Below are 230686 nucleotides of genomic sequence, written 5' to 3'. Positions count from 1 at the left end.
CCGCAGAAAAACCCGTGCGTAAAGTGACAGGTTTAGACAGCCTGATCCCGCTTTGCTGGCTGATTTGGTTTTTCCTGTGTACCAGGCCAAATAAGGGGAACGGACTTCGCGGGTGTGCCAGACACCGCATCTGCAATGGCAGAGACAGCATCTGCAGATAACAGGGGTGCAGTCTGTCCCCGTGCTGCCAGTGGGTAATATCGCAGTACCGGTGATAATGTGAGGGGTTAATCAGTTGTGTTTTACCCCCATGAACACCCGGCACCGCAGGAGGTTTAAATTGCTTCAGCAATTGTTTGTCAGGCCGGTGCGTCAGCGCCCGGTACAATAAACTCATCATAGTTACTCAATCCCCTTGTGACTGATGCTGAACCAGTCTCACCAGACGACGATAATAAAGCTTCTTACATTCCCCCGGTAACACCCAGCGATTGCAAGCTCTGCCATCATAATCTGTACCGGCAAGGTAAATACCGAAAATCGTCACTTTGCTGCCGGATGATATTGTCTGCGGCCTCACTGTACCGCTGCGGGCCGGCTCATACCACCGGTTTCCGTCAACCGTTATGCTTTCATAACCTTGTCGCATTTTGTGATGCCCGGCAAGCAGGATTAGCAGAGAGAGCGGCACAACAGAGCACAGGAATACGGAAACAGTGTAATCAGGAAACCACGAAGTGGCGCTGGCAGGCAATGACCATATCGCGATGCCTGCAGCCGCAAGAGGGATAGCTACCGCAGCCATCCGGATGGCACGGTAGCGGATAACGAAGCTATACTTTGACACGATCCAGAATGATTTTGACCATTCTTGCCAGCTCAGGGTCTTCACATTTCTGATGGCCCATGAACCAGGCAAACAAATCGGGGTCGTCACAGGTAAGTAAACGTTCAAATAAAACCTGATCGTCGTCGTTTAAGTCGTCGAATGCTTCTTCTACGAATGGCAGAAATAATACATCCAGTTCCAGCATGCCCCGGCGGCATGCCCACTTTAGCCGGTTACGTCTTTTCTCAGTGAACATCAATTAGGACCTCTTCATTGAACGGCAGCACTATACCAGAAGAGTTACGCCGGCTCACCGTACTTTTTGTCAGATTACAAACTTGTGAATTCTAATTCGCCCCCCATAGTTAGAGTTCACGTTTAAAAGTTACGGATGGTTTATGTCAACGCCAGATTCACTTAATGAGTTAGTTTCAGACTTTGTTATTCCTCTGACGGGTTCCACAGTCATTACTGTTGAAGGTGAACAGCAAAATGATTACCTGCACGGGCAACTGACCATCAATGTAAAAAATCTTGCTGACAATACAGCCCGCCATGCTGCGCATTGTGACTTTAAAGGTAAGACATGGTCGCTCAGCACTGTTTGCCGCTGGCAGAACAGCATTCTGATGCTGATGCCATCAGGTTGTGCAGAAGCCTCTCTGGAACAGTTAAAAAAATACGGCGTATTTTCAAAAGTTACCATTGAGAAAAAAGACAGCCAGCTGAAGCAATATGCAGTGAAAGGCAAACAGGCAGAGCAATGGATAAGCGAGTTTTTCGGCTCACTGCCAGAGCAGACACTGGCCACAGTTCAGCACTCTGACGGTGTAGCGATCCGCGCAGATTATCCGCAGGATGTGTTTATTTTGCTTCTCAGTGAAACCGCTGCCGGCACGCTGGAACAATGGCAGGCAGAACAGAACATCCAAACTTACAATTATTGCGTTTATGACGCCTTAATGGTGTCTCAGGGTATTCCTGAAGTCAGCGGTGAAGTGGTTAATGAGTTCGTTCCCCAGATGATGAACGTACAGGCGCTGGACGGCATCGATTTTAATAAAGGCTGCTATATGGGTCAGGAAGTCGTAGCCCGCACACGTTACCTGGGAAAAAATAAGCGCGCGGGATACGTCTTTTGTTTACCCGCGGCAATTGATGTTAAAGTAGGTGATACCGTTGAGAAGGCACTGGATACAGGATGGCGCAGAGGCGGCACTGTTATCCGCTGTGCTACATTGGGCAAAGAGACCTGGTTCATGGCCGTGCTGCCCAACGACACAGAAGCAGACACGCCACACAGACTGGCGGACTCGCCTGACGTTCAGGCATGTTTTTACGCATTGCCATATACTGTATAGCAGGCAATGCAAATTCACGTGTTGAGAAAACACACCCCAAAACAGGAAATATTATGACAATCACGTCAGACAGTGTGGTAACACTACACTATACCGTTTCAACAGAAGACGGCACTACACTGGACTCTTCAGAAGGCAAAAACCCGTTGGTTGTGCTGCTCGGCAGACGCTTCCTGATTGAAGGTCTGGAAGATGCTCTGATGGGCAAAAATAAGGGTGATAAATTCGACGTCGCTGTAGCGCCTGAAAAAGCTTACGGTGAGCGTGCAGATGAACTTGTACAAAGCGTACCTAAGTCAATGTTTGACGGTATGGATGTGCAACCCGGCATGTCTTTCCGTGCTACTTCTGAGGGCGGCGAACAATCTGTGATCGTAATTGAAGTCAGTGAAGAAGAAGTGATTGTGGATGGCAACCACCCGCTGGCAGGCGTACCTTTGAAATTTGATGTGGAAGTAGTAGATATCCGTGAACCGACTCAGGAAGAGCTGGAACATGGTCATGTGCATGGTGAAGGTGGCTGTGGTCATAACCACTAAGCCCTGAACGGAATAAAAGAAGCCGGTGCAGCGTCAGCTCACCGGCTTCTTTGTATCAGATCGCTTCTTCGTTCTGTTCACCGGTACGAATACGGATAGCCGTTTCAACCGTGGTAACAAAGATCTTCCCGTCACCAATCTTGCCAGTTTTTGCTGATGACTCAATGGCTTCAATGGCCTGCTGAACCTGATCGTCTGCAAGTACCAGTTCCACTTTAATCTTTGGCAGAAAATCTACCTGATATTCAGCACCACGATACAGCTCAGTGTGCCCTTTCTGACGTCCAAAGCCTTTTACTTCGGTGACGGTCATGCCGGCAATTCCTACTTCGGCCAGTGCCTCACGAACATCATCCATCTTGAACGGCTTGATAATCGCTTCAATTTTTTTCATAACTTGCTACTCGTTGTTTAGTGAACTGATACGACTAAGTCTATGTCGTTACTGCAATAGTTTACACAAAGATTGCCTGACGTACATAGACAAAGCATCTCTTTGACCTGCAAATTACCACACCGGAACTGCATTTTACTTTGCACGGTAAAGTATAGACATCCAGCCGTTTGCTGTCTTTTATATACGCATTTTCTGTGCATTTCGGTTAATCTGACCTTCGGGTAACTGAATAATTGCAACAGGTATGAACGCGCAAAAAGGACTGTCTCTGATAGAACTGATGATCACTGTAGCCATCATGGCTCTGCTGATCACTGTCGGCGCACCTGCCATGCAGTCCGTTCTCCAGCAAAACAGGGTGATAGCGGCAGTAAATGATATCAGCGGCGCTGTGCGGATGGCCCGTTTCACCGCCATTGATCAGGAGCAGACTACCCTGCTTTGCCCCACATCTGACTACAAAAATTGTTCAAATGACTGGACTCAGGCAAAAATCGTTTTTATGGATGCCAATCTGAATGGTGCCAGAGACAACGATGAACCGCTTATACTCTCTACTGATCCTCTGGGTACCGGCCTTGGACTGGACGGAGTATCAGGCACCCTGACGTTTGCCGCTGATGGCAGTGTCAGCAATGCTGTCACCATCAAAATTTGCCCGTCGTCAAAGGATGCCAAAGCCGCATCGGCCGTGCTGATTACCTTATACGGCCGCGTATCTGTTGCCACAGATGCCAGTGGTAACGGCATTAAAGAAGATCTCAACGGCAGCGATTTGTCCTGCTAATGCCAGCATTTTACAGGCGCATATGTGCCTGCAGCATCCAGCGTCAAGGTATCGCAGCCGTCGTTTAACCCTTTAATCCGGTCAGCACGAAGTACATACCCGCCTGCAGAAACATTAATGACCGTGAACGTATACTTCTTAATGACCGGGGCCGATAACGCCACCTGACCGGCATAACCCGCATTCGCCAGACGAAACCGTATTTGCTCGGCCTGCCACCGCAGCAGCTGACTTCTTGCCTGTTGCCGTTCGTGCCGGTTTAGCAAATCAACGAAGCCGGGAACTGACAATGCACTGAGAATACCGGTGACAGCCAGTGCCATCATCAGTGACATCAGCGTCACACCCCGTTGAGATAAAAAATCTTTCCTTTGGTACAGCATACAATTCCCTGCTCACAAAATAGACTGACATCACTTTATCAAACCGGCAGACCAGTTCGCTGCCGCCTAAAAGGACAGTTGTCATGCGTCAGGGATTTTCGCTTACAGAACTGCTGGCCGGACTTGCCATAACAGCGATAGTCGCGAGTCTTTCTTTGCCTGCTATTCAACATCAATATCGTCTTGGACAACTGACCAGGTTGCTGGATGCAGTACAACTGCAATTTAGACGGGCGCAGTCTGTGGCACTTGCCGGCGGCCAGCACGGTTACATTGCCATCCATGCCGGCACATCCTGGTGTACGGTGGTTACGTCAACGGTGTGTCATTGCAATATTCCTGCGTCCTGCTCAGCCTCAGCACTTTTTAAGCCGGTGAACAGTGGCGGCTACCCGGCCACATCACTGGTTAATAATACTTTTAACCCGGCTCATTTTGCCCGGTTCAGCAAGGGTAGCGGCAAAGCTTCCGGTAATGCAGGCTCCCTGACATTCGATGTGTCAGGACTTCGGGGCAAGATGATTGTAAGCAGCCAGGGCCGCATCCGCGTTTGTCTTGAAAATATGGACTACGGAGGATACCGGGCATGTTAAAAATTCAGGCGGGCTTCAGTCTGTCCGGCATGCTTATTTCCATGGCGACCGGCCTGACGCTCATTGCCACCTCAGCATCACTGATTGCTTCAGTGAAAAACAGTCAGCAACGCCAGACAAGTGCTCTGTTGCTGGAAGATGAAATGGTTCGTGTCACATCGTTACTGCGGCAACAGTTAAGGGAAAGCGGCAAAACGGGAAATTACCTGCAAACGCTCATTCAGTCAGGGAATCCGGATAAAGCGTTCACCTCAAAGCTGGCAAGCGGCGCTTACGGAAATGAACCCGCCGGCAGTTGTATTATTTATGCATCAGATCTCAATCTGAACGGCGTCATTGACAGTCAGCCTGTGAATGAGAGAAGAGGTTTCAGACTCAGAGGCAAGGCGCTGGAAACGCGGATTAACGGCCGCACATGTACTCAATCCGGATGGCAGGATATTACCGATCCAAATTTTGTGACTGTCAGTCAGTTTACTGTGAGTCTGGACAGGAAACAGCAAACCACCGATATCACCGTTTCTCTTGCCATGGGTCTCAAAACAGCCAGTGACATTTCCAGACAAAATACATTTATTGTCACGGTATATCATGATTAGACTGGCCCGAAAACACAAGCAGCAATGCTCCGGCAACAAATTAGCGCCACGCGGAGCAATATGGACAGGTACAGTGCTGCTGCTATTGCTGATTGTTGTACCGGCAGGTGCCACACTGACTGTTATGCTGTCCGGATCTGCTACGCAGTTTCTGTTACGTAAAAATGCAGTAGTTACCCGTGCAGATCTTGCTGGTGATGTGATTCAGGCTCAGGCCGAAATTAATTATGCCGCCAGCTGGCCACCTGCCCCGCTTTCCGGCGCGAATATGGTGTTAAGCCAGCCGGGTGTTCAGACTGTCCGCCATGCAACAGTTCACAACATCACTCTGGATGTCAGCCGCGCAGTGGACAATGGTATGCTCAGCTCCCGTGTGGAACTGACAAAGTTTCCTTTTTTGCTCTCCATTCCGGCCGCACCTGTGGTGTACAACGGTTCAACGCCGTTACTGGGCACATTTGCGCTGTATCTCCCGCCGGCAGGGTCTCATCCGGATTTTGTTTATTCATTGTGGTCCGCAGCTTCTGTTGATATGTCAGTCAATGGCAGGATGACCTGTGCAGATTCATTTACCGGTCAGGACTTATGTCCGGTATCACCGCTGAGTAATACGCCGTTTAAAAGTGCTGATATCAAAGATGCAGATAATAAAATCGCTATACCACCGGGAGATTATCTCTTCGGGCTGGATTTGGATAACGCTGACTTAACCATCATTGCTCTTCTGAGCCGCAATATCTACACGGACTGTCAGGCTCTGCCCGCCACAGATGTCATCGTATATGTAAAAGGTGACTGTACGCTTTCAGGTAACAAAACCCTGGGCAACAATGCGTCGCCTGTGTTGCTCATTATAGAAAATGGTCATATCAAAATGGAAGATAATGCGGTGGTGAACGGCGTTGTTGTCAGTTACAGAAACAACAGCGGTTTTAGCCGTAAAATACAGATTTCAGACAGTGCCATTATTAACGGCAGTTTGCTACTTAATCATCCCGCCACGGCAGACAGTCACCTCCGTGTGGCCTATCACTACACTATTCTGCAAAACCTGCAACACCACCCTTTATTACAACAAACCGGCATAGTACCCGGGACAGCACATCCATGACGGGACAGTTAACGATGAAAGGATTTATACAGACGGAATTGCTGGTGGCATTTATTCTTTTAACCGGCTCTCTCACTGCCAGCCTGATGACCATGCAATCAAGCATTTCTGCAGCGCTGGCACTTCATGACGCAAGTCAGGGATTACTGCTCGCGCAGACACTGGGCAAACAATTGTCAGATACCGGAAGAAACGGTACCGGTGAAATGGCTGACTTTTTTAATCAGGGAAATAACCTGTCAGCCAACGTGGTCAGTGGTACGCATACAGTGAACAGCGGACCGGTTGCGCCGGCAATGCAGTTCACAGTCAGTTGGCAAATCCAGCCCCGCTATATCCATTCAGGAAATGTAACCGGCACTGCGGCAACAGCAGATGTTCCCTGGCCGGTACTGAAATCCGGTACCCTGTCGGTGAAATGGAAAAGTCATGACGGCATTCAAGCCAGTAGTCCGGTCACGGTGAGCAGCCCTCACCCACTCATTTCTGCAGATGTGCGTAAAATCAGCCGGCTGAATGCTTTAACACCATGAGAGGGATCAGCAGGACCAGCAATACTCTGAGCTGTCGATACTGCCGCTGTTATTTTCGTCCCAGGCTTTACGCCCGTCGCTGTAATACAAAATGATACCATCCGATGCCTGACTGGTACCGGACACCGGCGTAGCTTTTATCTCGTAGTCAGTTGCAGAGGCAGCCTGGATGGTCAGGGTATAGCGCTTATCTGAGGCACTTTCAGAGGCCGGTGACCAGTTATTAAAAATAGTTGGTGTACCGGTATCACTACCACCCGATGCAGCGCCCTCATAAGTAAAACCACCGGTATGATGACGTTCCATTGCTGCTGCGAACGCCATCAAATCAGACTGTGCCGTCTTACGGTAGCTTTCCTGAATAACACCCTGATAAGCGGGATATCCTACCGCCACCAGGATGCCCGCAATAGCCACCGCAATCATCAGTTCAATCAGAGTAAAACCACGCATTTCTTTCATTTTATCCTTTTTCATTATTGGCGCTCTTTCTCTGTGGTCCAGCTGTTTTGCTGTACCCGTTCGAAGCGGCCGAAGATATTTTGTGCCAGACAGGCAAAGGCCGATGTGCACTGCTCTTCGTTACCATCCTGGTCGACGCTGATCACTGCAGACACACACTCTGTGCCCAGACAAACTACCGGTTCCACGATTTCCTCAATGAGAATTTTCGTTTCAGGCGCAATACCGGTCTGTTTCAGCTCAGCGTAGCGATCCTTTTCATCAATATCACCGTCATTATTCAGATCATCCACTGCATTACCCGTCAACATATCTACCAGATACGCACGGCTGTTACCGGTAGGTGGCGCACAGTCACTTTCTGAGCTCGCAGCCGGTACATACGTGGTAAAGAAAATTTTGTAATCAATGATCAGAGGTGAAGACAACACTTTTTCCCCTCCGGTAGTCAGCTTTATAAACCAGCCATCTTTCCCTGCAAGCTGGGATGCCGCCACACTTTGTGTGTTGGCGTCTGAACTGCTCAGTAGCGAATTAGTGGCATCGTACAGAGTGGATTCAGTTACGCCTGTGTTAAACACATATTCGCCGTTGCTGTCGTGTTCAAAAACACCTTTGTCTTTAATGAAATAGAAACGGTCATCCACATCTACATCCAGCGGCGAGGCGCGCCAGCCAGAGCCGATAGCGACGCCGTAGAATAACTCATCGCCCAGCGCGATTTCAGAGACATCTGCACCGTAATAGAAACGGCGGTTATCTGTATTGGTTGCCCCGCCTAAATCAGCGATACGGGCACCTTTAACAAAGTCGCTGCCAGTTTTGCCGTTGTAGATATCCATACGGAACAACTGCCCGCCCATGTCTGACACATACATATGGTCTGCATATCCATCGTTATCACGGTCAATCACTGAAATCCGGCTTGGAATGCTGTACTGCATCTCAGCAATATTGAGGTTTGCATCACTGTTACTGGCGTGCCAGAGCAACGCACCGGTATCGGCATCAAACATGTACACAGCATTACCAATACCGTCAGGATCCCTTGTCAGCTTTGTATCGTGACCGTCTGCGTAACCACCACCCACAATCATGACATTCTTTTCGGTACTGCCCATTTTCACTTTGGTAATGGTAGGACGGGACCAGGTTTGTCCCATTTTCTCAAGTCCGGTTGTGCCGCCACGGATTGCAAATACCAGTTTGGGAGATGTTTTGCTGGTTACATCGAATACATAATAATTACTGCCACCACGACGCATGCCAAGATACAGGTAGGTTTTACTGCCGACTGTGCGCAGAACCATATCACCGTCAAGGCCATAGATGTGTGTATACGAAGAGGCATTCTGGTAAAAGTCGTGCAGATTGGCCATCAGCTCTTTCGGAATAATCGCGAAGTTTTCTTTACCGGTGGCGGCATCAAAGGAATGCAGGAACCCCTGATTGGTTGCAACAAAAATGGCTGAATCATTGGTACCGTAGTTAACAATGACCGGCTGAGAGTGAATTGGGTCGCCCATTTGCAGGCGCACATCAGAGGAGTCGCCGTCACCGTCAGAATCTTTAACGTCGACCCCCCGTGACCATTTCAGCAACTCACTTCTCAAGGTTACCGGATTAGATGACGTGGTAATTGCCAGATCTGCGGTGGTAATGAGCGCATTGTTCTCATGCACGGCATTCAGACTGGATGCAATAGAACCCGGTGAGTCAAAGAAATACACATTACGGTTGATATTCATCTGGCTGGCCGTTCCGCCTTCCCTCACATCGTTGCCATCGGCCAGCGTGGACCAGTAGCTGTGAGATGAATCTGAGAAGAATCCTGTTACAGAGTCCACTGCTCCTGCGCCATTTTTATCCAGAATCGTGTCACCGCTAATTTTGTATTTTTTCACGTTACCGGGCCAGATAGTGCCCTCTGATGGCTTAAATAAAGCAAAATACAGCTCGTCTTTGTGGGTCAGACGGTTCATCTGGTTAACGGCCACACCCGGTGACACAAAGGTAGCATTTACATCTTTTACTGAACGCAGGATAGTCTGGAAAGCCGTAAGCAAATCATCACTGTTATCCACCTGATAGAAACCACCGCCGCTTTGCAGCGCGATCTGGTTAAGGAAATTGTTCGCATTGCTGTTGGCAGCAAAACCGATAGTGTGGGTGATAACACGACGGTCTATCACAGACGTTTCGGTTTTACTGATGTTCTTCACCAGGTCCAGACCGCACTTTTCACCACCGGAACCGGTACAGGACTTACCCAGCATAGACTGAATTTTACTGACACTGTGGTTACTGTTTGCTTCACCGTCAGACAGTAACACGATGTGGTTATTGGTCTGACACTGCAAATCTGTGACCGGAGAAATATAGGTTGCACCGGATGGAATGTATTCGTTAATACAATCCGCATCACTCAGGTTGTCATCACTGCATCCGTAAGGACGGACCGGATCTGAGCCGCTGTAAGAATTACGGTGGCTGACACGGGTACTCTTACGCACATCACCTGACACATTGTTGTTACCGCGGGTCAGGCCATAGTCCACAGACAAGCCGCCATAATAGCGGGTTGCCTCGTACAGGGTATCCACAATGGGGGTGTAACCACTGGCTTTAAGTTCGTCCACTTTGCCGATAAGGTGTTCACGTACGGTGGAAGAAACCCCCGGCGTTGCATTGCCGTTAAATTGAATGTAAAGCTGTGGTGCACGTGACGCACTGCCATTCACCGAATAAGCTCCACGGTCACCGTAGAAATCACTTAATATCAGCATTAAATCATTCCCGGCGCTCCAGCCACCACGATTAACCACTTCCTGAACCACGCTGGAAATATCCGGAGTGACATGCTGCCATTTACGATAAAAGGTGGGCATGTTCCAGGTAATGCCACTGGTCTTAGACTTATTTCTGAGCAGATAGCGGCTATAGTTCTTAAAATTCTCAGCATCATTTTCTGCTGATGCTGAAATTTTCATGGACGCACTGCCGCCGTGATAGTCATAACCGGTAAAGACGAGATAAGCTTTATTGATGGTAGCGTCCTTTGGCACATTAATATTGGTAAAACGCATGCCGATGTACGCGTTGTAGTTTGAATTCATGGTCAGCTCAGTACCGGTGGACTGATAGCCATTGTTCTTTTCCTCAGCGTTGTCCCTGGTGGAAGACACCTGAAACAGGCTTTCACCTGAAATACAGCCTGTGGCGGTAGATTCATCATAGGTGACCACCAGCTGCGGTGAGCCTGTGGTGCCGTAATCTGCCGATCTGGCTTTGCGCTCACTGCTGCTGTCAGTACTGCTACCTTCAAGAATAAGACTCAGGTTCTGACCGCCACACCAGCCCGCCTGATCAACGATTTCCTGTATGACTGGTGAAAAATCCGGTGTTGAAATCACATCATCAGTGACGGGAAACTCATTATCAGTGGTCCAGTCAACCTGACTTGCGGTTGTGGCTCTTGATGAGATATCAGATGATGCTGTGGAAAACGGCTGACTGTCGGCCGCAAGTTCACCGCGAATAGTGATCACAGAAGCCGCTGAGTTTAACTGTGAGGACGTCAGACGCATATAAGCGCCGGTAATCGTGGCGCCCTGAGGAATATTTAAACCGGTAAAACGCAAACCGCTTGTTACCGTCGCCGTACCGTAGGTGAAATAAACCGCATTGTTGTTCACATACACCGAACCATTTATCTCGGAAGCATCGTCAGTACTGCCGCCGGTTGACGTGATCAGCTCAGGATTAATGGCTTCGTCAATTCCCTGTAACGGAAAGAGTACTGGGCCGCCATAATCAGAGAAACGCATCAGGCCGGCATTAATATTGGTTGCCTGGTCCAGCGCCGCTTTCAGCGCATTTTGTACTCTGAGCATCCTTGTCTGACTGGTGTTGTCATAAGCCGCCATACTGCCCGATGTATCCATAATGAACAGTACATTCGGCAAATAGGTTTTCGATGAGTCTGCTGTCCCGAGATAAATATCCAGATCGTCACCCCATGCCGCGAAGCCGATGCACGACCACATAAGAAATGAAATAAACCAGCGTGATACTTTTTTCATTTTCATAATTCCTACTGCGAAGCGGGCGCGATAACAGCGGCAGTCACGGTATTTGCCACCACCGTTGAACGCTCGGCTACCTTGCCACACCCTCTGACAACAAACACGTGACAGTTAACGTTACTACCACCAATCACATTACTTGAGCCTCTGCAGGCCTGCTCACGTACGAAAGCGGTTTTCGACCAGCTTTCAGTACGCATATCATTCTGATAATTACCGCTTCCGTTGTGTTCTGAGCCGGTATTCAGTACTGAGGTAGTTACCCGACGGTCAGTCCAGTTCTGATCAGAACAACTCAATGTATCGGAATCCGGATCAAACTGAGTTCCCTGACGGGCTTCTGACAAGGGATCGGTTTTACTGGAATCGGTCAGTAAAATTTCGTCTTCAGCTTCAAAAAACACCCCGGCCAGTGCCGCTTCCGCAGCATCGAAAGCCTGCCCGGAACGCTGCATCGACACAGCCATTTTACTCTGCCCAAGACTTGACGACACAGCACTGACACCCAGGATAGTCAGTGATAATAAAATAAGCAGCGCCAGAATAAGTACCATGCCTTGCTGAGGCTTTAATCCTTGCATCACAGGCTCCTCACAAAATTCTTCATATTGCGTAACGCCAGTGTTTGCGTGAACACCTGAAAATAGTGCCCGCTGTCAGTAGTTACCGCGCTCTCATTCAGTACGGCTATATTGCGGCTGGCGATATTTGAGACCTGAGAGGCATCACTTTTTAACAACACCCCGATGCGTACCGATACAACCTGACGGTTAACCGCCCGCAATGCTGACAACTGGCTGGCGGTGACGTACTGAACAGCTTGTCCCTGAGAACCGGTGGCGGTGGCCGTAACCCCGTACTGCACCTGAAAACTCACGACATTGTCCATCAGAACCACTGACTTGCTGGTACCTGTTGCCGTTTTTACACCACGCAATGCCCTGCCATCGTATCCTGAACAATAGAGTTTTTCTCCGGACACGTAGTAACGGTTAACCACGTGAAATTCGTCATTGCCTGTGTAGCCATAACGGTTTCCGGTGCAATCCTCCCGCCCCAGAAAATTCACTACCAGTTCATCATCAGCGCCGCTTCCGCCCTGGCTTGAGCCAAGGGATGCGCTGGACAGGTAATCCCCCGGCAGGCCGACAGGACGGTTCTGAATAAATGCCGCTTCAACAAGGGGGTCTACCGTGGTATCCACTCTGGCTACTACCTGGTCGTAGCGCCCGGCCTCAATAACTTCGCGGTTCAGCCTTGCCATAACAAAACGTCCTGACTCCTGCACCTGGCTGACCGCCTGATTCAGGGAATTTGTCACTCTGGAACTGACCATTGTCTGGATCACTGCACCGCTGATCACCAGACCCAGCACCAGCGCGATCATCATTTCGATTAAGGTAAAGCCCCGCTGATTCATAGTGTGATGTCCTTAACCACGCAGGCATTACTGTCGCCGGAGTCAGGGTTACACCGGGTATTTAACGTGTACTGTTGCCTGGAGGAAGACGAAACCGGCCAGGTCAGCATAATATGAATGCGGGAGCCTGCTGAGCAGGTGTCAGCATCTCCGCTGTTACTGTCAGTGCAGGACACATCCAGTGTAATGGCTTTATTAGTTTGTACTGCTGCACAGGACAATGACCACGCATCGTACTGCGCTATCTGTGCTTCGCTGCATGTGCCGCTTTCACAGTCGGGAATGGAAGAAGGCAGGCTCAGACAGTGACACGCATACGTATCACCGGAACCACAGGACAGCGTGGCAAAATTATAATTGTTACTGGTGAAATAAGCGTTATTCACTACCATTCCGTCGCCTGCCGTGGCCGGCCGCGTGGCAGCCCGTAACCGCTCTGCTACCTGTTCGGCAACCAGTTCAGACTGTGTGCGGCTTATCGCATCCCTGTTCGCAAAAGAACCCACAAATTGCAGAGATGCAACGCCAAGCAGACCGATAGCAAGCACGAACAACGTTATGAGGACTTCAATGAAGCCCACACCGGTTTGCCGTTTTTGCAACGTATGCTGACGCATAACTAGTCTACCTGTTCAAAAATTAAACTTACCCCGCATTTATCCTACATCAGAGGGGCATTTTAATAAGTATCGGCAGAAATCGTTGGGTATTGAAAAGTATAATTCGCGGAGCAGCAACACTCCGCGATGAAGAAAGGCGTAACGGGGAAGGAGTTAACTGACTTGTTTAATACGTAACTCTTTAGGCACGGCAAATTCTACGTTTTCTTCACGTCCGGGACGTTCAGAAGCACTTTGCGCTCCCCATGCCTTAAGCTGATTGACTACCCGCTGCACCAGCACTTCCGGCGCAGAGGCACCGGCGGTAACACCGATGTGTTCAACACCTTCAAGCCACGCTTTCTGAATACAATTTTCATCGGCAATAAGATGCGCCTGCGCCCCCATTTTCTCCGCGAGTTCACGCAGACGGTTGGAGTTGGAGCTATTAGTAGCACCGACAACCAGCAACACTTCGCAATCTGTCGCCAATTCACGCACGGCATCCTGACGGTTTTGCGTAGCGTAACAAATGTCGTCTTTGCGTGGACCGCTGATTGCCGGGAATTTGTCTCTGAGTGCATCGATAACATCCGCAGTATCATCTACCGATAACGTAGTCTGACTGCAGAAATACAAATGCTGCGGATCCTTCACTTCCAGCTTTGCAACATCTTCGCTGGATTCCACCAGATAAATGCCACCTTCCGGATTATTGTACTGCCCCATTGTACCTTCTACTTCAGGGTGTCCGGCGTGACCGATGAGGATACATTCCGTGCCGGTTTTACTGGCGCGTGTCACTTCCATATGCACTTTCGTTACCAGCGGACAGGTTGCATCAAACACTTTCAGTCCGCGGGCTTCTGCTTCTTTTCGTACTGCCTGAGAAACGCCGTGAGCTGAAAAAATAACGATGCTGTCATCCGGCACTTCATCAAGCTCATCAACAAACAGTGCGCCACGCTCTTTTAGTCCGTCCACAACAAATTTATTGTGGACCACTTCATGACGTACATAGATAGGCGGGCTGAACATTTCCAGTGCACGTTCAACAATTGTGATGGCACGGTCTACACCCGCACAGAAGCCACGGGGGTTGGCAAGATGTATTTGCATAAAAGCTCCGCTAAACCTTACGCTGCAGAATTAATAACGTCGATTATCTCGACATCGAAAATCACCGTCTGACCTGCCAGCGGATGATTGAAATCTACGGTAACAGAATCTCCGGCAAGACTTCTGACAATGCCCGGTACTTCGCTGCCGTCAGGCTGTGAAAACGCCACGATCATACCTTCCTCAAGGTTTAGATCATGGCTGAAACGGGTGCGTTCCATATGATGGATATTATCCGGATTAGGCTGACCGAAAGCGTCTTCAGGGGCCAGCGTAAAGGCCTTTTTATCGCCCTTACTCAAACCCAGCAGGCACGCTTCAAAGTTAGGTGTCAGGCTGCCATCGCCCATCACCAGCTTGGCCGGCTTATTCAGGCGGGTACTGTCAGCGGCAGAACCGTCTTCCAGCTTTAAATCGAAGTGCATGATCACTTCAGATTGGGCATTAATCACAAAATCACTCATACTGCGTGCTCCTGTTACGAATTTGAACCGGCGCTGTCAGACGCATTGCTTTCATCTTTACTGGTAAGCATGTCCCACACCAGTAAGGCAGCACCAATAAAAATGGCGCTGTCTGCAAGGTTAAAAGCCGGCCAGTGTGACTGACCAACATAAAAGTCTAAAAAGTCGATAACGAAACCGTGAACCAGCCGGTCGTAAACGTTACCTATGGCACCACCCAAAATAAAACAAAACGCCACCGGTAACAGCTTATGTCCTTTTCCGGCCTGTTTCAGCCACCATAGAATAACGGCACTCACCCCTACTGCAATAGCGGTAAAAAACCACCGTTGCCAGCCTGAGGCATCATGCAAAAAGCTGAACGCGGCACCGTAGTTACGTACATAAGTTAAGTTGAAAAACGGCAATATCTGAATGGACTCAGACAATGCCATTTCGCCGATAACTTCGTACTTGCTCCATAAGTCCAGTACCACCACGACAGCACTTATCCATAAAAAGCGCAGGCCGGTATCAGTCAACAGTTTAGGCATATTGACGATTTTCCCCTTCACCGTCGACGTTAGTTACGCAACGTCCGCATAATTCAGGGTGTGCTTCGTAACTGCCCACGTCATCACGGTGATGCCAGCAGCGAACACATTTTTCACCGCTGCTCTTCGTCACTTCAATGAACAGGCCATCCAGCTCTGTGGCTTTCGCGCTGTCTGTTTTTTCGCTTAACGGCAACAGCTCAACACCGGAAGTAATCAGGACGAAACGCAGTTCATCTTCCAGCTTGTCCAGTACAGATTTCAGTGCGTCATCTGCGAACAGTTTAATATTCGCTTCCAGTGAACCACCTAACTGACCGTCCTTACGCGCCTGCTCCATCGCCTGGTTGGCCGCGTCTTTCACTGTCATCACTTTATGCCAGTAAGCATCGTCGAAGCCGCCTTCTGTCGCAAAGCCAGCGAGGCCTTCGTACCAGGCTTCAGTGAATACAAATTCACTGCGCTCACCGGGTAACGCATCCCAGATTTCCTGGGCGGTGAAACTGGTGACCGGAGCCATCCAGCGAACCAGTGCTTCGATGATGTGGTACAACGCAGTCTGGCACGAACGACGGGCATTGCTATCCCCTTTCGCCGTGTATTGACGATCTTTAATGATATCCAGATAAAAACTGCCCAGTTCAATTGAACAGAAGTGAGTCAGTTTTTGTGATACCACCAGCATGTCGTAATTGTTGTACGCTTCAATGATTTCATTTTGCAGCTTTTCAGTGCGGGCAACGATCCAGCGATCCAGAGCAACCATATTGTCCGGTGCAACCGCATCTTTAACCGGGTCGAAACCATTCAGGTTAGCCAGCAGGAAACGGGCGGTGTTACGGATCCGGCGGTACGCATCAGCAGCACGTTTTAAAATCTCATCGCTCACCGCGATTTCGCCGCGATAGTCAGTCGACGCTACCCACAAGCGCAGTATGTCTGCGCCCAGCTTGTTTGTGACCTGCTGCGGCGCGACCACGTTACCGATGGACTTGGACATCTTACGGCCCTGCGCGTCCACAGTGAAACCGTGCGTCAGCACTTCTTTATAAGGAGCGTGACCATACATAGCTGTGGAGGTCATTAAAGACGACATGAACCAGCCTCGGTGCTGGTCAGAACCTTCAAGGTACAAGTCTGCGCTGGCAGGAATATCGTCACGACGTTCAACAACAAAATAATGCGTTACACCAGAGTCAAACCATACGTCCAGCGTATCAGTCACCTTTTCATACTGCTCAGCATCAGCACCTAACAGTGCAGCATCGTCCAGATCCCACCAGGCCTGTATTCCTTTTTGCTCAACAGCTTGCGCCACCGTTTCGATGATAGCAGCAGTCTCCGGGTGTAATTCACCGGAAATACTGTGTACATAAAGTGGGATAGGCACACCCCAGGTACGCTGACGTGAAATACACCAGTCAGGACGACCCTCTACCATTTTCTCAATGCGGTTCTGGCCCCACTCAGGGATCCACTCTGTCTTCTCAATTTGTTCCAGAGACGCTTTTCTCAGGCCTTTTTTATCCATGCTGATAAACCACTGAGGCGTAGCACGGAAAATGATTGGCGTTTTATGGCGCCAGCAATGGGGATAGCTGTGCTCATAATTGATATTCAGCAGCAGGTTGCCGTTCTCTTCGAGCTTTTCGATGATCGGTTTGTTTGCTTTGAACACGAACTGACCGGCAAACAGCGGCGTTTCGTCATTATAGACACCGTTGTTTGCAACAGGGTTGTAAACTTCGATGTCGTATTGCTTACCAACATTAAAGTCGTCTACACCGTGAGCCGGTGCTGTGTGTACAAGGCCGGTACCGGAGTCCGTAGTAACGTGGTCACCTAAAATGAACGGTACAGTGATATCCAGGAACGGGTGATTAACGGTCAGCTTTTCAAGTGACTGGCCCGTGCAGGTTGCCACTGTTTTAAAGTTTTCCACGCTGTAACGTGTCATACAGCTTTCAACCAGATCTTCCGCCAGAATTATCCAGTCGCCGCCGTCCAGTTCAACCAGTGAATACGTCAATTCAGAATGCAAACTAATCGCGCGGTTGGCAGGCAATGTCCATGGCGTGGTGGTCCAGATAACCGCTGACGCATTATGCGCTTTTAAGTCACCGGCAGACACACCAAATGCAGCAGCAATTGCGTCTGCATCCGCTACCGGGAATTTCACATCGATAGCTGGCGAAACCTTATCTTTATATTCAACTTCTGCTTCTGCCAGTGCTGAACCACAGTCTGTACACCAGTGAACCGGTTTGAAACCTTTTTCCAGATGTCCGGAGTCCGCAATTTTGCCCAGCGCGCGGATGATGTCGGCTTCAGACTTAAAATCCATGGTTTTATAGGGATTATCCCACTCACCAAACACACCGAGGCGTTTAAAATCTGCCATCTGGCCATCGATTTGCTTTTGCGCGTAGTCGCGGCACTTCTGACGAAACTCAGCCGCAGAGACTTTTACGCCCGGCTTACCGACTTTCTTTTCAACCATTAATTCGATGGGCAGACCGTGACAATCCCAACCGGGAACATAAGGCGCATCGAAATCAGATAAGGTTTTAGCCTTAACGATAATGTCTTTCAGAATTTTGTTTACAGCGTGACCAATGTGAATATCACCGTTCGCATAAGGAGGGCCATCGTGCAAAATAAATGGCTTCTTACCTGCTTTTGCTGCGCGAATTTGTTTGTACAGGTCTTTTTCCTGCCAATCGTTAAGCATCGCCGGTTCTCTTTGCGCTAAGTTGCCACGCATAGGAAAAGGCGTTTCCGGTAAATTCAATGTCGGTTTGTAATCGCTCATAAACTCGTTATTTCCGTCCACCTGCCGTTGCGAAAGGTCGCAACAATTTGATAATTAAATGCCGGCAATGCCAAACAGCGCTCTTGCTGCCTGCGCATCGCGCTGAATCTGTTGTTTCAATGCGTCAAATGACGCGAATTTTTCTTCATCCCGTAATTTCTTTACCGGATAGACTTTTATCTGCCCGCCGTACAGCGAACCGCTATAGCCAAATATATGCACTTCCAGTTGCGTGCGTTTGCCCGCCACAGTCGGACGGGAACCCACATTGGCCACGCCATAATAGCGGGTGTCATTGACATCCACGGTTACGGCAAATACGCCGTTAATGGCCGGGCGTGAACGTTTCAGTAATACATTGGCTGTCGGGAACCCGATTGTGCGCCCTTTTTTCTCACCGTGTACCACTCGACCGTCTATCACGAATGGCCGCCCCAGCATGTTACCGGCTTTTTCAAATTCACCGGCAGCCAGTACTTCACGCACTGCTGTGGAACTGATGCGGCAATCATCGACCATAAAGCTCTGGGTACTTGCGACTTCAAACCCCATGCTCTGCCCTGCCCGCTGCAACATGGAAAAGTCACCTCGGCGACCACGGCCAAAACGGAAGTCATCGCCTACCACCAGGAATTTCACGCCGAGACGCTCAACCAGCAACTCTTCGATAAAGGTGTCTGCAGACTGACTGGCAAAATACTCATCAAAGCGGACACACAATAAACGGTCAACATCCTGTGCTTTCAGTAACTGATATTTTTCCCGTAAGGTACTCAGGCGCGCAGGAGCTGTATCGGGACTGAACAGCTCTTCGGGCTGAGGCTCAAAAACCATAACGGTAGAGGGCAAGCCGAGTTCACGGGTTTTTTCATGTACATTTGCCAGTACTGCCTGATGGCCCCGGTGAACACCGTCAAACTTGCCAATAGTCAGCACGCACCCGCTATGATCGGGGCGCAAATTATGAAGACCGCGAATTAATTCCACTTGCTGCCGGGTTCCTGTAAGCCTGAGACTGAATGACAAAGCTCGCGATTATAAACGACCCGCACCGTAATACCAATCGTTGCGCATAGATTATCCGCCAAATGCCCGAAAGTGTCGTTTGCGGACACCTGAAACAAGCAAAACGAAGAGGAAAACAGCTACAGCGGAGCCAATAGTGAGAGTCACATGGTAAATTTGTGCAGTTAAATCCAGCGCATAAAATGCGTCACCCTGGTCTAAATACACAATGACACCCGCCATCAGAGTGCTGGCAATCACCACCTTAATAAGGAAAAACAGCGTTTCTCTGCTGGCCCTGTACACACCGTTTTTATGCAGTGTTGTGTAAAGCAGACCGGCATTCAGTGTGGCTGACAAAGAGGTCGCGATAGCGAGGCCAATGTAGCCGTAAGGAATAGCGAAAATCAGGTTAAACACCATATTGGCAATCATGCACCAGATCCCGAATTTTACTGGTGTTTTGGTATCCTGGCGTGAAAAGAACCCGGGCGCGAGCACCTTTACCCACATAAAACTCACCAGTCCGAAGGCATAGGCCACCAGCGAATAGGATGCCATACGGGCCGTTTCAGCAGTGAAAGCACCACGCTGGAAAATAACTGTCATAATCGGCTCAGCCATAAATGCCAGACCCACAGCAGCAGGAATACCCAGTAACGACACCATACGTACGCCCCAGTCCATGTTGCCACTGAATGCTTTGGGGTCGTTCGCCACATGATTGCGCGACAAAGTCGGCAGAATGACCGTTGCGATGGCAATACCGAACAAACCGAGTGGAAACTCCAGCAACCGGTCTGAATAATAAAGCCAGCTGATTGAGCCGGTAACAAGAAAACTGGCAATGAGAGTGTCGAACAGCAGATTGATCTGCCCTACCGACACACCAAACAGTGCGGGGATCATTAATGTGCGTACTTTCACCACGCCGGGATCATGCCAGCCCCATTTTGGCTTTACCAGTAATCCGGCCCGGTACAGAAACGGCAGTTGGAATAGAAGCTGAACGATACCGCCAATAAAGACGCCCCATGCCAGCGCAAAAGCCGGCTGGGATAAAGCCGGTGCCACGAACCAGGCGCATAATATGATACAAATATTCAGTAATACCGGTGTAAAAGCGGCCACGGCAAAGCGGTTTAACGTATTTAAAATCGCCCCTGCCAATCCGGTTAATGTGATAAAGGCTAGATAAGGAAAGGTGATTTTAAGCATGACAGAAGCGAGCTCAAATTTTTCACCGGCTTCTTCTCCCTGCCACCAGGCGATGAACCAGCCTGTACCAAAAATGGCTGTGAGTACCGGGGAAGCAAGAACACCCAATATGGCTACCACAAAAACAATCGCACCCAGCGTACCGGAGACCCTCGCAATAAAAGCCCGCAGTTCTGCCTTGTCGTCTTGATGGTGCACTTCAGTGAGCACAGGAATAAATGCCTGGGCAAACGCACCTTCAGCAAACAGGCGTCGCAGGAAGTTGGGAATTTTGTTTGCGAAGAAGAATACGTCAGCTGCCGCGCCATCTCCCATGAGTTTCGCTACAACGACATCCCTGACCAACCCGAGTATGCGGGAGATAAATGTCATCACACTGACAATGATCCCCGACTTCAATAACTTTCCTGACACGCGCGCCCTGCTAACTGAAAAATTCAGACCGCCACTATAGCGGAAGCGGGGGTTTGACGAAATCTCCGCAGAGAAAAATTCTGTACCGTAACAGTGTGTTGAATTAAAGATGAAAAAAACATGACAGACAGATGAATTCCCCATTTTGCCCTGCTATAATCCGCGCATCTCACGGGGGATGCCTTTATTGCGCAATCTCAAAACTATTTTTCCTGAGGTGTCGGGCAAAATAGTTTGACATTTGGTCGCCGGATGAGCATAATCCGCACCCTATTTTTTAGACATGTATTTATTTTGGGAGTTACACCTTGGCTAACATTAAGTCTGCTAAGAAACGTGCAATTCAAGCCGAAAAGCGTCGTCAGCATAATGCCAGCCGTCGCTCCATGACTCGTACAAGCATCAAGAAAGTAGTTGCCGCTATCGCTGCAGGTGATAAAGAAGGTGCACAAGCTGCACTGGCCGCTGCTACTCCGGTACTTGACAGAATGGCAACCAAAGGTTTGATTCACAAGAACAAAGCTGCTCGTCATAAGAGCCGTCTGTCTGCGCAGATTAAAGCGCTGTAAGACAAGCTGACGAGAAGTAAAAAGCGCCTTAAGGCGCTTTTTTTATGTCGGCAATTTTACCCAGCTTTGAATTATCACTGACTATCAGTCTCCCCGCCCCTCATCAATTTCAACAGGTTTGCTTTGCGGGTTTTATACGCACCTGCCTCCACATTTTCAGATATACTTTTTTCCACAGCCAGCGTACGCATCTTTAATGCTTTGTCGAGTTCACCATTTGCCTGGTAGCCATCAGCTAAACTGTCATAAGCATCAGCCATTTCGGGAAAAGTCCTGACGTTCTTCTGAAATAGTGTAATCGCGTTCTTAAAATCCTTTTCACCCAACGCTTTATAACCCAAATAATTAATTGCTTTATAAACTGGCTTTGCGTTGAAGCTATACCGCTCTGACTGGTCTGCGTAGAATTGCAAAACCGCCTTCTCTCCCTTTTCCAGTACGTCAGGAGCCGGCAAAAGTAGATTATTAAAGTGCTTCAGTGCGAGAGCATGTCCGGCAAGCGCGATGGTGTTGTGTGTTTCAGAAGTATCTAAGTCCATGTTATAGAAAAAACCATCCGGCACACGCTCACCCAGTAAAGACGTAAAGCGTTCAAAAGCACTTTGCATTTGTCCGTCTTCACTTCCCAGATTTACGTAAAGGTATTTGTTCAATTCAGGAGTGTTCTGATAAAAGTCCCGTGCTTGCTTGAAAATCACCTCATCATGCCACCATAAACTGGGACTGAATGCAAAGTATGCCTGAAAAAGTGCAGGCCTCGTCTGAAGAGCATAAACGGTCAGTAGCCCGCCTAACGAATGCCCGGACAAAATCCGTAATCCATTTGTGCGGAAATTTTCATCTACATGAGGAATAAGCTCCTGACCAATAAATGAAAGGAAATCATCCGCTCCCCCGGAAATTCCCCACTCGTCATAATCAGGATTTCTTGTAGGTGTAAAATCCCTTGTTCTGTGGGTATTCATAATGGCTATGATTATCATCTCTTGCGCCATATTTGACTGGTTCAGTAAATCCAGTGTGCCGGCTACATGATTTAAATTTCTCTGTCCGTCCAGAAGAAACAGCACAGGATATTGCTTATTTTCATAAAGCCTGTAATTGTTAGGGAGATGGACAAGAAGCTCTCTCGTTTCACCGAGAATTTTGGAATCAATCAACACCGTTTCATTACTGCCACGAACAGCTGCGCAGGAGAATTGCGAATAGCCCGTAATGAGCAATGCCAATAAAATAAAAAACAAGTTCTGCATTAATAATCCTTTATCCGGTAAATCCTGTTTCTGCAAAGTCCCGCTGTGCAGCATTTTCCTGTTTTAAATAGCTTTACTTAATTGGAGCGGGACACCGTGGTACTGTAACTGAGGTACAGGTAATAATGCAAAATTGACGAGAGGCAATTCCCGCCGCTGCGAAAAAACTACACAAAAGTGTGTTGCCGGGTAGCAACGTTAACGTCATTTTCATTTGTTAGTGTCAGGTACTGTGCTGAACCTGACCGCACGATTACGTGCATTTCGGCGACTTTTGGCGAACTTTCGCTGGTGATAACAGTAGTAAGCTGAGCTGGTAGAAATTTTGCTAAGGTTGTTAGTGTTAAGAGCTTAATGCTGAGTGTCACTGGCGGGAGTTCCTGCTAAGAACCCGGTGCAGTTAACGAATTTGTACAATCAAAAGTGAGATTACAATGATGAAAATCCAGGTACACGATAACAAAGGAATTGAAACCCACGAATTGTCTGCAGACGAGCTCACACCGCAGGTAGAGCGCAAGCTGAAAGCGCTTTATGCATTCGGCGGATACTGCAAAATAGGAAACACACGATATCAGAGTGCAGAAGTGCTGCTGGCAGATATTGCCCCCCGTATGGCCGGATAAATCGCAAAACTGGCTGCGTCAGCGAATGCGGCCAGTTCTTTCTCCTCGCATAAGGCCGTTGTCACGATACTGTCAGACAACCTTCACTAACCTGTAAACCTGCGGTCACCTGACTGTCAATTAACCATCCTAAGATGTCCTTCCAAAGTTACTGCTTTGGGAACGGCTATGAAACGCACTCACTACCGCACACTGTGGTTATCTGACATTCACCTTGGCAATAAAGATTGCAAAGCTGAATACCTTCTCGACTTTCTTAACAATGTCACCGTCGACACCCTCTATCTGGTTGGCGATATCGTCGATATGTGGGAGATGTCGCGGCAATTTCGCTGGCCTGAGGCGCACAATCAGGTGCTTCATACATTTATGAAAATGAGCCGTGAAGGGACCAAAGTGGTGTATCTGCCCGGCAATCATGACGAGCCGTTGCAGTCTTACTCCGGAATGGATTTTGGCGAAATAGAGATCCGCAGAGAATATGTTCATACCACCCTGCAGGGCAAAAAGTACCTTATCCTTCATGGCGATCAGTTCGATGCTGATGTGACCCTGGGAAAATTCCACGCCTGGATTGGTGATAAAGGCTACGACCTGCTTCTGTTCCTCAACCGCTGGTTTAACCGCTTCCGTCAGTGGCGCAACAACCACTACTGGTCTCTGGCAGGCTACATCAAAAAGCATATCAAAGGGGCTAACGAAGCCATCAGCCGTTATCGTGAAGCCTGCTGCGGCAGGGCGAAAAAAATGGGGCTTGATGGTGTGATTTGCGGCCACATCCACCACCCGGAAAGCACCATGGAGAATGGAATCCACTATATCAATGATGGCGACTGGATAGAAAACTGCTCTGCCCTTGGTGAAGATTTGCAGGGAAATCTGGCGCTTATCAGCTGGATTGATCATATGCAGGCACAAGCTTCTGTTACCGAGTTCAAGCCACGCTCAAAAGCAACGAAAGCGGCTTAATTAACAAATAATAACTGACCGGCAACGCTGCCTGCAGGTGAAGCACTCTGTCACGGAAATGCCATGAAACTGTGTAAAAAGCGTCACACTCAGTTGATATCGTTCGCTCAAAACAATGGGATAAAATATGTTTACTGTTGATGATGTACTGACCCGGCATTATCCGCAGGTTGCGGATAAACCCTGGCTATTTAAATCGCTGTCTTTTGTACTTCGCCACCTGCTGCATGAGCGGGAAATGACCGAGTTCAGTGAAACCTATCCTCACTACGTGGATATAGACTTTGTTGAACAGGTGCTTGAGTACTTTAATATCAGCTACTCTACCCGTGATGTGGAAAAAGAGCGTATCCCCACCGAAGGCAAAGTTGTCATTATTGCCAACCACCCGATTGGTACCCTCGACGGTCTTGCATTAATTAAACTGGTCAGTGAAGTACGCCACGACTTAAAAGTAGTCGCCAATCAGATGCTGATGGCCGTTGAACCTTTGCACAACATGCTGCTGCCGGTTAATAACATGCAGGGCGGCACACCTAAACAGCACCTTGAAGCCATACATAAGCATTTACACGGTGACGGGGCTGTACTGATTTTTCCGGCCGGAGAGGTTTCCAGGCTTCGTCCGCAAGGGGTACGTGATACCCGCTGGCATACAGGTTTCCTTCGTATCGCCAGACAAACCAAATCACCAGTGCTGCCGGTTTACATTGACGCTAAAAACTCGCCGTTGTTTTACGGCGTGTCTATGATTTACAAACCTCTGGCAACTGTGCTGCTGGTCAAAGAGATGTTTAAGCAGCGCAAAAAGCACTTACCCATGCGCATTGGCGAGGTAGTTCCTTACGAAGCATACAGCCAGCTCACCCTGCCTCTGAAAGAGCAGGTTAAGCTGTTTAAACGTCATTTATACCGCATCGGTGGTAACCGCAAGGGCGTACTGCCCACTCAGGCTCCCATCGCCACGCCGGAAGACCGCAAAGAACTGACCCGTGCCATTAAACAATGTGAGCACCTGGGTCATACTGCTGACGGCAAACATATTTACCTGTATCAGCATCAGGGCTATTCGCCCATTATGCGGGAAATTGGCCGGCTGAGAGAAATCGCTTTTCGCGCGGTGGGCGAAGGTACTAACCGCCGCCGTGATATTGACCAGTATGACTCCCACTACTACCACCTTGTCCTGTGGGATGAAAACGATCTTGAGATTGCCGGCGCCTACCGCTTCGGCGACGCATCCGTGTTGACGGAAGAAGGCCATCCCACAGGCCTGTATTCAGCTACCCTGTTCAATTATGGCAATGACAACGACGCTCTGTTCAAAGAAGGTCTGGAGCTGGGCCGGAGTTTTGTGCAGCCTCAGTACTGGGGTAAACGTAGTCTGGATTATTTATGGATTGGTATCGGTGCATTTCTGAGCCGTTACCCGAAATACCGGTATCTGTTCGGAGCAGTATCAATAAGCAACGCTTATCCGCAACCTGCCAAGGACTTGCTAGTGCAGTTTTACCGTACCCACTTTCCGGCAAAATTCGGCAGTGCTTCATCACGGCTACCCTATCAGGTATCACCGGAAGTGCAGGACATCTTCCCGGGTGAAGACTACAAAGCCGAATTTACCCAACTGAAACACTTGCTGGCGAATATGGGTGTGAATGTACCGACGCTGTATAAGCAATATTCTGAGATCACTAAAGCCGGCGGCGTTGCGTTTCTTGATTTCAACGTGGACCCGGACTTTAATGACTGTATAGACGGGCTTGTCGTCGTCGATACTGACAGCCTCACTGACAAAAAGCGTAAGCGCTATCTTGAGGATGCTTCACTGGCGAAATCAGCCTGACAAGTTACTACAATAAAACCATGCCCTGACTGTAAAAGCCCTGTTCATCAGGGCTTTTCATTATCCACTCCCTTTCTGCATTGATGCATGTCACTGGTGTTTTTCCGTTTAATTAAGCGCTGATTGAAAAATAAACTTGCACACATTGATTACATGTGTAATCTTAAATTAAGACTACAAGCGTAATCCATAAGAGACATAACAATGTCAGAAGATAAAAACCAGAAGCCCGATATTTCAAACGCTGAATTTGACGTGCTGGATGCATTATGGGATGGCTACCCGGCGACATCAGCAGACATTATTGCGCGTTTAAATTCCCGCAAAGCGTGGCATGAGAAAACCATCAAAACCTTGCTTAGCCGGCTGGTGAAAAAGCAGGTTATCAGCTTTGAGAAATTGCAGCGGCAATATTTGTACACACCGCTCATCGCCCGTGAAGATTACACCAAAAAAGAAACGGCCAATTTTGTCAGCCGGATGTTCAAAGGCAAGATTGCGCCTATGGTTGCCGGCTTTGCCAACCAGAACAGTCTTTCCAAACAGGATGTGGATGAACTGAAAGCATTGATTGAAAAGTGGGAGAAGAACAATGACTGACTGGTTGCTGCAACAGCAGGTTGTACTGTCTGTTGCGCTTATTTTTCTGATGTTAACCGTGCGCTTTCTTATTCCTGCTTTAGGCGCCGGCCGGGCGTATCAGCTCTGGCTGCTAATACCCGTGGTGCTCATTGCCCATAACCTGCCTGCTTCAGCAGTGAGCTTACCGGCTGGTCCGGTAAGCCGCTATGTCACCGGAACCGGCTCTTTAATCGCCAGCCCTGCTGGCAACACCTTTCTGTTCATATGGGCTGCCGGCGCATTCCTGATTGCTGCCAGTGTTGTTTTTCGCTACGTGGCTCTGGCCAGGCACATCGCAAACAAACACCGAACAGCAAGTCTGCATTCAAGACACTACCTGGTCAGTCCCGCCGTTTCAACGCCACTGCTGTTCGGGATACTCCGTCCGCAGATGATCATGCCTGCGTTTTTCCACAGCGCGTTCACGGAAAGACAGCAATCAATGATCATCGAGCACGAACAAACCCATCTGCGCCGGGGCGACCACCTGTGGAATGCTTTAGCGCTGATATTACTGAGCCTGTTCTGGTTCAACCCTCTGGTCTGGGCAGCGCTGTCAGCTTTCCGCACCTGCCAGGAAGTTTCATGCGACGCAGCAGTGCTGAGACACAAATCTCAGGCAGACAAAATTCATTATGCAAAAGCCCTTGTGCAGTGTGCTGAGCATACTACCGGCAATAACACCTTGTACCCCGCTTACGGAGAAAAGAAAACCATGCTTACACGCCTTACACAGATGCAAAAAACCACCACGGGCAATAAAACAATTACTCTGGCCACCTGCCTTGCTATCAGTATTTTTACAGCAAACACTGCGCTGGCAAAGCTCGCCGGTACGCCGGTGAAAGCAGAACAGGTTAATCTTGCGCAGCCCGTTATGCGAATTGACCCTGTCTACCCGGCTGAAGCCGCCGCAAACAATCAGGAAGGCTCGGTAATATTGAAATTTGATATTTCTGCCGCCGGCACTACAGAGAATATTGAAATTGTGGATGCCTTTCCTCATGGCGTTTTTGACGAGAGTGCCAGAGCTGCCCTGTCTCAGTGGGAATATAAGCCACGGGTTCAGGGCGGTAAAGCCATGCGCCAGACAGGTATACTGGTTCAACTGGATTTCCGTCTTGATAACACCCGTGAATCAAACGCAGATGAAATGGAGAAAATCAGCGTAACGCGGTAACGTTTTATGAATGGAATGCTCAAAGCCGGGGCAAACCGTTGCCCCGGCTTTGTTGTATTAACTGGTTATGCTGCTTTGGCCGGCGCAGTTGCAGGACGCAAAAGCAACAAAAGCGGAACCGATGCCAGAGTGATCCACATCATCAGGCGAAAATCCTGCAGATATGCCAGCGTGGTTGCCTGAGTAGTGACCAGTGTATTGAGGCTGCTCAACCCTGTACCCGACGTCGCATAAATTCCGTGAGCCACACTTTCCTTAAAGCCGGCATTATCCAGCGACATAAATTCTGCAAATACTGCATGATTCCGCTGTGCAGACTGAGCCAGATAGGTCATCACCACAGAGATGCCGATGCTGCTGCCAATGTTGCGTAACAAACTGAACAATGCTGTACCTTCATTACGGTACGAGGCCGCCAGTGTGGCGAAACTGGCGGTTGAGAGGGGCACAAAAACAAATCCCAGGCCCAGCCCCTGAATAACACCGGTACGGATAATTTCATGGGCACTGACATCCGCAGTAAACAGGGTCATGGCCCACAATGAGTAACTCATCAGCATGAGTCCGGTAAATATCATCAGCCGCACATCGACTTTACCTGAAAGGCGCCCCACCAGAATCATTGAAATCATGGTACCTATTCCTCTCGGAGCAAGCAGGTAGCCTACGTCCACCACCGGATAGCCCATGAGGTTTTGCATAAACGGTGGCAACAGCGCCATGGTGGCCAGCAAAATAATACCGACGATAAAGATAAACAGCAGCCCCACCGAGAAATTTCTGTCGCGGAACATGGCCGGTTCTATAAAAGGTTTACGGTGAGTGAATATATGCACAATAAAGAGATACATACCCAGCGCTGCCAGTGCCGCTTCGATAACGATTTCTCTGCTGGCAAACCAGTCCTGAGACTCTCCTCTGTCCAGCATCATTTGTAACGCGCCAATGGCCAGCGCCAGCATGGCAAAACCTGTGAGATCAAAACGTCTGTCAGGATCCAGCTCAGTTTCCGGGACAAATCGCATAAGGCCAAACCAGGCAAGGATACCGAATGGCAGGTTAATGTAAAACACCCAGCGCCAGTCATAATATTCTGTCAGTAGTCCGCCAAGGGTAGGCCCGAGAATAGGACCGAGCATAACGCCCACGCCCCACATGGCCATCGCCTGTCCATGTTTTTCTTTCGGCCAGGTATCCAGCAGTACAGACTGGGATAACGGCACCAGGCTGGCGCCGAATATCCCCTGCAGCAACCGGAAGATCACTATCTGATTTAAGTTCTGCGCTGCGCCGCAAAGCATGGATGCCACAGTGAATCCGACTACTGACCACATGAACAAGCGGCGGCGGCCAAATCTGGCACTGAGCAATCCGGTAAGCGGCATGAAAATCGCTGCGGCAACAATGTAGCTGGTCAGCACCCAGCTTATCTGATCCTGCGTGGCACTCATACTTCCCTGCATATGGGGCAAGGCCACATTAGCGATAGTTGTATCCAGCGCCTGCATGATAGTCGCCAGCATCACCGATAAGGTGATCATGACGCGGTTAGCAGATGATGATGACGTATCCGGCTGTGCAGACATCTACAGTGTCAGCCCTAATACTGAACGCTGATGCTGCGTGTCAATTTCCGTAATCACACTGAGCCCTGCTCTTAATAACGGCAAATCAGGCTCATCATCAAGCCGGATGCGCACAGGCAAACGCTGGGCGATCTTCACCCAGTTCCCAGTCCCGTTTTGTGCGGGCAGCACTGAAAATTCCGCGCTGGTTGCCGGACTCAAACTCTCTACCACTCCGTGCCACTGATGATCCGGATAAGTATCGACGTTGATGGTCACTTGCTGACCGGGCTTGACCCAGGTCAGATCGGTTTCAGTATAATTTGCCTCAATCCACATTTGCCGGTTCATGACCATCGACAAAGCCTGACTGCCGGCAGCAAAATACTGTCCGGTTTTAGGCGGTATACGCACTACCCCGTCCTGCGGTGCCAGTATCTGTGTATGTTTGTAATCAAGCAGTGCTTCCGCCAGCGTCGCTTTTGCCGCCAGATAATCAGGGTGTTGCTCAGCCGGCAGTGTATCGCTGCCTCCGAGAGACTCTGCGATTTGTTTAAGATCATCTTTTACCGCCAGTACGTTAAGTCTGGCAATGGCCACATTTTGATGGGCTGCGTCAAAATCTGCATCCGACACATAGCGCTTTTTCAACAGGTTATCCTGACGAACTTCCTCTTTTTGCGCATAGGCCAGCTTACTTTCTGCCAGTTTCAGTTCCGTTTGCTTCTCAACGTAAGAGGCTTTCAGGGCAGACAGTTCTGTTCTGACTTGTGCCATATTCGCAGCAGCCTTCTCCATGGCTACCTGATAGGGTTCAGCGTCAATTTCAAAAAGAATATCGCCTTTTTTGACTTGCTGATTTTCACGCACATTGACGTGAATAATATTACCGCTGACCTGAGGACTGATTTGGATCAGATCGGCTTTAACATAAGCATTATCCGTTTCAACCAGTCGCCCGCCGTGTAACCAAGCCGCACCGCCGGCAAGACATGCCAGTACCGGGACAACGACCATAAATAAAAATCTTTTGCTGCGTGAAGACGGCGCAGCTTTTGTGGATTCTTCTGACATTTAATTCTCCGTATCAGAAAGACATTGACATAAGACGTTCACGAATGAGCGTCAGCACATCGACAAACTGTGCCCGTTGTTGCTCACTGAGGTCCTGCAGCATTTCCTCGCGCAATGCTTCAATTGTCACTTTGATGGTTTTTAACACGGGTTCTGCATCTGCGGTCAGGTTAATCAGGTGAGCACGGCGGTCTGCCGGGTCCTTATCCCGACGGACCAGCCCCCGTAACTCGAGATTGTCCAGCAGCTTTGCAATAGTCATTGGCTGGATTTCAAGCATCTGCGCAAGCGCTTTTTGCTGTACACCGGGATTCATGGCTATCAGTTTCAGTGCTCTCGCCTGTGAAAGGGTGAGATCACTGCCATCTAACCTGTCCTGAAAAGCGCCACGCATGCGCCTTGTGATATCAGCCAGTAAAAAACCTTCTACCGGGCCATGCCGGGTATCGTAGTAACAGGGGGTTTCACGGGATGTGGAATTTTCCATATCAACCTCAATTAGTAAGCAATGCTTATTATATGCTTCAATTACTAATCATCAACAGCCGGACACGGAGTTACGGACGAGTAACAGGAAAAGCAGGATGGATATCAGGGGAAGGTAGAATTAACCGGCTATATCAACAATTTCTCTGGTATCCGGGCGAATACGAACGGTTTGACCGGCAATGGCGATTGATACGGTACCGGTCAGCGGATCTCTGCCGACAACTTTACCTGTCCGGTATACGTCATAACCGAGGATCATGCCGGGTTGCAAAATCTCATCAGCAGCCGGTTCAGCCGGTGTCAGCGCTGACACTTCAGTTACGGGAAAACTGTAATCATCCAGTGTGATATTTTGTGCTCTGTCAGCGGCCAGTACAGGACCTGCAATCAAGGTAACGACGATTCCCGCACACAACGCTTTAAAACTGAACATTAACTGCCTCCATTGCAACTTATTTTCTGTCTGATTACCGGGTCAGACGTTAAGCCGGTTACTGAACTTGTACTTCTGATTAGAAGAGATGTAAGCAATTAGCACGCCATTACACATTTGTTAATAAAATCAGTAGTTAATGTAGATATAAGAGTAATGACTGGAAAATAGTGACGTTTTTCCGCATCATAATTGCAACACACAAGGAAAAGATTACCCGTGATAAAGATAATTGTACTGATCCCTCTTCTACTCAGCCTGTTCTGGTTTGCCTATCTGAAAGCTAATAAATGGACACTCGCTCAGGGTAAACAGGGATTTATTTATATTCTGGTGTTGTCTGCGGTCATTGCGGCGTTTTATACCCTGATGATGTTTTTGACACACAGGATCTGATAAGGATGTAGCTGTCCGGAAAAAGGGAATAAGCGGAACATTAAAATTCTGTTCCGCAGGCTGGCAGAGGAGGTTAATCCGTCATCGGGAGAATTTCTGATACATTCCCCGTGGCGTGAGGTTGTGCATCATTCAGCACGTGACCGTTAATCACCTCTTCGTAAAGCTTGTAATAACGCTGTTCCATCACTTCAGCATTAAACACATCACGGGCATATTCGTGGCAGGCCTGCCGGGAAAAACTGTCTGCCTGAGCAACAGCCTGCTCAAGCTCTTTGTAACTTGACGACAAAAAACCTACATCAGCATTGTTGATAAGTTCAGGCAATGAGCCGTAGGGTGTAGAAAATACCGGTGTTCCCAGGAACAAACTTTCTGTGATCGCCAGCCCGAAAGGCTCATGCCAGCGTACGGGAAAAATAAGTCCTTTTGAGCGCCGGATTAACCTGTGCTTTTCCTCTCCGCCCACCATACCCTTGAAACGGGTGTGAAGGTGAAAATCGAAATACGGATTTCTGCCAAAGTTAAACCGGTTTCCCCCCAGCACAGCCAGCTTCTCATTGACGTTGCCGGCAATGCGGACAGCACCGTCCAGGTTTTTCAGTGCAGAGCGGGCCTTGCCGAGAAAATGAAAATAATTATCCGGCTTACCGGTATGAGGCTCACCATAATCCCGCCAGTCCAGTCCGTTATAAACGTAACAGCTGGCATGGTGATTAGACGCATGTTTCTCCGAAAGGAAAACCGTATTCTGCGGATAAGTTCTGGCTTCCCCTGCATTACCATGCTCGGTGCACAGGAACGGTTTATCCAGCTCACCTTCGTAAGGCCAGTGAAAATGCACCACATCAGGCCAGTCTGTGATTTGCTCACTGACCGGCTTATCACGGTCATATTTCAATGTCTGAGAGGCCAGTTCACCGGCATTGCGGGCCAGGAATTTGACTTCAAGACCTTGCCTCATCTGAGCCTGAGCCAGTGACCAGATAACCCTTTCCGTGCCACCGTACTTTTTAGCCGGTAACGGAAGTCGCGTTGCATAGGCGTGAAGAATACGCATTAAAAGTCCTTATATACCGGTTCTGCCGGTGGCAAAAAAAAGGTGCGCAAAGCGCACCTTCTGTGATTCAGCAATGTCGTTTAACGGGCCGTACCAAGGGTAACATCAGCCTCATCACGAAGCGCTTTAACAAAAGCTGCATAGGTAGACTGGCTGTTCGCCTGCGCCAGACGCTGACGGATGGCAGAAACTGTTGCATCATCCGCCGCTTCAGGCGCATGTACTGCAGTCAGTTCAATCAGTGCTACGTCGCCACTGCCTAACAGGGCCACACGGCGGGATTTGCCTTCAGCCGGCGCCAGAGTGAACAGGGTATCAAGCAGATTACGTGGTAATTGCTGATCACCACGATTCACGTTTTCAACGGTTTCCCAGTCCAGTGAACGGGCTGACAGAGAGTCTGCAATTTCATTACCACTTTCAAGCTGAGCCAGCTGAGCTTCCGCCCAGTCCTGCGCAGCCTGCTGCGCCTTTTCGCTGCGCAGAGACGCAGTGATAGACTCTTTTACTTCATCCAGTGACTTGGTGCGTTGGGCCTCATGTTCGTTAACACGTACCACCATTACGGTGCTGGCATCAAGTTCGATGAGATCGCTGTTCACCTGCTCTTCGATCAGTTCCGGCGAAAATACATCGCTGACAACCTGCGGGTTATCAATTTCGGCTGGTACGTCGTTACGGGTAAACAGCGGGGTAGTCTCAATCGATGTATTGGCAATGGCTGCCACTTCATCCAGAGTATCCGGTACTTCGAAGGCTACTTCTGCCATACGGGACTGAAGTTCATAGAAACGATCAGTGGCTTTTTCAGTGATGAGGTTTTCACGGATTTCACCGGCAACATCACTGAAAGGCTTAATGGTTTCAGGCTTCAGATCGGTCAGTTTGATGATATGGAAGCCAAACTCTGTTTTCACGACATCTGTCACATCACCCACATTCTTAAGTGAGAATACTGCTGAGTCGAAAGCGTCGTCCATCATGCCGGGCGTGATGTAATCAAGATCACCACCATTTTCAGCAGAGAAACTGTCTTCAGAACTTTCTTCTGCCACGGTTGCGAAGTCTGCACCGCCTTTAATTTCTGCCAGCAATGCTTCTGCTTTCGCTTTTGCAGCCTCTTCATCATCGCCGGTTTCAATCAAAATATGCGAGACGCGACGCTGTTCTTCATCACGGTACTGGTCTTTATTTTCTTCGTACCACGCAGACACTTCATCGTCAGACACCGTTACGTCGTCTTTTAAATCATCGACTGACAATTTGACATAGGCTACGCTGACTTTTTCTTCAGTATCAAACGAAGTGATGTTGGCATCGTAATAACCCTGAATGTCAGCATCAGAAATTTCAACTTCGTCAGCAAAAGGCGCTGCGTCCACTACGACATAGCGGGCATCGCGGGTCTGAGCCTGTAAGTCAAATACACGGCGGGCTTCACCGGGCAGGGCGAAGTCAGACACGCCAAGAGCGCGTGTCAACTGTTCACGGGTTAACTGTGTACGCAGGAAATCGCGGAAATCTGACGGCTGGTAACCGTTCTGACGTAAAAGGGCCAGGTAACGGTCGTTGTTAAACTGTCCGCCAAGCTGGAATTCAGGCATGCTGCGAATGGTGTCACGGATTTGATCATCACCCACACGTAAACCTAATTCGCGGGCTTTCTGCTCAACCAGCTTTTCGTCAATCAGGCTGTCCAGTACACCGCGGCGGAATTGCTGCATGTAACCTTCATCAGCAAACAGCGCTGATACGCTCTCACCGTATTGTGATTCCATACGGCTGCGCTGTGACTGATAAGCACGCTCCAGCTCATTCAGACCAATTTCTTCGCCATTTACAGTGGCGGCGACAGTTTCACCGGAACTGTTCAGGTAACTCCCTACACCGGCAAAAACAAAGCTCAGCACGACCAGACCAATGATAATCATTGCCCACGGGCCTTGCGAACCTTCTCGGATTCTCTCTAACATGACTTACTTTCAACTCCGTTGCTTACTGCTTCGCTCCGGCTTTGTTCAACACTCACCGGAAAAATATGGCAGATTATATCGATTCCCCGTGCCAAAGGCGATAATCCCGTCAGTCAATTTGAAGGAAATCCGTTGAATTCCAATAGATAGAGTTGGGTGACAGCGGAAAATGCGGGCAGGAGAAATAAAAAAGGCGATGGTACTGACCATCGCCTTTTATCGAATCTTTTTCTGCTTAGTTACAAGCGTCTTTCAGAGCTTTACCAGCTTTGAAAGAAGGAACTTTAGCAGCTGCGATTTGAATAGTCTCACCAGTTTGTGGGTTACGGCCACTACGCGCTGAGCGTTCGCGAACCGCAAACGTACCGAAACCTACCAGTGCAACCTGATCACCTTCTTTAAGCGCTGCGGTAACTGCATCAGTGAATGCATCTAATGCACGGCCTGCAGCAGCTTTAGAGATATCTGCACCAGCAGCGATTTGGTCGATGAGTTGAGACTTGTTCACAATTATGATCCCCTTCGATTGTTATTATACTCTTGTCCGAAAACAGTGATTGTCTTCAGAACGTTATAACAAGCTTGATTTCGACAATCAAGCTAAGTGTTACAATAAATTAACGTTTAATGAATCGCTGCAATCCCTTTAGAGACAAGGCTTCAAGCGAGTACGTAGTAAAGGTAACACAACTTCTGACAGTTGAAAGCCCTAAATTTAAAAAAAAAGGTTAATTTGGGGCTGTAATGGGTGTTTTTTGAGCAAACAGTTCAAAAAAAGGCTACATCCCGCGAATTTACTGGTATGCAGCCAATTTCTACCGTTACTTATTAGCGACAACTTTAAAAGACTCAACAGGCTCCTGCAGAGCAATATCGAGTACTTCATCAATCCATTTAACCGGATGGATAGACAAGTCCGCTTTCACGTTTTCAGGAATTTCCTCCAAATCACGTTCATTCTCATGTGGAATGACGACAGTTTTAATACCGCCACGGTGTGCAGCCAGCAGCTTCTCTTTTAATCCGCCGATTGCCAGCACTTCTCCGCGAAGGGTAATTTCACCGGTCATGGCAACATCACATTTCACCGGATTACCTGTGAGCGTGGATACCAGTGCGGTGCACATTGCAATACCGGCGCTCGGACCATCTTTTGGCGTGGCACCTTCGGGCACGTGTACGTGGATATCACGCTTTTCATAGAAGTCTTCGTTGATGCGCAGTTTTTCGGCACGGCTTCTTACTACAGTCATCGCCGCCTGAATGGACTCCTGCATCACGTCACCCAGAGAACCGGTGGTGGTCATCTTGCCTTTACCGGGTACCGCAGTGGTTTCGATAGTCAGCAAGTCTCCGCCTACCTGTGTCCATGCAAGGCCGGTCACCTGCCCTATTTGGTTTTCTTTATCCGCTTTACCATAATCAAAACGCTGCACGCCCAGATAGTCTTTCAGGTTATCCTGCGTCACAACGACTTTGTCTTTGCTCTTACTTAGCAGAATATCTTTTACTGCTTTACGGCAAACTTTAGAAATTTCTCTTTCCAGGCTTCGTACACCCGCTTCGCGGGTATAGTAGCGAATCATGCCGATGATGGCGGATTCTGTGATATCCAGCTCTTTGGCTTTAAGGCCGTTACGTTCCATCTGTTTGGAAATAAGATGACGTGTCGCAATGTTCAGCTTCTCATCTTCGGTGTAACCCGACAGACGAATCACTTCCATCCGATCGAGCAGTGGCCCGGGAATATTCATGCTGTTTGAGGTCGCCACAAACATAACATCAGACAGGTCGTAGTCGACTTCAAGATAGTGGTCGCTGAAGCTGCTGTTTTGTTCAGGATCTAATACCTCGAGCAGCGCCGATGACGGGTCACCACGCATGTCAGAAGACATTTTGTCGATTTCATCAAGCAGGAAAAGCGGGTTTTTCACCCCTACTTTGGCCATTTTCTGAATCAGTTTGCCCGGTAATGAACCGATGTAAGTACGACGGTGACCACGAATTTCTGCTTCATCCCGCACCCCGCCTAATGCCATACGCACGTACTTACGTCCGGTAGCTTTGGCAATAGACTGACCCAACGAGGTTTTACCCACACCCGGAGGACCGACTAAGCAAAGGATTGGACCTTTCAGCTTTTTAACCCGTTTCTGTACCGCCAGATATTCAACAATGCGCTCTTTTACTTTCTCCAGACCATAGTGATCTGCATCCAGTACTTTCTCGGCCAGTGACAAATCTTTCTTCACTGCACTGCGCTTATGCCAGGGAACATTGGTCAGCCATTCAATATAACTGCGTACCACGGTGGCTTCTGCCGACATGGGAGACATCATTTTCAGTTTCTGCAACTCAGCCCGTGCCTTATCTTCGGCATCTTTAGGCATCTTCGCTTCTTCAATCTTTTTGCTCAGCGCCTCAAACTCGTCCGGTGCATCATCCAGTTCACCCAGTTCTTTCTGAATGGCTTTCATCTGTTCATTCAGATAATACTCGCGCTGGCTTTTTTCCATCTGCTTTTTCACGCGGGTACGAATTTTCTTTTCGACCTGCAGCAAATCAATTTCGCCTTCCATCAGCGCCATCAGGTACTCAAGACGCTCGTTCACGCCTTTCATTTCCAATACCTTCTGCTTCTCAGCCAGTTTAAGCGGCATATGAGCAGCCATGGTATCGGCGAGACGGGCAGCGTCATCAATGCCGTTAAGCGAGGTTAACACTTCCGGCGGGATCTTCTTATTCAGTTTTACGTATCCCTCGAACTGGGATACCGCAGAGCGGATAAGTACTTCCTGCTCATTGTCAGACAGTAACTCATCTTCAACACGACTTACTTGCGCCACGAAGAATGGCTCAGCCTGCTCGTACTGATGAATTTCACCACGAACATTACCTTCGACCAGCACTTTCACTGTGCCGTCAGGCAGTTTTAATAACTGTAAAATAGTGGCTAATGTGCCCACCTGAAAAATGTCATCAGATTCAGGCTCATCAACACTGGCGTCCTTCTGTGCAACTAAAAAGATTTGTTTATCATTTTCCATCGCTGCTTCAAGACAACGGATGGACTTTTCCCTGCCAACAAATAGCGGTATGACCATATGGGGATAAACGACTACGTCCCGTAAGGCAAGTACGGGGATCTCAATGCGATCTTCACGCTCAACTGTCATACGTGTTCTCTGTATTGTTCATAATGTGAATTGATATGGGGATGCACAGGCAAAGTTCAATCAATCCTGTGTTAAACCTTGTTACTTTTACCATTATCGATTTTTAATGATGGTGCAACCTTTTTGTGCCGGAGAGCAGAGCAAAGTCAAACGACTGTACAAATATACGACGAAGGCAGGTTATTGCTTATTACAAATGATAACTATTCCCAATAAAATAAACCTGTTATGCTCAAGAAATTGGAAAAAATACAGTTAAAATCTTATTCTTCAAAGATATCAAGATTGCAGTGAAACTTGTTATGACATCATCTCCATCAAATTCCGGATTCACGCTCATTGAGCTGGTTATTGTTATTGTTATTCTCGGCGTACTGGCAGTCACCGCAGCGCCCCGTTTCATCGATCTTCAGGATGACGCTCAGGCGGCCAGTGTTCAGGGTGTGGGAACGGCCTTTGCTTCTGCTATTAATCTGGCCCGTTTAAAGTGGCGTGCCGGTGGTCACACGGGGCCGGTGGATAATCTGGATGTGTTCGGCAACGGACAAAACGTCATTGATTTTAATCAGTATGGCTGGCCTGCACAGAGCTATACGCCGTATGAAGCCAGCCCGGTAACGGACAACGCCTGGGATTGCACATCGTTATGGAATGCCTTGCTTGCCAGCGGCAGCCCCACGGTTGCAGAAGATACCTCGGCGGACTACCAGGCCACCTATGCAGACGGTACCTGCACCTTTATTTTGCAGGCACAACCGGCGTTTTCCGTCTATTACAGTTCACTGACCGGTGAAGTCACCATCGATGACACCTTGTAACAGCCCTGCCTTTTCACCGTAATTACGGCTAACCGGATGCCGGATGACCCGGTGACAGATAACAAAAAAGGTCCCGAAGGACCTTTTCTTTATCTTACATGACAATCACTCAGAGACCGCTTTCTTCTCTTCGTTCTTGTACATCAGAATAGGTTTAGATTCGCCTTTAATCACAGACTCGTCGATAACCACTTTGCATACGTTTTCCATTGAAGGTAAATCGTACATGGTATCGAGCAACACTGCTTCAACGATAGAACGCAGGCCACGGGCACCGGTTTTACGTTGCATCGCCTTTCTTGCGATGGCATGCAATGCATCGTCACGGAATTCCAGTTCAGTTTCTTCCATGGCAAAGAGCGCACCGTACTGTTTGGTAATGGCGTTCTTCGGCTCACGAAGGATCTGGATCAGCGCTTCTTCGTTCAATTCTTCCAGGCTGGTCACTACCGGCAGACGACCAATGAACTCCGGAATTAACCCGTACTTCACTAAATCTTCCGGCTCTACCCGTTTGAACAGATCGCTGAGTTCCTGCTTGCTTTCTTTAGACTTCACCGACGCACCGAAACCAATTCCGGTATCTTTATTTGCACGCTGCTCAATCACTTTATCCAGACCGGCAAACGCACCACCACAGATAAACAGGATTTTAGACGTGTCGACCTGCAGGAATTCCTGCTGAGGATGCTTACGTCCACCTTGAGGCGGAACGGATGCAACCGTGCCTTCAATCAGTTTCAGCAGCGCCTGCTGAACACCTTCACCTGACACATCACGTGTAATAGAAGGGTTATCAGACTTACGGGAAATCTTGTCGATTTCATCAATGTAGACAATACCGCGCTGGGCTTTCTCTACATCATAATCGCACTTCTGCAACAGCTTCTGAATGATGTTTTCAACGTCCTCACCCACGTAACCGGCTTCGGTCAGGGTGGTGGCATCGGCCATGGTAAACGGCACATCCAGTAAACGGGCCAGGGTTTCCGCCAGTAACGTTTTACCGCTACCAGTAGGGCCAATTAGCAGGATATTACTCTTACCCAGCTCAACACCCTCGTGCACATCACCATTGCGCAGGCGCTTGTAGTGGTTATACACCGCTACCGACAGCACTTTCTTTGCGTGTTCCTGACCAATGACATAATCATCAAGGTGTGTATGAATTTCTTGTGGTTTAGGAAGTGCATCCTGCTTTTGCTTTGGTGCAATTTCCTTAATCTCTTCACGAATAATGTCGTTGCATAATTCAACACACTCATCGCAAATAAAAACGGACGGTCCCGCAATCAGCTTTCTGACTTCATGTTGGCTTTTGCCACAAAAGGAACAGTACAAAAGCTTATTATCACCGTCACCGTTCTGCTTGTCACTCATTACTCTTTGCCTCTGCCTTTCCTGAACAAACGAAAATCGTGCGGGTACACGAGTTCAGGATTACTATAACTATACTACTTAGTGGCGGCTGCGTCAGATCGATTTGTTAAAATCTGATCGATTAGGCCATAATCCCTGGCTTCTGCTGCACTCAGGAAGTTATCCCGGTCTGTATCCCTTGCAACTTTTTCGTAATCCTGGCCAGTATGTTCGGCCATCAGACGATTCATTTTCTCTTTAATAGAAAGAATTTCTTTCGCGTGAATTTCAAAATCCGACGCCTGTCCCTGGAATCCGCCCAGCGGCTGGTGAATCATTACCCGTGAGTTAGGTAAGCAGAAACGCTTCCCTTTGGTACCGCCTGATAACAGGAAAGCGCCCATGCTGGCCGCCTGACCAATACAAACCGTGCTTACGTCAGGCTTAATGAAATTCATGGTGTCGTAAATCGCCATGCCTGCCGTCACAGAACCACCCGGAGAGTTGATATAAAGATAAATATCTTTTTCCGGATTCTCAGCTTCAAGGAAAAGCATTTGCGCGACGATGAGGTTCGCCATGTGGTCTTCAACCTGACCCACTAAGAAAATCACATTTTCTTTTAGCAGACGGGAATAAATGTCGTAGGAACGTTCACCTTTAGACGTCTGCTCGACGACCATAGGCACCAATGCATCTTGTGGTTCAAATGGGTTTATCATATCTACCTTGATTTCTTAGCGTTAAAAACAAAAATGCCCGGAAGGTTCCGAGCATTTAAGCAGTTGCTGACAGGTTAAGTCAATCAGAGGGTAATAAATTACGCCTGTTTGTTCATAACCTCGTCAAAAGCTTTGGTCACTTCCTGAGTTTTAGCATTTTCTAATACCCAGTCGATGGCCTGCTCTTCCAGTGCAACATTGCGCATCTGGTTCATCAGTTCTTCGTTAGCTTTATAATAGTCCACAACTTCCTGAGGATCTTCATAAGCTGACGCTGATGTTTCAATTAATTGCATTACTTTTTCGTCGTCTGCTTTCAGTTCGTTCTGCTTGATGATTTCACCCAGCAGTAAACCGATGCGTACGCGACGGATTGCATTGTCAGTGAACAGTTCTGCAGGCAGTTCTGGCATGTTCTGGCCACCAGCTTGCTGACTGAAACGTTGTTTTGCCTGTTCACGCAGTGCATTTACTTCCTGATCGATCAGTGCTTTTGGCACGTCGAATTCATTCTTTTCGATCAGCTTAGAAATAACATCTTCTTTTACGGTTGTTTTCAGCGTTTGAGTCAGTTCGCGTTCCATGTTTTTACGCACTTCCGCTTTCAGCGCGTCAACGCCGCCTTCTTCAACACCGAACAGCTTAGCAAATTCGTCGTCAACGTCCGGCAATTGCTTACCTTCTACTTTCTTAACGGTAACGTCAAATACTGCAGCTTTACCTTTCAGGTTCTCTGCATGGTAGTCTTCAGGGAAAGTCACTTCTACAGTCACTTCCTCGTCTTTCTTAGCACCTACCAGCGGCTCTTCGAAGCCCGGGATCATGCGACCCTGGCCAAGCTCAAGGGTAAAGTCTTCTGCTTTACCGCCTTCAAATTCTTCACCGTCAATTTTACCAACAAAATCGATAACAACACGGTCATCTTTCTTCGCTTTACGCTTAACTTCTTTCCACGTAGCGTGTTGCTTTTGCAGCGTCTCCATCATGTTATCGAGGTCAGCGTCGGAAATTTCAACCACTGGCTTCTCAATTTCGATGTCTGCAACGCCCTGAACTTCAACTTCAGGATACACTTCAAATGCCGCAACGAACTCTAAATCCTGGCCATTTTCATCTTTAACCAGTTCAAAAGAAGGCATGCCGGCAGGGTTAATTTTTTCCTGAACGATTGCCTGATAGAAGTTCTGTTGCATAACGTCACCAGCAACTTCCTGACGCACAGCAGCGCCAAAACGTTTCTGGATTACGCTTACTGGTACTTTACCAGGACGGAAACCGTTGATGCGTTGCGTTTTTGATAATTGTTGAAGACGCGCTTTAACCGCAGAATCAACAGAATCTGCTGGAACGGTAATAGTAAGACGGCGTTCTAAACCCTGGGTCGTCTCGACTGAAACTTGCATTATGTTACCTCAACTGTGCGTCTTAAAGTGACGCTTTGTTTGAATCCCCTTCCCGTCCTTGCCATATATCGGCGCGTTACACCGGGTTTAGAGGGAGTGTTATTCAACAGTGTTAAACCATTGTTTAAACACATTGGTTAAAAAAAGACGCGGTAGTATACAAGCAGGTTTTTACAGAGTCGAGAGGGATTAGCAACAAATAACAGGAAAAACCGGAGATAACGGGACATTTATCATCAGGTGATGACAATTCAGGAAATTATTGGGAATAAATAATGGTCGGTGAGACAGGATTTGAACCTGCGACCCCTTGGACCCAAACCAAGTGCGCTACCAAACTGCGCCACTCACCGAACTGAGTATTTCGAAGACGTGAGAAATGCTTCAAAAGACACCGGCATAACCGGCTAAAGATATGTTGCACTCACATTCCCTGAGGGAAAAGTGGGGTGGACGATGGGACTTGAACCCACGACAACCGGAATCACAATCCGGGGCTCTACCAACTGAGCTACGCCCACCACAGAGAGTGCAATTACAAACTTCTTAAGTCTACCCGAATACTGACATCTTGTCAGTATTTCCTGCGAACTCACCGATGGCGCGTCCGGCAGGATTCGAACCTGCGACCCACGGCTTAGAAGGCCGTTGCTCTATCCAGCTGAGCTACGGACGCCCGACGAATCGAAGCTTGCAATAGTGGTCGGTGAGACAGGATTTGAACCTGCGACCCCTTGGACCCAAACCAAGTGCGCTACCAAACTGCGCCACTCACCGACTGTGTAAGGCAGTTAATGTTCCCTGCCGTTACGGGGTGCGAATACTATAGCCAACATCCCATCCCGTCAAACACTTTTTTCAATAAAAATTCTGACCGCTCAGATTACGCGCAATCGTCTGTTTTTTTGACCAATCCGCTGATCTTTTAAGCGCATTTTCACTTTGGCAAGGTGTTGTAAGTTGTGAAACAATATAAGGGTTAACGTAATGAAATGAGAAGAACACATTCATGAGTGCCCACCTGATTGATGGCAAAGTCATTGCCAAACAAGTTCGCCAGGACGTAGCAAGCTACGTTGAATCTTTAAAAGAAGCCGGAAAGCGTTGTCCCGGCCTGGCCGTTGTACTGGTAGGCAGTGATGCTGCCTCACAAGTATATGTGTCTAATAAACGTAAAGCCTGTGAAGAAGTCGGGTTTGTTTCCCGTTCTTTTGATTTACCGGCGAGCACCAGTGAAGAAGAATTACTGGCTGTGGTAGATCAACTCAATCAGGATCCTGAAATCGACGGTATTCTTGTGCAATTGCCGCTGCCTGCCGGTCTCAATGCTGAGCGTGTACTGGAACGTATTGAGCCGCACAAAGATGTTGACGGCTTCCACCCTTACAATATTGGTCGCCTGGCGCAACGTATCCCTGCTCTGCGTCCTTGTACGCCTAAAGGTATCATGACCATGATTGCTGCCACAAAACGTCCTGTAAAAGGCCTGGACGCGGTTATTGTGGGTGCCAGTAATATCGTTGGTCGTCCTATGAGTCTGGAATTACTGCTTGCCGGCTGCACTGTGACAACTTGCCACAAGTTTACACAGGATTTAAAAGCCCACGTCAGCCGTGCAGACTTGCTGGTTGTGGCTGTGGGTAAACCCAACTTCATTCCCGGTGACTGGATTAAACCCGGTGCGATTGTGATTGATGTGGGTATCAACCGGGTGAATGACGGTTCTCTGGTTGGCGATGTTGATTTCGAAAACGCGAAGACCCGCGCGGGTTGGATCACGCCGGTACCGGGCGGCGTAGGCCCTATGACTGTTGCCAGCCTGATTGAAAACACGCTGGAAGCGTACGTTAAGTACCATTCATGACAGACAATCAGAGGGTGGCTGCCTCCACCCGCGACTGGGTAGAAAAAGTAGTGATAGGCTACAACTTCTGCCCTTTCGCCAAACCCGTTTTCACACCGGACCTGATCCGCTACGAAGTGGATGATTCCGGTAATCCTGCAGACATCCTTGAAACCGTTTATCAGGCTTGCCAGACGTTGCGTGAGTCACCGGAAATAGCTACGACACTGGTTATTTTCTATCGCTGTGGCAATGATTTCGGCGATTATCTCGACATTCTCGGTATGGCGGAGCGCCTGCTGGACGCATCCAGTTTCAGCGGCGAGTTTCAGCTGGCCAGCTTTCATCCTGATTATCTTTTCGAAGGAGAAGACCCGGATGATGCCAGCCATTACACGAACCGGAGTCCCTGGCCGGTGCTGCACATTATCCGTGAAAAGGATATTGAAGAGGCCATGAAGAACAAGGACGAATCATCCGCAATTTACGAGCGTAATATGCGTAAAGCGGCAAGCCTTGGCAGCCAGCATCTTGCACAGTTGCTGGCATCACTGCGTAAAGGTCAGGGCTGAAGCGTCCGGAATTTCAGATAGCGGATGTCAAATTTTCCAGCCCGGGCAGAAAAGCACGGGCCTGATATTCGGAAAGCTCAAATACCCATTCGGATATCCAGCGTGGTGAGTCCGGGGTATCAATCCACAATTGAAAACGTCCGCGCGGGTCCGGTGCTGAAAGATAAGCCATGACTTCACTGCCATCTTCCAGAGAAAAGATAACCTGACTGATCAGTGATACCTCACTCCACTTATGCTGCAGGAAGGGTTTGACACCATCAAAGTCGAAGCGCAGCATCTTATCAACTGTCTGACCTACTATGGTTGGATATCTCAGTGCGGGAGTAGCCTCATCATTGCCTGCAATCTGCCAGCCATCAGCGGTCTCTCCTTCACGGTTTAACGTCAGCAGGGGCTGCCCTTCAATTTCAACATCCACAGCATTGATATCTGAACTGTTAAAAGCGAAAATCTCACGGCTTAACCAGTCGCTGCGCTTTTCCGGTAACGGCAAAGTTTTGTTTACCAGCAGGCTGGTAGATGCTTCAGGCTGCCGCACATATGTGCCACGGTTACCACTGGCCGCCCTTCCCACGAGCAACGAAAAGGCTTCCTTTTCGCCGCCAATCTCAATCAGCAAAGAGCGGGCATCACTATCTCTGACACTTTCAACGCCCAGACGGTGATAAAATTCCGGCTGTGATGTTTTAGGCTCCAGCACTTCCAGACTGTTCAGGGCATTAGCAAATTTCGCCAGCTTTTTCATGTCCACCGGAAAGGTCATAATGGTGTCGAGGTGAGTTGCAATCCACCTGTCAGTATCTTTCACGGCAGCAAATACCACCCCTTCGTGGGTTTCAATTTTGATCCGCTGAATATCTTTTGCCGCTGTCGCCAGCTCGCTTTGCAATTCATGTTCTGCGGATGCTTCCCGGGTAGTGCGGTCAGAATGACTTTGTAACCAGCCGGCAACACCGGCACTGGCAGCAACTAACCCCGATAATATAAGAATGCGTAAATTCATGACTGAGTTTCTGTCCGGTATGCTTTTCCTGCTCTGCGTTTGAAGATAAACGCCAGTAACCATAACAAGCCCGTCAGCACAGCAGGTGCCAGGGCTATATTCACTATTTTCAGTTTATCGCCAAGACGGTCTATCTCGCGGTCAAGCTGATAGCGCACTTCGCGAAGTTCACGGCGAATTTGAACTCTGCGGGCAATATACTTATCTATTGCCTCCTGCTGCTGACCGGTAAAGACAATGGTACCGCCCTGCCCCTGTTGTCCCTGAAGCTCACGTAGTTTTTGCTCCGTCTGGATCAGCTCTTCCTGCAACTGTTCTTCCTGCTCGCGGTATTTACCTTCCGCCGCTGTCTCCAGGGCCTTTACCCTTTCAAAGGGGCGCACATAGGTGCCACGGGAGCGGATACTGATAAGCGCATCGCTGCCGGTGAGGTTTTCAATTGCATTGACAATAAAGTCACCGTTATTCGCAAACGGCGTAAATACCGTATCTCCGAAGAACGCCGTTTGTTGCACCCAGTAACGGTCTGAAAGCATATCTGCGTCTGCCACCAGCACCAGATTCAGATTATCAGTCTGCCCTTCATAGGTCGCCGCTTTCGCCGGATCTTTCGGTGCACTGAAATATGAGCGGGCTTTACCACGGTAACGGGCGGCAACGGTGTAGGTTTCTGTGTTTCCGCCGAATCCACGGTGCAACGCTACCGGGTTAAGGGTCTGGGCATAGTTATCTGCATTGGTCAGCCCTGAGTTAACGGAAGAACGTATTAGCGTATGCATAGACAAGCCGGCTTTTTTCACCGTTTCCAGGGCACCGAAGGATGCGCCGTTTACTGAGTCCAGATTGGCAGTGATCACATCATTACCATCGAGCTGAGCTGCGGTGAGCCCGAGAATGCCAAAATGCTTCACTATCGCACCGTTTTCATTTCGCAAATCAAAAGCCAGTTGAGCATCAAGGACGATATTGGTTAAATCCGCCTTAATTCCCCAGGCCTTCAGCAACGGAAACGAAGACGCGTTGGCACCCACTTGTCGCAACGAAGAAAGCGCATTTCCTTCATAATGAGGGTCAATAAAGGCCAGGATCCGGCCATTGTGCATGGCAAACTGATCAATGGCATACAGCAGGCCGTCTGACAGCGCTTGCGGATGCGCCAGCAATACCACATCGGTATCTTCCGGTAATCCATCAGCAGTACTGTTCACAATACGAATGTTATACAGCTGCGCCAGTTGCTGATAAAACACCATGGGACCGGTGTATCGCCCGGTCAGAGGATCTTGTCCGCCGGCAACAGGTAAATCAGTGACCAGCGCCAGCGTCAGCGTATCCGGATTACTCAGGCGATAAATCAGTTTACTGATTTCATATTCTAGAAACTGCTCGTTCTTAGGATCAAAGAACGGGATGGTGAACTGATCATCCAGTAAATTCGTGCCGGCAAGACCAAAGTAAATCTGTTCTCCCACATTACCCAGTGCCGCTCCTGTGAGACCGAACTGATTGGCTTTATCTTCGTTTTCCGAAAAAGGTACAGGGTCAACGATTTGCAGTTGAACTTTACCGCCGGACGCCTGTGCATATTCACGCAACAAACTTTCTACTCTGGCGGCATAGTTACGCATTTTTGTCATACCCGTCGTCGCCGAATCGGAGTAGAAGAAGTACAACGTGACCGGTTCATCCAGACTGGTGAGCACATTACGGGTTCCCTCTGACAACGAGAACACCTTGTCTTCTGTCAAATCAATGCGATATTTGCTTAACAATTGATTGTTAATGAAAACCAGCAATACAAACAGCACTGCCAGCAGGCCAAGACTTAACACAGACAACCATTTTTTCTTCATCATGATCACCCTGCCTTGTTCTGTTCAGTAATCACGGCGTTTGCGGTCAGCCACACAAAGATGACCAGCAGAAAATACACCACATCATTCGCAGCCAGCACACCTTTTGACATAGCTTCAAAATGGGTGAGGAAACTGAAAGAAGCAACGGTATCCACCACGAAATTAGGTGCCCAGTTTTTAAACACATCGACCACGATTTCCGAACCGCTGACCAGAAAGAGAAAACACACCAGCACAGACATAACAAAGGCAATAACCTGATTATGTGTTAACGCAGACATACACTGACTGATGGCAAGAAAAGCGCCGGCCATCAACCAGCTGCCGGTATAAGCGGCAACGATGATTCCGTTATCCGGTGAGCCGAGATAATTAACGGTTAACCACAAGGGCGTGGTCATCAACAGAGCCAGTCCGAGAATTCCCCAGCAGGCCAGAAACTTGCCGGCTACAGCCTGCGTTTCTGACACCGGCAATGTCATTAGTAATTCAATGGTGCCGGATTTTCTTTCTTCAGCCCAGCTACGCATGGCAATGGCTGGTACCAGAAACAAATAGAGCCAGGGATGAAAATTAAAAAATGGCAGTAAATCAGCCTGTCCTCTGGCGTAAAAATCTCCCATAAAGAAGGTAAACACGCTGCTCAGCACCAGGAACATTACCAGATAAACATACGCCACAGGTGTAGCAAAAAAGCTGCCGAACTCCCGTCGTGCAATGGTTAAACTTCTCATTACTGCACACGCTCCCCGGTAGTAATTTCACGGAATACATCATCCAGGCGACCGGTTTCAATGGTAAATTTGTCCACCGGCAGCCGGTAATGACTGACATGTTCGGTGACCGGCGTCATCAGCAACTTGCCATCTTCAGGGAACAGCGTGACATCGCCGGTTTCGCGGTTAACCACCATTTCATCGACACCATCAATTTCCGCCAGCCCGGAAATATCGGCGGCATAACTGAAATGCAGTGTGATGGCCTGGTGATAGCGGGAACGGTATTGCAATTCCTGGGGTGTTCCGTCAAACAACAATTTGCCCTGAGAAATGATCATGGCGCGGTTACACACAGCGCTGACTTCTTCCAGGATGTGGGTGGAAATGATAACGATTTTGTCTTTCGACAACGCCTTGATAAGTTCCCTTACCTGATATTTCTGATTCGGATCCAGTCCGTCTGTGGGTTCATCCAGAATAAGAATATCCGGATCATGCATGATAGCCTGAGCCAGACCAATGCGATGGCGGAACCCTTTTGACAATTTATCTATCTGCCTGTTCAGCACGTCTCCCAGCTCCACCTGCTCTATAACATGTTTGAGACGCTTCTGACGATGCTTACCTTTCAGTCCCCGTACACCGGCCACGAAATGTAAAAACTGAAACACTGTCATCTCACCATAAAGCGGCGCGCCTTCAGGCAGATAGCCAATACGCTCCTGCAATGCTTTCGCTTTGCCGGGCATATCCGCGCCGTCTATTTTGATTTTACCTGATGAAGGGTCCAGAAAACCGGTAAGCATTTTCATGGTAGTGGACTTACCGGCGCCATTTGGCCCCAGAAATCCCACAATCTCTCCGGCTTTTATGGTGAAGGACAGGTTATCGACAGCGACAAGCTGATTGAACCGTCGGGTCAGATTTTCTACAACTATCATAGCGTTCCGTCTGCTACTGCTGGTAATAAAGGAAAAAGCGGTGGTAAATCGTATCCGGCACCCGCGAAGGGAAACACTTTGCTGTGTCTTCATCTCAGGTCACCGTTCCGGTGCCGTAGTTTGACATATTCAGCAAGACCATTCACTGCCTGATTGCTAAACCCGGGAAAAAAGAAACCCCGTTGCACGCAACGGGGTTAAAGGAACTGGGATCCAGGGAGACCGCAAGCTGCCCAGTCAGGCTTGTGGTGGTAAACAACGGAGCATACCTTAGCGGTATTTTATGAGATAATTATGACAATCAACCATTTATTTCAGGTAACCAGGTCGTGAGCTTTCCTGAATCTGCCACTATTGAACCTGTTGGCATTATTCACACACCGTTCAGGCAAAAATTTGCTATTCCCCGCCAGCCGAACCTTGCCGGAGCTAAAGGTCAGATTGTCATGCAGACTGACTATGCCAACCCGCAGGCCTTTAAAGGTATAGAGGCGTTCAGTCATGTCTGGTTATTGTTCTATTTCCATGAAACCGCTGCCAGAGGCTGGAAACCCGCCGTCAAAGCACCACGCCTGGGCGGTAATGCCACACTGGGCGTATTTGCCAGTCGCAGTACGCACCGGCCAAACAGCATTGGTATGTCAGTGGTTAAAAATGAAGGTCTGTCAGAGGATGGCGACCGTGTTGTGCTGAATGTGTCCGGCGTTGATTTACTTGATGGCACACCGGTCATTGATATTAAGCCGTATATTCCATACGCCGACGCCGTGAACGAGGCTGACGATACGCTCACCTCAAGCTCCCCCATTCCCCGCCGCAATGTCATTTTTACTGCAGAAGCAGACAGACAATGCCACGCGCTTTCTGCCAGATGGCCGGATATCATCCCGCTGACGCAGGATATACTCAGCCAGGATCCCCGCCCCGCTTACCGGCATAAACTGGATGATGATGACAAAGTCTATAAAGTGAGTCTGTACGACGTGGATGTCAGCTGGCAAATTATCAATGGTGACGTGGTGGTTTTATCACTCACGCCACTACCTGCCGGATAACAGAAAACTTAACCGGAAAAACGACTTTTGCGGCCTTTTCTATACTGCTAGAATGGCGCCGTTTTTATTTTTCTCTATAGGATGAACCACCGTAATGCGCACGAGCCAATATTTGTTGTCCACGCAAAAAGAAACACCTGCCGATGCTGAAGTTATCAGTCATCAGCTCATGCTGCGGGCAGGCATGATCCGCAAACTGGCTGCCGGTTTGTATACCTGGTTGCCGAGTGGTCTGCGTGTGCTGAACAAAATCGCAGATGTGGTGCGTGATGAAATGAATAAGGCCGGTGCAGTGGAAGTGTTGATGCCGGTGGTTCAGCCTGCTGACTTGTGGGAAGAATCCGGTCGCTGGGAAGAATATGGTCCTGAGCTGTTGCGCATCAAAGATCGCCATCAGCGCGACTTTGTTTTAGGCCCGACTCACGAAGAAGTGATTACCGCACTGGTGCGTAACGAAATCAGCAGTTACAAACAATTACCGCTGAACCTGTATCAAATCCAGACAAAATTCCGGGACGAAGTTCGTCCCCGTTTCGGCATTATGCGCGGCCGTGAATTCACCATGAAGGATGCATACAGCTTCCATATGGATGAAGCGTCGCTGCAGGAAACTTACGATAAAATGTATCAGGCTTACAGCAATATCTTTACCCGCCTGGGTCTGGATTTCCGTGCTGTTATTGCCGACTCAGGTTCAATTGGTGGCGCGGTCTCTCACGAGTTCCACGTGCTGGCAGAGTCCGGTGAAGATGATATCGCGTTTTCGACAGAATCTGACTATGCAGCCAATGTGGAAATGGCTCAGGCTGTTGCACCCGCAACGAAAGCCGTGCCGTCAGGTGCTGAGGCAGAAGTTATCGACAAGCCAAAAGGGATCAGTGCAGAAAACTTCCTGAAGGAGCAAAATACCGCATTAAAAGTCGTGCTGGTTAAAGGGCAGACTGAAGAAGATGCTCCGGAAAAGTGGGTGGCGCTGGTCTTACGTGACGAACACACTTTAAACGATATCAAAGCAGAGAAACTGCCACAAATTGCATCACCGCTGGTCATTGCCACTGAAGAACAGGCTAAAGACATTTTTGGTTGCTTCCCGTTGTACGCGAATCCGCTGGCATCAGGTTTAGACGTTATTGTTGACCACAGCGCAGCGGCAGCAGCAGACTTTGTTTGCGGCGCAGGTGAAAATGGTAAATTCATCATTAATGGAAACTGGACCGGTGATATTGAAAGCGCTGATATCCGTGATGTGGTTGCCGGCGATCCTTCACCCTGCGGAAGAGGCACAATCGAAATCAAACGTGGTATCGAAGTAGGTCACATTTTCCAGTTAGGCGATAAATATTCTAAAGCCATGAACTGTGGTGTACTGGGTGAAACCGGTAAGCATCAAATTCTGACTATGGGTTGCTATGGCATTGGTGTGTCACGCATTGTGGCAGCAGCCATTGAGCAGAACCATGACGAAAACGGTATCATCTGGCCTGACCCGGTTGCACCGTTTAAAGTGGCGCTTATCCCGATGAATATGCATAAGTCTCAGCGCATCAAAGACGTTGCAGAGTCGTTGTACGAAACATTGACTGCTGCCGGCATTGAAGTGTTATTTGACGACCGCAAAGAACGCCCGGGCGTCATGTTTAACGATATGGAACTGGTAGGTATTCCCCACAGCATCGTTGTGGGCGAGCGCAATCTGGATAACCGGCAGGTAGAATATAAAAATCGCCGCACCGGCGAAAAAACCTTACTCTCTATAGATAACGCCGGTGAATTTATTGCCGGTCTGTAAAACAGACAGAGATTAACACGGAAATTGCCGGGCTGCTGACGGCCCGGCGGCAATGCTGCAGGAGAAGGCATGCGAGTTACCTTTTATGGTGTCAGAGGGTCTATTCCCACGCCGGGCGCTGATTTCGTGCGTTATGGTGGTAATACGGCCTGTGTTCATGTTCAGTTGTCAGACGGTACAGATATCATTCTGGATGCCGGCACAGGGATCAGGGCGCTGGGCAACGAGCTTATAAAGAAAACAACGCCTGTTCATATCCTGCTTACTCATAATCACTGGGACCACATTCAGGGCTTCCCCTTCTTCGCCCCGATTTACCAGAAAGATCGCGAAATTAAAATCATTCCCGGCATGACCACCCTGCCCGAGCACGACCGGATCCTTACCCAGATGCAAGGTTCCGTCTTTCCCGTACCGGCCAGTGCGCTGGCTTCTGATGTGACGGTAACCCCCATTCCGGAAGAGATTGACAGCTGGCGTTTAGGCAATGCGACAATTTCCAGGCTGCCTATGAACCACCCGGGAAAAGGCAGTGCTTATACGATTACTGAAAACGGTAAAAAGTTAACCTATCTCACTGATAACGAGCTCTACCCTCCCTATAAAAAAGAAACGGATTTTCTCAGTTTCGTGGACTTTGCCCGCGATGCTGACCTGGTTATCCACGACGCGCAGTATATGCTGTCAGATATGCCGGCTAAATCTGGCTGGGGACACTCTGTGGCTGAGGAAGCGGTGAAACTGGCGATGGCATCTAATGTTAAACAACTGGCATTGTACAGCCACGACCCGGACCGTACTGACGATGACATTGACAAGGTGGTTGCTCACTGTCAGGAATACATTGAAATAGCGGAGTCGCCATTAGGTTTATTTGCGGCGGCTGAAGGCCAGACTCTCGATCTGTAAAGGATTATACGATGAAAATTTGCCGTTACTCAGCTCTGCCCGCTCTGTTACTGACAGCAGTATTATGCAAAGGTGCGTATGCGCAGGAGGAAGCGGATAAATCATCCACCGATGCGCAGAAAGATGCTCCGGGTATGCTCAGTTCACGTTTTGAGGCCGATCACCGGGCACTGGATAATTACTTTGCCATCACACAGTACCAGACCAACTACCTTTTACCTGTTACCTATGTGACCAATCCGAACTCCGCCGGTAATCAGGATCTCACTCCTGAAAATGTTGATAACAGCGAAGCCAAGTTTCAGTTAAGTGTAAAACTGCCCCTGTATCTGCGGGGCGACACGGCCGATGGTATGTATTTCGGTTTCACCCTGACCTCCTTCTGGCAACTGTATAACAGCGAAGTATCGAAACCCTTTCGGGAAACCAATTATCAGCCTGAAGTGTTTTATCAGCAGGAAGCCGACATTACCCTGCTGGGATACGACTTTAACGCCTTCCAGGTAGGTTTTAATCATATGTCGAACGGACAGAGTGGCGAGCGCTCCCGCAGCTGGAACAGAATTTTTGCCTCGGTATTGTTCAGTGATTTTGATGACGTGTATTACCTGAAAACCTGGTATCGCATCCCCGAAGACACCAAAGTGGACGAAAACGATCCTGCCGGCGACGATAATCCGGATATCAATGATTATTACGGCCGCATGGAATTGGGTTACGGCACCCGTCTTGGCAACTTCAAGGTGCTGGCCCTGTTACGCAATAATCTGAATTTCGGACACAACAGAGGCAGTATTCAGCTGAACCTGACCTATCCCCTTTCAAACCGGTACGAATTGCTGCTGCAATACTTTAACGGTTACGGCGACTCCCTGATTGACTACAACCGCAGCCAGGAACGCGTAGGTCTGGGCTTCCAGCTAACCTTCCTGTAGGTGATTTTACCGGATGACGCCTGCCGCTCTGAACAGTTGCAGGTGTACATCTACCAGCGCAGCGATATCCCGCTGGTAACCACCACCGATCACACAAGCTACCGGCAGCCCTTTTTGCTTACACATATCCAGCACCATTTTATCTCTGGCCAGAACACCCGGTGTGGTGATGTGCAGGTGCCCTAAATCATCATTGATGTGCACGTCGACGCCGGCATCGTAAATAATGAAGTCAGGAGAACACTGTCGAAACGCTAAGTGCAGCGTTTCATCAAGCGTCGTCAGGTACTCATCGTCCCCGGTGCCTTTCGCCAGCCCGATATCAATGTCTGAAGTTTGTTTGCGGTGGGGAAAGTTCTTCTCACCGTGCACTGATACGGTAAAAACCGAGTCGTCATGCTCAGCCAGTTTAGCTGTACCGTCCCCCTGATGCACATCAAGATCGATGATCATCACCGTATCGCAATCATCGCGGGCTTGCGCCCTTTTCGCTGCCAGATACAAATCGTTAAATAAGCAAAATCCCGAACCGGAATCAGCAAAAGCGTGGTGGTAACCACCGGTAAGATTAAGTGCCAGTCCGTGTTCCTGTGCCAGTGCGGCTGTCAGACAGGTCCCGCTGACAGCGGTGAGGGAACGGCGGATTAATTGCTCTGACCAGGGGAAACCTATTCTGCGCATGGCCTGGTGATCAAGGGTGCCGCCGCAAAGTGCGCTGACATAGTCTTGCTGGTAAATTGCCGTCAGATCAGCGGCTGTCAGCGCTTCAGGGGTTGTGAAATGGCCGGGCGGCACGCCGCAGGCTACCAGCGCATCATGGATCCCCTGATATTTTTCGATGGGAAAGCGGTGTCTGACCGGCAGATCAAGCTGACTGTAAACAGGATGAAAAACTAATGGAGGATAGGACAAATTCATAAGCGGCTGACTGCGTTTTCTTATACGTTAACATGAGCCGGCCGCTTTGTTGTAGTCCGGTTAATGCGTCAGTGACATCACCACCTGCTTCACATTTCCTTCCATTTCTCTCACGGCATCGGAAATATCGTTTCGGCGTGACAAGGCATGATACTTTTCTGACGATGTCACAGAGTTATTGATAACCTGTTCAACCTGTTTAAGCACCGCTTCCTGTTCATCGGCGGCTTCGTTCAGTACAACGACAACGCTGGCGGTTTCCTGTATATCTTTCACCACCAGATTCAGTGTTTCCAGCGCCGCGGCCGCTTCTCTGGCATTCACATCTGCCAGCGATTTACCGGATTGCATGGCCACTACCGCACCCTGCGCGTCAGACTCAAAGCTTGAAAGGATGCCGTTGATTTCCCGCGTTGACTGCTGGGTTTTGGCTGCCAGTGCCCGCACTTCGTCGGCAACCACGGCAAACCCCCTGCCATGCTCCCCTGCTCTGGCTGCTTCAATAGCCGCATTCAGAGCCAGCAAGTTGGTCTGGTCGGCAATTTCATTGATGACATTAACGACTTTGAGGATGTCATTACTGCGGGATTGCAGGGCATCAACAATGTCACTGGACTGATTTACTGTCTCTGCAAGTTGCCTGAAGCCGTCATTAGCTTTTGAAAAGGTAGCGTAACAGGCAGCAACATTGGTTTCAGAGCTGTTAGTGGCGACGGCCACCTGGTTGGTGATGGCAACCAGACTCTGTACAATTTCTTTCAGTTTATCGGTACTGCTGTCCAGCGACTGACTGGTCTGGTGCTGTTCTTCTGCGCCGGCCAGAATAGCCTGACTCACATCACTCAACGTAATAACAGCGTGAGCGACCTGAGACTCTGCCTGTTTGAGTTGTTCAACTGAGCCCCGCAACTTGTCCTGTAACAAGCGTGCAGAATCCGCCAGCGAGCCCAGTTCGTGCCCGCTGCGGTAATCAAGCTTGTAGTCATACCGGCTTTTTGCCAGAGCCGCAATGCAGGCTGCGATTTGCTTAACCGGTTTAATGACCTGTTTACGTAAACGTTGTACCACATACCAGGTAGTCAGTGCTGATAACACAAGTGCAGCGATCAGGATCATCCATAATGTGCGGCGGGTATCCGTTCTCAGGTTTTCAAAAGCATTGAAAGACTGCTCAGCGATGTTTGCTGCCACCGCTTCAAGTAATTCAGCAGGTTTGCGGTCAATGCCTTTCACGTAGGCGTCTGCCACTTTAGCATCGTAACCCGCTGCCACGAACGCGTCGAAGCCTTCACGGTACTTTTCTGCCATATGATTATGGGCATCCAGAAATTCACGGATAGTGCTTCTGGCTTCCGCGTTTATCGCCTGATTCGTTAATAACTTGCGGAACCCCTCCTGCACGTCAGTTTCCCGTTGTTGAAACCGCTGCCAGTACTTCTCCCTGTTGTCATCGTCATAACCACGTAGCAACGTATTTTTCCATTCCTGTACCTGCGTTTTAAAGGTATTCAGGATAGCTGTTACATCACGCTCTGACTGAACCAGACTGTTTTCCAGTTCATCAAAATGGTTGAGTAAGGCAAAAGATTTATACAGTGATGCAGAGTTAAGCATCACTAAGATAATAAGAGCTGCCATCACGGGTGTCATGACAAGCCGGCTGATACTGGAATATTTCAACATGGGAACCTGGTAAAACGCTTTTCGGGTAAATGTAATACTGAATCATTTAGACGAAAGTATTAGATGATGTTTTTATGACAGCAACATGACAGCAGGTTGCGAATGTCAGTTGAGGGAGTATGAAAAAGGGAAAGTCAGTATGTGCATTTATACGGAAGGTAGCGGCGAACCGGAACAATTCGCCGCCAGAAGTGACTGAATCTCAGGGTTATTCGGTTTCGAACGGTGCCAGTACCAGTTTGCCGATGGCTGAACCACTTTCAAGGATTTGATGGGCTCTGAACAGATTAGCGGCATTGACCGGGCCCAAATGCTGGCCGAGTGTGGTTTGAAGCTCCCCCGCAGTAAGCATTTTGCTCACATCGCTGAGGATTTCATGTTGTTTAAGCATGTCACTGGTATTGAACAGAGAGCGGGTGTACATGAACTCCCAGTGAAGCGAAATACTCTTGCGCTTTAACAGACCGATATCCAGCGGGCCCGGATCGTCAATCAGACCGAACTTGCTTTGCGGCTTCATTAAATCGGCCAGCGCGGCAATATGTGACTGCGTATGCGTGAGGCTGGCGACATAGTCAACACCCTCTAATGACAATGCTTCATACTGCGGAGCCAGAGGTTGTGAATGGTCGAGTACATGATGTGCGCCCATTTTACTCACCCATCCCTTCGTTTCCGGTCTGGATGCCGTTGCCACAACAGTCAGCCCCGTAATTTTACGGGCAAGCTGAATCAGAATGGAACCCACACCACCGGCAGCACCGGTGACAAGCAGCACTTTATCTTTACTTTCTTCGCCCGGGGCAACTTCAAGACGATCGAATAACAGCTCCCACGCCGTCAGGGAAGTCAGTGGCATGGCCGCAGATTCAACATCCGACAGCCCTTCGGGTGCCAGCGCAACAATACGCTCATCCACCAGCTGATATTCCGCATTGGTACCGCTACGGGAAATATCACCGGCATAAAATACCTTATCGCCTTTTTTGAACAACGACGCATCGCTGCCTGTGGATTCAACGATACCCACCGCGTCCCATCCGAGGATTTTTACCTCATCAGCCGGAGGAGACACACTACGACGAATTTTGGTATCTACCGGATTCACTGAAACGGCAAGCACTCTCACCAGCAGATCTCTTCCTGCCGGCACAGGAGTTGCCATATTGATTGCCTGAATTGCGTTTTCAGTCAGCGTTTCAGACGCCTGCTTATAACCATATGCGCGCATGTTCTATCCCTTTGTTCAGCAAACTGCTCTACATGAATGTGCTACACGATAACGCTTCCTGACACGCAGACGCCAGAGGAAAATCGTCGCAGTTGCTCAATAACGGGATAACATGACTCTTAATTAAAGTTAATAAATTGTTAATTCACAAATGATAAAAACAGATTGAAGTAATCGGTTTATCCAATTTTCTCTTATCACAAATCTGAATCATATTCTTATGGCCTGAAGTGTGACCAGAAACTATTCAATAAGGATAAACACATGAAAATGAAACTCTTACCCGTTGTTGCAGCTATCGCCATGGCATTATCGCCAAATGCGTACTCTGCCACTATGGATCAAAATGCGAAAGTAGTGGGCGAAGCCCCGAAAGGCAACAAATTTTGGTGGCCGGAACAACTGGACCTGTCCCAGTTACGTGCCCACGGTGTTGCATCGAACCCTTACGGCGAAAACTTTAATTACGCAAAAGCGTTTGAATCACTGGATTTAAATGCCGTTAAAGCCGATATCCGCGAAGTGCTTACATCTTCACAACCCTGGTGGCCTGCAGACTATGGTCATTACGGTCCGTTCTTTATCCGTATGGCGTGGCACGCAGCCGGTACTTACCGGACTGTTGACGGACGCGGCGGTGCCGGTGGTGGTCAGCAACGTTTCGACCCGCTGAACAGCTGGCCTGATAACGCTAACCTGGATAAAGCACGTCGTTTACTGTGGCCAATCAAACAGAAATATGGCCGTAATATTTCCTGGGGTGATTTAATGGCCCTCACCGGTAACGTGGCACTGGAAGACATGGGCTTTAAAACCTATGGTTTCGCCGGCGGCCGTGTGGACGACTGGGAACCGGATCATGTTTACTGGGGCCCGGAAGAAGAAATGCTTACCGACCAGCGCCGCGACGAGAAAGGTAACCTGAAAGGTCCTCTGGCTGCGGTAGAAATGGGTCTGATTTACGTCAATCCGGTTGGACCTCACGGCAAGCCTGATCCGATTGCAGCTGCTCACGACATCCGGATGTCTTTCGGCCGCATGGCGATGAATGATGAAGAAATCGTAGCGCTTATCGCGGGTGGTCACACTTTTGGTAAAGCTCACGGGGCCAAAAAAGCAGACTGTCTGGGTAAAGAACCTGCTGCCGGTGATCTGGAAGATCAGGGCTTTGGCTGGAAAAACAGCTGTGGCAAAGGTAATGCAGAAGACACGATGACCAGCGGACTGGAAGGTGCCTGGACGGTGACACCGACACAGTGGACAACAAATTATCTGGATAACCTGTTTGGTTTCGAATGGAAACAAACGAAGAGCCCTGCCGGCGCTATTCAGTGGATCCCTACTGCAGAATCCGCGGCGAACATGGTTCCTGACGCCCACGTTCAGGGTAAGCGCCACGCTCCTATCATGTTTACCACTGACCTCGCGCTGAAAGAAGATCCTGAATTCCGTAAGATTGCCAAACGCTTCCAGCAGAATCCGGAAGACTTTGAACTGGCCTTCGGTAAAGCCTGGTTCAAACTGAACCACCGTGATCTGGGACCGAAAGCCCGTTATCTGGGTGCTGAAATCCCGGCTGACGACCTTATCTGGCAGGATCCAATTCCTGAAGTTGACCACAAGCTTGTTTCAGACAAACAAGCTAAACAATTGAAGAAGGACATTCTGAAGTCAGGTCTGTCTGTACAGGAATTAGTGCGTGTCGCCTGGTCCGCTGCAGCCAGCTACCGTGATACGGATATGCGCGGTGGTGTAAACGGTGCCCGTATTGCTCTTGCTCCGCAAAAGGACTGGGCAATTAATAATCCGGCAGAAGTACAAAAAGTGCTGGGCAAGCTGAAAGAGATTCAGGCCGGTTTCAATAAGAAATCGAAAAAGGTCAAAATATCTCTGGCCGACATGATTGTACTGGCAGGTGCTGCAGGTGTTGAACAGGCAGCGAAAGACGCCGGTGTTGACGTGACCGTTCCGTTCATTCCGGGTCGTATGGATGCCACACAGGAAATGACAGATGTTGAGTCGTTCGCGGTACTGGAACCGACTGCTGATGCTTTCCGTAACTACTGGGCTGAAAGTAACTACCGCTCACCGGCTGTGATGATGGTCGACAAGGCAGACATGCTGTCACTGAGTGTGCCTGAGATGACAGTCCTGCTGGGCGGAATGCGTGCCATGAACGCAAACGCTGATGGTTCAGCCCATGGTGTACTGACAGGCAACCCTGGTCAGCTGACAAACGATTTCTTCGTTAATCTGCTGGATATGTCTACAGAATGGAAAAAGTCAGAAGATGATGCAGCCATTTATGTAGGTACAGACCGTACTTCAGGCGAACAGAAGTGGACTGCCACACCGGTTGATCTGATTTTCGGTTCTAACACAGAGTTACGGGCCATTGCCGAAGTGTACGGCTCTGAAGATGCGAAAGAGAAGTTTGTTACCGACTTCGTAGATGCCTGGGTAAAAGTAATGCGCAACGATCGCTTTGATCTGAAAGGTAGTTAATCCCTGCCCTCTTTATACCTCTTTAAACCATGCCCCCGCTAAGGGGGCATTTTTATTTCCCCGCTTATGAATGAACCTGTCAGCAGGTCTTCCCGTAAAACCTCCGGCAATCTGCACAATCAGGCAATCATTAGAGAGCATCAGGCATGCACAGCCCGGGTGTTTTTATTTAAAATTTCCGTTATCAGGATATGCCTGAGCATGTAACGACAAATGAGGCTATAGTTATGAAAACAATTGGATATGCGGCTCACTCGTCAGACGCCCACATGGTTCCTTATCATTTCGAAAGACGGAATCTGCGCGACAATGACGTGGCCATCGAAATTCTTTATAGCGGCGTTTGCCACTCTGATCTTCACACCGTAAACGGCGACTGGGGCGACCAGCCTTATCCGTTAGTACCGGGACACGAAATCGTCGGTAAAGTCATAGAAGTTGGCGCAGACGTTAAAAACTACAAAGTGGGCCAGCACGTAGCTGTAGGCTGTATGGTCGACAGCTGTCAGTCCTGCGACCAGTGTGACCACGGTGAAGAGCAATTTTGTCGCAATGGTATGACGCCCACTTACGGTGCACCGGACCGCATCAGCGGTGAAATTACTCAGGGCGGTTACTCAAAGCACATTGTCGTGCGCCAAGAATTCGTTCTGAATGTACCGGAATCATTAGATCTGGCCCGTACTGCACCTATTCTCTGTGCTGGTATCACCACTTTTTCTCCTCTGCGTACCTGGGGCGTTAAAGAAGGCAGCCGCGTAGGCGTAATTGGCCTGGGTGGTCTGGGTCATATGGCGGTTAAACTGGCCGTCGCCATGGGCGCAGAAGTGACCGTTCTCAGCCGTTCAAATTCTAAGGAAGAGCAGGCAAAAGCGCTGGGCGCGAGTGGAATTCTGGCTTCTACTGACAAGAGCGCAATGCAGGAAGCTGGTTCATCATTTGATTTAATCATCGACACGGTGCCGGTTAAACATGATGTAGATGTTTACATGCCACTTCTCGACATTGACGGTACGCTGGCTATTGTTGGTCAGGTTGGCCCCATGGAAGATTTTATGACCATGCCGTTAGTAATGGGCCGCCGCCGCGTAGCAGGCTCTCTGATTGGCGGTATCAGGGAAACTCAGGAAGTACTGGATTTCTGTGCTGAGCACAACATTCACCCTGAATGTGTGATGATTAAAGCTGATGAAGTGAATGATGCATTCGCAAGCCTGGCAAAAGGTGACGTAGCCCACCGTTACGTGATTGATATGGCGAGTTTGGAAGTGTAGATTCCCGGACAGCCGAAAATAAGAAAGCCCGCAAATGCGGGCTTTTCTATGCTTATCATGCAGGAAGGAATTATTCCCACTCAATCGTAGCAGGCGGCTTACCTGAGATATCGTAAACCACGCGGGAAATGCCGTCGATTTCGTTGATGATACGGTTAGACACCTTACCTAAGAAATCGTATGGCAGGTGCGCCCAGTGTGCGGTCATGAAATCAATAGTTTCAACGGCACGCAGGGAAACTACCCAGTCGTATTTGCGGGCATCACCCATTACGCCGACAGAACGCACCGGCAGGAACACGGTGAATGCCTGGCTGACTTTGTGGTAAAGGTCGGCGTTGTGCAGTTCTTCGATGAAAATCGCATCGGCACGACGCAGCAGGTCACAGTATTCTTTCTTGATTTCACCCAATACACGCACGCCCAGACCAGGGCCAGGAAACGGGTGGCGATAAAGCATGTCGTAAGGCAGACCCAGTTCAAGACCAATCTTGCGCACTTCGTCTTTAAACAGCTCGCGTAATGGCTCGACCAGCCCCATCTTCATGTCTTCAGGCAGGCCGCCCACGTTGTGGTGAGATTTGATAACGTGTGCTTTACCGGTAGCAGAACCGGCAGACTCAATAACGTCAGGGTAAATGGTGCCCTGCGCCAGCCATTTCGCGTTAGTCAGCTTAGAGGCTTCCTCGTCAAATACCGCAACGAACTCGTTACCGATAATCTTACGTTTTTTCTCTGGATCCGCTTCGCCTTCGAGTCGGGCCAGGAAGCGATCTTCAGCATCCACTTTAATGATATTAAGACCGAAGTGGTCGCCGAACATATCCATTACTTGCTGGCCTTCGTTAAGGCGCAGCAGACCATTGTCAACGAATACACAGGTCAGTTTGTCACCGATTGCGCGGTGGATAAGCATGGCAACAACCGAAGAATCCACACCGCCTGACAGGCCGAGGATCACTTCGTCATCGCCCACTTTTTCTTTAATACGGGCAATGGCGTCTTCGATAATCGCGCCTGGTGTCCAAAGCTTCTCACAGCCACAGATGTCCATGACAAAGTGCGTCAGTAAGCGTTGGCCCTGACGGGTATGGGTCACTTCCGGGTGGAATTGTACGCCGTAGAAACGTTTTTCTTCGTTGTACATAGCAGCATGCGGACACGATGGTGTTTGTGCTATGGTTTCGAAACCTTCCGGAATCGTCGCCACTTTATCGCCATGACTCATCCATACGTCCAGCAGTGCGTTGCCGTTTTCGCCGATGTGGTCTTCAATCTGCGCCAGCAGATCGGTGGCTTTTAATACTTCAACCTGCGCATAACCGAATTCACGTTTATTAGAACCCTGTACGCTACCGCCCAGCTGTTCTGCCATGGTCTGCATGCCGTAACAGACACCCAGCACCGGCACGCCAGCTTCAAATACGTACTCAGGGGCACGGGGGGAATTCAGTTCAGTGACAGACTCGGGGCCGCCCGACAGGATAATACCGTCAGGGTTGAATCCGCGGATCTGCTCTTCGGTCACGTCCCAGGCCCACAGCTCACAGTAAACACCGATTTCACGTACGCGACGTGCAATCAGTTGCGTGTACTGGGAACCGAAGTCCAGAATAAGTATGCGCTGGCTATGAATATTGGTGGTCATGTTTTTACCCGTTAAATAAAACAGAAAGGCTGGTAGAAATACCAGCCTGACAAAATACTAGTTTAGCGGCGATTAGCCCAAACGGTAGTTTGGCGCTTCTTTGGTGATGCTCACATCGTGTACGTGAGACTCGCCCATGCCCGCTGACGTTACGCGCACAAACTGTGCTTTGGTGTTCAGCGTAGGAATATCTTCACAGCCGGTTAAACCCATGGCTGAGCGCAGGCCGCCCATTTGCTGATGGATGATGGTCGCAATTGGGCCTTTATAGGCTACGCGGCCTTCGATACCTTCCGGTACCAGCTTCTCAGCATTATCTGATGCCTGGAAGTAACGGTCAGAGGAGCCGTGACGCTGATTCATCGCACCCAGCGAGCCCATTCCACGGTAAGACTTGTAGTAACGGCCCTGATACAGTTCGACTTCACCCGGCGCTTCTTCAGTACCGGCCAGCATGCTACCCACCATTACGCAGCTTGCACCTGCTGCCAGTGCTTTAGCGATGTCACCGGAGAAACGGATACCGCCATCAGCGATTACCGGAATGCCGGTATCTTTCAGCGCTTCAACAGCATCAGAAATGGCAGTAATTTGTGGTACACCACAACCGGTTACGATCCGCGTAGTACAGATAGAACCCGGGCCAATGCCCACTTTCACGCCATCAACACCCGCATCTGCCAGTGCTTTGGCACCTGCCGCTGTTGCCACGTTACCGGCAATGATTTGCAAGTCAGGATACGCACCACGAATACGGGCAACCTGATCGATTACGCCCTGTGAGTGACCGTGTGAGGTATCGATAAGCAGTACGTCAACGCCTGCCTCAACCAATCCGGCAATACGCTCGTCAGTACCGGCACCTACGCCAACAGCCGCTCCAACGCGCAGACGACCCAGTGAGTCTTTACAGGCGTTTGGCTTGCTTTCCGCTTTCTGGAAATCTTTAACAGTAATAAGACCGGTCAGTTTGAAGGCATCGTCAACGACCAGAATTTTTTCGATACGGTTCGCGTGCATCAGATCCAGTACTTCTTTAGAGTCTGCACCTTCTTTTACTGTTACCAGCTTGTCTTTCGGCGTCATCACCTGGCTAACCGGTAAATCAAGACGGTTCTGGAAGCGCATGTCACGGCCAGTCACGATACCGATGAGGTTGTTATCTTTATCAGTCACAGGGAAACCGGAATAACCCAGTTTCTTGCTCATCGCGAGTACTTCGCCGATAGCCGTGGTCTGTTCTACGGTTACAGGGTCTGAAACCACACCGCTTTCGTATTTTTTCACTTCACGTACGTGATTTGCCTGCTCTGCCGGCTCCATGTTTTTGTGAATAAAGCCGATGCCGCCTTCCTGGGCAAGGGCAATCGCAAGACGCGCTTCCGTAACAGTATCCATAGATGCAGATACCATAGGGATATTCAGCGACACGCCGCGAGTCAGTTTAGTATGGAGGTTTGCTGTATGAGGAAGGACAGTAGAGTGCCCCGGTACCAGCAGTACATCATCAAAAGTAAGAGCTTCTTGAATGATTCTGAGCATGCAATAACACCTGAATAAGTGGAGAGTTAATTGCGGCGCAATTGTAGTGTTTTTTCTAAATCAGGTAAACTCTAATTGTCCTAAACCTGATGATTTTTTATTTATGCTGTTTAATTCCCCTTCTACATCCCGTCAAATTCTCACTGTGACCAAGCTGAACAGGCTGGCAAGGACCGTACTGGAAGGCGAAATCGGCCTTGTCTGGTTGTCTGCAGAAATCTCTAATTTCGTCGCGGCCTCCTCGGGACACTGGTATTTCACCCTGAAAGACAACAAAGCCCAGGTACGGGCGGCCATGTTCAAGGGGTCGAACCGCTATGTAAAACAGCGCCCGAAGGAAGGGGACAAAGTGTTAGTGCGCGCTTCTGTGGGCTTGTATGAGCCACGGGGCGACTATCAACTGGTTATTGAACATCTTGAAGCTGACGGTGACGGCGCGCTGAAACAAGCCTTTGAGGCCCTGAAGCTGAAATTACAGCGCGACGGCCTGTTCGATGCCGATGCCAAGCGCCCTGTCCCTCAGGTAATTAATAAAATCGGTGTGGTCACCTCCTCCGCCGGTGCTGCTTTGCACGATGTACTTACGGTATTGAAACGACGAAGCCCGGAAACAGAAGTCATCGTATATCCAACGCTGGTGCAGGGCGAACAGGCCCCTGCGCAAATTATCCGTGCGCTGGAAACCGCGTACCATCGCGATGAGGTCGATGTCATACTGCTCACCCGTGGTGGCGGCTCGCTGGAAGACTTATGGTGCTTTAATGATGAGGCGCTTGCCCATTGTATTTCTGCATCGCCGGTGCCGCTGGTGAGTGCGGTGGGTCATGAAGTCGATGTGACCATTGCCGACTTTGTGGCAGACGTGCGTGCCCCTACCCCGTCTGCGGGTGCCGAACTGTTAAGCCGCGATCAAAGCGAACGCCTGGCGTTTGTTCAGCAAAAAGCGACAGCGCTTAACCGTGTATGGCAGCAACAGTTCAGACAACAGCAACACCAGCTCGCCGTATTACAGCAGCGCCTGAAAGCGGTGCATCCGGAGCGACGCTTGCAAAGTCAGTCACAGTCTCTGGATCGCGCAGCACTGGCCCTGAGCCATGCTATGGAGTCACGGATCGCAGGTAATTCCACCAGGCTGAATAACTTACTGCGCAGGCTAGACAGACAAAACCCCGCAAACCGGGTGGTCCGCCTGCAAGACCGTTGCAGTCAGCTCGACAGCGCGCTGAAAAAATCGGTGCAGCGCCTGCTTGAAAGTAAAAACAGGCAATTGCAGGGTCAGGGACAATTACTGAATTCAGTGAGCCCGCTGCAAACACTCACACGTGGCTACAGCATCACTTTTGCTGACGATAAGCCAGTACTGTCATCAACGGAAGTCAGTGAGGGGGATGAAATCACCACCCGCCTTGCCAGTGGCGAAATTATCAGTAAGGTGACCACTGTGAAGAAAAGTCTGTGAAAAGACACTTGAGCACGGGCCGGGGTTAGGTCACACTAGCCCTCCCCTAATCCTTCCCGATATCAGGAATCTTTGTGAATAAGGTTTGCAGTCTGTTGCCACTGGTTTTGATAACCGGTTGTCAGCAAGTGCCAGAAAAACCCGCGCCCGCGCCTTCGTTTTTACCCAAATATCATGTTGCGGCTCCTGTAGCACTGTTTTCCACCTGGCCGGGCGATACCATGAGTGCACGCTGTCAACAGGTCAATGCCACTGACCGTTGTATGGAAGATGCTATTGCAGGGAATGAATTTGCCGCTATTCTCAAAGAAAAGAACTGGTTTGATGATGTACTGACAGAGTCAGATGCCGCTGACTATGAGATCCTGATAGCATCGTTGTCAGCACAGGTTGCTGATAACGATAATGACGGCGTCTCACTTCACTCTGCTACAGCAGGCTTGTGGCCGGCAAACACCATGCCGCATTATTTTACAGAATTCACCGTACAATGGCGTGGCGTGGAAATAGACTCTCAACGATTTGAGACTTACTCGAAAACAGAAAAGCCTGTTACTGAACTTGCATCAGAAATACTGGATACCTGGTGGCTGGCGTCGTTACGAAAATCTGTTTTCTCTGCTGAATACCTTTTCACCGCGCTGGGTGCCAGCGACTACAATGCAGAGCTGGTCCTGCCTCAATCCATCGGCGAATTTACCCTTCAGGATACCCAGTATTATCCCGATCCTTTTAAAGGCATTATCAGCCGTTACAGCCACCCTGAATTTGATGACGCACTGATAGATATTACTGTCGGACCGGTGCTGATGGACTTATCCATGCCTGAATCCCAAAGGCTGCAGGCAGCACTGGAAGAAAATCTGAAAGAAGCGACAGAGATGTCGGCCGCACAGGGACTTACGCTGATCACTGACAGCCCGGTATCAGCTTTCACGGTAAATTCGGATTCACAACGCCTTAATGGTTACCGTATGGCCGTGCACGCAGAAAATGAACTCGGTGAGCCATTATTCGCGACGACTTATGTTTTTGAAATGAAAGACAAGCTGGTGACATTATCCACCACATTTCCACCCAGAATAGCTGATAACCTAGTGTCAGCGGCGCTGCCGGTAATTGAAGTACCGGGTGAATCCGCGCTGATGAAAACCATCAGAGGTATGTCATCAGCGCAATAAGAACGGGGCTTACTTTTTGCTTTTGTGGAATGCCATCATACGCTTACGTTTGCGTTGCTGCGCCAGCGTAAGCTGATTCTTCTTACCTTCGAACGGGTTCGCCCCTTCACGGAACTCTATTTTAATAGGCGTTCCCATCACTTTCAGTGACTTACGGTAATAGTTCATCAGATAACGTTTATAAGACCCCGGCAGATCGTCGACCTGGTTGCCATGGATCACGATAACCGGCGGGTTATAACCACCGGCGTGGGCGTATTTCATTTTCACACGACGACCACGAACCATTGGAGGCTGGTGCTCTGCCTGAGCCATTTCCATGATTTGGGTAAGCATAGCCGTCCCCACACGCTGAGTAGCACTGTCATAAGCCTCAATCACTGACTCAAACAAATTACCCACACCGGAGCCGTGCAGAGCCGAAATAAAATGCAAACGGGCAAAGTCAATGAACCCGAGACGACGGTCAAGCTCCCGCTTGATATCATCTTTAATGTCTGTGCTCAGACCGTCCCATTTGTTCACTGCGACCACCAGAGAACGGCCGGAATTCAGAATGTAACCCAATAAGCTGAGATCCTGATCCGCAATCCCTTCACGGGCATCAATCACCATTAATACAACGTTGGCTTCTTCTATAGCCTGCAGTGTTTTAACAATAGAGAATTTTTCTACTGCATCAGCAACGCGCTTGCGACGGCGTACACCGGCTGTATCAATAAGGATATACTCCCGCCCGTCACGCTCAAGAGGAATGTAAACACTGTCACGGGTAGTACCCGGCATATCGAACACAACCACTCGATCTTCACCCAGAATACGGTTAGTCAGCGTGGACTTACCCACATTGGGTTTGCCTACAATAGCCAGTTTAATCGGGAGGTTCTTCAGCCTTTCTAACTGCTGCTCAGCGTCCAGTTCTTCATGAACCTCTTTTGGCTGCACCTGCATGTCCGGAAATTCTTCAGCCAGAGGTGTCAGAGCCTGCTCCAGTAACAGAGAAACGCCACGGCCGTGAGCGGCAGCAATCTGGTGGATGGTGCCAAGACCCAGAGTATAGAAGTCAGCACTTTCACTGTCGCCGTCGATGCCGTCGACCTTGTTGGCAACGACAAACAGCTTCTTGTTCACTTTACGTAAGTGTTCTGCAATGCCGATATCCGCAGGTAACAAGCCAGCACGGGCATCAACGAGGAACAGAACCACGTCAGCTTCATCAATAGCACGCAGCGACTGATGCGCCATTTCTGCATCAATCCCTTCTTCATCGCCGGTGATACCGCCGGTATCTACAACAATGAATTGCTTTTGCTCCCAGGTCGCCTGCCCGTACTTCCGATCCCGGGTCAAACCGGGAAAGTCTGCAACCAGTGCATCACGGGTGTTGGTTAATCGGTTAAACAATGTAGATTTACCCACATTCGGGCGACCCACGAGGGCAACAACAGGCAACATGCTTGAAGTCCTAAAATAAACTGGTTTAAAAATGCAGTAGCCGCGGAAATCGCGGCTACTGAATGAATCGGGCGATTATACCCTATATTAGCAGGCGCCGTCAGCTAAACCGGAACGGCGCGAAAAAGAGATTGGATAGCGTAATACTTAAGGGACTGAAAACGAAGCAACATCACCTTCACGGGTAACGGCAATGACCGCGTTACCGGTATAAACAGGGGCTGCGAATACTGATTCATCTTCATCGTCACCGCCCAGGTCGTACCGGGCGACAATTTTTCCATCTTCTTTGTTGATCCAGTGCAGCAGGCCCCACTTGTCACCCACAACCAGATAGTCACCGGCTGGCTCAGCGGCCGTCAGTACGCGCTTTTTCAAGCCGCTCTGCGACCACAGTTCAACACCGTTACGGCGGTCCAGTGCATACACGTGAGAGTTGTTATCAACTACGTACAAGGTATTACCGTCCATCGTCACATTACGGTAGGAGGCATATTCACGCTTCCAGATAACCCGCCCTGAACGTAACTCAACCGCTGCCAGTGTACCGTTGTAAGAAATAGCGTAAATAGTGCCGCCATACATTAAGGGCGCAGAATCCACATCAACGATACGTTCAAGTTCAGTCGCACCGCTCGGCGCTGTAATCGGTGTTTCCCAGGCAATCAGTCCGGAATCCAGAATATTCACCTGAATCTTACCTGTAGGCGTACCCAGAATCACACCACCATTACTGACAGCAGGGGTAGAAATGCCGCGAAGGGTCAATGGCGGTACATCGCCAACCTGTTCCCAGACCTGCTCACCGGTTTCAACGTCCAGTGCATAAAGAATACCTGAGCCCGTGTTAACGATAACCAGATTGTCGCCGGTAACCGGTGAAGCAAGAATTTCACCATTAACGGTTTGCGTCCAGTTTACCTCACCGGTTTCCGCATTCAGTGACATCAGTACGCCATCTTCAGTACCAACAAAAACACGGCTTCCGTCAACAGACAACCCGCCGATTTTGGCAGATGCACCGCTTTTCCAAAGATTGCTTACAGACGAGAACATGCCCTCATCTTTGAAGATAGCAAAGTTCTGTTCCCATAGTGTTTCACCACTTTCAGGATCCAGTGCCGCTACCGTGCCATGACGGTCGGCAACATATAATTTCTCATTGGCATACACAGGGCGCAGGTGTGAGAAGTAGCTGTCGATTCCCTCACCCACTTCTGCTTCCCAGTTCACAGTGGGTATAAACTGCGCGTCCAGTGGCGCGAGTCTGCGGATTTCTAACTCTTCGTCATCGACAAACCAGTCTGAAATAGTTGTACATCCTGACAGCGATACTGACAGCGCCAGCGCCAGTCCCGCAGCCCGTGTAATCCGGCCTGTACGGCCACACGTTTTCGTTAACAAATCCGATACCTCTGTTATAGTTATTCGCTTGCCAGAACTGGCAGATTGTCCAGCTTCATTTCCAGCAGAACATTACCGCTGGCGGCTTCTAACGCTTCAGTGTAAGCCATGCGTGCCGCGTCATATTTTTCCTGCGCCACATAGACATCGCCTTCGATTTCTTTCACGTTGCCATCAAACGCACTGTCATTAACCGTTTTAAGCGTAGACAGCGCGGCATCGCCATTACCCTGTTCCAGTTGAATACGGGCAAGACGCAGTGAAGCAATGGTTGCCAGGTGCGCATCTGCTGCCTGGTCTTTTACTGCTGTGAGTGCTTTCACAGCCGCATCATAATCGTTGTTGCTTACGGCTTGTTGCGCAGCAACCAGACCACCGATAGTGGCATAACCACTACTTTCTGTTTTGCCCAGAAAACTGTCCAGTTTGCCGGCGTTGCCATCAGCTTCAATAGATTCAACTGCCACCTGATAGTCCGCAGAGGCCTGTTCTTTTGCTGTGCGCTGGGCATCAGAATAATAACGCCAGCCCCACAGGCCACCCAGACCTAGTACAGCACCAATCACAATGGCCGCGCCATTGTCTTTCCAAAACTTTTTAATCGCTTCGACTTGTTGTTCTTCTGTGGCGAAATGTTCCATGTACTTAACCTCTAAATCGACTTCTTTCTGCCGGCTGCCCGCCGGCAGCACTTAATCCACTAACTCTGACAACATACCGGCAAGTTCAGCCAGTGCTACCGTCTTTTGTTCACCGTCAGAACGCAGCGGTTTCACTGTCGCTACTCTATTCTCAGCTTCTTCGCTGCCAAGTAACACAGCATAACCTGCGCCGGTCTTATCAGCACGCTTCAACTGCTTCTTAAAGTTGCCGCCACCGCAATGCATCATTACCCGCATGGAAGGACAACTGTCCCGCAGCAGCTCAGCCACTTCAAGGGCATAGGCGTCAGCCCCCATTGAGGTAACATATACATCGGCAGCAATATTATCCTGTTCAGTAGCCTGCAGGGTAGTTAACAGCAATACCAGCCGCTCCATACCCATAGCAAAACCCACTGCAGGCGTGGCTTTGCCACCCAACTGCTCAACCAGACCGTCATAACGGCCACCGGCACACACTGTGCCCTGAGCGCCCAGACTATCTGTTACCCATTCAAAAACAGTGCGGTTGTAGTAGTCGAGCCCGCGTACCAGTCGTGGATTAACCTCGTATTGGATGCCCGCCTGCGATAATCGTTCACATAAATTTGAAAAATGTGTTTTGGATTCTTCGTCCAGGTGATCAAGCAGTGATGGTGCATCCTGAATCGCCGCCTCCACATCGGGATTTTTACTGTCCAGCACACGCAGAGGGTTGGTTTCAAGACGGCGGAGAGAGTCTTCATCGAGCTGGTCAGCTCGTGCCCGCAGATATTCAGTCAACGCTTCACGGTACAGACGACGGGCCTCATTAGAGCCCAGCGAGTTAATTTGCAGGGTCACCTGATCACTGATGCCAAATGCTTTCCAGATGCGGGCACTCAGCAAGATCACTTCAACATCGATATCCGGTCCGTCGAGACCATAAGTCTCTATACCAAACTGGTGAAACTGACGGTAACGGCCCTTTTGCGGACGCTCGTGACGGAACATGGGTCCCATGTACCACAGACGTTGCTGCTGGTTATATAGCAAACCATGTTCATTACCGGCGCGAACTGTGCTCGCCGTGCCTTCGGGACGCAGTGTCAGGCTGTCGCCGTTTCTGTCTTCGAAGGTATACATTTCTTTTTCAACGATATCAGTCACTTCACCGATAGAGCGTTTAAATAAATCGGTACTCTCTACAATAGGAGTACGGATTTCCTGATAACCGTAACTGGCTACCACCTGACGCAGGGTGGACTCCACTCGCTGCCACGTACCGGACACTTCCGGCAGGCAGTCGTTCATTCCACGGATTGCCTGAATTGTCTTAGCCACCTGAAATTCTCATTTACCTGAAACTTAAAAGCCCCGCATTATAGGGGCTTTAGTATTAAACAACAATGTTACTTCCCTGACGGCGGAGCGGCGCATTTGTTATCTCATTGTGCCGCACTTCGCCCTACAGGTTTTACGATTCTTTTACCGAGACCGGAATCTTGTTTGCTTCATCCAGACGGGACGCTTTTGCACGGATACGACGCTCGAGCTGATCCACCAGGTCATCGTTAGCCAGACGCTCACGCTGACGTTTACCGTCTTCATAGAAACCGCTCATATTGCGCGCGCCGGTCAGACCTAAATCAGACACCTCAGCCTCGCCGGGTCCGTTAACAACACAACCGATAATGGACACATCCATGGGCGTTAAAATATCTTCTACACGCTGTTCCAGTGCGTTCACCGTACCGATGACATCAAATTCCTGACGGGAGCAACTCGGACAGGCAATAAAATTGATACCTCTTGAGCGTATGCGCAGCGACTTAAGGATATCAAAACCGACTTTGATTTCTTCAACCGGGTCAGCGGCCAGAGAAACACGCAGGGTATCTCCGATACCTTCAGCAAGTAACATACCCAGACCTACTGCACTTTTTACGGCACCGGCACGTTGTCCGCCGGCTTCTGTAATACCCAGATGCAGCGGCTGATCAATTTGCTGAGCCAGCAAGCGGTATGCACCGACTGCCAGGAATACATCGGAGGCTTTCACACTGACCTTAAACTGGTCGAAGTTAAGCTTGTCCAGAATATCAACGTGGCGCATGGCAGACTCAACCAGCGCTTCGGGAGTAGGCTCGCCATACTTTTCCTGCAGGTCACGCTCCAGTGAACCACCATTCACACCAATACGGATAGGAATATTTTTGTCTCTGGCGCAGTCCACCACAGATTTAACCCGTTCCATGTTGCCGATGTTGCCGGGATTAATACGCAGGCAATCTACACCGTATTCCGCCACTTTCAGGGCAATGCGGTAATCAAAATGGATATCTGCCACCAAAGGCACTGAGACTTGTGCACGGATAGCTTTAAATGCTTCTGCCGCTTCCATCGTAGGTACAGAGACCCGCACGATTTCACCGCCCACCGCGACGATACGTTTGATTTGAGCCACAGTAGCATCGACATCCGTTGTCGGCGTATTTGTCATAGACTGTACAGCAATGGGTGCGCCATCACCGACGGGTACGCTTCCCACATTAATGCGCGTAGATTTACGACGTTTGACGGGGCTTTCAGTAAACATGATTAGTCCTGCATTGGTAACGTGAAGCGGGCGATTCTGCCAACCTGAAACGCGGAAATATCAACGGCTTCATCGTCATAGGTAATACTCACACCATCAGGTGCACCTAAAGTTACTTTAAACGGCGGCTGGCCACTCACAGGCATCACCCGTCCGGAGGCTTTCACACCATAAGCGATAGCTTCGCCAGTGGCATCTTCGATATTAATCCAGCAATCTTCGGCGAAGGTAAGTACCAGCTCCACAGTGGCCGCGCCGGTAATATCAGTTGTTTCTGCATTGTCACCGGATGCGGAGGCATCATCAACGCCGGTCATGTCGCCGCTGCTTTGCTCCGGTGCGCTTTCTGTGACATCTGATACGTCAGCTTCAGGTTGGTCGCCTTCAGGCTGAATGTCAGGCTGCAAAGGCGCTGTATCCTCAGGGTTCGTGTCCGCAGCAGCAGATTCAATTGCGGAGTCTGAAGCTTCCTCAGCGGCTGAAAGTGACGGCTGTGCAGATTCGCTCACAGCAGGGTCTGCTGCTTGCTGGGATTCTGAGAGGGTTGTTGCAGCTTCTTTTTCAGCGGAGGGTTCAGAGAACGTCAAACCGTCAGACTGCTGATACCACCAGGCAACCAACGCCACCACCAGTAACAGCAACATGATCCAGGTGACCATCATCCAGCGATCGTCATGGGCCTGCTTTGCTACGCGCTTTGAAAAACTCTGTAAACGCGCCGGCGGTCTGGTGACAGTATGCAGCCGGTTAAAACTATCGATGACAGGCGCTTCCTGAATGCCCAGTTGTCTGGCATACATGCGGACATAGCCTTTCTGGAACGTTGCCGACATTGCCTCGTCCAGATGATCATTTTCGATATCCACGACATTTTTCAGTTTCAGAAACAGTTTATCAGCCATTTGTTGCTGACTTAATCCGGCTTTCTCCCGCGCATCCCGCAACATTTCGCCGGGAGTGGGAGCCGTGTTCTGTTCATCAACCGGGTTTTCGTTTGTGCTCATTGAATACCTTGTGAGTGTTATTTTTCGGGCGAAAGACGTAAACGCATACCTACCTCGATATCACCGGGATCAGCGAGTTTGTTCCAGGCCTGTAAGCGCGACATTTTAATGTTGTATTTCAGCGAAATGCGATACAAATTTTCGCCCGGTTTCACTTCATGATAGCGGGTTTGAGGATCTTCCAGTACCGGTAAGTCAGATTGTGGTTCATTCTGTCCAGAAGCAGCTGTATTTTGTACCGGAGCAGGCTCTTTGCTGACCGGAGCGCTTTCAGGGCTGACCACCTTTTGCGCTTTAGCCTGAACCTCTGCCTTCGGTTTGACCCTGCGCACTATTTGCGCAGAGGCATTGGCTTTGCGGATAATACTTTCCCGGTAGGCTTTTGCTTCCTCACTCTGAGGATACATAGTGACCAGCATTTCGCCGTATCCCTGCGCGGTCTCAGCATCGCCTTTCCCTTCAGCAATAGCGATAGCCAGCGTCACAGATTCGGGGCTGACACGGGAAACACGCTCGTAACGACGCATAACAGATTCAGCCTCGTCCCATTGTCCGGTTTCAACGTAAAGCTGAGTCAGCATGAAGAGGCTTTTGGAACGGCCGGGCTGATGGTTCAGCGCATTTGTAAGATAGCCGATGGCTTCTTCACGCTTGCCCTGGTCAGCGGCACAGATAGCCATATTTTCGTAGGTTTGCGCTGAATTTGCGTATTGCAGGTTATTCAGTGCTTTGCTGTAAAAGTCATTAGCTTTGTCATATTTTTTCTGCTGACAAAGAAAAGCACCGTAGCTATTGGCAATTTCGGCATTGCGGGGCGCCAGATCCAGAGCATTCTCGTAAGACTGTTCAGCTCTGCCCCACTCTTCCACGGTTTGGTAATAGTATGCCAGCGAATAATGCGCGTCAGCATACCTGGGAGCGAATTCCAGCGCTTTGTCCAGATTCACTTTGGCTTGCTGGTAATTGCCGTTTTTAAGGTAAGTCAGGCCCAGAGAAATTCGGCTCTTTGCGGCCTGTTCCATATCAAAATCATCGCCAGAATACCCGTTTTGCTGGTTCTGGCTTACACATCCTGTCAGTGCAATAACGAGAGCAAGTACGCCTAATCGCATGAAGCTCCTACCTCTTAATTAATTCCTTACTGCGCCATTTTTACTGAAATCGCTTCACCTTTCATCTGTTTCTTTAACATTCGTTTCGTACGGTCGACCACATCGCCTACTAACTGACCACATGCAGCATCAATATCGTCGCCACGGGTTTTCCGCACAACCACTGTCAGGCCATAGCTCATCAGTACTTTGGCAAAACGGTCAATACGGGAATTGCTTGAGCACAGGTAAGGTGAACCCGGATACGGATTAAACGGGATAAGGTTAATTTTGCACGGTGTTTCTTTCAGCACTTTTGCCAGCTGGTGTGCCTGGTCGGTACTGTCATTTATGTTCGACAACATAACGTATTCTACGGTTACCTTGCCCTGATTCGCGCGGGACTTACTGAGATAACGGCGTACACCGGCAAGAAACGTCTCAATATTGTATTTCTTATTGATAGGAACGATTTCATTGCGAAGTTCATCTGTCGGAGCGTGCAGAGAAATAGCCAGCGCTACGTCAATCTGATCGCCCAGCATATCCAGCGCAGGAACAACGCCTGATGTACTCAGCGTGACACGGCGCTTTGACAGACCAAAACCAAAGTCATCCAGCATTAAATCCATAGCGGGTACGACATTCTTAAGATTGAGCAATGGCTCACCCATGCCCATCATTACCACATTGGTAATGGGTCGCTTAGATGTATCTTTCGACAGGCCCAGGAAGGTTGCCACACGCCATACCTGACCGATAATTTCGCTGACAGACAGATTACGGTTGAAGCCTTGCTGCGCCGTGGAACAGAAAGTACATTCCAGCGCACAGCCAACCTGCGAAGAAACGCAAAGGGTGGCCCGTTCTGCTTCAGGGATCCACACTGACTCGACTTCCTGTCCGCCTTCCAGCGCCAGAGCAAACTTAATTGTGCCGTCGCTGGCTTCCTGGTAGTAAGCAATTTCAGGCGCAACAACTTCTGCATTTTCCAGCAATTTAGCCCGCAGGTTTTTATTAAGATTACTCATCTCATTAAAATCGCTGACACCTTGGTGATAAATCCATTTCATCACCTGGTCAGCACGGAAAGGCTTCTCGCCAATGTCAGCGAAAAATTCCCGCAAAGCTGCTCGGTTCAGATTTAAAAGGTTTGTCTTTGCCATAAGTCGTCGATGACCCCGAATTCTGTCTTAATCATATTCATAACGTGCAGCAGTCCGGCCCCGTAAAATGCAAAGATACATGCCGTGCGGGGTGCGAATAAATGTCTTCCGTGAGAGCTTGCCGGTGACGGCGGAAGAAACCGCCTGAAAGGGCCCGCAGGAACGGGCGGTAACAGTGAAAATTCGCTTTACCGGCACTGCATTGACTGCACAAATTTTAGCCGCGCATTCTATCATAGGGAAACCGGCTTAGAAAGCGGTGAAATCTGAGTTTTCACGATAAACATGCAGTTCAGCGGGACTGCTAATATTGTCCGCTCACGCCGGTGTTGCTAGAGTAGGAATGAAGCCGGTTTTCAAAGGAACCTGTGTTCCTCAATGAAGCCTCTCACCGGTTACAACAATAACCCGGAAAACAAACCGGGACATCAATGGAGAACCTAATGCGAAAGTCACTAATGGCAACAGCGATAGCTGCCGCACTGGCACTGACCGCCTGCAGCCCTGCCAAAGAAGAATCCCACTCTGCCACAGCATCGGCTGAGGAGAAAACTGTGCAAGCTGAAAACGTGCTGTTAAAGCCCAGTACGCTGGACTATCAGGCGCCGGATTTCGATAAAATCGAGACTGCGAATTATGAACCCGCTTTTGAACTTGGCATGGAAGAGCATACTGCTGAGATAGATGCCATTGCAGGTAATGAAGCTCCGGCCACGTTTGAAAATACCATTCTGGCAATGGAAAAAAGCGGTGAGTTGCTTACCCGCGTTGCTACCATTTTCTTTAACTTATCCAGTATCATTTCTGATAAAGAAATTCAGCGTATTGAAGCTGAAATGTCTCCGCGCCTCACTGCGCACAGTGACAGCATTCATCTGAACAGCAAGCTGTTTGAACGGGTAAAAACCGTTTATGAGAATAAAGACAGCCTGAACAAAGAAGATAAGCGTCTGACGGAAAAAACCTACGAGCAGTTTGTCCGCGCCGGAGCCAACCTGACTGAAGAACTAAAAGCGAAGGTACGTGGCATTAATGAGCAGATCACAAAGCTGCAAACTCAGTTCTCGCAGAATATTCTGGCATCTTTTAAAAACGACACCATTATCGTTACTGATGAATCTGAACTGGCCGGTCTTTCTGACAGCGACAAAGCGAGCCTGAAGTCAGCGGCAGAAGGGGCGGATAAAGAAGGCTATATGATCAGCCTGGTTAACACCACCCGCCAACCCATTCTGACCAGCCTGGAAAACCGTGAGCTGCGTAAGAAAATCTGGGAAAAATCAGCGACCCGTGCGATGGATGTCAATGGCCCGATTATTCTGGAACTGACACACCTGCGTGCTGAGAAAGCAGCCTTACTTGGTTACCCTAACTGGGCCTCCTATGCCATTGAAAACCAGATGGCGAAGAAACCTGAAAATGTCTTTAAAATCCTGGACGACCTGGCACCGCAGGCAGTGGAAAAAGCCAAAGAAGAAGCGGCTGCCATTGAAGAAGTCATGCATGCTGATGGCGTAACAGGTGATGTACAGCCGTGGGACTGGGCGTATTATGCTGAGAAAGTCCGTAAGGCAAAATACGATCTGGACGACAGTGAAGTTAAACCTTACTTCGAACTGAACTCCGTGCTGGAAAACGGCCTGTTCTTTGCGATGGAAAAGCTGTACGGCATTACCTTTAAAGAGCGTACTGATTTACCTGTGTATGTCGATGATGCCCGTCTTTTTGAAGTCTTCAATGAAGATGGTTCTAACATCGGTTTATTCTATTTCGACCCTTACGCCCGTGAAGGCAAGAGCGGTGGTGCATGGATGAGTGAATTCGTTACTCAGTCGTTCATGAATGGTACTAAGCCTGTTGTCTACAACGAGCTTAATATTGTTAAGCCGGCGCCGGGTGAACCCACTTTACTGTCATTCGACGAAACCACTACCCTGTTCCATGAATTCGGTCACGCAGATCACGGTCTGTTCTCGCTGGTAAAATATCCCAGCCTGGCCGGCACGAACACGGCCCGCGACTTCGTTGAATTCCCGTCTCAGTTTAATGAAGACTGGGCTATCGATCCTGCAGTACTGGCAAACTACGCCAAACATTACAAAACCGGGGAACCCATTCCTCAGGCTCTGCTGGATAAAGTAATGAAAGCTGTCAGCTTCAACCAGGGCTTCAACACAGTGGAATATCTGGCTGCCGCTTTGCTGGATATGGAATGGCACATGATTGGCGCGGATGAGGAAGTCAAAGATGTGGCTGCTTTTGAAAAAGCAGCTCTGGAGAAGCACGGCATTGATTATGCGCCGGTGCCTCCCCGCTACAAATCCGCCTATTTCAGTCACACCTTCGCCGGTGGTTATTCAGCCGGTTATTATGCTTACCTGTGGACAGAAGTGCTTGCAGCAGATGCCTTTGCCCATATGGCAGAAAATGGTGGCCTGACCCGTGAAAACGGCGATCTGTTCCGCAAAGAAATTCTGTCTAAAGGGAACAGTGAAGATTTGATGGAGAACTACGTTGAGTTCCGTGGTCAGGAACCTACAGTAGATGCGCTGATGAAACGCCGCGGTTTAACCGACTAAGCAACGGCATGAAACAGGCACAGCGATAACTTTGTTGTGTCTGTTTTTCAGACACTGCTAAGTAAGTATCACATCAAAGCCCGATAACAGCCACTGCAACTGCTGCTCACTCAGGTGCATGTGCTGTAATTCAGTGTCTGATGGCCATTTGAAGCGATGCTTCTCCAGGCGCTTATACCACAGGGCAAAGCCAGTTTTATCCCAGTACAACACCTTCAGTTTATCCCGCTTTTTATTGCAGAATACAAACAACACATCTCGGAACGGATCCAATTCCATCTGCTGTTCCACCACGACAATAAGGCCGTTGATGGATTTACGGAAGTCGACATTCCCCAGGTAAAGATAAATGTCAGAAGGCTCGACGAACATCCTCATTAGTTCAGCGCCTTCATCAGGTCGGCCAACCAGTGCGGGCTGACATTGGCGGGTATGCGCAATGTCGAAGCAGCGCATTCAAACGAAAGGGTCTGCGCGTCATCTTCAATACGGGATTCGAACGTGGTGACTGCGCGCTTAACGTGAACAAACTTATTGCTGGTTCGCTGAAGCCGAATGTCACTGCGTCTGGCATAAAACGTCTGAATATTTATCTGATGCTGACGGCAAAACGCAACCGCCGATAATCCACTTTGTTCCTGACGTTCGAAAAGTGCCAGCCAGGTATTTACGTCTCGTCGTTGATATCGCATGCATGTTCTCCTTTGTAAAAGAACACGATGCAGTAGCAATGTTAGTTTTTAAATATGGGGATTACCGGACGGTTACACATAAACTAACTAATTGCATTTGAATATTCCGTATGACTGAATATTTCATCAAGCTGAGTAAAGATGTAAAAAATCCGATATCAAAAAATTGATATCGGATTTTGAAGCCATAAAAATCAGGCAACCGATCATGAAACTCCCCATACCTGACCGGTTTAGGCTACTAAGCCACTTTGAAATATCTAGTATTAAGCGATAACTAACTTTAACTATTGCTCCATACTTTTAGAAGTGGTCTGGGCCAAACTATCTAGAACTTTTCTTCTTACGCCGCGTCATGAGGCAAATAACTCCAACGCCGCTGAACAGCATTGCAACAGTTGATGCCTCAGGTACTGGGGATACAGTATAAACAGAAAAATTATAAGACAATGTTTCCTCAGGATTTACTAAAGCTTCGACATCAATGTAATAGGATGCCCACCTGAATGATGTATCTACTGGCACTTCAAACAAAGCAATAGGATCTGACGAAAGCACGTCACTATGATACGTAAAATCATAGTAATAAAAGTCAGAGTGCGTGTTATGAGATTCAATTGCTCTTATTGAAACAGTAAATACATCGTAGATAGAAAAATCCGTTTCAGAAAAATCTATAGCAACACTTGTGCCCGCATCGTAGGTATTATTACCGCTGAAATATGTGCGAAACGTTTCAATACTCTCTATATCAGGCGTGGTCGCATAAGTTATTGGGTTGTCTGGCGCCAGATATCTCAGGTCAACAAATGCAAAAGATGGTGTAGAAATTGCTAAAATTAAAAAAGAAAATAATATTTTCACAATAATCCCTTATTAGAAGTCTCAAAGCCCTAACCTGTTCAATTATTAACCACTACATCTATTGAAAGCAAGTTCGTTCAAACAGTCGTTTATCAAGAAGTATTCACACTCCGCCCAACTTCGTGATGTATGAATATAACTATAGTCGTTCCGCGCGATATGCAGTTCTCCTTCCCGATGACTATCACGGTTATCTATAAATGGATTGCATTTCAGCGGTCAGATTCGAAACTATAAGCCTTTACTAAAATTTGGTCGCTATATCTCAATATAATTAGTGACGAGCCTTTTGAAATAGCAAAAGACTCGACACTCTATATTGATACTATTTAACTTAATGACTTTATTAGACAAACCTTCTTTTTACGGCGTGCTACAAAACCCATCATGCCTATGCCGCTAAACAACATTGCAACTGTCGACGTTTCAGGAACAGGAGAAACGTAGGCTGTATAGTCAGGATTTACATCGTAGTAAAAGTAGTAACCAACACTTTCAATTTCAACACTTCCGATAACATCGTCAAAGCTTAGTTTATAGACACCATTTTCTGAAGCTACACCATAGAGATCGCTCACTCCCACTTCTGTTTCCGAAAGATAGCTTGTAGAAGTTGTCGCGACTTCTGAATATTCGAAAAACGTAACGTCAGTAGTTCTCACCGCGACACCTTCCAGATCAGGAAGAGTTGAGTATGTTGGGTCACTGATCTCGGTCAGTGAATAGTTGATATCGCTGGCAAAACCTAGATCTACTGTATTGACTTCGGAATCCGAACTTACGGTAACCGACATCCCTGCACTCTCGACACCGTAACTGTAGGTCGCTGTATTTTCCAAATCAACGATTAGGTTATAAGTTTCTCCATCTACCGTAATTCCATTGGGATCATAGTAAACATCGTGTCTTCCAGTTAACGTATCTGTATAAGTACTATCGAGAACGTAATTATCAGTATTGTTTATAGTTGCACTATATTCTGGCCCCAAATAGTCTTCTTGGTTGTAGTAAATATAGAAACTCGCAGAGATATTATTAAACTGATACTCCCCCGTTTCGGGATTATATGGGTTCAAGAAAATATCATTTAGATCCACTAGAACTGATGTATTCTGCCCCGACGAAATTGTTTCGTTAACGGATATATTTCCAGATGTATAGTTTGTAGCATTGGCAGTCGTGCTTATAGCTAATGCAGCCGTTGCTGCAAGCAGCCCTTTTGCAAATTTTTCTCTATTTTTATCATCAACTTTATAAAGCATTAGTCGTTCATCCTCTGATCAATTAATTAACATATAAGCTTTAAACAACAATTTAAACTTATAGAAAAACTGTGCAAAAAATAAACCATTACATATAAAAAGGTTAAAAATCAATACCTTGCGCATCAACAAAATATTGGATTTTTTCCTGTTGTAAGTAATTCTGACAAAGAAAACATGATAAGAAATTACAAATAAATAACAAAATCGAAATTAATTTTGGTCTCTGCTCGTTCTTTGCCTAAATCAGTATTAATAAAATTTGCAAATGGTTATACATTATTCAGCAAACATCCTTATAGGATTTGTTATTGAATATCTGTTTACTCAAGGTTGAAAGGGGCGATCGATCAACGAAATGTTATTTCGAGGCTTTAGGTATAGAATTATCCAAATTGCATCGTCAGTTTTATTTACAGATCATTTTAAGCAAATTAACTCAAACTCGTTAAAATCACCGTAAGACCATGATAAAAAACAACAAAAAATACATGGCACACTCTATGCTTTACTGCAGTGAGAAATCGCCAATTTTTAAGTAAGCGTTTCATTTACAACTTTAATATTCCGTCAAAGAAAGGATGTAGTATGCAAAAACTTAAACAAACACTAGTGGGTTTAAGCTTGTTGGTATTCTCTTCAATGAATGTAGCACAAGCAGAAGCCTTTGACCTTGGCACAATTAGTTCTGACCAGGTTTACACTATCACGAACACTGTAGGTTTTGAGCCTGGCCGCTGGTCAGATACAATTACCTTCAGTTTAGATAATGATACTTATCTAGAAACTGCTTTCTATAGCCTTTCTTTTCAGACTATGGGTGCCGTCGACAATTTCCTGGTAGGACTTTTCAACACCGATACTGGAGTATCTGTGTTTAATAGCAGCCCACTCTCACAAGTTGAAAATTTCACATTTGGCCTCGATGCTGGTAACTATCAATTCAACCTGACTGGTAGCGGCAATGATGGTGCATTACCTGGCGTTTACACTATGGCTGTGTCGCCTGTTCCTGAAGCGTCTGTGTATTCATTGATGCTTACCGGTTTGGCTTTCTTAGGCCTCACTTTGCGCAGAAGAAAAAGCAAATAGCTCAAATAACCAGGTGGGGCTTGAAAGCCTCACCCGGTTTTACGCTTTGATTTGACACTTAGTTTTCAAGTCCAATCCATATAGAATCAATCTACAGACATCCGCTACGCTCACGCTTTCGCATCTTCTCACGAGCAACTAGCTCTCATTGCGTAACACGCTGCTAATTGGTGTTATCTTGCTCTTAAACCCCATACCAAACTTCTACCACTCTTTACAAAATCGCGAAATAAAGTGCCTTTTGTAACAACGGTACAGTTTCCTGCTTATACATTATGTATATAACGAGGAAATTCAGAATGAAAACAAAAACACATAGCTTTCAGAACCTTAATAACATGCAATTCAGAAAATGAAAGTGACACCCTCCCGAAAACATCCATTTTAAGTATGACCTGCAATAATTAGTAATGATTCCACAAATTGTGGCCTCAACAAAGTATTTCTAAGCTAATCGCAGATTCAAATGTGCAATTTAAATCTCAATCTGGTGTCACTGATTCGTTTCAGCACCACTTTGCGTTGATTAGATATACCTCTTGTTAAAGGCATCGTTATGAAAAATGTAATTCAACCGTTATTAATATCAACAATATTAGGACTTGTTGGTTGTTCGGGAAAGGAAGCCTTAGTAGAGAACCAAACTACTGAATTGACAAATCAGTTAGAGAATGAAGATTCAGAAAAATCAGTATCCGATAACATCTCAACCGAAGTCGAAAGCGAAACTATCATGGAAGACCCGAATTCTGACGATGAAAGTTCTCTCGTAGTTTCACAATATGATGTATCAATTAACGAACAGACATTGGTGGTATTAAGTTATGAGAACAACACTGCTAGCGGTGGAAAACAGCCGATTGATGTAATTTCTCATGATGAAAGTATAGTTTCCGCAAGTATCGAGAACGATAAAATCATTATCGAGGCAGATACCGTTGAGTTTGAAACTCAGACGAATGTTGATATTGTATCTACTGATGGATCAAATAGTGTTTTAGCGACAATTGCTGTGGAGATAATTCCTCAAGTAACATTCGAATTAAAGCTTGATGAAACCGAAGTACAAATTGAATTTTTGGACACTTATTACCTGCCATTCACTATCGATTATGATGGCGATGAAGACGTGAAAGTGGCCATTGAAGATGTACAAGGCAATACGTTTGCGACGGTAGACTTAGAGTCAACCTATTCACTAAGTAACACATTAATTATTCGAGGCAACGGTGTTTATGAAACTGGTACCTTGTCTTTTAATGTAGTAGCAAGCACCGACAGTGGCGTAATCTCAACACCGGTTACCGTCAATGTGTTTCCTGAAGTGAATATCAATATGGATTTGTCCAACGAAACTCCTACGTTCACCAAAGGCGATTCATCCTTCACCATTGTCAGAGTGTGTACTGATGTATCCGACGATTATGAACTGGAAATCACTGAAGTGTCCGGGAGTGGCGCAATAACCGCAACACTTGAAGGCTCTGTCATCAGCATTACTTCAGCGGATGTTGAATACGATACCACAGCGACTTTCATGGTAACGGCAAGCATTCTCGGTGTGTCTGAAGTTGCCTACTTTGATGTTATGGTTGAAGCGGAATAAGCTACCAACCCACTCTCCTTGCATATTCTGCCGAACGTGAACACGGATTCTGGTGCATCGTGAACACCTGAGATCTCCCGCATTGGCGAAGCCCATTTTTACGCTAAGTGTTCACCATCAGTCAACTCAGAGCGTGTTTTTCGCATTGATTCTCCCTTTAGTTTTATCCGGTGCGCGTTGTGCATCAGTCGGTCGAGAATGGCATCAGCCAGCGTGTTATCACCGATAGATTGATACCATTGGTCGGTAGGTAGCTGGCTGATGATGATGGTTGAGCTGTGGTTATTTCTGTCGTCCATGATTTCCATCAGGTCGTTGCGCTGAGCCGCTTTAAGAGGCTCCAGGCCCCAGTCATCCAGGATGAGGATGTCTATCTTTGCCAGCTGTTGCAGCATTTTGCTGTAAGTACCATCGGCTTTCGCCTGGCTCAGTTCGAGCATGAGTCTGGATAACCGGTAGTACCTGACGCTGTAGCCTTTCATGCAGGCGGTGTGAGCCGTGGCGCAGGCCAGGTAGGTTTTGCCGCATCCGCAAGGGCCAGTGATTAACAGGTTCTGGTGTTTATGCACCCACTCACATTGCAGCAGGCTGGCCATTTGCGCCTGCTTTAAACCGCGTGGATGGGTGTAATCAATGTCCCTGGCGGTAGCATGTAATTTGAGTTTAGCGGCCTTTAGCAGCCGCTGTTGTTTTCGCTGGCCGCGTTCGAGATGTTCGGCATCGACCAGTAATTGCAATCGCTCTTCGAAGCTTAAGTTATCGTAGTTATTCGGCTGTGACTGTTGCATGGTGAGCGCATCGGCCATGCCGGTAAGGTTTAACTGTCTGAGCAGCATTAAGGTTGCGTTAGTCATTGTCTTTTCCTGCGTTAGTGGAAGCTTTGCGGGCCACGGATATTTTCATGGGTCTGAGGCAGATGGTTTTGCGATTCGTCCTGATTGTGCTGACACAGCTTGTCCTGATTCGAGTTCAGGATGGCTTTCACCTGTTTTAGCCGGTACAGATGCTGTTGATTGGCGATAGCGCAGGCTTTATTGAGTCGTTGTGGCGGATATTGTCGTGAGAGATTGAGCAGGCCCAGACACACGCGGTAGGCCTGTTCCTGATGTGATTTGCTGACCAGTTGGTGTTTTACCCAGACAAGTACCTCATCCCCGATATCCTTTGCCCAGTTCATGAGTCTGCCTGGCGTCCAGCTCTGATGTTTCTGATGGCGGGTTGGCATATGCGCCGCAACGGTACTCATGCCATGGCGATATTGCCTGGCATGGCTGGCGACGACTTTATTGTGGAAGTACAGCGTGATTAAGGCACTACTGGCATGCACATCTATTCGCTCGCCAACCAGATGATGCGGCACGGAGTACAGGTGCGCATCATACTGGATATGGTAGTCGATATTAACCTTGACTGTTTTGATGTCGGTAAACTGATAAGCCTGCTTGGGTAAAGGCGCGAGTGCCGGCTTATCAATGCTGTCGAACCATGACTGCCGGCTGCCATAAAGTTGCTTGAAGGGACGGTTATTTACGTCTTTGAGAAGCGCTGCAATACATGTATTCAACTCTGCCAGTGAGAAGAAGGTGTAATGGCGTAACCGGGCTAATATCCAGCGTTCAATCACTTGCACACCGACTTCAGCTTTGGCTTTATCTTTCGGTTTATAGGGCCGGGCGGGAACAATCGCGCAGCCATAGTGAGCCGCTAACTGCTGATAGGCTGGTGTCACGTCCGGGTCGTACCGGCAGGCTTTGCTCACGCCGCTCTTTAAGTTGTCCGGTATGATTAGTTGCGGGACACCGCCGAAGAAGTTAAACGCCCTTGCGTGACTGCCCAGCCAGTCCGGCAGACTCTGTGTCCAGGTGCCTTCCGCAAAGGTGTGATTGGATGCACCCATCACCGCAACAAAGACCTGGGCATGGCGAACTTCACCGGTGCTTGCACTGACTACCGGTACTGTTTGCCCGGCATAATCCACAAACAGTTTTTCTCCGGCCTTGTGAGTCTGCCGCATTGAGCGGCGCTGTAACTTCTGCCAGACCTGATAATGGTGGCAATACTGCGGATAACTGTAACAGCGATTGGGATATTGTTCTGTGTACTCTTCCCACAACAGGTGCTTAGTCACCCCTTTATGAGTAAGCTCCTGATGCACATTCCGCCAGTCAGGCATTTCAAATTGAGTAGACTGACGCGTATCTGCTTGCGGATAAAACCGGTTCGCCAGTTGCACATCATCCAGCGCATCAACATCAGCCCAGCTGAGCTTCATTTCACTGGCATTACTTAGGACTTTGGAAACGGCACCGACGCTCACTCGTAAACTATGGTGGATTTGCCGGACACTGAGGTCTGCCTGTAATTTCAGGCGAAGAATTTCTCGAAGTTGTCGCATTGATAATCTCTTGGTTGGCATCCCTGTTTCCTAAAGCAAAAGGCAACAGGTTAGCAGTCAAAAATATCAATGCGGGAAATCAATTCTGGTTCGTGAACAGTGATTCTGGCGACAAGGTAAAACTGTTCACCATCAGACCAGAAAGGTGTTCACGATGCGCCAGAATCAGTGTTCACCATCGACCAGAATGGGTGTTCATGATCAGCCAGAATATGCACTCCTCAAAATAGCAACTCACGGAATGCTAATCTGTGGGTTGCTCGTCATACTTTTTGGTACAGTAAAACGACAATCAATAACAAGGTCATTTAAAAGTACTACTCCGACCCGCGAGTAAAAATCTGTGTTGAGAAATTGGCGAAATTAAGCTACTTTAGCCAAAAAAATAGAAATGATAAGTAGTAAATAAAAGCTCTCCAAAAATATATTCAAAAAGGATTTAACTTGACTGACACGAAAAGGACTTCTAAACCAGCCAAATACTCAGTAATTCATATAGTTGAAATGCTACAGCCATGAGTTCTTCATCAAGAGACATTTTTTTCGATCAACTAAAAGGGATCTCAATATTCGGGGTAGTTTACATACACTCCCTTTGGTTGTTGGATGGTTCTCATAAAGCTGTTTCATTCGTTTCCGATTTTTTTAGACTTGCAGTTCCTATTTTTATAGTTATATTTTCGTTTTTCTTAGAAAAGGCCATACAAAAAAGAAACTACAAAGAATTTTTTTCTAGAAGATTGTTATCTTTGCTTTATCCTTTTTTGTTCTGGTCCTTGTTGTATTTTTTCATGTCAGCTAACTTCTCCGAATTACTAGTATCTCCTGAAAAATTATTAACAACGTATTTCTCTGGCTATGGCTGGGCTGGTCAGTATTTTTTTATATTGTGCTTCCAGGTTTTACTAATTTTCCCAATTATTAGAACGATGACTTACAAGTCTAGGCTCTTCCCAATAGCTGTTTTTCTTCTAACTCTTACGGCCTTTCTCTACCTGACTTACCGTGGCTCTCAGCTTCCGTCTTACTTTTACAAAGTATCAGACCGCGCGGTGTTCTATTGGCTACCTTATATTTGCTTAGGTATTATATTAGCCAGTCATCCAATCAGAAAACATAGCAAATGGTGTCTTTTTTTCATTTCCCTCACATTATCAGTCCCACTTGAGTATCTGTTTCTCGGCAACAACGCTGCGATATTTTCACCTTATACTTTAGTTTCAGTTCTAATTTCGACCTGTCTCGCTAGCACTATCTTATTCACGGTAAAGCCTACGATTTCAGGCTTCGCTGGAAGCGTTTTATCTCTAATGGGGAGAAATAGCATGGCAATTTTTGTCATGAACCCACTACTTATTAATACCTTGGGGTTTGTTGTACCAAGAAATTATGAGCAAAATGAAGCGACAAATTTCATCATAGCATTTTGTTTAGTTGTTATTGTTTGCTTTGCTTCCCTTTCGCTTGCACAACTGCTCAAAAACACCCGACTAGGAAAAGTGATAGGTTAGGTTATTACTTCAACCTCCGTCCACTTGCACCATACAGCATGTGAAGTTGAAAAATTCTGTATGTAGATCTAGACACCAGAATCATATCCGGCCGGTTTTAGGACTGAACTTTAGTTATAATACAAGATACCAAAAGCTAATATGCCAAATCAATTCGAACGACAACAAGAAAATTTAACAAAAAAACAACATGCGCATTTAATAAAAAGTCTTTTAATATTAGAAGAAATTGAATAAAATTTAATAGAAATTATATATTTACCGCCAACCAAAACAGAACATTAATTGCACGCTTTTCAACCAAACTAAAGCATGTATAATTATTTGTGAGTAAAAAAGCCAACCTCAGTGTGAACGATGGACGGAAAGTTACAGGCCTTTAGTATTCGATTTGAGTAGTTAAAGGTGGCTGTGCTGCATTGCTTAAATAAACTAGTTTATGTAAAACATTGCAAAAGGAATTATATTTATGACGTTATTAAAAAAGCTGATGCTTGCAGCATCTCTAGTATGGCTCTCGTCTGCCTCGAATGCCGCTGACTTGGGTGACTTTGGTGATGTGTCCGGTCTGTCTGTTTTTGGTGTAAATAATTTTGTTGTAGGAGGCTTTGAAGATACAGCATCTTTCGAACTGTCCTCTGCTGCTACTTTTGACTCAGTAGTGTACAACTTCTCGTTTGCTACATCAGCTGCGATTGAAGATTTCACGATCTCGTTAACATCAGGTTTAGGTGAACTTTTCACCTACACTTTCACTGACGTAGTAACTGAAATACCGTTCACTCTTGGTGCAGGCACATACGACGTTGGAATTACAGGTAATGCTATTACTGCCGGTACTTATTCACTGAGTATTTCGCCAGTACCTGAAGCTTCAACATATGCATTGCTGTTGAGCGGATTAGGTTTTGTATCACTGGTAGCTAGACGCCGTCTTAAGAAGTAATATTTAATAAAGTTTAGTTTAAAACGCAACTCAGTTGATGTGTTGCGTTTTTTTTTGCATAACTTTATATAAAGTAAATTATTGATCCGAATGGTCATTAAAGATTAAAGTAAGCAGAATAAGAAGTAATGGATTTATTCGTAGATCTTTATCTTCGAAAAAATAGAAATTTCACACTTTATTTACAGTAATGAACATCGCTACAACCTGAAGTAAAAGAGTAAAATTAATATGAAAAACCTCAAAATTGCAGTTTTAGTCTCCACGATACTTTTACACTCTTGCACAAGAGAATCAAATTTTGAGGAAATAAAAGACCCAAGTCAGGTTGCGGCCAGGGTCGGCGACCAAGAAATCACAGTTCATCAGGTTCAACAATTAGTAAACGCACAATTAAAACAAACCACTTCGCGCGAAAACCTTCCAAATATTGCTCTTGACCAACTTATTAAACAGGAACTGTTGCTACAACAAGCGCAGAAGATGAAGTTAGACCGCGATCCGGATGCACTTTTGGCAATTGAAGCGGCAAAGAAGAAAATAATTGTAGATACCTATTTGAAAAAGGTATTCGAATCATCTTCGACAGAGACTGTCACACAAAACGATATTAGAGCCTATTTTGATGACAATCCGCAGTACTTTCGCGACCGGAAAAAGTTTATCTATACGCAACTGGCCATTGAAGTACCAGAAGAAAACAGAAAAAAAGTAATACAGTTAATTGAATCTTCACAAACAATTGACTCACTAAAAGTTAAAATAGAAAATGAAGGACTGCGCTTTAAGCGGAACCAACTAATTCAGACGACCGAAAAAATGCCAAAGGTATTGGTAGACCCTCTTTACAGTTTGAATGAGGAAGACCTTGGTTATCTAACTATGTCTGATGGCCTATTGGTGTTAGATATTGAGGAAACTGAAGCTCTGCCTCTGTCTTTTGATGAAGCAAGCCCTGCGATTGAAAGTTATTTATACAACGAAAAGCGTAAAGAAGATGTTGAACAGCTAGTATCCAATTTGGAAGATGCTGCTCAAATTGAGTACGTAGGTGATTTCAAACCAATAGATTAGAGTACTCTGTAATGAAGGATGTGGTGAGTCGTATTTTTGTAGGCTCCTTATCTTGCTTAATTGCATTTTCAAATAGTGCAATTGCAAGTGAAAAAGGGACATTTTCATCTGCCGTAGGTGCACGCGTCACCTATGATGACAATCTGTACAAGATAAATAAAGATTCAGAACAAATCAGGTTACTTCTTCCTGACTTTAACTTTTCTGACACGATAAACACCGTATTTGCTAATGCAGAAATGAATTGGGACGTTTCTCAACAAGAATTTCTCGCTAGCGTAGGCGTTTCTGAAAATAAATTTTCAAATAATAGCCAACTCGACAATACAGCAGTCAACTACAACGCTAAATGGAATTGGTATTTTAACCGGTTATTTTCAGGCAATATCGGTTACAGCAAAGACAGAAAACTCGCGAACTTCAGAGATAATTTAAACGCAGCACTATTAGCATCAAAAATTGATAACGATATTGCTGAATTTACAATGAATTGGCAATTGCATAGTCATTGGCATACACAAATCGGCGTGAGAAAAAGAAATACTGATTACAGTGTCGATGCATTAAATTTCAACAATAAGAGCGTTATCGCATCAAATGCAAAGTTAATATATGAAACATTATCTCAAAATACCTTCTCGATATCCGCGGTACGAGAAGACATTGCCTACGATAACCGCTCCTACGAGATTGGTAGTCTAGTTGACGATGAATATTCACTTTCAACAATTATTCTTGCATCAACGTACAACTATAGCCAAAAAACCCAGATCAGTGCTCGCTTGGCATGGCGGGAACTACAGCCGGAGCATTTAGAAACATCTCAAAGCTTCGATATTTCAGATTTGGGTTATAATTTTTCATATAGTTGGAAACCAAGCACAACGATGGTTTTTACCGCGCTTATAGCTGAAGAATTATCTCCTTCAGAAAATATTAATACCGATTTCCAAAGAACTAAAATGATTAGTTTAGGTATGTCATGGCAAGTACTATCTAAGGTATCTGTTGGATTACAAACCGAATATAATAAAAGGCGCTACGAATTTAATTCCAATTTGCAAAATACCTTGGAAAACGTGTCAGAAAATACGTACAGAAATGCTGAAGTCAATATAGTATATAAACCAAATATGAATATCGAATTGCAAGTCGGTTACCAATTCAATAGCCAACGTTCAGATTTATTGATACGTAATTTCGATTCTAACTCGACTTACGCTACGATAATCGCAATTTTCTAGTTTTAATAGGTGAATAATCCATGCTTAGGCTAATAGTTCTAACTTTTATACTTCTTTTTTTTAGTCACTCAGCTTTTTCACAAGAAAAAGTGATACAACCAGGCGATGTATTAAAAGTGTCAGTCTACGGAAACCCCGATTTAACCACACAAACTGAAGTTTCAACCACAGGGGTGATTAGCTTGCCATTAATTGGCTCGATAGAGATAGCTGAATTAATCGCGACAGAGGCCAGTGAAAAAATCGAAAAGCGTTTGATAGAGAAGAAAGTTTTAAAAAACCCTCAAGTTATAATTGTTGTATTAGAGTCAAAAACCAATACCGTTTCAGTGTTGGGCCAAGTAAATGCGCCAGGGAAATATCAATTAAGCGCTGGAGCAAAAACACTGGTAGATTTTATAGCAATAGCGGGAGGCCTAAATCCCAATGCATCACACGATATTACTATTATAAAAGCTAATAATCAGTCATCAAAAAATAGAATTACACTAAACTTAGAGCAGATATTTGTTGATGGCAAAACAGACGTTTTAACAATGCGAGATATGCACATTCAATCTGGGGATATAATTTATGTTCCTGAAGCGCCAGTGTTCTATATTTACGGTAAAGTTAATCGGCCAGGTAGTTTCCGCTTAAAACGCGAAATGACGGTGGCACAAGCGATTGCATTAGGCGGTGGTATTGCAAGTGTAGGTACGACCAGAGGCTTGAAAGTTAAACGTAAATCCGAGAATGGAAAATTTAAAGACGTTGAAGTAGACGAAAGTACGCTTATTCAAGCTAACGATACCTTGTACGTAAACGAAAGTATTTTTTAATTAGAGGCTCGGAAACCCATGTCATTTTCTGTATTTCTTAAGGTAATTTGGGCGAGAAAGTGGTTTATTATCGCTTTCGTTGCCATTATATGCGCTTTAGTCGGTACTTCATCTCTATTGTCCGAGAAACGATATGAGGCTACGGCATCGATAATAATTAATGTTAATGGAAAGGATCCTATTACTGGTGCCACAGTCCCATCTTTGATTCAGCCTTCTTTCTTGGCCACTCAAGTAGAAATTGTTAAAAGTATAAATGTTGCACTAAAAGTAGTAAGAAAATTAGGTTTAAATAAAAACATTGAGCTTCAGACACGATTTGGAGAAATAGAAAATAGTAATAATAATTTTGATGTATGGCTCGGATATTCACTATTACGAAACTTACAGGTAACACCATCTCGGCAAAGTAGTATCATCTATATCACCTACACCGCTGGAGACCCTGTACAGGCATCTCAGCTTGCAAATGCATTTGCTGAAGCATTTGTTCAGACAAACCTTGATCTTAAGATTGACCCATCGCGACGAACAGCTGCTTGGTATGCTACTCAAGTAGAGAATATAAAAGATGAACTGATTTCGGCTCGAGAGGAACTTTCTAACTACCAGCAAAAAACAGGTATACTATCTATTTCCGAAGGTTATGATATTGAAGCGGCTCGAGTTGCACAATTGAACAACCAACTTATTAATCTTAAAACACAACTTAGTACGCTTGAAACAAAACAAATTACATTTGATAATTTTGACCCTGAAAATCCTAATGCGTCGTCAATATCAGATCAAATGATTGATCGACTGAAGGTAGCATACGTTAATGCACAGCTCGAATTCTCCGAAATTAGCAATAAGTTTAGTGAAAATCATCCGAGCTATCTATCAGCCTATAATGATATGGAATCAAAGCGCGATGGATTGATCAATGAGATTCTTTCAGCAAAATCAAAGCTAGCAGCAGAAATCAATGAAACAAAAACATTAATTAGGAATACTGAAGTCGAAATTGCTGCTCAAACTCAGGAAATGTTAGCTAACAATAAAAGTCGCGATAACCTTAAAGTATTGTTGAATAAAGTTCAGAACACTGAAAGTTTGTTCAACGCTACAACACAAAAATTGAATTTATTTAGATTAGAAGGCGACTCAGTAGACACAGATGTTTCTATTTTAAATAGAGCTTCAGCCCCCTTTTCATCTTCAAACACGACTTTGATAACTAGTGTACTTATTGCTTTTTTATTTTCCGCAATTATTTCTCTATTTTTCATATTAGTGTTTGAACAGTTAAACAAAAGAATTCGAGACAAAAAAATCATCGAAGATAGTTTTAATTTACCGGTACTAGCAGAAATACCAAAAATCAAACGAGGATGAGAATAACAAATATGTTATCAGACAACATCAAAAATGATAGCATCGGCGAAATCCTGGTGAAATCAGGTAAATTGAATCCGAGCGATATCGAAAAAATAACAGAAGAGCAAAAGAGTACTGGCTTGAAATTCGGCGATTGTGCAATTAGGTTAGGCCTATTAACTCAAACTGATATCGAGATAGTTTTATCGGAACAGTTTGAATTTTCGTATATTGATAAAAATTCGGATAAATTCGATAAGAGCTTACTAGCTGCACTCAAGCCGGATCATCCTTATAGTGAAAAGATACGTCTGCTTAGGGTGCAACTCACTTTAAGAGGGTTGAATGATAATAATTCAATTGCAATATTTGGTGATGACGACGATATAGGAACCTCACTAAATTGTGCTAACCTCGCAATCTCTTTTGCACAATTTGGGAAAAAAACCCTTTTGGTTGATGCAAATATGCGCAAGCCAGAACAACACAACTTGTTCAAGCTACCTAATTCTCTAGGCCTATCCCAAATACTAGCGGCAAGAGCTGATATAAATGCTATTCAAAATCTCTCTCATTTAAAAAACTTAAGCGTACTTACGAGCGGGGCTTTACCACCAAATCCCGTTGAGCTTTTAGGACGCGCTGAAATGAAAATTTTAGTGGATCACTTAGATAGTATTTATGATGTCGTAATTTATGATTGCCCGAGTGTAAAAGAGCACAGTGATGGCTACATCTTAACCAGCCTGATAAAGGGGGTAGTAATTACTAGTAAAAAGAATTTGTCAAAGGTTTCTAACTTTAAACAAATCGTCGAGAAAGTTAATTTAAGCGGTGGGAAAGTTATCGGCGCTGTAATCAATGAGTTCTGATTCCAATCTAGCAACTAGTGAGTAATCTACCGTGACTTTTAGAGACTTTTTTTCGTTTGGAACTATGTTTGCGTTAGTAGGATGTATGCTAGCGCAGTTAGTGATAGATCTGAGTCAGTCAAATATGTTCAGCACACTAATAATAGCCCTGACAACCGTATTAACATTAGCTTATCTCTATTGGTCAAATGCCTATACAAAAACAGCAATATCAGCATTTGTGTTGATAGGTTTGCTATTTACAGGGTCGTTTGGAGCACTCATATTTCAAACGCTTTATTGGAATCCGGTATCAAAATACTTGTTTAATTCGGAATTGACATTTGGAAGAATTGCAATTTATCAAGTAATTGCCTTAGCAAGCCATTTTACATATTTAACTCTATTTAACAATTTTAAAGATACAAGTACGAATAATTCATTGAGTCTAAGAAGTATATTAACCAAAATCGGATTATACAATGTACCTTCAGTACATACAGTTTGGATTGTAGCGTTTTTAGGATTGAGTGCGCTTATTTTGGGAAAAATCTTACCGGGTGAGATTGGTCGAGGGATTTTTAATTTTAGATTTCTGATGTGGTTTCCTTTCTTTATCATCATTTACATTCACAATTTTGGTATCGATTACGCAAACAAGAAAAAGCAGTACATATTTATCTTTCTTTTTTTCTTTTTGATTTGCGCTGCGGGAATTAGTTTCAACAGCAGGTCGCTGGTTGTCGCAGCACTGGTAAATCTGTTTATTTTGGCTATAGTTATATTACTATTTAAAAATGAGAAATATAGCCTCACTTTTTATACAAAATCATTCTTATTGATCATTCTCATGGTTGGACTACTCAAACCTTTTTCTGGATTTTCAGATGCTATGTTAATAGCTCGGCAAGATCGGGATGATGTTTCACCAATAACCATGCTAAAGAATACTTTTGATATTTATATAAACTCATCAGATAAGGAATTAGTGGGTAAAGATAAGTTCATTCAAAATAAAATTTATACCAATTACGATGAAGATTATATAGAGAATGGCGTCCTAACGCGCTTCGTACTTACAAAATTTCACGATAACGCATATTACTATTCATCAGGCTTGAGGGAAAGCGGTAAAGTTGAAGTAAAAAAGCACTTAGAAGGAAAATTTATCGCCATAATGCCTCAACCGGTAATTGACATGTTCGGCATAGAACTAGATAAGATGGAGCACATGAATAGCACTACAGATATTTTAGTTCATGAAACTACAGGTAGACGTTTAGGCGGACTAAAGGTAGCTTCTTCTTTTGTCAACCTTGAGGTTGTATTCGGGTTGTATGCGCCATTCATTTTCTTCGCTATGTCATTTATCTTCTTCTTAGTAATTGATCTTTACAGTCATGTCGATAAAGTTTATGGCTTAGTTATTTCATTCCCATTTTTTGCAATTGCCTCGCAATATATCTTATTTCAGTTACCTGTATATGGCTTACAAGGAGTTGTTAACTTTTTAGTTAGGGGCTTCGTTACGGATGTTCTGATATTTTGTGCCATAATGTTTGTGTTAAATACTATGTTCAAACCACACTTGAAATACACATGAGTTAACGGCTAATACATTGAACTTCAGTCAATTGCTTGAGCTAACAGTACTTTAAATAGAATACGGGAACCTATTATGACTTCCAGACCATCGGCAGTTAGCACACTATTTTATCTTGTTATAAGTGTTTTTTTAATATCCTGTAAAAGCTATGCTGCACCCGATAATAACAGCAGAGGAGTTTATGATTACTCCACAATAGAGGGACGTCGTGCACAGCTAATGGATTGGGCGGATACACGATATAAGGCATCAGATCATTTTATCAGTAAAGCATATTGGATACTCGGAGACACTGCGGTTAACGGTTGTAAAGCAGAATACTCAAGTTACATGGTTGACTTTAAAAATCAGTCCAACGATAACGGTCGCTCCGTAGAAAACTTTGTATTACCAGCTATAGTTAGATATCTTTATCAGTTTGAACATTGTTTGTCAGACCAAAACATTGCTGTACTGAGAGATTTTGTAGCTAAGGGACCCTGCTGTAACAATAACGACTACCTTGGTCACGGCACGCTTAATCATGCTATCCTGCAAGGAAGTTCCTGGTACTTGCTCTCGCAATATTTTAACCAGGATTCTTGGATCTGGAAAAATAGGGGTGAATACTCAAGTAGTAAAATTGAGAATCTAATTTATAATAACTTGTTTAAACGTTTTACCCAAACGTCGGAACATGGTCATTTTGAAATCGCCTCTCCAAACTACGTCGAGACAAATTTTTTTCCGCTGTTAAATCTTATTGATTTCTCTGAAGACCCAAACTTAAAATCTCTAGCTGAAAGTGAGGCATATAAAACTTTAGAATATTTAAAGGCTAATTCATTTAAAGGGAAGCTAATACCGCCCCTTACTCGCTGGGCCTCAAATGAACTTAACGGTTCCGTTGAAGGCTTTGAAAAAAATACAATCGCTCTCGGACTCGACAAACGGATGTTGTGGTATTACTTTGGCTCCGAACTCGATTTAAAGCTAGCCGATTTTAATAGTGGTAAGTCACCCAGCTTCTGGATAAATTACGTTTTATCTGATTGGCTGCCTCTAGACTTATATAATAGTGATTCTAAAGCTACTAACAATGATGAAGTCGTTACTGATGAAATTCCCACTTTTTCGCAATGGGGGCAAGATAAGGGAACCGAGATTTTTACACAAAAATATATTGGTGAAAACTATGCCCTTGGTTCTGGCAGTATAAGATACTTCCCTTATTGGTACAGCGGTAACTTAGTTGAATTCGGATTAACTGTCGCCTCTGATTACATATACAACCAAATAGACTGTACCCAACCCTACTGGTATAGTAACTTATCAGCAGAGCCAGATGATAACAATAAAAATCGTTGGTATGACAGAAGCTCGCCATTTATGCAGTCACATATTATTGATAAAAATAACGTGCTTTTTATTTCTGACATTCCAGCGGGAGACCCCTTTACTCAGTTCGTAAATACATTTACCGCACATCGCTCCAAATATACAAATGAATTAGCCCAATTTGTGCGTTGTCGGATACCTAAATTCTTCGATACCATTAACAAGACAGATCGCGTCATCCAGATCAAAGAAGGTGATACTTATATTCAAATACAGTCGTTAGCGCAGGCTTTCAAGTATGAAACTGATGACTATTATCAATACTTCATATTAGAAGATGGAAAATCAGCTATGCATTTCTACATTACGGACGTCGTGGATTCGATGAGCGAATTGACACAGCAAGCTGCTAAATATAACGCGACATACTCTGTAGAAAAAAGTCAAATTATACTTACCCCTCCAAAACCGGCTCCAATTATAAAAATGACATATAAAAACGTTTTATATAAAGACTCTGATACAGATCTTGCTGAAAGAGAAATTATGTATGCTTCTATACCACTCATCGAAGAGACATCACAATAACAGGAACGGTATGAGCTTCATAAAATTTAAAACAACAAATAACGCAATTTTATTATTTTTGCACGTAGCGGTCGCACTCTACTATGTACCGTTCTTTATTGATCTCAGTAATAACGGGGCGTGGTCGAACCCTGTTCATTCTCATGGCCCCCTCGTTTTATTGATTTCTTTATTTTTAGTTTTTCAAAAAAAGAAGAAAATCTTTGCTTTAGATACAACTGATAATCATCCCGCACTCGGGATTTTATTCTTCGCTTGCGCATTCATGTTTTACGTCTTAGGTGGTTTTACCGATATGGTCCATTTTAAGATTTTAAGTTTTATATTAATTTTCTGTGGGGTGTACACATATGTATTTGGCTTGACTGCGATTAAGTTATTACTATTCCCAGTTTTTTTCATGTTTTTAATGATCCCTATTCCTGGAGTGATTATCGACCCGCTGTCCAGTTTCCTTAAGTTATTGGTTAGTGACGTAGCAGTTGATATTTTATACAACCTTGGATATCCAGTAGCACAAAACGGTATTATAATTTTGGTTGGAAATTACAAATTGTTTGTCGCCGACGCCTGCTCCGGTATGCGTACCTTATTAATGCTGGAAACCATGGGCATACTCTACTTATATCTTGTTCGTCATCCTTCTTATATAAGAACAGCAGGTCTCGCTATTCTCATCGTGCCAATTTCAATCACTTCGAATATTCTAAGGGTTATATCGCTTATATTGATTACTTACTATTTTGGAGATGCAGCAGGTCAAGGATTCATGCATGATTTCGCATCTCTTGCCCTCTTTATTTTCGGCTTAATTTTGATGGTCAGCGTCGATTCATTGTTGCGTTTAATTCCGCAGTCAAATAGTAAGGCTAATGTGTAATGATTAAGCTATCTCTTAAGCAGATTTTTACGCTGCTCATCATGTTATTGCTACTATCTACTCAGTTTCTCGTGGCTGACTGGGTTATACCCCAGAAAGAGTGGTTTCGTTATATTGGAGAACCTGATTACGAAGCATTAATGCCAGAACAGTTTGGCAACTGGGAGCGAATCAATGACGACTACACCAGAGTTACTGTTAGCCCAGAAATAGAACAACGTGTAAGTGAACTATACACATCTAGCGTTACACGTATTTATAAAAATATCAAAACGCAGAATGTAATCATGGTTTCGCTAGCGTACGGCAGCGATCAGATGTTCCCAAATCAGGTACATCGCCCGGATGCATGTTACCCTGCTCAAGGATTTAAAATTACCGATAGATCGACAGACTTGTTACAATACGAAAACTCTGAACTGCCAGTAAATAAATTAGTTGCTAAGCGCCAGTTTAGAAATGAGAACGTGATGTATTGGATTCGTTTGGGAAACGGCGTTGTTAATTCAACAATGGATTTACATTATAATCGAATTTACTTAGCTGCTCACGGTTATAGAGCCGACGGCTTATTATTCAGAGTATCAGAAATTTCAAATGAATCCTTGACTTCATTTAATGTACAATCTAATTTTGTGAATGATTTTTTAAATTCACTGAATGATGAAGAGCGAAAATTCTTCATTGGCGGTTTTTGGTAATTAGAAATATTTAGAAATATAAGATAGGGATATCTGATGAAAATCTTGCACGTAATCAGTTCACTGAAACTTGAGCAGGGTGGTCCAGCGCAAGGGGTTAGAAACATAACCTCATTTTATGCAAAACTCTGTGTCGATGCTACGGTACTGACGATGGATGAACCAGATGACGATTTAGGTTCTGTAGAACATATCAGTGTCATTACAATTGGACAAGGCAAAGGAACCTTTTCTTATAATCCCAAGTTAATAACTGAATTAAAAAAAATAGCTAATCAGTTCGATGGCGTTATTGTCCACGGTTTATGGCAATACCATGGTCATGCCGTGCGTTTAGCATTAAAAAATAGTAGTGTTCCGTATTATGTTTTTCCTCACGGTATGTTAGATCCATACTTTAAGTATGAGTATCCACTTAAACACATAAAGAAATATCTGTTTTGGCTCGCATCTCAATATGCGGTTTTGCGCGATGCTAGAGCAGTTTTTTTTACCTGTGAAGAAGAGAAAAATCTTGCTGGCTTATCATTTCACCCATATAAAGTGAATCCTGTGGTAGTTAATTATGGAACCACTATTCCAAGTATTGGAAGACAAGCAGAAGCGGATTTTTTCTTCGACAGCTTTCCCGAACTTAAAGGTAAAACTATTTTTCTGTTCATGAGTCGCATTCATGAAAAAAAAGGTTGCGATCTTTTAATTGAAGCCTTTGCTAAAGTATTGAAGAAAAATCCACAGATACATTTAGTCATAGCAGGGCCAGACCAAACAAATTGGAAGTCAGATTTAATTCGACTCGCAAAAGCACTTGGTGCAGATGACCACATAACTTGGACTGGCATGCTTAAAAATGAACTAAAATGGGCTGCGATCAAAGCAGCTGAAGCATTCATACTGCCATCTCATCAAGAGAACTTTGGTATTTCGGTAGCGGAATCCTTAGCTCTCGGTACTCCCGTCCTTATCACAGATAAAGTTAATATCTGGCGTGAAATAGAAGAGATGGATGCAGGTATTGTTGAAGAAGACACACTTGAAGGAACGGAAAATCTATTTTCTAAATGGCTTTCAAAGCGACCAGCTGAAAAACAAATAATTTCAAAGCAGTCAGAGATTTGTTTTAAGGAAAAGTTTGATATAAAGCAGGCAACAAGGAATATAGTAGAACAGATAAAAAGCGATATTGGCAATGATTAAGCAAGGAATTAATCCATTTTATGAAGCCAGCTTTAGCCTAAAAAATCGTATAAGTCGTGTTGCTTGGGCGGCAGTGTATAATATATTTTTTAGGTTTAGCCCGCGGCCCATGCATAAATACAGAGCACTTATAATGAGTCTGTTCGGGGCGAAATTAGGCAAAAATTGCCACATCTATCCCAGCGCAAAAATTTGGGCGCCATGGAATCTTGTAATGGCAGATGACGCTTGTATAGCAAACGGAGTAATCGTCTATAATATGGCAACTATTTCAATAGGCGCACGCTCAATTGTATCTCAAGGGTCCCATCTTTGTACTGGCACACACGATTATACAGATAGAAAATTTCAGCTGTATGCGCTACCTATAAAGATTGAGGCCGATGTTTGGCTTTGCACAGAGTGTTTCATAGGCCCGGGAGTTGTGGTCAGTGAAGGTACTGTTGTTGGTGCTCGCAGTGTAGTATTCAAAGATACAGAAGAATGGTCGGTGTACACTGGCAGTCCTGCAAAAGCGATCAAAAAGCGCATTATCAAAAACTGAACATAGGATTAGATACTTTATGCCTTCTATTACTGTGCAGATTCTTACCTATAATGAAGAGCAGCATATAGAGCGAGCGATTGAATCGGTAAAGCATTTTGCTTCTCAAATTGTCGTTATCGATTCATTTTCAACCGACAAAACTGTGGAAATAGCAAAGGGACTTGGCGCCGTTGTGTTACAAAATAAGTGGCAGAATAATTACGCTCACCAATTTAATTGGGGATTAGATAACGCCCCTATCTCAGGTGATTGGGTAATGCGTCTGGATGCAGATGAATACATTACTCCAGAACTGACTTCAGAAATTCAGAATAAGCTTCATAGCTTAGAGCCACAGGTAAAAGGCATATACATGCGGCGTAGAATTCATTTTATGGGGAAATGGATGAAACATGGTGCAACTTATCCCATGTGGATGCTTCGCTTATGGAGAAATAATCATGGTAGGTGTGAGAATCGCTGGATGGACGAACATATAGTCCTCACTGATGGAGACACAGTTCGATTTGAACATGACTTTATTGATGATAACTTGAATTCCTTAACCTGGTGGACGACGAAACACAACCACTACGCCAATAGGGAAGCTGCCGATTTGCTCAATCATAAGTATAAGTTCATGCCTTCAGATGTTCGTGACGAAGATGATAAAGAACAGGCTATGTTCAAGCGCTGGCTAAAAGAAAATGTGTATTCAAAGATGCCTTTATTTGTTCGACCTTTTTTCTACTTCTTCTACCGCTATACAATTCGCTTAGGATTTTTAGACGGATGGCGGGGCTTGCAATGGAATTTTTTGCAAGGTTTGTGGTATCGCTTTCTAGTTGATGCAAAAGTATACGAAGTAGAAAGAAAAATCAGTGGAAATACAGATAAATGTTCAGCAGTGGAAGCTATTGTTACTGCTGAATGGGGCCTCAAACCACCAAGCGCGAGCTAAGTACGTTGAAAGTTCTTTTAATTTCTACAAATTATTCTCCTGAACTTACCGGGATAGGTAAATACTCGGGAGAAATGGCAGAATGGTTAGCCAGCAACGGTGATGAGGTTAAAGTCATCTGTTCGCCACCTTACTACCCAGAATGGAAAATTAATAAAAATTATTCGCCCTGGCGATTCACCAAAGAAGAAAAGAATAACTTAGTTGTTATCCGTTGTCCGATTTGGGTGCCGAAAAACGTAACCGGCGTTAAACGAATTATTCATTTAGCTTCATTTGCAATATCAAGCTTTCCCGTGGTTCTTAAGCAAATTTTTTGGAAGCCAGATGTCGTGATTTCTGTTGAGCCCCCAATATTAAATAGTATTGGCGCGTTAGTAGTTAGTAAATTAAGCGGTTCAAACTCCATTCTTCATATTCAGGACTTTGAAATTGATGCGGCATTTGATCTAGGCATTATAAAATCTGGTAAACTAAAGAAATCTATTTATAAAATAGAAAAGTTTCTGTTAGGTAAATTTACAAAAGTATCGACAATTTCTCACTCAATGATGAATTTATTGACCAAAAAGGCTGTGCCTGAGGAAAAAAAAATGCTTTTTCCAAATTGGGTCGATACACAGTTTATTTCACCGCAAAAAACGTCTACCTATCGTCGTTTACTCTCTATTTCCGACAGTGATATTGTTGCAATGTATTCAGGCAATATGGGCGAAAAGCAAGGTCTTGAGATCATTATCAAAGCTGCAGAGGCGCTTTCAGGCATCACTTTTATTATGTGTGGGTCAGGCTCTGCATTGTCTCGTTTAAAAGCAGCCGCTATTGAGTTATCCAACATTATCTGGCTACCACTTCAGCCTTACGAAAATCTTTGTGACTTTCTAAACCTAGCAGATATTCATTTACTTCCTCAACAAACTGGCGTTTCAGATCTGGTAATGCCCTCAAAGCTAACGGGTATGCTTTCATCTGGAAGAGCTGTTGTAACCACTGCCGATATTGGCACAGAGATTCACAGAGTGATTCAGGATAAAGGTATTGCAGTGAGGCCTGATGATGCTTTGGGATTCGCTGATGCAATTCGTGATTTAGCAGAGCATTCCGAAAAGCGCGCTGTATTTGGTGCGAACGCACGAAAGTATGCAGAGAAGTACTTAAGTTACGAATCCATTATGGAGGCGTTTCGTCAGGAGTTGTCGCAACTAGATCCTAATACGATTGTTGGCACAGATATGAGTGAATAATGCACATTTTATATCGGAACAATGCCGCAATCTTCAAAAACTTATCATAGGGCTCTAGCTCTTAAGCGGCTGGACATGAGGTGACATGTTTAGACCCTAAAAAGACTTAAGTAAACTTTTCACTGGAAGGTTTCAAAATACATTTCATTGTAGAACCGGTTATGCATTCATTCAGAAACGAATTTGTAAATGGCTGGAAGCGCAATTAAGTGCTCCTGATGTTGAGTACGATATAGGATCGATAGATTCAAGCGAACTTTTTGAAGTTAAATATATTTAATCATAGAAAAACTTTGTGATACCAGTGTCAGGTATTGAGTCGATGCTATTACAGAAAATGGGATATTAATAGATTTAATACCGCAAAGAAAGCGATTCCCTTACGAACCGTGTACCACTCCGAGACGGTATGTCTTCGATGAGTACAACCTAGTGTGAGAAATGTTCATACATTCTGGATCAGTTAAGACGATTGGTATATTAGTTGTTTGATACCAGAGAAGATATCCCGAAAAAATTTATGTCCAATATTGTCTTAGTATGAACAATTATCCCTCGTAAAAATAGGGATTAAATTTTCGTAGGTGTAATTGATAAAAACATCAATTTCTACAAGCAAAAATAATCAAGTATAAATATTATGGAAAAAATAAAAAGAGTTGAATGGATAGATATCTATAAAGGAGTAGGAATATTACTTGTCGTAATCGGTCACTCCTCCATACCTGAAAATTTTTCATGGTGGATATGGTCTTTTCATATGCCTATGTTTTTTTTCATCTCGGGATATTTATTTAATCCACTAAAGCACATCAAATTAAATTCATTTATTGAAGCTCGTTTCAAGACTCTTTTAACGCCTTATTTATTTCTAACCGCTCTATGTCTAATTTGGTTTCTATTTTTATATATTGCAGGCGTATACGACACGAAAACTAGTGAATATACTAAATTTACTCTAGAGGTAATATTTTGGGGATGGGAAGGAATCGCTCTTTGGTTTATACCTGTTTTGTTCCTCTCTGAATTAACAATTTTTTTGGTCGTTAAGTATGCGAATAAAAAATTATTTTGGGTATTGACTGCCAGCTTAGCAACCTTGGGGTATTATTTGTATTTGCGCGAAATACATTTGCCTTATAAGTTGGAGGTTGTACCAACTGCTTCTTTATTTTATGGCATTGGTTTCAAAACAAACAGCTGGTTTAAAAGCATAAACTCTGAAAATAGAGCATGTTGCATAATTTTCTTCTTTATATTATTAACTTTTGCCAATGTGATCACTTGTTTCCTAAATACTGGGCAATTGGATATGGCAGCTAATAAGCTTAATAACATTGCACTAACTTATATTTCTGCATTCTGTGGAATCGCAGTATTCGTTTTATTTTCTATTTTTATCGATATTAAATTGGATGCTAGAAACCACGTCAGAGCTTTATTCATTTATTTAGGACGAAACACTATGATAATATTGGGGACTCATCAAGCTTTGAAAATTACAATGCATATTCTTTCAAGTATTATACCTAACGCAATGCTAGCTTTAGCCTTAAGGCAGTCACTTTTTATAATTTTACTGTTCATAACTATCAAGTTATTTAACCGATATTTATATGTATTTCTAGGTAAGCCCAAACTTAAAGCTAAAAATTCCTAGGTAGATTTATCATGTCACGCCGTTATTATCGAATTCTAGTCTTCTAGGCAAGGCTTACTGAACCGCGGCGACATTGAAACTGCCATTACGTCAAAATTGCTGCGTACTTTCACTGCAAATATCTTTTGTTAATCATATAAGTACACTTTAACTCAACCATGGTACTGTAGCCTTGTTTTGAGAATCGTTATTTACGTACCTAATTATCTCGTTAAAATAACGTGCCATTTGATCTCCCGATATGTGTGATTCAGCCCACGACCGGTTTTTTTCTCTATCACTACCAGTGTGCTTACCTTTTGTCATCATCGTTTTGAGTCCTTCTTCGAGTTCTTTTACGTTTCCGGCCTCAACGACTCTACCTAGAGCGCTATTATGCCTGACTTGACTACTCGAACCGCAAGCTTCGGTTACAACTACTGGAGTACCTTCCATCAAACTCTCTGTAACAACAGCTCCCCAACCATCGTGTCTGCTCGGGAGTACAAATAAATCATACTCATTCATCTTTTGTCTTAATGCGTAATTTGGCAAAAATTGATGTAGTTCTAGTTTTGATTTGAGCGTTGATCCTGAAACGAGTTGCTTACCCTGTTCAAGATCTGTATTAGACAGACAATAAAAGTCAGCTTTAAAGTTATAAGCGTCTCTCAACGCTTGGAGAGCTTCAATCAGCAGGTCGTAGCCCTTTCTTTGAATAAGTGAACCTGCAAACATGATTTTAAATACATTTTCGTCGGCTTTATCGTCATAGATGTCGTAAGAAGTTTTTTCTACCGTATAAGCCCACTCAAAAATTTTGTCGCTTGAATACCCCCAGGTAATAAATTGCTTTACACCGTAAGTACCGGTGGGCAAGATAAATTCGATATTCTTACCCCAACGAAATTTATGTAAATAACCTCTTAACCATCTCAACTTTCCTTTAAACCCGCGAAAATCCAAAGGTTCGGTAAATACTCCCATTCTACAATCGAGTTTTACAGCATGAATAAATGCTTGATGGACTAACGGAAAAGCAGCAATACCTGAAAAAATATGAAAACAATAATCGGACTTATTTTCCTTTAAAAAATTATAGATATTGAAAGAATTTTTATAAGCGTATATGACATTTACTTTTTCTAATGACGGTTCGTTCCAACCCATTTCAACTCGCTTTTTAGAGATCGGCATAGTCACTATCAAAAATACTTCAACACCGGTTCTAGCTAGAGCATTGAAGAAATCGGATTGGTGAATGCTATTGGTATTCTGCCAAAAAATAAAACGCATTATTGCTCCCTGTAAAAATGCTTCTGGTACAACTTTACATACTCTTCTGTTATATTTTTAGCAGAGTATTTTTTTAGGTTATCCTTTCCTTTTTCTATTAGGGCGTTTCTATATTTATCATCAGAAATAGCGCGCTGAATCCCTTCTTTTATGGACGAAGGATCATTCGGGTCTACAAGCACACCTCCTCCATTGCAAACCGAAATCATCGGCTCGATATTACTGGTAATAATTACCCTACCAATAGCTTGTGCCTCGAGTATAGGCAAGCCAAATCCCTCAGAAAGCGACGCAAAATAAACCAGATCGCATTGCTTATATTTCTCAATAAGCTCCTCGGTACTTATATGACTTGAGAGTGAATACTCAATTTTTTTGCTGGTCATTTCATCTATGAGTGCCTGAGAAGGCTTACCGACAATATCCAGCTTGCAGTTTATGCCGCTAACACCTGCAATCAAGCCGTGTAAATTTTTATGGAGGCCGGTACCAATCTGGAGAATTGTAGGCTTACTTTCATTAAATTCCCTTGGCGTATAGTTCAAAGATAGCACCAAAGGATTAGGGATAACTACAATCTTCTCTTTATTGATCCCTAGTATCTGAACCAGATCCTGCTTTGTCAATTCGCTTATTGCGGTTGAAATTTTTAGTAACTTCATCGGAATCTTAAAAGACAACCAGACAAATAACCTCCGCTTGAAGGTTTTTGGATGGTTCTTATACATGCCGATATCATGAATAGTCATGAGTGTCTTTGACCGAGGTAAGAACAAAGCGAGAAAATAGCAATCGCCAGTAATATGATACACGTCAGCCTGAAGCGTACGTACCTCCTTAATCGCTTTGAAAAAAGATAATGGACGATACCATTTTTGTACTTCTACACCCTGTTGCCTGGCCTCAGACGAAATCTTGTCAAATAAAAGCTCAATGCTATGCGCTTCTCTTTCCCTTTCCCTGTATATATAACAAACTCTCATTATCCCTCGCCCTGAACGTCTATTCACTTTAACTGCTTGTTGTCTTTTATAAGCCAAAGCTCTTTTGTATACTTTTCATCTGCTAATAACTAATATATAACAACTATAAATCAGATACGTTTCTATTTTTGTCTATTTCAAGCTAACGATTGTTATAGTAACAGCGTGATGCGCATCTAGACCATGCATAATTTTTTATATCTTAAACCGTACTAAAAGCGGTGTTCACGTATCATAAGTCTGTAGAAATTGGAGATGTTGAGACTTAATGAAAATTGTATTGCTCACTCATGCACCATTTTCTAAAAGTAAAAGTATGCCTAAATTCTCGCAAATGCTGGCATCAGGACTCGAAGCAGAAAACCATGAGGTTGTCGTTTGTACTTCTCCGTCGTTTTTTTATCGGCTAAGCGTAATAATACCAGTATTAAGTAAATGGCTAGGCTATCTTGATCAGTTAATACTTTTCCCAATAATATTTAAACTTAAGTTACTTTTATTGAATGATAACGACACCTTGTTCGTTTTCTGCGACCAAGCTTTAGGACCTTGGGTGCCTATGGTAAAAAATCGACCTCATGTAATTCATGTACATGATTTGTTAGCACTGAAATCAGCGTTAGGCCTGGAACCCATTAATAAAACACACTGCACAGGAAAAATATATCAAAAGTATATAAGAAAAGGCTTCGAACGTGGCAAGGTATTTATATCTGTTTCTAGTAAAACAAAACAAGATCTAGAAAAATTCACTTCAATAAAGCCTAGTATTTCAAAGGTTATTTACAACGGCTTAAATTATCAATACAAAATCCTAAGTGCAAGCGAAATTATTGAACTCCTTTCACCACATTCCTTTTTTCCACATTATAAAGAATATTTGTTAAACGTTGGCGTTAATCAATGGTACAAAAATCGACTTGGCTTAATGCATCTTTACCGTGCGTATGTTGAGAAAACATGTAATCCATTGCCGCTTGTTGTCGTAGGTCCTAAACCGACTAAAGATGAGACTGCAGTAATCAACGCAATAAAATTAGAAAATCCACAAGCCGAAGTAACATTCTTATATGATGTGAGCAATGAAGTATTAAATGCACTGTACTGTGGAGCACGTTGCACTCTCGTGCCTAGTCACGAAGAAGGTTTTGGCTGGCCAATTATAGAATCTCAGGCATCTGGTACCTGTATTATTACTACAGATAACGCTCCCATGGCAGAGATAGCCGGGAGCCATTCTTACTTCCTTAGTTCAACAGAGCATTACCGACATAAAAAAATTGAGGCCTGGGCTAATGTAAATATTCATGTACTAATGGATTTCTTGAGTTTAGATTTAAAAAGTAGGCAGCATCTTGAGAAGATAAGTATCGAATGGGCCTCAAATTTTTCCAGCCAAAAAGCACTGTCCCTTTACTTCGAAACTTACGAAGAAGCATTAGCGAAGTATCATCACAACTAGTGTTTTTCGCGTATAGAACCCTGCAAATTCTTAACCGGCCAGAAATAATTAATATTTAGAAAATTAACCTTCCACTTTATAGACACTCTCTCGAGTTTGATACATAAGATAATATAAACTCCCATTGCAATAAGTTGATAACTTAATGCGACAGACTGCATTTGAAAATATAGAAGTATCGGATAATGAAGAGCATAGATTGCGTAACTACCTTCACCAATATCAAAAAAGACTCTGTTAATCGTATTGCTTAGTCTCGTGAGTGGATACTTTGCGAATACGATCATAAATAAATAAAAAAAAGCAGCTATGCAGAAACCCTTCCCAACAACTTGTAAAGTGTTAGAGGGAATAACGTCAGGGAATAGTATTATGCACAAGCCTATCAATGCATTGCCAAGAAAAAATGGATGATTTGTTTTGCCTTCGGTGAGGTACTTAGACATGACGTAGCCTTGATACCAGATTAGAAAACTAACAAAGAAAAGCAAATACGGAATGAAAATTACCTTAGTATTAAACCCTATACAAATTAGTGCAATGACTAACATCATAACGTATTTTATCTCTAGCCTTACATGCTTAAAAAACCTTCTATTTAACACAAATAAAATTGGAAACAGGAGATAAAAGAACATTTCAAAAGCTAACGACCAAAGTGGGCCATTTAAACCATACGGGACAAACCAAGACTGTTCGATAGTCGAACTTGTTTGGAGAAACAGTAAATTCCCCAGAAGATTTAACGGACCAAAATCTTCGAGATGGCTTTGCCCCATTAGTATTCCAAAAAATAAAGCAAACGCTAAACTTATCCAATAAATAGGTAGTATTCTTTTAAATCGCCGATACAAATACTGATTATATGAGTCTACTGATGTTACCGGCGTTTTAGATATTGTTAATCCTATTGAAATACCAGAAATTATAAAGAATATAAGTACTGCTTCATGATTTATTTCAGATACAAATTTGCAAAAAAGAAAGAATTCTTCATTTAAATGTGCTTGAAACGAAACAACATTCAATTTAAAAATGTGGTGAAATAACACAACTAGCGCGGCTATACCGCGGATGCTATCTAGGATTTTTATACGTTGATTTTTTTTGGCGTTAAGCATAGTCGGAGTTTCAGAATAGATAGAATATAATTTAGTGCCGACACCGTTAATGAATTGTTAAATTACCTTTTTGGCACTAACGTCATCTCTATGGCCATTTTATTTACATTGAGTAACTTAACCCAACCATTGGTAATATTACCTCATATCCCTACCAAGTACAGCACCTGAATTAACATAAATTCTAAACCAACAGCTTCAGATACGCACTTGCTCGCTTTCGTTACCGACAAATTTTTGAATTTATTTCTATTTGCCTACACTAACTACCTGACTTTTATGTGATCAGATAAGCATTAGCCGGAAAAAACCAGATGTTCGAGGAGTAAGCAATTACATTAAAGCATTGTTTTTAATACCTTAAAAAAATTTCACTCATTACTATTGCTAAACAAATAACTTTGAAATTGCAAATAGATTGCCGCAGAATTTCGAATTGGCTGCAAATGGGCAGTTTGATCGAAACCTGCATATAAAAGAATGCCTTGGTGGCAAAGATTTGACCGCAGTGCCCTACTGTCAGTGCGGTTCTGGTAGCATCGATGCACTTTTAGTCGGTGACTCGCACGCTAACGCCATAGTAACGGGGTTAGTGGAAGCTGCAAATGCCAGCGTGCTACAAATGACGGTTAGATTTCAAGCGCAAAACGAGCCCCTTGGGCTAAAATTTATGTATCGTCAATTTGTCAAAATATGACAAATCAACTTCTTAATACCACTTAGGAGTTTAATTTCTCACCCGATATTCCAGTAATTTATACAACCAATGCATCTGTATATTTATTTGATGTGTTTAAACGAGAAGCTGCTCATACCAATAGCAGACCGGAAATATATTTTGGTGATAATCCCAAAGAGACCCCCTATTACGCTAAATTTCGGGGAGGTTAACAGTAAGTCGATAATATCTGCACAATTCATCAGTCATAAAATAATCTTTACGTTACACGTCCGATACCCGAAATGGGAATAGATGTCCCCCGGGTTTACAGCCGAAAACTGATATTTTCTGAGGGGAAAAAGACATCAGCGTTCCTTTAGCTCAGTATGTGGAGCGTAATAAACTTGTGTGGGAAGCACAAGATCACGCCGCTGAGCATTGCCGGGTGAAAATTCTGAATCCTATCCCTTGTCTTTGTGATGCTGAACGGTGTTACGGAACGAAAGACGGTAAAACGCTTTATTTCGATGATGATCACTTAAGCGAAACAGGTAATAAGTACCTAGCTCCCATGTTTGAGCAGGTATTTGAAAATTAAAAATCACGATGGAAGTAAACTTCATCATACTGATCCTTAATACTTGAATTGTAAACCGCTTCCGATTTGAAGTAATTGCCTGGATACCAATGTAAGTTTTTCTTGAGGAGAACTGCGGCTATCGCTACATGAAGGCGGTCGGTGTAGATAGTTTCGTATTTCTCTATTTCCCTGAAAAATAGCTCTACCGGGGTATAGTGATTCCCCTTTTGGCTAATGTCTACATTGGTTTTACCTAGCTCTAAAATTCCCGCACTTTCTTTATCTTCGCGGTAAAAGTATCCCGCCCCAGAACCTTGTTGTTGTCTGTAAAATTTTTCACCAATATAGAAGGCCATATCATGCATGAAATGAGGAGTGGGGGTATTAGCGAGACTTTGATATTGGTCTCTGGCGAATAGAATCGTGTTCTTCAGTGTTACCGTTGACTCATAAGTAGATGGCAATACAATTACTTTAAAGCGCTTGCAAAGCTTTTCGACGTACGAATTTTGCCAGTTTTTGCACCAGGCGCCGCCGCCGCCATAAATGACTACGCCTCCCTTGATGAATGGAATAACCCAATCAGATTTTTTGGGCGAAAGCTCCCTGTACTGGAGTCCAATATCGTCAAAAAATAGCTTTGTTCCATAGCGGATTAAACCATCGCCCCAATTACCTGGATTAGCAAGGTAATAGACACGCTTTCCTTTTGTCTCGTTGAGCAGAATTTTTTTTAACGGTTCGTAATCCTGAGAAGTTATCATCGTCGTTGTTTTAATCCCAATTTATGTTGCTTAAAACACGTTGAATCATGATTTCATTGAGATACCCATTCTCAATAGCGCGCTTTGAGCCGTTATTAGCAATAGCTTCTCTGCGATCTGCGTCGTCCAGAAGTTCCAGACATTTTGCAGAACACTCCTCCACATTGTCCCAAAAAACGGCTTCTACACCATCTTTATATAAACTTTCATGTTCAGGTGTTCGTTGCGCGCATAGGAGGCTACCGATAAACGGAATTTCCATACTTCGCGTGGTATGTTGATCACGATTTCGTACTGATAGCAAACCTATGCACACTTTAGCGCATTGAATGGCCTTTACATAATTAACGCCCCACAACCCATCCCGAGCTATCACGTGACCTTTCAACTTTTGCCATTGAGGCGCTTTATGCCAATTTTGTCCGGCAATTGTTATTGGAACACCTCTGTCGATCAGGTGAGCTAAAAAGTTGCCTCTTTCCGGAAACCACGTTCCGATAAAAAGCACTTCGGATGCGAAGCGTTTTCTCTCTTCCTTGTCTATTTTCAATGGCTTGTGGTCAACTTCATCGGCCGCCATGTATGAAAAAAGAACTTTCTTTGCTCCGCACGCATAGGCTTCATTGATATTAGGTTTTCGCACCACGACGATAAGGTCGTACAGAGAAATCGCTTTAAGGTAACCATAATGTCGCCATTTATCTCTGTCACCAAAGGGATCGTCTGTATTGTAATTTATTATTTGTGGTGCTTTTGCTTTTAAAATTTTAACTGAGGACGGAAATAAGTAGTCGCCGGCATTGACCCAAACGAGATCGTATCGAGTCTTTGAGTCCAGAGCCTTTCGTAGGCCCCTGTTTACCCAGAAAACAAAGGGTAAAGCCGTCAATTTCCAAAATATTCGATCCACCCAGGACGTTTTAGGAAGAAGCAATCTGGGTGTAATGACATTTACGGTATGACCAAGCCGCCTTAACGCATTAAGCCTGCTTAGGCTGTTTCCTGTTTGTTCTCCTACATATAGGATAGATCTGGCTTTCATCTTTTTATCTTGCTTCTGATAACAGTAGCAACCTGGGCTTTTACCGTTGCCGGATAGGTTTGCCAGAGCAAATATCCGGTAAATAACGATACTGCTATACCTAGCGGATAAAGAATATAGTGTGAATAACTTGTAGCAGTTATCAGATAGAATACACAGCCTGTAAACGCTAAACACAACAATGCGATCCACAAACTATCTGTAGGACGACTAAATCCCGCGTTTTTTAACCATCTAAAGGCGATTACCGCATAAATTGTCAGAACCACAAGTTCAACGATTAACAGCGCAATAGCTACGCCTAACACGCCTAACCAACTTGCGAATAATGTAATAGAAGCGATTAAAAGCACCACTGATGTAAAGCTTATCATCGCCTGTTCTTTAACGAGGTTATTCCCTTTAACAATCGCTTCCAATGGTGAGCAAACAGTATAAGTAAGTACCACCAACGAGAATAAAGCAAAGCTTTGACTATCGAATTCAAATTGTCCTAATGTCCAAAACTCGTAAAAATCAGGCATGATAAATTGAAGAAAGTATGCGAATGGGACAATCAAAACGGATGAGATAAACCAAAGCAACGTGTTAAAAACAAAAACCTTGTTCGTTTCCTTATCTCTTATTGACGCCATTAACTCTGGATGCATAGAGGAAGCGATACTGTTTGCGCCCTGCATTACGATGTTCGATGGAGTGCGTAATGTCGCAAACATAGCAATTTCCGCGACAGAGAGAACTGGTGCGAGTATCAGTCTAAGCCCGATATTGCGGCAGGCATCCAGCATGTACTTTACAAATAAAAATAGCGAGTCATACAGGTATCTTAAACCTAATTTTATACTCCAATCATGGCTCAAGCTTAACTCATTACTTTTCATAAATTTACGAATAAAAATAGCACTAACAAGATAAATAAACACATCAACAACAGCCGTGTATGCAACAGTCGCTACAATATCCAAACCGTTTAGCACACATATAACGGCGACAACATTTCTGAAAAACATCCTCGCTGTGTACAGCCATATTACATAGGGGGCATAACCAAAAGGCGTTATCCATTTTTCGAAGGAAACATGCACTGCACCGGAAAAAAGCCAGGCAACACTGTATATAAACAGAAGCGTATAGAGAATGTCAGACATTTCATCGTTCAGACTCAGATACTTTGCGCCGTCGACGATTTCAAACAGATAGGTAAAACCTATTAATGACAAGGATAGTAGCAAAGCAATACTTATCGTAGACGACATCACCCTATTTAAATATGCTTTGTCTTTAGCAATTTTTATAGCATCGAAACCGACGAATAACTGGAAACTGTTATAGAAAATGAGGTAGACGCCCCACACACTCTGAAACAGCAACCATAAACCATACGTTTCAGCATCCCAGTAGTGTAAAAATAAAGGAACAAGGGCGATTTGAACAAAAATGTTGATAACGATATTGGTCCACGAGGCAGCGCTTCCGGACAAGACCCTTTTAAAAACACTCGAATTAGACGTCATTACTACTTCCATTTTATAAATCGTGATACGCCGGTAGCACTGAAGTTATCATTTATGATTGTGTCCCGCTTTGCCACAGCCACACAGGCACAATTAATATCGTTAAAACCGGCAGTTGTGAGTGCGACAATACGCATGCAAGACAATCACTTTTCAAGGCAAAAAAGTGGCTTAAGCCACTCTTTAAAACCTATGCCGAACAAATCAATTGTGCGGTTTATTCTGAGCGAATAAGCGCAATTAATTCTTCAGTCTTAGATTCCATCAACGGATTATCACCGCGAGACTCCACATTCAGGCGAATAACCGGCTCTGTGTTAGATTTACGCAAATTGAATCGCCAATCAGCAAATTCATAACCAATGCCGTCGGTATCATCGATAACCAGGGCGTCAGCTTCGTATTTCTGCTGAATACGCGCCAGAGCCGCATCGGCATCTTTCAGTTTACTGTTGATTTCACCGGATGACGGGAAGGCTTCAATACGGGCCTTTACCATGTCCGCGAGACTGGTTTGCTTTGTACACAGTAATTCTGCCACCAGCAGCCAGGGGATCATGCCTGAATCACAGTAGGCAAAGTCACGGAAATAATGGTGAGCACTCATTTCGCCACCATATACCGCATCTTCCTTGCGCATCCGCTCTTTAATAAATGCGTGGCCGGTTTTCGATTTAATCGGAATACCACCTGCTGACTTTACGATATCTTCGGTATTCCAGAACACACGCGGGTCGTAGATGATTTTGGCATCCGCTTCTTTATCGATAAACGCCTGCGCGAGCAAGCCAACAATGTAATAGCCTTCAATGAAGCCACCGTCTGCGTCGAACAGGAAGCAGCGGTCGAAGTCACCGTCCCAGGCAATACCGAAATCCGCTTTGCTACCGATAACCGCCTTGGCGGTATCGTCACGATTTTCAGGCAATAGCGGATTAGGAATACCGTTCGGGAACGTACCGTCGGGCTGATGATGTACCTTGATAAATTCAACCGGTACGCCTCTCGCCTTAAATACCGCTTCGATAGCATCCAGCGCTTTACCCGCCGCACCGTTACCGGCGTTGGCGACGATTTTCAGCGGCGTCAGGTTTGCAGTGTCGATATACGACACCACATGTTCTGCATAGTCTGCCAGGCAGTCTTTCAGTTCATACTGGCCACTGGTCTTCAGTTTTTCTACTGAGACATGGGCTTTACCATTGAAGAATGCGTCAGCGTCAATGGTTTCACCATCGCAATAGAATGCCAGTCGCTCCGCCACTTCAGCATCATCCAGAGCTTCAGCGGCGTCTTTGATTGCGTTGAGCCCGGTATCACCACTAATCGGTACAGAACCGGCTTTCACCAGTTTCATGCCGTTGTAGTTAATCGGGTTGTGGCTTGCCGTCACTTCAATGCCGCCGTCCACGCCCAGGTACTTGGTCGCGAAGTAAATCTCTTCAGTGCCGGTGTCGCCTAAATCCAGTACGGTGGCACCGCCATCTATAAGACCAGCGGATAACGCCAGCTTCAGCGGCGTGGACGTCAGACGAACGTCGCCGCCCACTACAACGGTTTTTGCATTCAGTTCTGAGGCAAAACTGCGACCAATACGGTACGCAACGTCTTCGGAGAGCTGGGTATTCAGCTCACCACGAATATCATAGGCTTTAAAACAGGTAATCGGCTGACTCACGCTTTGCCACCTTTGTTTTCAGTACGGCCATAACGGTCGGAGAAGCGGACGATATCGTCTTCACCCAAATACCCACCAGATTGTACTTCAATCAGTTCCAGTGGAATTTTGCCCGGGTTCTCCAGCGCATGGACTTCACCAATTGGAATGTACTTAGACTGGTTTTCGGTAACAAAATGGGTTTCTTCACCAATGGTGACATTGGCGCTACCGCTTACCACAATCCAATGTTCAGCGCGGTGGTGGTGCATCTGCACCGACAGTTTTTCACCCGGCTTCACCGTAATGCGTTTTACCTGGAAACGGGCGCCATTATCGATAGAATCGTAACTGCCCCACGGACGGAATACTTCGCGGTGGAATTCAAATTCAGGACGTTGTTCCGCTTTCAGGCGGTTAACCACGTTCTTGATGTCCTGTACTTTATCTTTATGCGCAACCATGATGGCGTCTTTGGTTTCCACCACCACCACGTCATCCAGGCCAATAACGGAAATCAAACGCTGTTCGGCGTTGATGTAGCTGTTGTTTACGCCTTCTAAAATGGCATCACCCACTACCACGTTACCGCGGGTGTCTTTTTCAGCGGTTTCCCACAGTGATGACCAGCTTCCCACATCGGACCAACCTGCATCCAGTGGCACCATGGCAGCACTGTCGGTTTTCTCCATCACGGCATAATCAATAGAATCGTCCGGGCAACCGGCAAATACGTCGGCGTCAACACGGATAAAATCTAAATCCGGTGATTCCGTTTCAATGGCCTGTTTACATACAGCAAGAATCTCAGGATTGTATTTTTCCAGCTCTTCCAGATAACGACTGGCTTTAAACATAAACATGCCGCTGTTCCAGAAATACTTGCCTGAAGCGACATATTTCTCTGCCGTATCCATATTAGGCTTTTCAACAAACTCATCCACCACGTAGCCGTTGTCGATACCGTCGCCGGCTTTAATGTAGCCGTAACCGGTATGTGGCTGGTCCGGTACAATACCAAACGTGACCAGCTTACCGGTTTTCGCCAGCTTTTCTGCTTTATCAATGGCGGTGTGGAAAGCATGGGTATCTTTAATCAGGTGGTCAGCAGCCAGCACCAGTAAGATTGGGTCTTCCCCGCCCTGTGTCGCATGCAGCGCGGCCAGTGCAATAGCCGGTGCCGTGTTTCGGCCCACAGGTTCGAGTAAAATACCGCCATGAGCGATGTTTTGAACCCGTAACTGTTCTGCAACCAGGAAGCGATGAGAGTCATTGCAAATAAATATCGGACTTTCAGCATCAGTACCTTTAAGACGGGTTACCGTTTCCTGTAACATGGTTTGCTCGGAAGTTAACGCGAGAAATTGTTTTGGAAGTGCGGCGCGAGATTTGGGCCATAAACGACTACCAGTCCCTCCAGCTAGAATGACGGGTTTCATAAAAACTCCTTTTTATGGCGAAAAATTTAGCAACTAGGCTCTGAAATTATCCTGGTTATCGAGAAACCACTGATAACTCTGGGCTAACCCTTCTTCTAATGAAATCGAGTATTTCCACCCAAGATTGTTCAGGCGAGAAACATCCATCAATTTACGCGGCGTGCCATCGGGCTTAGAGGTATCCCAGTTAATTTCACCCCTAAAGCCTGTTACCTTCGCAACAGTTTCCACTAACTCTTTTATTGTGCAATCAACACCTGTTCCGACGTTGATATGACTTAGCATAGGTTGTGTGTTAGCACTATACTTATCATTACTCAACTCCATCACGTGAATGCTGGCGGCAGCCATATCATCAACATGAAGAAATTCGCGCATCGGCTTACCACTACCCCAGGCAACAACTTCTTCAGCATTGCTGACTACAGCTTCGTGGAATCGTCGAATTAGCGCAGGAATAACATGGGAGTTTTCAGGGTGAAAGTTATCATTAGGTCCATACAGATTAGTCGGCATGACTGAGCGATAGTCCCGACCATATTGTCTGTTGTAACTCTCACAGAGCTTAATACCAGCAATCTTGGCTATTGCATAAGGTTCATTAGTGGGCTCAAGGATGCCGGTAAGTAAAGCATCTTCTGTCATTGGCTGTTTAGCGAGTTTTGGATAAATACATGACGAACCAAGAAAAAGAAGCTTCTGTACGTCGTGAGAATGTGCGGCATGAATAATATTTGATTCAATTGTCAGATTCTCAAAAATGAATTCGGCGGGGAATTCATTATTAGCATGAATTCCACCAACTTTCGCAGCGGCGAGATAAACCTCGTCAACTTTAGCTTCAGCAAAAAAATTGCTTACTTCCTGTTGAGAAAGCAAATTTAACGTACTCCGGTCGCGAGTAATTATCTCAACATCCTCTCGAGCACTTAGTAAACGAACAATGGCTGAGCCAACCATACCGTTATGGCCAGCGACAAAAACTCTTTTCACGTTCTACTCCTTGGCTACAGCAACGCTGTATCCATGTTCTTTTAGTAGTGCGTGTTGTTTGGCTTTACCAAGGTCGTTCTGAACCATTTCAGAGCACATTTCTTCAACGGTGATTTCAGGAACCCAGCCCAGTTTCGCTTTGGCTTTTGACGGGTCGCCCAGCAGAGTTTCCACTTCCGCAGGTCGGAAATAACGCGGATCTACCTCAACAATCACATCGCCAACGTTAACACCTGGCGCATCATCACCCTCAACTGCAGCAACAGTTGCAATTTCGTCTACACCTTCACCGGAGAATTCCAGTGTAATGCCCGCTTCTTTAGCAGACATGCGAACAAACTCACGTACCGAGATTTGCTTACCGGTAGCGATAACGAAATCTTCTGGCTGTTCCTGTTGCAGCATCATCCACTGCATACGCACGTAATCTTTTGCATGACCCCAGTCACGAAGTGCATCCATGTTTCCAAGGAACAAGCTTTTCTCAAGACCCTGAGCAATGTTAGCAATAGCGCGAGTAATTTTGCGGGTAACAAAGGTTTCACCACGGCGCGGAGATTCGTGGTTAAACAGAACGCCATTACAAGCATACATACCGTAAGATTCACGGTAGTTTACCGTAATCCAATAGGCATACATTTTCGCTACCGCGTAAGGTGAACGCGGGTAGAAAGGTGTTGTTTCTTTTTGCGGGATTTCCTGAACTAAACCGTAAAGTTCAGAAGTCGATGCCTGATAAAATTTAGTTTTCTTTTCTAAACCAAGGAAGCGAATCGCTTCCAGTAAACGCAATGTTCCCATTGCATCAACGTCGGCCGTATATTCAGGAGATTCAAATGACACCGCAACATGCGATTGTGCCCCTAAGTTGTATACCTCATCTGGCTGCACTTCAGAAATAATTCGCGTTAGGTTCGATGAATCGGTCAAATCGCCATAATGAAGAAAGAATTTTGGGTTGTCGTTGTGGGGATCTTCGTAAATATGGTCTACACGTTCAGTGTTAAATAATGATGCGCGACGCTTGATACCGTGCACCTCATATCCTTTTTCAAGCAGAAATTCCGCTAAGTATGAACCATCCTGGCCGGTAACACCGGTAATAAGTGCCTTTTTCATGATTTATCTTTCTTTTGCGAGTTTAAAAATCTATATCTAATGATATAGAGCCAGCTAAGCAGGCTCTATCAAAGCAGATATGTGCAGCTACTGTGATAATTGGTGTTCTAAATCTCCTTAGAACTAGGGTCACAGTCCACCCTAAAAATTACATTAATTAGAAATTTTCAACAAGCCGTAATGCCAAACGGTATATTTAGTACACGTTCTTCCCAACAAAGCCTCTCAAAAAAGTAAAAATAACAATTTTGAAATCTAACCAAAGAGACCAATTACGGATATATTCGAGGTCGAACTGTACCCGCATTTGCATCTTCTCTACAGTATCAGTTTCACCACGCCACCCATTAACTTGTGCCCAACCAGTTATGCCTGGCTTAATTCTATGGCGCAACATGTAGTATTTCACAGTTTTCCGATACATTTCGTTGTGAGCAACGGCATGAGGGCGTGGTCCAACAACTGACATTGAGCCTTGAAGAACATTAATGAATTGGGGCAACTCGTCTAAGGACGTTCTACGAAGGAAGGCGCCAACTTTTGTAACTCGGGCATCTCCTTTCGTTGCTTGAGTCACCTTTTCACCATCTTCCGTTACTGTCATAGAACGAAATTTCCAAACCTTTATTTTTTTACCATCTACGCCGTATCGATTTTGTTTGAAAATTACCGGGCCTTTAGATGTCAATTTTACCGCTGCGGCTATGATTACCATTGGGATAGCAATAACGGTAAGAATACATAAAGCAAGGAAGATATCCTCAGCACGCTTGATGGCCGTAGTTGCGCCGCGCATAGGCGTGTCGAACACACTGATTGTTTGTAAGTTACCCACATTACACAAACGAGAATGCACCATGTTATACATGAAGAAGTTTGGAACAAAATGCACCTCTGCGTTCGTATCTCCTAGCCGATGTAGTATTTGCTCAATGCGTTTGTTGGCGGTCATCGGAAGAGTAATGAAAACCTGATCAAACTCACCGATTCGAACGGCTTCAATAGCGTCGTTGATGTTACCTTCAACAGCCATATTGTCCGGGATTGCTAAACGTTCAAACTTTCTATCATCATAAACTCCACGCAATACAAAACCGGTTTGGGGATTTCTTTTAAGTTCATTGGCTAGAGCGACTGCATTCTCGTTCATACCAATAATCGCTACTGAGCGGCTGTTGTAACCTTTCGCACGCACTTGATAAAGAAAAGCGCGCATAGCAATGCGCCAGATACTTAACAAAAGTGGGGCACTAACTAACCAAGCTAAAACAACAATTCGGGAGTAATCTTCTGAGGTTTTGGTTAGGAAAAGATAAATTAAGGTAACGACCGCACTCACGAACCAGCTTATAACTGTATAAAAGAGTAACTCTTTCGAAGTACCTGAACGCCAAGACCGATATATCCAGAAAAGTTCAGCTGTTAGAAGGTAAGTTGTACTACCTATGAGCCCAAGAAGATGATAGTGAACATCTATATCGATTTTAAAAACACTACAAGCGACAAGCAATGTTAATTGAATAATTAGAAAATCAATAAAGCGGTATACAACAGCAAATTGATTGGTATTGTTTCTAACGAAACCGTTTCCCATGACTTATCATCCTTGAATCGTGAGTGAGTGATAATAGAACTCGGGTTACTATTTGAAGTCTTAATTAGTGCTCCGCTTCATCTCACATTAGCTATAGCAAGTTCGGCACCAACATTTTATCACTGAGCTGCTTTCTCATATTCCGTTGTAACTTTCTTACAGTAAAAAAAGAATCCCTGATCTATGAACCTTTTATGCAACTTTAATATATAAAACTAATTGTTCGACACAAATCATAACTTTTTGTTATGCGATATTTTCTGTCTTATTTCTTAAGTTGCAAAAAAAACTGACAATATCAATTTATTTTTCCATTAATCTCACAATATAAATACACCATTAGCAACATTTCTTAACATTAGAGCCTAATCTTTTTATTAACCTAACGTTCAAAACGACGACGACATGCAAAATAAAATAAAAAGAAATTTAGAATCATACACTTAAATCAAAACATTCATTTATCTTTGTATACTGACATAGATTTCAATCAATCTAACGGTGTAAATTATCATGACAGAAAGAGTGGATGCCTGTGTCACTTTTTTGTGATTAGTGGCAGACTAAGTTCGAATGCTATGTCAAGTGGTAGCACTACACTCTATAGCGAGTGTGTTCAATGAAAAGACAAATACGATCATTCTGTCTGGAATCTAAAATAAGATTCAGCCAACCTTTAGTTAGTCAGGCTTAGAGTATGACTGAAGCAGGTTACGTAGTAGATGTACATGAAACTCCTCTGCACAAGAGGGTGCTGCAACTTTAAGGTTTTCGCTACGGTAGTAAAAAGCGTTGTCCCCAGAAAAGAAGCGTATACAAGATCTGGAAGCACACTTAAATGGCCTAGATCGAGAAAAGAGCAGATTGACTACCACATACAGGGGTCCAGCAAGTTTTCCTGGCGTTTATTAGATACCTAGAATGACGCTAGCTTTTCTCAGCATAGCTTTCGATGTAAGTATCGATTACTCTTTACTGCCGGTCGGAAATAGCTGACACCTCCTTACAACACTCGCATTATTTTGCCAACGCAGTTCTCCGCTCAGGCTCCAGCATTCGTATCCGCTCCAGAGTATTAATTCACCCCTCCGTGCTGGCACAAAAATGCATTTGAGGAAATTGAGCTACCATATCGGTTATATAAGCATAGGAAAGCTTCTGACAGTGCTACAAATTGTGGCTATTTAAGACAGGTACTAATATCTAGAATCTGAAAAGCATCAACGTCAAGTCCGATACCAGTTTCCTGGTACCGGATTTTGCCCGCTGAGCGAACAGCCGATTATTAATTTCTTAATTGATCGGAATAAAGGCGGGCTCTCCTTTTTCTTACGCAATCGTTAAAAATTAACGGGTGCGCGGGCAGATTTCTTCGTCAGAGAAGAAGTATGCAATTTCACGAGCAGCAGATTCCGGTGCATCAGAACCGTGTACCGCGTTTTCGTCGATAGACGCAGCGTAATCAGAACGCAGAGTACCCGCAGCTGCATCAGCCGGGTTAGTCGCGCCCATGATTTCACGGTTTTTAACAACCGCATTTTCGCCTTCAAGTACCTGAACCATTACCGGACCAGAAGTCATGAAGTCTACCAGCGCGCCGAAGAAAGGACGCTCTTTGTGTTCTGCGTAGAAACCTTCAGCCTGTTCTTTGCTCAGGTGCAGCATTTTAGATGCAACGATGCGCAGACCAGCAGTTTCAAAACGGTTGTAAATTGCACCGATTACGTTTTTAGCTACCGCATCAGGCTTGATAATAGAAAATGTACGCTCAAGAGCCATTCTTCTGTCTCCAATGAATCATTAAAATTTTGGCCGCGAATTATAGGCAATTCCAGACCAGTTGACCAGAGGGAATCGTCAATCACTTCCCTGCCATTTGACGCAGCCGGAAAGTGTAGTCATACAGTGATGACGATTTTATGACAATACGCTCAGAAAATCAGTTAACTGAACGTTTGGCCAGTGCCTGAATTTTCGCAACAATAGCTCTTAAGCCGTTACCCCGTGTGGGGGTAATATGGCGTTCAAGATCCAGTTCTGCAAAGTACGCATCAACATCAAAATCCAGGATCTGACGGGGCGTTTTGTTATTGTACGCCGCCATAACCAGGGCCAGTAATCCCTGAACGATGACTGCATCGCTGTCTACAGAAAATTTAACCAGACCATTTTCAACCCGTGACTCAAGCCACACGCTGCTTTGACAGCCTTTAACCAGTTTATCCGGCGTTTTCTCATCGTCCGGCAACCCGGGGATAGATTTACCCAGGTCGATAATGTACTGATAACGTTGTTCCCAGTCATCAAAAAAGGCCAGATCATCAATAATTTCCTGGCTACCGGGGAGTGACATTGTCATGTTGAAAACCTTTTCTTAGAAAAACAAACCGGCTTCGAGCTGTGCTTCTTCGCTCATTTTATCGCGGGACCAGGGAGGGTCAAACACCAGTTCAACCTGCACTGAGTCTACGTGGGGCACCATACCGATGCGATATTCCACGTCGCCTACCAGAACCGGTCCCATGCCGCAGCCCGGGGCAGTCAGGGTCATGTCTACAGCAACAGATTTCTTATCCTGGTCCACAGACACTTTATATATCAGCCCAAGAGACACCAGATTAATCGGAATTTCCGGATCATAAATCGTTTCCAGCGCGTCCCACACCTGTTGCTCATCGATATTGCCGTCTGCCGGTGCATCAAAATTCAGGCCCATCGGTTTACGGCCAATGGCATCAGCATCAGTCCCGTCGATACGATACATATTACCACGCCAGGTGATGGTGTAATTGCCACCCAGTTCCTGAGTGATAGAGACGAACTCCCCGCCGGGAATGGTAGAAATTTGCCCGGCCGGAACAAGGCGTGCTTTGCAGTCACGTTCCGTGACTACCATTTTTTGTGCTTTAGCCAAAACGTATTAACCGATATTGAAGCTTTCGCCGCAGCCACATTCGTCCACGACATTAGGATTGTTGTACTTAATTACGCCATTGATCCCTTCCTGAACGTAATCAATTTCGGTATTTCTGACAAACTTCACCGCATCTTTGGCTACTGCCACCGTGAGGGCATCGCTGGCAGAAACCAGTTCGTCATCTGCTTCAGGCGCATCGGCCAGATCCAGCACATAAGCGTAACCGGTGCAGCCGCTGACTTTAGTAGACAGGCGGATAACGCTGCCTGGTCTGGATGCGACTTTTTTCTCAAAGTGGTTTACCGCACTGTCGGTCAGAGAAATAACGGTAGTAGAGGGTACAAACGTTTCTACGGACATGTTGCCTCCTTATCAAGCAAGCATCATATGAGCCTTGCGAAGCGCACTGAACAAAACGTCCACTTCATCAAGGCTGTTATAAATAGAAAATGACGCGCGGGCCGTGCCGGGAATATTAAACTTCTTCATCAACGGCTGCGCACAGTTATCACCGGTACGGATAGCAACGCCCTGCTGATCAAGAATGTAACCCACATCAGCCGGGTGAATGCCGTCAAGAATAAAGCTCATTACACCCATTTTAGCCGGTGCAGTACCAACAATTCGCATGCCTTCAAAGGCGTCAGCCTGCTCATGAGCACTGGCAAGCAATGCCTTTTCATGGGCCTGTACTGCATGGGTATCCAACGCTGAGAACCAGTTAACCGCAGCGGCGAGACCTACAGCACCGGCAATATTCGGCGTTCCGGCTTCAAGACGGTTAGGCAGTTCGCCCCAGGTCGCATCCTGATAAGTCACATCGGCAATCATTTCACCGCCGGTCAGCCATACGGGCCAGTCCTGCAATACGTTTGCCCGTCCCCACAGCACACCAGTGCCGGTAGGGCCAAATAGCTTGTGGCCGGAAAAGGCATAGAAGTCGCAGCCAATATCCTGCACATCAACACCGCCATGAGCAATGCCCTGAGCGCCGTCGACTAACACCAGTGCCCCATGCTCTTTCGCTTTCGCCGTGAGCAGTTTCACCGGATTCAGCGTACCCAACGCATTAGAGACATGGGGAAAAGCCACCAGGCGGGTATTGGTGTTCAGCAGCGCAGTAAAGGCGTCGGTATCCAGCTCACCGGAATCAAAGATGGGCGCAACTTTTAATGTGGCACCGGACACCTTACAGGCTTGCTGCCAGGTCACAAGGTTCGCGTGGTGTTCCATTTCAGTTACCACAACTTCATCACCGGCTTTCAGCAACTGACCCAGGCCTTTCGCAACCAGATTAATGGCTTCGGTAGTACCGGCTGTCCAGATCACTTCTTTACGGTCATTCGCGTTAATAAACGCGGCCACATCGTCACGGGCTTTTTCAAAGCGTCGCGTGGCTTCATCAGATAGCGCATGAGCACCACGGTGCACATTGGCATTCGTGGTGGTGTAGAAATCCATAATGGCATCCAGCACTGCCTGTGGCTTCTGTGTGGTTGCTGCATTATCCAGATAAACCAGCGGTTTGCCGTTCACCTTACGGCTGAGGATCGGAAATTGCGCCCTCAGGGCCTGCACGTCCAGACTCATTTTACCTCCATAGAGGCAAAACGTTCGCTGAGTTTGGGCAGCAGCCATTCAGCAATGGCTTCTTTCGGAATTTGGGTAACCAGTTCCTGAATAAAGCCGAAATTCAGCATGACCAGCGCCTTACTGCGGGGAATACCGCGGCTCAGCATGTAATACAGTGCCGTATCATCGATTTCTGCAACCGTAGCGCCGTGAGCACATTTCACGTCATCCGCATAAATTTCAAGCTCAGGCTTGGTATTAATCAGCGAGCGGCGTGAAAGTAACAGGTTACGGTTATTCAGTTCTGCCAGCGTTTTCTGGGCATCACGGTGTATATGGATACGACCGTTAAATACAGCGCGGGCACCGTCACCTACGATACCGCGGGCATTTTCTTCTGATGTACCATTCGGAACAGCATGCTCCAGGGTGGTATGCAGGTCGAACAGTTCACCTTCTGCCAGCAGATAAATGGCGTTCATTTTCGCATTAGCGTGCTCACCGGCATGCCAAACGTCGATATCAAGACGACTGAGTTCACTGCCGTAACCTACCAGTGTGCTGTTCAGGCTGGCTTCTTCACCGAGCTTAAAGTGACTGCCACCGATTTGCTTCGCTTTACCGGTAAACAGGGCAAAACGATAGTGTTCCAGCTGCGCATGATCTGCAATGCTGTATTCAGCAAATGCCGTCGTCAGGCTGTCAGCCGCGCCTTCACCGTGTTCAATAACTGTCAACTTAGCCGCTTCCCCCAAACGCACCAGTACGCGGGTATGGGCATCGCCTGGCTGAGTGCTGAGGTTCAAAACCCGCACAACCGGTTTGATTTTTGCCCCTGCAGAAACATCGATGAACACGCCTTGTTTAGACACGGCGTCATTTACCAGTCCGAAGGTGTGACGGGCAGGTTTAATCTTCGCAAAAATACTTTTGATAGCTGCCTGTTCGTCATCACCGGCTTTTTTCAGTGACTTGATTTTCAGGCCTTTAGGCAATGACAGTTCACTGATGTCAGTTACCAGCTTGCCGTCAGCGAATACCAGATCGATAGTATCCAGCTTATCAATCTGCGGCACAGCAGGTTCTTCTGTCACCTTCGCTTTAATTGCTTTACGTTTCTCAACGCTGGTCAGCGGGGTAAAACGCCATTGCTCGGCACGCTTACCCGGCCAGCCCTGCTCCTGCAGCGCTGCCAGTGACTTTTTACGTTGTGAAGAAAGGAAGTCAGAAACATCCTGAGCGTTGTCAATGACTTGTTCCAGCCATTGGCTCATGCTTCACTCTCCTCGTATTTTTTACCTAAGAAAGCGTAACCATTTTTCTCAACTTCCAGCGCCAGTGATGCATCGCCGCTCTTGACGATTTTGCCGTCGGCCAGAATGTGTACGAAGTCCGGTTTGATGTAGTCAAGCAGGCGCTGATAGTGGGTTACCACGATAAAGCTGCGCTTGTCGTTGCGCTGGCTGTTTACGCCGTCTGCGACAACCTGCAACGCGTCAACGTCCAGACCGGAGTCTGATTCGTCAAGAATACACAGCGACGGTTCAAGCAGAATCATTTGCATGATTTCGTTACGCTTTTTCTCACCACCGGAGAAGCCTTCGTTTACGCCACGCTTAAGGAAATCCAGCGGCAGTTGAACCTGCTTGCAGGCTTCTTTGGCTTTCTTGAGGAATTCTGCTGCAGTCAGTGGCTCTTCACCACGCTGTTCGCGCATCGCATTCACCGATTCCTTCATGAATTCCATGTTAGAAACACCCGGAATTTCTACCGGATACTGGAATGCCAGGAACAGACCTTCACGGGCACGCTCTTCTACGTCTAAATCCAGTAAGTCTTTACCGTTCAGTTCTACCGTACCGTCAGACACTTCGTAGCCGTCACGGCCAGACAGTACATAGCCCAGCGTGGATTTACCCGCACCGTTAGGGCCCATGATAGCGTGTACTTCACCCGGACCAATCTCCAGATCCAGACCTTTAATGATGGTCTTTTCTTCGACGCTGGCATGTAGATTAGAAATTTTTAGCATTATTACCCCACTGAACCTTCAAGACTAATTTCGAGCAGCTTGCCAGCTTCAACGGCAAATTCCATTGGTAGCTCTTTGAATACTTCTTTACAGAAACCGTTAACGATCATCGACACGGCTTTTTCCGCGTCCAGACCACGTTGCTGGCATAAGAATAACTGCTCATCGCTCACTTTCGACGTCGTCGCTTCGTGCTCTACGATGGCGGTAGGGTTTCTGCTTTCAATATACGGGAATGTGTGTGCACCGCACTGATCGCCGATTAACAGCGAGTCACATTCGGTAAAGTTACGGGCACCGTCTGCACGGGGGCCCATCTGCACCAGTCCGCGATACGCATTATTGCTCTTACCTGCGGAGATCCCTTTCGAGATAATGGTGGAGCGGGTATTTTTACCCAGGTGAATCATTTTCGTACCGGTATCGGCTTGCTGGCGTCCACGGGTCAGCGCTACTGAGTAGAATTCACCCACGCTGTTATCACCTTTAAGTACACAGGAAGGATACTTCCAGGTAACTGAAGAACCGGTTTCAACCTGAGTCCAGGAAATCTTGGCATTGGTGTGACAAATACCACGCTTAGTCACGAAGTTATAAATACCGCCTTTACCGTCTTCGTCACCCGGATACCAGTTCTGCACCGTTGAGTACTTAATTTGTGCGTCATCCATGGCGACCAGTTCAACCACTGCGGCGTGCAGTTGGTTCTCGTCGCGCTGAGGTGCAGTACAGCCTTCCAGATACGACACGTAACTGCCTTCTTCGGCAACTATCAGCGTACGCTCAAACTGACCGGTATTTTGTTCATTAATACGGAAATAGGTAGACAGTTCCATCGGGCAACGAACGCCTTTTGGAATAAATACGAATGAACCGTCGGTGAATACCGCACCATTCAGTGCAGCATAGAAGTTATCTGTACGCGGTACCACAGAGCCAAGATACTTCTTAATGAGCTCAGGATATTTGTGAACAGCTTCAGAAATCGGGCAAAAGATAACACCGGCTTCTTCCAGCTTTTCACGGAATGTAGTCACAACCGACACTGAATCGAATACCGCATCGACAGCGACGCCCGCCAGCATTTCCTGCTCGTGCAGAGGAATACCCAGTTTTTCGTAGGTACGCAGCAGTTCAGGATCCACCTCGTCTAACGACTTAGGTTTGTCCTTCATACTCTTCGGTGCGGAATAGTAAGAAATAGCCTGGAAGTCCACTTTAGGATACTCCACATGGGCCCACTCCGGTTCTTCCATTTGCAGCCATGCGTTGTAGGCTTTTAAACGCCATTCAAGCATCCACTCCGGCTCACCTTTCATTTCTGAAATGCGTCGGATAACGGATTCGTCCAGTCCACTTTCGAAGGTTTCCGATTCGATTTCAGAATAGAAACCGGCATCGTACTTACGCGATAGTGCCTGATCGATCTGTTCACTCATTATTGGATCTCACCTGTTTGCCTGAAATTGCGGGTCCATTTCATTACAAAGCCATGTCGGTCTTGCTTTGCATCACTGAAAACAAAACATTGTTTGTCAGCCGGACCAGCGCGATAAATCGGTTAAATTGTATAATACCTGAGTAATCCACTCAAGAATTGCTCCGGGCGCTATACGCTGACAGACCGCTGATGCCGCGCCGGAAAAAGCGTGCGCATCATGCCCGAAACAGGCCGTCAGTTCAATGTTTACACGGTTGTGATATGGTCAACCGCCCGGTCGTTTGTGCTTGCTACTGTGCGCTGCGAAGTGTGGTAACCACACTGCTTACCTTGCTGATCACGTATTCAATGTCAGCCTGTGTGGTATAACGTCCAACCGTAAAGCGGATCCCGCTGTGCGCCAGTTCCGCACTCATGCCCAGTGCAGCGAGTACATAAGACGGCTCAAGGCTGGCAGATGTACATGCAGAACCTGATGATACGGCAATATCATTCAGTGCCATCATTAAGCTTTCGCCATCTACGCCACCAAAGCTGACATTCAGATTTCCCGGCAAGCGCTGTTCTGCGTGACCATTAAGATAGACGTTGTCTAACTGGCTGATGCCCTGCCAGAGCTGGTCACGTAAACCACGTACCCGCTGACTTTCTTCAGCCATTCCGGCCTCAGCCAGGGCAAAGGCTTCACCCATTCCAACTATCTGGTGAACAGGCAGCGTGCCGGAACGCATGCCCCGCTCGTGGCCTCCGCCGTGAATTTGAGCAGAGATTTTCGCTTTAGGGCGACGACGCACATACAACGCGCCAATACCTTTCGGACCATAAATTTTGTGTGCTGACACTGACAACAAATCAATATCGAGTTCACTGAGATCCAGCGGCAGCTTTCCGGCAGATTGCGCAGCATCCACATGAAACAGAATGTCTCTTTCGCTACATAACTTACCGATGGCTGCAATATCCTGAATCACACCGATTTCATTGTTCGCATGCATCACGCTTACCAGAACAGTATCATCCCGCATAGCGCCGGCAATCTGTTCAGGGGTAATAAGACCATCGCTGTCCACAGCCAGTACCGTAACTTCAAAGCCTCTTTCAGCCAGTGCATCACAGGTATCCAGCACGGCTTTATGTTCAGTGTTAACGGTAATGATATGCTTACCCTTGCTAAAGTTAGCTTCAGCAGCACCTTTTATCGCCAGGTTGTTGGACTCAGTGGCTCCAGAGGTAAAAACAATTTCTCTGGGATCGCAATTGAACACATCGGCAATTTGATTACGGGCGATATCTACCGCTTCTTCAGCAATCCAGCCGTAGCGATACGTACGGGAGGCCGGATTTCCAAAGTTTCCGTCCATGGTTAAGCACGCCATCATTTTCTCTGCCACACGGGGATCGACCGGTGTGGTGGCGGCATAATCTAAATAAACGGGTTGTGTACGGGTTTGAGTCATGACAACTGAATGCTAACCTTGATGTCTTCCAGAGGTTTAATGATGGATGTTTGCTTATCCTGGCGCCCGGCCACTTCCTGCACTTCACGCTGAGACATCAGTTCACCCAACGTAATGGAATCCAGAAACACGCTGATACGGTCGCTCAGATCCTGCCAGAGGCTGTGCGTCAGGCAACGTTCACCGCCCTGACAATCAGCCTGTCCCTGACAGCGGGTAGCATCAACGGATTCATCTACGGCGCGGATGACTTCACCCACAGCAATTCGCATGGCATCGCGGCCCAGCAGATAACCGCCGCCCGGACCACGTACACTGTCTACCAGCTTCTCTTTACGAAGTCTGGAGAACAGTTGCTCTAAATATGATAATGAAATTTCCTGACGCTCGGAAATGTCAGCCAGCGGCACGGGACCGCGGGTTGAATGCAACGCAACATCCAGCATAGCTGTAACGGCGTAGCGCCCTTTTGACGTTAATTTCATGACTTTCTCCCAGCCTTTTTCAGGCGGGAATTGTTACATTCCCGACTAAAATGGTCAAGTATTTAACCTGGTAAATTAGTCAGGTATTATCTATCAGCCTAATCAGATTTTCGGGTCAAAATCGTCCTGTACTTCACCCTGCTGGGGCACCACAGGATCAATCCCCGTATCAGCGAAGTCTTCAGCTTTAATGGCATGCAGATTGTCAGTACACACATCACCGCCCATTGCGCGGATAACGCCGCAAAGTTCTTCCACCTTATTGTCCATCTGGTGAATATGCTCAAGCATAACGCCCATGGCATTGGCCACCGGGTCCGGATTGTCAGTAGAAACGGCGTAGGCATCGAACCCGTATTTCTCGGCAATCTGGTGGCGACGGGTAACTTGCGGATCATCTGATGCAGTTTTTTGGGTTTTAACGATGCGTCCGGGAATGCCCACCACCGTTGCTCCAGCCGGTGTATCCTTGACAACAACCGAGTTAGAGCCGATTTTTGCCCCTTCAGCAATCACGATGGGGCCAAGCACTTTCGCACCGGCACCGACGACCACGTTTTTCTCCAGGGTAGGATGACGTTTTCCGGCCTTCCAGCTTGTACCACCCAGCGTTACACCATGATACAAAGTGACGTCATCGCCAATAACCGCCGTTTCACCAATGACAACCCCCATGCCATGGTCGATGAATACTCGTCTGCCAAGTGTGGCGCCCGGGTGAATTTCGATACCCGTTAACCAGCGGCTGAAGGTAGACAACGTGCGCGCCAGCCATTTTAAGTCGTGTTTCCACAGTTTATGACTGATCCTGTGCAGCCAGATAGCATGCAGGCCGGGGTAATTGGTCAGTACTTCAAAGGTATTCCTTGCCGCAGGGTCACGGTGAAAGACGCCTTTTATATCTTCTTTTATTCGCGGAAACACGGTACAACCCTCACTTTACGGCTTTGTCGATGGACGACAAAATGCCGCGCAGAATGTTCAGTTCCTGACTTTCCGGACGGGCACGGTTGAACAGACGACGTAATTTGGTCATCACCATGCCCGGATGGTTCTTAACAATAAAGTTTGTACCGGTAAGGGTTTGTTCGAGGTGCTGGTAAAAACGTTCCAGATCTTCGTTTAATGGGTAGTCATTTTCAGTGGGCGGGAACGCATCTTTCTCCAGCCACGCCATGCGCACTTCATAGCATAATGTCTGTACTGCGGCGGCAAGATTCAGTGAACTGTATTCCGGATTGGCGGGAATGCACACATGGAAATGGCATTGCTGCAGCTCTTCATTCGTCAGACCGTTATTTTCACGGCCAAATACCAGTGCCACCGGATAATCCGGTACTTCTTCAATCAGTTTACGGCCGCAGCTGCGGGGTTCCAGCATTGGCCAGGAGTGAGTTCTTGAACGTGCAGAAGTCCCGACGACCAGTCCGCAGTCAGCAACCGCTGACTGAAGCGTGGCAACAGTTTTGGCATTTGCCAGCACATCACCGGCACCGGCAGCTAACGCACTGGCGTGGCCATCCGGCGCACTCACAGGATCAACCAGATACAGGTTACTCAGGCCCATGGTTTTCATCGCCCTTGCGGTTGAACCAATATTGCCTGTGTGGGATGTATTAACCAGTACTATCCGGATGTTGTCGAGCATGCGTGTTACCTTCACCTGTTTTGCGGGTGGCGGATAATAGCACAATAGCTTTCTGGATGGCTATTTACCCCGCCCTGCAGAGGCCGTTTTTTCGCCGCCGGCCATTGCATATTTTAGCGGCTCTGTTAAACTTCGCGCGCTTTCAACGTGTATGTTCAATTTCCGTACAACGTTTACTATGATCTTTTACAATTGGTGGTTTACTTATGCATCCTATGCTGAATATTGCGGTGCGCGCTGCGCGTGTTGCCGGAACAATCATTGTGCGCGGTTTTGAGAATCGTGCTGACCTGACGAAAGAAGTGAAAGGCGCCAATGACTACGTAACGCAAATCGACAAAGAAGCCGAAAAGGCAATTATTAACAAAATTCAGCAGTCTTACCCGGATCACAGCTTTCTGGGTGAAGAAAGTGGCGAAACCCACGGTAAGGATTCAGATTTTCAGTGGGTTATTGATCCACTGGACGGAACCACCAACTTTGTAAAAGGTATCCCCCATTTCTGTGTTTCCATAGCTCTTCTGCACAAAGGTCGTCTTGACCAGGCTGTTGTTTTTGATCCAGTCCGCAGTGAAATTTTCACCGCCAGCCGTGGTCAGGGCGCCCAGTTGAACGGCTACCGTATCCGTGTAACCAAACCCCGCGATCTCACTGAAACTGTACTGGCTACTGCCCTGCCGTTTAAAAACAAAGCACAATTTGGTGAGTATGCCCTCGGCCTGAACAAAATCTTCCACGAATGTGGCGATATCCGCCGCGCTGGCAGTGCAGCACTGGATCTGGCTTACGTTGCAGCCGGCCGTGTTGACGGTTACTGGGAACGTGGTATTAAAGCATGGGACATTGCAGCAGGTGAACTGCTGGTGCGTGAAGCAGGCGGCCTGGTAACTGATTTTAAAGGTAACAACGACCCGCTTTACAAGGGTGAAATCGTAGCCGGCAGCCCGAAAGTGGTTCAGGGCCTCGTAAAGCATCTGAAATAAGAAGCACCTGAATCAGGAAGCACACTTCCACGGAAGTTAAAATGCTTTCAAAGGCCAGCGCAAACCCGCTGGCCTTTTTTGTTATTGCTGCCCTGAAAAGATTCTGTAACTTTTAACGGCTGTTAACATTCCACCATATAAACCGTCATTAAATACCGGCAAACAGGTCATAAAAAAGGCCGCTGACAAAGCGACCTTCTTCAATATCGTACTCCCGTATTTGTTTACGGAAGCGGGTCCATATCGGCACCTTCTTTCTCTACCTGCGGCGGCATCAGGTCTTCTTTACTGATCCCCAGTGCCAGCGCAACAGAGCTGGCAATGTAGATTGAAGAGTACGTACCTACCGCAACACCAAACAGCAGCGCTGTTGCGAAACCGTGAATAAGCGCACCGCCTTTATAGAAAAGCGCAACCAGTACCAGCACCGTGGTCAGTGAAGTAATGATGGTACGATTCAAGGTTTGCGACAGAGAGATATTTACAATCTCTGTAGGCTCACCCTTACGAATCTTGCGGAAGTTTTCACGGATACGGTCGCACACAACGATGGTATCGTTCAGCGAGTAACCGATAACCGCCAGCACGGCGGCCAGTACAGTCAAATCAAATTCGATTTGCAATACAGAAAACAAACCCAGGGTAAGAATAACGTCGTGTACCAGCGCAGCCACAGAACCCAGCGCAAAGCGCCATTCGAACCGCATAGCAACGTACACAAGAATACACAGCAGTGCCACCAGCATGGCGAGACCGCCCTGCTCTGTCAGTTCATCACCCACCTGGGGGCCAACGAACTCAATACGACGCATGTCTACGGTTTCACCGTCAGCACGCAGTGCAGCAAGTACCTGGTCGCCAATGGCAGAGGCTTTTACACCATCCCGGGGCGCGATACGGATAAGCACATCCTGACTGCTACCGAAGTTTTGTACAACGGCATCAGCAAAATCTGCTCCGGCCAGCTCAGAACGGATCTTCTCAAGATCAGCGGATTCTTCATAACCCACTTCAATGAGTGTTCCGCCTGTGAAGTCCAGACCCCAGTTCAGACTATTCATGCCCAGCGACACCAGTGAGCCGAGGATAAGCACAGTTGACAGGATCATGGTTGCCACACGCAACCGCATAAAGTTAACCGTATGGTTCAAAGATAAAAATTGCATAGTAACGGTTCCTTATATCGGCAGCGAAGTGACGCGGCGGCCGCCCCAGATTGCATTGGTGATCACACGGGTTACCAGAATCGCGGTGAACATGGACGTCGCAATACCAATCATCAGCGTGATGGAGAAGCCTTTAATCGGACCTGTACCCACAGCAAACAGGATCATACCGGCAATAAAGGTAGTCACGTTTGCATCGAGGATGGTAGAAAACGCGCTGTCATAGCCCATGTGAATGGCTTGCTGAGGACTGCGTCCGTCACGCAGTTCTTCACGAATACGCTCGAAAATCAGTACGTTGGCGTCTACCGCCATACCAACGGTCAATACAATGCCCGCCATGCCCGGTAAGGTCAGGGTCGCGCCGGGGATCATAGACATCACACCGATGATGATCACCAGGTTGCTCACCAGAGCCACATTGGCAATCAGGCCAAACGCTTTGTAGTAAACAATCATGAAAATCAGAACCGCTGCCAGACCCCAAACGATGGCCTGCATACCCATTGCGATGTTTTCTGCACCCAGACTAGGACCAACAGTACGTTCTTCAACAATTTGAATGGGGGCAATCAGCGCTCCGGCACGCAGCAGTAAAGACAGGTCACGGGCTTCTTTCGGAGAATCCAGACCGGTAATACGGAAGCTGCTGCCCAACTGCGCACGAATCGTTGCGATACTGATCACTTCTTCATGCTTTTCGAAAATCAGTTTACCGGCGTCATTACGTTCACCGGTCGACTTATACTCGATGAAAACCGTCGCCATAGGCTTGCCGATATTGCTGCGGGTAGAACGGGACATCTTATTACCACCCTCGGAATCCAGCGAGATGTTTACCTGCGGGATACCGTATTCATCAACACCGCTGTTTGCGTCAGTGATGTGGTTACCGGTAAGCATGATGCGTTTTTCAAGCAACTGAGGACGGCCGCTCTGGTCGTTAATCAGTTGAGACCCGGCCGGCACACGGCCGTTAACAGCGTCAGCAACGTCGTGGTCTAAGTCCACCATGCGGAATTCCAGTGTTGCAGTGGCATTCAAAATTTCTTTTGCCCTTGCGGTATCCTGAATACCCGGTAACTGCACCACAATACGGTCGGCGCCCTGTTTCTGTACAACAGGTTCAGCAACACCTAACTGGTTTACACGGTTACGGATGATGGTAATGTTTTGTTTTACTGCGTTATCACGGATTTCAGATAATTTAGCCTCAGAGAAAGCGGCGCGTAATTTCATGCCTTCCACTTCTTCAAAGCTCAGGTCACGGTTCTGGTTGCGCAGGAAGAACTCTGCTTTTTCCAGCGTCTCCTGATCACGGAACGTGATATCCAGATAATCATCATGCTGAGACACGGTACGGTAGCGCAGACCTTCTTCACGCAGAGAGGTTCTGAAACCGTTTTCTGCATCTTCCAGAGATTTCTTAATAGCCTCGCTCATATCCACTTCCATCAGAAAGTGAACACCGCCACGCAAATCCAGACCCAGCTTCATGGGAGAACCACCAAGGTTTTCCAGCCACTCCGGCGTATCCGGCGCCAGGTTCATAGCGACGTAATAATCTGTACCCAGTTCTTTTTCCAGTAATTCACGGGCGCGAAGCTGAGCATCACTGCTGTTCAGGCGAACCAGAATTTGCTCGTTTTCGAATTCGGTTTTCTTAACACTGATATTGTTGGCTTTCAGTGCGTCCTGAACGCGGGTAACCAGTTGTTCATCAACTTTGGCATCGCGTCCGGCAGAAATCTGCACGGCGTTATCTTCACCGTAAATGTTGGGAAGTGCATATAATGCACAGAGGCCAATAATAAAAATGACCACCAGCACTTTCCAGATCGAGTTTTTATTTAACACAGGAACTTCCTTTTACCAGAGAGCCGGGAAAATCCCGGCTCTGGCAGCATAGCTTAAATCGATTTCATCGTGCCTTTTGGCAGCACTGCAGAAACAGAGGTTTTCTGGATGACGATATTGGTTTCATCGTTTAACGCAATTTCAATAAAGTCTTTTTCTTCAGATACCTTAGTGATGCGTCCTACCAGGCCACCCTGGGTGAGAATTTCATCCCCTTTGCCCAGTGAAGAGACCAGATTTTTGTGCTCTTTAACACGCTTGGCTTGCGGGCGGTAAAGCAGGAAGTAGAAGATAAGACCGAATACACCCAGCATAATGAGCATTTCGAAACCGCCACCCTGTGGTTGACCACCGGCGGATTGCGCGTAAGCGTTAGAAATAAACAAGCTCATAATTTCCTCATTTTTTAAATGTTGTTATAGTGCCGGAACCGGCAAACCTTTTTGTGCGTAAAATTCTTTTACGAATCCGTCTAAATCATCTGCGTCAATGGCATCACGCAAACCTTGCATGACACGCTGGTAATACCGCAGGTTGTGAATCGTATTCAGACGGGCGCCCAGGATCTCATTACATTTGTCCAGATGATGGAGATATGAGCGTGAATAGTTTTTACAAGTGTAACAATCGCAGTTTTCGTCCAGTGGTGACGTATCGTTGCGATGTTTGGCGTTGCGGATTTTTACCACACCTTCAGTGACAAACAGATGACCGTTGCGGGCGTTCCGTGTTGGCATTACGCAGTCAAACATATCAATGCCGCGACGAACGGATTCCACTAAATCTTCCGGTTTACCCACACCCATCAGATAACGGGGCTTGTCCTGCGGAATTTTAGGTGCCGTGTGTTCAATAATGCGGATCATGTCCTCTTTGGGCTCACCCACAGACAAACCGCCAATGGCGTAACCATCAAAGCCAATCTCTTCAAGGCCGGCCAGCGATACGTCACGAAGACCTTCATACATACCGCCCTGCACAATACCAAACAATGCCGACGGATTATCGCCGTGGGCTTCTTTACTGCGTTTGGCCCAGCGCAAAGAAAGCTCCATAGAGATCCGCGCTTCCTGTTCCGTTGCCGGATAAGGAGTACATTCATCAAAGATCATGACGATATCAGAGCCGAGATCCCGCTGCACTTCCATGGATTTTTCAGGTGTCAGCAAGATTTTTTCACCATTGATCGGTGAACGGAAGGTCACGCCTTCTTCGGTGATCTTGCGCAGGTCGCCAAGACTGAACACCTGAAAACCACCGGAGTCGGTAAGGATTGGCTTATCCCAGTGCATAAAATCGTGAAGATCACCGTGTTGCTTTATGATACCGGTGCCCGGACGCAACATCAGGTGGAAAGTATTGCCCAGGCAAATGTGCGCGCCGCTGTCCTTCAGCTCTTCAGGGGTCATCCCTTTTACAGTGCCATAGGTGCCTACAGGCATAAAAGCCGGTGTTTCTACCACGCCTCTGTCGAATACCAGACGGCCGCGTCTGGCTTTGCCATCGGTTTTAAGTAGTTCAAATTGCATTAAAAACTGTATCCCGAAATCACCAGCGGGCGATGCGCAGCTGGCGTAAATAAAAAATTTGGCGGCGATTATACCAGTTTCAGCGTACAGATCATGCTCTGCAGCGCGGTAACCCTGAAATTAAACGCAACCCTGCTGTTTATGCCGGCTGGCTTTGCGCTTTTTCAATGAACATGCTGTCGCCGTAACTGAAGAAACGGTATTCATTTGCAATGGCATCCTGATAGGCTTTCATGACATTTTCTCTGCCGGCAAATGCACTGATCAACATCATCAGTGTGGACTCCGGCAAGTGAAAGTTCGTAAACATGGCATCCACGACTTTAAAATTGAAACCCGGATAGATGAAAATATCAGTATCATCAAAGAAAGGCCGGATCAGGTCATCACCGGCGGCTTTTGCAGCCGACTCCAGTGAACGCACCGAAGTGGTACCCACGGCAATAACCCGTTTTCCTGCAGCTTTAGTGGTCACTACGGCGTCTGTCACATTCTGCGGCACTTCGGCATACTCCGAGTGCATAACGTGTTCCTGAATATTATCAACACGCACCGGCTGAAATGTGCCGGCCCCGACGTGCAGAGTAACAAACGCCAGATTCACACCTTTAGCCCGCAGGGCAGTCAGCATGTCGTCGTCAAAATGTAATCCGGCTGTCGGTGCAGCCACTGCGCCGGGCTTCTGATTATAAACAGTCTGGTAACGCTCTTTATCACTGCTTTCATCAGCACGGTCAATGTAAGGAGGCAGCGGCATATGGCCATATTGCTCAAGTTGAGAAAGTACTGAAGCCGCATCATCAAAATGAATGAGAAATAGCGCGCCTTCCCTGCCCGTTACGGTGACGTGCACCTTTTCTTCCAGCAACAACTGAGTACCGGGTTTGGGCGCCTTACTGGCACGCACGTGGGCCAGTACCTGATTATTATCTAAGATCCGCTCTACCAGCACTTCCACCTGGCCGCCGGAGGCTTTTTTACCTCTCAGCCGCGCAGGAATTACCCTGGTATTATTGAATACCAGCAAGTCACCTTCATCTACCAGAGACAGCATCTCAGCGAACTGCTGATGTCTAACTGAACCGGTATTCCCATCCAGGCACAGAAGACGGCTGGCACGACGTTTTTCTGTAGGATATTTGGCAATCAAATGCTCTGGCAGCTCGAAACTAAAATCAGATAACTTCATTTTTCACTTCAAAATCAGTAAATTAAAACTCGTAAATATACGCACGTATATTTTTAGATAACTATATATATACCGAAATACGCATAAACAATATACAGCGCGGACTTAAACGCTTAAGATACGTACAGATAGTGATGATGTTCTCCCAAACAGATCCTATTCTGACCCGGTAGCTTTACCGGGTTTTTTTTATCTGTTTCACAGGATTACCTTAATCCCCGGTTACCCTGGTGGACGTCTCAGTCATCATCCATATCGTTAAGAATGTCACCGACGGCCTGCATAGCAAGTGGCCGGGCATTTAACACCATCATGATCTGCAAAAACAAATCAGCCCCCATAATACCTTTATTCACTTTGTTTCGCAGGTTATCTGCACTCTGCTCCACCCCAATTTCGGCTAACCGGTCACTAAGTGCCTGATATTTAACACCTCTCACCGACATTTCTGACTTTACGAGCCTTGCCACTGCTTGCCGCCAATTATTTTTCGCCATCAGAAAACCACCATTTGTGAGTTATATTTTACAAAAACATACTTTTTTACACATAAAAGAGGTATTGATTATTGACTACTTTGCCCCAACCTGTCTACACTGAACCCCGTGAATGTTGTCGTGCACTTTAAAAGTCGTTTACAGTGTTGTCGACATTTTCGCTTCAATCGTAAAGGAGAGACGTTATGACGTGGGATCTGGAAAAGCTTGAATCCCTCTTGCAAGAACACGACGACTTTGTCATCACCCGTGAAGAAGGTTGCCTTCTCATTGCTAATCAGGATGGCATTGACGCCTGGCTGGCACTGAGTGGCGAGCAAATTCTGGTGGAAAGTCTGTTATTCCCGGCTTCCGATGTAAAAGACAAGCCGGCTTTGGATCACGAGATTCTGTCAACGCACATGGTATTTCCGCTGACGACAGTAGGTATTTCCACCATTGGTGGTGATGAATACTACACAGCTTTTGGCGCACTGAGTGCCCAGTCAAAGCCTGAAAGTATCGTGATCGAAGTTGAAACCTTGTTTCAAAACGTAGCGTCTTTCTTAGATGCTTACGAAACGCATTTAAAGTAACCCGACAGGAGAAGCGAATGTCTGTTTGGAAAAAATTAGTAACAGCTGTGAAAGGTGGTGCCACTGAAGCTGCCCAAGCCGTAGCCGACAGTCAGGCAATAAGAATTCTTGAGCAGGAGATCCGTGAGGCGAAGGAAGAGTTACGTAAATCTGATCATGCCCGCACGCAAATCCTCGCGAAATGCAAATTATCGCAACAGAAGGTAGACAGCTTCAGTGCTTCTATCGCTGAATACGAAGCCCATGCCCGCAAGGCGGTTGATACAGACCGTCAACTGGCACTGGATTGTGCACAAAAAGTGTCTGATTTGAAAGCTGAGCAGGAACAGGAACAGCAATACCTTGACCAGTTCAAACAATCCGAGAAGCAACTGGCTCAAAATATTCAGCAGGCCAAAGCAAACCTGCGCCGCCTGGAGCAACAGGTGGATATGGTAAAGGCCACAGAAAGCGTGCAAAAAGCGCAGGTGGCGGTATCTTCACGCCACATGGGTGCGAACAGTAAAATGAAGACTGCGACAGAATCTTTATCGCGGATTCAGGAAAAGCAAAAACTTCGCACCGCTGAGTTGCAAGCTGCCGAAGAGCTGGCGGCTGAAGAGTCCACCAGCGATCTGGAAAAACGTCTTTCTGAGGCGGGTATCAAAGGCGGAAAATCATCTGCAGATGATGAACTGAGCCGGATTCTGGGTAAGTAATTCACGTTAAGGGGGCTGACATGCCCCCTTAATTTTTGCGACTTGCACCGGAAATTGCTTTTACGTCATACTGCTTAGCTCAGAAATAATCATCAGGGACGCATCCATACACCATGGCTTCATGGACCCACATTCGTAAACTCATGCTGCGGTATTTTTCCGAATCCCGCTGGTACACCATTGTCACCATCACTTTTATCTACGGCTTACTTGCATGGTTGATGCTGTCTGCGGCCGGAGAAGAAGCGCTGACCAGCCATGCAGATTTTTTTTACTGGATGGCTGTTACCGCCTCAACTGTCGGTTATGGCGATCTGTCACCGGTCACACCGGCAGGTAAAATTATCGTATCGCTGTATGTAATTCCGGTGGGATTGAGTATTTTCGCGATGGTAGTGGGCCGCATTGCGGCATGGGTGAGCCATCACTGGCAAAGAGGACTGTTAGGAATGAAACCATTACATGTTGAAAATCACATTCTGGTTATCGGCTGGAATGAAAACAAAACTCTGCTGTTGCTGGATTTACTGCTTAAAGAGCGGGAAGCCCTGCCGGATAAGCCGGAAATCGTGCTGTGTGTAAAAGCAGATATTCACAACCCCATGCCGGACAAAATTGAATTTGTGAAAGTTGATTCATTTAACCGCGATGAAGATATGGACAAGGCCTGCGTCGCCACTGCCAGAACCATTCTCATGGACAATCCGCAGGATGACGTGACGTTAACCACAGCCCTTTATTGCACTAACCGGAATCCGGATGCCCACAAAGTCGCGTACTTTACTGACGATACGCTGGTTCCCCTGCTGCAGATGCATTGTCCGAAAGTTGAGTGTACACCGTCAGTGGCCGTTGAAATGCTGGCGAAAGCAGCTTTTGATCCCGGTTCCAGTATGCTGCATCACGATTTAATCAGCGTTGACGACGGTCAGGCACAATTTTCAACCCAGGTGCCGGCGGATATCCAGTCTATTGCAGTAGAGCATGTCTTTCATAATTTTAAACGTGAATATAACGCCATTCTTATTGGCTACGCCCCCGGCGGCGTGTATAAAAACATGGTTCTCAACCCTGATTTGTCACATACCATTTGTGGCGGTGACAAAGTGTTTTACATCGCCGGCAGCCGGTTGAACGATATTAACTGGCAGACATTAGGAGCGTAATCAATGTTTGGCAAATTGTTTGGCAGAAGTAAGAAAGACACAGAGAAAGCAAAACCCAAATCTCCTGAAATCATGGGATTATATCTGGGCGGTTCGTTTGAACTGGATGATCTGAAACTTAAGCTGCTGGAACCGCAACTTACCATCGAAGGCGCGGCCCGTTCCCAATTAATCCAGGCGGTGGGAGAAGCCCCGCTGGACAGTGGTGGTACTTTGCTGCGTTATTACACTGACGATGACGGCTTCCTGCAAATTGTTACTGATGGTGGTCTCACAGAAAACCATATTACCGACGTTAAGCTGTGGTACTTTTACGAGACTAAAACCATCGGCAATGAAGCCCAGTGGAAAGAAGCATTGAGTTCTGTGATTTCAAAGCCCGTTTACACACTGAACGGACACGATTATCACCGTGTATGGGACGCTGTCGGTGAAATATCACCGCCGGTTGCTGTTACTGAAACCACCTACGAAGAAGATGGTGATGTCAGTACAACTGACCAGTTTATGATGCTGTATGAACGTCCCCTTGATAACGGACGCACAGAGTCGCTGCTGGTAGCCGGTGAAGAAAAAATTGTAGGTCACAATGCAGACCGCTGTCTGGTGATAAGCACAGGGTTCGATATTGAGCCCGCCGACATTACTATTAACGGTTAATAAAAGGATACATACCTAATGGACACTATCATTCAATCATTAGCAGGGCTGGATAATTTCGCCTTGTACTTTGCTATCTCTGTCGCCTTTTTGTTTGTATTTAAAATCGTATACGCCATGGTCACCCCGCATGACGAATGGAAACTGGTCAAAGAGGAACAGAATGTAGCTGCGGCCACCGGTTTTGGCGGCGCGTTGATTGGCTTCGCTATCGCCCTTTCAGGTGCAGCTTCTAATGCTGTATCCATTGTGGATTTCGCGCTGTGGGGCGTGATTGCTGTCGTCGCCCAGTCATTTGCTTTTGCACTGCTGCGCTTTACCTTTATGCCGAAAATCGCAGAACGCATTAACAACAATGAAGTTTCCGCAGGGATCATGCTTGCTGCCATGTCAGTGGCAGTGGGTCTGCTGAACGCTGCTTGTATGACATACTGATTCGGAGACAGATATGACCCGAAAAAGAAGTCGTTACATAGATTTGCGCAAAATGCGCAAAGGGTTTGCACTAAAGCCTCTGGCCGTAGGGATTGCCGGTATAATGGCAACCGGTTGTGCAGACGACCGTCAGGATGCACAGATTTATACCTCGCTGGAAGATTGTAAAACGGATTATCCTGACGCGGCAGAACGCTGTGATGCAGCTTACCAGACTGCCCTCGATGAAGCGTCCCGTACCAGTCCCCGTTTTAATTCCGAATATGACTGCGAGTATGAATTCGGTCCGAATCAGTGCCGTGAAGTTAATAATTCAGGTGGCAGTTTCTTCATGCCGTTCATGGCAGGGTTTATGGTCAGCCAGTTACTCTCCCCCCGCCCTTACTATTCACAACCCATTTATACCTCTTATTCCCCGTATTCGCCGTTCCGCTCAAAATGGGTGACTGCAGATGGCTATGTGTTTGACGGTGACATCCGCAAGCGTAATTACAAAGTCAGTCCGTCTGTTTATAAACCCAAGCCCACCGTTACACGTACTGTCAGCCGCGGTGGTTTCGGCAGCTCTGTGAGAGCCAAATCAAGCTGGGGGAGCAGCAGCCGTTCCGGAAGCTGGGGCAGCTGATCCCGTGCTTCGTATTCCGCTCAGAGAGCGGCCTGACTGGAAGCAGCAGGCCGCTGAGTACGGCTTTCATTTTCACACCATGTACGGCGAGCCGTATTGGGATGAATCTGCTTATTATCAGTTTTCACTGAAACAAATTGAGCGGGATATAGAAGACCCTACCGCTGAATTGCATCAGATGTGTCTTGCAGCAGTAGATAAGGTCATCCGTGACGAAGAGTGGCTGGACCGCTTTCAGATCCCCGCCCTTCACCGTGAATTCATTCTCCGGTCCTGGCAGGACAACGCCCCCTCACTCTATTCCCGGCTGGATTTAGTCTATGACGGTAAAAGTCCGGCTAAGCTGCTGGAAAACAATGCAGACACGCCCACGTCCTTGTATGAATCCGGCTTCTGGCAATGGTTATGGCTTGAACAGCAGGTAGACCGGGGAAATTTACCCCGACACGCCGATCAGTTTAATTCCTTACAGGAAAAGTTAGTTCACCGGTTTGAAGAAATCGCGGCTTACTACCGCATCCGTAACATGCATTTCGCCTGTTGCAGGGATACGGAAGAAGACAGAGGTACCGTACAATATTTGCAGGATTGTGCTCAGGCAGCAGGTCTGCAATCAGAGTTTATATACATTGAAGACATAGGCCTTGCCGATACCGGCGCGTTTACTGATTTACAGGACAACAATGTTACTGAGTGCTTTAAGCTTTACCCCTGGGAATTCATGCTGCGGGAGAGTTTCGGCGACGCCTTGTCAGGTGCCGGTACAAACTGGATAGAACCGCCATGGAAAGCCATTTTGTCCAATAAGGCTCTGTTACCGCTTCTATGGGAAATGTTTCCGGGCCATCCCAATCTGTTGCCTGCCTATTTCCCCGACAATGCGCCGGGCCTGGAAACCGGCAAATGGATTCAAAAACCGCTGTTCTCAAGAGAAGGGGCAAATATCAGCCTGATTGAAAATGGTAAGCAAACCAAACTCTCCGACGGTCCGTATGGAGAGGAAGGCGTTGTGATCCAGGCGTTTACTGCCCTGCCCCGGTTTGCTGAAAATTACACACTGATCGGTAGCTGGCTGGTAGACGATATGCCTGCCGGTTTGTCTGTACGGGAAGACAGCAGTGAGATCACTCAGGATTTATCCCGTTATCTGCCACACATTATTGCGTAAACCTATGCCACAACTTAAAAAGCAGCTTCGCTTTCTTGCCATTATTGCCGGCGTACTCATTCTCATTGAAGCGCTGAACCTCCTCACCGGAAACAGCCTGAATCAATTTGGTATTATTCCGAGAGCACTGCCTTACCTGCCCTATATTTTTACTGCGCCGTTTTTACACGGCTCTGCCAGCCACCTGGTCACGAACCTCGTGCCACTGATGCTGTTTATGTGGTTAACAATGCAGTGGGGAAACCGCACATTCTGGCTGACCACCCTGACCATTCTTCTAACCGGCGGTCTCGGCGTTTGGATATTCGGCCGCTCAGCAATCCATATCGGTGCCAGTGGCATGGTGTATGGTTACTTTGGCTTTTTATTGCTGGCAGGCTTCATGAGCAGAAAAGTCCCTTACCTGGTGATTTCTGTGCTGGTTGCCATTATGTATGGCGGTATGTTGTTTGGCATTCTGCCAACAAAGGCGTTTATTTCTTTCGAGTATCATTTATTCGGATTTATTGGCGGTCTCATCGCAGCACGGGCTTGGGTGAAGTAATTGATTCCCGTATACTGGCCTTCAATCCGAAGTACAACGAAATAAATATGTCCGGCACCACAGAAACCAAAAATCAGCAAAACCAGGGCTTCTTCGGCAACCTTGCGTTCAATATTGTTATCCCTGTTTTAATCATGTCTTACGGCAGCGGAGACGAATACCTCGGGCCGGCCTGGAGCATCGTTGCAGCCCTCGCTTTTCCAATTGTTTACGGCATCTGGGATTTAAAGCAGTCCGGTAAAGTGAATGGTTTTTCCGTTCTCGGGATTGTCAGCGTTATCCTTACCGGCGGTATCAGTTTATTGAAACTGCCCGCCGAATATATTGCAATTAAAGAAGCCACCATTCCGGCGCTTATCGGTATTGCAGTTCTGGTGACTCAGTTTGGTAAAAAGCCACTGGTTAAAATGCTCATCCTGAACGACCAGATCATTAACTGGGAAAATTTAAACCGCGCGCTGGATGAGAAAGGAAAACAGGAAGAATTCAAACGTAAAATTGCTATCAGCTCTTACATTGTTGCCAGCTCCTTTTTTCTTTCCTCAGTATTAAATTATGTGCTGGCGAAAATGATTCTGGTCAGTGAACCCGGCACCACTGCCTACACCGAAGAACTGGGCCGGATGACGATGCTGAGCTATCCGGTTATCGTTATCCCGAGCATGATTTTGCTGGTGACTGCATTGTGGTATCTGTTTTCTCAGATTGGCAAAATTACCGGTGAAGACCTGGACAACTTTCTGAATCAGTAAATTTAAACAATGATAAAAAAATAGCCGCAATTTGCGGCTATTTTTTTGCCTTGCCGGGGTGGCAGGCGTGTTGCGCATAAGCCGATAAATGAATCAAAGCGTACTGTGAAAATTATCACAGTACGCCTGTCATTCAGCTCAGCGGTTGTTCAGGAAGCGGAAGAATTGCTTTGCAATGTCAGTGTTATCTAACTGACCGGCAAAAGCGTCTGCTCCGGCACCGAATGCAAAAACTTCCACATCGACACCAGTGTGGCCACCAGTGGTCCAGCCGGTATTCGTCTTCTTATCAAGGAATGCTTTCAACGCTGTTTCACGGGCCTCAAAGTCAGGCAGTGCCGCGATACTGTCTACCACTGCACTGTCATCGTCTTCAAAAGTGAATCCCAGTTGCGCTTCAGCATACGCAGCCGGAGAGGCTTCACTGACCATGTTGACAGCAATGGATGAAACAGAAGCCTTCATGTTACGCAGGTACTCAGGATGCCACTCGTAAATACCGTCTGCGCCAATTGTCAAACCGCCGGTACTGTGATCAGCGGTAAGCACAACCAGTGTATCAGGGTGTGTTTCTACATAATTTTGCAGATATTCCATGGTAACAGCCAGATCATCCATTTCCGCCATCGCAGAACCGATGTCATTGGCATGTCCTGCCCAGTCTACTTGACTCGCTTCTACCAGAAGGAAAAATCCTTCCGGATCCTCAAGATGCTTAATCGCATTTTTAGTCAGAAAAGACAGGCGGTGCGGGTTACTGTCATCCAGCGCAGCCGGCAATCCCACCGGTGCAAATAGTCCCAGCACGTCAGTGCCGGCAGGCAATGTAGCTAACTGGTCATAGTCATCAACATATTGATAGCCGTTATCTGCAAATAAAGCGGTGAGATCTCTGTCATCACGGGCGAAATAAGAAGTACCGCCCCCCAGCATGACATCGGCGACAAATCCGTCATTAATACGGTCGTCGAAAAAGCTGTCAGCGATGGCGTTGTAATTCTTACGGCTTTCATTGTGCGCCAGATAAGAAGCGGGCGTTGCATGATTGATTTGCGATGTGACCGCAACACCAGTGCGCAGACCGAGTTGCTTTGCTCTTTGCAGAACCGACTCAACAGGTTGCTTGTTGGCATCCACCCCAATGGCACCATTGTACGATTTAATGCCTGTGGCCAGCGCTGTAGCCGCAGCCGCAGAGTCGGTAACATAACCGGAAACCGGCGCCGGATGCGTAGAGGCGTTGCCGGTAAGCATGTGGTCAAACACGACATCTTCGATGTCAGGTGTTTCAGGGTTATCAGCAAAGTTGCGGTAAGCCGTGGTGTAAGCCGGCCCCATGCCGTCGGCCACTACCATGATGATATTTCGGGGCTGTTGCTGTGCTGATGAATTCTGTGCCGCATGACCGGCATTATCGAGTTGCGCGCAGCCTTGCGCCAGGGTGAGCCCTACCAGAGAGCACACGCTTATTTTTTTTAGCATCGTCGTATCCACAGGAAAAAAAACTGTGGCTAAGTGTAAATCACATCAGGACAAGCGCCAAACCCAAAGCCGTGAGTCATCAAAAATTCACGAAAGGCTGTAATTTCATCGATTTAACGCTAAGCCGTTGACTGACTGGTCAGGAGTTCGCGCATGCGTTGCTGCGCCACGTCAACTAACATATCCGGCTGAAATTTAGAGATAAACCGGTTGCAACCAACCTTTTCCACCATGGCCTCATTAAAGCTGCCACTTAAGGACGTATTCAGGGCAACAAATAAATCACTCATTCGCTCATCACCGCGCACTTCTGCAGTTAAGCGGTATCCGTCCATTTCCGGCATCTCAGCATCAGTAAACATTAATAAGATAAGGTCGGACGGCCGCTTCCCTTCATCAGCCCATGATTTGAGTAAGGCCAGGGCTTCTGCACCATTGTGACATTCAAGGCAGGACAATCCTATCTGGGCAAGGGTATCTTTGATTTGTTTACGTGCAGTAGCGGAATCATCCACAATCAGCACCTGACGGCCGTGCATAGCACTGACAACCTGCTCATCAAGCACGCCGTCAGAGATAGAAATGTCGTAATCGATGATCTCAGCCAGCACTTTTTCTACATCAATGATTTCTACCAGTTCGTTCTTGCCGTCAATTTCAATCTGACTGATGGCAGTAAGGTAATTTGATTTACCGATAGTCAGCGGCGGCGGCTGAATATTTTGCCAGGATGTATTAACGATGCTTAATACATCACCAATCAGAAATCCCTGAACGGAGCGGTTATATTCTGTGATGATGACGTTATTAGCGTAATTCGTATCGCCACTATTTTTCATACGAATGGCGCTGCGCAGATCAATGACAGGAATCGGATTCCCTCTGTAAAGTGTCACACCACACAAGTTGCCGTGAGATCCCGGCATAGCATTCATCTTCGGAACACCGATGACTTCTTTAACCTTAAAAACGTTAATGGCAAACGCATGACGGGTCCCCAACCTGAACATCAGTAGTTCGAGACGGTTCTCCCCCACCAGATTAGTCCGTTGATCGACGGTACTAAGAATACTGCTCATACTCCCCCCGAATTATTTTAATTAGAGTAATGATAGGGGGAAAATAAAGATAATGCTTTAAGCAATTAGACTCAAAAAATGAAACCAACGCCGTAACCTTTCTGGAAACCCAACAATATTCATTCACAGATATTATGACGGGAATGACAATTATATATTTACGTTATTCGAATTGCGGCACTAGGATGAATGTGAGCTAACGAGAGCGCAGTGCAGCGTAATCGCCTAAACAACATATTTGAGTTAATTCGGGAGAGACCTCTATGTCGCAATATCAGCAAGATATCGATACTATTGCTACGCTTAAAGCCGCGCAGAAAGGAAGCTGGGAAGGTATTAACCCAGAGTACGCCGCACGCATGAAAGCACAGAGCCGTTTCAAAACTGGTCTGGACATTGCGAAGTACACTGCCGCTATCATGCGCAAAGATATGGAAGAGTATGATGCCGACAGTGCAAGCTATACCCAATCTTTAGGTTGCTGGCACGGCTTCGTAGGTCAACAAAAAATGTTGGCTGTTAAGAAACATCACGGTACTACCAACAAACGTTATCTGTACCTCTCCGGCTGGATGGTTGCGGCCCTGCGTTCTGAGTTCGGCCCACTGCCTGACCAGTCTATGCATGAAAAGACCACCGTTCCTATGCTGATTGAAGAGCTTTACACTTTCCTGCGTCAGGCTGATGCACGTGAACTGGGTGATTTATTCAAGCAGTTGGACGCAGCGAAAGCAAACGGTGGTGATGTTGCAGCAATCCAGGCGCAAATCGACAACTTTGAAACCCACGTAGTCCCCATCATTGCTGACATCGATGCCGGTTTCGGTAACGAAGAAGCCACTTACCTGTTAGCGAAGAAAATGATTGAAGCGGGTGCTTGCTGTATTCAGATTGAAAACCAGGTATCTGATGCTAAGCAGTGTGGTCACCAGGACGGCAAAGTTACTGTTCCTCATGAAGACTTCCTGGCGAAAATCAACGCTGTTCGTTACGCATTCTTAGAGCTGGGCGTAGACGACGGTGTAATTGTTGCCCGTACTGACTCATTAGGCGCTGGCCTGACGCAGAAAATCCCTGTATCTACCGCCCCCGGCGACCTGGCTTCTCAGTACAATGCATTCCTGGACACTACTGAAGTATCCGGTGCAGATGACCTGTCTGATGGCGACCTGGTGATTAAGCAAGACGGCAAACTGGTTAAGCCTGTTCGTCTGCCTAATGGTCTGTTCAAGTTCAAAGCAAATACTGGTTTCGACCGTGTTGTTCTTGACTGTATCACTTCTCTGCAACACGGCGCTGACCTGCTGTGGATTGAAACTGAGAAGCCTCACGTACGTCAGATTGGTGACATGGTTGACGCGATTCGTGAAGTTATCCCGAATGCGAAACTGGTTTACAACAACTCACCGTCTTTCAACTGGACACTGAACTTCCGTCAGCAGGTATTCGATGCATGGCAGGAAGAAGGCAAAGACGTATCTGCTTACGACCGTGCGAAACTGATGTCTGCAGAATATGACGACAGCGAACTGGCTGCAGATGCTGATGCGAAGATCCAGACCTTCCAGCGTGATGCGTCACGTGAAGCGGGTATCTTCCACCACCTGATCACACTGCCTACCTACCACACTGCGGCACTGTCTACTGACAACCTGGCGCAGGGTTACTTCGGTGACGAAGGTATGCTGGCTTACGTTAAAGGTGTTCAGCGTAAAGAAATTCGTCAGGGTCTGGCGTGCGTTAAGCACCAGGCAATGGCCGGTTCTGACCTGGGTGACACCCATAAAGAGTACTTCTCAGGTGAAGGCGCACTGAAAGCTTCAGGCGACGACAACACCATGAACCAGTTTGATGTATAAACACACAGGTTCCTAACCTCTGGCTCCTTCGGGAGCCTTTTTTATATTCACCGGTTTTATTCATTTCACAGCCACAAAAATAAAACACCCGTTTGAAATCCGGGGTACACTGGCTGTCAAACCAGGTCGAAAGTATCAGTACAACAGGCGAATAAAGCAGTAACAATCTGCGACTAATAGTCTATCTTACTTATCAGGACCAGACGCTTATAATAGCAACAGATAATAATCCTAATTTGGAGCATTGAGAGCATGAATATAGCCAAAGTAGATTTGAATCTTCTGGTTTATCTGGATGTTTTGCTCAGAGAAGGCAGTGTTACCCGCGCCGCTAATCAGCTCAGCATCACCCAGCCGGCCATGAGTAACGGTTTAAAACGGTTAAGAGATTTATTTAAAGATCCGTTGTTGGTGAGAACCAGCGAAGGCATGACACCGACTAAACGTGCCCTTGAGCTCCAGCCGGTCATCCGCGATGTACTCAGTAAACTGGAAAGCTCCATTCAGCCGGAAACCGATTTTGACCCGGCCACCAGCAACCGTACATTCCGGATCATGACCAGCGACTATGCGGAAAGCACTTTACTGCTTGAGCTGGTCGGCCGTTTGAGCAAGATTGCCCCGAATATCACCCTGGATTTAATCACGCCGAGTGACGTGACATTCCACGATGTGGAACAGGGTAAAGTCGACATGGCGATAAACCGCTTCGACGAACTGCCTCTTTCCTTTCACCAGAAAGTCATCTGGTATGACAGCTTCAGCTGTGTGCTCAGCGCATCCCATCCGCTGGTAAACCAGAAATGGGATCTGGACAGTTATTTAAGCGCCCAGCATATCTGGGTAAGTAAAACCGGCTTCGGTGTGGGCGTAGGTATTGATCCCAATGAAGTGCAAAAACTTGGCTGGGTCGATGCTGAATTAACTAAACTGGGAAAACAGCGGGCGATCAGAGTGTTTACCCGCCACTATCACGCAGCACTGCAAATAGCTAAAACACAAAATCTGGTGGCCACATTACCGGGCAAAGCGGCGCGACTGTTTAAAGACGATCCGGAAGTTGTAGTGAAAGATCCTCCTTTCGATATTCCGCCAATTGCGTTGAAAATGGCGTGGAGTGCCTTGCTGCATCATGATGCAGGCCACATCTGGCTGCGCCGTTTAATTGGTGAGCTGGCATCTGAGATGAGTAATCTGTAAGTCATCTTCCAGCGAACATTCACCAATATTATGACAGCAATACAAACCATAAATTAAAAATAGTGTCCGGAAACCTCTACACTAACAACTCATTAAAGAGTAGAGGTCATTATGAAAGGGTATATTCAACACGGACGACTTCAGGTTGCTGAGGTTCTGGACACATTCATCAATGAACAGGCAATGCCCGGCGCTAATGTCGATAAAGACACTTTCTGGGCGAATTTCGAATCCCTGCTTGCAGACCTCACACCACTTAATCAGGCTCTGCTGGATAAGCGGGATCATTTCCAAACCTTAATTGACGCTTATCACAAAAGCGGCAAGGCCGCTTCCGGCGACGACTATCTGAACTTTCTGCGGGAAATCGGATATCTGGAGAATGAGCCGGACAATGTCACTGCCACGACGGACAATGTAGATGCAGAGATTGCCACCATGGCAGGCCCGCAACTGGTTGTGCCTATCAATAATGCCCGCTATGCACTGAACGCTGCGAATGCCCGCTGGGGAAGTCTGTATGACGCGCTGTATGGTACAGATGTGATCAGCGATGAAGGCGGAGCAGAAGCCGGAACAACCTATAATCCTGTACGGGGCGCTAAAGTAATCACTGAAGCAAAACGATTAATGGACACCCTGCTGCCGCTTGCTGACGCATCCCATAAAGATGTAACCGGCTACGGCATCACAGACGGTGCGCTTACCGTTTCCCTGAAAAGCGGCCATACCACTCTGCAAACCAGTGAACAGTTCCTTGGCTACACTGGCGATGCAGATGCGCCGGACACACTGCTGTTTGTTCATAACGGCTTACATTTTGAAATTCAGATTGATGCCGCAAGCCCGGTGGGTAAAGCCGATCCTGCCGGGGTGAAAGATGTGCTGCTTGAAGCAGCGCTGACAACAATCATGGACTGCGAAGATTCTGTAGCAGCCGTAGACGCTGAAGATAAAACACTGGTGTATTCAAACTGGTTAGGTCTTATGAAAGGCGATCTGTCGCTGACCATGGAAAAAGGCGGCAAAAAGATTGTCCGTGCTATGCAGTCTGACCGTGAATACACCACAGCAGATAGCACAGGCAAACTGTCACTGGCCGGCCGCAGCCTCATGTTTGTACGCAATGTTGGTCACCTCATGCGAAATGATGCGATTTTACTGGACGGTGAACCGGTCTTTGAAGGCTTGATGGACGGTGTGATCACATCCCTCATTGCTAAACATGATTTACTGGCCAATGGTAAATTCCGTAACTCCCGTGAAGGCAGCATTTATATTGTTAAACCTAAAATGCATGGCCCTGAGGAAGTCGCCTTCGCTGACAGCCTGTTCAGCCGTGTTGAAGCCATGCTGGGCCTCGACCGGGATACGCTGAAAATGGGTATTATGGATGAAGAGCGCCGCACCAGTATCAATCTGAAAGCCTGCATCGGCGCAGCCTCATCACGTGTCGCTTTCATCAATACCGGTTTCCTCGACCGTACGGGTGATGAAATTCACACCTCTATGCAGGCAGGGCCATTCGCAGCAAAAGGCGCATTGAAAACCATGCCCTGGATTGCTGCCTATGAAAAAGCCAATGTACAAACGGGCCTGTCTTGTCAGCTTTCCGGCCGCGCACAGATTGGTAAAGGCATGTGGCCTATTCCGGATCAGATGGCAAATATGATGGAAGCGAAAATAGGCCATCCGAAGGCCGGTGCCAATACCGCCTGGGTCCCCTCTCCCACGGCTGCCACGTTGCACAGTCTGCATTACCATGAGGTCGATGTATTCGCCCTGCAGTCCGGTATGCAACAACAGCACTATAACGGTATTGCGGATATTCTTACGATCCCTTTGATGCCTGAAGACTCGACTTTGTCTGCAGAAGCTATTCAGCGTGAAGTAGATAACAACGTACAGGGCATTCTGGGATACGTGGTGCGCTGGGTTCATCAGGGGATTGGTTGTTCAAAAGTGCCTGACATCAATAATGTTGGTCTGATGGAGGACCGCGCGACCTTGAGGATTTCTTCCCAGCACCTGGCCAACTGGCTGGTACATAACATCATTACGCCGGAGCAGGTTAACGAATCCCTTACCCGCATGGCAGTGCTGGTTGATGAACAAAATGCCGGCGACAGCGATTACATCCCGATGTCACCGGATCTCGACAACGCCATTGGTTTCAAAGCTGCGAAAGAATTGATTTTCGATGGCGTAAGTCAGCCAAACGGTTACACAGAGCCCCTGCTTCACCAGCGCAGAAAAGACATGAAAGCCGCGCTGGCGGCAAAGTAATTTTTTACTTTCAGTACCTGAACAGAAAAAGCCACAACCGTGGCTTTTTCTTTGTGCGTCCTGCCTGAAGCATTAAACCTGCGAAACCGACTCAGGAGCAACTTACGGCGCGGCACGTATACAGCCAGATATCTGTTTACCGGTGTCAAACAGCTACCCGGCAACGCTTTATTCCTCTGTATCCCCTGCCTCTGCTGGCTGTTAAGGATTTTCTTGTGATAAACGCTCAACTATCAAAATTTGTTCTATAGTATCAATAGCGATATCTAACACAGCACTTTTAAGCTGTCACGTTGCACTATCATTGGTGTATTGTGACGTCAGCAGCAGTGAGAAGTTAAAACCATTATGGCTAAGCGTTCGATATTTGACACAATCAATAAAAAGTTCCGCCGTACCAGCGTAGGAAAGATGTTTTCCGGCTATCAGCAGCTCAGGGAAGCTAACTATATTTCCTCACACTTCAGTACGTATCTGGAACCCGTTCTGGCAGTGGATGATGCTCTGAGAGAGTCTGTCTACAAAATCAGGCATAACGTCTATTGTGACGAGCTTGCGTTTGAGCCGGTGAAAGAGTCAGGTCTGGAAACTGACGAATTTGATGCTTACTCAAGACACTGCATGATTCGCCATATCGGCACTCAGCAAATGGCCGGCACTGTGCGTGCAGTCAGACCATTACAGGATGATCAGCTATTACCCATTGAAAAGTATTGCCGCTCCTCTATCACCCGGAACGATTTGAGTCCGGATAATTTTAAACGCCACGAGGTGTGCGAAATATCCAGACTTGCCGTGCCAAAATACTTCCGGCGACGTCGTTCAGATGACTTCGACGGTTCAGCAACCGGTGCTATCAACCCGGTCACCTACTCGGAAACGGAATTACGCTGTTTTCCTTTTATTGCTGTAGGTTTATATTTTGCTGCTGCCGCCTCGGCGCTGGAGTTCGGTGTGAAGCACGCCTATGTGATGATGGAGCCCCGACTTGCAAGAAGTATGGGTTATGTAGGCATTAAATTTCAGCAGATAGGACCGGTAGTGGACTATCACGGGAAACGGGCGCCTTATTACATCAACCGCCCGTTACTTGAGGGGAGTCTGAAGCCGGGTTTTGCTTCTATGCTTAATGAGATCCGGCTCAGTTTACGGGAACAAATTCCGGGGATGCCGGAAGAACGAGAAGAATATTTGCGGCAGTTTATCAAAGACTGATCCCCTGCCGCTCCGCTCACGGGTTATACGTTGTAGAACCCTCTGTACCATTCCACAAATTTTGCAATACCGGTATCAATGTCTGTTGACGGACGATAACCAGTATCTTTAACCAGTGCTTCTACATCAGCGTAGGTATCAGGCACATCACCTTTTTGCATTGGCAGCATTTCTTTTTCTGCTTCCTTTCCTAACGCCTTCTCGAGAGTTTCGATATAAGTCAGCAGGTGTACCGGCGTCTGAGCGCCAATATTATAAACTTTCCACGGTGCTTTACTTGAGCCCGGATTTGGTGACTTACCGGACCAGGATTCATCCGTTTTTGCATCGTTGTCCAGCGTGGCGATGACACCTTCCACAATATCATCGATGTAAGTAAAGTCACGGCGATGGTTGCCGTAGTTAAACACTTTAATAGGTTTGTCTTCCAGAATCGCTTTGGTAAACAGGAACAGCGCCATATCAGGACGTCCCCAGGGACCATAAACGGTAAAGAACCGCAGTCCTGTGGTCGGCAACCCGTACAAATGACTGTAGGTGTGGGCCATCAGCTCATTGGCTTTTTTACTGGCTGCATACAGAGATACCGGATGATCCACGTTATCTTCGACGGCGAAAGGCATGCTTTCATTGGCACCGTAAACAGAGCTGGATGAAGCGTAAACCAGGTGTTTAACCTGATTATGTCTGCAACCTTCGAGCACATTCATAAAGCCGACAATATTCGCATCAATATAAGCATGAGGATTTTCCAGCGAATAACGCACTCCTGCCTGGGCAGCTAAGTGAACCACCTTATCAAATTTGTGTTCTGCAAAGAGGGCCTCCATCGCAGCACGATCTTCAACGCCCATTTTAATAAACGTAAAAAGATGGCCGGAAGGTAAAGACGATACCCTTTCAAGCCGGGCTTCCTTTAATGACACTTCATAATAATCATTCAGATTATCGATCCCTACGACTTCATCGCCACGCTCCGTTAATTGCGCGGCAACAAATGATCCGATAAAGCCAGCGGCTCCGGTTACTAACACTTTCATATCGTGCTCCCTGAAATAAATGCTGCATGATGAGCAAGATACTCAATCAAACTTCTAAAGCGACTACTTGTCACCATGACCACAAGCAAGAATGACTCCGCTTTTTACATCTTAATAAAAATAAGCACCTTTGCTTACAACGTTATCCCGTGCTTCTCAGCCAGTGCGTAAACATGCTTCACCGGAATGGCATAAGTGATACCGCTGGGCGAAGTAATTGCCGACTCTTTTGTTTTCTTAACGAACACTTTATTGATTACCCCTAACACCTCTCCGGTAGCCGCTTCATACACGGGGCTGCCGCTGTTGCCGGGGTAAGCGGTAATATCAAGTTGATATACCATGAAAGGGTTGCGTAAGCTGTCCAGATAAGCTTGCGACAATTGAGCACTATTCGAAGCCGAGATCACGTTAGGCGTATACGCGGCAACAATGCCTCTGTGTGTGGCCGGGTACAATCCTAATACGGCGCCAATGGGAAAACCGGTCATTGCGATTGCAGTACCATCTTCAACCACATCTGTTGCTGATAGCAGACTGACAGGTGGTAATTCATGGGCCATTTCCAGGATGGCCAGATCATGCTCTTCATCTTTATAAACTTGTTTTACCCGCGCAATTCCCATCTTACGGCCTTCGGGTACGAACACGACCTGGTTAAATTTTACATTTTCTTCTGTAGGAAATGCTGTGATCACATGATGGTTGGTCACTACATATTTTCCATTTCCGACAACGAAACCAGTCCCTTTTAATTGATGGCTGACGGTGGCCAGCGGCGCATAAAAGCCCACCCCCACCACGGAAGGCTTCACCTTTTTTACGACCTCAGGCAATGCTTCTGCAAAAGCAGTATGACAAACAGGAAGTGAAGTCAGCACAATTGTCATGCTGACGAACAGCACTCTTATTATATTCATTCTAATGTCCCTATCAGGTAATCCGGCTTTTTTCTGATGATAGCATTTTACATGTCACGATATTAGCTTACCCTATAAAGGTTCATGACAAACTGCTTCGCGCAGGATAACCGGATAGCGTATGGATTTTAACTATGATGTGGCGTTTTCCAGAAATATTGGCTGGGTAACGCATGATGAACAAGCTTCACTGCGCACAAAACGGGTGGCAATTGCAGGTTGTGGCGGTGTTGGCGGACTGCATAGTCTGACACTTGCCAGACTGGGTGTCGGAAAAATTAACATCTCTGATTTTGACCAGTTCGATATACACAATATTAACCGCCAGTCCGGCGCTTTTGTGTCGACAAAAGATCAGAACAAGATTGAAGTCATGTCTGCTATGTTGAAGGATATTAATCCGGAAATACAGATTGGCAGCTTTCCTGCCGGAATCGATGAAACGAACGTTGATCAATTTCTTCATGGCGTCGACCTTTATATAGATAGTCTCGATTTCTTCGCCCTGGCTGCGAGGAAACTGGTTTTCAGCCGTTGCTATGAGAAAGGTATACCAGTCGTGACAGCGGCACCGCTTGGCATGGGCGCTGCCCTGCTTTGTTTTATGCCCGGCAAAATGACCTATGAAGAATATTTCCGTTTTAACGACAAGCAAACAGAAGAAGGACAATTAATCCAGTTTCTGATTGGCTTATCACCGGCGATGCTCCAGCGTAACTATCTTGTTGATCAGGATGCTGTAGATTTCCACGAGCAGCGCGGCCCCTCAACAGCCATGGCGGTAAACTTATGTGCTGGTATTGCAGAGACCTATGCGCTGAAGATTCTGCTGGGAAGAGGCAAAGTGTTGTGTGCACCTTATGGCCTGCATTTCGATGCATACAAGAATAAGCTCAGTAAGACCTGGTGTCCGTTTGGTAACCGTGGCTGGCTACAAAAATTGAAGTTCAAAATCGCTGAGAAAGTAGTTAGCGGAAAATAATAAAATTTGTGTCAGGGATTTTTACACGCAGTTTTTACAAGTAGGCAATAAAAATAAAAAAACCAACAAATTCATACAGATAAAAAGTTGGCACACCACATGCTTTATTATCAGCGAGGCCTAACAGCCGAACGAATTTAATATGGAGATGGTTATGAAATTTAATAAAGTTGTAAAATCTTTCGCATTGACTGCTGGTTTGTTAGCTTCTTTCACAAGCTCAGCTGAGTTCATGGATTTCCAGGTTGACGAAACCCCTTACGGTGGTTCAGTACTGACTGCTGACAAATTCAACGGTGGTTACGTTGAAGAGCTGGTATTCAACGGTTCTGGCTTCACTACTGGTGCATTCGCAACTATGTCTGCACTGTACGCTAACGAAGGTACTGACGTATACAAAGGTTCTTCATCTTACCTGAACTTTGGTTACAGTGTATATGCAATCCTGACTGCTTCTGGTACAAGCACTTCAGGTACGTCTTTCGCAGCGACTTCAGCTAGCCTGCAGCTGTACATCGACGTAAACAGCGACACAACTTCAGACGACCTGTTAGCAGGTACTACTCTGAACAATGGCGACGATATTCTTATCGCTACTGCTGACGACGTTACTAATGCATACGGTAACTACGACTTCGCAGCTGGTACTGGTAACTATAACTTCGACTTCACAGATTTTACTCTGACTACTGCTGGTATGGATTACTTCGTGAGCCCTGCTCCGTTCTACTCTTACCTGACAGTAAACGGCGACTACGACAGTCTGTCTGACTTAGAGAACATCACTGGTGACGTTTCTGCTGTATTCCAGGCAGTTCCAGTATCTGTTCCAGAGCCTTCAACTGTTGCAGTTCTGGCGCTTGGCCTGATGGGTCTGGGTGTATCTGCTCGTCGTAAAAACAAATAAGATTGTTTTTACACTCTGAAAAAAGGCGACGAATGTCGCCTTTTTTTGTGTCTTCAATTTAAAAACCCCTGATACGTTTGCATACTTTTCTTTTCAGACGATACCCCGTAAAGTATTCACTCATTTTTAAATCCCGGATGCGCTGTATAGTATGGATATATTGAAACGAACCCGAATTGCCGCTTTTGTCACCGCAACGCTGCTCACCACCGCCTGTTCTCAAATGACTGTAGAAGAACGATTAAATAAAGCAGAAGATGCACTTAGTGAAGACAATTACAAGCAAGCTATTGTTCATTTAAAAGCAGCCGTACAGCAATCCCCAACTGATGTTCGCCCCCGTATTGAATTAGCGAAAGTCTATTTCGATATTGGTGATATGGTCAGCGCCATTACGACCTTCGACAAGGTACTCACCCAACGCGGTGATATTAACGATTTTGCGGATGAGTATTTTTTATCCCTGTATTCCATGGCTGATCTGGATATTTTCGAAGTTACCTTTGAAGAATTTAAGGGGCAACTCAGCAACGAGCAGCGTATTTCTGCAGAACTGATAGCTGCCGTAATATCGGGTCGCTCAAGATCGCAGGAACAGGCTGAAGAACACCTGAAAGTCGCCGGGGAGTTGGCTAAAGAAAACGCAACGCCAGCAATAAAAAGCAAAATTGACGACTATGCTTTAATAATCAACGGGTACTTGCTTTCGGATAACCCCGGCGACATAACTGTTTTATCGGCACTATCAGAAAAATACCCGGATGACTGGATGATTCGGTCACTGACTGCGGAAATTCTCCAGGCATCAGGTCAGTTTAAAGAAGCAGCTGAGAACTACGAAGCTTTGCTGGCACTTAAGCCTTTCTTTGCCCAGCTTAATCTGAATATTGCAGAAGCTTACATAAAAGCGAAAGAGTTCAAAAAGGCACAAACTTATGTAGAGAAAGTGCTTTCATTGTCTGCTGACCAACCGCTGGCGAATCAGCAAATGGCAATTATTGCCCTGTCTGAGCACGATTTTGAAAGTGCCGCCAGACACATAGATATTTCACTGAACCAGAATATGGTGAATATGACATCCGTGTATATCGCAGGGATCTCACATTTCCAGATCGGGAACTACGAGCAGGCACTTTCCTACCTGGAAAAGGTCGTCGATAAATTCCCCCCCAATCATCCGGGCCTGCAAATGTATATTGCAGCAAAATTATCTGCCGGTGATACCCTGGACAGTTATTCTTTATATAAGAAGTATCCGTCACTTGTTACCAGCAATACCCGACTGGCGACAAAAGCGGCTTCAGCGCTGATCTTCTCCGGTGAAAGAAATAAAGCCGCCGAAATCCTTTCCAACGTCAAAAATGATGCTTTTCAAAATCCGGTGCAGCAACAGCAACTCGGCCTGTTGAAGCTGTCTGTGGGTGACAGTGACGGCGAAGATTTACTGGAAACATCATCGCAACAAATCGTAAAAGATGCAGCGGAAGGTAACAGTACACAATCTAAGTTGTTCCTGGTCGCCATGAAAGCCACTAACGGGGATGAAGAAGAGGCCCGTTCAATTATTAATGAATGGATTGAAGCGGAACCGGACAATGCCGAAAACTATCTGATTTCTGCCCAATTTGAATCATATACCGGTAACACAGATGCACTTGAGGCTTTGTATACTAAGGTGCGTACCCTTGAACCTGCTAACATTGAAGCGGCAAAGTACTTTGCAGAAAAAGCATTCAGAAATGGTGATGCAGAAGAAGCCCTGAAAGCCTACAGCCGGGTACTGAAAGAACAGCCGAATGATCAGATTGCTTTAACCGGCGCCTATGTGTCTGCTCAGGCACTCCCAGATAAAAAAGCGACCTTCAAAACGATTGACAATATTTTAGCGCAAAATAGCAAAACCAGTGCTTTCAGCACATTGTTTGCGGCTTTCCTCAAACAGGACTACAAGGAAGTGGTATCACTGTCCCGCAGTTCTATTTTTGGTTTCGGTGAACAACCCAAGGTGGATTTTTTACTTTCCCAGTCTTATATGTCGATGGGTCAGCCCCTGGCTGCTCTGGATGTACTGCGAAACTCTATAAAATCGGGTTTTGCAACTATTCAGGTTTTTGAAGCCTATGCTGAAGCCATGATGCAGGCTGAAGGTGGCAAGGCCGCATTACGGGCAATTAAAAATATGCCTGAAGGTGTGGCTGAGGCACCTCAGTTACAGTTACTGAAAAGCCATATTCTGGTGAATGAAAAGCGTTATGACGAAGCCATGGCTATTATTGCAGGTTTACCGCCGGAGTTTGCTAACAGCGCCAGAGCGATGGAGATAACAGGCCGGGCACAAGCGGGCAACGAAGACTTTTCAGCAGCTATTCCAGCCCTGCAGGAAGCGTTCGATAAACTCAAAACACCTAAGTCAGCGCAGCTACTTTATAAAGCATTAAAAAATAACGGTCAGGATGAAGAGGCACTCGCTGTCCTGAAAAAGGCTGCTGACATATCACAGGGCTATGATGAAGCCGATTTGTTCTATGTCAGTGAGCTGGCTAAAACCGATAAGCAGGCAGCAATCAGCTTCTACGAGCAACTGGTTAGTGCCCAACCAAAGAACTGGCAGGCCATGAACAATATCGCCTGGTTACTCTATGAAGAGAAGCGATACAGTGATGCCTATCAATGGATTATGAAAGCACTGAACTTACGGCCCAGTAATAAATCGCTTCTGGATACAAAAAAACGTATCGAAGAAGCGATCAAATCTAAGTAAATCATTGTATTAAATGCGCCGGCGGGTAAGCTTCGTGCCGGCGAACGTTATTTCTGTTGTTACAGTAAAGGTTTTAAAGTTAGTGTTTGATAAAGTAAAAAGTGATCTGCGATACAAACAGGCAGTGTTTGCTGATGACGGTGCGCATTTATCTTTGCCCCGGTTATTGTTAACCGACGGTACCAGTGCAACACTGCTGTTCAGAATGTCCCACCGCTGTCGCCACGGTATTTTAAGTCCTGCAGGTCTGTTGCTTCAAATGTTGAATAAGTGGATCAACGGCTGTGTCATTGGCGTGAAAGCTGAGTTTGGCCGTGGCCTTGTCATCATGCACCCCGTGGGTGTAGTCATTAACAGCAAGGTCAAAACCGGTGACCGTGTGGTTATCGAAAGTGGCGTAGTGATTGGCGATGAAAAAGGTCAGTCACCGGTTATCGGCAACGACGTATTCATCGGTACCGGCGCAAAAATTATCGGTGGGGTAACCATCGGCGATAATGTGAAAATTGGCGCTAATGCTGTGGTGGTTAAAGACATCCCTTCCGGCTGCACTGCGCTGGGCATTCCTGCGAAGCCCCGTTGATGAGTACAACCATGGAATTCATTTTCTGGCTAAGTGTAGTCGCCATTCTTTATACCTACCTGATTTATCCTGTGATATTACTTGCTGTCAGCAGTTTTCATCAGGCAATTAAAGACACCCGTTTTGTGCTTAGTAAACAGGGCCGCAGAAAGCGTGAAGCCGATTTACCTGACGTCACTATCGTCATCGCTGCATTTAACGAAGAGAAGTGCATAAAGGCGCGTATTGAGAACCTTCTGGAACTGGATTACCCGACGGACAAGTTAAGGATCCTCATAGGTTCGGACGGCAGCACAGACGGCACCAATGATATTCTGACATCATTCTCTGCTCCCTGTCTGGAAACCGTTGTTTTTGAGCAAAACCGCGGAAAGATCAATGTGCTTAACGATTTGATGACACGGGTATCGACACCTGTCACAGTTTTCTCTGATGCGAATACGTTTTTTCAACCCGATGCTGTCAGAAAGCTGGTCGCGGACTTCCGTGAGGAGCCAGTTGGCGGTGTATGCGGAGAACTGGAACTTGTAGATGCCTTTTCCGGAAAAAATAAAGACAGTTTATACTGGCAATACGAGCAGGTACTGAAGTTTCATGAGTCCCGTATTAATGCCATGCTCGGAGCGAATGGCGCTATTTATGCTATCCGGACAGCACTGTATGAGCCGTTACCGGAAAATACTATCATTGATGATTTCTGCGTGTTTATGGGTATTGCCAGACAGGGCTATAAACTGACCTATAACCCTGAAGCGCGGGCAACGGAAGAGATTGCGCCTAACCTTGAAGAAGAGGCCGGACGTCGCATCAGAATTGGCGCAGGCAATTACCAGGCGATGATGCGCCTGACCTGGGCACTGAACCCGTTAGCTGGCACCCGGTGCTTCAGTTATATCAGTCACAAAATCTTACGCTGGTTTGTGCCGCATTTTATGCTTGTCGCATTGGTAAGCGGTGCGCTGCTGGCATTCACAAGTCCTCTGTACGGTGTGCTGTTTGCCGGCCAGGTACTTTTTTATTTTACTTATAATTATGGCCTGACATTAAATGATGATAAGAAAGGCAAGTTAGCCAGCATAATTAAACTGGTCACCTTTTTTGTTTCTATGAATATTTCCCTCGGCCAGGGCTTCATCCGATTTTTAACTTCTAAACAGTCTGCAACCTGGAAAAGTACGGCACGCTAATGATCACCTATATTGTTCTCGCTCTCATTGTTCTGATATTAATTGCTGCCGGTTTAGGTACCGCGCTGATTTATCAAAAAGATATGCAGACCTGGATCCTGGGATACTGGAAAAATGCATTCTTCTCGTCTAAGCCGGAAGTCAAAGGTACAACCCACGTGATGTTTTGTTTCGTAGACCACTACGAACCCCAATGGCTGAATAAGGATAACATTGAACTGGAGCGTGCCCGGGTTGACCGCTGGATGCAGGACTACCCTGTTATGGCGTCCAAATTTACCGACGCCGATGGTTACCACCCTAAACACTCTTTCTTCTTTCCGGAAGAAGAATACCGGGAAGAGCATCTGAACAAGCTTTCAGACTTATGTGCCCGCGGATTTGGTGAAATCGAAATTCACCTTCACCATGAAGATGATACCAGTGACAACCTGCGCACCGTATTATCAAATTTCGCGCAAACACTGCATGAGAAACACGGTGCACTGGCAACCGATCCGGTAACCGGCAAACCTGTCTATGCATTTATTCATGGCAACTGGGCGCTGGATAACTCTCATCCCCATGGTCACTGGTGTGGTGTGAATGATGAACTCATTGTACTGAAAGAAACCGGCTGTTATGTGGATATGACTTTCCCGTCGCCGGACGCGACACAGCCCGCACTGACCAACTGCTTCCACTACGCGAAGGACGATCCGGCTAAGCCTAAGTCTTATAATTCCGGAAAGCTGATGAAGACCGGTGGTGAGGCCTGGGGCGATCTGCTTATCATGCAAGGCCCGATGGGCTTTAACAAAGAAGCCTTCAAGTTCGGTATTTTACCTAAAATTGAACGTGCGGATATCAGGGACAACTGTCGTCCGACTCCTGGCAGAGTAGATAACTGGGTGGATAAGCATATCCACGTTGAAGGCCGTCCTGAATGGATTTTCATTAAGATCCATACCCACGGAGCCCAGGACACAGACATGGGCGCCCTGCTGGGCGAACCGGTTGAAATAATGCACCGTCACCTGAATGAAAAGTATAATGACGGTGAAAAATATAAGCTGCACTATGTCAGCGCCCGTGAAATGTATAATATTGCTAAAGCGGCGGAAGCCGGGAAGCAAGGCGACCCGAACGACTACCGTGACTTTATATTGAAGAAGCCTGCATTTAAAAGGATTTAACGTGCTCGCGAAACGGATACAATCCAAGCTTGAGTCTATGATAGGTGTTTCAGCTTTTCGCTGGAAACACCTGCCGGACGGTGTATATGTACTTAACTTACACCGTATCGGCGATATGACGACCAGCAAACTCGATCCGAATGTATACTCCTGCTCCGCTGAGAACCTGCATAAACACCTGCGCTTTTTACAGGAGTGTTTCACAATCATCAGCCTGGCGGAATTAAACCAGTTAATATCAACCAGTCCGAAACCGGACAAACGTTACTTACTGGTTACTTTTGATGACGGCTACAAAGACAATTTTGAGCTGGCTTACCCTATTCTGAAGTCGCTGAATATTCCTGCTGTATTCTTTATTGCTACCGGGCTCATTGAAAACAACGAACTCCCCTGGTGGGATAAGGTCGCGTATCTTATTCAGCGCTCACATATTCAAAAAATCAAATTACCCGGCTGGGAAGAGACGGTTGAGTTTAAAACTAACCCGCAAATCTTTATCCGGTTAATTCTGAATCAGATTAAGCGCTGCGCTGCCCCTATTGGCGAACAAATTAAAGAGCTGGAAGATTTTGTCGGTATGCCGTCCCCCTATCCGGATGCAGAGTTTATGTCCTGGGACGATGTCATTACGTTAAGTAATAATGGTATGGATATCGGTGCCCATTCTCACAGTCATGACATACTCGCCAAACTCAGTGACGATCAGATGCTGTTTGAGCTCAGCCACTCTAAAGCGATTCTGGAAGAAAAACTGGGAAAACCGGTAAAAGCATTCAGTTATCCCGTTGGCAGCAAGAACACCTACAACGATTGCGTAATTGAGGCGCTTAAAGATAACGGGTATGAGATTGCCTTCAACTTTCATCCCGGCGTCAATGTAAATCTGGCAAAGAACCGCTATGACCTCTGTCGTTTCCCCATCGAATATATGATGGATGACGAAGCACTTAAGAAAATGCTGACCTACGCAAAGCGGATATAGCCATGACAAACCCCAGAATCCTTCATTGCGTGAGCAGCCTTCAGGTTGGCGGCGCAGAAAAGTGCGCGGTTAATTTATTAACGTGTCAACACGCTCTTGGTTATAAAGTGGCAGCACTGAGTTTTGGCAAACCGGCAGAGCCTTTTCAGTCAGTGCTGGAAAGCCGTGGGATCCGCGTCATTAATAATAACGAGAGCATTATCCGCAGACTGGTCAGAACGGTCAGGATCCTGAAAGGATTCGATGTGATACATATTCACTCTCCGGCTGTGATCCGCGCCTTTATGCCTGTTTTCCCTTTTCTTATGGGTAAAAAAGTCTTGTACACCCATCACGGTGAAGACTCACCGGATCAAAAGGGTATGCGCCTCAGTCACTGGCTTGCAGCGCTTTATATTAATAAAGACTTCGCTGTATCAGAGAAAGTTAAACTAAGCGTAAAACAGCGCTATAACTGGGAACCGGCCAGAACAGACGTTATTCCTAATGGCGTGTTGTTAAGCAAGGGCGACATTACCGCACCTGCTACACCGTTTAAGTTTGCTTGCGTTGCCCGGATGGTTCCCCTGAAGCAAATTGATAAAGTGGTCAACGCATTTGCACAGGCTGATATACCGCAATCTGAATTACATTTATTTGGTGACGGACCAGAAAGGCCGGCGGTGGAAGCTGCTGTGGCAAAACACAATTTACAACATCGTGTTGTGCTGCATGGAAATGTTCTTGATGAAGATGAGATATACCGGCATGTGGATTGTCTGGTGATCAATTCAACCACTGAAGGGCTTCCGATGGCCCTTATTGAAGCGCTGGCAAGAGGAAAGCCTGCCATTTCAACGCCGGTAGGTGAAATACCGAACCTCGATAAACGCTATCATTTTTGCCTTTTCAGTAAAGACGACACAGCCGCTCTCAGCGAAGTCATGAAAACCATGGCCTCCAGTCCTGAACAATGGCAAATGCTCGCCAGAAACGGTAAACAACTCGTGGAAGAATCCTATTCTATAGAGCAGGTATCCCGAACTTATTTGAACGCAGTCAGTTAATCCATGCAGAAAGAACACATTGTTTATTTTACCAACCTGTACCCTCTTCCCTGGGAGCCTGCGCGGGCCGCTTATAATAAGCAAATCGTATCAGCGTTAAGAATGCACTGCGATGTGGATGTACTGACACCGGTGCCGGCTCCTGTGTGGTTCCGGCAGCTTCTGAAAAGAAATCTGAAAAACTCAGAAGCCACTCTGTTCCCTTTTTTCTTTCTGCCCGGCTTTGGACGGCGTACCTATGCATTGACCCTGTTCCTGTCCATGCTCTTGTGTGTATTTCCCCTCATCAGACTGATAAGGGCAAAACATATCGTTGCCAGTTGGGCATATCCTGAAGGCGTCATCGCCAGCCTGTTCAAAAAATGGGGAAATCGTAAAGTCGCCATTCATTGCGTGGGAACAGATATCAATTATCACTTCCGGCACTCTGCCAGACAAAAACAGATGTTGCGTGCTTTTGACCTTGCAGATGAAGTGATAACGGTCAGTCGTGATCTTGCCGGGAAAATCGTTCCTCTGGCTACGGCGTCTACCCGCTGCAATGTGGTTTACAACGGCGTCAGCTTCGATAAATTCGCCTTGAGTGATGCCACAACCCACAGCAAGTCGTTCCTGTTTATAGGCAACCTGCTGACGACAAAAGGGGTGTATGAACTGGCCGGTGCCGCAGCCCTACTGAAAGCCAGAGGTCTTGATTTTACCCTTGATATTGTCGGTAAAGGGCCCGAGAGCGATAAGCTTAAAGCACAAATCAGCAGCAATAACCTTGACGATATCGTTACTTTTCATGGCGCTGTTCTGCATGATGATATTCCGGCTCTTCTGGCGAAAGCCAGAGCCCTCGTATTGCCAAGTTACCGTGAAGGGGTGCCTAATGTCATCATGGAATCCCTGGCGGCAGGCGTGCCACCTGTTGCCACCGCAGTAGGCGGGATCCCTGAAATTGTCCGTGACGGAGAAAACGGCATCCTGGTGCAGGAGCTCAATGCTTCAACGCTGGCTGATGCTATGCAAAAAGCGCTGGAGAAAGACTGGGATAACGCTGCCTTGCGTCATTCAGTGTCAGAGTACACATGGGAAAATTGCGCGCAGGGCTTCCTCAGCGCGCTTTCAATACGGTGAGTTGGATTGTGTTAACGCAATCCGGCTTTACGGGCAACGCCGGAGGCGAATGCCAAAGCCTTTATTACCAGCTTCTGCCATCCTGATGCATAAGCTGTCATACTGTAAACAGGTTCAGAAAACTCCGTCAGCGACTGTTTATAGCTCTGTTTCACACCGCTGCTAAGAAAGTCATATTCCGTCATCCCCTGCCCTGCGGCATATTCTGCCATTAAATAATGGATAAGGGTGCCGGGAGATATATTCGGGCTGAATCCGCTATCAATACCGCCCTGATAAAAGTGAACAGAATTACCGGACTTCATGCCGTAAAATGCACTCACAGGCTTTCCGCCGACTTCGGCATAAGCCAGCAGTAAAGTACCCTGCTTCAGCAGTTGCCCAGCCAGAGACTGATGAAAGCGGTTGAAATATACATCATCAAAAATGGTGTTTTGCTGCTCCCCTTCCCAGCGCAACCGGTGTAAATCTGTGAGCACAGAATAGAACGCATCCAGCGACGCCGGATCGCTGCATATATGCAGTTGACCACCTAAACGGGTAAACAGGTTATAGTAGCGCTTCGCCTTCTTTTTGAGCTTTGTTCCGGCTAAACCGTCATCTTCAAGGGTCATGAAGTAACGTTTCTGTGCCACTGTATTCTCAACCAGGGACGGCGGATAAGCTTCGTCGGCTAACCGCAACAACAATGCATCATGTTTTACGTTATTAAGCACCAGCCCTTTGCCGGTTGATTTGATGGCTTCGATAAGAATAGCAGTGACAGTATCAACATGCTCTTTGCATACCAGCACATCGTGATATTCACTGAATACTTCGCTTTCTTCAGGCTCACCGGTGCCGGTAAAACGTAAACGGAAGGGCTCGCCTTTACGTTCATACAAAGGCAGAACAGCGATCATTTGACCATTGCTATGGAAAACACAAAGGAACTGTAACCGTGATATCAGGTGCCGGTAAGTGTCGAGCCAGGTGAGATTCCACGCAGGACTGAGGAAAATATGTGCATTCTCTGCCCGCTGATACAAATCCTGCCAGAGTGGCTTTACGTTGAAAGCCTCCTCCGGTGTATCAATAACGCGCAGTTGCATAGCTGTCAGTATTTTTGATATTCAAATGCGTCTGCAATCAACTGCCACTTCCGTGTCAGAGTATTGCAGTTACTGTCACAGACAGTATGGGCCCATAACAGGCCGGAGCGGCGCTCCCCTCTGAGTGCATTTTCAATACGTAATTTCTTCATTTCACCTTCGGAAGCCACTTCGCCGCCGGGTGCAATAAAACTGTGGGCAAACAAATGCAGATGCCGTCCGTCACTGACCAGTTGAATAGTCCAGCTGCCATCGGTTATCCGGTTTATTTCCTGCCATTCTACAGGTGCTGACTTCACCTGATATTGTGTAGGCTTACCGTCAAGATCTGACCCGTCGAACAAAATACTCAGCGTTTCAAATGCGTATCCCTGAGAACGCTGTTCTTTAACACACACAGCCCCCTCATACGGAAGAACCGGAGCAACTTCAGCATCAATAGCAGACAAACCTTTGCAAGTCTGGCCAAGCGGCGCGGGATCAGCATGTAAAGTCAGCTGTAAAGCCGCGGAGCTCAAAATCAGGAAACACACTGAGGTAACAACTACGGGTTTACGTAAAGCAAAACGCCCCGTACCCGGCTCAGGTGAATACTCTTCTGCAGCGGGCTCTTTTTTCACCAGCTTTTCACCATACCAGAAGAGAAGAATGATAAACGGCGCGTAGATATACCAGCCAAAGTTATTATGGTCCCGCATCAGTTCACTTTGCATATCCGAAAAATGACCAATGAGTATCAGCGCAACGATTCGGATCCAGTTGGTTATCAGTGCACCGACAATGGCCAGCGTCATGAACTTAGCTATTGAAACTTTATTTCTCAGGTTGAGAAATACGAACAAAGAACCAATAGCCAGAGAAACAATGAAGTAACGCAAACCACTGCAGCCACCGGCGATAACAAACGTCCCTTCGGGGATCATTACCGAAGTATTTTCCACATAAGTAGGAATACCGGTGAACCCCATGATTTTCATAACAGCAAACACGGAAAGATGTTGGAGCACGAACTGCAGTGCGCCCCACAGCGGGTACATAAACAACAGGAACGCTACGGTATAAGCCAGCCCTGCAGTGAACGGAACCAGTAACCAGAAACTGTTTGCCAATAAGGCCAGCGACAATACCCACACCGCAAGGCTCAATTGCGCGGCGATGGAGAAGTAGTAAGCAATAAATAAGACAACAAAAGAAACGACAGCAGGCCAGAAAACGGCCTGGCGGGGTGTAAGCTCACCTTTGTTGGCGAGCACATACAATAAATAAAGAAAAATAAACGGGATCAGGTACGCATGGGAATAAGTACCATCGTCAAAGCCATGCCGCCACAAAGTGATCATGACCGGATAATTGACCACTGCCCACAATACCGTCAGCGCACTTAACGCAAAGAAAACAAATCTTGCCGGGTGTGACTGCAAGAAACCTGACATTCCCGCCTTTTCTTTCATGTTCTACATCCTGATATGAATACAACATCCCTGTTTCTTCACAAAACCGGCGTGTTATCTGCCTTTGCCGAACAACACAATTTCTACAGTTCTGATTAGGATAAGGATATCCAGCAGCAAACTTTGGTGTTTCACATAGTAAAGGTCGAATTTCAGTTTTTCCATAGAATCTTCGACGCTTGCACCATATGGATAGTTTAACTGCGCCCAGCCTGCCAGGCCCGGCTTTACGTTATGACGCTGATTATAATACGGTACTTCACGAACAAGCTTTTCAACAAATTCAGGGCGTTCAGGGCGCGGACCGATAAAAGCCATCTCACCTTTAAACACATTGAACAATTGCGGCAGCTCGTCAACCCGGTACTTACGGATGAAGTGACCAATCCGGGTCACGCGGTCGTCATTTTTACTGGCCCACTTCGCGCCGTCTTTCTCGGCGTCAGGCCGCATACTTCTGAACTTAATAATTTTAAACAACTTACCATTCAGCCCCACACGTTCCTGTTTGTAGAACACCGAAGCGCCGGTGCGGCGTCCATCATCCAGCCAGATGATGGTGGCGGTAATTAACATGAACGGCCAGGTAAAGAAGAATACAAAGGAGGCAAGAAACGCGTTAAGCAGGTAATCCATAGCATCACGAAGGTAGTTCTGACTATGGAAGCCATTGGAGTAAATGACCCAGCTCGGATACATCAGGTTGACCACAATCTGGCCGGTCTCGCGCTCCATGAAGTCGAGCAGGTCTGTGACTTCTATACCACGCAAACGGCATTCGAAAAGCACATCAATGGGCAATGTACCCCGGCGCTGATCGCAGGCGATGACAATTTCTTCTATTTCATTCTCGGCAATAAACTGCTGGAAGTTTTCGTCTACCTTCACATGAATAATTTTTTCTTTCTTAATACCATCTTCACGGTTATCACCGGGTATGGGAATGAATCCCATGAGATCAAATCCGATACGGTCAACATCCCGCCGCATACGCTTTTCAATAATAGAAGCCCGTTCACCGGCTCCTAATACCACAATGCGCACTTTGCCTAATCCGAGTAAGCCAAGGCGATTTGTAAAATAGCGGAAAATCACCAGCGTAATAATGATGCTGGCAACGGCGGCCGGAAGAAAATAGGAGTGCATGGTGAGTTCGTCGAACAGCGCTCTGCTGACCACCTCTACCAAGAAATAACTTAAGCCGACACTGACAAATATGCGCCGGATGATACCGCGGAAAGTCTCTCTGAGCTTAGCTTCGTAAAGGCCCACAGACAGTGAGCAAACGAGTATGCAAACGGTCAGCATTCCCACATTCACAACCAGCTTTTCAATACTGACTGTTTCACTGACACCGATCTGAACCAAAATGAACTGCGTAATGTATGCCATATACGCCACGAGCAGAGCTTCGGTCACTACAAGTATATTTGATCGTTTACTCTGATTGTGCTTATTTATCGCCACCCTTGGCCCCCTGATACTGCAACATCTTTGTTCATGATAAAGGTTATTATTGTAATAGACTACATAAGATGTTGGCATTATAGTGGTATTTGCCGTAGGGTAAATTACATTAAGGCAAAAAAATTAATCATATCGAGTGTAGGATGAACTCTCATGTACTGGTCTAAACACGTTTTAAGTTTGACGGTTGTCGGCGCAATGACAGCCCTTTCTGGATGCACAAGTCACTCATCGTTGCCGGAGGCAACGGCCCACCCATCAATGACAACCAATGTGAACGATTATCAGTATCTCATTGGCCCGGGCGATTCGCTCACCATTTTTGTTTGGCGTAACCCTGAAATTTCTGGTCAGTTTATCGTTCGTCCGGACGGTAAAGTGACAACTTCACTGGTTGAAGATGTTGATGTAGCCGGTAAAACGCCTTCTATGCTTGCCCGCGAGCTTGAAGAGCAACTCTCTACCTTTATTAACAACCCCCGTGTAACCGTTAGCGTTAATAACTTTGCCGGTCCGTTAAGCGAACAGGTTCGCGTTATCGGTGAAGCAACTAACCCACGCGCGATCAGCTACACAGAAAACATGACACTACTGGATCTGATGATTGCAGTGGGTGGACTGACAGAATTTGCTGACGGCAATGATGCCAAGCTGGTTCGTGTTGTAGATGGCCGTCAGACAACGTATGACGTGAACATCGACGCGCTAATCCGTAATGGCGACATCACTAAGAATGTCGACATTCTGCCAGGCGATATCGTAATCATTCCAGAAGCCTGGTTCTAGTTGTAAAAAGTAGTTGGGACATTAAATGCAGGATTTACAGCGCACCCTTGGTCAGCTGAGTGACTATTTAAAGGGAATTTGGGTTAAAAAGCGTCTCATCATGGTGTGTACCTGGATACTCTGTCCAATAGGTTTCGCGTATGTAGCACTATTGCCGGATGTTTACCGCTCCCAGGCGGTTGTGTTCGTTGATACCCGTTCAGTACTTCAGCCTTTGCTTAAAGGTCTGGCGATCCAATCCAATCCGGATCAGGAAATCCAGATGATGGCAAAGACACTACTGAGCCGCTCAAACGTTGAAACCATTGCCCGTGAAAGTGATTTAGATCTGACGACGACCACTGACCAGGATTTTGATAATCTGGTTAATGGTCTGACTCAACAAATCCAGTTACGTTCAACCGGCAGAGACAATATTTTCACCATTTCTTATGAAAATAAGAATCCGGCCATGGCGCAAACCGTGGTGCAGGAAACACTGAACCTGTTCGTAGAAGGCGCGTTAGGTAACAACCGTCGTGATACCGATACAGCTAACCGTTTCCTTGATGAACAGATTGCAGAGTACGAATCCAGATTGTCAGAAGCCGAACAGCGACTGGCCGGATTTAAACGACAGTACAATAATATTCTTCCTCTACAGGGCACTTTCTACTCAACACTGCAGACACTGAGTAATGAGCTGGAAGCCACCCGCCTTCAGATTAAGCAGACGACACAACAGGTTGAGTCCTTACAAAATCAGTTATCAAAGGCCAAAAGTGCCGGTGACAGCTTTGGTGTAACGAATCAAACTGATTCCGTATTGCGAACCCGTTACGACGAACGGATCAAAGCGCTGGAAGAACGGCTGGATGATTTGCAGCTACGCTTTACTGATCAACACCCTGACGTGATTGAATCAAAAGCGCTGCTGGCAAATCTGGAAGAAGCCCGTCAAAAAGAAATCGATGAGTTTCTTAACGCCGGTGACGGCGAAGGTGATGACGTTCCGATGAGCGACCTGAATCAGGAAATTAAACTTGAGATCAGCCGTCATCAAAGTTCTATTGCAGCGTTAAATGTGAAAGAACAGGATTTACAACGTCGTATCGCTTCTCTTGAGTCTAAAATCGACCTGGTTCCGCAAATCGAAGCAGAATCAGCGGCACTTAACCGTGATTACGATATTACCAAGGGTAAATATGAAGAACTGCTGGCCCGCCGTGAATCTGCGGACCTGTCCAGACGTGCGGATGTATCTGCCGAGGAATTACAGTTCAGAATTATTGAGCCGCCGTTGAAACCTAACGAGCCTTCCGGCCCGTACCGCATCATCTATTACACGCTGGTTTTATTAGTAAGCTTTGGATTGGGTGTTGCTCTGGCATTCCTGCTCAGTCAGCTGTCACCATTGCTTATCCGTGCATCTCAGCTACAGCAGATTACTGATTACCCGGTATGGGGTACAGTCACGCATCTGAATATTGATAAGATTCGCAAGACTAACCGTATGCGAATGGCAATATTCCTGCTGTCGTCGGGTGTGCTGGTATTAATTTACGGTGTACTGGTTGGCGCAGAATTGCTTAACATCGATCTACTGCAGGGTGTTTTATAATGAGCAGTACTATTGAAAAGGCGCTTCAACGTCAGCGTGAAGCCCAGAAAAAACAAGCAGAACTCGCTGCTCAGCAGGCTGCTGCTGAGCCTCAGACCACTGCACAACGTCCCGGCCAACAAGTTGCTGCCCGTTCGTCTGTCGCAAGTCAGCACGACGGCGCACCCACACAGCTGGAACCGTTCACACTGGATATCGAAAGGCTTGAACAAAATGGCCACATTTCGATTAATGGTGTTCGTAAACAAATAAACGAAGAGTACCGGGAAATAAAACGTAAGCTGATTAACAATGCTTTCGGCCCGATCTCTTCAACGCTGAATAACAGCAATATCATCATGGTGACCAGTGGTCGTCCGTCAGAAGGTAAAACTTTTACCGCCTGTAACCTTGCGATGAGTATCGCTGCAGAACAGGATAAAACCGTTCTGCTGGTAGATGCCGATGTACTTAAGCCTAACGTATTAAATACGTTGGGACTTAAACGCCGCAAAGGACTGATGGAGTACCTGACCGGTGAAGTAGAAGACATCTCAGATGTACTCTACCCTACCAACCTGGATAAACTTAAAATCATCCCGGCGGGTAAATCTCACCATCTGACTACCGAATTACTGGCCAGCCAGAAAATGGCTGAAACTGTGAATGAATTTGCTAACCGCTATCCTGACCGTATCGTTATTTTTGATACACCTCCCTTAATTGGTATAACTGAAACAGCGGTACTGGCTAATTTTGCCGGACAAGCTGTTGTGGTAGTCGAGGAAGGTAAATCAAAGCTTAATGACGTACGTCATGCGGTAGAACGATTAAACCCGGACATGGCAATCGGCTTTGTGGTTAACAAGTCGGTCCATAACGATCCGGAAGGAACCGGTTACTATGGATACTACTACGCAGAAAGGCAAGATTCTTAGTATGCGCAATGCACAGCGTTCAAACAAAAAATGGTTACCGGCTTTAACGCCGGTAGCTTTGTTGCTGATGACGCATTTGTCGCACGCTCAGGGGCTTAATGCGTCTGCTTCTGTAGAAGGTTCTACCATTCTTCAAAATCGTCACTCTGATGTTCGTAATGAAGAATTAGTGACTTTCTCTGTGAAGCCTGAAGGTATTTTAAGATACGACTCCCGTACTTTCTCCGGTACGGTAATTGGCAGTGTCACTCACCTTGAGCGTGACTCTGAAGATGTTGCCCGTAAAGATACCTTCTCAGAATTTTCTTATAACGCAAACTGGCAGGCGATAGACCACATTCTGAGCTTCCGCGCGTCAGGAAACCAGAGCTACATTGATGGCTCCGGTGGTGATTTCCTGATTTCTGATTATTTCTTAAATGCGGAAACGCTGGCGAAAGTAGAAACACAGAATTATGGCGCCTACCTGACCATTCCTGAAGGTGACTGGATTGCCGGCGGTGGTTCGCTGGTCTTTGCAAAAACCAATGCTGAAGAATCCGAGTTTCGTCCTAATATCGGGCTGAACAATGACTCTGTAGCAGGCTCCCTTTACCTCATGAATGGTGACAATGCTCAAAATTACTTCTGGAATCTGAACAGCACATACACGAAGCTGGAACGTTCAGAAGAGTCGGGCAACGGTGACTATATCGGTAAATACGCCACCGGTGCACTGGATAGCATGATCTATAACGATTGGGGTATCCGGGTCACCGCCAGCTACGATGCCAATGAGCTTGTAGCCCGTACCGATGAATTCTCTAATGAACGGGAATTTAAAAGCTACGGTGTGGGTATAACCTACCGTGAAGCTGCCGGCCGTTATATCTCTGTAACTGCGAACAAAGTAGATTCAGACGTAGAACGGGATGACGGCGATGTTTTTGTGGGTGTTGACGCCGCATGGGCACTGACACCGCGTACCAGTGTTCAGGCTTCAATCGGACGCCGGTTTTATGGCCGTTCAGCCAGTGCCGGTATTACCTACAATACCCGCAAGATCCGTGGTGCCGTTAATTATTCTGAGCAAGTCACATCATTCAGTCAGCTGATTGCCACGCCGCAGTCTCTGGGCGTGTTTGTATGCCCTACCGGAGATTTTACGGCAGATGCCTGTTTCCAACCTTCTTCACTGGACTACACGCTGGGAGACGACGAGCAATTCCTGCAGTTTATTACGACTGGGCTTGAGTTATCTAATGCGATTTTCCTGAGAAAAGCTGCAAACGGTGAATTTGGTATCCAGGGGCGTCGCGGTACAATCGTACTTAATCTGCAATACGCAGATGACGAATATCTGGACTTTGATCAACAACGTAAAACCTACTCTGCTAACCTTAGCAGCAGCTATCAGCTGAGCCGTCACTCGAGCTTACTGGGTAACCTGCGCTACGGTGTCACTGAACAAATGAATAACGGTACCGACCGTGACAGCGAACAGTGGTTCGCGTCTGTTGGCCTGCGCCGTACATTCAGCCGTTACTTCAGTGGTGATGTGGAAACTGGTTACGTCACACGTTCAGGCTCTCTGGCTACCAGCGCTTATGGTGCTGACTACAACGAACGCCGCATCAGTGTGACTATCCGCTACGACTTTGAGTAAGGTCTGTGCCGGTTAAATTCAAATAAAAACGCCGCTTCACAGCGGCGTTTTTTTGTTTGTCTTTCACGTTTGTGTGAAGAAGAAAACGGGGATCCTCAGTCTTCATCTTCCTCTTTAAGCCGGGCATACGTCTGGTATTTTTTCTTCAGCATTTTATCAATGTACTGAGTCAATTTTACCTTGTGCGCGATAGCGTCATCCAGCGCATCCACCAGCTCAGCCAGCATGGCCTTATAATACTCAGCATCCTGCACTTCTTTGCCTTTTGGCGTCACCAGCTTCTGATGAGGACCTTTCTTTTTCAGACTGGCAACCACTTCAGATAAATCCATATCTTCGTCGATATCGTCAGACTCATCGTCCATCACCGGCGCATCCGGCACAAACATTTCATCTTTAACTTCGTCGATGACAGTATTTACCGCTTCTTCGTCCAGCGTTTCCAGTTCCTCAAGGAATCCGAACAACAGTATACGGTCCATCAGGGTGTTAATTTTGCGGGGTACACCGCGGGTAAACTGATGGATACGGGAAAAGGCTTCATCAGAAAACAAAGACTCACCATTCCAGCCCGCATGGTGCATGCGGTACTCAATGTAACGTTTTGTCTCTTCTTCCATCAACGGGGCCAGGTGGCAGGAGGCCACGATACGTTGACGGAATTGCTCCATATTCGGTGCGCGCAGAATTGGCTGAAGCTCTTCCTGACCAAGTAGGAAGCTTTGCAACAATGGCTTTCCGAACTGCTGGAAATTGGACAGCATACGCAGCTCTTCGATGGTTTCCAGTGGCAGGTTTTGCGCTTCATCCACCAGTAACAGCGCACGACGACCCTGTTTGCTTAAATCAAACAGAAACGTTTCCAGCTCTTTAAGAATATCGGCTTTGGTGAGGCCGGCCACATTGATGCCGAACTTAGATGCAACCATCTTCACCAGTTCATCCGGTGTCAGTTTTGGTGTCACAATTTGTGCAGCAACAATATCGTCTTCAATTTCAGCCAGCAGACTGTTTGCGATAGTGGTTTTACCCGTACCGATGTCTCCGGTGATAACGATAAATCCTTCCGCCTGAGACAACCCGTATTGCAGGTATGACATCGCCCGCTTGTGCCATTTACTGGCGAAGAAAAAAGCCGGATCCGGCGTTAGCTGGAACGGCTTGGAATCAAGTCCATAAAAACTTTCGTACATGTATTATACCGCTGATACTGAAAACCACTTCTTGTGTGCATCAAGGGTATCGTAAAGCTGGGTTAACCGCCATGCCTTAACCGGACAAATTGGCGAATAAAAGAGCTTATTGTTGTCCGCTGACGATCTGGCTGATGATTCCTGTAGTAGATACACCTTCTTCAAAGTGCAATACCCGCACTTCGCCGCCGTTTTCCATGACTTCTTTGCCGCCGGCAATTTCTTCCACTTTGTAGTCACCGCCTTTCACCAGGATATCCGGCAGCAGGCCGGCTATCAGGCGCTGCGGCGTATCTTCACTGAACGGCACGACCCAGTCTACCGCGGCGAGCCCTGCAAGCACGGCCATACGCCGGCTCACGTTGTTAACAGGGCGTCCTGGCCCTTTAAGACGGCTGACCGAAGCATCATCGTTTACTGCCACAATCAGACGATCACCTAATTTTGCAGCGGCTTGCAGATAGCTCACATGGCCCGCATGCAGAATATCGAAACAACCGTTCGTCATGACAATTCTCTCACCACGGTGACGGGATTGCTTCATCGCCAGTTGCAATTGTTCTTCAGTCATCACACCACCATCAAGATGGCTGGCCTGCTCTCCCAGTGCCACCGCAAGTTCTGTAGTCGATACTGTGGAAGTACCTGATTTACCAACCACAATACTGGCAGCCAGATTCGCCAGCACACAGGCATCAGCCATATTGCAGCCTGCCGCCATTGATACGGCAAGTACAGATACCACCGTGTCACCGGCACCGGTAACGTCATACACTTCTTTGGCTTTTGCCGGCAGATGAAACGGACTGTCGCCCTGTTTAAACAAGGTCATGCCCTGCTCTGAACGGGTCAGCAACACAGACTCCAGCGACAAGCTGTCTCTTAATGACTCAACCTGAGCAGCTAAGACTTCTTCACTGTCTGCTTTGCCTTTCACCGCTTCAAGTTCTGCACGGTTAGGTGTAATTAACGTGGCGCCTGCATAGCGGCTGAAATCATTCCCTTTAGGATCGATTATGACCTGCTTACCGGCTTCTTTTGCAGCCTGAATAAATGCCTGCGCATCAGTCAGACAGCCTTTTGCATAATCTGATAATACGACCAGGTCATGCTCCGGAAGCGCCTCATAAAAAGTCTGAGTCAGCGCTGCTTTGTCAACTTCAGCAAAGCTCTTTTCGAAATCCAGTCTTAACAACTGCTGATTCCGGCTCATTACCCGTAATTTCGTAATGGTATCGTAACCTTCACAGCGCACCAGCTTATGGGAAATACCATGCAATGACAGACGCTGTTCGAGTATACCGGCATTATCATCATTGCCACACAAGCCCAGCAGCGTCACCTTTGCCCCCAGTGTTGCAGCATTAATTGCCACGTTAGCTGCCCCGCCCGGCCGGTCTTCTGTGCTGTTTACGTTAACCACAGGCACCGGCGCTTCCGGCGAAATACGAGCGGTTCCGCCAGTCCAGTAGCGGTCAAGCATGATATCGCCGGCAATCAAAATACGGGTTGTGCTAAAGTCTGGTAGAATCATGTTTTTTCTGACTATCTTCAAAGTTGCAGCAGAGTATACCAGCCATCAAAGTAAAAGAGCAGACGCAGGCACCGTCATGGTATGTGTATATGGTGGAAAACCGCCTGGGACAATTCTATACCGGTGTCACAACAGACCCGGCCAGACGGATCCGTCAACACAGAGGCGAACTACAAGGCGGCGCAAAGGCGCTTAAAGGCAAAGCGCCACTGGTGTTCCGGATGGTGGTATCTGCCACAGACAAATCTGCGGCGATGAAAGCGGAATACAGGCTTAAGCAGCTCAGTAAAAGACAGAAAACCGCCCTGCTTGACGGTAAAAAAGCCCTTCCCGGCGACTTCCCGGACTGCACTTCTCAATTCAAAACGTGCTGAGCTTAATCCAGAAACGCCAGCACACCGTTCACAATGAGTGCAATCCCGATACTGAGCGTTAACTCAAGACAGGCCACGCCGATGTTATGCTGCTGATCCACCTCCTGGCGGTAGTTCAGGCCGAACAGCAATAACTTCTTACTGATGGTGACCAGCACCAGTAATGCGAGGGACAGCACCACGCCGGTGGCAAGCCAGCCGGTAATATTACTGACATAGCCTGACGGGTGATAAGTCAGCAGGTGGCTTGCCGACGACACAATCATCGCGATACCTAACAGGTTGCCCGCATGTTCCACCGCCAGTGCCAGTTGTCCTTTTCGCAGCGCCCCCTGAAATGAGTCGTTCTGATTGTCCCGTGCATACCGTATTTCATACACCCTGGTCATCATCAGCAGTAAAGCGAGCACGACAGTAAAGCCGGTCACAATAGCGATAATTGCGTTCATATCGCTGCCATCCACCCACAACATCATACTGCGTAAAATAATGGCGCTGGCTATCAGACTGGCAGCATCAACAAGGGCAACACTGACACTGCGCTCTCCGATTAAGTCCATGGTATCCAGCTTATTCAGCACAATTTTGTCATGGGCATAACGGCCGAACTTAACCAGTAATACCCCGGTTAAACCAAAAATCAGCATACCTTTTGTCGCTTCCAGATATCCCTGCCCCACATGACGACCCACCACTGAGCCAACAACGATACACAGTGACAACATGCCGCCGGCCATGCTGATCCCGAAAGCGAAGTTATCCTGCACTCCCAGCTCTTCTACTACAGAGCGCTTGCGGAACGCACCGGACAACCATTTCATGACCATTAACAGCAATAAAGCCAGACCAAAATCTATCAGCAGATAAACCCATAAATCGTGGGGCAGCGGGTTCAGCTTTACCAGTGCATCCATGAAATATTCACTCCGTATTCAACGTTAAACAGGACTGGAGACCCTGTGCATCTTGTGCCAGACTCGGTGCACATTCACTCTGACGAAAACATGTATTATGCCTACGAAGGAAGTAAAAAACAGGATTATCACTGAAAAGGGAACAGCTTGCTGGCAGGCTCTGAATGAACGGCATTCTCTGGGTGAGCAAATTAAGTTACATCAGGCAGAGGTCATAGCGGCAACGGGCTGCAGTGAGTTTATCTTTCGTCAGTGTATGCAGGATGTGGAAAACCTTGAATTTTGCCTCTCAGACGCTCCGGTTCCGGTAACCGCTGAAGCTTTCAGTGACAGCCTGAAGCCACTGTTAAACGACCTTGATGAAGCCGGAATGATGCGCGTTTTACGCCGCTTCCGTAATCAATACATGGCCAGAATCGCCTGGCGGGATCTGCTGAACCGGCAATCCATAGAAACGTCCTTACAACAGGTATCCGCGCTGGCGGACGCGTTGATCCTTTGTGCATATGACGCGCTTTACAGCACTCACTGCCGTAGTTTCGGCACACCTGAAGGGAGCGAAGGCCCGCAGCCCATGCTGATTTTAGGTATGGGAAAACTCGGCGGCAGAGAACTGAATTTTTCGTCAGATATCGATTTAATCTTCGTTTATCCAGAAAAAGGCGAAACCTCAGGCGGACGAAGAACTATGGAGCATCAGCAATTTTTCATTAAGCTTGCTCAGAAGCTCATTAATTTACTGAATAAAATCACGCCGGATGGTCAGGTCTTCCGGGTAGACATGCGCCTCAGACCATTCGGTGACAGCGGCCCGCTGGTCATGCACATGGCAGCGTTTGAAGATTACTATCAGGAGCAGGGACGACACTGGGAACGCTTTGCCATGATTAAGGCCCGCGTGTTGAATCCCCCGTCACCCTACCGCACTGAGGTTGAGAGTATTCTTAAACCCTTTACTTACCGCCGCTATCTGGATTTCACGACAATCGAGTCACTGCGGGAAATGAAAGGATTAATTGCCAGCGAACAGCGCCGCAGACAACTTACCGGCAACATAAAACTGGGAGCCGGCGGCATCAGGGAAATTGAATTCTTTGCCCAGAGTTTCCAGCTGATTCACGGAGGCCGCGAGCCGGACCTGCAGGTTAAAGGGTTGCACGACACACTCTCTGCTATCGCCGCATTAGCACTGGCCGGAAAAGATGATATAGAAACTCTCTACAGTCATTATCTTTTCCTACGGAAAACTGAACATACCCTGCAACAAATTAATGATGAGCAAACTCAGCTCCTTCCGGCTGATGAATTCCGCCGGACAGTACTTGCAGAAGTGACCGGCTTCCCCTCATACGATGAATTTCTTCAGGAACTGGAAAAAGTGTGTCATGGCGTACATTCCCGCTTCCGCGAGCTTATCGACAGCAGTGAAGACAATCATGACGCAGATGACTCTGTGTTTCTGCGCTGCAGGGACGCCTGGGATCTTGAACTGACAGAAGACGAATTTTGCGCCCTGACCACACCTCGGTTTGACGGAGAAGACGGCCGCACTATTTTTTCAATCCTCAGCAATTTTAAAGAAAAACTGACTCATACGCGGCTGGGACAACGTGGCAGGGATACGCTGAACAAACTGATGCCGGAAGTCCTGTACGTTCTGTCAGAAGAAGCGCCGGAAAAAATGATAACCGTGCTGCAGCGGGTGCTGAATGTGATCAGTGCGATTACCGGGCGTACCACTTACCTGGATTTGTTACTGGAGAATCCCGATGTACTGCGCCAGTTAATGAAACTCTGTGACCGCAGTAACTGGATTGCTGAACAAATTCAACGATTCCCTCTTCTGCTGGACGAACTGCTGACGCCACTTTATCTGCAACAGCAAAAAACGGGATACCGGCAAAGCCTGGATACTTACCGTGACGAATTGCGCCAGAGCCTGCTGCGTGTTGAGCCTGAAGACGTAGAGCTGCTGATGGATACATGGCGTCAGTTTAAGCTTTGTCAGCAGTTGCGCATTGCCGCCAGTGATATCAGCGGATCTCTGCCGGTAGCCAGTGTCAGTGACAAGTTAACGGCTCTGGCAGAAGTCGTACTGGAGAGTGTTCTCAACAGCGCCTGGCAGCACACCACAGAGCGTTACGGCCCGCCGTCTCACCTGCAGGAAGGAGAAACCGGTTTTGCTATTGTGGGCTACGGCAAGCTTGGCGGTTTTGAACTGGGCTACGGCTCCGATCTTGATTTAGTGTTTTTACATAACGCCCCGCAGGACAGCCACACTACCGGCAAGCGAACGCTGGATGCCACTCAGTTCTATATTAAGCTGGCTCAGCGCATCATGCATCTGCTGAACACTAAAACCCTTTCCGGACAACTGTACGAAACAGATCTGCGACTACGGCCGTCGGGCAATGCCGGCCTGTTAAGCTGCCATCTCAACGGATTCAGAAAATATCAGCAGGAAGACGCCTGGACCTGGGAACATCAGGCGCTGGTGAGAGCCAGAGCCATTACCGGCGATGCGGCGGTGATTGAGTCTTTCGAAGATATCCGCAGAACGATTCTCGCCAAACCCAGAGACACAGGCTCTCTGGCAAAAGACATCACTGAGATGCGGGTAAAAATGCGGGAGCACCTGCTTAAAGATAATGCGGAAGGACTCGACCTTAAACAATGTAGCGGCGGGATCACAGATATTGAGTTTATGGCTCAGTTCTGGGTACTGGACTACGCCACTCAGTATCCGGGCCTGATGGATTTTCCTGATAATCTTCGCATTATTGAACAAACCGGCAAAGCGGGATTAATCACTGAGGATACCGCCAGTCAGCTACAGGAAGCGTATCTGGATTTGCGTGACAGATATCACCAGTTAACGCTGGCTGACCACAGGTATGCAGGAAAAGAGGATTTAAGTGATATCAGAGCCGGTGTACAGAAAATCTGGCAGGAAGTCTTTGCCTGAGCTGAAGCTTTCTGCCGGCGCCCCTTTCAGCCCCGGGCATCTCCGGCTCTGAACTGACATGTTAGTTTACAACGTTGCAGTTTTTCTTCAGAAAGGGCGTCACTTCATCGGTTACCACCAGAGAACGTTGTTGCGGACACACATACGTGCCTACTCCGCTTTCAAAGTTTGAATCAATGGCACTGGCAATGTCCGATAATGAACCGACGATGGTGTTATCAATCTGAAAGTGATACTTGATGACAAAGTCCTGGTCCAGATCCCAGATAACCTGCATCCCTTCCTGCTGGGCATAACGGGTAATGGCTTCACGTAAGGTATTGCCGGGCTTAAAGCTCCTGTTCTTGTGTTCACCGACCCAGCGGTTATTAGCCGGTTTCAGTTCGCTGGACATACCGGACAACTGACTGTCCAGGCTGCCGCCCTCGTTGTTCAGATCCACCACAAAGTCGCTTTCCTGATCTTCAATAGGATCGCTGGCCGTCATCCGGTATTCACGGTAAAACTCACTGAGCCCCTGTGAAATGGACTTTTCCTCTTCAGGTTTTTGCGGAGCTGATGATTTGTTTTGCTCGTAAAGCATAACCACAATACCGGCAACCACCAGCGTGGCAAGCGCCACGCCAATGTGTTTTGCCCAGAAGGCAGCATCTGATTGTCTTTGTTTAGTGGCCATACAATACATCCGGACAGCGCATGTTATTCCCGTTTCAGTATAGACAGAAAATGGACTTCACGGCTACTTTGTGAGGAAAAAATCATACTAAACAACTAAATAGCCATCAGTCGTAAAGCGACGGAGCATCCGGATCAGGACGGGTTTTAAATCGCTTGTGCGCCCATAAATAGCTTTCAGGCTGTTCAGCGATAATTTTTTCAATGTGCTGATTCAGCAAAGTCAGAGCAGGCACATCTTCCAGTTCACGCAATGCTTCCAGAGGCGGGTAAAATTTCACTTTATAACCGTCCAGCGTGTACTGCGAAGTGATGATCAGCGGCACACTGTCAGTTCTTCTGACGAACATCAGAGTCGCCGTGGTGGTTGCCGTATCTTTCACTCCGCCAAAGGGTACAAAAATACTTTGCGCCCGGCCGTAATCCTGATCAGGGAGATACAAGCACAGCTCTTTTTCGGCCATTGCTGCAAGCAGGGCTTTAGCATTTCGTTTATGTACCATGTACTTATTTGAGCGCGCACGGCCATGATACTGAAGATAATCCATCAGCGGATTATCATGCTTTCGATAAAAGCCCACAGCAGGATGGACATAGCCCAATCCACGACAGGCAAACTCCAGGTTCATGTTGTGAAGCGCCATACCAAATACGCCCCTTCCCTGAGCCAGCGCCGCTTCGACATGCTCGAAACCTTCAACGGTAAAGTGTTTCTTAATCCGCCACGCCGGCCACCACCAGCCCATTCCGGTTTCGAACAGCGCCATTCCCGTACAACGGATATTTTCTTCCAGCAACCTTGATTGCTCACCGGCTGACAATTCAGGGTACATAAGGGCCAGGTTTCGTCTGGCTACATTTACCCGCTTGGGTAACAGCCGGGCGATGAGTTTTCCTGTTCCGGCACCAAGCGTGCGGATCACAGGAAACGGAAGCCACAATAAGAGATAAAGCACGCCGGCACCCAGCCAGACGCCCCAATATTTAGGGCCGAGATAGGAAAATTTGAAAACAGGGGGTTTTATAGCAGCAGACAAAAACAAACCATCCGGATAATTATTTACTGCTTATTGTACTCATTTGTCGCCTGCCAGCATACCGGCAGGCGAAAGAAAGCAGGAAAACTCCGATGAGTCTGCTTAAACGATCAGAACAGGCTAATACTGCTTATCGATTTCTTTCAGTTTTTTCTCGAACTGATCATAAGCATCCTGAGACGGATAATCAAAACGGTACTGATTGTGAAAGCCGAACTGCAACTTCACCTTAGCATCTTCAATAAATAAGGTGTAACCATCATGGTCAGTGAATGCCACAATGCCGTTAAGTAAATATTTGTCGTCTTTCTTCTCGCCGCTCTGGCGAATTTTATCGAACACCTGAAGCAGAAATTTACTTTCCAGTTCATTTTTCATCGGGGAGATACTCCATCAGCAACTGTTATACTATTCATACGGTAACAGCCGCTGATGGATTACTTTTACATACAGCGAAGAGACTAATTAAAGTTGTAGCGAAAACCGAGGTTCAGCACGGTGGCAGCGAAATCGTCCTGACCACGGACGTATAAAGCTTCCATTCGCAGCATGCTGTTCAGACCGACGTGATAGTCAAAGCCCAGTCCGGCCATGCCGGCAATAATGCCATCATCGTAAGCACAAAAGCCTTCAGGGATTGAATCAATATCACTGACCTGGCAACTGCCTGTTTCAATGCTTTGCAAACCCTGAACGTCAACATTCATGACGCCCAGTTTGTAGTATAACTCGCCGGTACGTCCGCCCGCTTTACCCAGCACTGCCAGATACAGGCCCTGGGCTTTCAGCGCATCGGTATCGCCTTCTTCGTCCAGTAAATTCTGGTAGCCGGCTTCTACATACCATTTACTGCTGAACTGGTGACCCAGCGCAAGACTGTACGCCACGCCTTTATTCTCAGTGTCGCCAAATTCTGCATCGGTATAACCCACCGTCGCCAGCCCGTACATTCTTTCTGTGGCTTGCGCGTTGAAACTAACCCCTGCAAGACTTAACACCGGTAACAGCAAGGCGGTGACTATTCCTTTTTTCATAATCTGCAATTCCTTTCCTTAGAAATAATATTCCAGCGCTACCTGTACGTGGTCGTCACGGCGCATGTAGTAAAACGTGTCGTCGGTTTGATCGGAAGAGAAGAAGTAAGCGTCCATCTTCCAGCGCCAGTTGTCAGTCATTCGGCTTGAAGCTTCAACAAAAGCACTGTAAGTATCGCTTTCATCCAGATCCTGAATGAAGCCGGATAAGATTTCTGTACCGTCGATATCATTCCACACCCAGCGTAGTCCCAGCATCAGGTCGTTCTGACCGGTGGCGAAGAAATTATCTTCACGCTCGTCGTACTGATATTCCATCAGCACACCCAGATCATAAGAGGTACCGAAAACCCCCACTGAGGTGCGCTCAAAGCCTGCCACTGCGGCGGCAAAATCTTCACTTTGTCCTGCGCGGTAAATCCCTTCAAACTTGAGCAACCAGGCGCCCTGCACTTTCAGTAAATCCACGCCGTACTGTTCAATTTGCGCATAGTAAGGCTGAATAAACGGCGTGCTGTTTTCATCGGTTGCCTGCAGCAACTCAGGTTCACGGGTTGTACCGTCGAAATAAGACAGACCAATTTCCCAGTCCCCCAGAGAACGTTGCCATCTCAGTGCAAAATCCACATGGTTCTGTTCATCATCAGATTCGTACAACGCCGAATTTTCACGAATTTCAACAGGCGGACGTAAGCGGCCGTCTTCACCCGGGAAAGTACGTTCACGAAAGTATGGCAGGACAAAACCGGACAATGTGCCCCAGTCACCGAACACGTTAAGGTTGATCATCGGCTGACCAAGCTTATCTTCGCCGTCGATGTTTTCTACCATGTCGGTCTGATTAATAATGTCGACCAGGTGAATGGATTCCGTTTGTCCCCAGAATACCTTGCTTACGCCGACACGGGTTTCCCAGTTATCAGCTGCGTGCATCCACATTAATTCACGTAAATCAAAGTGTGTGCGCTGCTCATCTTCCTGGTCCAGACGGGCAAAAGGCTTGAACAGAATACTGTCGATGCCGTCGTTCCATTCCGTGTACATTTCAGGTTCTAAAAACACGGAAGCCTGTGAGCGGGGTTGCCCGGGATACGCTGCATCCTGAAGAAAGTAGCGGGTTTCCACACCGGCTGAGCCACTGATGTCAATATCTGACATATCAGCCATTGCACCGGCAGAAAATCCCAGTGCGGCGGCAACAAGTGACAAACGTCTGACGGGGTTAGCGCGCCCGGCGTAAACTGTTACTGTCAAAGTCCGATTCCTCTAATTCTGTGCCAAATTCCAGTTTGTGTGTAACCAGTTCGGTAGATTTTTGTGTTTGCAGATTGTACATAAAACTACGCAGAGGTCGCCAGAACTCCCCCTCAAATAGTTTGTAATCTTCAAATTCGAGTACTTTAAGCGCTTCACCCTTGCGGTCGAAAAACTCAACCTTACGGGGCCGGTAATGTTCTTTATCAATCCATAAAATTTGTTTCGAATAGCCCGAATATTCGTCCATAGGGGTCTGTTCGAGTACGTAGACATCGTCCCCCTGATACTTGTCTTCACGAAGTAAGTCGTAAGAGAACTTAGGGATTTCAAAGGACGTCATGTCTTCAAAGGCATATTCGCTGCCCAGAAACGGACCGGATTTGTTGCTGGTTGAAATCCGGCGGACACGCTTCACAGCCGGCAGAAAAATCCACTGCTCGTCCGGTGCATCAACATGACTGAAGCTTAAAAATGCGGTGCCGCTTAAATCCCGCGGTGAATCAAATATTGTCAGCGCCTTATCACCGTCGGTAGGCACTTCCAGCGTTTTCACCCGCATTTCCCGCTGGGCTTCCTGCCCCTGGGCATTGCGCAGGGTCATGGTAATACTGGCAACTGTATTTTCCCAGCCACGGTTAACATCTTTCCTCGCTGTCGCAATACGAAGGCCTTCTTTCTCAGAAGCTTCATCTGCAATAACCGGAGTCGTCAGCACCACACTCAGTGCCAGTGACGCTAAAGAGAGCTTGCGTAATTGTCTCATGTAGCTTCCCTCGTTGTTTTGTTTTTATCTTTATCCAGCCACATCAGGAATGAGGGCAGGAAGAGTAAATCAATAAATAATGCTGCAATGAAGATAATGTTTGTCATTAACCCCATGTCTGAGTTCAGGCGGAAATCAGACAACAGCAGTACACCAAAGCCGGCAGCCAGCACCACTGTTGTGGTGATCATGGCCCGGCCTACGGTGCGGAATGCGTATTCCACGGAATCCCGCACGCTCAAATTATCTTTTCTTGCAGCCTGGTATTTCAGCAGAAAATGTACAGAGTCGTCGACGATAATCCCCATGGTCATACTCAGTTCTACTGACAGCGCCATATTGATTTCGCCGGACATCATGCCCCATATTCCAAAGCCCACACCAGCCGGCATTAAGTTAGCCATCAGGCTGACTATTCCCAGCCGCCAGGACCGCAGTGCAAGGGTGATCAACAGTGAAATCACCACCAGCGCAGCCACTGAGCCCCACACCATGCTTTCCATGTTTCTGGCACCGATGTGCGCGAACATCAAAGCTGGACTGGCCGCTTCCAGACGCAATTCTGGTGCCAGTTTACCAAACCACCGTTTGGTCCGCGCCTCAAATTCGGTGAACTCCTCACTTCCGAGGTTTTCCAGCACGGCAATAATGCGAACACCGGACTTGTCGATATCTATCTGGTTATTAAGATCGAGACCATATGGCAAGGACATTTCGTACAGTAACAGGTACTGTGCAGCGAGGTCTTTAGATTCAGGTAAGGTAAAATATGCCGGATCATCATCATGCATATTCATGTTAAGGCGCTTGATGATGTCAGCAAAACTCAGCACATGTTTGACTTCCGGCTGCGAGCGCAACCATTTGGCCAGTGCATCCACCTCTTTCATCACCGCAGGGTCATTGATGCCATAGGGCTCACCGGTATAAACAGCAAAATCGATATTCGACATGCCGCCCATATATTTCTTTTGGATTTCAACGGACTGACGAAACGGTGATGATAAATCGAAGTACTCTACCGCCACATCGTTCAGACGGTTATTCAGGCAGAACAGCAGCGACACAGTGAGAACAATGACCGAATAAGGCAGAATACGGCGGTGATTGCTGATAACCCATCCACCCAGTTTTTTAACCTGTGTGTCGTCGCCATTTTGCTCTTTAACACGGGGGGCTGGCAGTAAAGTGAGCATAGCCGGCAGCACGGTCAAAGACAAAATACAGGCCAGTACAACCCCGACGGCGGTTAAATTTCCAAGGTGAGATAAAATAGGTACTTCCGCAAAATTCAGCATTAAAAAGCCAATTGCTGTGGTACCGCTGGTAAGTAAAACCGCCTTGAGGTTTAGCACAATACTTTCAGCCAGTGCCTGTTCCTTCGCCAGACCCTGCTGAATTTTTTGCCGGTAAGTCACAATAATGTGTAGGCAATCAGCGACAGCAAGCGTTGTGACCATGGTCGGCACATTGACCGTAGAGGGACTCAGAAAAATTCCCCACCAGCCGGCAATTCCCATCGTCAGCACAATCGTGCCGCCAACAACCACGAGCACTACTGCTGATGCTGCTTTTGAGCGTGTTAATAGTGCAATCATCACCGCAATGATGATAAACATAAGCGGGATCAGGGTTGACGCATCATCCTGCGCTGTCAGCGCGAATGCGTCATTCATTGTCACAATCCCGGACAGATAAATTTTGTGGTCCGGGTAGGCGGTTTCATATTTCTCTTTTAACTCTCTGGCGAATGCCCCGATCTTCATTATCTTGGGAGTCTGGTCGCCTTCGGGTAGCTGAATTGTGACATTGATCACCGCCATCGCTTCGTTGTCGGAGATAAGCCGCCCGCGTAAATTTTGGATGGGTTCAATTACTTCCCTCACCCATCTGATATGGGCTTCATCCGTTTGCCCTTTGCGAATAAGATCCTGCACCACCAGCCCTTCCTCATCGGCAAAGGTATACTGATAATTCGACAGTGATTCCACCCGGTTAGACATGGGAATATGCCAGGCATCCTCTGTGAGGGCATGAATAAGTTCGAAGGTTTCCGGCTGATAGACGTTTTCACTGTCCGGCAAAATGAGGAAGGTAACATTTTCGCTTTTGCTGAAAACATTCTGCATTTCTTCATAAGCCAGTTTCTGAGGATCATCAGGCTCAAAGAAAACTTTATAGTCTCCGCGGAAATAAAGATTACCGGCTCCGAAACCGGTGATGACGCACGCCAGCAGAAACAGTGCTATGACTGTTTTCGGTTTTTCCATGCACCACCGCGCCCAGGCCGGGAGTGTTTGCATAAAATGTCATGTCCTTTTATCTGTTCTGTTTCACAGTGTATCTGCTAAAAGCACAGAGTGTAAGTATTTGCCCTTATACGCAGGATTTCCAAAAAGAAATTTAATGTTTAAAAAAACAGCAGAAAAACAAGCAGGTAAATAAACCCGCGTACTGGCTCAGGTATCTCATTTAACAGACTGCTTACATAACATTTGATCTTTGGAAAATGTCATGTAGTATTAGAAGAATACAACTGGTCAGATGAGCGGATGAGTAATATGAGTATTCGAAAAAGCCTGAAAAAAGTTCTTCCACCTATTTCTGTGACAGAGCAGGAAGCATTGGACGCCGGTGATATCTGGTTAGAAGCCTCTATCTATCAGGGCAAACCAGACATGCAAGCCCTGCGTGCCATTCCACAGGCGAAATTAAGTGCCGATGAACAGGCATTTATTGACGGCCCTGTGCAGGAGTTGCTGGGATTAATCGATGATTTCGAGCTGGCAAATGGTAAGCACATTCCGGATGAGATTTTAGCGTTCCTGAAGAAACACCGTTTCTTCTCAATGATCATTCCGAAGAAATTTGGTGGTCTGGAATTCAGTCCTTACGCCAACTCAACCATCGTTGCAACTATCGCTGCGAAAAGTGGTGCTATTGCCGTAACCGTTATGGTGCCTAACTCGTTAGGTCCGGGCGAACTGCTGATGCACTATGGTACAAAAGAGCAGCAGGACTACTATCTGCCCCGCCTTGCAGTGGGTGATGACATTCCCTGTTTTGCACTGACCAGCCCTGAAGCCGGTTCAGATGCCGGTGGCATTCCTGATGCAGCTATCGTCACGAAGGGTGAATGGGAAGGTAAAGAAGTTATTGGTCTGAAAGTCAGCTGGGACAAGCGTTATATCACGCTTGCGCCAATCGCTACCGTACTGGGCCTCGCATTTAAAGTTTTCGACCCTGATCAACTGCTGGGTGAAAAACTTGAGCTGGGTATTACCTGTGCCCTGCTGCCAAAATCTCACCCCGGCGTAGAACTGGGTAACCGTCACGATCCTATGGGACAACGTTTCTACAACGGTACGACCCGTGGTAATGATGTATTTATTCCTATGGATTTCATCATCGGCGGTCAGAAAAACATCGGCCGCGGCTGGCAAATGCTGGTGAGCTGCTTAGGTGCAGGTCGTGGTATTTCATTACCGGCCATGGGCGTGGCAACAGGTCAGGCGGCACTAAAAGCGTCTGCAGAATACAGCTTTGTACGTGAACAATTCGGACTGCCAATTGGCCGTTTCGAAGGTATTCAGGGCAAACTGGCAGATATCGCCGGTAAAACATTCCTGCTGGAGTCTATGCGTGTTCTGACAACAGAAGGTTTGGGTTTAGGCCTGAAGCCGTCAGTAGTGACTGCGATTGCCAAATACCATATGACTGAGCTGGGTCGTGACGTAATGAACTCGGCAATGGATATCCTGGCGGGTAAAGCCATTCAGCGCGGACCGCAAAATACGTTATCCGGCGGCTACAGTTCATTACCGATTGCCATTACGGTGGAAGGTGCCAACATTCTGACCCGTAACCTGATGATCTTCGGCCAGGGTGCAATGCGTTGCCATCCATACCTGAAAGAAATGGTAGATCTTATTCACAGTGACGACCACTCTGCAGACGGCGAATTCAATAAAGTATTGAAGAAAACGGTCAGTTTCAGTGTGAAAAATGCGTTCCGCAGCTTAGGTAAGAGCTACCTGCCCTTCCTGCGCGGTGCAGAGTCTGCACTGCCGGAAGTGACAAAGTACGAGAAGCGTCTTAATGCATTGTCAGCAAAACTGGCTCCTATGGCCGATTTATCGCTGGCGGTACTGGGCGGTGATTTGAAAAAAGCAGAATTGCTGTCAGCCCGTCTGGGTGATGTAATGAGTTATCTGTACGGCGCCATGGCAGCCATCCGCTTCTATGAGCAACGTGTAGAAGACCGTAAACTGGCACAGCCTTACTTCGAGTACGCTATGGAGTGGACGCTGCAACAGGCTGAACAGGCACTGGTTGATTTCATCGGTAACTTCCCGAACACAGCAACCCGTGGTCTGATGCGCCTGCTGACCTGTACATATACCAATTCAGTCAGCGGGATCAGCGATAAGCTGTCCTGTGAACTGGCTCTGGCATCCATGCAGGATAACAGCATCAAAGCACAACTGACGCACCTGGTTCGTCCTGTTGCCGGTGACGGTAACGACATCAACGAGCAGGCGTTTAAAGCGAAACATGCTGTAGCCCATCTGTTAGGTAAAGTACAGAAGGCGCTGCGTAAGGAACCGGTCATCCCGTTCCTGTCGTTTGAAAACGCACTGAATAAGTTACAGGAGCGCGGTGTTGTAACGGCTCAGGAAGCTGAAATGCTTCACGATTACAATGAGAAGCGTAAGCTGGCTGTCCGGGTTGACGAGTTCAACTTTGACCTGGAGCCGTTATCTCAGGAAAAAAGCGATTCTTCAGCGAAGAAAGACGCTGCCTGATATTCTGAATACTGCTCTACAGCATTGATTTAAAAGGTGACTACGGTCACCTTTTTTTATTGCTTTTTGCCGGTTTTGCACTATACCTTTTAGCAGGAACTTTTCCGGTTTACCCGGGCGGTACGCTTCTCCGTCATCTCCCGGTGAATACATATAAAATGTGACAGGGCCGTCCAGCTGACAGGATTAAGTAGTGCGCCCCATATTCCACCACTCCACACTGAATGATGCCGCGTTAAGGGATGTTGTGCACCTGCTGCACTCTAATGCCTTTAACGGCATGATTATCTCTGTCGCTGCCATCAGTGCGCTGGCATTCGGGTTCGATACACCGGAAACCCATTCAGTCAAACGACTCTTCTGGTTGATCATGGTGTCTGTTTTACTGCTTCGCTTTCTTGATGCCATCTTCTGGATGAAAGTCCTCAGGCAGAAAGACAAATCTCCCCGTCCCGCATTTTTCCGGTTCGCCATTGGTGTCACACTGACAGCCATCATCTGGGCGCTCTATTGCGTTACCCTGTACCCGCTGATGGATATTATGGAGCTGGCTACCACTGTTGTGGTGCTGTCAGCCCTGGCGGGCGGTGCAGCGGCAGTACTCGGTGCCAGCCGGCCGCTGGTATGGACTTACTGCACGCTGTTGCTGATCCCGGTTTCCGTAATGGCACTGACAGATCCGCGTAAAGAGTTATTTATGCTGGGTCTGCTTGGATTCGGCTTCTGCATCATCATGCTGGGCACCTCCCGCAAAACCAATGCCTTTTATCTGGAGACCATCAGCTTACGGGAAAAGAATCAGGCGTTGGTGGAACAAATGGCAGAAGAGCGCAATGAAGTGGTAAGAGTAAACGAAGCTCTGCGTCTTAGTAACCAGAAACTGGACAATATGAACGCGACACTGGAAGCCGAAGTGCATTCCCGCACAGAAGATATTGTGCGCCTTTCTAACCGCGACCCCCTCACCGGCCTGATGAACCGGGCGGCGTTCTTAAATACCCTGCGGGACAAGTTAAAACAGGCCGCCTTAAGGGAAGAGAAGCTGGCTATCCTGTTTACTGATCTCGACGGCTTTAAACAGGTGAACGACAGTCTCGGCCATCAAACCGGTGACCAGGTACTGGTCTCTGTCGCCTCGAGATTCCGCCAATTTGCACCGGACGATTGTTTATCACGGTGGGGAGGCGACGAATTCATTATTGTTGCGACGTTCTGCAATCTCAGCAAAATAGTGCAACTGGCAAAAAATATCCGCGCCAGTATTGCTCAGGGCATGGCTATAGACAGAAATATCATCAATCTTGATGCCACGACAGGTATTGCTATTTTTCCGGATCACGGCGACAACGAACAGCTTTTGATCCAGCGTGCCGATATCACCATGTATCATGAGAAACGTCGCGGCGTGAACCATACCGGCATTTTCAGTGACAACGTGTATGATGCGGTATGCAGAGAAATGCAGTTACGGGACGGGCTTCGTTCTGTCATCATCAATGACCAGTTGCACCTTGTTTATCAACCTATTGTAGATGCCGGTACTGGCCGTGTGTGGTCTTACGAGGCGCTGCTGCGGTGGCAATTTAACGGAGACCCCGTCTCTCCCGCAGACTTTATTCCTGTCGCTGAACGTTCGGGCCTTATCAACGATATCGGATTATGGGTGCTGTCAAAAGCGTGCGAAACCGCAGCAGGCTGGAAAGACCCTGACGTTGCTGTTTCGGTGAACGTATCAGTGATTCAGCTTATGGAAGATAACTTCATCCTCAAGCTCGACGAAGTACTCAGTCATACGGGCCTTGCGCCTTCCAGGTTGCATCTGGAAATTACAGAATCTGTATTCGCAGACAATAAACAAAAGCTTGCAGCGCAGGTGAATGCCATAAAAAATCGCCGGGTAGCCGTTTCCATAGACGATTTCGGTACCGGCTTTTCATCGCTGAGTCAGCTTCAGCTCCTGCATTTTGATCACATAAAAATTGACCGGTCGTTTATTCATAACCTTAACTCAGCAGGCGGCCCGATTATCCGTGCGACCTTGCTGATTGCCGGCGAGTTCGGCTGTAAAACCGTTGCCGAAGGAGTAGAAACAGAAGAACAGGCTACAAGGCTTAAGGCGATGGGTGTAGACTACCTGCAAGGATTTTACTTCGCCAGGCCTGAGCGTGCAGAGACACTGACCGGCCGGCTATAAACAGAACAATAATAATCACATGGCTCAACTTTACTTTTACTACTCTGCAATGAATGCAGGGAAATCTACCTCACTGCTCCAGTCTGCTTACAACTACCGTGAACGGGGTATGCACGTACTGATTTTCACAGCGGCAATCGATGACCGCTATGATGTGGGTAAGGTCACCTCAAGAATTGGTTTGCAGGCCGACGCCAGTTTATACGGTAACGAAGATAACTTGTTCCGGCAGGTATTTAAGGCTCACCGTGCCCAGCCGCTGGACTGCGTATTTATTGATGAAGCGCAGTTTCTGACTAAGGCTCAGGTAAGGCAACTGGTAGAAATTGTCGACGAACTGGATATTCCCGTGCTGGCCTACGGACTCCGTACAGATTTTCTCGGTGAAACCTTCGAAGGCAGCCATTATCTGCTGGCCTGGGCTGATAAATTTACTGAGCTGAAAACAGTCTGTCACTGCGGTCGCAAAGCCACATTTGTGGTGCGGATGGATGAACAGGGCCAGCCTGTCACCGGCGGTAATCAGGTTGAGATTGGCGGTAATGACCGTTATGAATCTATGTGCCGCAAACACTTCAAACAGCTGGTATGGGATCAACCGTCGGCGTAGATCTGCTTCAGCGGTTCCCTGCAGCGCCGGGTCGTTGATCCGCCACCCCGTGTCACTGAACCTCTGACAGTTGACAAGCCTCTCAATATTTTCAACAGTGGTGTGAAAAGATAAAGGAGTACACCACTTGCGCAGGCTTTTTCTCTCCGGCTTATGTGCCACCCTCATTGCAGCTCAGGCTGCGGCTGATACGCAACCGGTAAACCAGTTGCCATCTGATTTGAAAACACTGCCGGATACCATTGACCGTGCTTTGTCAGAATTTTACACCCCGGGTATGAGCGTGGGCATTGTGAAAGACGGCAAGGTTGTGTACCTCGCCGGACATGGCCTCAGAAATAAAGAGCAAGGGCTGCCAGTGACACCGGACACCTGGTTCAGACTGGCTTCTGTCAGCAAAGCATTTACAGCCACCACCGTGGCACAACTGGTAGACGAAGAAAAACTGAACTGGCACACAAAGGTAGAAGACGTGCTGCCCGGTTTCAGGATGGCTGATCCTTTTGCCAGCCGCGAAATGGATATCACCGATCTGTTAACCCACCGCAGCGGTTTGGGTTCAGGTGCCGGAGACAGTATGTTGTGGCCTGAGCCATCCGGCTTCAGCCGTCAGGATATCGTGCATAACCTGCGCTTTCTGACGCCTCAGTACAGTTTTCGCAGTGAATACGCCTATTCCAATGTAATGTATATCACAGCCGGGGAAATAGTGGCGCACCTGACGGAAGACAGCTGGGAATCCCGGCTACAAAACCGTGTATTTGCTCCCCTTGGTATGGACTGCTTTGGTGGGGATGTGCCGGGCTATGTGCTCGAAAACCGCGCCATCAGTTACGGCCACAACGATGAGAGAGGCATTTATCCCATTCCACGTAACCAGCTGGCAGAAAAAGGCATTGTCTCTGCTGCAGCCGGCGGCGTCAGCTGTAATGCGACGGGTATGCTGAAGTGGGTTCAGATGTGGCTGGATGAAGGTAAAAGTGCCGGCGGTGAAACCATTCTCTCAGAAGATACATACAACACCATGCTGACGCCGCAAACCCTGTTGTCTGTTGATGACACTGACGAAGAATGGGACCACATGCATTTTAAGGCGTATGGTCTCGGCTGGCGGCTTATGGATATTTTCGGCCATAAGGTAATCTCTCATACCGGCACCTTATCCGGTTATCAGACGTATGTGGCTTTCGTACCGGATCAACAACTGGGTGTGGTAGTACTGAATAACGGCTCCAACTACGGTGCCCGCGGCGCTGTCATGCAAACCATCCTCAAAGCTTACCTGCCTGAAAGTGATAAAAGAAACTGGATAGATGAATACCGGGCTTATCAGGATGAGCAGGAAGAGAAATATCTGGCCAGACACACGACTCCCTCTGGCAGCAATAAAGTGCTGTTACCGCAAAACACCTACGCCGGACAATTCAGCGACGAATGGTTTGGCCTGATGACCGTTTACCCTGAAGGCGACACCCTGCGGATAAAATCTGACAAAATGCCCACTCTCACCGGCAGACTGGAGCCCTTTGAAGATCATACATTTGTGATCCGCTGGGACAACCAGAACGCAGCCAGTGACGCCTTTATCCGATATCAGGTGAATATAAAGCGGCAAGTCACCGGATTCACCCTCTACCCGTTTACAGAACGTGAAATAACCAACCATGAATGGCGGGATATGGTTTTTACTGTTGATAAGGAATAGCCCGGCCGGGATGCAGAATCATCAAGAAAGCGATTAGAGCGATTAGTATTTAAGATTTTAATCGTTTTATAAAATCACATAATCTGTACCCAACTTAACAAGGAGCAGATTATGGCTAAAATGATTCAAAAACTGGTAAGCAAAAACAAAACACAATCCACCCCGGCAATGACCTGTAATTATCAGAATAATTACTATGGCGATCAGGTATGTGTGGCGTGCGCACCGGTCAAAGGTAAGCGGGCGTAAAGGTGACTTTAAGGTCACTCCTCTGTCCGAAAATACCGGCAACACCGGAAATAAAAAAGCCCGCAACGGAAACCGGTGCGGGCAATGCTATTTCACAGGGAGAGTGAATCAGTCGAACAGGTACTTCAGAGATACCACAGTAGTGCGGCCGTTCAGCGGGCGGGCACGGATGTAGCTGCCTACTGCTGCAGAGCCTTCTTCAGATTCTGTAATAACAAACTCATCAGTGGCGTTGTTTACGTTCAGAGAAACTGAGAACTGGTCATTAACCCAGTAAGTGGCAAATACATTCACCAGGTTATAAGCATCCTGTTTCAGGTCATTGTTGTCCTGAACATAGTACTCGGTAGAGCCTTGCAGAGATGCCCCCACTGACCAGAAATCAGTAACGTATTCCGGTGTAATTGTCCAGATCCAGTCAGCCTGACGACGGGGTGTGTTACCCACCAGCGTTGCATCATTCGCGTCTTTGCTGATTTCAGCATCTGTCCATGTGAGGTTACCGGACAGCACGAAGTTATCAGTTGCATTCCAGCGTCCTTCAAATTCCAGACCTGTTGCTTCATATTCGCGCATGAACGTCAGACCGCTGGTCACCTCAGCCTGAGTATCTTCCGTCACTGTGTCGAACAGCGTAGCGTTCAGCATCAGATCACGGGTGCCGTACTTATAACCAATTTCAAGTTGCTTCGTTGTATCGAAGCCGGAGGTTGTGTTGGTCAGGCTGCCATCAGTATTCAGTGTGCCGCCAATTTGCAGCAGACGGTCTGCCAGTGCACGGCCACCTTTCGAGTAGCGGGCGAACAGGGTTTGCGTTTCGCTCAGTAAATAAGAACCACCCAGTGAATAGGAAGTGTTATTGGCACTGTAGTCAACAATTTGCGATGACGCACCGGCGCGGTTCAGGTTAATCACACCGCCGCTGATGAAGCCGCTGTTCTGCGCAGACGCATCTTCAATCTGTTCAATAACACCGTTTCCGTTAATGTCGTAATCGGCATTGCCGCCACAGCAAGCGCTGATCAGTTCACCCGATGCATCAACACTGTCGTAACGCACTGAAGCATCAATAAGAATGTTGTCTGACAGTTCAAAGCCTACGTTCATGTAGGGTGCAGTTGTCACATAGTTCAGATCCCACTCATACGACAGGAAGCTGGCTGACAGCAGGCCGTTGGATACCAGTTCAGTACCATCAGCATCTGTAATATTCAGCAACTGCGAGTTGTCACCGTCCAGCGTCTGGATAAAGGTTTGCCAGCTTGCCCAGCTCGTCGCAATATCCTGATTTGAATAGTAATAACCTACTGTCAGTGATACGCCGTTATCGAACTCTTTACGCAGGCTCAGATCGTTAATCATGTTACCCAGGTCATTGAGACGGGCATCAAACTGTAAGTTAGTAAATGCTTCGCCGGTATACACTTCACCTGCACCCGGACCATTCGCCAGAGTAACCGTGGTGCTGTCGCAGTTCAGCGCATTACCTTCGCCATCAAGCGCGCCGGAACAAAGCGCAGCAGCGAAGTTTGATACATCGCCCGGGCCGGCAGGGAAACCGTCAGTGAAAGGTGCAATGAATCCACCGGAAACATCCGAAATACGGAATTTGTTTAACAGGAACAGATTGTCCGCAACTTCCAGGTCTACTTCCACGCCGAATGAATTAACTTCTGATGAAATACCGTCGCGTACGTCACGGTTTTCCGGATTGCCGTAGCTGTCAAAAGTAGAAATATTCGTGTTATACACTGAGTTCAGGGCCTGTGAACTGGCATCAAAACCGGGAACAGGACCGTACTCACCGTCACCTTTAACCAGTACCGGAGATGGCAGATAAGTGGAAACTTTGTCATCCAGGTTTTTGTAGAAGAAACGGATATGACCGTTATCCAGCAGCTTGGTGATATTAAACTTCACCTGGCCGCCTTTATCACCGTGATAACCGGTGTCACGGGTACCTTCACCGCCGCGGGCAAAGCCGGCAATGTGATAATACAGGTCGTCGCTGATTTCACCGCCGTAACGGAAATCCAGGCGCATTTCATCGTAGTCCACACCAAAAGATGTACCGATAGCACCACCACCGATTTCACCGGTGTTGCTGATCATATTGATAACACCGCCCGGCGAGTTACTGGCGAAAGTCGACGCAGAGCCACCGCGAACCGCTTCTACATTGGCCACTGACCAGTCGTAACGGATGAAGTTATCAGCATTACCAAAGTTGATATCACCGTATTCCAGTACCGGTAAGCCATCTTCATGAATTTGCAGAAATTTGGAACCGCCGGTAGCCAGAGGAATACCACGGATAGTGATGTTCGCGTTACCGCCACCACCAGAAGACTCAGCACGGATCCCCGGAATAGCACGGAACACTTCAGCAGTAGAGCGTGGCGCAAGTTTTACAATATCGTCTTCGTTAAAGGAACTGACCGACACGCTGGCTTCCTGCATGGTGGCACCACCAGGGGTTGCAGTCACAACGATTTGTTCGTATTTGGCTTTATCCTGGGTTTCAGCGTCAGTATTGTCCTGAGCAAAAACGGGACTGGCTATGACTGCGCTGACAGCCAACGCTAATCTACTGAATGCATAACGCTTGTTCATGTTTTCTCCGGGAGAGTGTTTGAGTGTTTACAGGCTAACAATCCGGTCACTTTTCTAACGGGCAGCTTATTCCCACCTTCTTCACAACCGAACTTAATCGTTTAAGAATTTAATCTAAAAACTTTCCAGTGTAAATACAATGTGAAGAATTTATATAACAAAGATAGTAAAATATACTATATAACCGTTGAAAATCAGTGATTTATAATTGATAAAATTTTATTAACCTGTTTTAAAATATACCCAAAAGGATAACAATTTAATCTTATTTGATTAAGATAAGTACAGAGAGACAGGCAATTATGAAGGCTGAAACCGCTATAATTGTCCGGCCAGACTGACGCCGGCCGCTGCAACGGATGAAAAGGTGCAACAAAAAAACAGTTTTACAAAGAGAAAGAGACGGCAGTCTGAAGCGATGCCGGAAGCGGTACTAAGACACCGGAAGCGATATTAAATAGTACCGCCGTTAAGAAGTTCGAAATCGAGTATTACAGAGTCAGCCTGCTCACCTTCCAGTAGCAGCTTTGCGGCAGTTTCCCCCTTTTCGATGCTCGACTGGCAAACCGTGGTGAGAACAGGACGGGTGCGGCGGGCTTCGTCAATACCGTCAAAGCCGGTAATTTTCAGTTCCTGCGGCACTTTAATGCCCTTGCTGAGCGCACATTGCAACAACTCCAGCGCAATCATGTCACTCATGCACAGTACGGTTTGCGGGCGGGGTGAAATACTCAGCACCTCATTGGCGGCCTGACGGGCAAAATTTCCCCCGCTCTCCGGAATATGCCAAATCCATTCATTATTAATGTCGCAATTTTTGCGTTTCATCGCCCTGAAATAACCATCAAGCCGGCGATGAGAAATTGCACTGTCTGAGTCCAGCAGCGGACTGTCGTACACCCTGCAGGTCACAGGTGAGTCGATAAGTTTCAGTCCCAGAATAGCGGCCCGCCCACCTTCTTCCAGCGCTTCCATCGCAATCTGATAAGCGGCATTCTCGTTATCGATGTTCACTGAGGGGCAGCCTTCAAGGTTGAAGTCTACCGTGACCACCGGTTTACTTAATTGCCGTAGTTCTTCCCCTAATTTCGGGTTTTGGGGCGCACCATAGCAGATAAATCCGTCAACAAAATCGGCCACATCGGTAATAGTTTGTGCATTACCGGCATACAAGAGTAAATGCTTTTGAGCGTCCTGCAGCACGGAGGAAACACCACGGATGAAGGTAGATGCAACAGGGTCACTGACCATGTATTCAATGTTATCGGCAAGCACCAGCGCCACAATATTAGACTGACCTTTACGGAGGATCTGCGCTGCTTTATTAGGCCCGCTGTAACCTATCTCTTTACAGGCAGCCAGAATGTCATCACGCCTGGCGGCAGAAAGCTGGTCCGGGCGGTTAAAGGCATTAGAGATGGTTGCGGTAGAAACGCCCAGCTTTTCAGCCACATCTTTTAAAGTCAGTTTTACTTTCTTCATTGTTACGGCAAAGGTCACTGTACTGAATGCCGGCAGGCATAATTAAACGGGTGCAATCTTAATCGATTAACATTTTTTTAAAATTTTAGCACAGTGATGGTAACCGGTACGACTTTATTTTCAATTTTTACCGCCATCGTACCGGTGAAGTAGTAATTTAACAGGAAAACTAGTTGTAAACGGGCCTTGCTGCAGTAAGTTCAGCCACCTTCTGTTTAATGGTTGCAGCCGTGTCTGCGCAGTCCGGCGCACTAAGCAAATCACACATCCATCCGGCCAGTTGCTGACAATCTGCTTTAGTGAAGCCCCGTGAAGTGACGGCCGGAGTGCCGATGCGAATACCACTGGTGACAAATGGAGACTGGGGATCATCAGGCACCGTGTTCTTATTAACAGTTATATTTACACTGTTAAGCAACGCATCGGCTGCTTTACCGGTCATGCCTTTGCTGATCAGGCTCAACAGAAACATGTGGTTATCAGTGCCGCCGGATACCACATCAAAGCCACGCTCAATAAAGACTTCTGCCATCGCTCTGGCGTTGTCTACCACCTGTTGCTGATACACCTTATAGTCATCAGACATAGCTTCTTTTAACGCCACCGCTTTGGCTGCGATGACATGCATAAGCGGACCGCCCTGAATTCCCGGAAAAATCAGTGAATTGAATTTCTTTTCCAGTTCGGGAGCAGACTGACAAAGGATTAACCCTCCCCGCGGCCCCCGCAATGTTTTATGAGTAGTGGTGGTAACCACATGTGCCGCTTTCACAGGGTTAGGATACACACCGGCGGCCACCAGGCCGGCAACATGAGCCATATCCACCATTAACCACGCACCAACACTGTCGGCGATATCTCTGAAACGCTGCCAGTCAACGATGCGGGAATACGCCGAGAAGCCGGCAACAATCATTTTTGGCTTTTGGATTTCTGCCAGCTCTGCAACCTGTTCATAGTCAATTTCACCGGATTCCGGGTTAATACCGTATTGCACAGCGTTGTACAATTTACCGGAAAAATTCGGCTTTGCACCGTGTGTCAGGTGACCGCCGTGATCGAGGCTGAGACCTAAAATGGTATCGCCCGGAGAAAGCAACGCCATGTAAACCGCCGCATTAGCCTGCGAGCCTGAGTGCGGCTGAACATTGGCGTAATCTGCGCCGAATAAGGCTTTAGCGCGGTCGATAGCAAGTTGTTCGGCAACATCCACTTCTTCACAGCCGCCATAATAACGTTTCGCCGGATACCCCTCAGCGTACTTGTTGGTTAACTGACTTCCCTGTGCCGCCATTACCGCCCGGCTAGTGTAATTTTCAGATGCGATCAGTTCGATATGATCTTCCTGACGCCGGGTCTCTTTTTCGATTACCGCAGCGATTTCAGGATCCACATTATTCAGCGATTCATTCAGCAGCTTCATGATAACTCCATTGTGTTTTGATTTTCTTTATGCTAATTCTGGTATCGCAATAAATAAAATTAATAAAAACAATAGAGCCATAAGTTTCCAAAATAGGGTTGCCTGCCTATTTTTATTTTGGAGTGTAGCCATGAAAAATTTGTCCGTGGACTTCTTACGTTCATTTGTGACGATTGCGCAGACGGGTAGCTACACTTTATGTGCGGAACGTTTAAAACGCACACAACCAGCTATCAGCCTGCAAATCAAAAAACTTGAAGAAATGGTGGGGGAAAAGCTGTTTTCCCGCGAAGGCAACCGTCTTACTCTGACGCTGGCAGGCAGCAAGCTGCTGGAATTCGGTATGAAAATACTCATGCTGAATGACCAGGCGATGGCTGAATTTGGTCGTCCTCAGGTCAGCGGGAATATCAAACTGGGGATCCCCAGTGAATTTTCCACGACCCTGATGCCTAAGATCATTCGCCGCTTCACCCAGTCTTATCCGGAAGTCTCTCTGGAAGTTCACTGTGCGCTGAGTAAAGATTTGCTGTGTGAACCCCTGAAAAACCAGTTTGATTTAATCCTGTCACTGCAGGAGATGCCCGATCCCGACCAGGATGGTTACATCGTGACAGACCAGCTGGTGTGGGTTGGCAGTCAGCGCTTTGTTAACAGCATTCCTGAAAAGCTGCCCATTATCGCCGCCCCGGCGCCCTGTATTTACCGTAAACGTGCAACCAACCTGTTAGGAAAGCACCGCAAGCAGTGGCAAATTGTGTACACCATCGGCGATCTCAACGGTATTCAGACCGCCATCAATGAAGGACTGGGCATTACCGTACTGGCGAGAAGTACTGTGCCGAACGGCTTGCATATTTTGTCCCCTTCTCCGGCGCTGCCGGAGCTGGGTCATATTGGTGTGTGTCTGGTGAATCCGCAGAAAGTGCGCTCTGAAGCCATAGAACTACTGGCCAAAACCATGGTGACTGAACTGTCTGCCTGCTGAGGAGACTTAAAAGAGTCTCCCGTTCCGACTTTGTTAATAGAGAATTATTGCAGCAACTACATGTTAATAAAGAATTAGCAAAATCTGTGGGAATTTCCGGTATCATTCAGGAATCCGATAAGAAGTAAGGTAGTAAAAACAAGGCATGGTGTCAGTTCAGGTACCCATTGCCCTGTCTGCCTTGAATTGCTGAGAGTAACATCAGGCAATTTCGCAGTAGTAATTGAAAGGAAAGCGGTGAGCGCACAAAGCCAGAACCCCGACAGTATTTACACACAGCAAGTAAAACAACTCATCAACATGATTTACCCTCATGAAACCGGCTTCGGCTCCGTTTTCGAAGATGCCAGTGATTACTTTTCCCTTACTCCGGCCCTGGAAAAGCAAGTTGAAGATTTAAAAACGCAACTCAGTAAAATTGAAGGAAATAAAAAAAGAAAAGTACTGGCAGAGCAACTTGCACGACAAATAAAGAATCATAAAGAAAAACTCAAAGAAGAAAGGCTTGCACGTTTAGAAAGGTTGAACGACGTAAGCACAAAAATCATCGAACTTTGTGAAGGCGACAACTGGCAGGAAACACAGCAGTCCAGTGCAAAGCTGCTTGGAACGCTGATGTTGCTTACCCGGGGCCCGTCGGGTAATTTTGCCCGCCTTCATATGCGCCTTAAGCCTTTGTATAAGGCCGTACTGACATTACGCTTAGCCGACAGGCTTCTGGCACACGACACTATTGCTAATAAATATCTGTCGAAGTATCGCGAAGCCGCATCCCGCTTTCGCGGAAACCGTTATTGGCGTGATAAATGGAAAATTGAGCTGGGACGTCCCCTAATCCTTGCCGCACTTTTGCAGGATATCGGCTTACAGAGTCCCGCCGCGCAAACTATCCTCAAAGGTGAGAATTGTGATTTAAGTGAATTCCGGTTATTAGATGACGCACAACGAAAAGCGCTGTTGAAGCTTAACTTCCATTTTACGCTCAAATACATTTCAGAAGGCTTAGGGCTACCTGATTATGTAGGAAATGATAAGGAAGAAAGAGACCGGTTCGTCCAGACCCATAAAGACGCCGGCGAATTTCTGTATCAATTAGTAAAAGACGCGTTTGTTTCCAAAACAGGCCTGGGAGAGATAGTTAAAATTCCACAAATTTATGTTTCTATTGTACTTTCAACCAAATCAGACTATTCGCGCAAAAGCTTGCCGAAAGGTTATATGCTGATTGAGCAACTTGCGAAAAAAGATGGCTTAAATAAACAGTTAGCTCAGGATTTCATTGAGCTTGTAGGTTACTTCCCGCAAGGTTTCGGTGTTACCTATATTCCGGTCAATGAAAAAGGTCAGGAAAAAGATCAATATGAATGCGCCATCGTGATTGGGCTCAATCCCCCTAATCCGGCAGAACCTCTGTGCAAAGTGGTAACAAGAAATCAGAAGTACATTTCAAGCGGTGCGCAAGAAATCATTCCTAAGGGAAGAAACCTGTACTTTCCCGCCAACCGGAAAAAGTTAATGCGTATGGGGAAAGACAGGTTGAGTGAAATAATGAGTCAGTTATCGGGCAACTTTACCCCTGATGCCATTGACGATTTAGTGCCCGGCCTCTGGGAGCCCTTCAACTTTTTCAGCTTTAAAAAGCATCAGAATTTATGGGCGAAAAACAAATAGCATATAAGGCTAGTTTAAGGCAAACAGGTACATCAAAGTCGCTGAGCTGACAGAGCTGTCTGGCTGAGGAGACTTAAATGAGTCTCCCGCTCTCATACAACCCGTAGAACATAGCAGCATTGCCCATCAGTAATCCTGCATAGAGTCCGAACCGTCCGCAAAATACCCCGACGGATCTTTGCCTTGCCTGCCCGGCAGATTGTTGATCGGCCAGAATCATATTTTGCATCTTGATGGTTTGTACAATGATGATGCCCATCATCACCTGGTACATCAGAACCGGCCCCGCCCACCCCGTTGTAAACTCATAGGCCGCTGTCCACAGCGCACCGGCAATCAGCGTCGCTGTAACGGTTCTGTTCCGCTCTTTTTTCAGTGCGGCTTTACGCTCTTCATGCTGCATATAACGCAGGGGAATACTGGCGCTCATGTATACGGTTAATGCGCCGGCGGCTGCGGCCATCATGGCACCACTGAACAGCCATTTCACAGCCCCCCAGAACCCGCCTTTAGCGACAGAACCGGTTGCTGCATGTGCCGGTGTGCTGAACCCGGCACCAAATAATACAGCGCTGCTGATTGTCAGAGCCGGCGCAGTTGAAAGGATCAGCGATCCGTACTTTTCCATCAGTTTTTCACGCAGAGATAAACGGGCACGGTAAAGCTGCTGCCGTACGGCATCATCAGAAATATTCAGCAAGCGGGCAACCTGAGCACCAGATTGCTCTTCCCGGTAATACAACAAAACCACCTCACGGGCCTCTTCCGGCAACTCATCTACCACTTTGCTTAATACTAAAGCCTGTTGATCACGGCTAAACGCCTGAACCGGTTCATCACTGTCGTTACAGAATTGTTCGAACAACTTGTCAGCTTCGTCACTGTCAACCCGTGATGAAACCTTGTTGTCCCGTAAATAGTTGAAAGCGGTATAGCGGGTAACCTGACGTACCCAGGGCAGAAAACTGGCAGGATTTTTTAATGTGTCCAATTTTTGCCAGCATTGAATATACACCTGCTGGGTGACTTCTTCACTGGCATCAAGATCTTTCACCACTGCCAGTGCAATACTGCTGATGGTATTTCGTGTCGCTTCAATCAAACGGGTAAATGCGGATGTATCACCAGTCATGGCTAAACGGACATCCTTCTCAATAATCTGTGCACTCATAATGCTCCCTCCGCAACGCGTGAAACGAAACTGATTAACTTTACCGGCTTGCGGGGCGTCGTGAAAGTGTCTGCAGCCATTTTATCTTCTTGCATAATTATTCCCTGTTAACTGTCATGGTCAGGATATATCTGACATGTTCAGTACAAAGAAACCACGGGAGGGTATTTTGTGACAAAAAAAGTAAAAAAAGGGCAACCAGATGGTTGCCCGAAACGCTCAACAGAGCACGTACACATGAAATGCCCCCGCTGCGGGGGCCGTCTTACCGCTTTAACTAAAGTGGTGGACCCGGTTATCTTTCCGCTGCATCGCTTTGTTTATCCTGCCGCAATTGCCGGCGGCAGCGGAAAAGTTAAAAAAATCATCAGCAGGATCAATCCGACAAGAAACCTGACTACCCTTGCCTCTTTTTCAAAGGCAAAGCAATGAGGGCATCCGGTCCGGTTCTTGTCAGACATCACTGCATTTCCTTCTTATTTACTCGTCCCGCACCATGGGATACGACACGCCCAGCTGTTCCAGATAGGTGTCGTACTTTTCAGGATCGTAGTAGAACTTACGCATTTCACCGCGATACTGCTTCATGATGTTTTCGTTGAGATTAATTTGCGGCTCATCGCCGTCACGGAGTAAAGACTGATACTTCACGTCTTTGGTCTGCACGTTATCGAAATAGTCCTGCATCTGCGGCAACAGTGCCGGATCAGTGAATAAATCGACCATCGTCATAGCATGTGCTTTCGCGCCGGCAATAATGCCTTTATGGGCAATAGGCGTTGCCATCGATACCGCATTCGCCCAGTTGTGGCCAGGCAGATTTGGAATGTTCGACGGATACAACATAAAGATTGTCGGCACAGTCCAGGCGATATCGCCCACATCATCAGAACCACCGCCAGTGAGTTTTTCCAGCGGAGGCGGCTCAAAAATAGGCATCACTTTTTCCGGCAGGCCGGTAACCTCTGAACCAATTTCTTTTTGCAGCGCTTTCGCTAACGTCTGATCATCTTCCGACCATTCAGGCATGCCTATTTTCTTGATATTCTCATAGGCTGCCAGCGCCAGGGGTTTGTTGAAATGGCCCGGCCATGCGGTGCCCATTACCACCGAGTCCCAACTGGTGTTGGTCATCAGTGCTGCACCTTCCGCCATTTTATCACCGACTTCCCACAGCGCTTTAATATGGGGGTAGTCCATTTCACGGAAGTAATACCAGGCGGTTGCTTTGGGTGGCACAACATTCGGCTGGTCACCACCGTCCACAATCACCGAGTGCGTGCGCTGGGCAATACGCAAGTGCTCGCGGCGGTAGTTCATGCCAACGCTCATCAGCTCAACCGCATCCAGCGCACTGCGTCCGCGCCAGGGTGAACCCGCACTGTGAGCAGATTCACCGTAAAAATTATATTTAACTGACACCAGCCCGGAAAAAAACGGATTACCGTAGAAAGTACCGAAGCCGCTGCCCACATGGGAATACAACACAGCATCCACATCACCAAAATAGCCGTCGCGAACATAGTACGCTTTGGTAGCCAGTTGCTCTTCAGCAACGCCCGGCCAGAGTACGATGGTGCCTTCAATGTTGTTTTTGATCATGTAATCTTTCATCGCCAGCGCGGCGATAATATTCACAACCTGACCGGAGTTATGACCTTCACCGTGACCGGGTGCACCTTCTACAATGGGATCGTGATAAGCCACACCGGGCTTCTGTGAAGCTTTAGGTATACCGTCAAGATCGGTGCCCAGCGCTATCACCGGTTTACCTGAACCCCATTTGGCATACCAGGCAGTAGGAATACCGGAAATGCCCTGCTCTACGTCAAAACCCTGCTCTGTCAGAAATTTAGTCAGATACGCCGAAGTTTCCGTTTCCTGAAAACCCAGCTCGCCAAAGCTGAAAATCATATCGTTCATGACCTGCGCCAGCTTGGCCTGTTTATCAACAGCACTCACCAGTTCTGTTTTCGCAGCATCCCGCTGCGCTTCTGTCAGCGTGGTGGCAGAGGCGGTCATCATCATGCCTGCAGATATCAGTGCCGCTGTCAGCGCATTACGGTAAAAACGTTTCATAAACACTCCTGAATAAATCTGGCAGGCGGCAATACCGCCTGCATTCGTTATGACAGTTACTCGCGTACAGTGGGATAAGAAATACCCAGCTGTTCAAGGTACGTGTCGTACTTTTCAGGGTCGTAATAAAACTCAGACATATCGCCTTTAAACTCCGCCATAATACCTTTGTTCAGGTGCACGGCCGGTTGATCCTGTTCGCGCAACAACGGCGTGTAAGAGGCATCTTTGGTCTGCACGTTCTCGTAGTAATCACGGGCAGCATCCATCAGCGATTCATCGGTAAGCAGGTCAAATAGGGTCAGCGCCTGAGCTTTCGCGCCTGCAACTACCCCTTTATGAGCAATTGGCGTTGCCATCGCTACAGCGTTAGACCAGTTGTGACCAGGCAAGTTAGGAATGTTTGCCGGGTAGCGCAGTGTGATGGTGGGCACTTGCCAGGAGATATCACCGATATCATCTGAGCCGCCTCCCATGTTTTTCTTGAGATCAGGTGGATCAGTGAGCTCATTAATTTCGGTATTCAGTCCTTCCGGCTCCACACCAATCTCTTTTTGCAACGCTTTGGCCAGCGCAATATCATCAGCCGACCACTCTGGCATACCTACCAGTTTGATATTCTCATAAGCGTCTTCAGCAATGGCTTTATTCATGTGCTGCGGCCAGGCAGAACCCAGAACAACAGAGTCCCAGGTAGTGTTTGACATCAATGACGCCCCTTCTGCCATTTTGTCACCGATTTCCCACAGGGATTTAATATGCGGATAGTCGGTTTCACGGAAGAAATACCAGCGGCTCGCTTTTGGTGGTACAACGTTTGGCTGGTCGCCGCCGTCAACCACGATAGAGTGCGTACGCTGTGACAGACGTAAGTGCTCACGGCGATAGCTCATACCCACTTCCATTAACTCCACAGCATCCAGCGCACTGCGGCCACGCCAGGGTGAACCGGCACTGTGAGCGGATTCACCGTAGAAGTTGTACTGAACAGAAATCAGGCCATTACCGCGGCCGCCTCCCCAGCTTGTGCCAAAACCGTTAGATACGTGTGAGAACAATACAGCGTCGACATCTTTAAAGTAGCCGTCACGAACATAATAGGCTTTAGTACCCAACTGCTCTTCCGCTACGCCCGGCCACACTTTAATAGTGCCCTTCAGGCCATGTTCTTCCATGAACTCTTTCACTGCCAGAATGGCAATAATATTTACCACCTGACCTGAGTTATGTCCTTCACCGTGGCCCGGTGCACCTTCGATAATGGGATCATGGTAAGCCACACCGGGTTTCTGTGACGCTTTAGGGATACCGTCAATGTCTGATCCCAGAGCAATGACCGGTTCACCTTCACCCCAGGTTGCCATCCAGGCGGTAGGGATGCCGGAAATCCCCTGTTCAACGGTAAATCCATTTTCCTTCAGCAGGTCGGTTAAATACTTCGAGGTCTGGAATTCCTGAAAGCCAAGCTCACCAAAGCTGAAAATCATATCGTTCATGATTTGCGCCTGTTTGGCTTTACCGTCAATGGCTTTAATTAACGCTTTTTTCGCATCCATGCGCTCATTCTGAGACATGCCGGTGGCAGCATCTGCTGCCAGCGACAATCCCGCCAGAGAAAGTCCGATTAGCGCACTTGTCATGCTTCTTTTAAACATTCTGTTTTCCTTTTTCATTGCGGGCATTAATTACATGTTTACACGGAAGCCAATTTTGAATTCGCGGCCAAGTACGTCATATAAAGAACGGTTTGTTGCCAGATAGCCCGGACGGTTCTCAGACCCCTGATAAGCCGGATAAGTAACAACCGCAGGATCGGTATTGAACAGATTCTTAATTTGCAGATACAGTTCAAAGTCACCGGTGTTGTCAAAGCTGAATGTTTTTGATGCGTAGGCATCGAAGAACACTTTGCTGGCTACGGTATTGTCGTTAATGGTGTAGTAAGGCGCGCTGCTTACCGGACAATCTGTTGAACACTCAATGTATGCGTTGCTTAACGTGCCTTCACTGATGCCACGGGCAGTTAAGTCAAAACGCATATCGTCCAGGTCGTAAGTGACAGAAGCACGAAACTTCCAGTCCGGCGTTGAGCCTGCGTTTGAGCCAGCTTGGTCAATGGCGGTAGTACCGTCATCGGTGATGGCTTCAAGATAATTGGTGGCCAGGAAGCGCAGTTTTACGTCACCGGGAATACCACTGTACAGATCGCCCAGAGCAAAACGGTAAGTCACATCGTAGTCCACACCTTTCGCAGACATGGAGTTCAGGTTGTCGTACAGCAGGTTAATGGTTTGCAGCGTACCTGACTCATCATAAATCATGTTGTCACAGTACTTCTGAACACTGTACTCTACACAGTATTCAGCGGTAGTATCTGCTGTGACATAACCGATAACACCGTCAACTTCCACTTCGTAGTAATCAATGGTTGCAGAGAAACCTTCCAGGAAACTTGGGCGTAACACCACACCTAAGCCAAATGAATCCGCTTCTTCCGGAGACACATTAGGGTTACCCTGAAGGTTCTGTACCATAGGCACAGACGCGCCGTTGATGGTGACCGAGTTAGAACGTGCCGTACCTGCGGCATAAAGCTCAGACAAATTTGGTGCACGAATATCTTTAGACTTGGTGATGCGGAAAGTCGCATCGTCAATTGGCGACCATGTGAAACCGGTTTTCCAGGTGGTCACACCGCCGGAGGTACTGTAATCGGTATAACGTACAGCGCCGTTAAAATCTAAATCTTCAATAACCGGCACCAGGGCTTCCAGGTAGGCTTCTTTTACATTGTAAGAACCTTCGGTCACTTTATAGTTACCGTACTTCCAGCCTGATGAATATTCCTCATCGACCGAGCCATCCATTTCTTCTTTACGGTACTCAACACCGAAAGCCAGAGAAATGGGGCCCGCCCAACCGTCGATATCGGATGTACTGAAATTAATTGCCGCAACGTCCTGGATAAACTCCTGTTTACGACGCGGCTGGCCCAGTACATAAGCCAGTGCTTCTTCGCTTGCAACGCCAACACCCATCCGGTTCAGCGGTACACAGCCATTTGTAGGATCAGTCAGCGTAGAACGACACACAATATTACCGGTATCCGGGTCAACCACAGCATCTGTCGCCAGAGATAAACGGGAGGTATTGTAGGTCGGTGTCATATGTTCGTCGGTATTAGTTTTACCGTGCTGGTAATACACATCCCACAGGAAGTACTTGTCAGACAGTGCAAATTCACCTTTTGCCCCGCCAACAATACGGGTGGTATCACGTTTGTTATTCGAACCTGATGCCGGCATATCCACGTTACTGGTATTCAAAGAGAAACTATCCAGTCCCAGGGTAGCCATTTGGGTAGCCACAGACTCAGGCAGATACGCATTGTCCGCGTAAATGGTCACACCTTTCGTGGTGGGATTAATGTAGTAACTTAAGCCTTCATACTCGGCGTAAGAACCTTGCAGGAACACTTCGGTTTCACCGAACATCCAGCTTAACCGTCCAAACAGGTTTTTCCTGTCGAGGTCTGCTGCCAGAGAGTTTGTGCCGAGCATACCCGACGTGGTGTATTCCCAGTCGCCGCCCTGCATCCATTGTCCGGATGTTGCGCCGGTTGCCAGTTGACCTACCGCACCGTCAACACCGAAGTAGGTGCCGGCCAGCGGGCCTGACGCAATTAAACCGCCCGGGGTGTAGTTAGAAATACCGATGCCGCTGCCGGTATAGAAATACGGCGCGCCTTCAGACGTGTCCGGATTGATCATCGCCACGTTGCCCTGCTCGGCATAGTCGCGGGTGGTATAGTGAATTCCGTTAGCACGGAAGACCTCACCACTGAGTAACAGGTGGCCATCGCCGTTGCCCAGTTCAGAACCGTAAGTCAGTACGATTTTGCTGTTTTCACGGTCGCCGTAAGTCGTTTCGCCGTATTCCACCTGCGATTTAAAACCGGTGTACTCTTTATCAAGAATGAAGTTCACCACCCCGGAGATGGCATCAGAGCCGTAAACAGAAGAGGCACCGCCGGTAACGATTTCAACGCGCTTGATCAGCGATTGAGGGAATGTGTTCGTATCAACCTGACCGGTTGAGGCTGATACCACAGAACGCTGACCATCAAATAATACCAGTGTACGGCCTGTTCCCAGTGCCCGCAGGTTTAATGCGGCAATACCGGAAGCACCGTTACTCAGTGAACCGGAACTGGTTGAGGCTGTGGAACTGCCTGATACCGACGGCATGGTGTTGACAAAGTCAGCCACACTGTTTGGTGCGAAGGTATTAATATCTTCTTCAGACATTGATGCAACCGGTGTAGGGGTATCGTAACCGTCACGGGAAACCCGTGAACCGGTCACCTGAATGGACTCAACTTTTTGTTCTTCTGCTGCCGGTACAGACGTTTCGCTTTCCTGTGCGAAGGCCTGGGATGACAAACTGCTCGCAATCGCTACCGCCAGATAGAGTTTTCGGGTGGGGAATGGGGTGTTCACCTTCATATGTGTATCTCCTGTTTAAGCTGTGCTTGCTTTCAACTGCTGATTATTTGAGGTGCGTCCGACTACAGAACTGGCGCGGTTTATTTTTCAGCTTTACTCAGTAAATGTGCTTGTTGCAGGAGAGGTATTGCACATGCCGTACCTAAAACATTGATTTAAGTAATTTTTATCAGAGAATAATTATTCGCATGGAATTTTTAACAAGGGAATAAAGATTTATATTCGTAAATTCAGCGCGTTACGAACATAAGAAAGACTTATTTACAAACGATCAACATATAAGATTTATAAATATTGTCACTTATGCAGAAATTAAAAATGTTTATGCACATAAAAATAAATAAAAAATTCTTATGTGCAAATTAGCTTACTTTATACTAAAGAATAATTCGCACTCATTTGATGCACCGTTAATGAAATTGCACAGGAGTCAAAGATATACTGATACAGTGTAACATCTGGCCGACATTAGGATGCATATCTCAATAAACATTAAATATAGGGATAAAATTAACAACCTTGGCGTTAATGCTGCGTTGAAATACAGAATTAAAAGGAGGAAATACTGACACCTTTGATCGTATAACCCGTCAAATTGTGTCAGTAACGTGGTACTGGAAGGTAAATAAAGCATCCGCACTGTGCATAGTTATTCAAATAAATGACTCTTTTGCACCATTTTGGAATTCGTAGAAAAAAGAGAAATCAGCTCCGGCAAGTCCTTTTCAGCAATTTGTTATCGCGTGCCGAAAATTTTATCGCCGGCATCCCCCAACCCGGGCAGGATGTAACCCTTCTCATTCAGCCGCTCATCTATGGATGCCGTATAAATATCAACATCCGGGTGCACTTTCTGTACAGCTTCAATCCCTTCTGGAGCAGCAACCAGAAATAACCCCATGATGTGCTCACACCCTTTCTGTTTCAGCAAATCGATAGTCGCGATGAGCGTGCCCCCGGTGGCCAGCATGGGGTCGACAATCAGCGCGGTCCTGGCATCAATATCTTTTACGACTTTGTCGAAATAAGGTACCGGCTCGAGGGTTTCCTCGTCCCGGTATAACCCCACCACGCTGATACGGGCATTCGGGATTAACTGTAATACCCCGTCCAGCATACCCAGACCAGCGCGCAGAATAGGGACAATAGTGATTTTCTTTCCTTTGATCTGTTCAACATTGAGTTTCTCACCGGTCCACCCTTCAATTTGTGCTGTTTCTGTGGGCAAGTCACGTGTGGCCTCGTAAGTCAGCAGATTGCCTACTTCACTGGCTAATTCACGAAAATCTTTACTCGAGACCGACGCTTCTCTCATCAGACCGATTTTATGCTGGATTAACGGGTGCTTGATTTCATGAACAGCCATGACGTGCTCCTGAGTAAGATTATGATGGATAAAAGGCATCATGCGTGTCCCTTGAGAACACGCATAACAGTTAGCCGGATAATGGCACTAACTGACTGGTTTTTGAATGATAAAAATAATGTCGTTGTAATGCCAGGCCAGCTTATTGCCTGACAGTTTACTGATCATTTGTGCCACTACACGAACAATCTTATCTTTTTTGGCCCGCTTTCGCAGGTAATTATTCTTCCCCATTTCTTTGCATAGCGTGAGCTGGTGCTTTGCGCAAAAAGCCTTGATACCGGAGCGGGACAACTGAGGATCGTAAACAATAGGATAAGGGATGTGACCGGGCTTACCGGCATGCTTTTTACCTTTTATATATCTGTAATAGGCAACATGGAGCCAGTGCGGCGTATGGCGGGCAAGAAAACCGTAAACCGTGTCACGGTCCGGCACTTTAATCACGACAACGCCTCCCGGTTTCAGCCACAAGGCGAAGTTCTCCAGTACTTTATCGATATTCTCGATATGTTCGAGCACGTAAGAAGTATAAATAACGTCGAAATGTGCTGCAGGTAAAGACAAGGCGCGCAAATCGCCGGTGATGATATTCTGCAAATCGCCGTGAATTTGCTGCCTCAGAGCCAGTGCAGCCTCATCAATATCAACGCCGGTGATATGACGGGGGATCCCTTCCAGCTTAAGAGGCCATTTTTGCCCGCAGCCGGCTTCCAGTATTTTAAGTTCACCGGTATTGCCTGCGACTTCACGAATATGCGCCTCAATAACAGCGGTTTCTTCCCTGGTGTTCTTTACGAGCTTAATGCTATCCATTGCGATCCTGAGGGGGTAGATGATTTCATCCAAAACTGAGTGAACCTGGCCGGGTAAACGGTCACCTGAATGTTTACCTGTTTACACTGCTACGGAGTTCCAGATTACACAGTTCAATAAAAATTTAAATACACGCTACCCTGCTATCTGCGACTTTCAGCGAAATATCACTTTACCCATTAGCTGCAATGGACAATTAGCTTCACCGGAGACTTTCGCAAGTTAGTCGTTAAAGCTTTGCATTTCTGTTCCTCTGTTGGGTAGCTTAGGCAGATTACACTGTGGCGCACAACCAGGTCGCCACAGCGCATCTGCACACACAACAAGAAAAGAAGGGAACTATGAAAAAGGGCTTTAAGAAACACGCTATTTTGCTCGGTCTGTCTTTATTTGCAACCCAGTCCATGGCAGCACTTTCAGATAAAGAGCAGCAACTCGCTGACTACATCGATAAAACTAATCCCGCAGCCCTGAAGTTGCTTGAAGATATCGTCAATATTAACAGCGGCACGATGAATTTTGCCGGTGTGAAAAAAGTGGCAGATGTTCTTATTCCTGAATTCAAAGCACTGGGTCTTGATGCCCGTTTTGAAGACGGTTCGGCATTTGGCCGTGCCGGACATCTGGTTGCAGAACTAAATGGCGGGACGGGCCCCAAAATGCTGCTTATCGGACATCTGGATACGGTATTCGAACCGGACAGCCCGTTTCAGACTTTCGAAAAAATCAGCGACACACAGGCACGGGGCCCCGGCATTGCTGATATGAAAGGCGGTGATGTGGTTATTTTGCAAGCCTTGCGGGCCTTACATGATGCCGGTGAGCTGAAAAACATGAATATTCTGGTGGTCATGACCGGTGATGAAGAACTGAGTGGCCGCCCGCTGGAATTGTCGAAAAAGGCCCTGACCGACGGTGCAAAATGGGCTGATATTGCAATCGGGTTTGAAAATGGTGACGGTAACCCCGCCACAGCAAACATTTCACGCCGTGGCTCTATCGACTGGACACTCACTGTTACCGGCGTTCCCTCTCATTCCTCTCAAATCTTTAAAGATAACGTGGGTGCCGGTTCTATTTATGAAGCTTCGCGAATTTTAAACACCTTCTATACGGATCTGCGCAGCGAAGAACTGCTGACGTATAATCCCGGCCGTATCATGGGCGGAACAGCCGTCACCCACGACCGCAAAGCAAACAGCGGCACCACCTTTGGCAAGAACAACGTAGTGGCTGAAACCACCATTGTCACCGGGGATATCCGTGCTATTTCGGAAGACCAGGTTAACCGTGTGAAAGATAAAATGCGGGAAATCGTCGCGGCATCCCTGCCAAAAACCCAAAGTACCATTGAATTCGGTGAGGGATATCCCGCTCTGGCACCAACAGACGGTAACAAAGCCCTGCTGGAAATTTACAGCAATGTCAGTGAAGATTTAGGTCAGGGTAAAGTGGCACCGGTCAACCCGCTGAATGCAGGCGCCGCCGATGTATCTTTTACTTCAGCATACGTTGAAATGGCCATTGACGGACTGGGCATGAGCGGTTCTGCGGGTCATACTGTGAATGAAACCGGCAACCTTGAAGCACTGCCTTCTCAGTCCAAGCGGGCAGCCATTTTACTGTACCGCCTGAAACAGCAATAAAAACAGAAGTCACAATAATACAAAGGGCGCGGTTACAGCGCCCGTTTAACAACAAAAAGACAGAGGAAATACTATGAAACTTCGTCGTTCCGTCTCCGCACTGGTACTCGGCGTGTCAGCAACACTGGCCATTACCCCTGCACTGGCCGCAGAACAAACGGTTGAAACCAAACGCAGCATTCCGGTTGAATCCGCCACCGTAACCAAGCATAAAACCACCATCCGCGGCGAGAAAGTCAGTTATACGGCCACTGCCGGTATGCAACCGGTGTGGGATGAAGAGGGAAACCCCACCGCCACTTTGCAATATACTTATTATCAAAGGGATGACGTAAAAGATACAGCCACACGCCCGCTGGTGATCAGTTTTAACGGTGGTCCGGGTTCCGCTTCCGTGTGGATGCACATCGCCTATACCGGCCCGAAAGTGCTGAATATCGACGAAGAGGGCTATCCCTTACAACCTTACGGCGTGAAGACCAATCCCTACTCCATTCTGGATGTGGCGGACATCGTTTATGTGAATCCGGTGAATACGGGATACAGCCGCGTACTGCCTGACGCTGAAGGCAAAATGCCGTCAAAAGAGCAGCAAAAATCTCAATTCTTTGGCGTTAATGCCGATGTGAAATATCTGGCAGAGTGGATCAATACATTTGTTTCCCGTCAGAGCCGCTGGCGCTCACCAAAATACCTGATTGGCGAAAGCTATGGTACAACCCGGGTGTCCGGACTGGCGCTGGCGCTGCAGGAACAGCAGTGGATGTACCTGAACGGCGTGATTCTGGTCTCTCCTACAGAATTAGGCATTAACCGCGACGGACCGGTAGAAGCCGCTAACCGCCTGCCCTATTTTGCTGCCGCAGCGTGGTTTCACAAAAAACTGGCGGCTGAATACCAGAACAAAGATCTTGAAGCGTTTCTTCCGGAAGTCGAAACCTGGACGCTGAATACCCTTTTACCGGCACTGGCAAAAGGCGCATGGATCGACGAATCCGAAAAGCAGCAGGTTATTAAGCAATTTGCCGCGTATTCCGGTTTAAGCGCACAGGAAGTTGCACAAAGTAATCTGGACGTCAGCACATGGTATTTCTGGAAAGCACTGCTCCGTGATGAAGGTAAAACCATTGGCCGGCTGGACAGTCGTTACCTGGGTATTGATGAAAAAGAGCTGGGTGACGGGCCGGACTACAATGCTGAACTGACATCCTGGCTGCATTCTTTCACACCGGCGATTAACGACTATCTGCGCAACGATCTGAAGTTTGTGACTGACACCAAATACAATATGTTTGGTCCTGTGCATCCCTGGGATCGTGAGAACAATCACACCGGTAAAGATTTACGTCAGGCCATGGCAACAAATCCGTACCTGAACGTGATGATTCAGTCGGGTTATTACGACGGCGCCACCAATTACTTTGATGCCAAATACACCATGACTCAGTTAGACCCAAGCGGCAAAATGAAAGACCGTCTGCGCTTTAAAGGTTATCGTAGTGGCCATATGATGTATTTACGATATGAAGATTTGAAAACCGCTAACGATGACATCCGGACATTTATCAGCGACAGCCTGCCGGCTAAAGACCAGGCAGCAAAATACGACCGCTGAGACAACTGTGCAGCCATTCCTTAACAGGAATGGCTGTTATTCACTTCGCCTCAGATGAACTATCTCGCTCACCTTTTTCTTGCCCGTCCCACACCCGACTCATGTTTTGGCAACCTGCTGGGAGATTTTCAGAAAGGACTGGATACCACCTCACTGCCAGCTCCGGTTTATATTGCCCTGCGTAATCACATGGCCGTAGATAAATTTACTGACAGTCACCCCTGGGTCAGGGACATTAAGAAAACATTCAGCCCTGAAAGGCGGCGGTTTGCCGGTATAACCCTGGACGTGTTATTTGACCACTTTCTGATTTGCCACTGGAGGCAATTTTCACAGCAATCTTTTGACGACTTCTGCGGTGACAGATACCGCCTGCTGGGTCAGCGGAGCGGACAAATGCCACCACGCATGCAGCAGGTTACCGGCAGTATGATTAACAATCGCTGGCTGGATGTGTATGCCTCACTGGACGGTGTGAACATGGCACTGAACCGCACTGCATCCCGCATACGGTTTAAACACCGGTTTGAAAACAGTCTTGAGGAAATATTGCCGGTTTACGACACATTACTTGCAGATTTTCCGGCATTTTTTGAAGCACTCAGAAAACACATAAAAGAAAAGGGCCCAGAGGCCCTTCACTTCGATAACGTCTGAGGTTTAATTCTCAGGCAGAGTGATATTCAGTTCCAGTACACTGCAGTCGTCACTGTTTTCCAGTTGCACCGATACATCATCATCAGCAATTTGCACATATTTGCGGATAACTTGCAGAATTTCCTGCTGCATCATTGGCAGGTAATCCGGTTGAGAACGTTTACGGCGCTCATGGGCGACGATGATCTGCAAGCGTTCCTTGGCTACTGCGGCAGTGTTAGGCTTACCTTTTTTCAGCAGATAATCGAAAATACCCATTATTTACCTCCCAGCAGTCGCTTAAAGAAACCTTTCTTTTGAACGTCCAGGAAGCGGTGTTCTACCGTTTCGCCCAGCAGTCTGCGAACCGCGTCAGAATACGCCTGACCGGCATTCGATTCATCATCAAGGATGACCGGTGTACCCTGGTTAGACGCTTTCAGAACCGCCTCAGACTCCGGAATAACACCCAGCAGCGGAACGGCCAGAATTTCTTCCACGTCAGCAACACTCAACATTTCTGCGGTGGCAACACGTTGCGGGTTATAACGGGTCAGCAACAAGTGCTCTTTCACTGATTTCCCCTGTTCTGCACGCATAGATTTGCTCTGCAAAATACCCAGGATACGGTCAGAATCCCGCACTGAAGAGACTTCCGGGTTAGTTACCACGATAGCTTCATCAGCAAAATACAGTGCCATTTGCGCGCCCTGCTCAATACCAGCCGGCGAATCACAAATGATAAAGTCATAATCTTCGGATAAATCGTTAAGTACCTTCTGGACACCTTCCATTGTCAATGCATCTTTGTCTCTGGTCTGTGACGCAGGCAGGATGTACAGGTTGTCGGTACGTTTGTCTTTAATCAGTGCCTGATTCAGCGTGGCTTCTTTATTAATTACATTAACAAAGTCATACACCACACGTCGCTCGCAGCCCATGATCAGATCAAGATTCCGTAAACCCACATCGAAATCTATCACCACGGTTTTGTGTCCGGCCAGTGCCAGACCTGTAGCAATGGCGGCGCTGGACGTTGTTTTGCCAACCCCACCCTTTCCTGAAGTTACTACAATAATTTTAGCCATTTACTATTCCCCAATAGCGTCTGCACTGCGTTAGGTTAATGCTTCTATAAGAAGTGCATCTGCATCTAAATATGCCTGCGCTGGTTGCTTCCAGCACTTATTTTGTATGTTTTCCTGCATCACGAATCTGCCGGCGATAGATACCAGCTCAGCTTCCATGTTCTGGCAAAAAATTCGTGCTTCAGTATTACCTTTTACGCCCGCCAGCGCGCGACCGCGCAGGGTACCGTAGACGTGAATATTTCCGTCCGCCAGGATTTCAGCCCCTTCACTTACGGCGCCCAGTATCACCAGATCACTGCCATCCGCATACACCTGCTGTCCGGAGCGTACAGGGCGGGCAACAATTTTTGCCGGCTTAAGTACTTCTGTGGTTTTGGTGATTGTTACGGTTTCAGTGACCGGCTCAGGCGTCTGCTCCGGTTCCGGTTCGGCGGGCTTTGCTTCTGTCAGTGAACGCTCACTTAACTTACTCTGACTGATATCAGCCAGACCAAGATCGTTTATCGTCGCTTTTAACCCGTCGGTTTCACCCTTTATCGCCATCGGCTGTAGCTGATGACGGCGGCATAAAGCAACCAGCAACTCGAACTCTGTTGCCGACATTGTAGCGTTGAGATGGAGAATAAGCGAAGAACGGGTGAAAAAATGTGGCGCACTGGCAATTTTCGCCGCCAGTTGCGTGTCAAATTCATCCGGTTCGAAATGAAGGACTTCCAGTACAATACTGGTAAGCGTGGTGCCTTTCATACGAAAGCACTGTTGTGACATGAAGCGCATCCTGAATTATCGTTATTATCCCGCTGCAAGCCAGAAATGACAAGGCGGTGACAGATTGCACAACTCTATCAAATTCCCGTTCTACGGCAATACAAACTCCGGGAAAAATACGATAAACGGACAAAAAAACGCCAAAAATAGCAAATAAGTCCGTGCAACCACCATGAAGAGTGGCTGCACAGGCTATTTTAGTCTTCCTGACGGTTGTCAGGGAAGAGATAGTGACAAAGCCGGTTTGCACACTCAGATGCACTGGCTACAACCGCGAAACGCTCTTTGGAAGGCAATTCGTCCAGCCAGTTACCAATACGCTGAACACTGGTCTGGCATGGCTTTCTGTCGAGACCAAAGCGCGCTGACAAATTCGACGTGGCGACTTCTGTGACCAGTGTGGAATAGGCGTCGTACTGCACCGGGTTCAGCAAATGTCGTCCCACATCCAGCCGTTTCTGATGACCGGCCCAGCGGATCAGTAACGGTAAGATGGCCTGATACCAGGCTTCTGTGACATGCTTGGCATACAGTCCGGTTTCAGGCGGCATTTCGATATAATCTTCCTGCGGATGGAAACGGGGCTCGTCACCTTCCCTGATATCCACATTCAATCTGTCTATCCGGTTCTTCAATGTGGATAAGGGTTCAACGAATCCTTCTTCGTAGGGCATGCCTTTGTAATCCACCAGCTCACTGGCATTGTAAACCAGTGAAATACGGCGACCTTTCTGCGCAGCCCCTTCATCGCCCTCTCCCCACGACAATTCTGCCGACGGCATGGAATAGTAATGAAATACCGGTGACGGCCTCGCATCTTTGCGTAATTTAAAGCCCTGTTTTTTCCACTGAATTTTAGTGCCCCACAAATTACTGGTATAGCCGTAGGTCCGTGACGTCAGCGACAACATGACCCAGGTCAGCATGGAGTTATAAGGCACTTTTGAGCGGATATTAAAATGAGCTACCGGTTCAGGTTGTTCTATCCAGCGCAAAATACAGTCGTCATCTCTGGCGATTAAATCAGCCAGAATATCCTGATAGCGGGTTTCATCCAGATCCCAGCTGTCATTGTTTAACAGCACAACATCAGCCAGTGTCTGACAACTTCCTACCGGATGGCGCCGCAAGAAGTAATGTAAGCTCTTTGCGGAACTCACGTCTTTACGGACAATGTCCAGATCGTTGATATACACCACCCAGAAATGCAGCTCTTTCAGTAGTGTCTGCATTTCACTGCGGGTTACGCCTTCCCACTTTCCCGGTGCCTGTAAATCAAAAATTTTACTCACCGGTGTATCACTGTATGCACCCGAAATCTTTTTCAGAATGTCCTGATAAGATAAACCCAGCCATTCTTCAATGTCTGCAATCTGCTTACTTATCTCACTTAAGTTCGCCACACTGGCATCCAGACTCCGGTCATTGCCTAAAAAATGGATTGGCCGGTTACTGGTCGCCGTTTGTTCGACGAAGCGTCTGAAAGGATCACGGCCATTGTATTTCGCAGACAGCCGCAACAATGTTTTCGGACTGCTTCCCGTTGCAAGGGAACATTCCAGTTGCAACGGGTAACTGTTTCGAAACTGCGATAATGTCAACATTAGCTACATCCTTCTTTATCTTCTCTTCAGGCATTGATGCACGATGTTCCACCGGGAACGGTCGTTTTCCTGATATGGCCGGAGTGTAGCCAGACCCTTATGGGTGTTCGATATACAAAATGATAATCAGATGTAGATACTAATAAGTACGCATACCCGTTTTTTTGCGGGGAAACCGGTGATTTCCGGTGACGTTCTGAAGCGCGGAAATAAGAAAGGCCGGAACAGGTCCGGCCTCAATTAAATGCAAAGAAATGTTTTAATTAGTATTTTTTAGATTCCACCCACTTTTCAACATCTCTTTTCACCATTGCCATGGGTCGCGCACCGGGCAGTAGCACAACGTCATGAAACTCTCTAATGTCATATTTGTCACCTAGTGCATTCCTTGCTTCTTTTTCCAGTTTGACAAAGGTGAGCATGCCCAACTTATACCCAAGTGCCTGACCCGGCCACGCCATGTAACGCTCGATTTCAGGCACAACATCAGATAAAGATGTACCGGTAGTTTTATGGAAATAATCAATCGCCTGTTCTCTGGTCCAGTGCTTGTGATGCAGGCCAGTATCAACAACAAGGCGCACCGCACGGTACAATTCAGCCTGCAGACGCCCTAAATCCCCCAGCGGATCATCGTCGTACATGCCCATATACTCAGCAGCAACGTATTCAGAGTAGAGTGCCCAGCCTTCAACATACGCGTTATAAGGCGCGTTTTGACGCATCAGACCAATGTCTTCCTGCGCCATGTTCAGCGCGATCTGGAAATGGTGCCCCGGCACGGCTTCATGATAAGTCAGCGTCTTCAGGCCGAATTTCGGCACCGCTTCCATATCACGTAAGTTAATCCAGTAAATCCCGGGACGTGCGCCATCCAGGGAAGGCGGCGAGTAAAAACCGCCCGCTTCACCCGCTTCCGAAACCGGTGGAATACGGCGCACTTCGACAGCCTGCTCCGGAATAGTGCCGTAGAATGTAGGCGCTTTTGCCATCACTGCATCAATTTCATCATTCAGATAATCCAGCAGCGCACCACGCCCTTCCTCCGTGGCATCAAATACCTGACCTGGCAAGCCGGCAAGGGCAATCATCCGCTCCCCCACCGTTCCTTCACTGTAGCCATTTTCTTTCAGAATGGTGTCCATCTGCGCTGAAATCCGGTCAACTTCATCAAGACCGGTCTGATGAATTTCATCTGCCGTCCACACAGAATCGCCAAGGAAACGGATTTCATGAGCATAAAACTCATCGCCCCCCGGTTGCGCCCAGATACCGTCACTTTTACTTGCATGTGCTTCGCTCTCAAGCACCGCATCGCGGGCCCGGTTCCACGCCGGATAAACAACCGTTGTCACCAGTTCAGTTGCCTTTGCCACCAGCGCTTCACGTTGCTTATCATCAATGCCTTCTGCTTGTGTGAGCTTTTCTGCGAAGGTTTTCACCAGTTCATGATCTGCAGGTTCACTGGCGAGAAAATTATTAAAAAAAGCGATGGTCTTCGGATGCAGCTTTTTAGGTAAAACGATGCCCTTCGCTTCGTCGGCTTTAAACTTAGCCACAACGCCGTCAGCGAACTCACCCATTTTTTCCAGGCGGCTGATGTAAGCGTCTGCTTCCTGCTCATTGCTTACAGATTGCTGTACCTGCATAAGCTTTGGCATGTCGATTAACGGCCCGGAGATCTGGTTGATGATATAAGGCAGATGACCGCCCCAGGTATCAATGTAGCCTGCGGGGAAACGGGTATCACCTGTGTAGTAGTCAAAGATATTAATCAGAATATTACGGTGTGTCTGCGCCTCTGCTGTCAGCCCTGCCGGGTCAATGTCTTTAAGGGCCGCAGAACCTTCTGCCATGCTTTTTTGCAGCGCAGCCATCCCTTTTGCAGTGTAGTCTGGAAACTTATCGTTGTACGGACCACCAGCCTGCTCCGGCGTCAATGCCAGCATCGTTGACAAAGCCGGTTGTTGTGTCAGAAACGCAGTCGTGTAAGTGTTCGCCGTTTCGGACAATGCCATTTCTGCTGCTTGTTTTTGAGCAGCGGTGACGCCGGTAGTTTCGGTTGCCGGAGTCTGAGATTCATTACAACCGGCAAGCAGGCCCGCTGCCAGTAATGCTGTGTACACAGGTGTGAGTTTCATGGTTTCTCCCGTTTATAATTATTCTGTCTATTGTGACTGATCATCCTGCCACTTACCGTACAGTTGATCTCAAAGGATTATTAAGTCAGCGTAATCACGCTTTATTGTGTGTCAGATCAGGCAAAGTGACAGAGTACCCGGATAAAACTGGAAAAGAGAACAGAATTTGAAACCCGCCCTGTAAACTTTCAATATATCTCCAAGGTAATTTCAGAAATAATAAACAGTAATGAAGGCATCAGTCCGGACAAAATCAGCGTAGGATTTTTCAAATGGTATGTCTACCGGAAGGCAGGCAGCAGGAATTGTTTTGGGCTACACCATTGGACAATGAGGTACGGTAAACAGAATGTTTACCACTACGACAACCTCAAAGTCAGTCCGGTTAAGATAACCGGTTGGAGGAAAGAAAATCAGGCGATACGTAAAGCTGCCTTACTTTTTACAGGTTGAGGAAAGGGATGGCTTGAATCAAGGATCAAACGGCTGCCATCATTAAAATCATAGGCGGTAAGCGTATCAGACAGAGATTCACACCTGGCACATGTGCGGAAACAATGTAGCCAGATGTGTGATTGTTCAATACGTAACGCCTGATCGGCAAGGGTCGGACGGATAACAGGAATACTCATTTTTACTCTCCGGGTAGAATCCTATTCTTTCGTCTCACTGCCTGCGAAAGATCACATCATAGAAAAGATTTATTTACCTAATTTATTGCCACTGGACAATCCCTGTTCCGGAACTTGGGCTCCTTGTAAAATAACAAAAACCGACAGGTCAATTTTTGATCTATCTCAAGAAAGATTTCAAGAGTAATGATAGATTTTTTCAGTGATAGTTCGAGATTAATTTCTTCCCTGGATCTAACCGGAAGTTATATCAATTACAGGAGCTCACAAAAAGCAAGGGGCGAATCTTTTATTACAGACCTTTTGTAACAATGTGGGACGGCATAATGATGTGGAAAGCTATTTGCCTGATGCTATAGTTGATACATACAGTCAGGTTGCCCCGTGAAAAAACTGCTTTGCCAATACAGCCAACGGCACGGTTAAAGCATGAGAGCAAGGTGTCAACGCCTTCCTCCCAAAGTAGCAGTCAGCATCAGGGAACTAGTGCCAAAGTAGGATTTTTTTCCCAAAAGTCGTTTTCTATAATGATTGCGAATGTTAAATCATCGTTAATAAAAACAGGAGCCGCCCCATGTGGACTAAGCCTCAATATACTGAAATGCGTTTAGGTTTTGAAGTTACTCTGTACATCAAAAACCGTTAACAGCCCTGCAAAGGCTGGCTGTTGATATCAGTAGCAGGTCTTTGGTGTGGTGCCGGTGACATTCAGCGTTGCTGACTGACACCCTGATGAAAGGTTGCCACTGGCAGCCTTTTTTATTCCTCTTATATAACGCTAAGACGGTAGAGGTGAAGTATGCAAATTCTCGTTTTAGGTTCCGGTGCAGGTGGTGGGTTTCCCCAGTGGAATTGTCACTGCAAAAACTGCAAAGGGCTACGGCAAAACTCAATTAATGCGTCTGCCCGCACGCAGTCAAGCATAGCGGTTTCTTCCAACGGCACAGACTGGGTGCTGATCAATGCGTCGCCAGACCTGCGCCAGCAGATTAATCAAACACCTCAACTGTGGCCGGCGGACCCGGGGCAGCAGCGTGGCACATCTATCCGTTCTATTGTGCTTACCGACAGTCAGATTGATCACACAACCGGATTACTGACGCTGCGGGAAGGATTGCCGCTGCCGGTATATTGTACTGACGTGGTCTATGAAGATTTAACCGGTGCATTTCCTCTTTTCACCATGCTTAAACACTGGCACGGCGGGCTTCATCGCCACGGAATTGATACAGAGTACGACAGTGCTTTTACACCTGAAGGTGCTGATGGTCTTCGTTTTCATCCTGTCGTACTGGCTTCAAATGCGCCGCCGTATTCCTCATACAGAGATAACATTGTGCCGGGCAACAATATCGGCCTGCATATTGAAGATACCCGTTCCGGCAAATCGGTTTTCTATGCTCCCGGCTGTGTTCAGGCAAATCCGCTGGTAGAGAGTATGTTGGATAAAGCGGATTGTGTGTTGTTTGACGGCACGTTATGGCTTGACGATGAAATGATTAAAAACGGATTCAGTAACCGTCTGGGAACGCAGATGGGCCATATGCCGGTAAATGGTGAAGACGGTGCAGTTGCCCTGCTGAACAGGTTCAACATAGAGCGCAAGGTACTTATCCATATTAATAATACAAATCCGGTACTGGATGAAGACTCATCTGCTCACCAATACCTCGAAGACAATCATATTGAGCTTGCTTACGATGGCATGCACATTACGCTTTAACGCTGAGGACTGACAATGACAGCACAGCCGTGGTCAAAACAAGAATTCGAACAAAAACTTCGCGCTAAAGGCGAGTACTATCATATTTATCACCCCTTCCACATAGCTATGAATAAGGGGGAATGTACCAAAGAGCAGATTCAGGGCTGGGTAGCTAACCGGTTTTATTATCAGGTGTGCATTCCGGTTAAAGACGCAGCCATTCTGGCTAATTGTCCGGACATGACCACACGCAGAAAGTGGATCCAGCGGATCCTTGACCACGACGGTGAAGACGGTGACCCGCGCTTAGGTGGCATCGAAGCCTGGCTGAGGCTGGGTGAAGCTGTGGGCCTTAACCGTGACGATATGTTGTCTGAAAAATACCTGTTGCCCGGGGTTAAGTTTGCTGTGGGTGCATACGTGAATTTTGCCCGCCGTGCGACCTGGGAAGAAGCAGCCTGCTCTTCACTCACAGAAATGTTCGCTCCCGAAATACACCAGAGTCGTCTGGATAGCTGGCCAGGTCACTATCCGTGGATTGATAAGGAAGGCTTCACCTATTTTCAGATGAGATTAAGTCAGGCCAGACGGGACGTTGAACACGGTTTACAAATCACGCTGGACCATTTTGTCACCCGCGAACAACAGCAAAAAGCATTGAATATCCTGCAGTTCAAACTGGACGTTCTGTGGTCGATGGCAGATGCTATCAGCCTGGCTTACGAGTACGGCCGTAAACCCTACACGGGGATCGGCGACCAGTCACTTTGTCACAAGGGGTTACTATGACACGCATCCCGAAGCGCAACCGGTTGTATAAACTGCAATTTGAAAAAGCGCAGAATTGCTACGTCCTGCTGTTCCCTGAAGGCATGGTGAAACTGAACCCCAGTGCTTCAGAGATCCTGTTGCAGGTAGACGGT

General features: G+C 47.1%; 203 protein-coding genes and 4 tRNA genes (2 of these 207 only partly in view). 91 read left to right on the top strand and 116 right to left on the bottom strand.

Annotated features, from left to right (window positions below):
- The 3 genes in view from ACXAGR_RS02945 to ACXAGR_RS02935 are tightly spaced (at most 6 nt apart) and all read right to left on the bottom strand, a layout consistent with a single transcriptional unit that may run on beyond the window.
- Window positions 1-340: the 5' end (the start) of a MaoC family dehydratase gene (locus tag ACXAGR_RS02945; protein ID WP_474848044.1), read on the bottom strand. The gene continues 548 nt to the left of window position 1, outside the view; only the first 340 of its 888 coding nucleotides appear in the window; its start codon is at window positions 338-340; the stop codon falls past the left edge of the window.
- A 6-nt stretch (window positions 341-346) separates the two neighbouring features.
- Complete coding sequence (locus ACXAGR_RS02940) at window positions 347-787, bottom strand: protein YgfX (protein ID WP_474848042.1); 441 nt, start codon at window positions 785-787, stop codon at window positions 347-349.
- Complete coding sequence (locus tag ACXAGR_RS02935; protein ID WP_119501950.1) at window positions 774-1025, bottom strand: FAD assembly factor SdhE; 252 nt, start codon at window positions 1023-1025, stop codon at window positions 774-776. The genes ACXAGR_RS02940 and ACXAGR_RS02935 overlap by 14 nt, the downstream gene beginning before the upstream one ends.
- Before the next feature lie 142 nt (window positions 1026-1167).
- Here ACXAGR_RS02935 and ygfZ point away from each other — a divergent pair, with 142 nt between their 5' ends.
- The gene (gene ygfZ / locus ACXAGR_RS02930) at window positions 1168-2130 is read left to right on the top strand and encodes a CAF17-like 4Fe-4S cluster assembly/insertion protein YgfZ (RefSeq protein WP_474848040.1); all 963 of its coding nucleotides are present in this window, start codon (window positions 1168-1170) and stop codon (window positions 2128-2130) included.
- Window positions 2131-2183: 53 nt separating this feature from the next.
- Window positions 2184-2669, top strand: a complete 486-nt coding sequence (locus tag ACXAGR_RS02925; RefSeq protein WP_303573091.1) for an FKBP-type peptidyl-prolyl cis-trans isomerase — start codon at window positions 2184-2186, stop codon at window positions 2667-2669.
- Between the two features lie 55 nt (window positions 2670-2724).
- Here ACXAGR_RS02925 and ACXAGR_RS02920 read toward each other — a convergent pair whose 3' ends face one another.
- Window positions 2725-3063: a P-II family nitrogen regulator gene (locus tag ACXAGR_RS02920; RefSeq protein WP_119501953.1), complete on the bottom strand. Its 339-nt coding sequence runs from the start codon at window positions 3061-3063 to the stop codon at window positions 2725-2727.
- 247 nt (window positions 3064-3310) lie between these two features.
- Here ACXAGR_RS02920 and ACXAGR_RS02915 point away from each other — a divergent pair, with 247 nt between their 5' ends.
- Window positions 3311-3853: a GspH/FimT family pseudopilin gene (locus tag ACXAGR_RS02915; protein WP_303573090.1), complete on the top strand. Its 543-nt coding sequence runs from the start codon at window positions 3311-3313 to the stop codon at window positions 3851-3853.
- Here ACXAGR_RS02915 and ACXAGR_RS02910 read toward each other — a convergent pair.
- Window positions 3850-4236 carry a type IV pilin protein gene (locus ACXAGR_RS02910; protein WP_474848038.1) on the bottom strand — a complete coding sequence of 129 codons (387 nt, stop codon included), beginning with the start codon at window positions 4234-4236 and terminating at the stop codon, window positions 3850-3852. The two genes, ACXAGR_RS02915 and ACXAGR_RS02910, sit on opposite strands and share 4 nt — an antisense overlap.
- Before the next feature lie 83 nt (window positions 4237-4319).
- Between ACXAGR_RS02910 and ACXAGR_RS02905 the strand changes: the two genes are divergently transcribed.
- Genes ACXAGR_RS02905 through ACXAGR_RS02890 form a run of 4 tightly spaced genes read left to right on the top strand, consistent with a single transcriptional unit; the run spans window position 4320 to window position 7072 of the window.
- Window positions 4320-4829 carry a prepilin-type N-terminal cleavage/methylation domain-containing protein gene (locus ACXAGR_RS02905; RefSeq protein ID WP_474842513.1) on the top strand — a complete coding sequence of 170 codons (510 nt, stop codon included), beginning with the start codon at window positions 4320-4322 and terminating at the stop codon, window positions 4827-4829.
- Window positions 4823-5428: a hypothetical protein gene (locus ACXAGR_RS02900; RefSeq protein WP_474848036.1), complete on the top strand. Its 606-nt coding sequence runs from the start codon at window positions 4823-4825 to the stop codon at window positions 5426-5428. The genes ACXAGR_RS02905 and ACXAGR_RS02900 overlap by 7 nt, the downstream gene beginning before the upstream one ends.
- Window positions 5421-6539, top strand: coding sequence for a hypothetical protein (locus ACXAGR_RS02895; RefSeq protein ID WP_474848034.1), 1119 nt, complete (start codon window positions 5421-5423; stop codon window positions 6537-6539). The genes ACXAGR_RS02900 and ACXAGR_RS02895 overlap by 8 nt, the downstream gene beginning before the upstream one ends.
- A 14-nt stretch (window positions 6540-6553) precedes the next feature.
- Window positions 6554-7072, top strand: coding sequence for a hypothetical protein (locus ACXAGR_RS02890; protein ID WP_474848032.1), 519 nt, complete (start codon window positions 6554-6556; stop codon window positions 7070-7072).
- 6 nt (window positions 7073-7078) lie between these two features.
- Here the strand turns inward: ACXAGR_RS02890 and ACXAGR_RS02885 are convergent, their stop codons facing one another.
- From ACXAGR_RS02885 to murJ, 11 genes are all read right to left on the bottom strand, one after another.
- Window positions 7079-7549: a type IV pilin protein gene (locus tag ACXAGR_RS02885; RefSeq protein ID WP_119501960.1), complete on the bottom strand. Its 471-nt coding sequence runs from the start codon at window positions 7547-7549 to the stop codon at window positions 7079-7081.
- On the bottom strand, window positions 7549-11616 hold the full coding sequence (locus ACXAGR_RS02880; RefSeq protein ID WP_474848030.1) for a PilC/PilY family type IV pilus protein: 4068 nt from the start codon (window positions 11614-11616) through the stop codon (window positions 7549-7551). Before ACXAGR_RS02880 ends, ACXAGR_RS02885 begins: the two co-directional genes overlap by 1 nt.
- Window positions 11617-11627: 11 nt before the next feature.
- Complete coding sequence (locus ACXAGR_RS02875) at window positions 11628-12200, bottom strand: PilX N-terminal domain-containing pilus assembly protein (RefSeq protein WP_119501961.1); 573 nt, start codon at window positions 12198-12200, stop codon at window positions 11628-11630.
- On the bottom strand, window positions 12200-13039 hold the full coding sequence (locus ACXAGR_RS02870; protein WP_474848027.1) for a PilW family protein: 840 nt from the start codon (window positions 13037-13039) through the stop codon (window positions 12200-12202). Before ACXAGR_RS02870 ends, ACXAGR_RS02875 begins: the two co-directional genes overlap by 1 nt.
- Window positions 13036-13656, bottom strand: coding sequence for a type IV pilus modification PilV family protein (locus ACXAGR_RS02865; RefSeq protein ID WP_303573082.1), 621 nt, complete (start codon window positions 13654-13656; stop codon window positions 13036-13038). The genes ACXAGR_RS02870 and ACXAGR_RS02865 overlap by 4 nt, the downstream gene beginning before the upstream one ends.
- A 156-nt stretch (window positions 13657-13812) precedes the next feature.
- Complete coding sequence (ispH, locus tag ACXAGR_RS02860) at window positions 13813-14757, bottom strand: 4-hydroxy-3-methylbut-2-enyl diphosphate reductase (RefSeq protein ID WP_119501964.1); 945 nt, start codon at window positions 14755-14757, stop codon at window positions 13813-13815.
- A 17-nt stretch (window positions 14758-14774) separates the two neighbouring features.
- Entirely contained in the window at window positions 14775-15221 is a 447-nt protein-coding gene (gene fkpB / locus ACXAGR_RS02855; RefSeq protein ID WP_119501965.1) for an FKBP-type peptidyl-prolyl cis-trans isomerase, read from the bottom strand.
- A 14-nt stretch (window positions 15222-15235) separates the two neighbouring features.
- Window positions 15236-15754 carry a signal peptidase II gene (gene lspA / locus ACXAGR_RS02850; protein WP_474848025.1) on the bottom strand — a complete coding sequence of 173 codons (519 nt, stop codon included), beginning with the start codon at window positions 15752-15754 and terminating at the stop codon, window positions 15236-15238.
- Window positions 15747-18566, bottom strand: a complete 2820-nt coding sequence (gene ileS, locus ACXAGR_RS02845) for an isoleucine--tRNA ligase (RefSeq protein WP_474842533.1) — start codon at window positions 18564-18566, stop codon at window positions 15747-15749. The genes lspA and ileS overlap by 8 nt, the downstream gene beginning before the upstream one ends.
- A 54-nt stretch (window positions 18567-18620) precedes the next feature.
- Window positions 18621-19553 (bottom strand): bifunctional riboflavin kinase/FAD synthetase, encoded by a 933-nt coding sequence (ribF, locus tag ACXAGR_RS02840; RefSeq protein WP_474842535.1) that lies wholly within the window; start codon window positions 19551-19553, stop codon window positions 18621-18623.
- 90 nt (window positions 19554-19643) lie between these two features.
- Window positions 19644-21203, bottom strand: a complete 1560-nt coding sequence (gene murJ / locus ACXAGR_RS02835; protein WP_474842537.1) for a murein biosynthesis integral membrane protein MurJ — start codon at window positions 21201-21203, stop codon at window positions 19644-19646.
- A 308-nt stretch (window positions 21204-21511) separates the two neighbouring features.
- Here murJ and rpsT point away from each other — a divergent pair, with 308 nt between their 5' ends.
- Complete coding sequence (gene rpsT / locus ACXAGR_RS02830; protein ID WP_119501969.1) at window positions 21512-21772, top strand: 30S ribosomal protein S20; 261 nt, start codon at window positions 21512-21514, stop codon at window positions 21770-21772.
- 74 nt (window positions 21773-21846) lie between these two features.
- Here the strand turns inward: rpsT and ACXAGR_RS02825 are convergent, their stop codons facing one another.
- The gene (locus ACXAGR_RS02825) at window positions 21847-23025 is read right to left on the bottom strand and encodes an alpha/beta hydrolase (protein WP_474848023.1); all 1179 of its coding nucleotides are present in this window, start codon (window positions 23023-23025) and stop codon (window positions 21847-21849) included.
- Between the two features lie 434 nt (window positions 23026-23459).
- Here ACXAGR_RS02825 and ACXAGR_RS02820 point away from each other — a divergent pair, with 434 nt between their 5' ends.
- The 5 genes from ACXAGR_RS02820 (at window position 23460) to ACXAGR_RS02800 (ending at window position 28267) form a co-directional block, all read left to right on the top strand.
- Window positions 23460-23651, top strand: coding sequence for a hypothetical protein (locus ACXAGR_RS02820; RefSeq protein WP_119501972.1), 192 nt, complete (start codon window positions 23460-23462; stop codon window positions 23649-23651).
- A gap of 168 nt (window positions 23652-23819) precedes the next feature.
- Window positions 23820-24620, top strand: a complete 801-nt coding sequence (locus tag ACXAGR_RS02815) for a UDP-2,3-diacylglucosamine diphosphatase (RefSeq protein WP_474842544.1) — start codon at window positions 23820-23822, stop codon at window positions 24618-24620.
- A gap of 127 nt (window positions 24621-24747) precedes the next feature.
- Window positions 24748-26466, top strand: coding sequence for a bifunctional ornithine lipid synthase OlsF (gene olsF, locus ACXAGR_RS02810; RefSeq protein ID WP_474842546.1), 1719 nt, complete (start codon window positions 24748-24750; stop codon window positions 26464-26466).
- Between the two features lie 204 nt (window positions 26467-26670).
- Entirely contained in the window at window positions 26671-27066 is a 396-nt protein-coding gene (locus ACXAGR_RS02805; RefSeq protein WP_474848021.1) for a BlaI/MecI/CopY family transcriptional regulator, read from the top strand.
- Window positions 27059-28267 (top strand): M56 family metallopeptidase, encoded by a 1209-nt coding sequence (locus ACXAGR_RS02800; RefSeq protein WP_474848019.1) that lies wholly within the window; start codon window positions 27059-27061, stop codon window positions 28265-28267. The genes ACXAGR_RS02805 and ACXAGR_RS02800 overlap by 8 nt, the downstream gene beginning before the upstream one ends.
- Window positions 28268-28332: 65 nt before the next feature.
- Here the strand turns inward: ACXAGR_RS02800 and ACXAGR_RS02795 are convergent, their stop codons facing one another.
- The 4 genes from ACXAGR_RS02795 to ACXAGR_RS02780 form a co-directional block, all read right to left on the bottom strand.
- Complete coding sequence (locus tag ACXAGR_RS02795; RefSeq protein ID WP_474848017.1) at window positions 28333-29853, bottom strand: DHA2 family efflux MFS transporter permease subunit; 1521 nt, start codon at window positions 29851-29853, stop codon at window positions 28333-28335.
- Window positions 29854-30906 (bottom strand): HlyD family secretion protein, encoded by a 1053-nt coding sequence (locus tag ACXAGR_RS02790; protein WP_474848015.1) that lies wholly within the window; start codon window positions 30904-30906, stop codon window positions 29854-29856.
- 13 nt (window positions 30907-30919) lie between these two features.
- The gene (locus ACXAGR_RS02785; RefSeq protein WP_303573068.1) at window positions 30920-31393 is read right to left on the bottom strand and encodes a MarR family winged helix-turn-helix transcriptional regulator; all 474 of its coding nucleotides are present in this window, start codon (window positions 31391-31393) and stop codon (window positions 30920-30922) included.
- Window positions 31394-31513: 120 nt separating this feature from the next.
- On the bottom strand, window positions 31514-31828 hold the full coding sequence (locus ACXAGR_RS02780) for a hypothetical protein (protein WP_474842558.1): 315 nt from the start codon (window positions 31826-31828) through the stop codon (window positions 31514-31516).
- Between the two features lie 219 nt (window positions 31829-32047).
- Here ACXAGR_RS02780 and ACXAGR_RS02775 point away from each other — a divergent pair, with 219 nt between their 5' ends.
- A complete protein-coding gene (locus ACXAGR_RS02775) occupies window positions 32048-32224 on the top strand; it encodes a hypothetical protein (RefSeq protein WP_474848013.1) in 177 nt (58 codons plus the stop codon).
- 73 nt (window positions 32225-32297) lie between these two features.
- Here the strand turns inward: ACXAGR_RS02775 and ACXAGR_RS02770 are convergent, their stop codons facing one another.
- From ACXAGR_RS02770 to lon, 4 genes are all read right to left on the bottom strand, one after another.
- Window positions 32298-33284, bottom strand: a complete 987-nt coding sequence (locus ACXAGR_RS02770) for a glycosyltransferase (RefSeq protein WP_474848011.1) — start codon at window positions 33282-33284, stop codon at window positions 32298-32300.
- A gap of 80 nt (window positions 33285-33364) precedes the next feature.
- On the bottom strand, window positions 33365-35257 hold the full coding sequence (gene ppiD / locus ACXAGR_RS02765; protein WP_474848009.1) for a peptidylprolyl isomerase: 1893 nt from the start codon (window positions 35255-35257) through the stop codon (window positions 33365-33367).
- A gap of 235 nt (window positions 35258-35492) precedes the next feature.
- Window positions 35493-35765 carry a nucleoid-associated protein HU-beta gene (gene hupB / locus ACXAGR_RS02760; RefSeq protein ID WP_119501982.1) on the bottom strand — a complete coding sequence of 91 codons (273 nt, stop codon included), beginning with the start codon at window positions 35763-35765 and terminating at the stop codon, window positions 35493-35495.
- A gap of 313 nt (window positions 35766-36078) precedes the next feature.
- Entirely contained in the window at window positions 36079-38433 is a 2355-nt protein-coding gene (lon, locus tag ACXAGR_RS02755; protein WP_119501983.1) for an endopeptidase La, read from the bottom strand.
- A 302-nt stretch (window positions 38434-38735) separates the two neighbouring features.
- Here lon and ACXAGR_RS02750 point away from each other — a divergent pair, with 302 nt between their 5' ends.
- Window positions 38736-39251: a prepilin-type N-terminal cleavage/methylation domain-containing protein gene (locus tag ACXAGR_RS02750; protein WP_474848007.1), complete on the top strand. Its 516-nt coding sequence runs from the start codon at window positions 38736-38738 to the stop codon at window positions 39249-39251.
- A 105-nt stretch (window positions 39252-39356) separates the two neighbouring features.
- Here ACXAGR_RS02750 and clpX read toward each other — a convergent pair whose 3' ends face one another.
- The 7 genes from clpX to ACXAGR_RS02715 all read right to left on the bottom strand — a co-directional run bounded on the left by clpX (window position 39357) and on the right by ACXAGR_RS02715 (window position 43512).
- The gene (gene clpX, locus ACXAGR_RS02745) at window positions 39357-40631 is read right to left on the bottom strand and encodes an ATP-dependent protease ATP-binding subunit ClpX (RefSeq protein WP_119501985.1); all 1275 of its coding nucleotides are present in this window, start codon (window positions 40629-40631) and stop codon (window positions 39357-39359) included.
- Window positions 40632-40705: 74 nt separating this feature from the next.
- The gene (gene clpP, locus ACXAGR_RS02740; RefSeq protein ID WP_119501986.1) at window positions 40706-41332 is read right to left on the bottom strand and encodes an ATP-dependent Clp endopeptidase proteolytic subunit ClpP; all 627 of its coding nucleotides are present in this window, start codon (window positions 41330-41332) and stop codon (window positions 40706-40708) included.
- Between the two features lie 98 nt (window positions 41333-41430).
- A complete protein-coding gene (tig, locus tag ACXAGR_RS02735) occupies window positions 41431-42735 on the bottom strand; it encodes a trigger factor (RefSeq protein ID WP_119501987.1) in 1305 nt (434 codons plus the stop codon).
- Between the two features lie 276 nt (window positions 42736-43011).
- Window positions 43012-43088 (bottom strand) — tRNA-Pro (locus ACXAGR_RS02730).
- Window positions 43089-43180: 92 nt separating this feature from the next.
- Window positions 43181-43256, bottom strand: a tRNA-His gene (locus ACXAGR_RS02725).
- A gap of 78 nt (window positions 43257-43334) precedes the next feature.
- Window positions 43335-43411: transfer RNA gene (locus tag ACXAGR_RS02720), tRNA-Arg, on the bottom strand.
- A gap of 24 nt (window positions 43412-43435) precedes the next feature.
- Window positions 43436-43512, bottom strand: a tRNA-Pro gene (locus tag ACXAGR_RS02715).
- A gap of 232 nt (window positions 43513-43744) precedes the next feature.
- Here ACXAGR_RS02715 and folD point away from each other — a divergent pair.
- A complete protein-coding gene (gene folD / locus ACXAGR_RS02710) occupies window positions 43745-44599 on the top strand; it encodes a bifunctional methylenetetrahydrofolate dehydrogenase/methenyltetrahydrofolate cyclohydrolase FolD (RefSeq protein WP_119501988.1) in 855 nt (284 codons plus the stop codon).
- Window positions 44596-45150: a DUF1415 domain-containing protein gene (locus tag ACXAGR_RS02705; RefSeq protein WP_474848005.1), complete on the top strand. Its 555-nt coding sequence runs from the start codon at window positions 44596-44598 to the stop codon at window positions 45148-45150. The genes folD and ACXAGR_RS02705 overlap by 4 nt, the downstream gene beginning before the upstream one ends.
- Before the next feature lie 13 nt (window positions 45151-45163).
- Here ACXAGR_RS02705 and ACXAGR_RS02700 read toward each other — a convergent pair whose 3' ends face one another.
- Genes ACXAGR_RS02700 through ACXAGR_RS02685 form a run of 4 tightly spaced genes read right to left on the bottom strand, consistent with a single transcriptional unit; the run spans window position 45164 to window position 49672 of the window.
- Window positions 45164-46156 (bottom strand): DUF4340 domain-containing protein, encoded by a 993-nt coding sequence (locus ACXAGR_RS02700; protein ID WP_474848003.1) that lies wholly within the window; start codon window positions 46154-46156, stop codon window positions 45164-45166.
- On the bottom strand, window positions 46153-48012 hold the full coding sequence (locus tag ACXAGR_RS02695) for a GldG family protein (RefSeq protein ID WP_474848001.1): 1860 nt from the start codon (window positions 48010-48012) through the stop codon (window positions 46153-46155). Before ACXAGR_RS02695 ends, ACXAGR_RS02700 begins: the two co-directional genes overlap by 4 nt.
- 2 nt (window positions 48013-48014) lie before the next feature.
- Window positions 48015-48746, bottom strand: a complete 732-nt coding sequence (locus ACXAGR_RS02690) for an ABC transporter permease subunit (RefSeq protein ID WP_119501991.1) — start codon at window positions 48744-48746, stop codon at window positions 48015-48017.
- Complete coding sequence (locus ACXAGR_RS02685) at window positions 48746-49672, bottom strand: ABC transporter ATP-binding protein (protein WP_474847999.1); 927 nt, start codon at window positions 49670-49672, stop codon at window positions 48746-48748. The genes ACXAGR_RS02690 and ACXAGR_RS02685 overlap by 1 nt, the downstream gene beginning before the upstream one ends.
- A gap of 329 nt (window positions 49673-50001) precedes the next feature.
- Here ACXAGR_RS02685 and tsaA point away from each other — a divergent pair, with 329 nt between their 5' ends.
- From tsaA to ACXAGR_RS02665, 4 genes are all read left to right on the top strand, one after another.
- The gene (gene tsaA / locus ACXAGR_RS02680) at window positions 50002-50727 is read left to right on the top strand and encodes a tRNA (N6-threonylcarbamoyladenosine(37)-N6)-methyltransferase TrmO (protein WP_474847997.1); all 726 of its coding nucleotides are present in this window, start codon (window positions 50002-50004) and stop codon (window positions 50725-50727) included.
- A 94-nt stretch (window positions 50728-50821) separates the two neighbouring features.
- Window positions 50822-52516 carry a proline--tRNA ligase gene (locus tag ACXAGR_RS02675; RefSeq protein ID WP_474847995.1) on the top strand — a complete coding sequence of 565 codons (1695 nt, stop codon included), beginning with the start codon at window positions 50822-50824 and terminating at the stop codon, window positions 52514-52516.
- Window positions 52517-52585: 69 nt separating this feature from the next.
- Window positions 52586-53425: an MBL fold metallo-hydrolase gene (locus ACXAGR_RS02670; RefSeq protein WP_303573055.1), complete on the top strand. Its 840-nt coding sequence runs from the start codon at window positions 52586-52588 to the stop codon at window positions 53423-53425.
- Between the two features lie 11 nt (window positions 53426-53436).
- Entirely contained in the window at window positions 53437-54360 is a 924-nt protein-coding gene (locus tag ACXAGR_RS02665; protein WP_474847993.1) for a phospholipase A, read from the top strand.
- Between the two features lie 6 nt (window positions 54361-54366).
- On the opposite strand, the gene ACXAGR_RS02660 is transcribed toward ACXAGR_RS02665, so the two are convergent.
- The 3 genes from ACXAGR_RS02660 to ACXAGR_RS02650 all read right to left on the bottom strand — a co-directional run bounded on the left by ACXAGR_RS02660 (window position 54367) and on the right by ACXAGR_RS02650 (window position 58192).
- On the bottom strand, window positions 54367-55278 hold the full coding sequence (locus ACXAGR_RS02660) for a histone deacetylase family protein (protein ID WP_474847991.1): 912 nt from the start codon (window positions 55276-55278) through the stop codon (window positions 54367-54369).
- A 60-nt stretch (window positions 55279-55338) separates the two neighbouring features.
- Window positions 55339-56961, bottom strand: a complete 1623-nt coding sequence (locus tag ACXAGR_RS02655; RefSeq protein WP_474847989.1) for a methyl-accepting chemotaxis protein — start codon at window positions 56959-56961, stop codon at window positions 55339-55341.
- A gap of 208 nt (window positions 56962-57169) precedes the next feature.
- Complete coding sequence (locus ACXAGR_RS02650) at window positions 57170-58192, bottom strand: zinc-binding alcohol dehydrogenase family protein (RefSeq protein ID WP_474847987.1); 1023 nt, start codon at window positions 58190-58192, stop codon at window positions 57170-57172.
- Window positions 58193-58456: 264 nt separating this feature from the next.
- On the opposite strand from ACXAGR_RS02650, the gene katG reads away from it, so the two are divergent.
- A complete protein-coding gene (katG, locus tag ACXAGR_RS02645; protein ID WP_474847985.1) occupies window positions 58457-60697 on the top strand; it encodes a catalase/peroxidase HPI in 2241 nt (746 codons plus the stop codon).
- Between the two features lie 227 nt (window positions 60698-60924).
- Window positions 60925-61971, top strand: a complete 1047-nt coding sequence (locus ACXAGR_RS02640; RefSeq protein WP_474847983.1) for an NAD(P)-dependent alcohol dehydrogenase — start codon at window positions 60925-60927, stop codon at window positions 61969-61971.
- A 70-nt stretch (window positions 61972-62041) separates the two neighbouring features.
- Here ACXAGR_RS02640 and guaA read toward each other — a convergent pair whose 3' ends face one another.
- Together guaA and guaB are read right to left on the bottom strand one after the other, a co-directional pair.
- Window positions 62042-63619 (bottom strand): glutamine-hydrolyzing GMP synthase, encoded by a 1578-nt coding sequence (guaA, locus tag ACXAGR_RS02635; protein WP_119502003.1) that lies wholly within the window; start codon window positions 63617-63619, stop codon window positions 62042-62044.
- Between the two features lie 72 nt (window positions 63620-63691).
- Window positions 63692-65161, bottom strand: a complete 1470-nt coding sequence (gene guaB / locus ACXAGR_RS02630) for an IMP dehydrogenase (RefSeq protein WP_474847981.1) — start codon at window positions 65159-65161, stop codon at window positions 63692-63694.
- Between the two features lie 103 nt (window positions 65162-65264).
- On the opposite strand from guaB, the gene xseA reads away from it, so the two are divergent.
- Both xseA and ACXAGR_RS02620 read left to right on the top strand, forming a co-directional pair.
- Window positions 65265-66620 (top strand): exodeoxyribonuclease VII large subunit, encoded by a 1356-nt coding sequence (xseA, locus tag ACXAGR_RS02625; RefSeq protein WP_474847979.1) that lies wholly within the window; start codon window positions 65265-65267, stop codon window positions 66618-66620.
- Window positions 66621-66694: 74 nt separating this feature from the next.
- Window positions 66695-67801, top strand: coding sequence for a hypothetical protein (locus ACXAGR_RS02620; protein WP_474847977.1), 1107 nt, complete (start codon window positions 66695-66697; stop codon window positions 67799-67801).
- Between the two features lie 9 nt (window positions 67802-67810).
- Here the strand turns inward: ACXAGR_RS02620 and der are convergent, their stop codons facing one another.
- The 8 genes from der to rlmN form a co-directional block, all read right to left on the bottom strand.
- Window positions 67811-69256, bottom strand: a complete 1446-nt coding sequence (der, locus tag ACXAGR_RS02615; RefSeq protein WP_119502006.1) for a ribosome biogenesis GTPase Der — start codon at window positions 69254-69256, stop codon at window positions 67811-67813.
- Window positions 69257-69403: 147 nt separating this feature from the next.
- Complete coding sequence (gene bamB / locus ACXAGR_RS02610) at window positions 69404-70660, bottom strand: outer membrane protein assembly factor BamB (RefSeq protein ID WP_474847973.1); 1257 nt, start codon at window positions 70658-70660, stop codon at window positions 69404-69406.
- A gap of 20 nt (window positions 70661-70680) precedes the next feature.
- On the bottom strand, window positions 70681-71301 hold the full coding sequence (locus ACXAGR_RS02605; RefSeq protein WP_474847971.1) for a YfgM family protein: 621 nt from the start codon (window positions 71299-71301) through the stop codon (window positions 70681-70683).
- Between the two features lie 51 nt (window positions 71302-71352).
- Entirely contained in the window at window positions 71353-72624 is a 1272-nt protein-coding gene (gene hisS / locus ACXAGR_RS02600) for a histidine--tRNA ligase (protein WP_474847969.1), read from the bottom strand.
- Window positions 72625-72757: 133 nt separating this feature from the next.
- Window positions 72758-73879: a flavodoxin-dependent (E)-4-hydroxy-3-methylbut-2-enyl-diphosphate synthase gene (ispG, locus tag ACXAGR_RS02595; protein WP_119502009.1), complete on the bottom strand. Its 1122-nt coding sequence runs from the start codon at window positions 73877-73879 to the stop codon at window positions 72758-72760.
- Window positions 73880-73881: 2 nt separating this feature from the next.
- Window positions 73882-74883 (bottom strand): RodZ domain-containing protein, encoded by a 1002-nt coding sequence (locus ACXAGR_RS02590; protein WP_474847967.1) that lies wholly within the window; start codon window positions 74881-74883, stop codon window positions 73882-73884.
- Between the two features lie 17 nt (window positions 74884-74900).
- On the bottom strand, window positions 74901-75995 hold the full coding sequence (pilW, locus tag ACXAGR_RS02585) for a type IV pilus biogenesis/stability protein PilW (protein ID WP_474847965.1): 1095 nt from the start codon (window positions 75993-75995) through the stop codon (window positions 74901-74903).
- Window positions 75996-76021: 26 nt separating this feature from the next.
- Window positions 76022-77140 (bottom strand): dual-specificity RNA methyltransferase RlmN, encoded by a 1119-nt coding sequence (gene rlmN / locus ACXAGR_RS02580; RefSeq protein ID WP_474847963.1) that lies wholly within the window; start codon window positions 77138-77140, stop codon window positions 76022-76024.
- A 443-nt stretch (window positions 77141-77583) separates the two neighbouring features.
- Here rlmN and ACXAGR_RS02575 point away from each other — a divergent pair, with 443 nt between their 5' ends.
- Window positions 77584-79719: a M3 family metallopeptidase gene (locus ACXAGR_RS02575; RefSeq protein ID WP_474847961.1), complete on the top strand. Its 2136-nt coding sequence runs from the start codon at window positions 77584-77586 to the stop codon at window positions 79717-79719.
- Window positions 79720-79776: 57 nt separating this feature from the next.
- Here ACXAGR_RS02575 and tnpB read toward each other — a convergent pair whose 3' ends face one another.
- The 4 genes from tnpB to ACXAGR_RS02555 all read right to left on the bottom strand — a co-directional run bounded on the left by tnpB (window position 79777) and on the right by ACXAGR_RS02555 (window position 82537).
- Complete coding sequence (gene tnpB, locus ACXAGR_RS02570; RefSeq protein WP_474847959.1) at window positions 79777-80097, bottom strand: IS66 family insertion sequence element accessory protein TnpB; 321 nt, start codon at window positions 80095-80097, stop codon at window positions 79777-79779.
- Entirely contained in the window at window positions 80097-80411 is a 315-nt protein-coding gene (gene tnpA, locus ACXAGR_RS02565) for an IS66 family insertion sequence element accessory protein TnpA (protein WP_474847957.1), read from the bottom strand. Before tnpA ends, tnpB begins: the two co-directional genes overlap by 1 nt.
- Before the next feature lie 324 nt (window positions 80412-80735).
- Window positions 80736-81275: a PEP-CTERM sorting domain-containing protein gene (locus ACXAGR_RS02560; RefSeq protein WP_474847955.1), complete on the bottom strand. Its 540-nt coding sequence runs from the start codon at window positions 81273-81275 to the stop codon at window positions 80736-80738.
- Between the two features lie 329 nt (window positions 81276-81604).
- Complete coding sequence (locus tag ACXAGR_RS02555) at window positions 81605-82537, bottom strand: PEP-CTERM sorting domain-containing protein (RefSeq protein ID WP_474847953.1); 933 nt, start codon at window positions 82535-82537, stop codon at window positions 81605-81607.
- 588 nt (window positions 82538-83125) lie between these two features.
- On the opposite strand from ACXAGR_RS02555, the gene ACXAGR_RS02550 reads away from it, so the two are divergent.
- Window positions 83126-83629 (top strand): FxDxF family PEP-CTERM protein, encoded by a 504-nt coding sequence (locus tag ACXAGR_RS02550; RefSeq protein WP_474847951.1) that lies wholly within the window; start codon window positions 83126-83128, stop codon window positions 83627-83629.
- Between the two features lie 556 nt (window positions 83630-84185).
- A complete protein-coding gene (locus tag ACXAGR_RS02545) occupies window positions 84186-85235 on the top strand; it encodes a hypothetical protein (RefSeq protein WP_474847949.1) in 1050 nt (349 codons plus the stop codon).
- A gap of 98 nt (window positions 85236-85333) precedes the next feature.
- Here the strand turns inward: ACXAGR_RS02545 and istB are convergent, their stop codons facing one another.
- Both istB and istA read right to left on the bottom strand, forming a co-directional pair.
- The gene (gene istB / locus ACXAGR_RS02540) at window positions 85334-86089 is read right to left on the bottom strand and encodes an IS21-like element helper ATPase IstB (protein ID WP_474847947.1); all 756 of its coding nucleotides are present in this window, start codon (window positions 86087-86089) and stop codon (window positions 85334-85336) included.
- Between the two features lie 14 nt (window positions 86090-86103).
- The gene (istA, locus tag ACXAGR_RS02535; RefSeq protein WP_474847945.1) at window positions 86104-87651 is read right to left on the bottom strand and encodes an IS21 family transposase; all 1548 of its coding nucleotides are present in this window, start codon (window positions 87649-87651) and stop codon (window positions 86104-86106) included.
- 494 nt (window positions 87652-88145) lie between these two features.
- Here istA and ACXAGR_RS02530 point away from each other — a divergent pair, with 494 nt between their 5' ends.
- From ACXAGR_RS02530 to ACXAGR_RS02455, 16 genes are all read left to right on the top strand, one after another.
- Entirely contained in the window at window positions 88146-89141 is a 996-nt protein-coding gene (locus ACXAGR_RS02530) for an acyltransferase family protein (RefSeq protein WP_474847943.1), read from the top strand.
- Window positions 89142-89610: 469 nt separating this feature from the next.
- Window positions 89611-90087, top strand: a complete 477-nt coding sequence (locus ACXAGR_RS02525) for an FxDxF family PEP-CTERM protein (protein WP_474847941.1) — start codon at window positions 89611-89613, stop codon at window positions 90085-90087.
- Between the two features lie 231 nt (window positions 90088-90318).
- Entirely contained in the window at window positions 90319-91161 is an 843-nt protein-coding gene (locus ACXAGR_RS02520; protein ID WP_474847939.1) for an EpsD family peptidyl-prolyl cis-trans isomerase, read from the top strand.
- An 11-nt stretch (window positions 91162-91172) separates the two neighbouring features.
- Complete coding sequence (locus tag ACXAGR_RS02515) at window positions 91173-92405, top strand: hypothetical protein (protein WP_474847937.1); 1233 nt, start codon at window positions 91173-91175, stop codon at window positions 92403-92405.
- Between the two features lie 20 nt (window positions 92406-92425).
- Complete coding sequence (locus tag ACXAGR_RS02510; RefSeq protein ID WP_474847935.1) at window positions 92426-93226, top strand: polysaccharide biosynthesis/export family protein; 801 nt, start codon at window positions 92426-92428, stop codon at window positions 93224-93226.
- An 18-nt stretch (window positions 93227-93244) separates the two neighbouring features.
- A complete protein-coding gene (locus ACXAGR_RS02505) occupies window positions 93245-94603 on the top strand; it encodes a Wzz/FepE/Etk N-terminal domain-containing protein (RefSeq protein WP_474847933.1) in 1359 nt (452 codons plus the stop codon).
- Window positions 94604-94614: 11 nt separating this feature from the next.
- A complete protein-coding gene (locus tag ACXAGR_RS02500; RefSeq protein ID WP_474847931.1) occupies window positions 94615-95457 on the top strand; it encodes a CpsD/CapB family tyrosine-protein kinase in 843 nt (280 codons plus the stop codon).
- A gap of 85 nt (window positions 95458-95542) precedes the next feature.
- Entirely contained in the window at window positions 95543-97039 is a 1497-nt protein-coding gene (locus tag ACXAGR_RS02495; protein WP_474847929.1) for a hypothetical protein, read from the top strand.
- 75 nt (window positions 97040-97114) lie between these two features.
- Window positions 97115-98947, top strand: a complete 1833-nt coding sequence (locus ACXAGR_RS02490; protein ID WP_474847927.1) for a hypothetical protein — start codon at window positions 97115-97117, stop codon at window positions 98945-98947.
- Window positions 98948-98957: 10 nt separating this feature from the next.
- Window positions 98958-99827: an exosortase gene (gene xrt / locus ACXAGR_RS02485; protein ID WP_474847925.1), complete on the top strand. Its 870-nt coding sequence runs from the start codon at window positions 98958-98960 to the stop codon at window positions 99825-99827.
- A complete protein-coding gene (locus tag ACXAGR_RS02480) occupies window positions 99827-100528 on the top strand; it encodes an exosortase C-terminal domain/associated protein EpsI (protein ID WP_474847923.1) in 702 nt (233 codons plus the stop codon). The genes xrt (ACXAGR_RS02485) and ACXAGR_RS02480 overlap by 1 nt, the downstream gene beginning before the upstream one ends.
- A 36-nt stretch (window positions 100529-100564) precedes the next feature.
- On the top strand, window positions 100565-101725 hold the full coding sequence (locus ACXAGR_RS02475) for a glycosyltransferase (protein WP_474847921.1): 1161 nt from the start codon (window positions 100565-100567) through the stop codon (window positions 101723-101725).
- A 214-nt stretch (window positions 101726-101939) separates the two neighbouring features.
- A complete protein-coding gene (locus ACXAGR_RS02470) occupies window positions 101940-102269 on the top strand; it encodes a putative colanic acid biosynthesis acetyltransferase (RefSeq protein ID WP_474847919.1) in 330 nt (109 codons plus the stop codon).
- Between the two features lie 19 nt (window positions 102270-102288).
- On the top strand, window positions 102289-103212 hold the full coding sequence (locus tag ACXAGR_RS02465; RefSeq protein ID WP_474847917.1) for a glycosyltransferase family 2 protein: 924 nt from the start codon (window positions 102289-102291) through the stop codon (window positions 103210-103212).
- Window positions 103182-104456: a WcaI family glycosyltransferase gene (locus ACXAGR_RS02460; protein WP_474847915.1), complete on the top strand. Its 1275-nt coding sequence runs from the start codon at window positions 103182-103184 to the stop codon at window positions 104454-104456. The genes ACXAGR_RS02465 and ACXAGR_RS02460 overlap by 31 nt, the downstream gene beginning before the upstream one ends.
- 640 nt (window positions 104457-105096) lie before the next feature.
- The gene (locus ACXAGR_RS02455; RefSeq protein ID WP_474847913.1) at window positions 105097-106116 is read left to right on the top strand and encodes an acyltransferase family protein; all 1020 of its coding nucleotides are present in this window, start codon (window positions 105097-105099) and stop codon (window positions 106114-106116) included.
- Window positions 106117-106263: 147 nt separating this feature from the next.
- Here ACXAGR_RS02455 and ACXAGR_RS02450 read toward each other — a convergent pair whose 3' ends face one another.
- Together ACXAGR_RS02450 and ACXAGR_RS02445 are read right to left on the bottom strand one after the other, a co-directional pair.
- On the bottom strand, window positions 106264-107391 hold the full coding sequence (locus ACXAGR_RS02450; RefSeq protein WP_474847911.1) for a glycosyltransferase family 4 protein: 1128 nt from the start codon (window positions 107389-107391) through the stop codon (window positions 106264-106266).
- Window positions 107391-108401: a glycosyltransferase family 4 protein gene (locus ACXAGR_RS02445; protein ID WP_474847909.1), complete on the bottom strand. Its 1011-nt coding sequence runs from the start codon at window positions 108399-108401 to the stop codon at window positions 107391-107393. Before ACXAGR_RS02445 ends, ACXAGR_RS02450 begins: the two co-directional genes overlap by 1 nt.
- A 241-nt stretch (window positions 108402-108642) precedes the next feature.
- Here ACXAGR_RS02445 and ACXAGR_RS02440 point away from each other — a divergent pair, with 241 nt between their 5' ends.
- On the top strand, window positions 108643-109836 hold the full coding sequence (locus ACXAGR_RS02440) for a glycosyltransferase (RefSeq protein ID WP_474847907.1): 1194 nt from the start codon (window positions 108643-108645) through the stop codon (window positions 109834-109836).
- Here the strand turns inward: ACXAGR_RS02440 and ACXAGR_RS02435 are convergent.
- Window positions 109833-110957 carry an acyltransferase family protein gene (locus ACXAGR_RS02435; RefSeq protein ID WP_474847905.1) on the bottom strand — a complete coding sequence of 375 codons (1125 nt, stop codon included), beginning with the start codon at window positions 110955-110957 and terminating at the stop codon, window positions 109833-109835. The two genes, ACXAGR_RS02440 and ACXAGR_RS02435, sit on opposite strands and share 4 nt — an antisense overlap.
- Window positions 110958-111375: 418 nt before the next feature.
- Here ACXAGR_RS02435 and ACXAGR_RS02430 point away from each other — a divergent pair, with 418 nt between their 5' ends.
- Entirely contained in the window at window positions 111376-111654 is a 279-nt protein-coding gene (locus tag ACXAGR_RS02430; protein ID WP_474847903.1) for an SGNH hydrolase domain-containing protein, read from the top strand.
- Window positions 111655-111982: 328 nt separating this feature from the next.
- Window positions 111983-112216, top strand: a complete 234-nt coding sequence (locus ACXAGR_RS02425; protein ID WP_474848112.1) for an SGNH hydrolase domain-containing protein — start codon at window positions 111983-111985, stop codon at window positions 112214-112216.
- Here ACXAGR_RS02425 and ACXAGR_RS02420 read toward each other — a convergent pair.
- The 20 genes from ACXAGR_RS02420 to trmJ form a co-directional block, all read right to left on the bottom strand.
- The gene (locus tag ACXAGR_RS02420; RefSeq protein WP_474847901.1) at window positions 112213-112962 is read right to left on the bottom strand and encodes a polysaccharide pyruvyl transferase family protein; all 750 of its coding nucleotides are present in this window, start codon (window positions 112960-112962) and stop codon (window positions 112213-112215) included. The two genes, ACXAGR_RS02425 and ACXAGR_RS02420, sit on opposite strands and share 4 nt — an antisense overlap.
- A 10-nt stretch (window positions 112963-112972) precedes the next feature.
- On the bottom strand, window positions 112973-114004 hold the full coding sequence (locus ACXAGR_RS02415) for a CgeB family protein (protein ID WP_474847899.1): 1032 nt from the start codon (window positions 114002-114004) through the stop codon (window positions 112973-112975).
- The gene (locus ACXAGR_RS02410; protein ID WP_474847897.1) at window positions 114001-115518 is read right to left on the bottom strand and encodes a hypothetical protein; all 1518 of its coding nucleotides are present in this window, start codon (window positions 115516-115518) and stop codon (window positions 114001-114003) included. Before ACXAGR_RS02410 ends, ACXAGR_RS02415 begins: the two co-directional genes overlap by 4 nt.
- A gap of 217 nt (window positions 115519-115735) precedes the next feature.
- Window positions 115736-117196: a phosphohexomutase domain-containing protein gene (locus ACXAGR_RS02405; protein ID WP_474847895.1), complete on the bottom strand. Its 1461-nt coding sequence runs from the start codon at window positions 117194-117196 to the stop codon at window positions 115736-115738.
- The gene (locus tag ACXAGR_RS02400; RefSeq protein ID WP_474847893.1) at window positions 117193-118614 is read right to left on the bottom strand and encodes a mannose-1-phosphate guanylyltransferase/mannose-6-phosphate isomerase; all 1422 of its coding nucleotides are present in this window, start codon (window positions 118612-118614) and stop codon (window positions 117193-117195) included. The genes ACXAGR_RS02405 and ACXAGR_RS02400 overlap by 4 nt, the downstream gene beginning before the upstream one ends.
- A 33-nt stretch (window positions 118615-118647) precedes the next feature.
- The gene (gene fcl / locus ACXAGR_RS02395) at window positions 118648-119607 is read right to left on the bottom strand and encodes a GDP-L-fucose synthase (protein WP_474847891.1); all 960 of its coding nucleotides are present in this window, start codon (window positions 119605-119607) and stop codon (window positions 118648-118650) included.
- A gap of 3 nt (window positions 119608-119610) precedes the next feature.
- Window positions 119611-120726: a GDP-mannose 4,6-dehydratase gene (gene gmd, locus ACXAGR_RS02390; protein WP_474847889.1), complete on the bottom strand. Its 1116-nt coding sequence runs from the start codon at window positions 120724-120726 to the stop codon at window positions 119611-119613.
- A 196-nt stretch (window positions 120727-120922) separates the two neighbouring features.
- Window positions 120923-122320, bottom strand: a complete 1398-nt coding sequence (locus ACXAGR_RS02385) for an undecaprenyl-phosphate glucose phosphotransferase (RefSeq protein WP_474847887.1) — start codon at window positions 122318-122320, stop codon at window positions 120923-120925.
- 1347 nt (window positions 122321-123667) lie between these two features.
- The gene (ndk, locus tag ACXAGR_RS02380; protein WP_070125710.1) at window positions 123668-124099 is read right to left on the bottom strand and encodes a nucleoside-diphosphate kinase; all 432 of its coding nucleotides are present in this window, start codon (window positions 124097-124099) and stop codon (window positions 123668-123670) included.
- A gap of 160 nt (window positions 124100-124259) precedes the next feature.
- Entirely contained in the window at window positions 124260-124673 is a 414-nt protein-coding gene (locus ACXAGR_RS02375; protein WP_119503435.1) for a SufE family protein, read from the bottom strand.
- Between the two features lie 21 nt (window positions 124674-124694).
- On the bottom strand, window positions 124695-125216 hold the full coding sequence (gene sufT / locus ACXAGR_RS02370; protein WP_474847885.1) for a putative Fe-S cluster assembly protein SufT: 522 nt from the start codon (window positions 125214-125216) through the stop codon (window positions 124695-124697).
- A gap of 24 nt (window positions 125217-125240) precedes the next feature.
- Entirely contained in the window at window positions 125241-125597 is a 357-nt protein-coding gene (locus ACXAGR_RS02365) for a HesB/IscA family protein (RefSeq protein WP_474847883.1), read from the bottom strand.
- 12 nt (window positions 125598-125609) lie between these two features.
- Entirely contained in the window at window positions 125610-126827 is a 1218-nt protein-coding gene (locus tag ACXAGR_RS02360; RefSeq protein ID WP_474847881.1) for an aminotransferase class V-fold PLP-dependent enzyme, read from the bottom strand.
- Complete coding sequence (gene sufD, locus ACXAGR_RS02355) at window positions 126824-128083, bottom strand: Fe-S cluster assembly protein SufD (RefSeq protein WP_474847879.1); 1260 nt, start codon at window positions 128081-128083, stop codon at window positions 126824-126826. Before sufD ends, ACXAGR_RS02360 begins: the two co-directional genes overlap by 4 nt.
- Complete coding sequence (sufC, locus tag ACXAGR_RS02350) at window positions 128080-128841, bottom strand: Fe-S cluster assembly ATPase SufC (protein WP_070125705.1); 762 nt, start codon at window positions 128839-128841, stop codon at window positions 128080-128082. The genes sufD and sufC overlap by 4 nt, the downstream gene beginning before the upstream one ends.
- Before the next feature lie 2 nt (window positions 128842-128843).
- Window positions 128844-130280: a Fe-S cluster assembly protein SufB gene (gene sufB, locus ACXAGR_RS02345; RefSeq protein ID WP_303573030.1), complete on the bottom strand. Its 1437-nt coding sequence runs from the start codon at window positions 130278-130280 to the stop codon at window positions 128844-128846.
- Between the two features lie 292 nt (window positions 130281-130572).
- Window positions 130573-131739, bottom strand: a complete 1167-nt coding sequence (locus tag ACXAGR_RS02340; protein WP_474847876.1) for an IscS subfamily cysteine desulfurase — start codon at window positions 131737-131739, stop codon at window positions 130573-130575.
- Window positions 131736-132224 carry a Fe-S cluster assembly transcriptional regulator IscR gene (gene iscR / locus ACXAGR_RS02335; protein ID WP_119502022.1) on the bottom strand — a complete coding sequence of 163 codons (489 nt, stop codon included), beginning with the start codon at window positions 132222-132224 and terminating at the stop codon, window positions 131736-131738. The genes ACXAGR_RS02340 and iscR overlap by 4 nt, the downstream gene beginning before the upstream one ends.
- Before the next feature lie 102 nt (window positions 132225-132326).
- Window positions 132327-133148, bottom strand: coding sequence for a serine O-acetyltransferase (gene cysE / locus ACXAGR_RS02330; RefSeq protein ID WP_474847874.1), 822 nt, complete (start codon window positions 133146-133148; stop codon window positions 132327-132329).
- A 10-nt stretch (window positions 133149-133158) separates the two neighbouring features.
- Complete coding sequence (gene trmJ / locus ACXAGR_RS02325; RefSeq protein WP_474847872.1) at window positions 133159-133872, bottom strand: tRNA (cytosine(32)/uridine(32)-2'-O)-methyltransferase TrmJ; 714 nt, start codon at window positions 133870-133872, stop codon at window positions 133159-133161.
- A gap of 206 nt (window positions 133873-134078) precedes the next feature.
- Here trmJ and suhB point away from each other — a divergent pair, with 206 nt between their 5' ends.
- Window positions 134079-134855: an inositol-1-monophosphatase gene (gene suhB / locus ACXAGR_RS02320; protein ID WP_474847870.1), complete on the top strand. Its 777-nt coding sequence runs from the start codon at window positions 134079-134081 to the stop codon at window positions 134853-134855.
- A gap of 224 nt (window positions 134856-135079) precedes the next feature.
- Here suhB and secF read toward each other — a convergent pair whose 3' ends face one another.
- From secF to ACXAGR_RS02290, 6 genes are all read right to left on the bottom strand, one after another.
- Entirely contained in the window at window positions 135080-136021 is a 942-nt protein-coding gene (gene secF, locus ACXAGR_RS02315) for a protein translocase subunit SecF (RefSeq protein WP_119502026.1), read from the bottom strand.
- Window positions 136022-136033: 12 nt separating this feature from the next.
- On the bottom strand, window positions 136034-137878 hold the full coding sequence (secD, locus tag ACXAGR_RS02310) for a protein translocase subunit SecD (RefSeq protein WP_119502027.1): 1845 nt from the start codon (window positions 137876-137878) through the stop codon (window positions 136034-136036).
- Window positions 137879-137931: 53 nt separating this feature from the next.
- On the bottom strand, window positions 137932-138270 hold the full coding sequence (gene yajC / locus ACXAGR_RS02305; RefSeq protein ID WP_119502028.1) for a preprotein translocase subunit YajC: 339 nt from the start codon (window positions 138268-138270) through the stop codon (window positions 137932-137934).
- A gap of 24 nt (window positions 138271-138294) precedes the next feature.
- A complete protein-coding gene (gene tgt, locus ACXAGR_RS02300) occupies window positions 138295-139407 on the bottom strand; it encodes a tRNA guanosine(34) transglycosylase Tgt (RefSeq protein WP_119502029.1) in 1113 nt (370 codons plus the stop codon).
- 139 nt (window positions 139408-139546) lie between these two features.
- Window positions 139547-140596, bottom strand: coding sequence for a tRNA preQ1(34) S-adenosylmethionine ribosyltransferase-isomerase QueA (gene queA / locus ACXAGR_RS02295; protein ID WP_474847868.1), 1050 nt, complete (start codon window positions 140594-140596; stop codon window positions 139547-139549).
- 239 nt (window positions 140597-140835) lie between these two features.
- Window positions 140836-141093, bottom strand: coding sequence for a DUF6471 domain-containing protein (locus ACXAGR_RS02290; RefSeq protein ID WP_119502031.1), 258 nt, complete (start codon window positions 141091-141093; stop codon window positions 140836-140838).
- Window positions 141094-141278: 185 nt separating this feature from the next.
- On the opposite strand from ACXAGR_RS02290, the gene ACXAGR_RS02285 reads away from it, so the two are divergent.
- The 9 genes from ACXAGR_RS02285 to ACXAGR_RS02245 all read left to right on the top strand — a co-directional run bounded on the left by ACXAGR_RS02285 (window position 141279) and on the right by ACXAGR_RS02245 (window position 147716).
- Window positions 141279-141668 (top strand): DUF2170 family protein, encoded by a 390-nt coding sequence (locus ACXAGR_RS02285; protein ID WP_119502032.1) that lies wholly within the window; start codon window positions 141279-141281, stop codon window positions 141666-141668.
- A gap of 17 nt (window positions 141669-141685) precedes the next feature.
- Window positions 141686-142366, top strand: coding sequence for a PspA/IM30 family protein (locus tag ACXAGR_RS02280; protein ID WP_474842640.1), 681 nt, complete (start codon window positions 141686-141688; stop codon window positions 142364-142366).
- Between the two features lie 113 nt (window positions 142367-142479).
- Window positions 142480-143532 carry a potassium channel family protein gene (locus ACXAGR_RS02275; protein WP_474847866.1) on the top strand — a complete coding sequence of 351 codons (1053 nt, stop codon included), beginning with the start codon at window positions 142480-142482 and terminating at the stop codon, window positions 143530-143532.
- A gap of 3 nt (window positions 143533-143535) precedes the next feature.
- Window positions 143536-144192 (top strand): YjfK family protein, encoded by a 657-nt coding sequence (locus ACXAGR_RS02270; RefSeq protein WP_119502034.1) that lies wholly within the window; start codon window positions 143536-143538, stop codon window positions 144190-144192.
- Window positions 144193-144210: 18 nt separating this feature from the next.
- Complete coding sequence (locus tag ACXAGR_RS02265) at window positions 144211-144627, top strand: DUF350 domain-containing protein (protein ID WP_474847864.1); 417 nt, start codon at window positions 144211-144213, stop codon at window positions 144625-144627.
- Between the two features lie 13 nt (window positions 144628-144640).
- Window positions 144641-145252, top strand: a complete 612-nt coding sequence (locus tag ACXAGR_RS02260) for a DUF1190 family protein (RefSeq protein WP_474842647.1) — start codon at window positions 144641-144643, stop codon at window positions 145250-145252.
- A 4-nt stretch (window positions 145253-145256) separates the two neighbouring features.
- Window positions 145257-146420, top strand: coding sequence for a glutathionylspermidine synthase family protein (locus ACXAGR_RS02255; RefSeq protein WP_474847862.1), 1164 nt, complete (start codon window positions 145257-145259; stop codon window positions 146418-146420).
- 4 nt (window positions 146421-146424) lie between these two features.
- On the top strand, window positions 146425-146964 hold the full coding sequence (locus ACXAGR_RS02250; protein WP_474847860.1) for a rhomboid family intramembrane serine protease: 540 nt from the start codon (window positions 146425-146427) through the stop codon (window positions 146962-146964).
- 47 nt (window positions 146965-147011) lie between these two features.
- Window positions 147012-147716: a VC0807 family protein gene (locus ACXAGR_RS02245; RefSeq protein ID WP_474848110.1), complete on the top strand. Its 705-nt coding sequence runs from the start codon at window positions 147012-147014 to the stop codon at window positions 147714-147716.
- A gap of 138 nt (window positions 147717-147854) precedes the next feature.
- Here ACXAGR_RS02245 and ACXAGR_RS02240 read toward each other — a convergent pair whose 3' ends face one another.
- Window positions 147855-149198 carry an alkaline phosphatase gene (locus ACXAGR_RS02240; RefSeq protein WP_474847858.1) on the bottom strand — a complete coding sequence of 448 codons (1344 nt, stop codon included), beginning with the start codon at window positions 149196-149198 and terminating at the stop codon, window positions 147855-147857.
- Between the two features lie 119 nt (window positions 149199-149317).
- Window positions 149318-150277 carry a chemotaxis protein CheV gene (locus ACXAGR_RS02235; protein WP_474847856.1) on the bottom strand — a complete coding sequence of 320 codons (960 nt, stop codon included), beginning with the start codon at window positions 150275-150277 and terminating at the stop codon, window positions 149318-149320.
- A gap of 263 nt (window positions 150278-150540) precedes the next feature.
- Between ACXAGR_RS02235 and ACXAGR_RS02230 the strand changes: the two genes are divergently transcribed.
- The 4 genes from ACXAGR_RS02230 (at window position 150541) to ACXAGR_RS02215 (ending at window position 156837) form a co-directional block, all read left to right on the top strand.
- On the top strand, window positions 150541-152136 hold the full coding sequence (locus ACXAGR_RS02230) for an isocitrate lyase (protein ID WP_474847855.1): 1596 nt from the start codon (window positions 150541-150543) through the stop codon (window positions 152134-152136).
- A 252-nt stretch (window positions 152137-152388) separates the two neighbouring features.
- On the top strand, window positions 152389-153336 hold the full coding sequence (locus ACXAGR_RS02225; RefSeq protein ID WP_474842658.1) for a LysR family transcriptional regulator: 948 nt from the start codon (window positions 152389-152391) through the stop codon (window positions 153334-153336).
- A gap of 111 nt (window positions 153337-153447) precedes the next feature.
- Complete coding sequence (locus ACXAGR_RS02220) at window positions 153448-155622, top strand: malate synthase G (protein ID WP_474847853.1); 2175 nt, start codon at window positions 153448-153450, stop codon at window positions 155620-155622.
- Between the two features lie 348 nt (window positions 155623-155970).
- Window positions 155971-156837, top strand: coding sequence for a PEP-CTERM/exosortase system-associated acyltransferase (locus ACXAGR_RS02215; protein WP_474842662.1), 867 nt, complete (start codon window positions 155971-155973; stop codon window positions 156835-156837).
- A 23-nt stretch (window positions 156838-156860) separates the two neighbouring features.
- Here ACXAGR_RS02215 and ACXAGR_RS02210 read toward each other — a convergent pair whose 3' ends face one another.
- Window positions 156861-157877 carry an NAD-dependent epimerase gene (locus tag ACXAGR_RS02210; protein WP_474842664.1) on the bottom strand — a complete coding sequence of 339 codons (1017 nt, stop codon included), beginning with the start codon at window positions 157875-157877 and terminating at the stop codon, window positions 156861-156863.
- Window positions 157878-158011: 134 nt separating this feature from the next.
- Complete coding sequence (locus ACXAGR_RS02205) at window positions 158012-158797, bottom strand: S1 family peptidase (protein ID WP_474847851.1); 786 nt, start codon at window positions 158795-158797, stop codon at window positions 158012-158014.
- A 121-nt stretch (window positions 158798-158918) separates the two neighbouring features.
- On the opposite strand from ACXAGR_RS02205, the gene ACXAGR_RS02200 reads away from it, so the two are divergent.
- The 9 genes from ACXAGR_RS02200 to ACXAGR_RS02160 all read left to right on the top strand — a co-directional run bounded on the left by ACXAGR_RS02200 (window position 158919) and on the right by ACXAGR_RS02160 (window position 169545).
- Window positions 158919-159779 (top strand): ThiF family adenylyltransferase, encoded by an 861-nt coding sequence (locus ACXAGR_RS02200; protein WP_474847849.1) that lies wholly within the window; start codon window positions 158919-158921, stop codon window positions 159777-159779.
- Between the two features lie 154 nt (window positions 159780-159933).
- The gene (gene pepA / locus ACXAGR_RS02195; RefSeq protein WP_474847847.1) at window positions 159934-160686 is read left to right on the top strand and encodes a flocculation-associated PEP-CTERM protein PepA; all 753 of its coding nucleotides are present in this window, start codon (window positions 159934-159936) and stop codon (window positions 160684-160686) included.
- Window positions 160687-160837: 151 nt separating this feature from the next.
- Window positions 160838-163447 carry a tetratricopeptide repeat protein gene (locus tag ACXAGR_RS02190; RefSeq protein ID WP_474847845.1) on the top strand — a complete coding sequence of 870 codons (2610 nt, stop codon included), beginning with the start codon at window positions 160838-160840 and terminating at the stop codon, window positions 163445-163447.
- An 82-nt stretch (window positions 163448-163529) separates the two neighbouring features.
- Complete coding sequence (locus tag ACXAGR_RS02185; protein ID WP_474842674.1) at window positions 163530-164030, top strand: serine O-acetyltransferase; 501 nt, start codon at window positions 163530-163532, stop codon at window positions 164028-164030.
- Entirely contained in the window at window positions 164030-165217 is a 1188-nt protein-coding gene (locus tag ACXAGR_RS02180) for a glycosyltransferase family 2 protein (protein ID WP_474847843.1), read from the top strand. Before ACXAGR_RS02185 ends, ACXAGR_RS02180 begins: the two co-directional genes overlap by 1 nt.
- The gene (locus tag ACXAGR_RS02175) at window positions 165217-166392 is read left to right on the top strand and encodes a hypothetical protein (protein ID WP_474842678.1); all 1176 of its coding nucleotides are present in this window, start codon (window positions 165217-165219) and stop codon (window positions 166390-166392) included. Before ACXAGR_RS02180 ends, ACXAGR_RS02175 begins: the two co-directional genes overlap by 1 nt.
- A gap of 1 nt (window position 166393) precedes the next feature.
- On the top strand, window positions 166394-167377 hold the full coding sequence (locus ACXAGR_RS02170) for a polysaccharide deacetylase family protein (RefSeq protein ID WP_474842680.1): 984 nt from the start codon (window positions 166394-166396) through the stop codon (window positions 167375-167377).
- A 2-nt stretch (window positions 167378-167379) separates the two neighbouring features.
- Window positions 167380-168423: a glycosyltransferase family 4 protein gene (locus tag ACXAGR_RS02165; RefSeq protein ID WP_474847841.1), complete on the top strand. Its 1044-nt coding sequence runs from the start codon at window positions 167380-167382 to the stop codon at window positions 168421-168423.
- Between the two features lie 3 nt (window positions 168424-168426).
- Window positions 168427-169545: a glycosyltransferase gene (locus tag ACXAGR_RS02160; protein ID WP_474847839.1), complete on the top strand. Its 1119-nt coding sequence runs from the start codon at window positions 168427-168429 to the stop codon at window positions 169543-169545.
- Between the two features lie 11 nt (window positions 169546-169556).
- On the opposite strand, the gene ACXAGR_RS02155 is transcribed toward ACXAGR_RS02160, so the two are convergent.
- Genes ACXAGR_RS02155 through ACXAGR_RS02145 form a run of 3 tightly spaced genes read right to left on the bottom strand, consistent with a single transcriptional unit; the run spans window position 169557 to window position 173554 of the window.
- Window positions 169557-170636, bottom strand: a complete 1080-nt coding sequence (locus ACXAGR_RS02155) for a GNAT family N-acetyltransferase (protein WP_474847837.1) — start codon at window positions 170634-170636, stop codon at window positions 169557-169559.
- 5 nt (window positions 170637-170641) lie between these two features.
- On the bottom strand, window positions 170642-172087 hold the full coding sequence (gene xrt, locus ACXAGR_RS02150; RefSeq protein ID WP_474847835.1) for an exosortase: 1446 nt from the start codon (window positions 172085-172087) through the stop codon (window positions 170642-170644).
- A 54-nt stretch (window positions 172088-172141) separates the two neighbouring features.
- On the bottom strand, window positions 172142-173554 hold the full coding sequence (locus ACXAGR_RS02145; protein WP_474842690.1) for a TIGR03013 family XrtA/PEP-CTERM system glycosyltransferase: 1413 nt from the start codon (window positions 173552-173554) through the stop codon (window positions 172142-172144).
- A gap of 198 nt (window positions 173555-173752) precedes the next feature.
- On the opposite strand from ACXAGR_RS02145, the gene ACXAGR_RS02140 reads away from it, so the two are divergent.
- Genes ACXAGR_RS02140 through ACXAGR_RS02125 form a run of 4 tightly spaced genes read left to right on the top strand, consistent with a single transcriptional unit; the run spans window position 173753 to window position 178502 of the window.
- Entirely contained in the window at window positions 173753-174340 is a 588-nt protein-coding gene (locus tag ACXAGR_RS02140) for an XrtA/PEP-CTERM system exopolysaccharide export protein (protein WP_442858431.1), read from the top strand.
- A 25-nt stretch (window positions 174341-174365) separates the two neighbouring features.
- On the top strand, window positions 174366-175940 hold the full coding sequence (locus ACXAGR_RS02135) for an XrtA system polysaccharide chain length determinant (RefSeq protein WP_119502059.1): 1575 nt from the start codon (window positions 174366-174368) through the stop codon (window positions 175938-175940).
- Window positions 175940-176857, top strand: coding sequence for an XrtA-associated tyrosine autokinase (locus ACXAGR_RS02130; protein ID WP_474842692.1), 918 nt, complete (start codon window positions 175940-175942; stop codon window positions 176855-176857). Before ACXAGR_RS02135 ends, ACXAGR_RS02130 begins: the two co-directional genes overlap by 1 nt.
- Window positions 176823-178502, top strand: a complete 1680-nt coding sequence (locus tag ACXAGR_RS02125) for a TIGR03016 family PEP-CTERM system-associated outer membrane protein (RefSeq protein ID WP_474847833.1) — start codon at window positions 176823-176825, stop codon at window positions 178500-178502. The genes ACXAGR_RS02130 and ACXAGR_RS02125 overlap by 35 nt, the downstream gene beginning before the upstream one ends.
- Window positions 178503-178597: 95 nt before the next feature.
- Here ACXAGR_RS02125 and ACXAGR_RS02120 read toward each other — a convergent pair whose 3' ends face one another.
- Entirely contained in the window at window positions 178598-179695 is a 1098-nt protein-coding gene (locus ACXAGR_RS02120; RefSeq protein WP_119502062.1) for an XrtA/PEP-CTERM system-associated ATPase, read from the bottom strand.
- Window positions 179696-179801: 106 nt separating this feature from the next.
- Entirely contained in the window at window positions 179802-181229 is a 1428-nt protein-coding gene (gene hldE, locus ACXAGR_RS02115; RefSeq protein WP_474847831.1) for a bifunctional D-glycero-beta-D-manno-heptose-7-phosphate kinase/D-glycero-beta-D-manno-heptose 1-phosphate adenylyltransferase HldE, read from the bottom strand.
- A gap of 89 nt (window positions 181230-181318) precedes the next feature.
- Here hldE and ACXAGR_RS02110 point away from each other — a divergent pair, with 89 nt between their 5' ends.
- Window positions 181319-181603, top strand: a complete 285-nt coding sequence (locus tag ACXAGR_RS02110) for a GIY-YIG nuclease family protein (protein WP_474847829.1) — start codon at window positions 181319-181321, stop codon at window positions 181601-181603.
- Window positions 181604-181605: 2 nt separating this feature from the next.
- Here the strand turns inward: ACXAGR_RS02110 and ACXAGR_RS02105 are convergent, their stop codons facing one another.
- Window positions 181606-182517, bottom strand: coding sequence for a DUF350 domain-containing protein (locus tag ACXAGR_RS02105; RefSeq protein WP_119502065.1), 912 nt, complete (start codon window positions 182515-182517; stop codon window positions 181606-181608).
- Between the two features lie 97 nt (window positions 182518-182614).
- Between ACXAGR_RS02105 and glnE the strand changes: the two genes are divergently transcribed.
- Window positions 182615-185482 (top strand): bifunctional [glutamate--ammonia ligase]-adenylyl-L-tyrosine phosphorylase/[glutamate--ammonia-ligase] adenylyltransferase, encoded by a 2868-nt coding sequence (glnE, locus tag ACXAGR_RS02100; protein WP_474847827.1) that lies wholly within the window; start codon window positions 182615-182617, stop codon window positions 185480-185482.
- A gap of 61 nt (window positions 185483-185543) precedes the next feature.
- Here glnE and ACXAGR_RS02095 read toward each other — a convergent pair whose 3' ends face one another.
- The 7 genes from ACXAGR_RS02095 to ACXAGR_RS02065 all read right to left on the bottom strand — a co-directional run bounded on the left by ACXAGR_RS02095 (window position 185544) and on the right by ACXAGR_RS02065 (window position 192518).
- The gene (locus ACXAGR_RS02095; RefSeq protein WP_474847825.1) at window positions 185544-186158 is read right to left on the bottom strand and encodes a TcpQ domain-containing protein; all 615 of its coding nucleotides are present in this window, start codon (window positions 186156-186158) and stop codon (window positions 185544-185546) included.
- Window positions 186159-186264: 106 nt separating this feature from the next.
- Window positions 186265-187194 carry an LpxL/LpxP family Kdo(2)-lipid IV(A) lauroyl/palmitoleoyl acyltransferase gene (gene lpxL, locus ACXAGR_RS02090; RefSeq protein WP_474842704.1) on the bottom strand — a complete coding sequence of 310 codons (930 nt, stop codon included), beginning with the start codon at window positions 187192-187194 and terminating at the stop codon, window positions 186265-186267.
- 120 nt (window positions 187195-187314) lie between these two features.
- The gene (locus ACXAGR_RS02085) at window positions 187315-187572 is read right to left on the bottom strand and encodes a DUF3081 domain-containing protein (RefSeq protein ID WP_474847823.1); all 258 of its coding nucleotides are present in this window, start codon (window positions 187570-187572) and stop codon (window positions 187315-187317) included.
- Window positions 187573-187655: 83 nt separating this feature from the next.
- Window positions 187656-188228, bottom strand: coding sequence for an outer membrane beta-barrel protein (locus tag ACXAGR_RS02080; protein WP_474847821.1), 573 nt, complete (start codon window positions 188226-188228; stop codon window positions 187656-187658).
- 18 nt (window positions 188229-188246) lie between these two features.
- Window positions 188247-189482 carry a hypothetical protein gene (locus ACXAGR_RS02075; RefSeq protein WP_232373379.1) on the bottom strand — a complete coding sequence of 412 codons (1236 nt, stop codon included), beginning with the start codon at window positions 189480-189482 and terminating at the stop codon, window positions 188247-188249.
- Window positions 189451-190248, bottom strand: a complete 798-nt coding sequence (locus ACXAGR_RS02070; protein WP_303572986.1) for an outer membrane lipoprotein-sorting protein — start codon at window positions 190246-190248, stop codon at window positions 189451-189453. Before ACXAGR_RS02070 ends, ACXAGR_RS02075 begins: the two co-directional genes overlap by 32 nt.
- Complete coding sequence (locus ACXAGR_RS02065; RefSeq protein WP_474847819.1) at window positions 190245-192518, bottom strand: efflux RND transporter permease subunit; 2274 nt, start codon at window positions 192516-192518, stop codon at window positions 190245-190247. Before ACXAGR_RS02065 ends, ACXAGR_RS02070 begins: the two co-directional genes overlap by 4 nt.
- 291 nt (window positions 192519-192809) lie before the next feature.
- Here ACXAGR_RS02065 and ACXAGR_RS02060 point away from each other — a divergent pair, with 291 nt between their 5' ends.
- From ACXAGR_RS02060 to ACXAGR_RS02040, 5 genes are all read left to right on the top strand, one after another.
- Window positions 192810-195053, top strand: coding sequence for an acyl-CoA dehydrogenase (locus tag ACXAGR_RS02060; RefSeq protein ID WP_474842711.1), 2244 nt, complete (start codon window positions 192810-192812; stop codon window positions 195051-195053).
- 193 nt (window positions 195054-195246) lie between these two features.
- Window positions 195247-197247 (top strand): putative bifunctional diguanylate cyclase/phosphodiesterase, encoded by a 2001-nt coding sequence (locus tag ACXAGR_RS02055; RefSeq protein ID WP_474847817.1) that lies wholly within the window; start codon window positions 195247-195249, stop codon window positions 197245-197247.
- 19 nt (window positions 197248-197266) lie between these two features.
- Window positions 197267-197857, top strand: coding sequence for a thymidine kinase (locus ACXAGR_RS02050; RefSeq protein ID WP_119502075.1), 591 nt, complete (start codon window positions 197267-197269; stop codon window positions 197855-197857).
- 127 nt (window positions 197858-197984) lie between these two features.
- Complete coding sequence (locus tag ACXAGR_RS02045) at window positions 197985-199562, top strand: serine hydrolase (protein ID WP_474847815.1); 1578 nt, start codon at window positions 197985-197987, stop codon at window positions 199560-199562.
- Between the two features lie 111 nt (window positions 199563-199673).
- Window positions 199674-199811 carry a hypothetical protein gene (locus tag ACXAGR_RS02040; RefSeq protein WP_474847813.1) on the top strand — a complete coding sequence of 46 codons (138 nt, stop codon included), beginning with the start codon at window positions 199674-199676 and terminating at the stop codon, window positions 199809-199811.
- Window positions 199812-199919: 108 nt separating this feature from the next.
- Here the strand turns inward: ACXAGR_RS02040 and ACXAGR_RS02035 are convergent, their stop codons facing one another.
- The 3 genes from ACXAGR_RS02035 to glyA form a co-directional block, all read right to left on the bottom strand.
- Window positions 199920-202424, bottom strand: coding sequence for a TonB-dependent receptor domain-containing protein (locus ACXAGR_RS02035; RefSeq protein ID WP_474847811.1), 2505 nt, complete (start codon window positions 202422-202424; stop codon window positions 199920-199922).
- Between the two features lie 453 nt (window positions 202425-202877).
- Window positions 202878-203906, bottom strand: a complete 1029-nt coding sequence (locus ACXAGR_RS02030) for a LacI family DNA-binding transcriptional regulator (protein WP_474847809.1) — start codon at window positions 203904-203906, stop codon at window positions 202878-202880.
- A 169-nt stretch (window positions 203907-204075) separates the two neighbouring features.
- Window positions 204076-205323: a serine hydroxymethyltransferase gene (gene glyA / locus ACXAGR_RS02025; RefSeq protein ID WP_474848108.1), complete on the bottom strand. Its 1248-nt coding sequence runs from the start codon at window positions 205321-205323 to the stop codon at window positions 204076-204078.
- A 136-nt stretch (window positions 205324-205459) separates the two neighbouring features.
- Between glyA and ACXAGR_RS02020 the strand changes: the two genes are divergently transcribed.
- Both ACXAGR_RS02020 and ACXAGR_RS02015 read left to right on the top strand, forming a co-directional pair.
- Window positions 205460-206317: a LysR family transcriptional regulator gene (locus tag ACXAGR_RS02020; protein WP_474842722.1), complete on the top strand. Its 858-nt coding sequence runs from the start codon at window positions 205460-205462 to the stop codon at window positions 206315-206317.
- Between the two features lie 237 nt (window positions 206318-206554).
- The gene (locus ACXAGR_RS02015) at window positions 206555-207988 is read left to right on the top strand and encodes a hypothetical protein (RefSeq protein WP_474847807.1); all 1434 of its coding nucleotides are present in this window, start codon (window positions 206555-206557) and stop codon (window positions 207986-207988) included.
- A gap of 73 nt (window positions 207989-208061) precedes the next feature.
- Here the strand turns inward: ACXAGR_RS02015 and ACXAGR_RS02010 are convergent, their stop codons facing one another.
- The gene (locus ACXAGR_RS02010; RefSeq protein WP_474847805.1) at window positions 208062-209159 is read right to left on the bottom strand and encodes an RNA polymerase sigma factor; all 1098 of its coding nucleotides are present in this window, start codon (window positions 209157-209159) and stop codon (window positions 208062-208064) included.
- 171 nt (window positions 209160-209330) lie between these two features.
- Between ACXAGR_RS02010 and ACXAGR_RS02005 the strand changes: the two genes are divergently transcribed.
- Window positions 209331-209591, top strand: a complete 261-nt coding sequence (locus ACXAGR_RS02005; protein WP_474847803.1) for a hypothetical protein — start codon at window positions 209331-209333, stop codon at window positions 209589-209591.
- A gap of 48 nt (window positions 209592-209639) precedes the next feature.
- Here ACXAGR_RS02005 and ACXAGR_RS02000 read toward each other — a convergent pair whose 3' ends face one another.
- From ACXAGR_RS02000 to ACXAGR_RS01980, 5 genes are all read right to left on the bottom strand, one after another.
- Window positions 209640-211238: a peptidase dimerization domain-containing protein gene (locus ACXAGR_RS02000; protein ID WP_474847801.1), complete on the bottom strand. Its 1599-nt coding sequence runs from the start codon at window positions 211236-211238 to the stop codon at window positions 209640-209642.
- Between the two features lie 56 nt (window positions 211239-211294).
- Window positions 211295-212893 carry a M20/M25/M40 family metallo-hydrolase gene (locus tag ACXAGR_RS01995; RefSeq protein WP_474842732.1) on the bottom strand — a complete coding sequence of 533 codons (1599 nt, stop codon included), beginning with the start codon at window positions 212891-212893 and terminating at the stop codon, window positions 211295-211297.
- Window positions 212894-212923: 30 nt separating this feature from the next.
- Window positions 212924-215743, bottom strand: coding sequence for a TonB-dependent receptor plug domain-containing protein (locus ACXAGR_RS01990; RefSeq protein WP_474842734.1), 2820 nt, complete (start codon window positions 215741-215743; stop codon window positions 212924-212926).
- A gap of 736 nt (window positions 215744-216479) precedes the next feature.
- Window positions 216480-217109 (bottom strand): uracil phosphoribosyltransferase, encoded by a 630-nt coding sequence (gene upp / locus ACXAGR_RS01985; protein WP_474842737.1) that lies wholly within the window; start codon window positions 217107-217109, stop codon window positions 216480-216482.
- An 87-nt stretch (window positions 217110-217196) separates the two neighbouring features.
- A complete protein-coding gene (locus ACXAGR_RS01980; protein ID WP_474842739.1) occupies window positions 217197-217925 on the bottom strand; it encodes a class I SAM-dependent methyltransferase in 729 nt (242 codons plus the stop codon).
- Window positions 217926-218266: 341 nt separating this feature from the next.
- On the opposite strand from ACXAGR_RS01980, the gene ACXAGR_RS01975 reads away from it, so the two are divergent.
- The 3 genes from ACXAGR_RS01975 to ACXAGR_RS01965 all read left to right on the top strand — a co-directional run bounded on the left by ACXAGR_RS01975 (window position 218267) and on the right by ACXAGR_RS01965 (window position 221843).
- The gene (locus tag ACXAGR_RS01975) at window positions 218267-219571 is read left to right on the top strand and encodes a M20/M25/M40 family metallo-hydrolase (protein ID WP_474847799.1); all 1305 of its coding nucleotides are present in this window, start codon (window positions 218267-218269) and stop codon (window positions 219569-219571) included.
- A gap of 73 nt (window positions 219572-219644) precedes the next feature.
- On the top strand, window positions 219645-221186 hold the full coding sequence (locus tag ACXAGR_RS01970) for a S10 family peptidase (protein ID WP_474847797.1): 1542 nt from the start codon (window positions 219645-219647) through the stop codon (window positions 221184-221186).
- Between the two features lie 54 nt (window positions 221187-221240).
- Window positions 221241-221843: an acyl carrier protein phosphodiesterase gene (locus tag ACXAGR_RS01965; RefSeq protein WP_474847795.1), complete on the top strand. Its 603-nt coding sequence runs from the start codon at window positions 221241-221243 to the stop codon at window positions 221841-221843.
- 3 nt (window positions 221844-221846) lie between these two features.
- On the opposite strand, the gene minE is transcribed toward ACXAGR_RS01965, so the two are convergent.
- The 6 genes from minE to ACXAGR_RS01935 all read right to left on the bottom strand — a co-directional run bounded on the left by minE (window position 221847) and on the right by ACXAGR_RS01935 (window position 228058).
- Window positions 221847-222101, bottom strand: coding sequence for a cell division topological specificity factor MinE (minE, locus tag ACXAGR_RS01960; protein ID WP_119502090.1), 255 nt, complete (start codon window positions 222099-222101; stop codon window positions 221847-221849).
- Complete coding sequence (gene minD / locus ACXAGR_RS01955; RefSeq protein ID WP_119502091.1) at window positions 222101-222910, bottom strand: septum site-determining protein MinD; 810 nt, start codon at window positions 222908-222910, stop codon at window positions 222101-222103. Before minD ends, minE begins: the two co-directional genes overlap by 1 nt.
- 30 nt (window positions 222911-222940) lie before the next feature.
- Window positions 222941-223681, bottom strand: coding sequence for a septum site-determining protein MinC (gene minC, locus ACXAGR_RS01950; RefSeq protein ID WP_119502092.1), 741 nt, complete (start codon window positions 223679-223681; stop codon window positions 222941-222943).
- A gap of 197 nt (window positions 223682-223878) precedes the next feature.
- Window positions 223879-225285, bottom strand: a complete 1407-nt coding sequence (locus tag ACXAGR_RS01945) for a zincin-like metallopeptidase domain-containing protein (RefSeq protein ID WP_474842747.1) — start codon at window positions 225283-225285, stop codon at window positions 223879-223881.
- 263 nt (window positions 225286-225548) lie between these two features.
- On the bottom strand, window positions 225549-227426 hold the full coding sequence (locus ACXAGR_RS01940) for a DUF885 domain-containing protein (RefSeq protein ID WP_474847793.1): 1878 nt from the start codon (window positions 227424-227426) through the stop codon (window positions 225549-225551).
- 413 nt (window positions 227427-227839) lie between these two features.
- Window positions 227840-228058, bottom strand: a complete 219-nt coding sequence (locus tag ACXAGR_RS01935) for a hypothetical protein (protein WP_474842751.1) — start codon at window positions 228056-228058, stop codon at window positions 227840-227842.
- Window positions 228059-228632: 574 nt separating this feature from the next.
- On the opposite strand from ACXAGR_RS01935, the gene pqqA reads away from it, so the two are divergent.
- From pqqA to pqqD, 4 genes are all read left to right on the top strand, one after another.
- The gene (pqqA, locus tag ACXAGR_RS01930; protein WP_083273040.1) at window positions 228633-228704 is read left to right on the top strand and encodes a pyrroloquinoline quinone precursor peptide PqqA; all 72 of its coding nucleotides are present in this window, start codon (window positions 228633-228635) and stop codon (window positions 228702-228704) included.
- Between the two features lie 153 nt (window positions 228705-228857).
- On the top strand, window positions 228858-229781 hold the full coding sequence (gene pqqB / locus ACXAGR_RS01925; protein WP_474847791.1) for a pyrroloquinoline quinone biosynthesis protein PqqB: 924 nt from the start codon (window positions 228858-228860) through the stop codon (window positions 229779-229781).
- A gap of 15 nt (window positions 229782-229796) precedes the next feature.
- Complete coding sequence (gene pqqC / locus ACXAGR_RS01920) at window positions 229797-230552, top strand: pyrroloquinoline-quinone synthase PqqC (protein WP_474842755.1); 756 nt, start codon at window positions 229797-229799, stop codon at window positions 230550-230552.
- Window positions 230549-230686, top strand: the 5' portion of a protein-coding gene (gene pqqD / locus ACXAGR_RS01915; protein ID WP_474842757.1) for a pyrroloquinoline quinone biosynthesis peptide chaperone PqqD. 129 nt of this gene lie beyond the right edge of the window; 138 of the gene's 267 nt are visible here — the first part of the coding sequence; the start codon lies at window positions 230549-230551; its stop codon lies beyond the right edge, outside the window. The genes pqqC and pqqD overlap by 4 nt, the downstream gene beginning before the upstream one ends.

This window comes from Alteromonas sp. ABH4_457 (assembly GCF_056160625.1).
Note: the sequence above shows the minus strand (reverse complement) of the source record. Positions and strands in the feature narration are given on the sequence as shown.

Bases quoted from the DNA above. Each gene is read 5' to 3' on its own strand.
- ACXAGR_RS02920 (WP_119501953.1), bottom strand. From the start codon at position 3,063: ATGAAAAAAATTGAAGCGATTATCAAGCCGTTCAAGATGGATGATGTT.
- ACXAGR_RS02040 (WP_474847813.1), top strand. From the start codon at position 199,674: ATGGCTAAAATGATTCAAAAACTGGTAAGCAAAAACAAAACACAATCC.
- katG (WP_474847985.1), top strand. From the start codon at position 58,457: ATGAAAATGAAACTCTTACCCGTTGTTGCAGCTATCGCCATGGCATTA.
- ACXAGR_RS02460 (WP_474847915.1), top strand. From the start codon at position 103,182: ATGGGGCCTCAAACCACCAAGCGCGAGCTAAGTACGTTGAAAGTTCTT.
- ACXAGR_RS02365 (WP_474847883.1), bottom strand. From the start codon at position 125,597: ATGTCCGTAGAAACGTTTGTACCCTCTACTACCGTTATTTCTCTGACC.
- ACXAGR_RS01980 (WP_474842739.1), bottom strand. From the start codon at position 217,925: ATGGATAGCATTAAGCTCGTAAAGAACACCAGGGAAGAAACCGCTGTT.
- ACXAGR_RS02925 (WP_303573091.1), top strand. From the start codon at position 2,184: ATGACAATCACGTCAGACAGTGTGGTAACACTACACTATACCGTTTCA.
- ACXAGR_RS02750 (WP_474848007.1), top strand. From the start codon at position 38,736: ATGACATCATCTCCATCAAATTCCGGATTCACGCTCATTGAGCTGGTT.
- ACXAGR_RS02270 (WP_119502034.1), top strand. From the start codon at position 143,536: ATGTTTGGCAAATTGTTTGGCAGAAGTAAGAAAGACACAGAGAAAGCA.
- tgt (WP_119502029.1), bottom strand. From the start codon at position 139,407: ATGCAATTTGAACTACTTAAAACCGATGGCAAAGCCAGACGCGGCCGT.
- ACXAGR_RS02110 (WP_474847829.1), top strand. From the start codon at position 181,319: ATGGTGGAAAACCGCCTGGGACAATTCTATACCGGTGTCACAACAGAC.
- ACXAGR_RS01975 (WP_474847799.1), top strand. From the start codon at position 218,267: ATGAAAAAGGGCTTTAAGAAACACGCTATTTTGCTCGGTCTGTCTTTA.
- ACXAGR_RS02155 (WP_474847837.1), bottom strand. From the start codon at position 170,636: ATGCAACTGCGCGTTATTGATACACCGGAGGAGGCTTTCAACGTAAAG.
- ACXAGR_RS01935 (WP_474842751.1), bottom strand. From the start codon at position 228,058: ATGAGTATTCCTGTTATCCGTCCGACCCTTGCCGATCAGGCGTTACGT.
- ACXAGR_RS02465 (WP_474847917.1), top strand. From the start codon at position 102,289: ATGCCTTCTATTACTGTGCAGATTCTTACCTATAATGAAGAGCAGCAT.
- ACXAGR_RS02820 (WP_119501972.1), top strand. From the start codon at position 23,460: ATGATGAAAATCCAGGTACACGATAACAAAGGAATTGAAACCCACGAA.
- ACXAGR_RS02020 (WP_474842722.1), top strand. From the start codon at position 205,460: ATGAAAAATTTGTCCGTGGACTTCTTACGTTCATTTGTGACGATTGCG.
- ACXAGR_RS02510 (WP_474847935.1), top strand. From the start codon at position 92,426: ATGCTTAGGCTAATAGTTCTAACTTTTATACTTCTTTTTTTTAGTCAC.
- fkpB (WP_119501965.1), bottom strand. From the start codon at position 15,221: ATGAGTGATTTTGTGATTAATGCCCAATCTGAAGTGATCATGCACTTC.
- ACXAGR_RS02935 (WP_119501950.1), bottom strand. From the start codon at position 1,025: ATGTTCACTGAGAAAAGACGTAACCGGCTAAAGTGGGCATGCCGCCGG.
- tnpB (WP_474847959.1), bottom strand. From the start codon at position 80,097: ATGAGGATGTTCGTCGAGCCTTCTGACATTTATCTTTACCTGGGGAAT.
- ACXAGR_RS02495 (WP_474847929.1), top strand. From the start codon at position 95,543: ATGCTAGCGCAGTTAGTGATAGATCTGAGTCAGTCAAATATGTTCAGC.
- ACXAGR_RS02160 (WP_474847839.1), top strand. From the start codon at position 168,427: ATGCAGAAAGAACACATTGTTTATTTTACCAACCTGTACCCTCTTCCC.
- ACXAGR_RS02400 (WP_474847893.1), bottom strand. From the start codon at position 118,614: ATGAAACCCGTCATTCTAGCTGGAGGGACTGGTAGTCGTTTATGGCCC.
- sufC (WP_070125705.1), bottom strand. From the start codon at position 128,841: ATGCTAAAAATTTCTAATCTACATGCCAGCGTCGAAGAAAAGACCATC.
- ACXAGR_RS02910 (WP_474848038.1), bottom strand. From the start codon at position 4,236: ATGCTGTACCAAAGGAAAGATTTTTTATCTCAACGGGGTGTGACGCTG.
- ACXAGR_RS02555 (WP_474847953.1), bottom strand. From the start codon at position 82,537: ATGCTTTATAAAGTTGATGATAAAAATAGAGAAAAATTTGCAAAAGGG.
- minE (WP_119502090.1), bottom strand. From the start codon at position 222,101: ATGGGTATTTTCGATTATCTGCTGAAAAAAGGTAAGCCTAACACTGCC.
- ppiD (WP_474848009.1), bottom strand. From the start codon at position 35,257: ATGTTAGAGAGAATCCGAGAAGGTTCGCAAGGCCCGTGGGCAATGATT.
- istA (WP_474847945.1), bottom strand. From the start codon at position 87,651: ATGCCAACCAAGAGATTATCAATGCGACAACTTCGAGAAATTCTTCGC.
- ACXAGR_RS02265 (WP_474847864.1), top strand. From the start codon at position 144,211: ATGGACACTATCATTCAATCATTAGCAGGGCTGGATAATTTCGCCTTG.
- ACXAGR_RS02085 (WP_474847823.1), bottom strand. From the start codon at position 187,572: ATGAAAAATGAACTGGAAAGTAAATTTCTGCTTCAGGTGTTCGATAAA.
- ACXAGR_RS02700 (WP_474848003.1), bottom strand. From the start codon at position 46,156: ATGAATTTACGCATTCTTATATTATCGGGGTTAGTTGCTGCCAGTGCC.
- ACXAGR_RS01940 (WP_474847793.1), bottom strand. From the start codon at position 227,426: ATGAAACTCACACCTGTGTACACAGCATTACTGGCAGCGGGCCTGCTT.
- ACXAGR_RS02120 (WP_119502062.1), bottom strand. From the start codon at position 179,695: ATGTACGAAAGTTTTTATGGACTTGATTCCAAGCCGTTCCAGCTAACG.
- ispG (WP_119502009.1), bottom strand. From the start codon at position 73,879: ATGTTTACTGAAAGCCCCGTCAAACGTCGTAAATCTACGCGCATTAAT.
- tig (WP_119501987.1), bottom strand. From the start codon at position 42,735: ATGCAAGTTTCAGTCGAGACGACCCAGGGTTTAGAACGCCGTCTTACT.
- ACXAGR_RS02135 (WP_119502059.1), top strand. From the start codon at position 174,366: ATGCAGGATTTACAGCGCACCCTTGGTCAGCTGAGTGACTATTTAAAG.
- secF (WP_119502026.1), bottom strand. From the start codon at position 136,021: ATGCAATTTTTATCTTTGAACCATACGGTTAACTTTATGCGGTTGCGT.
- clpX (WP_119501985.1), bottom strand. From the start codon at position 40,631: ATGAGTGACAAGCAGAACGGTGACGGTGATAATAAGCTTTTGTACTGT.
- suhB (WP_474847870.1), top strand. From the start codon at position 134,079: ATGCATCCTATGCTGAATATTGCGGTGCGCGCTGCGCGTGTTGCCGGA.
- ileS (WP_474842533.1), bottom strand. From the start codon at position 18,566: ATGAGCGATTACAAACCGACATTGAATTTACCGGAAACGCCTTTTCCT.
- minD (WP_119502091.1), bottom strand. From the start codon at position 222,910: ATGGCTAAAATTATTGTAGTAACTTCAGGAAAGGGTGGGGTTGGCAAA.
- ACXAGR_RS02455 (WP_474847913.1), top strand. From the start codon at position 105,097: ATGGAAAAAATAAAAAGAGTTGAATGGATAGATATCTATAAAGGAGTA.
- sufT (WP_474847885.1), bottom strand. From the start codon at position 125,216: ATGGTAGTCACGGAACGTGACTGCAAAGCACGCCTTGTTCCGGCCGGG.
- ACXAGR_RS02525 (WP_474847941.1), top strand. From the start codon at position 89,611: ATGACGTTATTAAAAAAGCTGATGCTTGCAGCATCTCTAGTATGGCTC.
- xseA (WP_474847979.1), top strand. From the start codon at position 65,265: ATGCTGTTTAATTCCCCTTCTACATCCCGTCAAATTCTCACTGTGACC.
- ACXAGR_RS02000 (WP_474847801.1), bottom strand. From the start codon at position 211,238: ATGAAACGTTTTTACCGTAATGCGCTGACAGCGGCACTGATATCTGCA.
- ACXAGR_RS02870 (WP_474848027.1), bottom strand. From the start codon at position 13,039: ATGAATCAGCGGGGCTTTACCTTAATCGAAATGATGATCGCGCTGGTG.
- ACXAGR_RS02795 (WP_474848017.1), bottom strand. From the start codon at position 29,853: ATGTCTGCACAGCCGGATACGTCATCATCATCTGCTAACCGCGTCATG.
- ACXAGR_RS02530 (WP_474847943.1), top strand. From the start codon at position 88,146: ATGAGTTCTTCATCAAGAGACATTTTTTTCGATCAACTAAAAGGGATC.
- ACXAGR_RS02290 (WP_119502031.1), bottom strand. From the start codon at position 141,093: ATGGCGAAAAATAATTGGCGGCAAGCAGTGGCAAGGCTCGTAAAGTCA.
- ACXAGR_RS02475 (WP_474847921.1), top strand. From the start codon at position 100,565: ATGAAAATCTTGCACGTAATCAGTTCACTGAAACTTGAGCAGGGTGGT.
- ACXAGR_RS02590 (WP_474847967.1), bottom strand. From the start codon at position 74,883: ATGAGCACAAACGAAAACCCGGTTGATGAACAGAACACGGCTCCCACT.
- ACXAGR_RS02175 (WP_474842678.1), top strand. From the start codon at position 165,217: ATGATCACCTATATTGTTCTCGCTCTCATTGTTCTGATATTAATTGCT.
- ACXAGR_RS02050 (WP_119502075.1), top strand. From the start codon at position 197,267: ATGGCTCAACTTTACTTTTACTACTCTGCAATGAATGCAGGGAAATCT.
- ACXAGR_RS02665 (WP_474847993.1), top strand. From the start codon at position 53,437: ATGAAAATTTGCCGTTACTCAGCTCTGCCCGCTCTGTTACTGACAGCA.
- ACXAGR_RS02440 (WP_474847907.1), top strand. From the start codon at position 108,643: ATGAAAATTGTATTGCTCACTCATGCACCATTTTCTAAAAGTAAAAGT.
- ACXAGR_RS02655 (WP_474847989.1), bottom strand. From the start codon at position 56,961: ATGTTGAAATATTCCAGTATCAGCCGGCTTGTCATGACACCCGTGATG.
- ACXAGR_RS02435 (WP_474847905.1), bottom strand. From the start codon at position 110,957: ATGCTTAACGCCAAAAAAAATCAACGTATAAAAATCCTAGATAGCATC.
- ACXAGR_RS01945 (WP_474842747.1), bottom strand. From the start codon at position 225,285: ATGTTGACATTATCGCAGTTTCGAAACAGTTACCCGTTGCAACTGGAA.
- sufD (WP_474847879.1), bottom strand. From the start codon at position 128,083: ATGAGCCAATGGCTGGAACAAGTCATTGACAACGCTCAGGATGTTTCT.
- ACXAGR_RS02490 (WP_474847927.1), top strand. From the start codon at position 97,115: ATGACTTCCAGACCATCGGCAGTTAGCACACTATTTTATCTTGTTATA.
- ACXAGR_RS02340 (WP_474847876.1), bottom strand. From the start codon at position 131,739: ATGACTCAAACCCGTACACAACCCGTTTATTTAGATTATGCCGCCACC.
- ACXAGR_RS02575 (WP_474847961.1), top strand. From the start codon at position 77,584: ATGCGAAAGTCACTAATGGCAACAGCGATAGCTGCCGCACTGGCACTG.
- ACXAGR_RS02415 (WP_474847899.1), bottom strand. From the start codon at position 114,004: ATGAAAGCCAGATCTATCCTATATGTAGGAGAACAAACAGGAAACAGC.
- ygfZ (WP_474848040.1), top strand. From the start codon at position 1,168: ATGTCAACGCCAGATTCACTTAATGAGTTAGTTTCAGACTTTGTTATT.
- ACXAGR_RS02385 (WP_474847887.1), bottom strand. From the start codon at position 122,320: ATGGGAAACGGTTTCGTTAGAAACAATACCAATCAATTTGCTGTTGTA.
- ACXAGR_RS02895 (WP_474848034.1), top strand. From the start codon at position 5,421: ATGATTAGACTGGCCCGAAAACACAAGCAGCAATGCTCCGGCAACAAA.
- trmJ (WP_474847872.1), bottom strand. From the start codon at position 133,872: ATGCTCGACAACATCCGGATAGTACTGGTTAATACATCCCACACAGGC.
- ACXAGR_RS02375 (WP_119503435.1), bottom strand. From the start codon at position 124,673: ATGTCACTCCCCGGTAGCCAGGAAATTATTGATGATCTGGCCTTTTTT.
- ACXAGR_RS02285 (WP_119502032.1), top strand. From the start codon at position 141,279: ATGACGTGGGATCTGGAAAAGCTTGAATCCCTCTTGCAAGAACACGAC.
- ACXAGR_RS02890 (WP_474848032.1), top strand. From the start codon at position 6,554: ATGAAAGGATTTATACAGACGGAATTGCTGGTGGCATTTATTCTTTTA.
- ACXAGR_RS02900 (WP_474848036.1), top strand. From the start codon at position 4,823: ATGTTAAAAATTCAGGCGGGCTTCAGTCTGTCCGGCATGCTTATTTCC.
- ACXAGR_RS02065 (WP_474847819.1), bottom strand. From the start codon at position 192,518: ATGGAAAAACCGAAAACAGTCATAGCACTGTTTCTGCTGGCGTGCGTC.
- ACXAGR_RS02450 (WP_474847911.1), bottom strand. From the start codon at position 107,391: ATGCGTTTTATTTTTTGGCAGAATACCAATAGCATTCACCAATCCGAT.
- pilW (WP_474847965.1), bottom strand. From the start codon at position 75,995: ATGCGATTAGGCGTACTTGCTCTCGTTATTGCACTGACAGGATGTGTA.
- ACXAGR_RS02690 (WP_119501991.1), bottom strand. From the start codon at position 48,746: ATGAGAAGTTTAACCATTGCACGACGGGAGTTCGGCAGCTTTTTTGCT.
- ACXAGR_RS02245 (WP_474848110.1), top strand. From the start codon at position 147,012: ATGTCCGGCACCACAGAAACCAAAAATCAGCAAAACCAGGGCTTCTTC.
- ACXAGR_RS02200 (WP_474847849.1), top strand. From the start codon at position 158,919: ATGGATTTTAACTATGATGTGGCGTTTTCCAGAAATATTGGCTGGGTA.
- ACXAGR_RS02790 (WP_474848015.1), bottom strand. From the start codon at position 30,906: ATGTCAGAAGAATCCACAAAAGCTGCGCCGTCTTCACGCAGCAAAAGA.
- upp (WP_474842737.1), bottom strand. From the start codon at position 217,109: ATGGCTGTTCATGAAATCAAGCACCCGTTAATCCAGCATAAAATCGGT.
- xrt (WP_474847835.1), bottom strand. From the start codon at position 172,087: ATGAAAGAAAAGGCGGGAATGTCAGGTTTCTTGCAGTCACACCCGGCA.
- sufB (WP_303573030.1), bottom strand. From the start codon at position 130,280: ATGAGTGAACAGATCGATCAGGCACTATCGCGTAAGTACGATGCCGGT.
- ACXAGR_RS02360 (WP_474847881.1), bottom strand. From the start codon at position 126,827: ATGAGTCTGGACGTGCAGGCCCTGAGGGCGCAATTTCCGATCCTCAGC.
- ACXAGR_RS02905 (WP_474842513.1), top strand. From the start codon at position 4,320: ATGCGTCAGGGATTTTCGCTTACAGAACTGCTGGCCGGACTTGCCATA.
- ACXAGR_RS02060 (WP_474842711.1), top strand. From the start codon at position 192,810: ATGAGTATTCGAAAAAGCCTGAAAAAAGTTCTTCCACCTATTTCTGTG.
- ACXAGR_RS02660 (WP_474847991.1), bottom strand. From the start codon at position 55,278: ATGAATTTGTCCTATCCTCCATTAGTTTTTCATCCTGTTTACAGTCAG.
- ACXAGR_RS02225 (WP_474842658.1), top strand. From the start codon at position 152,389: ATGAATATAGCCAAAGTAGATTTGAATCTTCTGGTTTATCTGGATGTT.
- ACXAGR_RS02695 (WP_474848001.1), bottom strand. From the start codon at position 48,012: ATGATGAAGAAAAAATGGTTGTCTGTGTTAAGTCTTGGCCTGCTGGCA.
- ACXAGR_RS02880 (WP_474848030.1), bottom strand. From the start codon at position 11,616: ATGAAAAAAGTATCACGCTGGTTTATTTCATTTCTTATGTGGTCGTGC.
- ACXAGR_RS02180 (WP_474847843.1), top strand. From the start codon at position 164,030: ATGAGTACAACCATGGAATTCATTTTCTGGCTAAGTGTAGTCGCCATT.
- rlmN (WP_474847963.1), bottom strand. From the start codon at position 77,140: ATGGCAAAGACAAACCTTTTAAATCTGAACCGAGCAGCTTTGCGGGAA.
- glnE (WP_474847827.1), top strand. From the start codon at position 182,615: ATGCCTACGAAGGAAGTAAAAAACAGGATTATCACTGAAAAGGGAACA.
- clpP (WP_119501986.1), bottom strand. From the start codon at position 41,332: ATGATAAACCCATTTGAACCACAAGATGCATTGGTGCCTATGGTCGTC.
- lon (WP_119501983.1), bottom strand. From the start codon at position 38,433: ATGACAGTTGAGCGTGAAGATCGCATTGAGATCCCCGTACTTGCCTTA.
- guaB (WP_474847981.1), bottom strand. From the start codon at position 65,161: ATGCTCAGAATCATTCAAGAAGCTCTTACTTTTGATGATGTACTGCTG.
- ACXAGR_RS02240 (WP_474847858.1), bottom strand. From the start codon at position 149,198: ATGCTAAAAAAAATAAGCGTGTGCTCTCTGGTAGGGCTCACCCTGGCG.
- ACXAGR_RS02280 (WP_474842640.1), top strand. From the start codon at position 141,686: ATGTCTGTTTGGAAAAAATTAGTAACAGCTGTGAAAGGTGGTGCCACT.
- ACXAGR_RS02035 (WP_474847811.1), bottom strand. From the start codon at position 202,424: ATGAACAAGCGTTATGCATTCAGTAGATTAGCGTTGGCTGTCAGCGCA.
- ACXAGR_RS02505 (WP_474847933.1), top strand. From the start codon at position 93,245: ATGTCATTTTCTGTATTTCTTAAGGTAATTTGGGCGAGAAAGTGGTTT.
- minC (WP_119502092.1), bottom strand. From the start codon at position 223,681: ATGTCACAACAGTGCTTTCGTATGAAAGGCACCACGCTTACCAGTATT.
- ACXAGR_RS02685 (WP_474847999.1), bottom strand. From the start codon at position 49,672: ATGATAGTTGTAGAAAATCTGACCCGACGGTTCAATCAGCTTGTCGCT.
- xrt (WP_474847925.1), top strand. From the start codon at position 98,958: ATGAGCTTCATAAAATTTAAAACAACAAATAACGCAATTTTATTATTT.
- ACXAGR_RS02410 (WP_474847897.1), bottom strand. From the start codon at position 115,518: ATGACGTCTAATTCGAGTGTTTTTAAAAGGGTCTTGTCCGGAAGCGCT.
- yajC (WP_119502028.1), bottom strand. From the start codon at position 138,270: ATGAGCTTGTTTATTTCTAACGCTTACGCGCAATCCGCCGGTGGTCAA.
- ACXAGR_RS02815 (WP_474842544.1), top strand. From the start codon at position 23,820: ATGAAACGCACTCACTACCGCACACTGTGGTTATCTGACATTCACCTT.
- ACXAGR_RS02420 (WP_474847901.1), bottom strand. From the start codon at position 112,962: ATGATAACTTCTCAGGATTACGAACCGTTAAAAAAAATTCTGCTCAAC.
- der (WP_119502006.1), bottom strand. From the start codon at position 69,256: ATGTTGCCTGTTGTTGCCCTCGTGGGTCGCCCGAATGTGGGTAAATCT.
- ACXAGR_RS02550 (WP_474847951.1), top strand. From the start codon at position 83,126: ATGCAAAAACTTAAACAAACACTAGTGGGTTTAAGCTTGTTGGTATTC.
- ACXAGR_RS02885 (WP_119501960.1), bottom strand. From the start codon at position 7,549: ATGAAAAAGGATAAAATGAAAGAAATGCGTGGTTTTACTCTGATTGAA.
- ACXAGR_RS02675 (WP_474847995.1), top strand. From the start codon at position 50,822: ATGCGCACGAGCCAATATTTGTTGTCCACGCAAAAAGAAACACCTGCC.
- ACXAGR_RS02780 (WP_474842558.1), bottom strand. From the start codon at position 31,828: ATGTTCAGTTTTAAAGCGTTGTGTGCGGGAATCGTCGTTACCTTGATT.
- ACXAGR_RS02215 (WP_474842662.1), top strand. From the start codon at position 155,971: ATGGCTAAGCGTTCGATATTTGACACAATCAATAAAAAGTTCCGCCGT.
- hldE (WP_474847831.1), bottom strand. From the start codon at position 181,229: ATGATTCTACCAGACTTTAGCACAACCCGTATTTTGATTGCCGGCGAT.
- ACXAGR_RS02875 (WP_119501961.1), bottom strand. From the start codon at position 12,200: ATGCAAGGATTAAAGCCTCAGCAAGGCATGGTACTTATTCTGGCGCTG.
- ACXAGR_RS02800 (WP_474848019.1), top strand. From the start codon at position 27,059: ATGACTGACTGGTTGCTGCAACAGCAGGTTGTACTGTCTGTTGCGCTT.
- ACXAGR_RS02125 (WP_474847833.1), top strand. From the start codon at position 176,823: ATGGATACTACTACGCAGAAAGGCAAGATTCTTAGTATGCGCAATGCA.
- tnpA (WP_474847957.1), bottom strand. From the start codon at position 80,411: ATGCGATATCAACGACGAGACGTAAATACCTGGCTGGCACTTTTCGAA.
- ACXAGR_RS02805 (WP_474848021.1), top strand. From the start codon at position 26,671: ATGTCAGAAGATAAAAACCAGAAGCCCGATATTTCAAACGCTGAATTT.
- ACXAGR_RS02105 (WP_119502065.1), bottom strand. From the start codon at position 182,517: ATGGATGCACTGGTAAAGCTGAACCCGCTGCCCCACGATTTATGGGTT.
- ACXAGR_RS02220 (WP_474847853.1), top strand. From the start codon at position 153,448: ATGAAAGGGTATATTCAACACGGACGACTTCAGGTTGCTGAGGTTCTG.
- ACXAGR_RS02070 (WP_303572986.1), bottom strand. From the start codon at position 190,248: ATGAGACAATTACGCAAGCTCTCTTTAGCGTCACTGGCACTGAGTGTG.
- queA (WP_474847868.1), bottom strand. From the start codon at position 140,596: ATGAAGTTATCTGATTTTAGTTTCGAGCTGCCAGAGCATTTGATTGCC.
- ACXAGR_RS02080 (WP_474847821.1), bottom strand. From the start codon at position 188,228: ATGAAAAAAGGAATAGTCACCGCCTTGCTGTTACCGGTGTTAAGTCTT.
- ACXAGR_RS02480 (WP_474847923.1), top strand. From the start codon at position 99,827: ATGATTAAGCTATCTCTTAAGCAGATTTTTACGCTGCTCATCATGTTA.
- ACXAGR_RS02095 (WP_474847825.1), bottom strand. From the start codon at position 186,158: ATGGCCACTAAACAAAGACAATCAGATGCTGCCTTCTGGGCAAAACAC.
- ACXAGR_RS02545 (WP_474847949.1), top strand. From the start codon at position 84,186: ATGAAAAATGTAATTCAACCGTTATTAATATCAACAATATTAGGACTT.
- ACXAGR_RS02030 (WP_474847809.1), bottom strand. From the start codon at position 203,906: ATGAAGAAAGTAAAACTGACTTTAAAAGATGTGGCTGAAAAGCTGGGC.
- ACXAGR_RS01970 (WP_474847797.1), top strand. From the start codon at position 219,645: ATGAAACTTCGTCGTTCCGTCTCCGCACTGGTACTCGGCGTGTCAGCA.
- ACXAGR_RS02770 (WP_474848011.1), bottom strand. From the start codon at position 33,284: ATGCGTATTCTTCACGCCTATGCAACGCGACTTCCGTTACCGGCTAAA.
- ACXAGR_RS02915 (WP_303573090.1), top strand. From the start codon at position 3,311: ATGAACGCGCAAAAAGGACTGTCTCTGATAGAACTGATGATCACTGTA.
- ACXAGR_RS02235 (WP_474847856.1), bottom strand. From the start codon at position 150,277: ATGAGCAGTATTCTTAGTACCGTCGATCAACGGACTAATCTGGTGGGG.
- ACXAGR_RS02190 (WP_474847845.1), top strand. From the start codon at position 160,838: ATGGATATATTGAAACGAACCCGAATTGCCGCTTTTGTCACCGCAACG.
- ACXAGR_RS02010 (WP_474847805.1), bottom strand. From the start codon at position 209,159: ATGAGTGCACAGATTATTGAGAAGGATGTCCGTTTAGCCATGACTGGT.
- ACXAGR_RS02210 (WP_474842664.1), bottom strand. From the start codon at position 157,877: ATGAAAGTGTTAGTAACCGGAGCCGCTGGCTTTATCGGATCATTTGTT.
- ACXAGR_RS02515 (WP_474847937.1), top strand. From the start codon at position 91,173: ATGAAGGATGTGGTGAGTCGTATTTTTGTAGGCTCCTTATCTTGCTTA.
- ispH (WP_119501964.1), bottom strand. From the start codon at position 14,757: ATGCAAATACATCTTGCCAACCCCCGTGGCTTCTGTGCGGGTGTAGAC.
- ACXAGR_RS02230 (WP_474847855.1), top strand. From the start codon at position 150,541: ATGTCGCAATATCAGCAAGATATCGATACTATTGCTACGCTTAAAGCC.
- ACXAGR_RS02670 (WP_303573055.1), top strand. From the start codon at position 52,586: ATGCGAGTTACCTTTTATGGTGTCAGAGGGTCTATTCCCACGCCGGGC.
- ACXAGR_RS02140 (WP_442858431.1), top strand. From the start codon at position 173,753: ATGACAGCCCTTTCTGGATGCACAAGTCACTCATCGTTGCCGGAGGCA.
- ACXAGR_RS01965 (WP_474847795.1), top strand. From the start codon at position 221,241: ATGAACTATCTCGCTCACCTTTTTCTTGCCCGTCCCACACCCGACTCA.
- ACXAGR_RS02520 (WP_474847939.1), top strand. From the start codon at position 90,319: ATGAAAAACCTCAAAATTGCAGTTTTAGTCTCCACGATACTTTTACAC.
- guaA (WP_119502003.1), bottom strand. From the start codon at position 63,619: ATGACCACCAATATTCATAGCCAGCGCATACTTATTCTGGACTTCGGT.
- ACXAGR_RS02705 (WP_474848005.1), top strand. From the start codon at position 44,596: ATGACAGACAATCAGAGGGTGGCTGCCTCCACCCGCGACTGGGTAGAA.
- ACXAGR_RS02825 (WP_474848023.1), bottom strand. From the start codon at position 23,025: ATGCAGAACTTGTTTTTTATTTTATTGGCATTGCTCATTACGGGCTAT.
- folD (WP_119501988.1), top strand. From the start codon at position 43,745: ATGAGTGCCCACCTGATTGATGGCAAAGTCATTGCCAAACAAGTTCGC.
- istB (WP_474847947.1), bottom strand. From the start codon at position 86,089: ATGACTAACGCAACCTTAATGCTGCTCAGACAGTTAAACCTTACCGGC.
- ACXAGR_RS02165 (WP_474847841.1), top strand. From the start codon at position 167,380: ATGACAAACCCCAGAATCCTTCATTGCGTGAGCAGCCTTCAGGTTGGC.
- ACXAGR_RS02205 (WP_474847851.1), bottom strand. From the start codon at position 158,797: ATGAATATAATAAGAGTGCTGTTCGTCAGCATGACAATTGTGCTGACT.
- ACXAGR_RS02605 (WP_474847971.1), bottom strand. From the start codon at position 71,301: ATGGAACATTTCGCCACAGAAGAACAACAAGTCGAAGCGATTAAAAAG.
- gmd (WP_474847889.1), bottom strand. From the start codon at position 120,726: ATGAAAAAGGCACTTATTACCGGTGTTACCGGCCAGGATGGTTCATAC.
- ACXAGR_RS02130 (WP_474842692.1), top strand. From the start codon at position 175,940: ATGAGCAGTACTATTGAAAAGGCGCTTCAACGTCAGCGTGAAGCCCAG.
- ACXAGR_RS02275 (WP_474847866.1), top strand. From the start codon at position 142,480: ATGGCTTCATGGACCCACATTCGTAAACTCATGCTGCGGTATTTTTCC.
- lspA (WP_474848025.1), bottom strand. From the start codon at position 15,754: ATGCCTAAACTGTTGACTGATACCGGCCTGCGCTTTTTATGGATAAGT.
- ACXAGR_RS02640 (WP_474847983.1), top strand. From the start codon at position 60,925: ATGAAAACAATTGGATATGCGGCTCACTCGTCAGACGCCCACATGGTT.
- pqqB (WP_474847791.1), top strand. From the start codon at position 228,858: ATGCAAATTCTCGTTTTAGGTTCCGGTGCAGGTGGTGGGTTTCCCCAG.
- ACXAGR_RS02260 (WP_474842647.1), top strand. From the start codon at position 144,641: ATGACCCGAAAAAGAAGTCGTTACATAGATTTGCGCAAAATGCGCAAA.
- ACXAGR_RS01995 (WP_474842732.1), bottom strand. From the start codon at position 212,893: ATGTTTAAAAGAAGCATGACAAGTGCGCTAATCGGACTTTCTCTGGCG.
- iscR (WP_119502022.1), bottom strand. From the start codon at position 132,224: ATGAAATTAACGTCAAAAGGGCGCTACGCCGTTACAGCTATGCTGGAT.
- ACXAGR_RS02470 (WP_474847919.1), top strand. From the start codon at position 101,940: ATGGCAGATGACGCTTGTATAGCAAACGGAGTAATCGTCTATAATATG.
- ACXAGR_RS02865 (WP_303573082.1), bottom strand. From the start codon at position 13,656: ATGCGTCAGCATACGTTGCAAAAACGGCAAACCGGTGTGGGCTTCATT.
- ACXAGR_RS02650 (WP_474847987.1), bottom strand. From the start codon at position 58,192: ATGCGCGCATATGGTTATAAGCAGGCGTCTGAAACGCTGACTGAAAAC.
- olsF (WP_474842546.1), top strand. From the start codon at position 24,748: ATGTTTACTGTTGATGATGTACTGACCCGGCATTATCCGCAGGTTGCG.
- ACXAGR_RS02250 (WP_474847860.1), top strand. From the start codon at position 146,425: ATGCCACAACTTAAAAAGCAGCTTCGCTTTCTTGCCATTATTGCCGGC.
- ACXAGR_RS01990 (WP_474842734.1), bottom strand. From the start codon at position 215,743: ATGAAGGTGAACACCCCATTCCCCACCCGAAAACTCTATCTGGCGGTA.
- ACXAGR_RS02785 (WP_303573068.1), bottom strand. From the start codon at position 31,393: ATGGAAAATTCCACATCCCGTGAAACCCCCTGTTACTACGATACCCGG.
- ACXAGR_RS02500 (WP_474847931.1), top strand. From the start codon at position 94,615: ATGTTATCAGACAACATCAAAAATGATAGCATCGGCGAAATCCTGGTG.
- pqqC (WP_474842755.1), top strand. From the start codon at position 229,797: ATGACAGCACAGCCGTGGTCAAAACAAGAATTCGAACAAAAACTTCGC.
- ndk (WP_070125710.1), bottom strand. From the start codon at position 124,099: ATGGCTCTTGAGCGTACATTTTCTATTATCAAGCCTGATGCGGTAGCT.
- pepA (WP_474847847.1), top strand. From the start codon at position 159,934: ATGAAATTTAATAAAGTTGTAAAATCTTTCGCATTGACTGCTGGTTTG.